The following is a 230686-nucleotide window of genomic DNA, read 5'->3' on the forward strand; positions in this document are numbered from 1 at the left end:
ACTCTATATAAAACCGTCACACCAAAGGTAGACACTTCAAAACAACTTGTTTACAATAAAAGTGTTACTAGTCGACTTTTTTAGGGTTTTAGCGAAAATTTTATGCTATTTTCTTCTGTTTGAATGGGGATTTATTATAAAGAAAGATGGTGCTTTCAGTTTTACAAAAAAATTGTATAAAGTGGTTTTTAGGTTCTGAATTTTAATAAACACGAACTGTTGTAACCTAAAATGTGCCATAAAAATTGGTTATTATTTTTTCCTGTTCACATAAAAAAAGCAAAGCATAGCTTTCGCTATGCTTTGTTGTTATCATCTGCAACGCATAATTTTAATTCATGCTGTTGCAGTTTTTTACCATCATGGATTTGATTTAAATCTAAATCGGGCTAAGCCAGAAAGAAGGTTCTGTGTGACTTATAAAAGCCCTTGTCCCATTATGCCAAGTCTAAGGAAAAGGCATTAGAATATTATAAAGCGCCTTTTTTAGTTACTACTGCACCCGTTTCTAAGGTTGTTTTAGCAATAAAAAGCGTGCTTAAAGAGCTTATAAATTCTAGTGCTTATTTTACTAAAAAAACTTACCAGCCTCAATAATTGAGTTGCCTACGCGCTTATATTTTACCTTTTTACCTTTGGCACAAAACATATACTCGGCTTTAGCTTTTTGTTCTTTAACCCATAACAGGATGACCTCACTGGTTTGGCACTCATAATCACTAGCCACTTTTTCCTTAACATGATCGATTGTAGCACGCCCCTTTTTAAGCTGTGCCTGGATCTTGCTATTAAGTTTTGGTTCTTCAAAGTCTGGGGCTATTTGGCAGCCTTCTTTATTTTTGTTTTCCGCAACAGCTGCCTCAATAGCGTTTTGTTCAGGTGCCGCGGTATCAATGTATTCCCAAGTAAAATCTGCTTTCAATAAAAGACGACGGCCATCATCTGTTTTTACAATATGGTTATCTTGAGCATAACCCATAAATGATATGGAAAGTAAAAGTATAAGTAAGTGATTTTTCATAAGATGTTGTAAATGAATTCAAAAATACAGAAATTAACTCAAAGGAAATCATGCCGTGTAATTTATGAGAATGCCTAAATTTAAAAGTATATTTACGGCATGTTTCCTGAAAAATTACATCGAAAATTAGAAAACCGCAAAGCTGAAAATGCTTTGAGGCAATTGGGTACGGGAAATCAATTGATAGATTTTTCATCAAATGATTATTTAGGGTTCTCTAAAAACGAAGAAATTTTTAAAGCCAGTCACGACTTTTTAAAAGCTCATGATATGTTTCAAAATGGCGCTACAGGTTCTCGCCTGCTTTCAGGAAATCATAAATTATACCCGATTATTGAAGCGCAGTTAGCGGCATTTCATAAAAGTGAATCGGCTTTAGTTTTTAATTCAGGCTACGATGCTAATATTGGCTTTTTTGCTAGCGTACCGCAACGTGGCGATGTGATTTTGTTTGATGAATACATACATGCTTCCATTCGAGATGGTATGACCATGAGCCATGCTAAATCGTACAAGTTTAAGCATAATGACTTAGCCGATTTGGAAAAGCAAATGGCACGTATTTTAGATGCTGTTTCAGACTTAGAACAAGAGCGCAAATCTATTTATGTGGTAACCGAATCTGTTTTTTCAATGGATGGCGATTCTCCAGATTTAAAAACAATAGCAGCAATTTGTAAAAAATACCAGGCTTTTTTAATCGTTGACGAAGCCCATGCTATTGGTGTTTTTGGAAATCATTATGAAGGATTAATTCAAGAACTGCATCTAGAAAACGCTGTTTTTGCTCGTATTATCACCTTTGGGAAAGCTATGGGATGCCACGGTGCTGCCGTTTTAGGCTGTAACGAGCTAAAGCAATATTTAGTGAATTTCTCGCGAAGCTTCATTTATACCACCGCTTTATCGCCACACAGTTTGGCAACTATTCATGCTGCTTATAAAGCATTGCAGGAAACTGAAAGCGGACAACAATTACAAGAAAACATTCAGTTTTTTAAGACTGAAATGATTGAAAATGAGCTTCAGAATATATTTATTGAAAGCGCATCGGCTATTCAGTGTTGTATTATTTCTGGAAATGATAAAGTTAAAAATATCGCAAAGTACATGCAGCATAAGGGGTTTGATGTGAAGCCAATTCTATCGCCTACTGTTTCAAAAGGAGAGGAGCGTCTGCGGTTTTGTTTGCATGCGCATAATTCGGTAGATGAGATTTCCGAAGTTTTAAAATGGCTGAGTCAAGCCTTAAAGGATGAGCGATAAGTTTAAAACCATAGCGCGTTTTCAGTATTCTACCGAAGCCCAAATTATAAAAGGGCGCTTGGAAGCTGAAGGCATTCAGGTTTTTTTATCTGATGCTTTAACTATAGATACCGATCCCTTAGTGAGTAATGCCATTGGTGGCGTTAAGTTAAAAGTGTTATCGGTTCAAGCCTTAGAAGCGCAGCATATTTTAGAGTCTATTAGTAAATATTCAGTTGATGATGAAGGCCGTACCGTTGTTTGTCCGAAATGCAAGAGTCAGAAGGTGGAACTCTTTTCTACAATTAAGGATGCTAAATCATTATTCTGGTTTATTTTTGGGGTTTTATTTAGCGCACTTCCCTTTTATATGAAACATAAATACAGATGTGAGACTTGTGCAGAAGAATTTAATATAAAATGAACACATACTTTATTACAGGCATATCCACCGAAGTTGGTAAAACCGTAGCTTCAGCCATTGTTACGGAAGCTTTGGAAGCCGATTATTGGAAACCCATCCAGGCGGGAGAATTAGATTATGGTGATACCCAAAAGGTGGAGCGTCTTATCTCAAATAAGAAGTCTAAGTTTCATCCCAATGCCTACGGACTCCAAACACCTATGAGTCCGCATGCGGCTGCCGATATTGATGGAATTCACATCGATATAAAGCAAGTAAAAGCTCCAAAAACTAATAACCATTTAGTTATTGAAGGTGCAGGAGGTTTATTGGTGCCACTTAATGATACCCACACGATTTTAGACCTCATTAAACCAAGCTACATAGTTATTGTGGTTTCTAGACATTACTTAGGAAGTATCAATCACACGCTATTAACGGTGAATTTATTGAAAGAAAAGGGTTTTGAGGTGGCTATTATTTTCAGTGGTCATGAACACCTAACTACTGAAACCATCATAAAAAAAATGACTGATGTACCAGTAATAGGGCGTATAGATGAAGAACCGTATTTCGATAAGAATGTGATTAAAGAATACGCCGATAAGTTTAAAGCAAATTTATAAACGGTTTATAAAATTTAAATTAAAAAAAGTATTTCGCTTTCGCGGAAATAGAAATATTTATGAGTTTACAAGAACGTGATAAAAAACACCTTTGGCATCCTTTAACCCAGCATAAAATTCATCCGGAATCTTTAGCAATTTCAAAAGCTAAAAATGCGGTGTTAACCGATGAAAATGGCAATGAATATATTGATGCCATCGCCTCGTGGTACACCTGTATGTACGGTCATTGCAACGATTATATTACCTCGAAAGTTTCAGAGCAAATGAAACGGGTTGACCAGGTTGTTTTTAGTGGTTTCACACATGAGCCTGCCATAAAATTATCAGAAGCTTTAATGGCTATTCTACCAGAGAATCAACAAAAGATTTTCTTTAGTGATAACGGATCTACTAGTGTTGAAATTGGTATAAAAATGGCCTTGCAATACCATTTTAATCGCGGTGAAAAACGCAACACTTTAATTGCTTTTGAAGATGGCTTTCACGGCGATACCTTTGGTGCTATGAGTGTGTCTGGACTTTCTGTTTATAACGGCCCTTTTGAAGAGTTTTTTCTTGATGTGAAGCGTATTCCAGTTCCAAATGGAGAGAATTTAGAATCGGTTTTAGCCCAGTTAGAAACTATAATCAAAGAAAATAAGGTGGCTGGTTTTGTTTACGAACCTTTGGTTCAAGGTGCGGCAGCCATGAAAATGCACGATTCACAAGGGTTAGATGCTATTTTAAAATACTGTAAAAGTCATGGAGTTATCACCGTTGCCGATGAAGTGATGACTGGTTTTGGTAAAACAGGAAAACATTTTGCGTCCCTGCACATGGATACCAAACCAGATGTGATGTGCCTGAGTAAAGCATTAACCGGTGGTTTACTGCCAATGGCCTTAACCACGTGTACGCAAGAAGTTTATGATGCTTTTTATAGCGATGATATTAGTAAAGGTTTGTTTCATGGGCATACCTATTCGGCAAACCCTTTAGCGTGTACTGCTGCTCTTTCTGGTATAGAATTACTACAATCGGAGGCTATTCAAAAGGACATAAAACGAGTTATGGCTTCGCATGAAGTCTTCGGAAGCCGCATTAAAAATCATCCTAAAGTAAAAAACATCAGGCAAATGGGGGTTATTTTTGCCTTCGATTTAGATATCGAAATGACACGTTACGGCAACCTTCGTGACAAGCTTTTTAAGTTTTTTATGGATAACGGAGTGTTTTTACGTCCGCTTGGTAACACCATTTACATTCAAGCGCCTTATGTGATTACGAATACCGAATTGGAAAAAGTATATGCCGTTATTGAAAAAGCGTTAGAAACCGTTTAATTTTTTAAGGAAATTAAACAGGCGGCCGCTTCTATCGCTAAGGCATAAATAGTACTTTTGCGGGCAATAGTATTTTAAAGCTCTCTAGTATAAATAAATAGTATGCAACAACCCATTTCAATTACAGCCATTTCGTCTATCTCTTCCTTAGGAAAAACACCCGATGCTATTTGGCAAAGTTACTTGAACAATACGCATTGTTTTACCCCTAAAAGCGTTTTAGATCAAACTTCGGCTGTGGCTGCCATTCCAGAAGCGGACAAGCAAGCTATTGAATTTTTAAAGGCCTCCGATCAAAAGTATAAATCACTAGATAATTCGGTTTTGTATGCGATTTACGCGTCTCGCGAAGCTGTAAAACAGGCTAACTGGAAGGCTTCCGATAACTTCGGAATTAATTTAGGGTCCTCTAGAGGGGCTACCGAACTGTTTGAAACCTATTACGATTCCTTTTTAAAAACGAATAAAGCAGAAACTTTAAGTTCACCAACCACCACTTTAGGAAATATTGCCTCTTGGGTGGCACACGATTTGCAAACCGAAGGACCAGAAATTAGTCATTCTATTACCTGTTCTACAGCTTTACATGCTATGCTAAATGGTGTAGCTTGGATAAATTCGGGTATGTGCAGTAAATTTTTAGTAGGTGGTAGTGAAGCGCCGTTAACGCCTTTTACTATTGCGCAAATGCAAGCCCTAAAAATATATGCACAACAAGAACCAGCTCAAGTAGATTTTCCTTGCCGTGCTTTCGATTTGGATAAAACCAAAAACACCATGGTGTTGGGTGAAGGGGCTTCGGTAGCCTGTTTGGAAGCCGGTATCCAAGATCATGCCTTGGCGATAATCAGCGGTTATGGCTATGCCACCGAAATTTTAAAACATAACATTTCTATTTCTAGTGATGCCAAGTGTTTTCAGAAATCGATGAAAATGGCTTTGGGTGATTTAAACCCTGACGCTGTTGATGTCATTGTGATGCATGCACCAGGAACCATAAAAGGGGATCTTTCAGAAGTGAAAGCTATTGAAAAAGTGTTCCCTAGCAAGCAACCGGCGCTAACGACCAACAAATGGAAAATCGGTCATACTTTTGGGGCATCTGGTGCCTTAAGTATAGAATTGGCCGTTTTGATGCTTCAAAAACAGGAGTTTATCGCTGTTCCGTTTGCGAAAACACAAAATCCGCCAGAAAAAATACAGCATATTCTTGTAAATGCAGTAGGCTTTGGTGGTAACGCGGTTTCTATTTTAATAAGCAAATCGTAAAACCATTCCCATATTATTAGTATTTTTGACCCAAAATTAAGCGTTGGCTATTATGAGTGAGATGAGACACAATTGGACCAAAGAAGAAATTTTAGAGATTTATAATAAACCTTTTATGGAATTGCTTTATGAAGCAGCAACGGTTCACCGTCTGCATCATGACCCTAATACCGTACAGGTTTCTACTTTATTATCTATAAAAACTGGCGGATGTTCAGAAGATTGTGGCTATTGTCCGCAAGCAGCTAGATACCACACTGATGTTGAAGGCAACGATTTAATGTCTGTACCACAAGTTAAAGCACAGGCATTACGAGCAAAAGAGGGCGGAAGTTCTCGTGTTTGTATGGGTGCTGCTTGGCGTAATGTTAAAGATGGTGAGGAGTTCGATCAGGTTTTAGAAATGGTAAGAACCATTAATAAATTGGACATGGAAGTGTGCTGTACCCTTGGTATGGTGACTGAAAACCAAGCCAAACGTTTAGCTGAAGCTGGTTTATATGCTTACAACCATAATTTAGATTCTTCGGAAGAATATTATAAAGAAGTGATTTCTACACGTGGTTATCAAGACCGTTTGGATACGATTGATAATGTGAGAAAAACCAATGTTACTGTTTGTAGTGGTGGTATTATTGGTATGGGAGAAAACATTGAAGACCGTGCAGGGATGCTTGTAGCACTTTCAACATTAAATCCGCAACCAGAATCGACACCAATTAACGCTTTAGTAGCTGTTGAAGGCACGCCTCTTGAAGATCAAGAACCTGTTTCTATTTGGGATATGGTTCGTATGGTAGCTACTACTAGAATTGTGATGCCAGAAACGCAAGTACGTTTAAGTGCGGGGCGTACACAAATGACGAGAGAAGGGCAGGCCATGTGTTTCTTTGCTGGAGCGAATTCTATTTTTGCTGGTGATAAATTATTAACCACACCAAATCCAGATGTGAACGAAGACATGAAAATGTTTGAACTTTTAGGGATGAAACCTCAAAAACCATTCACTAAAAAAGTGCAACCACAAACGGTTGAAGCACAAGATTCACAAATTGAAGCTTTAGGTGAAAAACCAAGATGGACGCGTCCAGAACATAAAATTGAACGTAATGAAGCGGCGAGAGCTTTGAGAAAACAGGATTAATCGATAAGGTTGATAATAGTTTTGTCAGGCTGAGCTTGTCGAAGCGTGAATGAGATCTTGTTATTTTATACAAAATTTCGACCGTGTTATGATTTCACGATAAGAGACCCTTCAGGTTTTAAAAACCTGAAGGGTCTGCAAAGCTTAAACCGATAATGATAATGTATTTTCTATTTCATCTGAACAAAAAATAATTCAAATTAAGAATGCGACATTATAAAATTAAATTGGTATAAAACCCAAGTTTGACGCCGTTCAAATTTGGGTTTTTTATGCTATGGAAATCGCCCCTTGAGGGGATTATAGGGGTGTTTTTAGCAGACTATACCTTCAATTAGTATTCTCAAACTATCAGGATCTAAATGAATCGCTTTTTGTAGTTCAGTCACTTTGCCATGTTCTATAAAAACATCAGGAATACCTAAAACTTTAATGGTGTTTTTATAATTGTGAAGCGCCATAAATTCTAAAATAGCAGATCCGAAACCTCCATTTATACCGTTGTCTTCAATGGTGATGATTGTTGTGTAACCTTTACAGATGTCATGCAATATTTTTTCATCTAGGGGTTTCACGAAACGCATATCGTAATGTGAAACATTTAGATTTTCAATGGCTTCAGAAACATTATAAGCCATATTTCCAATACTTAATATCGCTATGTTTTCACCTTGCTTGAGTTGTAAAGCTTCACCGATTTCAATTTTTGAAAAAGGCTGTTTCCAGTCTATGATTTTTCCGCGTCCGCGAGGATAACGAATCGCAATAGGATGGTCTAGCCCTAATTGCGCTGTGTACATGATATTACGTAATTCCATTTCGTTTCTCGGTGCAAATATGATGAGGTTGGGGATACATCGTAAATAGCTCAAGTCGTAAACACCATGGTGGGTTGCACCATCTTCGCCCACCAAACCAGCACGGTCTAAACAGAAAATTACCGGTAAATTTTGCAAGGCCACATCATGAATAATTTGATCGTATGCCCGTTGTAAAAATGTGGAGTAAATGTTACAAAAAGGGATTAACCCTTGTGTGGCCATTCCTGCGGCTAAAGTTACGGCGTGCTGCTCGGCAATACCCACATCGAAAGCACGATCGGGAAGGGCTTCCATCATATATTTTAAGGAACTACCTGTGGGCATGGCAGGTGTTATACCTACAATTTTTGGGTTGTTTTGAGCTAACTCAACAATGGTATGTCCAAATACATCTTGATATTTCGGTGCTTGTATTTCGGTTGATTTTACGGCTAAATCACCTGTTTTGGCATCAAATTTACCTGGTGCATGGTATTTTACCTGGTCTTTTTCAGCTTGTCTTAATCCTTTGCCTTTGGTGGTTATGATGTGTAAAAATTTAGGGCCTTCAACGGTTTTTAGTCGTTCCAATTCTGAAATCACCGCATCAATATCATGCCCATCTATAGGGCCTGAATAATCAAAATTTAAGGCTTCAAAGATGTTATCCTGTTTTTGTGTGCCTTTTTTAACGTTGGTTAAGTACATTTTTAAGGCCCCAACACTGGGGTCAATACCAATAGCATTATCATTTAAAATGACCAACAAATTAGCTTTAGAAACTCCTGCATGATTTAAACCTTCAAAAGCCATGCCTCCAGCAATACTGGCATCACCAATAACTGCAATGTGCTGTTTTTTTAAATCACCCTGAAGTCGTGAGGCAATTGCCATGCCTAAAGCTGCCGAAATTGAGGTTGAGGCGTGACCCACTCCAAAGGTGTCATAAGCGCTTTCTGCTCTATTTGGAAATCCGCTAATACCGCCTAATTGGCGATTGGTGTGAAAAACAGCTTTCCTCCCAGTTAATATTTTGTGTCCGTAAGCTTGATGCCCAACATCCCAGATCAATTGGTCTACTAGAGTGTTAAAAACGTAATGTAGGGCAATGGTGAGTTCTACAACGCCTAAACTGGCGCCTAAATGGCCTTCTTTTGTAGCGACAATGTTTATAATAAATTCACGTAACTCTTTGGCAAGTTGAGGTAGGTCTTTTTGGGATAAAAGATGAAGGTCTTTGGGTGTATGTATATTTTCTAATAGACTTTTTTTCACAAAGCAAAAGTACAAGAATGAAATTGTATTTTTGCAAATATGATAGAACCTTTTGATGATACTTATTTTATGAAAAAAGCCCTTCAGGAAGCAGAAACTGCTTATGAAAAGGGTGAAATTCCAGTGGGAGCTGTCATTGTTATTGATAACAAAGTGATTGCTCGTGGACATAATTTAACCGAAATGCTCAACGATGTGACGGCTCATGCCGAAATGCAAGCGATAACAGCAGCAGCTAATTTTTTAGGCGGCAAATATCTTCAAAATTGTACGCTTTATGTGACTTTAGAGCCTTGCCAAATGTGTGCTGGTGCTTTGTATTGGAGTCAGATTTCTAAGATTGTCTATGGGGCACGTGATTTAGAGCGTGGCTGTATTAATTTAAATACCAAATTGCATCCTAAAACCATTATTGAAGGTGGTGTGTTGGCGGAAGAAGCCAGCAACTTGATGAAACGCTTTTTTATTGAGCGTCGTCGGTTAAATTAGTTTTTGGTTGATGGATTTTGTGGGTTTACACATGGGCTAGATTTTTTAGACACAGATTTCACGGATTTCCACAGATTTTTTCGGAATACACCTTTGTGACACCATGCCTTTGCGAGATACTTTTTGCTACTCTGTGAATCTCTGTGAAACCTCTGTGTATCTCAGTGTCATAGCCAGAAAAACCTATTTTTCTCGCTTCTGAGTCTCACGCATTTTATCTAAATTCTCTTTGGTCAGCATATAGTCTTCTACTTTTTTGTCTTTCCAATGGATGTATGAAAATATGGGAAATACTATAAAAAATAAACCTGCTACCCCAAAACCAATGAGTTTTTCGGAGTAGTCGACATCTAAGGCAAAACCTAAAATAATACTAGTAAAAGCAGCTATAGTAAATAAGAGTAAGAGGTATTTCATAGAATTGACTTCGTGATGTGGGTTTAATTTAAGAATCAACTTGTAAGGCAATTAACTGGCGACGGTAAGCTGTTAATAACTTAGATTTTGAGATAAAACCATAGTAAACACCATTTTTCGTAACCGGTAAATTCCAAGCGCTACTGTCTTGAAACTTCTGCATGATGTCTGTCATTCTATCTTGGTCTAATACAATAACTGCGGGTGGTTTTTGCATCACGTGCGTGGCCATCACTTCGTGGTATAATGTACGGTCGAACATAATGGGGCGCAAATCATCTAATAAAATAATACCTTTGAGCCCTTTAGTTTCTTTATCGACTACGGGGAAAATATTTCGTTTTGATTTAATCACCGCTTTGTTTATCATTTGTTCTAAATCCATTTCTGGGTTGATAGGCACAAAATTAGTTTCAATCACTTTATTGATGTCCATAAGCGTTAAAACGGCATGATCTTTATCATGAGTAATCAGTTCACCTTTTCTTCCTAATTCCATGGTGTACACCGAATGCGGTTTGAAGTATTTTGTAATACCAAAGGAAATGGTTGAAGTGAGCATAAGCGGAATAAACAGTTCGTATCCACCGGTAAGTTCAGCAATTAAGAATATTGCGGTTAACGGTGCATGTAAAACACCGGCGAGTAAACCAGCCATACCGACTAAAGTGAAGTTACTTTCGGAAATAGCACGACTAAATAAACCACAATGGTTTACGATTTTCGACATGCAAAAGCCCATGATACTACCCATAAACAGTACAGGTGCAAAAATACCACCCACACCACCGGCACCAAAAGTTAGGGCACTGGCTACAATTTTAAAAACTAAAAGACCTATCAATAATAGTATAACATACCAAATGTTGTCTAAGTCTAGGTTGAATAAATTACCTTGTAAAGCCTTTCCGGGCGTGCCAAGAATGAGGTTATTAATTACATCAAAACCTTCACCGTATAATGGCGGAATTAAAAACACTAGAATCCCAATACCCACACCGCCAACCAGCAGTTTTTTGATTGGTGAGCCAAGCTTATCAAAAAGCTTATGAATGCGGTCGTAAACTTCGGTGAAATAAATAGAAACAAAGGCAGCAATAACACCTAGGAGCATATAGATAGGTGCATCAGAAATATAAAACTTATCTTCAATTCTAAAAGGTAGAATGACATCGTTTCCGAAGAAAAAATAAGAGGTTAGAATGGCTGAAAGCGATGCTAGTAATAGCGGTAACATAGAAGCAATAGTTAGGTCTAAACTAAACACTTCAATGGCAAAAATAATGGCTGCAATAGGCGCTTTAAAAATAGAACTCATGGCACCAGCAGCAGCACAGCCAATAAGCAGCGTTCTTGTGGTTTGATTCATGTGAAACATCCTAGAGATGTTTGAGCCCAGTGCAGCCCCTGTTGCTACGGTAGGGCCCTCTAGTCCAACAGAACCTCCAAAACCAACAGTGATGGGAGCCGTTAAAATAGACCCAAACATTTGGAAGCGTTTCATGATGCCTTTTCGCTTTGAAATAGCGAGTAAGGTGGATGGAATACCATGACTTACCTGATGACGAATCACATACTTCATGATTAAGTATACCAAAGTAAGCCCTAAAATTGGAAATAGAAAATAGAACGCGTGATGATATTGCTCAATCAGTTTGCCTTCTAATAAACTTTGAATATAGTGCGTAAGGTTTTTTAAAACTACTGCACCCATACCTGCCGCAAATCCAATGACTACGCTTAAAATATAAACAAACTGTTTATGGGAGATATGTTTCGCCCTCCAAATAAGGAAACGTTTAAACAGGGTTCTTTTTGGCATGATTAAATCTACAAAAAATCCTGCAAGTTGCAGGATTTTATATAATTATGATTTTAAACTTAGTTTTAAACTTAATTCGGTGAGTTGCTCATCATCAATAGGAGCAGGCGCATCTATCATGACATCACGGCCAGAATTGTTTTTTGGGAAAGCAATGAAATCCCGAATGGTTTCTTGTCCCCCCAAAATAGCCACCAATCGATCCAATCCAAAGGCTAAACCACCATGTGGCGGTGCACCGTATTGAAAAGCATCCATTAGGAAACCAAATTGTTCTTTAGCTTCTTCAGGCGTGAATCCTAAATAATCAAACATTAAGGATTGGGTTTCTTTATCGTGAATTCTTATTGAACCACCTCCAATTTCATTACCATTTAATACTAAATCGTAAGCATTGGCTTTTACCGCACCTGGATCTGTTTTTAGTAATTCTAACTGTCCTGGTTTTGGTGAGGTGAATGGGTGGTGCATGGCGTGGTAACGCTCGGTATCTTCATCCCATTCTAATAGCGGGAAATCCATAACCCATAATGGAGCGAACTCATCTGGTTTACGCAAGCCTAATTGTTCTGCTAATTCCATACGTAAGGCACTTAATTGAGCACGTACTTTGTTTTTATCACCTGAAAGAATACATACTAAGTCACCAGGCTTCGCATTTGTCGCTTCTGCCCATTTTGATAAATCCTCTTGATCGTAGAATTTATCTACTGAAGATTTAAACGAACCATCATCATTACAACGCGAGTAAACCATTCCTAAAGCGCCTACTTGCGGACGCTTAACCCATGATATTAATTTGTCAATTTCTTTTCTTGTGAAACTATTTCCGCCAGGAACAGCAATACCAACAACCAATTCAGCATTGTTGAAAACACCAAAATCTTTATGTTGTGCTACGGCGTTTAATTCGCCAAACTCCATACCAAAACGAATGTCTGGTTTATCGTTTCCGTATAAACGCATGGCATCGTCGTAAAGTATTCTTGGGAATTTTTCAACCTCAACACCATTCACTTCTTTAAGGAGGTGACGTGTTAGCCCTTCAAAAGCATTTAAAATATCTTCTTGGTCGATAAAAGCCATTTCACAGTCAATTTGTGTGAATTCTGGTTGTCTATCTGCACGTAAATCTTCATCTCTAAAACATTTTACAATCTGGAAATATCTATCCATACCACCAACCATAAGCAATTGCTTAAAGGTTTGTGGTGATTGCGGAAGTGCATAAAATTGCCCTTCGTTCATTCTAGATGGTACTACAAAATCACGAGCCCCTTCTGGAGTCGATTTGATTAAGTAAGGGGTTTCAACCTCTATAAACCCAGCGTTAGATAAGTAATTTCTAACCTCTTGAGTTACTTTATGACGGAAGATTAAACTGTTTTTTACAGGATTTCTACGAATGTCTAAGTAACGGTATTTCATTCTAATATCTTCACCACCATCGGTTTTGTCTTCGATAGTAAACGGTGGAAGCTTCGCTTCGTTAAGAATGTTTAATTTTGAAACTAAAAGCTCGATATCTCCAGTTGGAATATTAGCGTTTTTTGAAGCACGTTCAATAACGGTTCCTTTCACTTGAATAACAAACTCACGACCTAGGTTTTGAGCTTGTTCTATAAGTTCTTTAGAGGTTCTTTCTTCATCAAAAACCAATTGCGTAATACCGTAGCGGTCTCTTAAATCGACCCAAACAATAAAACCTTTATCTCTAGATTTTTGAACCCATCCAGCTAAAGTAACTTCTGTATTTATATGTGCGGCTCTTAATTCGCCGCAGTTATGACTTCTGTACATAATGAAAAATTGAGGTGCAAATTTAGTGAAGTTCTATCAATTATAATTTTAAAAACGGGGAATTTTCAGAGTTTCAGAGGTGAGAGGTTTCAAAGGCCCAGGGATTTAGAATTAAGGGTATCTACCGTCACCCTGAACTTGCTTCAGGGCTACATCGTAAAGTTATATTTATCATGTATTATTTAGGATGGGATGCTGAAACAAGTTCAGCATGACGCCATACGTGATCTATCAAATTGGTATTAAAAGATATCTATGAGTCTCAGTATAATGCTCTGCGGAACTCTGTGTAACAATTAACATCATACAAAAAAGAAAGCCTCAGTAATTAAACTGAAGCTCTCCTGCTATTAATCGAGTTAGTCACACAATTAAAAATGATTATGTCAATACTTTTTTAAGCCTCTAATTTTTCGGTAGCTCCAACACGTTCTTTAAATAGCCACATTTTAAAACGTGTGGTTAAGTAGAAAAATACAGGAACCACGATAAGCGTTAAGAAAGTAGCAATGAGTAATCCGTAGATTACGGTCCATGCTAATGGCCCCCAGAATACCACGTTATCACCACCCATATAGATGTTGGCATCAAAATCACTAACCAAAGTAAAGAAGTTAATGTTTAAACCTATAGCTAGTGGGATAAGACCTAAAATGGTTGTAATCGCGGTTAGTAATACCGGACGTAAACGTGCTTTACCTGCACGAACAATACATTCGTATAAATCATTAAGAGGTAAATAGGCGTCATCATCTAAATCTAAGGCGTTTTTTCTTCTATCGATAAGCAATTGGGCGTAATCGAGCAGTACCACCCCGTTATTTACAACAATACCGGCGAGTGAAATAATACCCATCATGGTCATCATAATCACGAAGGCATCACCTGTGATGACCAATCCACCAAATACACCAATAAAACTTAAGAAAATCGCTAACATGATGATTCCTGGTCGTGAAACCGAATTAAATTGGAAAATCAGAATGAAAAAGATAAGACCTAAACCTGTGAAAAAGGCACCCATTAAAAAGGCCATTTGCTTATTTTGCTCTTCAATTTGTCCGGTGTAATCAATTTTAACTTCTGAAGGTAAATCTTCAAAGGTTTTCATTTCTCTTTGAATTTGTCCTACAATGGCAGCCGCATCTGTATAACCTGGAGATAAAGCTGAATACACGGTTACCACACGTCGGGTATCTTTGTGTTTAATAGCGTTATATCCAGAGGTATTGTTTTGTTTGGCTACTGCCGAAACCGGAATTTCTTTAATCTTACCGGTGTTATCTCTAAAGGTAATTTTCTGATTAAAAATAGCACTAGTATTATATCTATTCTCTTCGTTAAAACGCACGTAGATATCAAAATCGTCGCCATCTTCTTTATATACTCCAGCTTTACTACCAAAGATAGAGTTACGTAGTTGGTTTCCAACTTGGCTGGCGCTTACGCCCAATTCACCAGATTTGGCACGGTCAACTTCAACCATCATAACTGGTTTATCTTTGTTAACGTCAATTTTTAATTCATCAATACCAGCGATATTTTTCTCGTTGATGAAGTCACGCATGTTTTCGGCAACATGAATAAGCTGCGCATAGTCGTCACCTTCAATTTCAATGTTGATTGGTGAACCAGCTGGCGGACCGTTTTGGTCTTTTTCAACTGAAATGAGAACCCCAGGGTAGATACCCACTAGGGCTTTTTGTACTTTCTGACGTAGCAATTCACTATCGGCACCTCTACGGTATTTGAATTCACGCATAGAAGCCGTGATTTTTGCTTTATGAGGCATTTCGGCAGCTGAACCCCCATCGGTTTGTGGATTTCCGGCACCTTCACCAACTTGAGAAACGGCACTTTCAACTAGAAAGTTGTAATCACCATCTTTGTATTCTTCGTCGTCTAAAACGTCATAAACACGATCTTCAATTTCTTTGGTAATGGCATTGGTTTTTTCAATATCAGTGCCTTCTGGATATTCGATATAGACAATAATTTGATTGGGTTTATTGTCTGGGAAAAATTCCACTTTCGTTCGTTGAGAAGCTAAAGAAGCACCAAAAGCGACGAATGCGATGATTAATAACACAAAGGTTGTGATGGTAATAAAAGCAGGCCATTTTTTACTTAAAGCACGACGAAGCTCACGTTCGTATAAGTTCTCTAGTACTACTAAAGTTTTGGTTTGGAATCTGTTTGCCATATTTCTTAAAAGCAATCTGTAAACCCAAAGCATGATAGCCGTAAAAATCATAAGTCCGCCTAAACCTCTATAGGCACCGCCAAAGAGTAGAATCAGGAGACCAATAACTGAAACAATACTGGTTATGATAACGATATTCTTTAAAGGCATGTCTTTGTCTTCGGTGGTCATAAATTTTGAAACCAATACCGAATTGAAGAAAATAGCAACAATTAACGAGGATCCCAGTACCGTAGATAAGGTGATAGGAAGCAGCATCATAAATTGCCCCATAACACCTGGCCAAAGCCCAAGTGGAATAAAGGCTGCTACGGTAGTCGCTGTAGAAATAATAATAGGGTAAGCGATTTCACCAATACCGACTTTAGCGGCTTCTTTTCGGGTCATGCCTTCTTCGTCCATTAAACGATATACATTTTCAACAACCACAATACCGTTATCTACAAGCATTCCTAGACCCATGATGAGTCCGAATAAAATCATCGTATTTAGGGTGTAGCCCAATAGGTTTAAGATCATTAAGGACATAAACATCGACATCGGGATCGCGAAACCTACGAAAAGGGCATTTTTAAATCCTAAGAAGAACATCAATACGGTAACCACTAATATGATACCGAAAATGATATTGTTTACCAGGTCATCTACCTGCCCAATAGTTACCGACGATTGATCGTTGGCAATGGTCACTTCTAAATCTGGAGGAAACACATTTTCTTTGGTGTCTGTTACAATGTCTCGAATTTGCTCAGCAGCATCAACCATGTTTTTACCCGCACGTTTTTTAACGTCTAGCATCACCACGCGGTGACCAAACTCACGAGCGTAAGTGGTTCTGTCTTTTTCTTTAAAAGATACTTTAGCAATATCTTTTAAATAGATGGGGTTGCTGTTTTCAGATTTAATAACGAAATTATTAAGTTCTGCAGGGTCTTCAACTTCTCCAAGGATTCTTATAGTACGACGTTGTCCACTTGAAATTAAATTACCAGCCGACATAGTAACATTCCCACCTTGAATGGCGCCAATTACATCATTAAAACTTACTTGGGCAGCCATCATTTGGTAGATGTCTACAGCCACTTCAACTTCTTTTTCTTGAGCACCACGAATATCTACCTGTTTGATTTCTTGAAGGTCTTCAATTTCATCTTGAAGGTATTCGCCAAAATCTTTTAATTTTTCAACAGGATAATCCCCTGAAATATTAATATTAAGAATAGGCATTTCTTCCGACAGGTTTAAGTCGAAAGCATTGGGCTCTACTTTGGCGTCGTTAAAGGTCGGCCAGTCTTCACTAGCGGTTTCAGAATCTATTTCATCTTTTACCTTTTGTTTGGCGGCTTCAACCGTAATATTTTCATCAAATTCTACAATAATCATAGAATAATCTTCTTGAGAGGTCGATGTGATTTCAATCACATTACTTATGGTTTTCAACTTGTCTTCAAGCGGATCGGTGATGAGCTTTTCAATATCCTCGGCAGTATTTCCTGGGTAAAGTGAGCTTACATAGATTTTAGTTTCTTTAACCTCAGGGAAATTTTCACGAGGCATGTCGTAAAAAGCAGAGATTCCCAAATAGAAAATCACGGCCATGATCACGTAAATCGTGGTTTTGTTATTAATAGCCCACGACGACATTCCAAATTCTTTGTCGATGTACTTTTTCTTTTTTGTCATGATTATGGCTTAATATTTAATAACTTTTACCTTTTGTCCGTCTCTTACACTACGGGCACCTTCGTTAATGATTTCAACACTATCATCAATACCGCTTAATACTTCAATAATATCACCTTGGGTTTTACCTGTGGTAATGATAACACGTTCAGCAACAGCTTCAGAGTCGTTGTTTTTATTTTTAACGACGTAAATGTATTGTTCGCCTTTCGCATTTTCAGAAATGATGCTTAAAGGAATTAATACAGCGTTCTCACTAGAATAATCGTTTATTTTAAGTTTTGCGGTTAAGTTTGGTTTAATGTTTTTGTCTTCATTAGGTACCGGAATTTCAACTTTAAAAGTACGGTTCGCAGGATTAATAAAATTACTTGCTTGACGGACCTCTGTGTTTAAAGAAGTGCCTAAAATTGGAAATTCAACAATTACTTTTTTGCCTTTGTAAATATCGGTAATGTAGTTTTCTGGAACTTCGGTTTCAATAAACATATTGTTAAGGTTAACAATACGAATTAACTGAGATTGTCCAGGCATGACTACACTTCCTTGGTCGGTAATGATATCATCAATCACCCCAGAAAATGGTGCTGTAATGTTTGTTTTAGACAATTGTGATTTTAATTGATTTACCGATTGTTCTTGAGCTTCATAGTTTGATTTGGCTTGAAGGAATTGAATTTCACTACCTATTTTTTGATCCCAAAGGCGCTTTTGGCGCTCGTAAGTCGTTTTAGCCAAAGCCAGTTGAATTTTCATTTGAGAAACTTGTTGCTCTAAACCGCCATCATCAATTTTGGCCAAAGTCTGACCTTTAGATACTTTTTGACCTTCTTTAACGTACACTCTTTCAAGAATACCAGAAGATTCAGGGTAGATGACAATGTTTTGCTTGGTTTGAACACTACCCTGTAATTCTAAATAGTGTACAAAATTTTCGGTTTTAGCTTTAACAGTTGTTACTAAAGGTAATTTTTTTGTATCGTCTAATTCTTCAATTTTCTCATCAATTAACTTGATTTGATCACTTAATTGAATTTTTTGGTTTTCTAATTCAGTTCGTTTAGTACGAATGCTTTCTAAGTTTCCTTCGGCTAAAATCTGTTCAACAGATTGTTCTTTACCTCCGCAGGAAATTAAAAGGAAAGAAAAGGCGGCGATTGTGTAAATATATTTCATGTCGTGATGTTTAGTAATTTTGAGTGTTTAAAATGGCGTCTAATTCTGCTTTTTTATTGATAATATCAATCATGGCTTGTAAATATTCTTGTTGAGCCACATAGAGTTGTGATTGCGCTTGACGTAAGTCGAAACTAGAAGCAATACCCTCAAAGAATTTGGTTTCGTTTTTACGTTCTATACGTTGGGCTAAATCTAAGTTTTGTTTTTTATTAGAGTAGTCTTCAATAGCAAACTGATATTCACTTTTAGCTGTTGCAATTTGAAGTTTTAGTTGTTGTTCGGTGTCCACTAAAGTTTCATTCGCTTTTTCTAAATCAATACGGGCTTGTTGTGTGGCTGCCGAACGGCCTAAGGAACTAAAAATAGGAATGTTTAAGCTCACACCAAATAGTGATGAGGCATACCATTTTTGATCACTTTTCAGGAAATCGAAATCTTCACCAAAAGCACTGTAACCACCGTTAACAAAGGCGCTTAGTGTTGGCATGCCTTGACTCATGGCTAATTTGACCATAAGGTCTTTGCTTTCTACTTCATTTTCAGCAATGAGGTAGTCAATGGTGTTCTCTACACTATCATCGGCAGCTAAGGCCTCCAAAGAGGTGTATTGTAAACTCAGCATTTCAAGATTATCTGTAAGCCTGGTAGGGGTGTTTAAGTCAATACCCAAGGTGATGTTCAACATTTGGTATGAGAGCAGGTTTAAACGTTTCACGTTGTTGAGGTCACTAATTAAACTTGATAATGAGATTTTTATCTGTTCTAAACTTTCTTCTTCTTCTAAACCATTATCAAAGGTTTTTTGAATTTCGTGTAAGTTAGATTCTAAAATTTTGCGATTACTTTTTAAGATTTTTAAACTTTCTTCAGTTAAAAGCACATTGCCGTAGGCGTTAATTACCGCTTTTCTAACTTCTAAGTCTGTTTTGATTTTTGCGTTTTCAGAAATCTCTAAATAAACTTTAGAAGCTTGTAAACCTACAAGGTATGAACCATCAAAGATCAATTGACTTAAAGTAGCTGTGGCTCCAATATTTTGTTTTGGACTAAATTCTACTGGTACAAATTCACCAGGCGTGCCGCCAGTAATTTCTGCAGGTAATAAGGACACCTGTTGTTTTAACCAGTTTTGGTAATCTACGGCCGCATTAATTTGTGGTAAACCTGTGGCTGTGGCTTCCCATTTTTCTTTTTCAGCCATTTCAATGTCTCTAGCTGCGTTTTTTACCGCCCTATTGTGTTCTAAAGCGAAGTCTATGGCTTCTTGCAAGCTAAATGCTATTGGAGTTTCTTGGGCAAAGGCCATAAAACTCAGGCATAAACTAAATAGTGTAATCAGTTTGATTTTCATTATCTACTATTAATTATGGTGTTTTTTATTGATGAAATCGACGCCTAGTGGGGTGCATATACCTCTTAAGTGGTATTCTAGGTAATTGTCTAATAATTGTTTTAAGGTAAATTGTGCTGAAGGAAAAATATCGTCGTCTTTAAGGGCTCCCATCGAACTGAAATAGATTCTAGAAATAAAATCTACATCTATATCTTGACGGTATAAGCCCGCGGTAATGCCTCGGTTTAAATTATCACTCACGCATTCTTGCATCACTTCAAATTGCTTTTGTCTAAGCAAGTCATGAATTTGTGGATAGTATTTTTTCAATTGAAATTCAGGCGATTCCTTTTGGTTGCTCATATAGGTTGTAATAAACTCTTTAATTTTAATAAGTTCTTCAACCGGGTTGGCTTTCATTTTAAAAATACAATCAATAGATTCTGATATACAATCAAACTTATAAATGGCCGTAGCTTCTATGAGCTTGGTCTTGGTATCAAAATAGGTATAAATTGTTTTTTTTGAAATACCCATTTCATTGGCAATATCGTCCATGGTTACGCTCTTAAACCCTAGGTTTGAAAACAACTCAGACGAGGTTTCTATAATTTTATCTTTCATAGGTATTAAAATCGCTGCAAATATAGCTACGGAAACTTTAAAAACAAAAAAAGTTTCCAAAGTTTTAATGATTATTTAACACTAAATTTAATGTGATGTTTTTTCATGTGATGAATTGGTTTATTTTTGCTTGATGCTTTCCATAGAAAAATACCAAGAGGAATTTGTACAATTCCTAGAAGAATATACCATTGTTAAAGAACCAAAAGGACTTTACGAGCCTATAGATTATATTTTAAACCTAGGCGGAAAACGCTTGAGGCCTGTACTGACTTTAATGACGGCTCATATTTTTAGTTCGGATTATAAAAAGGCTTTAAATGCGGCCTTAAGTATTGAAGTGTTTCATAACTTTTCTTTGGTTCATGATGATATTATGGATGATGCGCCACTGCGTAGAGGTCAAGAAACGGTTCATGAAAAATGGGATATCAATACGGGTATTCTTTCTGGAGATGCCATGTTAATTATGGCTTACCAGCTTTTTGAAAGTTATGAAGCTGATGTATTTCAAGCTTTAGCTAAGTTGTTTAGTAAAACGGCTTTAGAAGTTTGTGAAGGTCAGCAGTATGATATCGATTTTGAAACTAGAAACGATGTGACCATTGCCGAGTATTTAAAAATGATTGAATACAAAACAGCGGTATTGGTTGGCGCAGCGATGAACATGGGTGCTATTGTTGCTGGTGCTTCAGAAAAGGACCAGCAGGGTATTTATGACTTCGGAAGGTATTTAGGTATTGCATTTCAGCTTCAAGATGATTATTTAGATGCTTTTGGTGATCCTAAAACTTTCGGAAAACAGGTTGGAGGTGATATTATTGAAAATAAAAAGACCTATTTATATCTGAAGGCTTTAGAATTTTCGGAAGCTTCAGAAAAAACAGCATTAGAAACCTTATTTACGTCAACACCCGACGATGCGACGTCTAAAATTGAACGTGCTAAAGGCATATTCCGAGCTTCAGGTTCCGCGGAAGCGACAAAAAGTGCCATATTGGAATATACCAACAAGGCTTTTGAAGTTTTAGAGGGTTTAAATATCACGGAAGACAAAAAAGACTTGCTTAAAGAATTTGGTTCTAATTTAATGAACAGAACGGTATAATGCAGTTGCCTACTAATTTTGATGATTTAATTGCTGAAGCTAATACTTTGGAGCTGTATCAAAAGCTCATACAGCAATTGAATAAGGATTTTCTTCTTGCAAATATCGATTTAGATTTTCATGAAGATATTCTACCGAGCAGTTTAAAACTGATGCTTCACGAAACCGTTTATAAGCTCATACAGGAGAAATTCGCCGAATATTTGAACTTACTTTATATTGTTGATGTTTCTGAAAGCCAAGTCAAAGCGCTTGATGGCGAAGATACCGTTCAGCTTGCAGAAGACGTGGCGTTTTTAATTTTGAAACGTGAATGGCAAAAGGTGTGGTATAAGAATCATTATTGATTGTTTTTTATTGACCATTGACCATTGACCATTGACCGATGACCGATGACGGAAGACTAGTGTGACGTTGAAATTTTCTACTGAAAACGGTCTTCGAGCGGAGTCGAGAAGTTAAGTAGAATAGAATCGGAATAATACAATTATACAGGGATTCACGGATTTACTACCAATACTTAGGGCGTATTTTTTGACTCAGATTACTCTGGTTTTTAAACTATTTAGTTGACGTCTTTACGTCATAATGAGATATTTTTTGCTTTTTAGAAAGGTTCTCGACTCCGCTCGAACACCGGTTTTACTGGTGTTTCGTGACGGTCTTCGAGCGGAGTCGAGAAGTTAAGTAGAATAAAATTGGAATAATACAATTATACAGGGATTCACGGATTTACTACCGAAACTTAGAGCGTATTTTTTGACTCAGATTACTCTGGTTTTTACAGGTTTTTAAACTATTTAGTGGATGTCTTTACGCCATAACGAGATATTTTTTGCTTTTTAGAAAGGTTCTCGACTCCGCTTGAACACCGGTTTTATTGGTGTTTCGTGACGGTCTTCGAGCGGAGTCGAGAAGGTACATAAACTGTTTTTTTGGTTACTTTTAAATCTTAATAAGGATAATTTTATCCGAATTAAAAAATAATACTTACCTTTGTCGAGTAATCAATTAGAATATGTTTTCAAAAGCTTGTGAATATGGTATCAAAGCAGCGATTTTTATCGCTACCCAGTCTTACGAAGGTAAGCGCGTGGGGCCAAAAGCTATTGCAAAAGAAATTGATTCGCCGCAGGCTTTTACAGCCAAAATATTACAGGCTTTAGTAAAAGAAGGAGTGGTTACTTCGGTAAAAGGGGCTTACGGTGGTTTTGAAATTGACCGCGGACTTTTAAGTCAGATTAAATTAGCTGCCGTGGTGAATGCCATAGACGGCGATCATATTTACAAAGGTTGTGGCTTAGGATTACATACTTGTGATGCTAATCAGCCGTGTCCAGTACACAACAAGTTTGAAGTGATTAGAAATGATTTAAAAAATATGTTAGAACAGACAAGCTTAGAAGAGTTGGCGCTTGGTGTAAAATCTGGAGCCGCCTTTTTAAGAGTCTAAAAAAATTTGAATATAAATAGGATAAATTTGTCCGAAATAAGCAATATTATGGAAGTATTAAATAACAATGCTCAAAAAGAAGTTGGGCAATTCGTAGCAGAAGATTTTAGAACAGCCGCTGTATTTAGTAATTACGGTATCGATTTTTGTTGTAGAGGAAACCGTTCGGTAGAAGAGGTGTGCGAGAAAAACAATATTGACACTAATGAGCTATTAGATAAATTAGAAGCCGTGATTAGTGTTAATAATGGCGAAACTATAGATTATAAATCATGGCCTTTAGATTTATTGGCTGATTATATAGAGAAAAAACACCACCGTTATGTCGAGGAAAAAATTCCGGTTTTACGTCAGTTTTTAGCCAAATTATGTCGTGTACACGGTGAAAGACATCCAGAATTGTTAGAAATTAATGATTTATTCACCGCATCAGCAGGGGAATTGGCTGCACATTTAAAGAAAGAAGAGCTTATTCTTTTTCCGTTTGTAAAGAAAATGGTAGGTGCGACTATAAGTCAAGGTGCTGTTGAGGCTCCACATTTTGGAACCGTTGAAAACCCAATTGCCATGATGATGGAAGAGCACGATAATGAAGGCGTGCGTTTTAGAAAAATTGCCGAGTTAACCAATAACTACAATCCGCCAGCAGATGCTTGTAACACCTTTAGAGTGACTTACGCCATGTTAGAGGAGTTTGAACAGGATTTACATAAGCACATTCACCTGGAGAATAATATTTTATTCCCTCAGGCTATAAAATTAGAGAAGCAGTTCCACTAGCCAACTAAGCTATTAATTGCAACCCTGAACCCAGAAGATTGAGAGAGCTTTTGGGTTTTTTTGAAAATGACTGAATATATAATGACTAATCAGTTTTTTGCTTAACAAGCTCAGTTATAGTTGTTGTGAAAGGTTTTGCTGAAGCATTTCCGGACTTGTAATTTATGAGTTTTCTAAAATCCCATTTTCTATTTCCGAATTCTGAAGGGTCAATCTTTTCTATTTGAATGACTAGATAATGTTTATCATACTCAGAGGGTTTCGTAGCTTTAGGATATCCTTTTTTTTCTAAGTTTAATCTAGAATAAACTTGCGGACCTTTGCTTATAATCCGCCATAAATCACTAGATGATTTATCTCCATGAGTATGTAATAATAAGAACTTTGAAGAAACCGTATCTTTGTCTAAAACTAATGAGCCGTTACTAGGCCCCATTCTAAAATTATATTTTCCTTTTTTTGCTATCCAATCGTATTGCATTTCGCTATTATAAAAACCGACTAAAACATGGGTGTCATCAGGAATTAATTTTATCATTTCAGCTTTGTCGAGGTACTCAGGAATTGGCTCTAAAAGCTCGTTAGGCGTATTGTTTTTATAGATTTTATAACTTTTATGTGCAATATTTTCACGCTGCGAAGCCGTGTTTAAAAAGTGTTTTAAAACTTCTTTGATAAAATTTTCTAGGTGTATAGTTTCGTTAGCGTTTTCAGTGGGTTTGATTGGGAATGCACCTAATCCTGGTAATACTTCATGAAAACCACGTATGGGTTTGTTGGTTTCTCCGGGATATAAAACATACGCGCCACTTGTTCGTCTAATAGCATCTTTATAAGCATGCATTTTCAATAAATCTGCGTTTTTATAAATACCTTTTAAATTTTCTTTTTTCTCTTTATTTAATGTGTCTTCGGATTTATCTTCTCCTAAAATTTGATTAATATTTGCTACTTTGTATTTAGCATCAAAATGAATATGCACAATGTGGTCTGTAGCTTCAGCTTCTTTTTCTTCTAGGTTCGTTGGCCAAATGGATAAGGTGTAATCTGGTCTTAACGTTGTTGTCCAGCTTCCTGTTTTTGAAATATCATAAGTACCACCAATAAAGCTTCTATTATAATTAAACCTGATATTTAGATGTCTATTTGCCTTGTAATACGCACCACTCAAAGCTGTTACTTTTCCCTGCTTTAGTTGCAAGCTTAACTTATCATTGGATGGAACAATTAACCGTTCTAGTTCTTTAGGTTCAATTTCAAAAATATTCTTTAAAACATCTAACAGTTTAAAAAACAACCAATATTCGTATAGAGTGGCAATGTCCTTTTTACCACCACTATAAACATCATCTCCACCGTTCCATATTAGCTTAGCAGCCAAATCAAATTTTAACCACACTTTTAAAATTTCACGATAACCTTCTTTTTTTTGAAGCGTAGGGCTATTTAACTTTAAGGTAGTTGGTCTGGATACTTCTTTAAATAAATCATGTTGCAAATGTGTTTCTAATTTTTCTGAAACAATATCTGCCTCTCCTTGAAGCCTCGTACCTGCATTTGGATGATTTCCAATATTCATACAAAATTTCAAAAACGTTTCTAATGCATGTTTTATAAAGCGATTCTCAGAAGTATCTACACTTTCAAATTTTCTGTAAGATTGTATTTTGGTTGCTACCGATTTAATACCTTTTTGATATAAAGGATGCGTGCCTGTGAGTTTTAAACGGTTATCAGAATTTATTAGTGACCTTAATTCTGAATTTTTAAAACGTTTTATTTTTCGTGCATCTGTAAGTTCTGCTTCTTCTGTCCAATTTGTTGTAGGACTTGTAACTATACGCTGTACAGCATCATCAAACTCTTCAGAGTTTATTATAGAGCTAATAAAAGCAAAGCGTTGGTATAAGGTTTTGTTATCTGCGTTAAAGTCGGTTTCAAAAGAATGAGTTACCGGTGAGTTGGCTTGAATGATTAAATCTGTACATTTTGATGTAATATCGTTTAACATGTACTGATAATCTTTCCTATAGCTTGTTTTTTTAGATTGTACCTCTAATTGTAAATCCCATCTTTTGTCAGGTTGTTCCGTACTTAAAATTTGTAATGTTAATGTACCAACAAAAATGTTTGGTGCTATAACTCCAATATATTCTTTTCTTTTTCTGTTTTTTACAATATTGCTTTGGTCACTACAAAATAGGCGATAGTGTTTTGCAATGTTTTCTTTTTTATGTGAGAATTCAAAATCATAAAAACAACCTTCTTTTAATTGATAAACAGGTTCGTGTTCATAAAAATTTGTGGTATCAACTTCTATGTCGCCTTTTTTTTGAGCATCGACACATAAGTATAAACCATCTTTTATATAAGATAAATCTATTTCTATGGATTGTTTTTTTTCCATCTATTAAGCTTCTGCGTAGCTCGCAAAACCATTATCCAAGGCACCTTTATACATTCTTGTTATTTTTTCTAATGATAAAGGATATAAAACGTCTTCATTCCCTTTAAAAACTAAGGTTTCTTTATTATTTAAAAAGTTTTTTGAAACATCTGTTTTTTGTTTAACGCAAAAGGACGCCAACACTTCTAAAATAGGGCATAGCTTACGTCTAGAACCATGTAATTTTGGTAATAACTTTTGCATAATGGCAATGTCTATTTTTGTGTCTTCTGTAATAACGCTATCTAAAACAGTTAATTGGTTGTAAAGTTTGTGTATTTCTGTTGCCGTTCGATAGCCAAACTCAGCTCCCGTTTTCTTTAGTTCTTCAAAAAACAAAATTAATTTTTCGTTTAATTTATTGGTGGCTATAGTCTCAAATTCTTTGTTAGACGAAATTTTAATAAAGTCTTTTCCCATTGAAGCACCACTAAAATTCAGATTTGAAAAATCTATTTCTTTAGGTGTCTTTAAAAAATCTTCAATATCATCTTTGTCGACCCTAAACTCTATAACATTAGCCCTGTCTAATACTTTAGGGCTAAACATATAAGTGGTTTCATCTATATTAACAGTACCAATAATAAATAAGTTTTTTGGCCAATCTAGTTGTGAAGGAACATTGTTTTTATAAGTTTCGGTACTGTGTAACCTAAGTTTGTCTTTAGATTCCATAATACTTAAAAAGTCAGCAAAATAGCGTTCTACATGACTTAAGTTCATTTCATCTAAAATTAGAAAATATGGTTTGTTTATGTTTTCTTCTTTATTAGCTTCAATAAGTAATTGTAAAGCACCATTTTCGGGGAATATATACTCTTCGTTATTCAGTGCATTTACATAACCTAGAAGTGGTTCTCTGTTAGTCCAATCTGCTCCAACAGGAACAATGCAATATTGAGTGTTATCTTCCGAAATCCATTGAGCAAATGCTTGGGCTAGTTTTGTTTTCCCTGAACCAGATAATCCACTTAATAGTACGAATGGTTTTGTTGCTAATGAAGCAATGAATCTAGTTATTAGTTCTGGTTTATAGTTTAAGCCTGAAGATTTACAGCTTTTATGAAATAGTTTTATATTGAGTTTTAGAGGAGTTTTAATAAGGAGCGCTTCTGATGTAGTTGTGCCTAATTGTGAATATTTATTAATTATAGAGTCTAAGTCTTTATTTAGGATTTCTTCATTTGGCATATCATTTACATCATAAGCTTTATATATAAAAGAATCTCCATATCTGTGAGGTTTACCGAAACCGTTTTCTTTAAAATAGGTTGAAATGCTTTTTGCCTCATTTAAGTCCCACTGAACAATAGGTTTATTTGTTTCACTTATGCCATAAGCAAGTATTAGCTTGTCGATTTTTTTGTAATATAAGTAAACAGGGTAAATTCCGTCACTAGTTGTAAATGGCTCTTTTAAAAATGAAATCCATGGTATTTTTGCAGGATAACCTTGACCAAAGCTGACTTTAACTTTCGTGTTTTTATAAGAGTTTAAATAATGTTTTGTTTTTAAATTAGCGGTTTTCGATTGATTAAGAAACTCGTTTATAATTTCAAAAGCGTTAGACATATAAATTGTTATTAGTTCTTTTTTCTGGTGATCTTTTTAATAGTTCAATTAATGCGCCTCCAACCAATTATTACCAGTCCCTAAATCAACATCCAGCGGTACTTCAAGTTTGTAAGCATTTTCCATTTCGGTTTTAACCAAATCTTTAATGGTATCAAGTTCTGGTTTGTAAACGTCAAAAACCAATTCATCATGTACTTGAAGGAGCATTTTGGTTTTAAAATTGCCAGTTTCCAGTTTGTTGTAGATGTTAATCATGGCCATTTTAATAATATCGGCAGCGCTTCCTTGAATCGGGGCGTTAACGGCATTACGTTCTGCGGCACCGCGAACAATGGCATTTCTAGAATTGATGTCTTTTAAATATCGACGTCGCCCCAATAGGGTTTGCACATATCCGTTGTCGCGCGCAAAATCCACCTGTTCGCTCATGTATTTTTTAAGTTTCGGGTAGGTTTCATAATAGGTGTCGATAAGCTCTTTGGCTTCACCACGAGAGAGTTCGGTTTGATTGCTTAGTCCGAAGGCTGAAACCCCGTAAACAATTCCGAAATTCACCGTTTTCGCATTACTACGCTGCTCGCGAGTCACTTCTTCTAAAGGTACATTAAACACTTTCGATGCTGTTGAGGCGTGAATATCTTCACCATTTTTAAAAGCTTCAATCATGGTTTCCTCCTTACTTAAGGCCGCAATAATGCGCAATTCAATCTGGCTGTAATCGGCAGCGAGTAGGGTGTAATCGTCGTTGCGAGGCACAAAAGCCTTGCGCACCTGTCTGCCGCGCTCGGTACGAATTGGGATGTTCTGTAAATTCGGATTGTTACTGCTTAAACGCCCCGTTGCAGCTACGGTTTGCATATAATCAGTGTGCACACGTCCGGTGTCTGGATTCACCTGATTTGGTAAAGCATCAATATAGGTGCTTTTCAGTTTTGATAAACCTCTAAAATCTAAAATATCTTGTACAATGCTGTGGTCGTTTGCCAAAATGCTTAAAATGTCCTCACCCGTTTTATATTGTCCGGTTTTGGTCTTTTTAGGTTTGTCTACCAGTTTCATGTTTTCAAACAATACAATACCTAGTTGTTTTGGTGAGGCAATGTTGAATTCCTCGCCAGCGGTTTCGTAAATACGCTTTTCTAGGCTAGTGATATCGTTGTTAAGCTGTTCTGATAAGGAATTTAAAAAGTTAATATCTAAATTAATACCTTCCAATTCCATAGCCGCTAAAACGCGTAATAGCGGAATTTCAATGTCATCAAATAAGGTTTGGGTATTAGCTTCTCCCAGTTCATTTTCAAAATGCTCTTTAAGTTGTAGGGTGATATCGGCATCTTCAACCGCATATTCGGTTTGTTGCTCTAAAGCCACATCGCGCATCGTTAATTGATTCTTACCTTTTTTGCCAATTAAAGTTTCAATAGGCAGCGGCGTGTAATTCAAATAAGTTTCGGCCAATACATCCATGTTATGACGCATGTCGGCATTTATTAAGTAATGCGCTAACATGGTGTCAAATAATTTGCCTTTTACAGCCATGTTATATTTAGCTAAAACTTTAATGTCGTATTTTAAATTCTGCCCCACTTTTTCAATGTTTTCGTCTTCAAAAAACGGACGCAGTTGTTCGATTAATTCTTGAGCTTCTGCTTGATCTTCCGGAAACGGCAAGTAAAAACCTTTGCCAACTTCCCAGGAAAAAGCGATGCCTACCAACTCGGCAGTCAACGGGTTTAATCCTGTGGTTTCGGTGTCAAAACACACACTTTTTTGTTGCATGAGGTTTTTTATAAACAACTTGGTCGCCATGCCAGAGGCGACACTTTGGTAAAAATGTGGTGTATTTTCTATGTTTTTGCGCTCAAAAGTGTTTGTTGTTTGCGCTTCCGCGGAAGAAGGATCGGCTCCAAATAATGAGAACTGGCCTGCACCAGCTGCTTTGGTCTCTTTAGGTGTTTCTTTTGTTGGCGTAGCTTCGGAAGCTTTTGTACTTTCAGAAGTTGCCGCTGTAGATACCGTAGTCGAAAACGTTTTCACGAAATTGTCTATCAAACGACGGAATTCCAATTCTTGAAAAATCTCAGTCACCTTAGGAATATCTGGTTCCGACATTTCAAAGTCTTCAGCATTAAATTCTACCGGAACATCCAGCATGATGGTGGCTAATTTTTTAGAGAGTATACCCAATTCGCCATTGGCTTCTACTTTCTCCTTCATTTTACCTTTAAGCTGATCGGTATTGGCTAACAAGCCTTCCATGCTACCAAACTGTGCGATGAACTTTTTAGCGGTTTTATCACCAACACCAGGCAGTCCCGGAATGTTATCACTGGCATCACCCATCATCCCTAAATAATCAATAACTTGTAAAGGATCGGTCACTTCAAATTTTTTCAGCACTTCAGGAATGCCCCAAGTTTCGTAACCACCACCAAAAACAGGGCGGTACATGAAAATATTTTCAGAAACCAGTTGGGCAAAATCTTTATCGGGGGTTACCATAAACGTTTGATAGCCTTCTTTTTCGGCTTGTTTTGATAAGGTGCCTATCACATCATCGGCCTCAAAACCTTCTTTTACCATGATAGGAATATGCATGGCTTTCAAAATTTCGTAGATATAGGGTACGGCGGTTTTAATGCCTTCGGGGGTTTCGTCACGATTCGCCTTGTAGGCCTCAAACATCTCTACGCGGTCTTGGCTTCCACCTTTATCAAAACAAACGGCCAGGTAGTTTGGGCGTTCTCTTTTTATTACATCCAACAACGAGTTCATAAAACCCATAATGGCTGAGGTGTCTTCCCCTTTCGAATTGATTCTAGGGTTTTTTATAAAAGCGTAATAACCACGGAAAATTAATGCGTAAGCATCGACTAAAAAAAGACGTTTTTGATCTGACATTTTATTTGTTTTGATAGAAAACCAAAACTACGAAAACTTAGGCTTAAAATGATGGTTTATATTATGGAGCTTTATTGCGGACAAATAATTTTTTGTGCATCTACAATGGTTGAAAAGCTAAACATATGGCGATGTCATTCTGAAGGAGGCACGACTGAAGAATCTCTACTTTATTGTTGAATCGTGTCATTGAATTACTTAGGCTGTGACTAACAATTGATTATTGATTAATGATTCACACGTGGATTTGAATTTTTCATTATTCACTTTTCATTTTTAATTAAAAGACTACAATTCTTAACGATTCGTTAAATAGAAATCTTGCCGTAAGCTATTCCTTATATTCCGACTATCTTTATCAAAAAAAAAGTAGATGTTTCGTTGGATTCTGTTTATAGTGATTTTTCTTGTAGCCGATTTTTATGCTTTTCAAGCCTTTAGAACGGTCACAAAAAATAACATACTTCACATATTATATTGGCTTATTACCCTTAGCGTTTTGGGTAATTTTGTGTATCAGTTTTATGGTTTTAGCCGAAGCGATGGCTTTTCTCATACACATGGTTATGCCGTAGGCGCGCTAATTGCCGTCATGGTCCCTTTTATCTTTTTAGTAGGCATGATGTTTTTGGAAGATGTTTTTAGAGTACCGCAGGCCATTTACCGTTATTTTACCGTTGGTGAAGCTGCTAAAGGTGATTATTTCGCCTCACGACGTCAGTTTATAAGTAAGTTGGCACTTGGAATCGCAGCAATTCCATTTGCATCTATTGTTTATGGTATTATTAAAGGACGTTACAATTATAAGGTATTAAAATATACCATGTATTATGAAGATTTACCAGAAGCTTTTGATGGTTATAAACTCACACAAATTAGTGATATTCACTCGGGGAGTTTTGATGATATCGATAAGGTAGAATATGCAGTCGATTTAATTAACGAGCAGGCCAGTGATGTGATTCTTTTTACTGGTGATATGGTGAATAATAAGGCTGAAGAATTACTGCCATACAAATCGGTTTTTGGAAAACTTAAAGCGAAAGACGGTTTGTACTCCATACTTGGTAACCATGATTATGGCGATTATGTGAATTGGCCTTCTGGGGCTGCCAAAAAACAGAATTTAGAGAATTTAAAAACCATTCAAAAAGAAATTGGCTTCAATATGCTGTTGAATGACACTAAGTTTTTAGAGAAGAATGGCGAACGCATTGCTTTAGTAGGTGTTGAAAACTGGGGCGTTGGTGGTTTTAAACAAGCTGGTGATTTAAAAAAGGCCGCTCGAAATGTTCAGGCTAACGACTTTAAAATACTTATGAGTCATGACCCAACCCACTGGGAAAAACAAGTGGTTCAAGATGATTATCATTATCATTTAACGCTAAGCGGACACACTCATGGGATGCAGTTTGGTATTGAAATTCCGGGTTGGTTTCGTTGGAGCCCTTCCAAGTGGCGTTACAAGCATTGGGCTGGTATCTACGAAAATAAGGGACAGTTTATTAACGTAAATCGCGGATTTGGATACCTGGCTTTTCCGGGTCGTGTGGGTATTTGGCCTGAAATAACGGTTATTGAACTAAAAAAGGGCATCGCACCGGCATAATTGCCTATAAATGTTGCTTTTGAATAGAAATTGCTTATTTTTATAATAATTCATTAACACCATTTGAGCAAAGCGGTTGGTCTTATGAAGACTAAATGGCGGTGTTTTTAGTTAATGTATCTGATTAATAAACTAGAAAGTATGTCAAAATTTGGTGAACTTATAGATGTGAACATTCCTGTGCTTTTAGACTTTTACACAGAGTGGAATAAACAATCGGAGGCCATGCATCTCACTTTAAGAGATGTGGCTGCAGCTTTAGGCGATAAAGCTAAAGTGATTAAAATTGATATTGAAAAAAACAAAGAACTTGCCGATGCCTTGCGTGTAAAAGCTCTGCCTACATTAATCATTTATAAAGATGGTGAAATGAAATGGCGCTACAGTGGTGAGCAAGATGCTAATACCCTTATTGGTATTATCCAAGATTATATTTAAAGGTTTAAGGCTTTGAATGTGTAGCCTTTTTGGCTATAATATTCCAAAACTTTTGGGAGCGCATACTGCATGTTTTTAGCTGCTTTTAGGCTATCGTGAAACACAATAATACTTCCGTTGCTTGCTTTGCTAAGCACCTTATTTAAACAGGTTTCTTCACTTATTGATTTATCCCAATCAAAGGATAAAACATCCCACATGATAATTTTGTATTGATCAGCTAACAATCTTTTGGCTTGACTGTTTTTTATTCTGCCGTGCGGCGGACGAAATAACTTGGTCATTGTGTTGTTTTGAGTTTCAGAATCTATGATGGCTTGCGTTTTTAAAACTTCCGTGATGTAGTCTTCCGTTTTTGTCTGCCAGCCTTTTACGTGATTGAAGGTGTGATTGCCAATTGTATGACCCGCTTCTAAGATATCTTGAAAAATCTCAGGATACTTTTGGATGTTATTTCCAATACAGAAAAAAGTGGCTTGGGCCTGGTGTTTTTTTAATAAGTCTAAAGTCCAATTGGTGATTTCTGGCGTTGGGCCGTCATCAAAAGTAAGGTAGATGGTTTTATCACTAGTTGCGATGTCCCAAATATAATTTGGGAACATCTTCTTGACAATTAGCGGTGTTTTAACAGGTACTATAGACATACCTTTAATTTATAATTATTTGATGCTATCAATCACTTGTAAAGCACCTTCTTGTGTTTCTACAGGAAGCGGTGTGTTATCGATATCTTCTGGTTCTTCTTCACCATAAAAGTGCTTGAATTTTTTCAAGTGGTTGTTGAACACTTCGCCTTCAGATTCAGCAAATTCAACATCGTATTCGATTAACACATCAATAAGTCCTTTATAACGCTGAATATCAGTATAAATATCTTCAAATAAACGTTCTTGATTATCTATCGATAAACCACTGTAATAACTAAGGTTTTCTTGATATTTTACAGCTACATCTTTGAATAGCTGACGCGCTTTTTCTTTATTTTCTACTTCGTAGTACAAGCTAATATAAGGTTCTAATAGCGTGTAATAGCCAAAGTAAGCTACCGGCATGTTTTCCATGGCGATATCGGCAATTTCTTCAGCTTTATCTAGTTTACCTTCATTAATGAGTTGTTCACCTAAGCGGGCTAAATTACCGCGATAGGTAATGGAGTTTTTTCTAGTTTCAACATCGTGGTAAATATCTGGGCTTCCGCTATTACCCCAATCCCAATTTTTAACTAAGTCATACATTAAGTCGCTATCGACACGGCCCATGTCAAAAGGATTTGACCTGTCAATTGGTGTTTTTATTGGTGTTAATTTATAACATACACCATCCAATTGTAGGTAGTCCTTCATCCAAAGGTAGTCGTCATCACCAAAGCTTCCGCCAGTGAAATAAATTGGGCGTTTCCATTGGTTGTTAGCTACAACATCTAGCATGAGGAGTCTATTTTTGTAAAGAGCACCTCCACTAACAGTGATGTCAATGTGTGATACAATTTTATCGGCATCTTTAGCTTTTACCACACCCGATTTTAATACGTTTTCTTTATTAACAGGAATACGTAAATGTGGTGTTGGCATATATGAGGCCTCGGCATCTTGCCTTCTCACTTTAGAAAGATCAACACCTTGGTTTTTTAAAACCTCTTTGTATTTTGTTCTAGAGCTCTTGTCGGCAACAAAATTTAAAAATGTCTTTACAGGTATAGTGTCTCTAATAACAGGTTGAATGATAATGTAGTCATTAGTTCCGTAACGGTATAAGTCGTGGGTAAGCTGTGATGGAATCGGGTCACTCTCATAAGCTTTACGTTTCATTTGGTCAATGTACCAATCGGTTTGAAATAAACTGGTATTTACCACACGTACATCAGTTCGGTAGCCTTCAATTTCTTGGGCGTACCAAAGGGCGAAAGTATCGTTATCGCCAATGGTGAATAAAATGGCGTTTTCGGCACAGGAATCCAAATACATTTTGGCCATGGCATTAGCCGTGTATTTTCCTGAACGGTCATGGTCATCCCAGTTGTTGGCTGCTAAATTTATAGGGGCTATAATAAGGCATAAAGCAGTCACTATAGGTGCCGCCATTTGTTTAGGGATGTAGTTTTTAGCAAATTCATAGATGCTATAAACGCCAAAGCCAATCCAAATCGCAAATACATAGAATGAACCGACTACCGAATAATCGCGTTCTCGAGGTTCAAACGGACGTACATTGGTATACACCTGAATGGCAACTCCTGTAAACAGGAAGAAGACTAACATTACCCAAAATATTTTTTTGTCTTTATTAAATAAAAGGAAGAATCCTAATAGTCCTAATATAAGAGGTAGGAAATAATAGGTGTTTCTCGCTTTATTGTTTTTAACATCACTAGGAAGGTTTTCTTGAGGCAGTCCTAAATGCATTTCATCAATGAAATTGATTCCAGAAAGCCAATTACCATGATTGTCATAGCGGCCTTGAATATCATCTTGTCGTCCTGTGAAGTTCCACATGAAATACCTCCAATACATATAACCAAGTTGGTATTCAAATAAATAACGGATATTGCTCATCAGCGATGGCTTTTCAATATCGATATAATCTTTGAATTGCTTTAAAAAGCTATGATAATCTTCGTAATCTACATTGCCCTGTGCTACATCGTTTCTGAAATTTGCGACAGCACTACGCAACTCATTTTCCATTTGATATTCTGGTTTCAGTTTGAAATTTAAATATCCAGAGAACATCATGTAGTTTGTGGCATGCTCAGTACTCCACATACGTGGTAGGATAGAGGCGTGTTTGGAGTTGTAGTTTTGCCTTGAGTTTTTATAATCGTTTACAATCACGTATTTGCCAGCTTCCTCATCCTTTTCGTAGTTAGGCTTATCGTCTATATATGGATTATTTTCATCTAAATACGCGTACTGGTCTGTAAACTGCGGACCATAAAATAAGTGTGTTTCAGGGTACTGCTCTAAGTTGTAGTAAGCTAGTAATTCTCTAGCACTGTTTGGGTTGTTTTCGTTAACCACCACATTAGCATTGGCACGAATAGGGAGCATGATCCAAGTGGCAAAACCTATAATCACAAAAGTCACACAAAGGATGCCTGTGTTTAAATGCACGTAATTTTTGTTTCTAGTATATCTTAAAGCATAATAAATAAGAGCAACTAAAGAAATTCCAGCAATGATAGATCCTGAGTTAAACGGAAGTCCGACGGTGTTAATAAAGAAAATTTCAAAGGCACTGAAAATTTTAAGAATATTAGGTGCCAGTAATTTGAATACAAATAATAAGATGCCAACCGCCACGGCATTGGCTATAATAAAGTTTTTAACCGTAATGGTTTTATAATTCTTGAAGTAATAGATTAAGCCTATGGCTGGAATGGTTAGTAATCCCATAAAGTGCACTCCAAAAGAGAGTCCTATAATAAAGGCGATTAAAACTAACCAGCGGTTACCACGTGGTTTGTCCATATCTTGTTCCCAGCGTAATCCTAGCCAAAATAAAACTGACATGATTAAGGTGGCCATGGCGTAAACTTCCGTTTCAACGGCATTAAACCAGAAAGAATCGGTAAAGGTAAAGGCTAAACTTCCTACTAAACCACTACCTAAAATAGCTAGGGCTTTATTTTTAGAGGGTGTTTCGTCGTTATAAACCATTTTCTTTAGAAGTAGAGTGATGGTCCAAAACATAAATAGAATCGTGAAAGCACTGGCTACGGCACTCATCATATTCATCATAAAACCTATTTGAGAAGGCTCTAAAGCAAACATGGAGAAAAAAGCACCAAGCATTTGAAATAAAGGGGCTCCAGGTGGGTGGCCGACTTCTAGTTTTGCTGATGTTAATATGTATTCGCCCGCATCCCAGAAACTTACTGTTGGTTCTACTGTTAAACTGTAGGTTATAAGTGCTATTAAAAAAGAAAACCAACCTAAAATGGTATTCCATTTTTTATAGTCAAAATGTGCCATGTATATCGTATATTTTTTGCATTGCGAATTTAAGAATAAATATGGTATGGCAAATGATTTTATGGGAAGCTTAAGTTTTTTGAAAAAAAATTTCAAAAAAATGTTTGCAGAACTCAAACTTTATTCTAAATTTGCACCCTCATTACACGAATGGCCTATGGTGTAACTGGCAACACGTTGGTTTTTGGTACCAAAGAGTCTAGGTTCGAGCCCTAGTAGGCCAACAAAAAAGTCTTCCAATTTTGGAAGACTTTTTTTATTTATAAGGCTTTCTTGTTATAACTTAAAAGTTAGGACTGGTCGTAATGCGTGATTGACTAAATCTTCACTAATACTACCGTTAAAGAAGTTTGAAATACCTTTTCTGCCGTGTGTACTCATTGCGATTAAATCAGCATCAATATTATAGCTAAAATTTATAATGCCTTTTTCAATAGTCTCATCATTATAGATGTTCTTGCTATAATTACTAAAGTTAGCAGCGTTTGTGAATTTTTCAATTTGAGCTTCGGCTTTTTTACTAGTAACAAACCGGTTTGGGGTGTTCACGTAAAGCAGGTGCATTTTTGCATCCCATAATTGCGCAAATTTTGAAGCTTTTTCAAAAGCTTGTAGGTTTTCTTCGGTGAAATCTGAAGCAAAAACCATGTTGTTTATTTCAAAATTAGTGTGTTCTTTTTTGATAGTAAGCACAGGGACTTTAGAATGTCTGACTACTTTTTCGGTATTGCTGCCAACTAGAATTTCTTCCAAGCCACTCGAGCCATTAGAGCCCATGATGATAAGGTCGATATTGTGTTTTTCACATTCATCAGCAATACCTGAGTAAATCTCTTGGAAGTTTACCGCACTGAAAACTTCTAAATCTTTAAGGAAATCTTTCTTTAAGAGGTCGTCAAATCGTTTCTTGGCTAATTTCATAAAGAAAAGCGCTTCTGGTCCTGATGAAAAACTTGTGGCATTTACAGGGTCAACATGATGCATAGGGAGATCTAAAATATGCAGTAAATGTATTTTGCAGCCATGTTTCTTTGCGAGCTGAACAGCTACTTTTAAAGCGTTTTCAGCCTGTGTTGAAAAATCCGTAGGTACTAAAATTTTGTTCATAATCTGAGTGTTTTTTAATTCGACTTTAGATTCAATTTTAAATCAAAGTAAATGGATCGGTTGGTTTTGTGTGAATTTTTTAAGATTCCATAAAAATGTTAGCTCTAAAATATGAAATATTCCTTTAAAAATCAATATAATATTGTATATTTGCACCGTTGAAAAGCGAAATTAAGGATATGAGGGGACGTAAAGTCCCCTCTTTTTATACTAAAAATGTTTAAAAAGAAAGTTACAGAATTATTAGATGCAGCTTTGGTTGAAAGACCAGACTTGTTTCTTATTGATTTTTCAATTAATAGTGATAATCACATTAAAGTGATTATTGATGGTGATGAAGGTGTTTTAGTAGAAGACTGCATTTTTATTAGTCGTGCTATTGAAGCGGACTTAGACCGTGAGGAAGAAGATTTTTCGTTGGAAGTGATGTCGGCCGGTGCAGCGTCACCGTTGACGCATAACCGTCAGTATAAAAAAAATCTCAACAGAAACCTTAAGGTGAAAACCAGTAAAGGAGAAGTGGAAGGTACGCTTACTGAAGCTGCTGAAGATGCGATTACCTTAACATGGAAAGCCAGAGAGCCAAAACCAGTAGGAAAAGGCAAGGTGACTGTGCAAAAGGAAGCGCATATTCCTTATAAAGAAATTGTAGAAGCAAAAGTTATGATTAAATTTTAATTTAAAAGAGTTATGGAAAATATCGCGTTAATTGAATCTTTTTCAGAATTCAAGGACGATAAGCTAATTGACAGAGTTACGTTGATGGCCATTTTAGAGGATGTGTTTAGAAGCGCCTTGAAAAAGAAATTTGGTGATGATGATAATTTTGATATTATTGTAAATCCAGATAAAGGTGATTTAGAAATTTGGAGAAATAGAGTTGTCGTAGCCGATGGTGAGGTTGAAGAGCCTAATCAAGAGATTTCATTAACCGAAGCTCGTAAAATTGAACCTGATTTTGAGGTTGGAGAAGATGTTTCTGAAGAAGTGAAGCTTATCGATTTGGGAAGACGTGCTATTTTAGCATTACGTCAGAACTTAATTTCGAAAATTCATGAACACGATAATACTATAATTTATAAGCAATTTAAAGATTTAGTAGGCGATATCTATACAGCGGAAGTACACCACATTCGTCATAGAGCAGTCATCTTATTAGATGATGAAGGAAACGAAATCGTATTGCCTAAAGACAAACAAATACCTTCAGATTTCTTCAGAAAAGGAGATAATGTAAGAGGGGTTATTGATAGTGTTGAGCTTAAAGGTGCTAAACCTACCATTATTATGTCAAGAAGTTCTCCAGTGTTCTTAGAGAAATTATTCGAACAAGAAATTCCTGAGGTTTTTGATGGTTTAATCACCATTAAAAACGTTGTGAGAATTCCTGGTGAAAAAGCAAAAGTAGCTGTTGATTCTTATGATGATAGAATTGACCCGGTAGGAGCTTGTGTTGGTATGAAAGGTTCTAGAATTCACGGTATTGTTCGTGAACTAGGAAATGAAAATATTGATGTGATCAATTACACTAGTAATTTATCATTATTTATCACTAGAGCATTAAGCCCAGCAAGAGTAACTTCAGTAAAAATTGATGAAGAAACAAAACGTGCTGAGGTTATTTTAAAACCAGAAGAAGTAAGTAAAGCAATTGGTCGTGGCGGTCATAACATCCGTTTGGCTGGTCAATTAACTGGTTTCGAAATTGATGTGTTTAGAGAAGGCGCAGAAGAAGATGTGGAGTTAAGTGAATTTAGTGATGAAATCGAAGGATGGATCATTGATGAATTTAGTAAAGCAGGATTGGATACCGCTAAGAGTATTCTTGAACAAGATCTTAATGATCTTGTAAAAAGAACCGATTTAGAGGAGGAAACGATAAACGATGTGATTCGAATTCTAAGAGAAGAATTTGAGGACTAGTAAAAATTAATGTGCAGATTTGCACGTTTGTTATGCCTTAACAGGTATAATGCATATATTTGAGTATTATTAAAGGCGATTTATGGCTGAAACAATTAGATTAAATAAAGTATTACGCGAGCTTAACATCTCTCTAGACCGTGCTGTAGAATTTTTAGATTCTAAAGGCGTGGAAATAGAGAAGCGTCCAACTACCAAAATTTCTGAGGAAACTTATAAGATTCTTTCAGATGGTTTTGAGACAGATGCAAATAAAAAGGTGAGATCGCAAGAAGTTAGTGAAGCTAAGCTAAAGGAAAAGGAAGATTTACGTATTAAGCGTGAAAAAGAATTGGAAGCGAAGCAGAAAGCTCAAGAAGCCATAGAGAAAGCTAAACAAGAAGAGGTTATAAAAGCTTCAAATGCTCTTTCAGGACCAAAGCAGGTTGGAAAAATCGACTTAGATCCTAAAAAGAAGGTTGAAGAGAAGCCTGTTGCTGAGAAAAAAGAGACTCCTGCTAAACCTGAGCCTGTAGCTGAAAAGAAACCTGAAGCTGAAAAAGCTCCTGAGGTGATTAAAGCGCAAGCACCTAAAATTGGTTTAAAACCAGTTGCTGATAAAAAGGTAGAGGTAGAGTCTAAGAAGGAAGCGCCAGCTAAGCCAGAAGCTCCTAAAAAGGAAACGCCTGCGCCTGCAAAGCCACAAGAAACGAAAGCTGAAAGCGCCTCTAAACCAGAAGCATCTGGTAAAGTAGATGACGAAGGAAATCCTGTTGTTGAGGAACGTGTTAAAACACAATACCAAAAACTTACTGGGCCTAAAATTGCTGGTGATAAAATTGATTTATCGCAGTTTAATAAGCCTAAGAAGAAGGTAGAGAAGAAAACAGATTCTAAGCCTGGTGATGCTAGAAAAAAGCGTCGTCGTATTAGTAAGGCTGGAGCTCCAAATACTGGAGGTCAAAACCGCCCTGGAGGAAGATCTGGAGGAAACGATCGTTTCAAAGGAAAACCAGGAGGTCCAGGACAAGGCAGACGCAACATTGTAAAAGAAGAGCCTTCTGAAGAAGATGTTAAAAAACAAGTTAGAGAAACACTTGAAAAACTTCAAGGGAAATCTAACAAAGGTCGTGGTGCCAAAAATAGAAGAGATAAGAGAGATAAACATAGAGAGCAGTCTGAAATCGATCAACAGATCGAAGCAGCGGAAAGCAAAATCATTAAAGTAACAGAATTTGTTACGGCTAGTGAAATGGCTACTATGATGGATGTGAGTGTGACTCAAATTATCTCAGCATGTATGTCGCTTGGTATGATGGTTACCATGAACCAACGTCTAGATGCAGAAACTTTATCTATTGTTGCTGATGAATTCGGTTATCAAGTTGAATTCGTTACTGCAGATATTGAAGAATCAATTGAAGAAGTAGAAGATAAACCAGAAGATTTAGAAACACGTGCACCTATTGTAACAGTAATGGGACACGTTGATCACGGTAAAACATCGCTTTTAGATTACATCCGTAAGGAGAATGTAATTGCAGGTGAGTCTGGTGGTATTACACAGCATATTGGTGCTTATGGTGTAAAGTTAGAAAACGGACAAAAAATTGCGTTTTTAGATACACCAGGTCACGAGGCCTTTACAGCGATGCGTGCTCGTGGTGCTCAAGTTACCGATATCGCTATTATTGTTGCTGCGGCTGATGATGCGATTATGCCACAAACAAAAGAAGCAATTTCCCATGCGCAAGCTGCAGGAGTGCCTATTGTTTTTGCAATCAATAAAATTGATAAACCAGATGCTAATCCAGAAAAGATTAAAGATGGTTTAGCGCAAATGAACCTTTTAGTTGAAGATTGGGGTGGTAAAATTCAATCTCATGATATTTCGGCTAAAGTAGGAACAGGGGTTAAAGAATTACTAGAAAAAGTATTGCTTGAAGCGGAATTATTAGAGCTTAAAGCGAATCCGAATAAAATAGCACAAGGAACAGTTGTTGAAGCTTACTTAGATAAAGGTCGTGGATATGTGTCAACGATTTTAGTTCAAGCAGGTACGCTTAAAGTTGGTGATTACGTATTAGCGGGTCAACACAGTGGTAAAGTTAAAGCCATGCATGATGAGCGTGGAAATGATGTGATTGCTGCTGGACCTTCAACGCCAGTATCTATTTTAGGTTTAGACGGTGCACCACAAGCGGGTGATAAGTTTAATGTCTTTGAAGATGAGCGTGAAGCCAAACAAATTGCATCTAAACGTGCACAATTACAACGTGAGCAGTCTGTTAGAACACAACGTCATATTACACTTGATGAAATTGGTCGTCGTATCGCCCTTGGTGATTTCCAAGAATTAAATATCATCCTTAAAGGTGATGTGGATGGTTCTGTGGAAGCATTAACTGATTCTTTCCAGAAATTATCTACTGAAGAAATTCAAGTGAATATCTTACATAAAGGTGTAGGTGCCATTACTGAAAGTGATGTATTATTAGCATCGGCTTCTGATGCGATTATCGTTGGATTTAACGTACGTCCTGTTGGAAATGCTAGAATGATTGCTGATAAAGAAGAAATCGACATCAGAACATACTCTATTATCTACGATGCGATCAATGATCTTAAAGATGCTATGGAAGGGATGTTATCTCCAGAGCTTAAAGAAGAGATTCTTGGTACCGCTGAAATTAGAGAAATCTTTAAAGTATCTAAAATCGGATCAATTGCTGGTTGTATGGTTACAAACGGTAAAATCCTTAGAAATGCAGGCATTCGTTTAATACGTGATGGTGTGGTCGTTTACACAGGTGAATTGGCTTCGTTAAAACGATTTAAAGATGATGTTAGAGAAGTGTCTAAAGGATACGATTGTGGTATGCAAGTTAAGAACTACAATGATATTCAAGAAGGTGATGTTATTGAAGCCTTCCATGAAGTAGAAGTTAAGAAAAAGTTGAAGTAATTTATTAATTACTTATCTTAAAATATAAAAGCTGTCTCATAATTGGGGCAGCTTTTTTTATGGTATAACTTAAGATAAGATGAAAGCTGGTTTGAGCTCCACATAGCGCCATAAGATTAGTCAAAAAAAAAGAGGTTTAGAATAGAATTCTAAACCTCTTTTTTGCTTATTATTGGCTGAATTTCTATCGCTTAGGTTTGAAAATAAACGCACTAGAAAATTCTTTCTTGATTCTTTTTAAAGCGCGATCTGCTTCCAATCGTGTTCTAAAATTACCCACCCATATTTTAAAATTAGGTTGCTCAAAATGTATGCTTGGGCTCCAGTCAGAAAACACTGAGCTGAATTCACTTTTAGCTTCATATGCCCCTTTTCGGTTGCCATTATAGATCTGAATTTTGTAACGATCAACGTCTTCGTTGTTCATGTTTTTTTTCAATTCAAGTAAAGATGCAATATTTTTATCTTGATTTATGGTAACCTGTCCTTCTTGTGCGCTACTGTAAAAGGTTGTAAATAAAAGGCATAGCGTAAGGGTTGCGGTAGTTTTCATGCGTGTTGAAATCATATTTCTAAAGTGTTTGTACAAATGTAAATTTATTAAACTTAAAAGTAGCTAAATTTATTATTTAGAATCCCTCTAAATTAACTGTTAACGGTTCTTTAGTATTTTGGTAATCGAGTTTAAATATTACTTTTGCGAGAGATTTTATAGCTATGGTTTTTGTTTATAAAATGACAAAAGTCATACCAAAAGTTAAGAAGTTAATTTAACCAACAATATGAGAAAGGTGATTCACCGTAAATTAAGTAGAAACTTTCTTCGTTTAAGCTTAATTGTATTATTAGCGTTTACAAGCTCGCTTTCAGCTCAAGAAGGCGATGCAGCAAAAGGGAAATCTTTATTTAATGCCAATTGTGCTGCTTGTCATCAATTGGATAAAAAAATGACAGGGCCAGCCTTACGTCATGTTGAAACACGTTTAGCTGATGCTGAAGGTTTAGATCGTGACTGGCTTCATTCTTGGATTCGTAACAGTTCAGGTATGATTAAGTCTGGTGATTCATACGCAAACAAAGTTTACAACGAATATGGTGGTGCAGCAATGACCGCCTTTCCTCAGTTATCTGATGAGGATATAAACAATATCTTAGCGTATACGGCTGAAGAGAAGAAAGCTGCTCCAGTTCCGGCTGCGGGTGTTGGTCCTGCCGCTGCTGCAGGTGCTTCAGATGGTATTTCAAATGAGCTTATTTTAGGCGCTCTTGCAATATTGTTCATGTTGCTTGCAATTGGTCTGTATTTAGTTAATAAAACTTTACGTCGTTTTGCTGATGCTCAAAATATCGAGTTAGATACTGAAACTGGTGGAACACCATTGTGGAAGGCATTTTTACAAAATCAATTTTTAATGATTGTTGTGACGATCTTCTTCTTGCTTACTAGTGCGTATTTCGCTTTTGGTTATATGATGCAGGTAGGTGTTGATCAAGGATACCAGCCAGTTCAGCCAATTCATTTCTCACACAAAATTCACGCGGGTGACAACGGTATTGATTGTAAGTACTGTCACTCTTCTGCTAGAGTGAGTAAAACATCGGGAATTCCATCGTTAAACGTTTGTATGAACTGTCACAAATCAGTTTACGAATACAACGGAGAAACTACTGCTGAGCATTCAAAAGAATTCTACGACGGAGAAATCCAAAAATTATACAAGGCTGCGGGATGGAGTGATGCCGATCAGAAATATACAGGTGAGTCGAGTCCAGTAAAATGGGTGCGTATTCATAACTTACCTGACTTTGCATACTTTAACCACTCACAACACGTCACTGTTGCGGGAGTTGAATGTCAAACATGTCACGGTCCTGTTCAGGAAATGGAAGTTGTTTATCAACATGCTCCTTTAACTATGGGGTGGTGTGTGAACTGTCACAGAGATACTGATGTAGATGTGAAGGATAATGCGTATTACGAGAAAATCCACGCTGAGTTGTCTAAGAAGTACGGTGTAGAGACTTTAACGGCTGCTGAAATGGGTGGTTTAGAATGTGGTAAATGTCACTACTAGGCTAGCGCCTTTTTCTTTCCGGGAAAGCGGAAAACACAAATTAATAATAATAAGAAGTAATTCAATTATATAATATGTCATCAAACAAGAAATACTGGAAAAGTGTTGAAGAGCTAAACGAAAATAGCTCTATTGTTGAGACGCTTAAACAAAACGAGTTTGTAGCAGAAATTCCTACTGATGAGTTTTTAGGAGATAAAGATGCGTTAGAGGCTAGTTCTACAACACGTCGTGATTTCTTAAAATATGTAGGTTTTAGTACGGCAGCTGCTTCTTTAGCGGCTTGTGAGGGTCCTGTTAAAAAAGCGATTCCTTATGTTGTACAACCAACAGAGATTATTCCTGGTGTGGCAAACTACTATGCAACTACAATTGCAGATGGTTTTGATTTTGCTAGTGTTTTAGTGAAAACACGTGAAGGTCGTCCAATAAAAATTGAAAACAATACTATGGCACCTAGTCATGGTAGTGCGAATGCAAGAGTTAATGCATCAGTTTTAGGTTTGTATGACAGTCTAAGAGTACAAAGACCTAAAAAAGATGGTGCTTCTATTTCTTGGAGTAATTTTAATGCAGAAACAACGAAAGCTTTAGATAGCGTAAAAACGTCTGGTAAGTCTATTGTATTATTAACACAAACTTATGCCAGTCCTTCAACTGATAAATTGGTTGCAGAATTTAAAGAAGCTTATGGCAATGTAAATCATGTGGTTTATGATGCGGTTTCTGAATTTGCTGCAGTTCAAGCTTTCCAAAAGAAATACAACAAACGTGGTTTAGCTGATTATGATTTTAGTCAAGCGATGACTATCGTTTCTGTTGGTGCTGATTTCTTAGGGGATTGGCAAGGTGGCGGATTTGATGCGGCTTATGCTAAAAATAGAATTCCTGCTAACGGAAAAATGTCACGTCATATTCAATTTGAATCGAACATGTCACTTTCTGGTGCTAATGCTGATAAACGTGTTCCTGTAACACCAAATCAACAAAAATTAGCTCTTGCAAAATTATATAGTTTAGTAACTGGAAACAATGTTTCTATTAAAGGTTTACCTGAGCACGTTGAAGCTGCGGTTAAAGCTGCTGCTGTTCAACTTAAAAAGGCTGGAAGTAATGGCGTTGTAGTTACAGGTATTCAAGATGTGAATGCTCAAACGACGGTTTTAGAACTTAACGCTTATTTAGCGAGTAAGGCTTTTAAGCCAGAAGTGGTTATTAAAACAAAACAAGGTAATGCTAATGATGTTGCTAAATTGATTGCTGATATGAAGGCAGGTCAAGTTGGTGCAATCATCATGAGTGGTGTGAACCCATTATATACTTTAGCCAATGCAGCTGATTTTGCTGAAGGTTTAAAGAAAACACAATTGACTGTTGCCTTCTCAATGAAGGAAGATGAAACCTCGTCACAAGTACAATACTTAGCAGCAGCACCACATTACTTAGAGTCTTGGGGTGATGTTGAAATTAAGACGGGACAATATAGTTTAACGCAACCTGCGATTCGTCCGTTATTTGATACGAAACAATTCCAAGATGCTCTATTAGCGTGGACAGGAAGTTCGGCGTCTTATAGCGATTATATCAAATCAACTTGGAATGAAAGTATTCTAGGTGGTGCTTCTTATAACAAAGCTTTACACGATGGGTTCTTTGTGAATTCTTCTGTTGTAGAAGAAGTAGCTGAAGAAGCTCCGGTTGATGAAGCAACTGAAACTACACAAACCGCTTTTTCTGGTGCAGCTCAAGCTTTAGTAGCTTCTGCCAAATCAAAAGGACTAGAATTAAGTTTATATACAAAAACCGGAATGGGTGATGGTCAACAAGCTAACAACCCATGGTTACAAGAATTCCCTGATCCTATTTCAAGAGTCTCTTGGGATAACTATTTAACGGTTTCAAAAGCTGATGCTGAAGCATTAGGTTTAAAGAATAGACACGTTGCAGATGGTGGTTTAAACGGTAGTTATGCTAATGTTACTGTAAATGGGGTGACTATAAAAGCACCGGTATTAATTCAACCAGGTCAGGCTCAAGGGTCTGTTGGTTTATCATTTGGATATGGTAGAACAGCTGGTTTAAAAGAAGAAATGCAAACAGGTGTTAATGCTTTTGCATTATATCACAATTTTAATACAACTCAAAATGTAACTGTTGAAGCTGCTTCAAGTGAGCATGAATTTGCTTGTGTTCAGCTTCATAATACATTAATGGGACGTGGAGATATCATTAAAGAAACGACTTTAGAGATATTCAACACGAAAGATAAAGCACATTGGAATGCGGTTCCTGTAGTATCTTTAAATCACGAAGAAACTCCAGTAACGTCTCCAGAGGTTGATTTATGGGATGAATTTGATCGTTCAGTTGGACATCACTTCAACTTATCTATTGACTTAAATGCTTGTACAGGATGTGGAGCTTGTGTGATTGCATGTCATGCTGAAAACAATGTTCCTGTAGTTGGTAAAGAAGAAGTAAGAAAGAGTAGAGATATGCACTGGTTGCGTATTGATAGATACTATTCTTCTGATGAAACCTTTGAAGGCGATAACATTAAAAAGGATGAGTTCTCAGGGTTATTTGGAGATAAAGGTTCTTTAGGTGGTTTCGGTGAAATGGAACACCCTTCTGATAATCCTCAAGTAGCTTTCCAAGCGGTAATGTGTCAACACTGTAACCATGCACCTTGTGAAACGGTTTGTCCTGTGGCAGCAACATCACACAGTCGTCAAGGTCAGAATCACATGGCTTATAACCGTTGTGTAGGTACAAGATACTGTGCAAACAACTGTCCGTATAAAGTACGTCGTTTCAACTGGTTCTTATACAATGAGAATGATGAGTTTGATTATCACATGAATGATGATCTAGGACGTATGGTTTTAAACCCAGATGTTGTAGTGCGTTCTCGTGGGGTAATGGAGAAATGTTCTATGTGTATTCAAATGACACAGAAAACGATTCTTGACGCTAAGCGTGACGGACGAGTTATTAAGGATGGTGAATTCCAAACAGCATGTTCTGCAGCTTGTAGCAGTGGCGCCATGGTATTTGGAGATATCAATGATAAAGAAAGTAAAGTTGCAAAAACTTTAGAAGATAATCGTATGTATCACTTGTTAGAGCACGTAGGAACAAAACCTAACGTACAGTATCAAACAAAAGTGAGAAATACAACGGAAGCATAAATCTAATTAAAGAACAATTATATAATTATGGCGTCTCATTACGAAGCACCTATTAGAAGACCTTTAGTTACAGGCGAAAAATCATACCACGACGTTACTGTGGATGTGGCTAGACCTGTAGAAGGAACAGCAAATAAACAATGGTGGATAGTTTTTGGTATCTCACTTGTAGCGTTCCTTTGGGGAGTTGGATGTATTATTTATACCATTACTACAGGTATTGGTGTCTGGGGTCTTAACAAGACTGTTGGATGGGCCTGGGATATTACCAACTTCGTTTGGTGGGTAGGTATTGGTCACGCAGGAACCCTGATTTCGGCGGTACTCTTATTATTCCGTCAGAAATGGAGAATGGCAATTAACCGTTCGGCAGAAGCCATGACGATTTTCGCAGTTATGCAAGCAGGTTTGTTCCCTTTAATTCACATGGGTCGTCCATGGTTAGGATATTGGGTATTACCAATTCCAAATCAATTCGGATCATTATGGGTTAACTTTAACTCACCATTACTTTGGGATGTATTTGCGATTTCAACTTATTTATCGGTATCATTAGTATTCTGGTGGACAGGATTATTACCTGATTTTGCTATGTTGAGAGATCGCGCCATTAAACCTTTCCAAAAGAAAATTTATGCTTTATTAAGTTTTGGTTGGTCTGGTCGTGCTAAAGATTGGCAACGTTTTGAAGAAGTATCATTAGTGCTTGCTGGTTTAGCAACACCTTTAGTACTTTCTGTACACACGATTGTATCTTTTGATTTCGCCACATCGGTAATACCAGGTTGGCATACAACGATATTCCCACCATACTTCGTAGCTGGTGCGGTATTCTCAGGATTTGCAATGGTAAATACTTTACTTATTATCATGAGAAAAGTATGTAACCTTGAAGATTATATTACAGTACAACATATCGAATTAATGAACATTGTAATTATGATTACAGGTTCTATAGTTGGTGTGGCTTATATTACAGAGTTGTTTGTTGCATGGTACTCTGGAGTAGAGTATGAACAATACGCTTTCTTAAATAGAGCAACAGGTCCTTATGCTTGGGCATACTGGATGATGATGTCTTGTAACGTATTCTCTCCGCAATTTATGTGGTTCAAGAAATTAAGAACGAGTATCATGTTCTCTTTCTTTATATCTATTGTTGTAAACGTAGGGATGTGGTTTGAGCGTTTTGTAATTATTGTAACCTCGTTACATAGAGATTACTTGCCATCATCATGGACGATGTTCTCACCTACATTTGTTGATATTGGAATTTTCATTGGAACGATAGGATTCTTCTTTGTACTTTTCTTATTGTATTCAAGAACGTTCCCAGTAATTGCACAAGCAGAGGTTAAGACCATCTTAAAATCTTCTGGTGACAAGTACAAGAAATTAAGAGAAAGCGGACAAAGTTTATCTGGAACTGGTGCAGATCCAAGAACTTCAGGACCGATTAATCAAGAACCAAAAAACTTAAAGTAGCATATGGAAGCTTCAAAAGTAATTCACGCTATTTATACGGACGATGATGTTTTAATGTCTGCTGTTAAAAAAGTAAAGGCAGAACGTTATCATATAGAAGAGATTTATACACCTTTCCCAGTTCACGGATTAGATCGTGCTATGGGATTGGCACCAACACGTATTGCCATAACAGCATTTATTTATGGTTTAATTGGTTTAGCAGTAGCTACAGTCATGATGAATTACATTATGATTGAAGATTGGCCTCAAGATATTGGAGGTAAACCAAGTTTTAGCTACTTAGAAAATTTACCGGCCTTTGTTCCTATTATGTTTGAGCTTACGGTATTTTTCTCGGCCCACTTAATGGTACTTACTTTTTACTTACGTAGTAAAATATGGCCTTTTAAAGAAGCTGAAAATCCAGATCCTAGAACTACCGACGATCATTTCTTAATGGAAATTGCCGTTGATGGTAACCAAGAAGCCCTTGAAACATTGCTTGCAGGAACGGGAGCAGTAGAAGTTAATTTAGTTGATAAAGCCCATTAATAAGACATATGAAATGAGCAAAAACTAATTTAATTTTAAAATTTTTTAAAATAAAGTGTTTTGCGAATTACATTTGAACAAAAAAACAATATAAGTTTACAAATGAAAAGCTTAATTAAAATATTAGTAGTAGCAGTTGTTTTTGTTGCTGTTTCTTGTAACAAGAGTACAGCGCCAAACTATCAATTCATGCCTAACATGTATGAATCTGTAGGATATGAAACTTATGGTGAAGCAGCGTTTAAAGATGGCTTGGAAGCACAATTACCTGCTGAAGGTTCTGTAGCTCGCGGTCATATCCCTTTTGATATTGAAAATTCAACTGAAGGTTATGCTTTGGCTAAAGAAACTGTAATGAGTCCTTTAGATTCTACACAAGTTGATTTAAACCGAGGTAAGGAATTATACGATATTTACTGTGGAATTTGTCATGGTGGAAAAGGAGACGGACAAGGGAATCTTGTTAAACGTGAAAAGATTTTAGGTATTCCTAGTTATGATGATGCGGGAAGAGCCATTACTGCGGGAAGTATTTATCACACGATTTACTATGGAAAGAATGCTATGGGCTCTTATGCAAACCAATTGCAAGAGGAAGAACGTTGGCAAGTAGTGTCGTATGTGTTACAATTAAAGGCAGATTTAGAAAATTAAGATTGATAAGATTATTATAGATATGTATACATTTTCAAATAAATTAAAGACATTTTCTTTCATTCTAATGATTTTAGGAGCATTAGGTGTTGGATATGGTTTTATGACATCTCATAAATCTTTTGAGGAAGTTGAACACTTACTTGCAGAAGAATCACATCACGGTGGTGGACATGGTGAAGCCGTTGCCCATCATGCAGCTCCAAGTCATGAGGCTCATGGAGAAGCTGCCCATGGTGAAACAGTTCACGCGGAAGATGCACATGCAAAACACGTGACTCACGTACAACATCAAATAGCAAACAGACCTTGGTCTGCTTTATATGTTGCGGCATTTTTCTTTTTTATGATTGCACTTGGCGTTTTAGCCTTTTATGCGATTCAAATTGCATCACAAGCCGGTTGGTCTCCTGTATTGTTTAGAGTTATGGAAGCCATTACTGCTTATATGTTACCTGGTGCTATAATAGTTTTAATTATCGCTGTTGCTTCTGGTACTATTGGACATTACAACATATTTATATGGATGGATCCAGATGTTGTTGCTCATGATGCCTTAATTCAAGGTAAAGCGGGTTGGTTGAACATTGGAGGTTTTGCTATTAGAGGTTTAATTTTTATCGCTGGTTGGGCGATTTATCGTCACTTCGCTCGTAAGTTCTCAATCGCTCAAGATAATGCTGAACCTGGAGATATTAGTTACTTTAAAAAGTCTTTCCGTATTGCAGCTGGATTTTTAGTATTCTTTATTTATACGGAGTCTATGATGTCTTGGGATTGGATTATGAGTGTTGATCCACACTGGTTCTCTACCTTATTTGGATGGTATGTATTCGCTTCTATGTTTGTAAGTGGTATTACGGTTATAGCCTTAATGAGTATCTTCTTAAAATCTAAAGGGTATTTAGCTTTTGTTAATGAAAACCATTTACATGATATCGCTAAATTTATGTTCGGTATTAGTATTTTCTGGACTTACCTATGGTTCTCGCAATTTATGTTAATCTGGTATTCTAATATTCCTGAAGAGGTGACTTACTTCATCACGAGAATTAATGACTATAAATTACCGTTCTTTGGAATGGTTGTATTAAACTTTGTATTCCCATTATTAATGTTAATGAATGCCAACTACAAGCGTATGAACTGGTTTGTAGTGATGACTGGCGTTGTGATTCTTGTTGGTCACTATATTGATATTTTCAATATGATCATGCCTGCTACTGTAGGGGATAGATGGTTTATAGGAATTCCTGAAATTGGATCTGTATTATTGTTTGGTGGATTATTCATATTTGTTGTATTCATGTCTTTATCTAAGGCGTCATTACTTGCAAAAGGATACCCACTTATGAAAGAAAGTGAAGATTTCCATTATTAATTAGATTTAAATAAAGAAGAAAGAAGAATCACATGACTACTTTATTAACAATTATAGTTTTAGTATTTATTTTAATTGCCATTTGGCAGATGGTTAAGATTTTCGATTTGGCTCAGGCTAAAACCGATAATGCTCAAATAGCCACAGATAAAGATAATACCTTAAATGGTTACTTAATGATGGGCTTTTTAGCTTTCATCTACATCATAACCATTATTTGTGTTGTTAAATGGGGTGATCTGCCTCTTTTGTCAAATGCAGCATCAGAGCACGGAGGCACCATCGATAACTTGATGATTATTTCATTGGTTTTAATTTTCTTCGTACAAACCATTACGCAATTTTTATTACACTATTTCGCTTTTAAATATAAAGGAGAAAAAGGTAAACAAGCGTTCTTCTTTGCTGATAACAATAAATTGGAAATGATTTGGACGATCATTCCTGTAATTGTATTAGCTGGTTTAATTATCTACGGATTAAATACATGGATTAACATTACTAGTGTTGATGAAAGTGAAGATCCATTAATTGTTGAATTATATGCTCAACAGTTTAACTGGAAAGCGAGATACGCCGGATCTGATAACACTTTAGGAAAAGCGAATGTTCGTTTAATTGATATCGATCGTGCTAACATCTTAGGTTTAGATGAAGCTGATCCTAATGCTCAAGATGATATCATTACCACCGAATTACACTTACCTGTTGGGAAACCTGTATTATTCAAAATGCGTTCTCAAGATGTATTACACTCGGCTTACATGCCTCACTTTAGAGCACAAATGAACTGTGTTCCTGGTATGATAACGCAGTTTGGTTTTACACCTACTGTGACTACTGCTGAAATGCGTCAGACACCTGAAATGCAAGAGAAAGTGGCTAATATCAATGAAATTAGAGTTGAAAATAGTAAACCATTAGTTGCTAAAGGTGAAGAGGCTTTAGAACGCTATGAGTTTGATTACCTATTGATTTGTAACAAAATTTGTGGGAAGTCACACTACAACATGCAAATGAAAATTATAGTTGAATCTCAAGAAGAATACGACGCTTGGATTGCAGAGCAAAAGGAATTCAAGAATTCTCTAATTAACTAATTAAACAAAAAACACCTAACCGAATATAGATTATGTCAGCACACGCAGATACTCACGCACACGACGACGACCACGGACATCATCATAAAGAAACTTTCGTAACTAAATATATTTTTAGTATGGATCATAAAATGATCGCTAAACAATATTTAGTAACGGGTACCATCATGGGTATTATAGGGATATTAATGTCTATAATGTTCCGTATTCAAATTGCATGGCCAGAAGAGCCTAATGTATTATTTGAAGCTTTATTAGGTAAATGGGCTCCAGACGGCGTTATGGATGCAGATATTTATTTAGCATTAGTAACTATCCATGGTACCATTATGGTATTCTTTGTACTGACTGCTGGATTGAGTGGTACTTTTAGTAACCTGTTAATTCCGTTGCAAATTGGAGCACGTGATATGGCTTCTGGTTTCTTAAACATGGTATCTTACTGGTTATTCTTTTTATCGAGTATAATCATGGTTATCTCATTGTTTGTTGAAGCTGGTCCTGCAGCAGCTGGATGGACAATTTATCCACCGTTAAGTGCATTACCTATGGCACAAGGGGGTTCAGGTATGGGTATGACCCTTTGGTTGGTATCTATGGCTATCTTTATTGCTTCGTCATTATTAGGGTCTCTTAACTACGTGGTTACTGTTTTAAACTTACGTACTAAAGGGATGTCTATGACAAGATTACCGTTAACAATCTGGGCATTTTTTGTAACTGCTATTATTGGTGTCGTTTCTTTCCCAGTACTATTATCGGCAGCTTTACTATTAATTATGGATAGAAGTTTTGGAACATCATTCTTCTTATCAGATATTTTCATCCAAGGTGAAGTTTTACACTATCAAGGTGGATCACCTGTTTTATTCGAACACTTATTTTGGTTCCTAGGTCACCCAGAGGTATATATTGTTATCTTACCTGCAATGGGTCTGGTTTCTGAAATTATGGCATCTAACTCTCGTAAACCTATCTTTGGTTATAGAGCGATGATCGTTTCAATATTAGCCATTGCTTTCCTTTCAACTATTGTTTGGGGACACCACATGTTCATCTCAGGGATGAATCCATTCTTAGGTTCTGTGTTTACATTCACAACCTTATTAATTGCGATTCCATCTGCAGTGAAAGCCTTCAACTGGATTACAACCTTATGGAAGGGTAATCTTCAGATGAACCCAGCCATGTTATTCTCAATTGGTTTTGTATCTACCTTCATTACTGGTGGTTTAACAGGTATTATTCTTGGTGATTCTGCATTAGATATTAATGTTCACGATACTTACTTTGTAGTAGCTCACTTCCACTTAGTAATGGGTATCTCTGCACTTTACGGAATGTTTGCTGGTATTTACCACTGGTTCCCTAAGATGTACGGTCGCATGATGAACAAAAACTTAGGTTATATCCACTTCTGGTTAACAGCTGTTTGTGCTTATGGTGTATTCTTCCCAATGCACTTTATTGGAATGGCGGGTTTACCACGTCGTTATTATACAAATAGTAACTTCCCATTATTTGATGATTTAGCAAATGTGAATGTTATCATTACAGTATTTGCTTTAATTGGAGGTGTTGTACAGATCGTGTATTTATACAACTTCTTCATGAGTATTTTCTTCGGAAAGAAATCAACTCAAAACCCATGGAAAGCAACTACTTTAGAGTGGACTACGCCTGTAGAGCATATCCACGGAAACTGGCCAGGAGAAATTCCTCATGTTTACCGTTGGGCTTACGATTACAGTAAACCAGGTCATGATGTTGATTTTGTAGCTCAAAACGTTCCTTTCAAAGAAGGTGAGGTTGAATTACATCACTAAAATTAATTCCTGCGAAGGCAGGAATCTCATAGAGAGAATATAAACAAAAAGCCTTTCCATTACGGAGAGGCTTTTTGTTTATATTTGAAATTGTATTTTTGCTATAATCAATGACTACTAGCTGTAATTATCAAAGTATAGGGTTTAATTTAAAAGATTCCTGCCTGTGTAGGAAGTACGTATGATGAACGAAAACCTAGATCCCACAAACGATAATTTTTCTCCTGATGAATTTGACGTTGAAAAAAAACTAAGACCGCTATCCTTTGATGATTTTACAGGTCAGGATCAGGTGTTGGAGAATCTACAAATCTTTGTACAGGCGGCAAACTTACGCACTGAAGCTTTAGATCATACTTTATTCCATGGCCCTCCAGGTTTAGGTAAAACCACTTTAGCTAATATTTTAGCTAATGAGCTTGGTGTTGGGATTAAAATCACTTCAGGTCCTGTTTTAGATAAGCCTGGTGATTTGGCGGGACTGTTAACCAATTTAGAAGAGCGTGATGTCTTGTTTATTGACGAAATTCACCGATTGAGCCCTATTGTAGAGGAATACCTGTATTCGGCTATGGAGGATTTTAAAATCGATATCATGATTGAGTCCGGACCTAATGCTAGAACGGTTCAAATCCATTTGAATGCGTTTACATTAGTTGGTGCGACGACCCGTTCAGGGTTGTTAACCTCACCAATGCGTGCGCGTTTTGGTATCCAAAGTCGTTTACAGTACTATAATACGGATTTGCTAACTACCATCATTCAAAGAAGTGCGAATATCTTAGGCGTGCCTATTTCTATGGAGGCCGCTATTGAAATTGCTGGAAGAAGTAGAGGGACACCACGTATCGCCAACGCCTTACTACGTCGCGTTCGTGATTTTGCACAAATAAAGGGAAATGGTAGTATCGATATCAAAATTGCGAAGTATGCCTTAGAAGCCTTAAATGTAGATGCACATGGCTTAGATGATATGGACAATAAAATTCTTGCTACAATTATTGATAAGTTTAAAGGCGGCCCTGTTGGGATTACCACCATCGCTACGGCCGTAAGTGAGAGTCCTGAAACTATTGAAGAAGTTTATGAACCGTTTTTAATTCAACAAGGCTTTATCATGCGTACCCCACGTGGTCGAGAAGTCACCGAAGAAGCTTATAAACACTTAGGGCGTGTTAAAGGACCAACGCAAGGCGGTTTATTTTAACATCTCAAAGTATTTGAACTAAAAGAAAACCAAACAACCTACTTATAAAATGAAATGCCAAAAATTAGTAACCGCAATACTACTAGTAATCACCTTATTTGGTTGTGATAAAATTGAAGAATTAACTCAGTTTACTATTGTTTATGAAGAAGAAGTTATTATTGAATCTTCATCGGTAGTAGATTTACCATTTAATGCCTTTACACCTGAAATTAGTTCAGACTCTGAGTCTAAATTTGAAAACAACAACACCGGTAAAAACCTTATAGAATATATAGAGCTTACGAGAATGACCTTAGAAATTGATGCTCCAGATCAGGGTGATTTTGACTTTCTAAACGCTATTGAAATATATATTTCTGCCGAAAATGAAGAAGAAGTCCTGATCGCTTGGAAAGAAGTTATTGAAGAAGACGGAAGCAAAACTATTGAATTGGATACCGCTAATGATGATTTACAAAATTACCTTAAAAAGGATGAATTTAGCTTAAGACTTGCTACAGTAACTGATCAAATTATTACTTCAGATCATAAAATTAAAGTGCGTTCTGAGTTTTTTGTGGATGCTAAAATATTGGGGCTATAGTGTTTAAATCATTTGTTATTTTTCGTTACCTTAGATAATTACGCTTTGTTGAATTAAGATCTTTATGTTAGATAACAAATCGAAATACACACAACTCATTAAAATTGAAGCCAAACGCCTCGGTTTTTTGTCTTGTGGGATTAGTAAAGCCCAGTTCTTAGAAGAAGAAGCGCCTCGTTTAGAAAAATGGCTGAACAATAACATGAACGGTGAAATGCGTTATATGGAAAACCATTTCGATAAGCGTTTGGACCCTACAAAACTGGTTGAAGGCTCTAAAAGTGTCGTGTCTCTTTTGTTGAATTATTATCCAGAAGAAAAACAAAACGATGATAGTTTTAAGCTTTCCAAATACGCTTATGGCACTGATTACCATTTCGTAATTAAAGATAAGCTCAAATCATTATTACATTTTATTCAAGATGAAATTGGTGACGTTGAAGGCCGTGCTTTTGTTGATTCGGCACCTGTTTTAGATAAAGCTTGGGCTGCCAAATCGGGTTTAGGCTGGATAGGTAAGCATAGTAATCTCTTATCGCAACAAGTGGGCTCTTTCTATTTTATAGCCGAATTAATTATCGATTTGGATTTAGAATACGACGTTAGAGTCACCGATCACTGCGGTACCTGCACCGCCTGCATTGATGCTTGCCCTACCCAGGCGATTACTGAACCTTATGTAGTTGATGGTAGTAAGTGTATTTCCTATTTCACCATTGAGCTCAAAGAGAATATTCCAACAGAATTTAAAGGTCGTTTTGACGACTGGATGTTTGGTTGTGATGTTTGCCAAGATGTTTGTCCGTGGAACCGCTTTTCAAAACCACATAACGAACCCTTGTTTAATCCGCACCCAGAATTACTAGCGATGACTAAAAAGGATTGGGAAGAAATTACCGAAGAGACCTTTAGAAAAGTTTTTAAAAAATCTCCAGTAAAACGTACCAAGTTTTTAGGCTTAAAAAGAAATATCAATTTCCTCAAAGAATGAGAGATTCTTTTTTAGGATTGTTATATTTGTTAATCACAAAACACAATTCTAATGAAGGAAGAAAGTAAACGCAGAGAAGCCCTTATTTATCACGCCAAACCAACTCCTGGTAAGATAAAAGTTGTTCCAACCAAAAAATATGCGACCCAAAGAGATTTGTCGTTAGCTTATTCACCGGGTGTTGCAGAACCTTGTTTAGAAATAGAAAAAGATAAGGAAAACGCATACAAATATACAGCTAAAGGGAACTTGGTTGCGGTGATTTCAAATGGTACCGCCGTTTTAGGTTTAGGAAATATTGGACCAGAAGCTTCCAAACCTGTTATGGAAGGTAAAGGTTTACTGTTTAAAATATTTGCAGATATTGATGTTTTCGATATTGAAGTAGATACTGAAAACGTTGAAGAATTTATCGCTACCGTAAAAAATATAGCCCCAACTTTTGGTGGTATTAATTTAGAAGATATTAAAGCGCCTGGAGCGTTTGAGATTGAAAGACGTCTTAAAGAAGAATTGGATATTCCGGTGATGCATGATGATCAACATGGAACGGCAATTATTTCTGCGGCAGCGTTAATCAATGCTTTAGAAATCGCAGAGAAAAAAATAGAAGAAGTAAAAATTGTAATTTCTGGTGCCGGGGCAGCAGCGATTTCATGTTCACGTTTATATCAAGCCTTTGGTGCTAGGCGTGAAAATATGGTCATGCTGGATAGTAAAGGGGTGATTCGTGATGATCGAGACAGCTTAACTTCTGAAAAAGCAGAATTTGCTACGCACAGAAAAATAGATACGCTCGATGAAGCTATGGTTGATGCCGATGTGTTTATTGGTCTATCAATGGCGAATATTGTGTCTCCAGAGATGTTGTTGAGCATGGCAGATAAACCTATTGTTTTTGCTATGGCCAATCCAGATCCTGAGGTAAAATATGATATTGCTATTGCTACGCGTAAGGATATTATCATGGCTACCGGAAGAAGTGATCATCCTAATCAGGTGAATAACGTACTTGGTTTTCCATTTATATTTAGAGGGGCGTTAGATGTGCGTGCTACAAAAATCAACGAAGCGATGAAAATGGCAGCCGTTGAAGCTTTGGCGCGATTAGCTAAAGAGCCCGTGCCTGAACAAGTAAATATTGCTTATGGTGAAACCCGTTTAACTTTCGGAAAGGATTATATCATTCCAAAGCCTTTTGATCCACGTTTAATTGCTGAAGTGCCACCGGCTGTAGCAAAAGCAGCGATGGAAAGTGGTGTAGCTAAAGAACCAATCATCAATTGGGAAGACTATCAAGATGAATTAAGAGAGCGTTTAGGTTCAGATAATAAATTAGTGAGGTTATTATTAACCCGTGCTAAATTAAACCCTAAACGCGTAGTTTTTGCAGAAGCTGATCAATTGGGGGTTATAAAAGCCGCACAAATTGTTTATGAAGAAGGTGTTGCAATTCCTATTTTGTTAGGAAGAAAAGAAACCATTCAAAACTTAATGGTTGAAATTGACTTTGATGCTGAAGATGTGCTTATCATTGATCCGAAGTCTGAAGAAGAAAACGAACGTAAAGATAAATATGCTAAAGTCTATTGGGAGCAACGTAAGCGTAGAGGGGTAACTTACTACGCAGCACAACGCTTAATGCGTGAGCGAAACTATTTTGCTGCCATGATGGTGAATGAAGGTGATGCCGATGCCTTAATTTCGGGTTATTCTCGTAATTACCCAACCGTGGTGAAACCGATGTTAGAGCTAATTGGTATGGATAAAGGGGTGAATCGTGTAGCGACCACCAATGTGATGATGACTAAACGCGGGCCTTTATTTTTAAGTGACACTTCCATCAATATCGATCCTGATGCTAAAGAGCTTACTAAAATTGCGCAAATGACCTCTAAAGTAGTCAAAATGTTTGGAATGACACCGGTTATTGCAATGACTTCATACTCTAATTTTGGGTCTTCTCCTAGTCCTAAGGCTTCAAAAGTAAGAGACGCCGTAGCTAATTTACATCGTTTTAATCCAGACTTAATTGTGGACGGGGAATTACAAACAGACTTTGCCCTGAACGACGAGATGCTAAAAGAGAAATTTCCATTTTCTAAATTGGTTGGAAAAAAAGTGAATACCTTGATTTTTCCAAATTTAGATTCTGCAAATATCACCTATAAATTACTTAAAGAATTGAATGAAGCCGAATCAATCGGACCTATCATGATGGGCATGCGTAAACCGGTTCATATTCTTCAATTGGGTGCTAGTGTAGATGAAATTGTAAATATGACTGCAATGGCAGTAATTGATGCGCAGCAAAAAGAAAGACGCGATGCTGAAAAGGGTGATTCATAGGCTTCCTATTGAAAATAATTTTATTACATTTGGTCGATAACCAACTGACATAGATGATTACCCATATTCAAGGAAAACTCACAGAGAAAAATCCAACCCACGTTGTTATAGATTGTAACGGCGTGGGCTATTTACTTAATATATCTTTACATACTTATTCTCAAATTCCAGAAGGTGAACTTTTAAAGTTATATACGCACCTTCAAGTTAAGGAAGATTCCCATACGCTTTATGGTTTTTCTAGCCTTGCAGAGCGTGAAATATTCAGACTTTTAATTTCAGTAAGTGGTATAGGTTCTAGTATTGCACGTACTATGCTGTCTTCTCTAACACCTAAACAGGTGAGAGAGGGTATTGCTACAGGTGATGTTGCATTGATCCAATCCATTAAGGGTATTGGTGCAAAAACAGCGCAACGCGTTATCATCGAATTAAAAGATAAAATCATTAAGATTTATGATATTGATGAAGTTTCTGTTTCACAAGGCAATACCAACAAAGATGAAGCGTTATCTGCTTTAGAAGTGCTCGGTTTTGTTAAAAAACAAGCCGAACGTGTCGTTGATAAAATTATGATTGCCCAACCAGATGCTAATGTCGAAACCATCATTAAGCAGGCTTTAAAAAATTTATAATTCATTTTGAAAATAACTAACCTTCAATTTTATAAATCAATTAAACCGTGTCTTTTATTCTTTTTTGTGCTTTGTTTCACAACAGGAGCATGGTCTCAAGAGACGCCACGAGATACAGTACAGCCTGGGTATCATGTAGGTAAGTTAAAAGAACCAACACCATCAAGTGTTGAGCAAAAATATACTTACGATCCCATTTCAAACCGTTACATATACACCGAAACCATAGGCGAGTATAATCTGCGTTTTCCTGTAATTTTATCTCCAGAAGAATATTATGCTTTAGTAGCTCGAGAGAATTTAAGAGCCTATTACAAAGAAAAAATTGATGCCTTCGACGGGAAAAAAGATGGTTCAGAAGAAGGAAGACGTAATTTATTACCTGAGTTTTATATAAATTCAGGTCTTTTTGAATCGATTTTTGGAGGAAATACCATTGAAATTATTCCTCAAGGTTCTGTAGAAATGGATTTAGGGATTTTATATTCAAGACAAGATAACCCGTCATTTTCACCTAGAAATAGAAGTAATTTCACCTTTGATTTCGATCAACGTATCAGTTTAAGTTTGGTGGGTAAAGTTGGAGAACGCCTTCAAATTAATGCCAATTACGATACACAATCTACCTTTGATTTTCAGAATTTAATTAAATTAGAATATACACCTACTGAAGATGATATCATTCAAAAAATAGAAGTAGGTAACGTAAGCATGCCTTTGAGTAGTTCTTTAATCACAGGGGCGCAAAGTTTATTTGGTGTCAAAGCACAGCTTCAGTTTGGAAAAACGACCATTACAGGGGTGTTTTCTGAGCAAAAATCACAATCCAATACCGTAGTTGCGCAAGGTGGTGGTACTCTAGAGGAGTTTGATGTTTTTATTCGCGATTATGATGAAAACCGACACTTTTATTTAGCACAATATTTTAGAGATTCTTATGATGCTGCTTTGGCAAATTACCCGTTTATAAATAATAAGGGTTTGCAAATTACGCGCTTGGAACTTTGGGTAACGAACCGAAGCAACCGAACAGACAATGTAAGAAACGTAGTGGCTTTTCAAGATTTAGGAGAGTCGGAACATATTGGTTTACAAACCCCACCAGCAGGTTTTGTTAATGCATCACCAGGTGCATTTCCAGATAATGAGAATAATGATTTTGATCCAACAAATATTGGTGGTGCTGGCTCGCAACTTACCGATGCGGTTAGAGATATTGCTACAGTACAACAAGGCATATTAGTGCCTAACGTGAGTGAAGGTGCAGATTATGCCAAATTAGAAAATGCTAGAAAATTAACAGAAGGCCAAGAATATACCTTAAACAGTGAGCTAGGTTACATTTCTTTAAATCAACGATTGAGTAACGATGAAGTATTGGCCGTTGCCTTTCAGTATACCATTTCTGGGAAAGTCTATCAGGTAGGTGAATTTGCAAACGATGGTGTTGATGCTACCGAAGTAGATACCGATACCAATGGGAATGTGACAAATGTGGTCAATTCAAGTTTAATCCTTAAAATGTTAAAGAGTAGTGTGACCGATGTTAATCAACCGGTTTGGGATTTGATGATGAAAAACATCTATGACACTGGAGCTTATAATTTAACAGAAGAAGACTTTAAGCTTAATATTTTCTACAATGAAGCTTCCCCCTTAAACTTTATTAGTCCTACAGGTAGCGATTTCGCTAATGATATTAATGGAAACCCAGTAGGGCCAAATACTAACGAAAAAGATTTAATTCAGAACGCACCTTTATTAAGGGTTTTCAATTTAGATAAGCTGAATTTTAACAATGATCCTCAAGCAAGGGGTGATGGCTTTTTTGATTTTGTTCCTGGGGTTACCGTTATTCCAACAAACGGAAAAATTGTGTTTACCAGTGCTGAGCCTTTTGGTGAATATTTATTTAATATTCTAGGGGGTGGAGATTATAGTGATGAACTCACCTATAACGATGATCAAAAAAAATACGTTTATGATGTGCTTTATAAAGATACAAAAACGCGAGCGCTTGAATCTGTAGAGAAAAACAAATTCAAATTAAAAGGACGCTATAAATCTTCTGGAGGCGACGGTATTCCTATCGGTTCCTTTAATGTGCCTAGAGGTTCGGTGCGTGTTACTGCAGGTGGCCGTGTGTTAGTTGAAGGTATTGATTATACTGTGAATTATCAGTTGGGGCGTGTTCAAATTTTAGATGAAGCTCTAAAAGCCTCAAATACGCCTATTGAAGTTTCGACTGAAAACAATGCGGTTTTCGGACAACAAACCAGACGTTTTACTGGATTTAATGTGGAACATAAATTCAATGATAATTTTGTGTTGGGTGGTACCTTTTTAAATCTTAATGAGCGACCAGTAACACAAAAAGCAAATTATGGTACAGAATCTATTAACAACTCCATTTTTGGTTTAAACGGAAATTATGCCACAAAAGTGCCGTTTCTAACACGTTTAGTGAATAAATTACCAAATATTGATACCGATGTGGAGTCTAATGTCTCGCTTAGAGGTGAATTTGCATACTTATCACCTGGAGCGCCAAAAGGCACCGACTTAAACGGAGAGGCCACGTCTTATATTGATGATTTTGAGGGTTCGCAAAATGGCATCGATTTAAAGTCGCAATTGTCATGGTTTTTATCTAGTAGACCTTTAGATTTAAATGTGCCTAGTAACCCGAATGAAGATGACAATGGTATTCAAAATGGTTATCAAAGAGCCCTTTTAAACTGGTACTCTATTGACCCTGTTTTTTATAGTAGCCAACGTCCAGACGGTATTACCGATGACGATATTTCGGGCTTATATACCAGTAGGGTGTTTATAAACGAACTTTTTCCAGATCGTGATTTGGTGCAAGGGCAAAACACGGTGTTATTTACTTTGGATTTAGCTTATTACCCGACTGAGCGTGGACCGTTTAACTTTGATCCTAATACAGCAAATGGTGTCATTAGTAATCCGCAAGACAGTTGGGCTGGGATTACTAGGCAGATAACATCAACAGATTTTGAACAACAAAATGTGGAGTATATCGATTTTTGGGTTCAAGATCCGTTCCAAGAAAATCCTAATAACCCAGGTGGTAAATTAGTTTTTAACTTAGGAAATATTTCAGAAGATATCATTAAAGATGGTAAAAAGCTTTATGAAAACGGATTACCAAAAGATGGCGATGTTACCTTCTTACAGCCTACAACTTGGGGAACAGTTACGCCGCAAAATCAATCGTTAGTCTATGCCTTTGATAGCACAGGAGACGAACGTACGAATCAAGATGTGGGTTATGATGGGTATAATGATGCTGAAGAAGCTAGTGCATTTGGAGCGCAGTTTGGTGATGATCCATCAAATGATAATTACACGTATTTTTTAAATGCCGACGGAGATATTTTTGATCGTTACAAAAAGTATAATGGTGTTGAAGGTAATACACCAGATAGTTTTTCTAATACCGATCGTGGTGCTAATACGCAACCTGATGTTGAAGATATTAATCGTGATAATACCATGAATACGATTGATAGCTATTACGAATATGAATTAGATCTTAACCGCCAAAACTTACCCACAACAGAAGCTGATTTTGAAAATTTACCAGATAGCAATCCGCTAAAACAATTTTTACGTGATTATAAGGAGCGTCCGCGTCAATTACCAAACGGACAAACAACTAATGTAAGGTGGTATCAGTTTAGAGTCCCTGTTGAAGGAGCACATGCCACACCTGTTGGGAATATATCAGATTTAAGGTCGGTACGTTTTTCTAGGATTTATTTAAAGGAGTTTACTGAGCCTACAGTTTTTCGTTTTGGAACCTTAGAATTAGTGCGTAGTGATTGGAGACGATATACTTTGCCATTAGATGAAAATGACCCTGATCCTACAGATCCAAATACTGATTTTTCTGTAGGTGTTATCGGTACTCTAGAGAATGAAGGTCGTTATGAGAGTCCGCCAGGGATCGAACCAGAACAATTGTATAATAACAATACGGTAGTGCGTCAAAATGAACAATCGTTGGTTGTTGAAGTTTGTGGTTTAGAAGTTGAAGACTCTAGAGGGGTATATAAAAATATCGATTTGGATATGCGTCAGTATAAGCGTATGCGTATGTTTATTCATGCTGAAGATCAAGAGACCGCCGTTGGAACCTTAAAAGATACCGATTTAGTAGGGTATATTAGAATGGGAAATGACCTTACTGAAAATTACTATCAAATTGAAATTCCGCTACAAGTTTCTGGATCAGAGCTATGGCCGGATGCCAATGAAATTAATCTTGCCATTGACATGCTCGGACAAATTAAAGCGGAAAGTATATCTAATGGGAATTCCGATTTAACTTTTTATGATGTTATTGGTGATGATGTGGTACTAGCAAATGACCCTTATTCGGGTTATGTCTTAGGGCAGCACCGTGTAGCTATAAAAGGAAATCCTAACTTTGGAGACATAAGAACACTTATGGTAGGAGTTAAAAATGCTAGTGGTAATGATGTGTGTGGTGAAATATGGTTTAATGAGTTGAGATTGTCTGATTTGGATAATGAAGGTGGTTGGGCTGCTATTGTTAGTATGGACTCCAATATTGCAGATTTTGCCAATGTAAGTGCTACAGGTAGAAAAAGCACCTCTGGTTTTGGATCATTAGAACAAGGACCTAGTCAACGTAGTTTGGAAGATGTGCAACAGTATGATGTAGTTACTAATGTGAATGTTGGGCAGTTATTACCTAAAAAGTGGGGGGTTCAGTTGCCTTTTAATTATGGTCAAAGTGAAGCGCTTATCACACCTAAATACGATCAATTCTATAAAGATTTAACATTAGAATCTCGATTAGAGGCCGCTAGTACAGACGCCGAAAAAGAACAAATCAAACAACAATCTGAAGATTATACTAGCCGACAAAGCATCAACTTTATTGGGGTGCGCAAAATAAGAACTACAGACAAGAAACCACGTTTTTATGATGTGGAGAATTTCACACTGAACTACTCGTATAATAAAGTGGAACATCGTGATTTTGAAATAGAAAATTCAGTAAATAAAACACTTCGAATGGGCGCTAATTATGCGCATAATTTTGAGCCTTTAGTTATTGAACCTTTCCAAAAGAACGACTCCTTATTTACAGGGCAGTATTGGAAAATTTTAAAAGATTTTAACTTCAACCTGCTTCCGGCAAGTTTCACGGTAAATACAGATTTAAATCGTCAATACAATAGGCAAAAGTTTAGAGAAGTAGATCTCTCAGCTAGCGATATCGCTATTGAAGAATTGTATAGAAGAAACTACATGTTCGATTTTCAGTATGTGGTTAATTATAATTTAACTAAATCGTTGCAGCTTAACTTTACGGCAACTAATAATAATATTGTACGTAACTATTTTGTTGATGACGGTACTAATAACTTCGAACAAGATAATTCATTAGGCGTATGGGATGGTATTTTAGATTTTGGTGATCCTAATAGGCAAACCAACAATTTAGGAATTACCTACCAATTGCCTTTTAATAAAATACCAACCTTTAGTTTCTTAGATGTAACTTACCAATATACGGGAAGTTTTCAATGGCAAAAGAGTTCCGATTTATATCAAGAAGTGGAGCTTAATGGTTCTGTCTACGATTTAGGTAATACCATTCAAAACTCTAATGTTCATAATATTAACTCATCTATGGATATGAACCGTTTGTATAAGTACATCGGTTTAACTAAAAAACCTGTAAGTACAGCTAGAAGACGTGGTGTGCCAGGGCCAGCCGAGGCACAAGTTCCTGGTCAAACTCAAAACCAAGCAAAACCTAAATCGAGTAAACAAACGGGAACAAAATTATTGAATGCTGGTATTGATTTATTAACCAGTGTGAAACGTATTCAAGTTAATTATTCTGAAAATAATGGTACATTTTTACCTGGTTACTTACAAACACCTGGTTTTATAGGAACGACAAAGCCTTCTTTAGGATTTATTTTTGGGGGTCAAAGCGATGTGAGAGATATGGCAGCAAGAAAGGGCTGGTTAACTGTTTTTCCAGAATTTAATCAGCAGTATACGACTACAGAGACTAAGCAGTTAGATATATCGGCTAGTGTACAACCGGTACGAGATTTAAAAATTGACATCATTGGTTCTCGTGCTTATTATGAAAATTATGCTGAAAACTATAAAATTGAGAACGATGAATATTATTCATTAACACCAAATACCTTTGGTAATTTTAATATTTCAACCTTATTGATTAAAACAGCTTTTCAGGAAAGTAGCGAAAATGTTTCTCAGGCCTTTAGCGATTTTAGGTCAAATCGTTTAACCATAGCCGATAGGTTAGCCGAAGAATTTTACGGAACGAATAACTATGCTAGAGACGCTGAAGGGTATCCTTTAGGGTTTGGTAAAAATAATCAACAGGTTTTACTGCCATCGTTTTTAGCGGCCTACCAAGGTAAAGATGCAGAAAGCATTACCACAGAAACTTTTAGAAGTGTACCAATTCCAAACTGGGATTTAAAGTATACTGGTTTTATGAAGTTTGCGTGGTTTAAGAAAAATTTTAAGCGCTTTTCATTGACACACGGTTATCGATCAACTTATACGATTAACCAATTTTCAACCAATTTAAATCTAAATTTAGATCCAGCTGCTAATGAGCGCCCAATTCCAGGTGTGCCTTACGCAAATCAGCCTCAGGATGCTTTAGATCAATCTGGAAACTATAAAAATGAAACCTTATACAGCAATATCAACTTAGCTGAAATGTTTAGTCCCCTTATGCGTATGGATTTGGAGATGAAGAATTCAGTCAAAATTTTAGCTGAAATTAAAAAGGATAGATTGTTGTCCTTAAGCTTTGACAATAATTTAATGACCGAAGTTCACGGTAACGAATATATTTTAGGTTTAGGTTACCGTATTAAAGACTTACGTATACGCTCTAAATTGGCTGGGCCACAAAAACGAATCATTAGTGATTTAAACATGAAAGCAGATGTTTCGGTAAGGGAGAATAAAACTATTGTGAGGTATTTGGATTTAGATAATAATCAAATTACCTCAGGACAAACCATTTGGGGTGTGAAATATACGGCCGATTATGCGTTTAGTAAAAATCTTACTGGTATCTTTTATTTTGATTATACTTTTTCCGATTATGCTATTTCAACAGCCTTTCCACAAACAACCGTGCGATCAGGGGTTACAATTCGATATAATTTCGGGAATTAACATATATGCTATTTGAATTTAACATTTGAATAAATACATTTGCTGCTTATTATTAACTAAAAATATTTAGAGATGAACATTCCTTCAGAATTAAAGTACACTAAAGATCACGAATGGGTTAAATTAGATGGCGACATTGCAACAATAGGCGTTACAGATTTTGCACAGAGTGAATTAGGAGATATTGTATATGTGGAGGTAGAAACTCTAGATGAAACTTTAGAGGCCGATGAGATTTTTGGAACCGTAGAAGCGGTAAAAACGGTGTCTGATTTATTTTTACCATTATCTGGTGAAATCATTGAGTTTAATGAATCTTTAGAAGATGAGCCTGAAAATGTAAATTCTGATCCTTACGGTGCAGGATGGATGATTAAGGTAAAATGTTCAGAGGTGTCTCAGGCTGAAGGTTTGATGTCGGCTGATGAATATAAAGCCCTTATTGGTGCTTAAAATCATCGCTCCTATTGCTGCAATAGGATATACCGTATTTCTAGCAACAGTATGTCTTATCACCATAAATGATCTTCCTAATGTTGGGGTGTCATTTGCTGATAAGATCTTTCATTTTTTAGCTTACGGATTATTAACCATTTTATGGTATGCCACCTTTTTGCTGAATTTTAACTTAAAGGAAAAACAGGCCATTTTATATGCGCTTATTTTTTCGGTGGTTTTTGGTATACTTATTGAGGTGTTACAAGATACTTTGACGGTTTCTAGAGCTTTAGATATTTTTGATATGGTGGCAAACACAATTGGTGCCCTATTAGCAGCTTTAACTCTAATGATTAAAAATAAAATCTTGCGTTAAAAACTTTTGAAACGCTTGTTATTTTGGTAAATAAATAGTTATTTTAGCAATCTTGATAAACGAAATTAAATTATGGAACTTAAAAAAAATCCTAAAGCAGATGTTGGACGTAACAGTTCACTATATTTATTGGTAGGTCTAGCGTTAATGCTATTTCTTACAAATTACGCAATAAACTATAAAACCTATGATAAGGAAGATATAGATATTGGAATGGTAAATATGGATGAGGAATTAGAAGAAGATATTCCATTAACAGAGCAGATACAAACGCCACCGCCACCTCCGCCACCACCAGCGGCTCCAGAGGTTATTGAAATCGTTGAAGATGAGGTTGAGGTTGAAGAAACAGTAATCGAATCTACAGAAGTTGATCAAGAAACTGAAATTGTAGAGGTTGAAGAAGTAGAGGTTGAAGAAGTAGAAGAAGATATTGATGTACCGTTTTCAGTTATTGAAAATGTACCAGTTTTCCCTGGTTGTGAAAAAGGTAGCAACAATGAAAAGAGAGCTTGTATGTCTAAAAAGATTTCTCAATTTGTAAATAAAAAGTTTAACACTGAGTTAGCTAGTGAGTTAGGTTTAACAGGAAGACAACGTATTAACGTTATTTTCAAAATTGATAAAACGGGTTCTATTACAGGTGTAAGAGCTAGAGCGCCACACCCAGGATTAGAAAAAGAAGCTGCTCGTGTAATTAACTTATTACCTAAAATGAAACCTGGAAAGCAACGTGGTAAGCCGGTAAACGTTCCATATTCTTTACCAATTATTTTCCAAGTTCAAGATTAAGCATGACATCTTAACTAAGTTTACTTAAAGTATACTTAGAATTAAATATAAAATCCCGTTACATTTCTGTAACGGGATTTTTTTTTGGTACGCTTATTGTGATTTTATCATAATATTAACATAAAATCAATACATATTATGAGTAATCAAAAGAAAACTCACGAGCTCAATCGCCAAAATGAGCAAGTCGTGAAAAAATCACAAAAGCATGATGCAAATTTACAAAAAAACACCATGGTTTATTTTCAAGTGGGGTTAATCATGTGTTTAATTGCTGTGTTTGCCTTGTTAGAAATGAATTTTGAAACAACAATTCCTAAGCCTGAAACCGGTTTGCCGCCAATTAAGGATGTCGCTTGGGTAGATGTGCCACTAATTAGAACAGAGGTTCCAGAGCTCATTGAGCCAGTAGCAAGTAAACCTAAGAAAGAACCCGTAACTTTTGAAGTGATTGATGATGATGATCCCGTAAAGCCCGTTACGGAAGAACTCAAAAAAAAGGAAGCTCCTGTTGTTTTAAACCCTGATGCTTTGAAACCATTAGTTGATAAGCCAACTGATGAAGAACCGGTTAATTTTGTGGCTATTCAAGAAGCGCCTATTTATCCGGGTTGTGAAAAAACCAAGGGCAATGAAGCTCGAAAGAAATGTATGTCTGAAAAAATCACCAAGCTCATTCAGAAAAAATTTGACGGTGGTGGTATTGCTTCAAATTACAACTTATCAGGTCTACAGAGAATACATGTGCAATTTACGATTGATAAATCAGGACATGTTACTCATATTCAAACCCGAGCACCACATCCAGAACTTCAAAAGGAAGCTGAACGGGTTATAAAAATCATTCCAGAAATGACCCCAGGTAGGCAACATGATAAAAATGTAGATGTTATTTATAATCTGCCCATTGTTTTTCAAGTACAATAGTAAATTTCAAAAACCGTTATTGTTTTAAGATGACGGTTTTTTTATGTTGTTAGTAGGTATAATGTTTTAACTTTAAATTCGGAATATAAAAAATATAGTATCTTTCGCCACTAAAACAACTTGATACAAATAAACATGAAGCAATTCATTGTACTACTCCTACTTTTAGTTCAACTTAATGGCTTTGCTCAGCAAACGTATTCTAAAGAGCGTCCACCAGTTTTCCCAGAATGTGAAGCGGTTTCTGCTGACGAACTCCAACAGTGTTTTGATCAAGGGGTCTTTAATCGCATTTATGATCATTTTAAGGTTCCAGAACGTGTTTATAATGAAAATTATAAAGGTGAAGTTGTGGTCCTTTTTGAAGTAGATACCCTAGGGGCTTTCCGCGTGATTTATATTGATGCTTATTATGAGGAGTTGAAAGCCGAAACTAAACGTGTGTTTTCAGAGTTTCCAACTGTTAAACCTGCGACCTATAACTCAAGAAATACTTTTAAACAATATTCTTTTCCTATAAAAATACCATTAGTAGATCAGGCAGCAGCATCACAAGATTTATCAAAAGTGAATCAGTTAGCGGCTTTAGAAGAACAAGCTAAGCGCGAATTTGATAGTGTAACTGCACAAACACGCCGTTTTGATAAGCCCAATTATAAGAGTCAGTTAAACATTCCGTTTGTGCATGCTGAATATGCTAAGTTTGATCGAGAGATGAACCTTGTTGGCACCAATAGTCATACAGGAGCAAAACCATTCATCTATTCTGAAGTGTCAAAATATTATGATTTTGATGCTGAAAACCAAAAATTACTTCAAGATAGAAAAACTTGGGTAGGGCGTAAATTATGGAATGAACATTTTGTAGAATTACAAACCGATAATTATTGGTTTACTGTAGATCCTGTTTTTGACCTTCAAGTTGGTAAAGACACTGATGCTGATTTCAATTATACCTATAATAATACTCGGGGCCTTGTGGTTCAAGGTGGTTTTGGTGAAAAATTTAATTTTTATACGTCATTCTTAGAAAGTCAAGGACGCTTTGCTGATTATTTTAATCGTTACGCAGAAAGCTTAAAAGGTTTTGGTCCTGACCCTGCTGTTATTCCTGGTAGAGGAATTGCTAAGCGTTACAAAACAGATGCCTATGATTACCCTGTGGCTGAAGCTTACTTGTCTTATACACCATCAAAATATTTTAATTTTCAATTTGGTCATGGTAAAAACTTCATAGGTGATGGTTACCGTTCTTTAGTACTTAGTGATGTTGCTAGTCCGCACCCCTTTTTCAAAATAAATACAACGTTTTGGAAAATGAAATACACCAATACTTGGATGTGGTTAACCGATATACGTCCTGAAGTCGAGGAAGACAAGGCCTTCAAAAGAAAGTATATTGCAAATCATTTTTTAAGTTGGAACGTTTCAAAGCGTTTAAACTTAGGGTTTTTTGAATCTGTGGTTTGGGATAATGCCAACGACAGAGGTTTTGATGTGAATTACCTAAACCCTGTGATTTTTTATAGAGCTGTGGAGTTTGAAACGGGTCAAGGGGCAGGAAATGCACTTATGGGGATGACTGCTAAGTATAAATGGAATGACAACATCAACATATACGGTCAGTTTATTTTAGATGAATTTTCTCTTGGAGATATAACAGGCGGTGAGAAAAGCTGGAAAAACAAGTACGGTTATCAATTAGGAATTAAATATTACGATGCTTTTAAGGTAGATAACCTATTGCTTCAGTTTGAGTATAATCGTGTGCGTCCGTATACGTATTCTCATAATACTATTGTACTTAACTATGCGCATAGTAATCAGTCGATGGCGCATTTATGGAACTCAAATTTCAGTGAAGCTATTGTAATTGGTCGTTACCACTATGATAGATGGTTTGCTAATGCCAAGCTTATTTTTGGAGTAAGAGGTTTTGACTTTAATGAGGGCGGTGATAACTATAGTTATGGCGGTGATATTTATAGAGATTATAATGATCGTCCATATGATACCGGGGTAGAAGTAGGTCAAGGTATAAAAACCAATATTTTTAATGGAAACTTACAGGCGGGGTATTTATTAAATGTAGCTTCGAATATGAAGATTTTTGCAGACGTCACATTTAGAGATTTCGATCCCAACGCTACAACCTCTACAACTTACCAAAACAACACGGTTTGGTTTACCTTTGGTATGCGCTCCGATTTGTTTAATTGGTATTTCGATTTTTAAGAAAGCTTCAGTTTAAGGGTATAGCTATTTTAACTTTATTCGGCTTGCTAAAATGCTTTTATAGAGTATCTTTGCACTCGCATTATCAGAACCGTCAATAAAATTAACCTTGAGTAGCTCAAAATCAGCCTTAAAACAACCTACAGTGATTTCAGATTTTAAAGAAATCACAAAAATGCGTCTGTCGCTTAGCGTGGTGTTCTCTTCACTGGCCGGATATTTATTGGGTGTAGATGTTATTGATTTAAAAGTACTGACTTTACTTGCTTTTGGCGGCTATTTTATGGTTGGCGCTTCCAATGCCTTTAATCAAATTATTGAAAAGGATTTAGATGCCTTAATGGATCGTACCAAAAACAGACCCATTCCTGCGGGACGTATGTCTGTGAATACGGCTTTCGTTATTGCTTCTATTTTCACGTTATTAGGGATTATCATCTTATACACCATTAACAAGCAAACTGCGATGTTTGGTGCGATTTCAATATTTCTTTATACCTGTGTTTATACGCCTTTAAAAACGAAAACACCTATATCAGTTTTTGTTGGTGCTATTCCAGGAGCTATTCCTTTTATGTTAGGCTGGGTTGCCGCTACTGATAGTTTTGGTATTGAACCAGGAACCTTGTTTGCTTTACAGTTTTTTTGGCAGTTCCCACACTTTTGGGCCATAGGTTGGTTCTTGTTTGAAGACTATAAAAAAGGTGGTTTTTTTATGTTGCCAACAGGGAAACAGGATAAAGGTACTGCAGTACAGGTGATTATGTACACTATTTGGACCATTCTAATTTCTATTGTTCCGGTATTTGGTTTTACAGGACAGTTAAAATTGTCTGTTGTAGCTGCAATCATCGTGTTTTTATTAGGCTTATTCATGCTGCATTATGCGGTGCGATTGTTTAGAGAAATGACAGTAAAGGCCGCAAGACAATTAATGTTGGCTAGTGTGTCTTACATTACATTGATTCAAATTGTTTATGTTTTAGATAAATTTATTAGATAACCATGGATTTAACTCAAGGGACGAAAGAAGAAAAAATAGGCAGAGCAAAAAAGATGATGCTGTGGTTTGGTATCATTTCATTAGTGATGTCTTTTGCAGGTTGGACCAGTGCTTTTGTTGTGAGTAGTAGCCGACCAGATTGGTTAAAGGATTTTCAGTTGCCTAATGCTTTTTTGATAAGTACCGTTGTTATTGTAATAAGTAGTATCACCTTCATTTTAGCTAAAAAAGCACTTAAGTCGGGGTCTTCAAAAGCAACCATGCTGTGGTTGTTAGTTACACTAGTTTTAGGTGTTGTTTTTATTTATAATCAATTTGCGGGCTTTCAGCAAATTATAGATTTGGGCTATAATTTTACTGGACCTACCAGTAATGTGACTATGTCCTATATTTATTTGATTGCTCTAGTGCATATTGTACATGTTCTTGTGGGCTTAATTTGCCTTCTCGTTGTAATTTTTAATCAATTTAAACAGAAGTATAGTGACTCTAATATGCTAGGGTTTGAACTTGCCGCTATTTTTTGGCATTTCATTGATATTCTTTGGGTTTACCTCTTTTTATTCCTCTATTTTGTGAGATAATACCTTTTTTTAAAAATTTTAACAGCTAAACATCAGAAAAACTGATGTTTGTCATAGTTTAAAATTTCAAGAAGTATATTTCGTCAGATGAATAAAATGATTATTTTTGTGCAACTTTTAAATAACAACCATTCTATATGAGTACTACAGTTGTAAACGCTGGGCCAGATAACCAAACTTGGACAGGGGGTAACGAGCCTTTAAAAGCAAGTTATGGAAAAATGATGATGTGGTTTTTCATCGTTTCAGATGCATTAACTTTTTCTGGGTTTTTAGCAGCCTATGGATTTTCTAGATTTAAATTTATTGATTCTTGGCCTATTGCCGATGAAGTTTTTACTCACTTCCCATTTTTACACGGTGTAGATGCACCAATGTACTATGTGGCTTTTATGACATTTGTACTTATTATGTCGTCTGTAACTATGGTATTAGCCGTAGATGCGGGGCACCATTTAAATAAGAGCAAAGTGACTATTTATATGTTCTTAACCATTATTGGTGGTTTAGTCTTTGTAGGATCTCAAGCTTGGGAATGGAATACTTTTATTAAAGGAGAATATGGTGCTGTAAAAACAAAAGGTGGAAATATTCTACAATTTGTAGATACCGAAGGGCATCGTGTTGCCATTGGTGATTTTGCTATTGCAGATGGACATGCTGACCGTATTCAACACGAGCGTAAAGATGGTTTATGGTTCGTTTCTGAAGGGTCACTACCAAGTTTTTCTGTTGAAGAAGTTTTAAGCGGCTTACAAGCTAATGATAATATCTTAGTAAGAACGCAGCTATTAACAGAAGAAGGTGCTAAAACAGTACTATCTAGAGACGAGTCTATCAATCTTATCAAAACTTATGGTGTGAAGGTTGTTGAAGGTGCTAACCTTCAAGAGAATGAATATGGTTCACCATTATTCGCTGATTTCTTTTTCTTCATTACTGGATTTCACGGTTTTCACGTACTTTCAGGGGTGATTTTAAATATCATTGTTTTCTTTAACGTAGTGGTTGGAACTTACGAAAGACGTAGAAGCTACGAAATGGTTGAAAAAGTTGGTTTATACTGGCACTTTGTAGATTTAGTTTGGGTATTCGTATTCACGTTCTTCTACTTAGTTTAATAGGGATCTATTTATTTCCTTGAATAAGGAAATCTAATAATAATTTATTTTTCATTCCTTTTAAGTAAAGGAATCTAAAACACATAAAAATGGCACACGAACATAAATTAGAAATTTTTAGAGGCGCATTAAAATTCAAATCCAATACACAAAAAATTTGGGGAGTTTTAATCTTTTTAGCAATTGTTACCATCATAGAGGTAGTCTTAGGTATTATTAAACCAGAGGTTTTAATGGGGCAAGTTTTAGGTATGAAAGCACTTAACTGGATTTTCATCATCTTAACTATAGTTAAAGCGTATTATATTACATGGGATTTCATGCACATGCGTGATGAAACACCTGGCTTAAGACGTGCTGTAGTGTGGACAGGTATTTTTCTAATTGCTTACCTGACGTTTATCTTATTAGAAGAAGGTGGTTATGTATTTGACGTTTATGATAACGGATACATCAAAAGAGATTTTTAAAGATTATTATTTGTGCCAATAAAGGGTACAGAGTAAGTGTTAAATATAGAAGTGAAGGTGGTTTTTTAACCACCTTTTTCTATTTTTGCGCCGCGGTAAAAGCGCATAAAATTACTATCATTCAATGGATTATAAAAAGGTAAGTAGATACGTCGTTTTAGGAGTGTTATTCTTCCTTCCTGTAACATTCTTGTTGTTTTTATATCCAGCAACACATAACTATCAACCACTTGATATTGTTAATGATTCTGTTGTTGATTTAACTAACATGCATGCAGATAGTGAAGACACGATACGGCTTAAAGATCACATCACGGTGCTTGGCTTCTTAGGTGAAAATCCGATGAAACAAAGTATTGCCGCATCTAACCTAAAGGAGCTGGTCTATGATAAGTTTAAAGGCTTTAAAGGCTTTCAAATCGTGATTGTTATTCCAGAAGGCACAGAGCAAGCCGTAAAAAATTTGAAGACTGAAATTAGCTCTTATGAAGATATACGCTTTTGGCATTTTGTGTTTGGAAAACCAAGTGATATTAAACGTGTGTTCTTTAGTCTAAAAAGTCAAGAAGATTTAAAAACCGATTTATCTACTGATTACGTTTTTATTGTAGATAAAGATCTTAATCAACGTGGAAGGTTAGACGATAGAACCGACGGAGAGCTTGAAAAGCAATCCGAGGTTTACGGCTTAAATGCTTACGATTGCATTGAAGTAGCCGAAATTAAAAATAAAATGAGCGACGATTTACGTATTGTTTTTACTGAATACCGACAAAAACGTAAAGGGGAGTTTAACTCTGATACCCGTCGTGCTAATGATTTAAATACTCAAGATGAAAAATAATTATTCCTACATAGGCATAGGCTTCATTATTCTTGTTTTCGGAATTCTGTTTGTTCCGAAAATTGTAGATCGCATTACTAATGATGATGTGATACGAAATGAAAGTCGAAGTGATTTCGCTTCAGATAAACCTGGTCAGCTTTCAGATTTAGCCTTTATTGAAATTGATGGTGAAGCTAAAAAAGTACCGCCTTTTTCATTTACAAATCAAGATGGTGAAACCATCACAAATGAAGATTATTCTGGGAAAGTTTATGTGATCGAATTCTTTTTCACCACCTGTCCAACCATTTGTCCACGTATGAATGCTAATCTCATTCAAATTCAAAATACTTTTGAAGGTTTTGATGATTTTGGTGTTGCTTCATTTACCATCAATCCTGATTACGACACGCCTGAAGTCCTTAAAGCTTACGCCAAAACTTATGGTGTTACAAACCCCAATTGGCATTTAATGACTGGTGATAAAGACACTATTTATAGATTATCAAATGAAGGCTTTAACTTATACACCGGTGAAGATGAAAACGTTGAAGGTGGTTTTGAACACTCAGGGAATTTTGCGCTAATTGATAAAAATGGCTTTTTCCGTTCTAGAAAAGATGATTTCGGAAATCCAATCATTTATTACCGCGGTATTGTTTCAGAAGCAGAACAAGTAGATGAAGATGGTGTTAAAGAAGAGATAAGTGCTCTAAAAGCTGATATTAAAAAATTACTAAACGAGTAAATCCTGTTAACCGTACCTACATTATGAGCCAAGCCCCTAAATTGCTAAACGAAAAAAAGTATAATAAATTAATAATAGTCTTATCGGTTGTAATTCCTATTGCAGTGGCCATTTTATTTGGTGTAAAAATTCCTAATGTAGAACCACTATCATTTTTGCCTCCTATTTATGCTTCTACAAATGCGCTTACAGCATTAGTTTTAATCTTAGCTTTCATCGCCGTTAAGAAAGGCAATATAAAACTGCATAAACAATTAGTGACTTTTGCATTGGTGTTGTCAGCACTCTTTTTACTGATGTATGTGGCTTACCACATGACCAGTGATTCTACTAAGTATGGTGGAGAAGGTTTAGTGATGTACTTCTATTATTTTATTTTAATTACACATATTGTACTGTCTATTGTCGTGATTCCTTTTGTTCTCATTACATTTGTAAGGGGGCTTACCAATCAAGTAGAACGACATAAAAGGATAGCCAAAATTACCTTTCCATTATGGTTGTATGTGGCGGTTACTGGTGTTGTTGTGTACATCATGATTTCGCCGTATTATGTATAAAAGATAACCTATGAAAACTCGTATTGTTTTAATATTTGTTACGCTTTTTAGCTTTTTTCAATCACAAGCGCAGTGCGCCATGTGTCGCGCTGTTTTAGAGAGTGAAGAAGGGCAAACCACAGCTGAAGGCATTAATGATGGTATTATGTACCTCATGGCTTTTCCTTACATTCTAGTGGCTGGAATGATATATTTTGTATACCGAAAATACAAGACGTTAAAGAACTAACAATTAATTTTTTTATTAGTTATTGTAACATTTCTTTGCGTTTTAAGTCTTATGATAAAGGCTTTAGCTAAAAAACCAACTAAGAAATGTTGAAAATCAATCAAATTCACAAATCCTATAAAATAGGAGATTCCAGTTTGCATGTTCTAAAGGGTATTGATCTTTCTGTTGAAGAAGGTGAAATGGTCGCTATTATGGGGTCTTCTGGGTCTGGAAAATCAACATTGCTTAATATAATTGGTATGCTCGATGAGGCTGATGAAGGCGAGTATATCTTAGACGGCCTAGCTATTAAAGATCTCACCGAAAAAAAAGCTGCCGTTTATAGAAATAAGTTTCTTGGCTTTATTTTTCAATCCTTCAACTTGATAAATTATAAAAACGCCCTTGAAAATGTAGCACTACCTTTATATTATCAAGGTTTAAAGCGTAAGGAGCGTTTAGAAAAGGCGTCCTTTCATCTAGAGAAAGTGGGGCTTTCCGCTTGGGGGCATCATTTACCTAAAGAGCTTTCTGGCGGACAAAAACAACGTGTAGCCATAGCTAGAGCTTTAGCAGCAAACCCGAAATTACTTTTAGCCGATGAGCCTACCGGGGCGTTAGACACTAAAACTTCCCATGAAATTATGGCTTTTATTCAGCATTTAAATGATGAAGGTAAAACCATTTTAATGGTTACCCATGAAGAAGATATTGCAAATATGTGTAAGCGTATCGTACGCCTTCGTGATGGTGTGATTATAGAAGATGCTAAAGTTAATCAAGTAAGAGCCGAGCAGTATGTTTGATATCGATCTTTGGCGCGAAATTTTTCAAAGTATCAATAAAAACCGAACACGAAGTTTAATGTCTGGTTTTACGGTAGCCTTTGCAATATTGCTTTTTGCCATTCTTTTTGGTATTGCCAATGGCCTAAAAAACACCTTTAAAGAAGCCTTTGGTACCGATGCTAATAACTCTATTGTAATTCGTTCTGGAAAAACCACTAAGGCCTATAAAGGAAACCAGGTTGGAAAAAGAATTCAGTTTAAAAATGAAGACCGCGATTTTATTTTAGACAAGTACGGTGATAAGGTACAGTATTTTACTTCTAAAGTAAATAAGAATGTCAACGCTTCCTTTAGAGGGGAGAAAAATAGTTATAGCGTGGTTGGGGTTTATCCCGAATATCAATTTATTGAAAATAACGAAATAAAAGACGGGCGTTATATCAATCAATTAGATATTGAAAACCGCACAAAAGTAGTGGTTATTGGCCGTGTGGTAGAAGAAGAGTTGTTTTATAAAGTAAATCCAATAGGTAAATACATTAACCTTGGAGGAATACCATATAAAATAGTTGGTGTTTTTACCGATGATGAAGGCGATAGTGAAGAGAGTGTTATTTATATGCCAATTAGTACCACCCAATTCATATATGGAAATAACGATTTTGTTGATATGATGCATTTAACCTACGATCCAGAGTTAAATGCCGATCAAGCTCTTACTTTTGGAAATGCCATCACTAGAAGTTTAAAAGAAAAGTTTGATGTGGCACGTAATGACCAACGCGCTATCAGAATTTTTAATATGGCCGAAGGTGCTAAAAAAGTAGATTTAATGACGACCAGTTTGACCGTGATTATTTTGGTTATTGGTTTTGGAACGCTAATAGCGGGTGTTGTTGGTATTAGTAACATCATGATTTTTGTAGTAAAGGAACGTACTAAAGAAATAGGTATACGAAAAGCTTTAGGAGCTACGCCACGTTCTATTATATCCATTATTTTAATTGAATCTATTATTATCACCACCATATCTGGCTACATAGGCCTTTTAATTGGTGTGGGGGTATTAGAACTTATCGGTCCGAGTCTAGAGGTGTATTTTATCAAAAATCCCGGCGTTAGTAATAGCTTGGTTTTTGGAGCAACCTTAACTTTAATAATAGCCGGTGGTATTGCGGGTTATGTGCCAGCAAAAAAAGCCTCAGAGATTAAACCCATTGTAGCCTTACGAAACGATTAATTATGCTTAGATTTTTATTTGATCAAGATACCTGGCAAGAAGTGTTTGATAGCTTAAGTAAAAATAAACTTAGGTCTATCCTGACTATGGTTGGTGTTTGGTGGGGTATTTTGTTGCTTATAGGATTACTGGGCTCAGCTAGAGGTTTAGAAAATTCTTTTAATCGATTATTCGGAAGTTTTGCCACCAATAGTGTTTTTGTTTGGGGCCAAAGTACAGGAATACCTTTTAAGGGCTTTCAAGAGGGCCGACGTGTGAAATTATCACTTAGCGATGCCAAAAAAATTGAAGAAAATGTTGATGGTATTGAGTTTGTATTGCCTAGAAGTCAGCAGTCTACCGTAATCACAAGAAACTTTTTATCAGGTAGTTTTCAAATGGCAGGTGATTATCCGTTATTGGATAATTTACAGAAGAAAAACCTCATTCACGGGCGCTTTATTAACCAAAATGATATTAAAGACAGAAAGAAAATTGCAGTCATTTCAGAAGAAGCCTATAAACAACTCTTTGAAATCGATGAAGATCCTATTGGAAAATATATTGATGTTAATGGTATTGTTTTTAAGGTGGTAGGTATGTTTGAAGTTGGTAATGTGAATATGGGGCCTTCTACCGATGTACATATTCCTTTCACGACCTTTCAGCAAATATACAATCGTGGTGATGAAATAGGTTGGATGATGATTACCGGAAAACCCGAATATAACATTAAACAAATAGAAGAAGATTCTAAACTCCTATTGAAAAATCTAAATCACATTCATCCAGACGATACCAGAGCCTTTGGGAGTTTTAATCTAGGGAAAGAATTTTCAAAGTTGACAGGCTTTTTAACAGGTATGCAGTTTTTAACCTGGTTCGTAGGTATCGCAACCCTAATAGCGGGTGTTTTCGCCATCGGAAACATTCTTTTGATTACTGTAAAAGAACGTACTAAAGAAATCGGACTAAGACGTGCCTTAGGTGCCACGCCTTTTGAAATAAAAAGACAAATAGTCGTAGAGGCTGTTTTTATCACTTTAGTAGCCGGATTATTCGGAATCATTTCTGGGGGGTGGATATTAATTGCCTTAGATCATTTTGTTGGTCAGGGCGAAGATGCTGCAATCGTTAATGCTTCAGTATCTATAGCCGTTGTTTTTGCAGCACTGCTAATCCTCGTTATTTTAGGAACATTAATAGGCCTTATTCCAGCAACTAAGGCCACAAGCATAAAACCCATAGAAGCATTAAGAGAAGAATAAATAAGTAACACCATGAATAAAACTGTAAAAATTATTTTAGCGATAGTAGTCATTGTACTGTTAGCTTTTGTATTAAAGTATTTTAAAGATGCCAACTCAAAAGATATTTCAGAGTACAAGGTGGAAACACCATTTTATACTTCTATAAACACCAAAGCAGTGGCTACAGGAAAGTTAAATCCTGAAGAAGAAATTGAATTAAAACCTCAAATTTCTGGAATTGTTGATGAAATTATGGTGGAAGAAGGTGATAAGGTGAAGAAAGGCGATTTAATAGCTACCATTCGCGTAGTGCCTAATGAGCAAAACTTGGTGAGTGCAAAAAGTAGAATTACTACGGCAAAACTATCTTACGAAAATTCAAAAATTCTTTATGACCGAAATAAAAGCTTATTTGATAAAGGTGTGATTTCAACACAAGATTTTGAAAATAGTGAGTTGTCTTTCATGCAAGCAAAAGAAACTTACCATCAAGCACAAAATGATTACCAGATCATAAAGGAAGGATCTGTTTCTGGTGGAAATTCGGCAAATACCAGTATTGTTGCTCAAATCGCGGGGACTATTTTAGAAATTCCAGTACGTGAGGGGAACCAAGTTATTGAAAGTAATAATTTTAATGACGGAACCACTATTGCGACCATTGCCGATATGAGTAAAATGATTTTTGAAGGCAAAGTTGATGAAGCTGAAGTTGGAAAAATACAGGAGGGTAAAAAGATTAACGTTGTGTTAGGTGCCATTCAAGGGAAGGAATATCCAGCAGTTTTAACCTTTGTTGCGCCTAAGGGAATTGAAGAAAATGGAGCCGTACAGTTTACTATTAAGGCCGATGTGGAAATTGATTTGAATGCAAATATTCGTGCGGGTTATAGTGCAAATGCTGAAATTGATTTAGAAAATAAAGATGAAGTGCTAGCCATTCGTGAAGCTCTATTGCAGTATAATAGGATTACTGAAGAGCCATTTGTTGAAGTTTTGGATGGTGATAATAACTATAAAAAAGTAGATGTAGAATTGGGCTTATCAGACGGTATCAACGTTGAAATCAAAAAAGGCTTAAAAGAAGACGATCAAATTAAAGTTTGGAATAAGGCTTCAGAAGACAATGAAGACGAAGCCAAAGGTAAGAAAGGAGGAAGACACTAATTATGAAAACACTTAAAAATAAATTAATACTTGGTTTTCTTTTGGCGACTTCTGTGACTTTCGCCCAAGAAAAACTGTGGACCCTAGAGGAATGTGTTGATTATGCTCTTGAACACAATATCACGGTAAGACAAGGCGAAAATAGCTTATTGCAAAACGAGCAAGATGTCATTGCAGCTAAGGGCCAGTTTCTACCAAGCTTAAGCGGAAGCTTGGGACATAGTACAACCTTTGGTAATGAAGAAATTTTCTCTGGAGAATTTGTGAATCGAACGTCAAACAGTACCAATGTTGGGGTTGGTTTAAGTCAAACCATTTTTAACGGGTTTAGATTAACCAATTTGTACAGACAATCTAAGTTGAATTTAGAAAGTAATCAATTGGAGTTAGATCGTATTAAGGATGATATTTCATTAAATGTGGTTAACGCCTATTTAAATGTACTTTTTAATAAGGAACGCTTAGAAATCGCCAAAGCACAGCAAAGTTTTAGTGCTAAGCAAGTCGCGCAAGTAAAAGATTTGGTAGATGCCGGTGTGCAACCTAGAGCCAATATTTATGATGCTCAAGCAACTTTGAGCTCAGATGAGCAAGAAGTAACTGTAGCCGAGAATAATTATAACTTAGCCTTATTAAGTTTGTCACAGCTCCTACAGGTGTCGTATAATGGTTTTGAAGTCGCTGTCATGAATGTAAATATGCCATCAAGTGCCTTGCTTTATAATGATGTGCAGCCGGTTTTAGATTATGCCTTAGAAAACAGAAATGAAATAAGAGTAGCTGAAAAAAATATTGAAATTGCACAATTGAATTCAGAGATCTCTAAAAGTGGTTATTATCCAAGTGTAACTGGAGGTTATAACTTTAGTTCTAGCGCCTTCTTTTCTAATTTAACCGATACGGAAGATCCTTTTTTCGATCAGTTAGATACTCAAAAATCAAACGGATTTAGAGTGAGTGTGAACATTCCAATATTTTCTAGATTTGAAAACAAAACCAATCTAGCTAAGTCTAAAATAGCTGAAGAAAACAGTTTGTTAACTTTAGATCAGGCCAAATTAGATTTAGAATCCAATATACAACGTGCCTTTACCGATGCTCAAGGTGCTTTTAAGTCTTACCTCGCTTCACAAAAGGCTTCAGAAGCTCAAGAAATTGCTCTTGAGAATGCTAAAGAGCGTTTTAATGCGGGTATCGTCACCTCTTTTGACTTAGAGCAAGTACGTGTTCGATACGTAAATGCGCAGTCGTCTTTAATAAATGCCAAGTATGATTTTGTTTTTAAGACAAAAGTTTTAGACTTTTACATGGGAAAACCAATAACAGATTAATTTGAGCACTTATATACTTAACATAGAAACCGCAACAACAAACTGTTCGGTGTCGCTTTCAAAAAATGGAGAAACCATTGTTTTAAAAGAGGATAATGATAAAAATTACTCGCATGCCGAGCGCTTACACCTTTATATTGATGCCGTTTTAAAGGAAGGCCAAATTACTTCTAGTGATTTATCGGCAGTCGCAGTGAGCAAAGGTCCTGGTTCATATACAGGCTTGCGAATTGGTGTTTCGGCCGCCAAAGGCTTGTGTTTTGCCTTAAATAAGCCATTAATTGCTGTGCCTACCTTAGAAAGTTTAGCGCATCAAGTTACCGCAGAATCAGGTGTGATTGTGGCTATGTTAGACGCTAGGCGTATGGAAGTATATTCAGCTATTTATGATATCGATTATAATGAAATACGTGAAACCCAAGCGGAAATTTTAGACGAATCATCTTTTGCAAATTATTTGGAAGAAGGCCTGGTTTATTTTGTGGGTAATGGCGTAGCAAAGACTAAAACGCTTATTAGCCATCCTAATGCGAGGTTTATTGATGAAAAGTTGCCTTCAGCTAAAGAGATGGGGGTTATCGCAAAGAACAAGTACAAAAAAAGCGACACCGAAGATGTCGCTTATTTTGAACCTTATTACTTAAAAGATTTTGTGGCTCTAAAGCCAAAACCAAAGTCTTAAGCTTCTTTATGTATTTCAACTTGGTGTGGGTAAGGAATTTCAATTCCAGCCGCATCAAGGGCTTCTTTTGCATTTTCCATAATGTCAAAATATACGGTCCAGTAATCAGCAGAATTACACCATGGTCTTACTGCAAAATTAATCGAGCTATCGGCTAATTCTAAAACTCTTACCGTTGGTTCAGGGTCTTTTAAGATTAAAGGATGATCGGTTAATATCTTGGTTAAAACCTCTTTAGTTTGTTTGATGTCTGCGCCATAATCTACACCAAAAACTAAATCCACACGTCGTGTTCCAGCTACGGTATAGTTAATAATATTTCCGTTAGATAGTGATCCATTAGGAATGATAATTTCCTTATTAGATAAACCTGTAAGCTTAGTTGTGAAAATTGCAATTTCTTTTACACCACCAATTTCACCTTGAGCTTCAATTAAATCACCAACCTTAAAAGGCTTAAAAATCATAATTAAAACACCCCCAGCAAAATTTGATAAAGACCCCTGTAAAGCCATACCAATAGCTAAACCGGCTGCTGCTAGAATTGCCGCAAAAGAAGTGGTTTCTACACCTAGTGTGCCAAGCACAACAATAATTAATATGATTTTAAGTGCCCAACCAGCTAAGTTAGATAAAAAGCCTTGAAGACTTTCTTCGTAATTGCCTTTAGACATTACGGTTTTAATACCTTTTAATAATTTTGAAATCACCCAAGAACCTATAACCCATATTGCTATAGCACCAAGAAGTTTAAGGCCGTATTCTAGTGATAGATCAAGCCATTTTTCAATGTCAATGTTTTCGAAATCCATATTGTTGTTTTTGATTAAGTTTCCTTCAAAAATATTAACAATTATGTAGAATTCATCTATTAAAGGTTGAAAAAATAGTTAAGTTTCATCAAAAAAGGATAAAAAACACAAAAACAAGTATAGCCGGTACAGCTTGTACAAAAAGTATGACCTTATTTTTCGTTGAATAAAACCCGTAGAGCCCAGCTATTAATACACATAAAAGAAAAAATGACGCGAGTCTTAGATTGGCTTCATAAATGGAAAATAATAAGCCTGCTCCTAAGAAGCCATTGTATAAGCCTTGGTTAGCAGCCAAAACCTTAGTTTTTTCCGCAAAGTCTACTGATTCTAGCTTAAAAGCTTTAATGCCCTTTGGTTTTGTCCAAAAGAACATTTCTAGTATTAGAAAATAAAAATGCAGTAAGGCAATTAAAGCGATTGGAATGGCGGTTGTGATTGGCATGTTGTGTTTGATTTAAAAAAAGTGTATAAAAAAAGCGCTCCCGTAAAGGAACGCTTTTTTTTATAGTTTAAAGCATTAACTCACTTCAAACGTGATTTTCACATTTACTCTAAAATCTGAAATTTCACCATCTTTTACGTTAGCACTATGATCTTGAACATAGACTGAACGAATGTTTTTCACCGTTTTAGAGGCGTGTTTTACTGCTTGTTTTGTTGCATCTTCCTAACTCTTGTCAGAATTAGCTAAGACTTCAATTACTTTTAATACTGCCATGATTTTGTTTAATTTTAATCTTAAAGTTAAACAAAATAATTGGTTTATCCGTTAATTGCTTCAACCATAGCTACTTTTCCTGGAAGCATTTCTTTTAACATGTTTTCAATTCCGCTTTTTAAGGTATAGGTTGACGATGGACAACCACTACAAGCCCCTTGAAGTAATACGCTAACATTTTTTGTATCGGCATCATAAGAAATAAATTGAATGTTTCCACCATCGCTAGCTACGGCTGGTTTTACATATTCTTCAAGTATATTTATAATCTCTTTTGAAGTGTCATCTAATTTATCAAAGTGACTATCTAATTGCTTAGTAGATTTCTCTAAGCTTTCAGCGGCATTTGCCGTAACGATTTCCTTTCCGTTTTCAATGTAGTTTTTAATAAACTCACGAACTTCTATAGTGATGTCTTGCCATTCGGCCATGTCGTATTTTGTTATCGACACATAATTTTCATCTAAAAATACACTTTTCACAAACGGAAAATGAAATAATTCGGTGGCTAAAGGTGATAATTTTGCTTCGTCAATAGAGGTGAATTCAAAAAGAGCATTAACTAATTTTTTGTTAGCCACAAACTTCATCACCGAAGGATTTGGTGTGCTTTCAGCGTAAACAGTAACCGGTACCTTTTTTGGAGCTGCAGTGTCTTCAACAACAATACCGCCGTCATTAAGGTAGGCTTCTATTTGTTGAGCAACTTCATCCTGTACGTCATGCCATTCTACAATATTATAACGTTCAACAGCAATAAAATTCCCAGAAATATAGACCTTCTTTACAAAAGGCAAGTAAAATAATTGCTGTGCTAGTGGTGATGAGGCTTTAGCTTCATCGATATTATTAAATTCAAAACTTTGATGCTGTGTAATAAAGTGATTAACTTCAAATTTTACAATGGCATTATTTGTTGTTTCTTGCACGGAAACCTTGAAAGTGTTCATTTTGTTTGTTTTCTGCAAAAATACTAAATCTAAATTTGGAACCTTTATATAATTGATGTGTTTCAAGATTTACAAACATTGTTGTCCGATAAAAATCGGAATTAGCTGAAATCGCTTTATTGCTGCTTTATTTTATTGATATTGCCCTGCTTTTTGAAAATAGAATCTCACTATGGATCAAAAAGGCTTAATTGTCCAGTATTTTTAGTTGTGATTTCTTCCCATTTAGCTTCTGGGTTTTTCAGGTTTTTTAAAAGGTCTATATAGGTCATTAAATGATATCGGATAACGGACATCATATTGGAACAGGCCCAATTTCTTCGGGCTTTTCTTTGAATCACAAGCATAATGAGATGGACTATCAAACTGACTTAGATTTGTATTTCGATAGCATTTTGATTGTCGCCTAGAAAATACTTTAAGGGAAAGTTCTGTTTAATCCGCTTGAACATCGTCTCGATCTGCCACCTGTTTTATTATAGGGTGTCCGCTAAAGTTTTACTTTTATTCATATCTCGAATCTGTGGTAACTTTAAGATATAAAATAAGCGGGAATTCCTATCTTGGAAATCCGCTTTTAAAATCTTTTATCGGACACTACTTAATGTATTCTAAAACTTTATACCTAGACTTATTCCAAATCCTTTAAACAAAACACTAACAGGCGTTTCATTCCCAAAGATTAAAGGCTCTGCATCTTCAAGGTTTAAAGAATTTATATCTCCATAAACATTAAGATTTAAATTAAATTTGTCTGTTTTCAAAACTGGAAAACCTATCCCAAGTCTTGCATTATCGCCATTTTTAAACTTATCCTTATTAAAAGATAAGTTTCCAGCATAACGGACATAAGCAAAAACATTATCATCATCTACAAAATAATATTTCAAATTACCCCCAACACGAAAAATAACGAACCCTCCACCAAATTGGTTTTGTATTCCTGCTAAAGCCCCCACACTTAATTTTTTAAAGACTAAGTAGTTTATAGAATATTGTCCACCTATAGATGGTTTAGAGTCTAAAGAAATAGTGGTACTTAAACCCTCAAATCGATAAAGATAGTCTATGTTATTTGGTACAGTAAAGTCAACCGAAGCACTTGAAAACCATTTTTCCTGCGAATAACTATTTATATAAAGCAAGGAAACTATTGTAATTAAAATTAGCTTTTTCATAATGATGAATTTATTTATTAATCTTTTGCAATTACCCTGCTTCCTCTCCAAGTACTTCCTCGTCTAGCAAGAGCGTAAAAATCTAAATCAAAATAAGTATATTCCCTAAAATGTTGACTTACTGGACCTGCATAGTTGAATTTCCATCCGCTTTTATCGCCCCACACAAAACCTATCTCAAAATTCGGACCACTATTGTAAAGTGTATTTTTAATGTAATTAGAGTTCCTCTTACGGCTAATTTTACCGAAATAAACAACCTCTATTCGATTATAGTCATGTTGATAGATTACAGAAAATTCCTTTTCCTGCGCCCCACTATTTGTAACACTTGAGGATTCTAAAAAATCTATTCCCATTTTATACAAAGACTTTATAGTACTATTATTAACAATATCACCTGTAGTTACCGAAATTCCATTTTTTAAACCATCTATATTATTCAATCGAGGAATATAAATATTTAAAATTTCCTTTTGTTCGAATTTAATAAACGGCAACCCCACATCTTTATAATTTAATTGTGCATCAACATAATGAGACCCATTAATACTATTTTTTATTTTAAAACTACCATCCCACATATAAATAGGGCTTTGATATGAATTAGGAGGGAACAATTGTGGGTGAGAATAAGAAGTTATTTCAGGTTGAGGCATATTATATCGCAATAAAATTCGATTGATGCCTAACACTAATTCATCTGATTCAGAAGCCCACCATATACCTAATGTTTTTGTTTGAGTTTTAGCTTGTACACCAACAGACTCATAAAAGAAATAATCTTGACTCCAAAATTCCGTTTTAATTCTACGTCTACTATCAAAATAATCTACACATACGTATGTTGTTCCTAAGATGTTTTGTGTCCAAGGCTGATAATGTTTACACGCAGTCAAATTATTAATTAAATTATAAAGTTTCTCATCTTCAGAAATTTGTGTTGTAGGAGTTGATGTTGGGATAATTGGCGAAAAACTGTTACTTAACTGACATGCATTAAGTTGAGCAGGGGCAACATATAAAAATGCATCATCTGCAATCATTCTAGTACCACTATTTATAGTTCTTTCATCGCAATACCCTTGATATTCCAATGTAACTGGAGCTGCTTTTGAAAGGGAAGAATTTTATTATCCTTTTTCATTATTTTATCATAGGCTTGAAATAATGAAGCAGAATCCTTTACATGAGAAAAAAATATTCCTTTTCTTTTCGAAAACTTATAAAGCGTGTCATTTACTATAATTTCATCTTTTTGATTTAAAAAAGCCCCCACTAAAGGGTCTGATATAAAATCTTCTTCTTCTACTATACCATTGTTTTTTCCTTTACCTTTCTTGTACAATGATGTAGTTTCTCCCATTTCAACCTTTTGAATAATCTCCTTTCAAAGTTGTTCTTTCAATAATTCATTTTTAGGACTAACAATAGGTTTATGAGAACGAAACCCTTTTTCGTAATAACCCTCTAAATTGTTTCCAATTACTTCAACATTTTCCTGTTTTAATTGTTCCATAGTAGATTCAAAATCTTCTCTAGACGAGAAAACAAACCTCCCATTTTTAACATTTGCATCAATTTTTGATGAAGATGAATTACTGTTTTTATAGTCATATAAATCCACATCTTCCTTTTGACAAGATGCTAAGATAATTACTAAAATTACTAAAATTTGATATTTGAAAATTTTCATATGATTATTCTTTTTACGCTTTTATTTATATTAATTATTAAAATTCTCATTAACAGCTAATGAGAATTTAGCTAGTTTTTTACCTGAATCTAACGCCACTATTTCAGGTGTATTTCCAAGGTTTCCGATTAACTACACTTTGTTTTTTAATGAATTCGTAACGCAATAATTGATAGGTGAATTCTTACGTAAAGATAAGATTTTTACGTTAAACATGCAGCGTAAAAAACATAAAATTGTTTGAGGGTTTTTCTAAAAAGTATGGTTGCAGTTTTAAATTATCTATGATATAATACTTTCTTTTTATTATTTTCCATTGTTGTCCGATAAAAATCGGAATTAGCTGAAATCGCTTTGTTCTGCTTTATTTTATTGATATTGCCATGCTTTTTGAAAATAGAATCTCACTATGGATCAAAAAGGCTTAATTGTCCAGTATTTTTAGTTGTGATTTCTTCCCATTTAGCTTCTGGGTTTTTCAGGATTTTGAAAAGGTCTATATAGGTCATTAAATGATATCGGATAACGGACATCATATTGGAATACGTCCAATTTCTTTGGGCTTTTCTTTGAATCACAAGCATAATGAGCTGGACTATCAAACTGACCTAGACTTGTATTTTGATGGCATTTTGATTGTCGCCTAGAAAATACTTTAAGGGAAAGTTCTGTTTAATCAGCTTGAACATCGTCTCGATCTGCCACCTGTTTTATTATAGGGTGTCCGCTAAAGTTTTTACTTTTATTCATATCTCGAATCTGTGGTAACTTTAAGATATAAAATAAGCGGGAATTCCTATCTTGGAAATCCGCTTTTAAAATCTTTTATCGGACACTACTGATTTACAAACAGGTATCGCATTTTGGTTGGTTTAATATTATTTGTGTGGCATATGCATGTTCTATTGTTTTCCTAGCTATGAATATTAAATCAAGGTTTCAAATTTCATGAAATTGCTTAGTACAAGTTTTTTTTCTAAATGCTAATATTTTTAAATTGCTTGTTATTATTCCGATACGGGTGATTGGAGGTAGGCTTGATGTATACAAAAGTTGTTAAATTACTAACCGAACTAAACCTATATTACTCAAATGCTTATATTTGGAAATTGTGATAACTAACAACCTACCTTTTTACTATGAAATTTAAAACCTTTATGATTACCCTCTTTGTGGTAATAAATTGTCAGGTCTTTTATTCACAGGAAGGCATGCCTATTTATGCAGATTATTTGAGTGATAACTACTATCTCATACATCCTTCTATGGCTGGAGCAGCCAATTGTGCTAAAATAAGGGTTACTGCTAGACAGCAATGGTTTGGGCAAGAAGATGCTCCAAAATTGTTAACTATGAGTGTGAATAGTAAAATTGGAGAAAGCAATTCTGCTATTGGAGGTATTGTATATGCCGATAACAATGGCTATCATTCTCAAAAAGGCGCCTATGCCACCTACGCACATCATCTTATGTTTTCCCGAAGTACTACAGATTTAAACATGCTATCTTTTGGTTTAAGTGCTGGGTTTTTACAGTATCAATTGGATGAAAGAGATTTTTTAAATGATGTACCTGTTCGTGATCCAATAATTGATGGTGTTGTACAAAGTGAGACTAATTTTAATCTAGATTTTGGTTTTTCATATCATTATTTAGATTTTTATGCCCATGCTACGGTTAAAAACTTACTTAATAATTCTGGGGTTAATAACGATCTTCAAATTACAAGTAACTTAAGACGTTTCTTATTTTCTACAGGATATGTTTATAACAAAATGGGGAGCTCCTGGGCTTTTGAACCTTCTGTGTTATACCAATATAAATCTGGAACTAAAGAAAGTATTATTGATTTAAATGCTAAGGCCTATAAAACTATGGAATTCGGACAATTATGGGCTGGGTTATCTTATAGACAAAGCTTAGATGGTGCTGAATACCTTACAGATTCAGGATCTATCAGAAGTCAGAAACTCAATCAAATTACACCTATAGTTGGTGTTAACTACAATAAGTTTATGTTTGCTTATACTTATACCTACCAAACTAATGATGTGGTGTTTACTAATGGTGGTTTTCATCAATTATCTTTAGGGTATAATTTTAATTGTGCGCCTAAACGTTACCAATGTCTTTGTCCCGCTGTAAATTAATGGTTAACTTTAAGGCTTAAAAAATCCTATTCTTATGCCTGTAATAATGCCCGTAAACGGAAAATCTCCACAAATACCAGAAGATTGTTTTATCGCAGAAAACGCCACCATTGTTGGTGATGTAACTATGGGTAATCAAGGTAGTATTTGGTTTAGTGCCGTAATACGTGGTGATGTGAACTATATTAAAATGGGCAACAAGGTAAATGTTCAAGATGGTGCCGTTATTCACGCTACTTACTTGACGGCTCCTACTAATATTGGAAACAATGTTTCTATTGGTCACAATGCCTTGGTTCACGGTTGTACTATACATGATAATGTCCTCATCGGGATGGGAAGTATTGTTATGGATGGCTGCGTGGTTGAAAGCAATAGTATAATTGCCGCAGGAGCTGTAGTGACTAAAAACACAAGAGTAGAGGCTGGTAGTATTTATGCCGGTGTGCCAGCTAAGAAAGTAAAAGATATTAGTAAAGAACTTATTTCTGGTGAAATAAATCGTATTGCCGATAATTATATCAAATACTCCAGTTGGTTTAAGTAGTAAAATCTATACAATTATTTGTTTTTGGCGTTACCACAAGGGTCGCGTCTTCCGCTATATCTTTTTGTGCCTTTCTGTTTAATGAATCCCTGTAAATATCCTGTTACTGTATCTATACTTTATTTAGGTGATATTTAAGGTTTAGCACAAAAAGGATGCCGCTGCAACCGCTAACGCAGATTGAAACTTGATATGATGCGATTTACTAAAAATCGAGATGCGATACCCTTTGAGAGTGACCCAGTAATGCTTTCATAACTTCAGGGTTGGTATTTGTGAAAAATTCCGTTTGACCAAACCGGTGTTGCGTATTAAGTAAATTATTTTCTACTAAAACATGTTTTGTTTGTTTGGCAACGGCTTCACCAGAATCAATTATTTTTATTTGTGCTGGGAGTAATTCTATTAAAATTGGGATGAGGTAAGGGTAGTGCGTACATCCTAGTACTAGATAGTCTATATCAGCCTCCACCATAGGTTTTAAGTAAATGCTTAATAGCGCTTTCATCTCATCGCTGTATAACTTGCCACTTTCTATAAGTTCCACAATGCCATTACCATGCTGTTCAATAATGTTTGTGGTACTGGCAAACAGAAGTGAGGTTTTATGAAATAGCTTACTACTTAAGGTGCCTTTGGTAGCAAGAATACCTATTGTATGGGTTTTGCTATGTAATGCGGCTGGTTTTATGGCAGGCTCTATACCTATAAAGGGTAAGTTATAATTTAATCTGAGGTAATCAATAGCATTGGTTGTCGCCGTATTACAGGCCACAACAATAAGCTTACACCCTTGATTGATTAAATAGTCGGTATTCTTAATGCTAAGGTCTAAAATGGCTGCTTTACCTTTTGGACCATAAGGCGCATTTTTACTATCAGCAAGATAGATCATGTCTTCATTAGGAAGTAATTGCTGTACCTCTTTCCAAATGGAAGTGCCTCCTACACCAGAATCAAAAATGCCAATAGGTTGTTTGTTCATTGTATTTCAAAAATAAAAAAGCTGCCTATAACATAGACAGCTTTAAATATAATTTATTTTTAAACTTTAAGATCTAATTAGATGCCTAATTTTTTCTTTACGTCTGCTAAGATGTCTTTTCCATCAGCAACGATTAAAGTAGCTGCAGGAAGTACATAGTCGTAACCTTGTGCTTTTGCTACTTCCGCAATAGCTTTCATAGCTTTTTCTTGAATAGGCTTAAATAATTCAGCCTCTTTTTTGGCGATGTCTTGTTGAGCATCAGATCTGAATTGTTGGATACGTTGTTGTTTTTCTTGTAACTCTAAACCTCTTTTTTGGTTTTCTTCATCTGTTTTAGTTGCCGCTTCAGCTTCGTATTGCTTTACTGTGTTTTGGTATTCAGTAATTGAAGCTTGAATATCAGTTTGGTATGTTTTACCAAGTGTTTCAATCTCTGATTGTGCAGTTTTAGCTTCTGGCATGGCAGCGATTAATTCTTGAACATTTATATGTGCAATCTTGCTTTGTGCTTGTGTAAAACTAACTGATACAATACATAATGCAGTTGCTAATAATAAATTTTTTAATTGTTTCATTTTTAATAGTATTAAGTGTGTTATAAATTGATTATTTGTTTTGGTTTATACTGTCGTTAGCGCGTTGGCGCTCTTCTAATATTTTTCGTTTTCGTTCTTCTAATTCGCGTTTTCTAGCTTCGCGATCGGCTAATTTTTTTTGCCTGTTTTCTTCTATAAGTTGCTCTCTTGTTTTTGTTTCTGGAGCGGCTTCTTTTTCTTCTTCACTTTTTAAAGTTTCGGTATTCGGAGCTTCTTCTCCTGGAGTCACACCATTTCTAGCATCTATTTTTGCCTGCTGAGCACGTTCTCTTTCTTCTATAATTTTCTGGCGTCTTTCAGCAGCCTCTTGTTTCTTTAATTCTCGTGCTGTTAAAGCTGCTTTCCGTCTTGCTTCAACAATACTATCACGCTCAGATTTTTTAGCTTCTAACGCGGCTTCTCGAGCATCAAGCTCTTCATTGACTTCAGGAATCAATTCTTCTTCCTCTGCCGCTTTACGTTGTGCTCTGTTTTGAGCTTGAGTTCTTTTTGCCGATCTCGTAATACTTCTTAATATTTGCTCACTTAAATTATAGCGCTTTGCTGAAAATAGCATGGTGGCATCCGATGATTTGTCAAATATAAAATCATACTTTTTACCTTCAGCAATGTCTTGAACCGCAGCAAAAATTTGATCTTGAATAGGTTGCATAAGCTGTCTTCTTTGTATGAACAAATCGCCGTTAGGGCCAAATCGTTTTTGCTGATAATCTAAAATTTCACTTTCTTCAAAATCGATATCCTCTTCACGTTCTTTAATAAGTTCTTCAGTTAAAAGGACTTTTTCAGTGGTAAGGTCATTTCGCTTTTGTTCAACTGCTTTTAGTTTTTCATGGATTTCATTTTTCCACTTTTCAGCTTTTTGATCCAATTGATGTGAGGCTTCTTGATACTCAGGGACATTCTCTAAAATGTACTCGGTGTCAATATACCCAATTCTTACACCACGTTGTGCATGTGATGTAAAGCATATGCTTATTGTTAATATCAGTAAAAAAAGAACGTTATTATTAATATGTTTCAATAGGTTTCTATTCTGGTTAACTGGCAACGGGCTCATGTTTTTTTTATTAAGGTTTTCTTTTTTTAATAAGGCTCGTGTCATTTGGTTAATGTTTAGTATGTGGTCTGTTAAGCTCTAAAAAAGACTGTCAATTTATCGGTTTTAGAAAGCAATCTTCAAAATTAACGAAATATAATCTTAAAAATTTTAAATCCCATATAAAACATTGAAAGTGTTATTAGAAAATACCGTGCCAAATATTAAGTACATTAAAATTGCTGACCAATAATAAAGTGAGTTTCCCAACCGTTAGGTGAATTGGTTCCTGGTCTAGCATCGAAACCATAGCCGAAATCAATACCTAATAATCCAAAGGCAGGCATAAATATTCTAAGACCTGCACCAGCCGAACGATAAAGATCGAATGGGTTGTAATCTTTAAAATTATCATAAGACGCACCAGCTTCAGCAAAACCTAAAACAAATATCTTAGCTGATGCTTTTAAGGTAATTGGGTAACGTAATTCTAATGAGAACTTGTTGTAAATGGTACCACCATCAACACCAGATAACGAGTTGTTTGGATAACCACGTAATTGTACGTTTTCTCTTCCGTCTAAACTATAGTTTCCTAAACCATCTCCTCCTACGAAGAAACGCTCAAAAGGAATCACCCCTCTATCATTATTATAAGCACCTAAGAAACCGAATTCAGTACTTGGTTTAAGTACTAAATCTTTCATGATTTGTGTATACCATTCTGCTTTGAACTTTACTTTATAGAATTCAAGCCATTTGTAGCGTTCTTGATCTATTTCTGCAATACGTTCGTTAGCAGCGAGAACTTCATCAGGGTTGCTGTTAGTATCATGACGAATCACATCATTTTCATCACGCTCATTTTTAAGGGCTTCATAATCCACATTATTAAGAAGTGAATATGGCAATGTTACTTTAGCGCTAGCCGAATAACTAGAACCTCCTGTTGGATAGATAGGGTCTACACTAGTGTTGTTTCTGCTAATCCCTATGGTGTAAGCTAAATTGTTTGAATAACCATCTCCAAACTCAAATAAGCCGGTGTTGTAATTGTTTAAATCGTAACGTTGGTAACCAATAGATTGTGATAAGGTGAAGAAATCATCTGGTACACTTAAACGTTTTGCTAAACCAAAGGTTATCCCTGTAATGTTAAAACTTCGACTTTTATCAACTGTGTAATCAGTGAAATCTTGCCCGAATTGCTTGGTATGCGATAAAGATGCCGAAAATTGTACTGGCTTTTTACCACCTAACCAAGGTTCAGAGAACGAGAAACTATAAGTTTGGTAAAACTGACTGGCTTGTAAACGCAGTGCTAATTTTTGACCATCACCCATAGGTATTGGTTTGTATGCGTCTTTTTTAAAGATGTCTTTAATTGAAAAGTTGTTAAATGATAGTCCTAGCGTTCCAATAAAGCCACCACCACCGTAACCACCTTGTAATTCTATCTGGCTAGACCCGGTTTCTTTCACCGAATATTCCATGTCAATAGTTCCTTCAACAGGATTAGGGTTCAGGAAATTTGGAGATAATTCTTGAGCATCAAAAAAGCCTAATTGACCAAGCTCTCTTACGGTACGTACCACATTGGCTTTACTGTAAAGTTCACCCGGACGTGTACGTATTTCTCTGTAGATAACGTGATCGTTTGTTTTTTCGTTTCCTACTACAGAAACACTATTAAAGTAGGCGGGTTTACCTTCTGAAATTCTAATTTCGGTATCAATAACATGGTTTTCAACATTAACCTCAACCGAGTTTACACTGGAGAATAAATAACCGTTATTTTGGTATTGATTGGTAATATCAAAGGCGTCGGGTTTACTATTATCAGCAATACGTTCTTGTAGTAAAATACTATTATAGGTGTCTCCTTTATTGATACGAAGTAATCTTTTTAAGTACTCATCAGAATAAACCGAATTTCCAATAAAATTGATTTCTCCAAATTTATATTGCTCACCTTCAGTAACATTAATAGCAAGTGAAATGGTTTTGTCGTCATTAACAATTAAACTGTCTGATAAAATACGGGCATCTCTGTAACCATTCTTTTTATAGGTGTCAATAACATGACCTAAATCGGCTTGGTAAGCAGAGTCAATAAATTTTGAACGTTTCCAAACACGAAGAAAGTTTTTCTTCTTCGTACTTTTCATACTTGCGCGAAGTTTTTTGTCTTCTAAAACTTCATTGCCAAAAAAAGTGATGTCTTTGATTTTTACTTTTGCACCTTTGTCTATATTTAATACCATATTCACTCTAGAGGTTTTAAGAGAATCTTTAACTTCTACAGTGTTGATGTGTATTTTAGTGTTGTAAAAACCTTCTTTTTTGTACTTTTTTGTCAGGAAATTTTTTGTTGTTGTAATGAGGTTTTCTGTAACTTTAACACCTTTGTTTAGATTGTTTTCTTTAATAATATCTTCTTGTTTACTCCTTTTAATTCCATTGATTTTTAGGTCATTAAGTTGGGGTAGGTCAGATAGTCTAATTTCTAGATTTGCTACATTGCCCTCTATGTTAGTAACATAGATTTCGATGTTATTAAATAATTTAGAGCCCCAAAGTTTTTTAATGGCATTACTAATTTGTTCCCCAGGAATATAGATCTCTTTACCTTTACTAAGGCCAGAGTAGGTGATAATGGTTTGCTCGTTAAAGGTGGTATTACCCGCTACAGTGATTTCTCCTACAGTGTACTTTGTGTTTGGGTTTTGGGCCTCAATATTAAAGCAGCCTATAAAAAGAATTATAGAAGTACAATATTTCAAAAATGTTAATATAGAAGGTCTATTAACTAAGTTGGTCACTAGTTTTCCCAAATCGTCGTTCTCTTTTTTGATATTCAATAATAGCTTCATACAAATGTTGTCTGGTAAAATCTGGCCATAGCACACTTGTAAAATGTAATTCGGCGTACGCAATTTGCCATAATAAGAAGTTACTTATACGTTGTTCTCCACTGGTTCTTATAAGTAAATCTACGTCTGGTAAATTTTGCGTGTAAAGATGCTCATTAATAATTGATTCATCAATATTTTCGGGCGAAATTATATTATTTTTAACTTTAATACTAATTTCTTTAACCGCGTTGATGATTTCATCTCTAGAACCGTAGCTGAGTGCGAGAGTTAAGGTCATTCGCTTGTTTTCCTTAGTACACTCTATAACATCTGTTAATTCTTTATAAACTTGTTTTGGTAAGTCTTGTAGGTTGCCAATAGCACAAAGTTTAATACTGTTGTCTTGAAGTGTTTTTAATTCCTTAACTAAAGAAGATACTAATAACTTCATAAGTGCTTTTACCTCTAACTTAGGTCGCTTCCAGTTCTCGGTAGAAAAAGCGTAGAGGGTTAAGTTTTCAACACCAAGTTCAGCACAAGCTTCAACGGTTGTTCTAACCGATTTTGTGCCATTCTCATGACCAAAAGCACGTAGCATTCCTTGTTGTTTGGCCCAACGCCCATTTCCATCCATGATGATGGCAATGTGTTTTGGCAAAGCATTGGGTAGTATATTGTTTTTTAAATCCATTTTTTATTCTACACAATAACATGGGTTTTGCCCAAAGGTATAGGTGAGTGTGAGTCCCGTAAACATATACCAGTCATTATTGTTTATATTTCCAAATTGATATTGTTCTTTTATGGAATCTGAACTAGGCATGCTTCCGTCAATTTCATCAGTAAAGGTGTAGCGTGCGCCTACCTCAGCACCTACAACGAAGTTGCCAATAATTCTAGCTTTTACACCAATGGTCATTGGGATACCGAAAGCCCAGCTTGATTCGCCTTCAGAGGCTTGTCTACCATTTAAAAAGTAATAGTTGTCATAATGTACAGCGCTAATACCAGTATATAAAAACGGTGTCCAGATTTTTTTACCTGAGTGCAAATCAAAGTCTAAGAATGTAAATTCCATTCCCCCAGAGATTTCTAATAAATTAGAATCAAAGTCATAATCTCTTTGAATACGTCTTGGGTCTTCTGATTTTGAGTCGTAGGCTTTTAAATCAGAATAGATAATTGTTGCTCTCCATGAATATCGGCTACTTCTATTCCAACGGTATAAAAGTCCGAGTGCTGGCGCATTGGGTGCGATGTATTCTGTAGAACCAACATCACCAATTAAATTACTGCCTCCTGCAAAGCCTCCAATTTCATGAATCTGAGCTTGACTAAATTGGATGCTTAAAATACTTATTATCAATAGGGTTAAATGCCTCATAAAAATTCAAAAGTTTGCAAATATAATAAATTAGATTAGTTTGTAGTACATTGTGGGAAAATGTCTTAATGTAAAACAGCATTTCTTTATAATTATTGCTTTTAAAGGAATAGATTAGTTAGGTTAGTTGTTTCTTTTGTCTTCACCCCAAAGTAATTTTTTCCTTAAAGTAATGAGGAAGCTTTCATCGAGAAGGTCAATCATTTTTATCTTAAAATCGGCTTTTTTAATCTTGATTAAGGTGCCGTTATCAAGTGTCGCAATTCTTGAATCTAATGAAACCAAGTGGTTTTCTTCACGACCACTAACTTTTAGATGTACTTCAGTAGAGTCTGGTATAATTAAAGGGCGTGCACTTAAATTATGTGGTGCTATGGGGGTTAAAACAAAACTGTTTGTACTTGGTGTAATTACGGGGCCGCCACAACTTAAGGAGTAGCCTGTTGACCCTGTTGGGGTAGAAAGAATAAGGCCGTCACTCCAATAAGAGGTTAAGTATTCGCCATCTAAATGGGTTTCAACAGTAATCATCGATGTGGTGTTTTTTCTGCTCACAGCCACTTCATTTAAGGCAAAACTTAAAGAAGCGATGTCTTCGTTTTTTGGAGACGTTTCAACCGAAAGCAAACTGCGTTGTGAGATTTTATAATTCCCATCAATGATATTTTGCATGGCGCTTTCAATAACATCTACCTGAATAGTCGCTAAAAAACCTAAACGACCAGTATTAATACCTATAATAGGAATGTCTATATCTTTTACAAAAGTTATGGCTCTTAATATGGTACCGTCGCCACCAATACTTACCAAGAAATCAAAAGAAGTATCTAAAGATTCAAAGGTTTTAAAAGAACTGAAGTCATTAATTCTAGCAGATTCTTTTTTAATAATCTTGAAAAATTCAGTTTCAATATAAGCATCAATGTTTTTTTTCAAGAGATAGCTAAACAATCTTTCTACTGAAACCGATGTGTTTTTATTGTAAAATCGTCCGAAAACGGCAACTTTCATATATTAAATATTTAAGTATTTTTTTAAATAATCTGAACGTTCTTTTAGGCTTTCAATATAGCCATCCTCTTCATGTCCAGAAACGATATTGTAACTGTATCTTCTAAATGTTTGAATGATATCTGTTAATCCGGTTTGCCCAATTTTTAAGGTGATTTGTACTAAATCGGTATTCAGTTTAGATATAAAAGCGCCAAGTATCTTACCGCCGTTTGATTCTACAATCTGACTCACTTCACTAAAAGAATAGTCGTTCGTGCCTTTTTCTACAACCAAAATACCTCCGGCTTCAGTAAAAAACGGCGAATCACCAAATAAACTGATGATATCATTGAGTTCATAATAGCCTAAATATTGATTTTGCTCATTTAATACAGGCATAATATTCGTTGAATTGGTGGCGAAAACCTCTAAAACATCTAACCACAGTGTGGTGTCGCGTACAAAAAAGTTTTCCAAAGAATAAGCGTACTTACTTAGAGGTTTGTCTTTTTCAAAACAGTAGGCGTCCGCTTCAGAAAAGCTGCCTAAAAAAACGTTGTTCTCGTCTTTAACAGGAATGTGTGAAAAGGTAAGCTGATTAAATAGTAATTGCAAATCACGCACGTCATTGCTAATGTTTAGCGGTTTTATATCGTTTATGATGAATTCTAAAAGTTTCATGATCCCTGTTGAATTGGACTGCAAATTAATCAAAAAAAAAGTATGTTAGGCTGTTCTACTTTGTATTTTTGTTTTTTAAAATGTATTTATGACAAAGTTAAGTGTTAATATCAATAAGATCGCAACCTTAAGAAATTCACGTGGTGGTGATGTGCCTAATGTGGTTCAATTTGCTAAAGATGCGCAGCGTTTTGGTGCCGAAGGAATCACGATACACCCAAGACCCGATGAAAGACATATTCGTTATCAAGATGCTCGTGATTTAAAACCGGAAGTGTATACCGAATATAATATTGAAGGGAATCCAGTAGAGTCTTTCCTAAAACTGGTGATGGAAGTTAAACCAACTCAGGTGACATTAGTGCCAGATGCTGAAGATGCGATTACTAGTAACGCGGGTTGGGATACCATTAAGCATAAAGATTTTTTAGTTGATGTAGTTAAGGAGTTTAAAAATAACGGTATTCGAACCTCTATTTTTGTTGATCCTGTGTTAGCACAAATTGAAGGTGCGAAATTAACAGGTGCCGATCGTATTGAATTATACACCGAAGCTTTTGCGCATCAATATGGATTAGGAAACAAAGCGGCGATTCAATCTTATGTAGAAAGTGCACAATTAGCCAGTGAATTGGGTTTAGGTCTAAATGCTGGGCACGATTTGTCATTAGAAAATATTAAGTTTTTTAAAGATGAAATTCCAGGCTTGTTGGAAGTTTCAATCGGTCACGCTTTAATTACTGAAAGTTTGTACTTAGGTGTTGAAAATGTGATTCAAATGTATTTGAACAAGCTAAAGTAAGGTGTGCGTTTCGTCATGCCAAACTTGATTCTGCATCTCATTAGTTTTGACGGGATACAAATAAATTATATAACGAAATTGAAATTGTTTTTCGCTTTCGCGGAAATAAAGACATAAAAAATGATATTACATTCAACTATTTCAGGCGAAGGAAAGCCATTTGTGATTTTACACGGATTTTTAGGCATGAGCGACAACTGGAAAACCTTAGGGATGCAGTTTAGCGAAGCCGGATATGAAGTGCATTTAGTAGATCAGCGTAATCACGGACGCAGTTTTCACGACGATGCTTTTAGTTACGAAGTGCTCGCTGAAGATTTAAAGGCCTATTGCTCACATCATAATTTGGAAGATATTGTGTTGCTTGGGCATTCTATGGGTGGAAAAACGGCTATGTTATTTTCAACCCTTTATCCAGAATTGGTTTCTAAGCTGATAGTTGCTGATATTTCACCAAGATTTTACCCAGTGCATCACGATGCGATATTAAATGGTTTAAACGCTATTGATTTCGATGAAGTTAAAAGCCGTGGTCAAGTGGATAAAATTTTAAGTGAATATGTATCAGATTTAGGTACGCGCCAGTTTTTGCTTAAAAACCTGTATTGGGTTGAAAAAGGACAACTTGGTTTACGTATTAATATTGAGGTGCTTCAAAATGAAGTAGCCGAAGTGGGAGAAGCATTGCCAAGTTATGCTACCTTTAATGGCGACACCTTATTTTTACGAGGCGACCGTTCAGAATATATAGGTGTTGGCGATGAAAGCATTATTAAAACACATTTTCCAGCCGCTCGTATAGAAACCATTTCTAATGCAGGGCACTGGTTGCATGCCGAAAATCCAAAAGATTTTTACGCTGCTGTGATGGCTTTTGTGTAAATTACAGTCATAAAAATTTAAAAATTATGAAATTACTATTAAACTTACTTCTTACAGCGCTTGGCGTATTTGTTTTGGCTAATGTATTATCAGGTGTCCACGTAGATGGTTATATGACGGCACTTATTGTAGCCGTAATTTTAGGGCTGCTTAATATTTTTATCAAACCGATATTAGTGATATTTACGCTCCCTATAACCGTTTTAACTCTGGGTTTATTCTTGTTGGTTATTAATGCTTTTATTATTTTAATTGCAGGTAATCTTATTAGTGGTTTTTCGGTAGATGGTATATGGACAGCCATTCTGTTTAGTATTCTATTGTCTATTCTAGAATCCATCCTGCATTCACTTCTTAAAGACGATTAAATCGGCCTAAAAATCAAGCGATTAAAAACTTTGCATAGGATGTAAAAATGTATTATTTTTGCATCCCAATTTTGGTGGCTCAAAAGGTAGTTTTTGGAGTAGCTGTTAAAATGGATTTCCCAATCAAGTAGGGATTTATATTTTTTAGGTTTGTGAAAAGAAACCTTATTGTTAAATGCCTGATTTAAGGCTTTATATCATTTAAAATGAATATTACAAGAGAAAACGTTGATGCATTAAATGCTGTTGTTAAAGTGGATATCGCTAAGGAAGATTATAGCGATAAAGTAGAGAAAATCTTAACAGATTACCGTAAAACAGCTAACATTCCTGGTTTTAGAAAAGGTCATGTACCAATGGGAATGGTGAAAAAACAATACGGAAAAGCTGTTTTAGTTGATGAGGTAAACAAATTATTACAAGACGCTTTAAATAAATATTTAACTGAAGAGAAGTTAGATGTTCTTGGTCAACCATTACCTAAAGCTCAAGACGGTATTGATTGGGATGCAGATAGTTTTTCATTCGAATTTGAATTAGGTCTTGCGCCAGAATTTGATGTAGAGTTAAAAAGCAAAAAAGCCATCACGCAATATAATATCGTTGCTGATGATAAAATGATTGATGAGCAAATTGAGCGTATTCAAAAGCAATACGGGAAATTAGTACCTCAAGATGCTGTTGAAAAAGACAGTGAAATCACTGGTGCATTTACTAACGAAGAGAAAGAAATAGATAACACCGTAACTTTAACTTTAGATAAGTTTAAAGGAAAATCTACTGCAAAACAATTTGTAGGGGCTAAAGTTGGTGATGTGATTACTTTAAAGACAAAGGGACTTTATGATGATGATCACGAATTAATGCATGCTTTAAAATTAAGTCATGATGATATTCACGGTTTAGATATTGAAGTAAACTTTACGATTACAGAAATTAACGAACGTGAGTTAGCCGATTTAGATCAAGAGTTATTTGATAAACTTTTTGGTGAAGGTGAAGTGAAATCAGTTTCAGAATTAAAAGCTAAAATCAAAGAAGACGCTGAAAAACAATTTGTGCAACAAGCAGATCAAAAATTGTTAAACGACGTTACTGAGTATTTAGTAGAAAACACAAAATTCGATTTACCAGCTGAGTTTTTAACAAAGTGGATGCAAACTGCAGGTGAAAAAGAAATTGATGCTGATCAAGCTAAAGAAGAATACGAGAAATCTGAAAAAGGTTTACGTTACCAATTAATTGAAGGGAAGTTGATTACAGATAATGACGTTCAAGTAACTATGGACGATATTAAGAATCACGCTAAAGAAATGATCAAAGGGCAAATGGCTCAATTTGGTCAAATGAATCCTTCAGATAAAGAGTTAGATGATATCGCTGCTCGTGTTTTAGGAAACCAAGACGAAGCGCGTCGTATTTCAGAACAATTAGTAAGTCAAAAATTATTATCAGTTTATAAAGAAAAAGCAAACCTTAAGGTAAAAGAATTAACCTATGAAAAGTTTGTTAAAGAAGTATATGGTGATAAATAATTAAAAAAATAAATGCTTATCTTTAATCGCTTAAACCGGAAGGTTTAAGCGATTTTGTATTTATACAGAAGCATTTTTTAAAGACTCTCGATGTATAATTCTGTGAGTCAATGTGATATAAAATAATAAGAAGGAAAATTATGGATTACGCAAAAGAATTTGAAAAATTCGCGATAAAAGATCAAGGGATTAGCAGTACATACTATAACAAAATCATGAGTAGTATGTATCCTCAAGGCTTAACTCCTAATATTATTGAGGAACGCCAAATGAATATTGCTGTTTTTGATGTGTTCTCGCGTTTAATGATGGATAGAATTATCTTTTTAGGAACCGGGATTAACGATCAAGTGGCTAATATTGTACAAGCGCAATTGTTGTTTTTAGAAAGTACAGATGCTAATAAAGACATTCAAATATATATTAACTCACCAGGAGGAAGCGTATATGCTGGATTGGGTATTTACGATACCATGCAGTTTATCAAGCCTGATGTGGCGACGATTTGTACAGGTATGGCGGCTTCTATGGGGGCTGTTTTATTATGTGCTGGTGCTGAAGGGAAGCGTAGTGGCTTAACACACTCTCGTGTGATGATTCATCAACCCTTAGGTGGTGCTCAAGGTCAAGCTAGTGATATTGAAATTACGGCTAGAGAGATCTTAACCTTAAAGGAAGAACTTTATAAAATTATTAGTAAGCATTCAGGGCAAGATTACGACAAAGTATACCAAGACAGTGATCGTGATTACTGGATGAAGGCTGATAAAGCCAAAGAATACGGGATGATTGACGAAATTTTGACCCGTAATTAATAAAAATTATTGTAATTTTAAAGAATTGTTATAGAGGGATTTATGATAATTTGTCTCTTAAAAAAGTAGATTAATGGCGAAAGAAGAATTAGAATGCTCATTTTGTGGTAGAAAGAAGCCTGAAACAAATTTGTTGATAGCAGGACTTGATGCGCATATCTGTGATCGATGTATCGAGCAAGCTCATGGTATTGTTTTAGAAGAATCGAAACAAAGTGATAGTAGTGATTTATCTGAAGAATTAAAATTAAGAAAGCCACAACAAATCAAGGCTTTCTTAGATGAATATATTATTGGGCAGGATGTGACTAAAAAAGTCATGTCTGTAGCTGTTTACAATCATTATAAAAGGCTTTTACAGCCGGTTACTAAGGATGATATTGAAATCCAAAAAAGTAACATAATGATGGTAGGTCAAACCGGTACGGGTAAAACCTTAATGGCGAAGACCATTGCAAAAATGTTAAACGTGCCATTGGCTATTGTTGATGCCACGGTATTAACTGAAGCTGGTTATGTTGGTGAAGATGTTGAAAGTATCTTGACCCGCTTATTACAGGCTGCCGATTACAATTTAGAAAAGGCTGAAAAGGGTATCGTATTCATTGATGAAATCGATAAAATTGCAAGAAAAAGTGATAACCCATCTATAACACGTGATGTTTCAGGTGAAGGGGTACAACAAGCGCTTTTAAAACTTTTAGAAGGTACTGTTGTTAATGTGCCACCAAAAGGCGGAAGAAAGCATCCTGATCAAAAGTTTATTGAAGTCAACACTGAAAATATTTTATTTATCGCTGGTGGTGCCTTTGATGGTATTGATCGTGTGATTTCTAAGCGTTTAAATATGCAAGCTGTAGGTTATAGTGCCTCAATGTCTGATGATGTTGTTGATCAAGATCACTTATTGCAGTATATTATTCCAAAGGATTTAAAAGACTTTGGTTTAATTCCAGAGATTATTGGGCGTTTACCTGTTTTAACGTACATGGATCCTCTAGATGCCGAAACATTACGAGCGATTTTAACACAACCAAAAAATGCCATTATTAAACAATACAAGAAATTGTTTACTATGGATGAGATTGAGTTTTTAATCACGGATGGTGCTCTAGACTTTATCGTTGGTAAAGCCATAGAATATAAATTAGGCGCTCGTGGTTTACGTTCACTTTGTGAAGAGATCTTAACCGATGCCATGTTCGAGTTGCCTAGTAGCGATGAAAAAAAGTTAAATGTGACTAAGGCTTACGCCGAAGAGAAATTAACTAAAACAACTTTAAAGAAGCTTAAAGCGGTTTCTTAAGTTGCTTCAAATAGAGTAATACTATATAGTATTAACTAAAAAAACCACACAGTTTTGTGTGGTTTTTTAGTTTTTATAAATGGGTTTTCAATTGCGCCAATATAATTGTTAATCTACAATTAAAAATTCAATTCGTCTGTTGGTGTGGTGCTCTTCTTCAGAGCAATTCGATTTACAGTCAATTAAAGGTTTTGTTTCACCAAAGCCTTCAGATTGTAGGCGCTCTGCCGTGATACCATGTTCCACTAGATATTTCATCGTAGATGCAGCACGTCGTTTAGATAAGGTTAAATTGTAGCTAGCACTACCTCTATTATCGGTGTGTCCCTGAATGTCTAACTTCATATCTGGGTTGTTGTTTAAAATCGTAACCACCTTGTTTAAAGTCAAAAATGATTCTTCTTTAATATTCCATTTGTCGAAATCAAAGTATATGTTTTCTAGTACAATTTTTTGATCTACAATAACCGGTACGGTTGGCTGCAGTTCAATGTCTATTATATATTTAAACTTGTCTTCCGTATGATCAGCAGTAAAAGCTAATGAGTTCGTTATAAAGCCTTCTTTAGTTGTTGTTATGCTGTATTCTTCAAAAGGAGCTACGTTTACAGGGAATTTAAAAGCGCCTAATTCGTTAGTTGTTGTTCTAGAAATTTCTTGACCATCATCATCAAACAGTATTAATTCAGCGTTTGGTAATTTGATTTTAGAATCTACATCGCTAACGGTTCCTCGTAATGATTGTAAGACAGGATGGTTAGTTACAATATATACATCATAGCTTCCTATGCCTCCTGGCTTATTAGAAGAGACATATCCTCTTCTTTTTGTCGCTAAAAAGAAGGCAATATCATCTTGTTTTGTGTTTATTGTGTTTCCTAAGTTTCTCGCTTGTTTTGTACCGCTATTGGAAAGCTTGCTTCTAAACAAGTCGTAACCTCCTATATTGTTATGACCTTTAGATGCAAAAAACAAATATTTATCATCTAAAGAAAGTGCTGGGTATTTTTCGTCTTTAGTGGTGTTCACCATGCTTCCTAAGTTTTTTGGAGTGCCTAAAGTACCGTCAGAATTGATGTCAGAAACATAGATGTCAAATCCGCCTTGGCTGTTTGGGTAATTAGCTGAAAAATAAAGCTTGTTACCTGCATGATTTACAAATGGTGTTTCAACCGATACGTTGTCTTGATTTACACTTAAAAGTGTTTCGTTAATCCAGTTTCCGTTTGAACCTGCTTCTAAATCTGATTTATAAAGTTTAAACTCTAATGAGTTTTCATGTGAACTACGGGTATAGTAAACGGTAGTTTCGCTTTTTGAAAAAGTGATTTGATCTTCACTAAAATGTGTATTCAGGATTCTTGAATACGAGAGCGGTCTTGAGATGAATCCGTCTTCTGGATTGACATCTAAACAGTACAAATCTTTAAAGGACTCACCAGTTTTAGGGTCAATTTTGGATAAACCGCCTACTTTTTTTGAAGAGACCATAATGAATTTTTCCTTAAAGAAGCCCGAGCCAATTTCGGAAAATTCGGTGTTTTCAAAAGTAGGAGCGATTTTAAAATTAAAGCCATTATTTCCAATAGCGTTGGAAGGTGTTTGGGTTTGAGTAGAATTATTCGTTGCGCCATCTTGACTAAAAGTTAAGTTGGCCATAAGAAAAATCAGAAAACAAAGTTTCGTTTTCATATTGAAAGGGGTCAAGTTAATCGTTGGTTTATTGTAAAGATAATGTAGTAAGCCGTGAAAATAATACGGCTTAGATTAAAGGTAAGATAATTCGTTATAAGTTGTTTTTTAGATGTATTTGCTTACATTCTTAGGTATTTATAGTCAGTAATTCATCTATATATTCTCTTGTGTTAGAAAGTCTAGGGATTTTATGCTGTCCACCTAACTTATTATTTTGTTTTAGCCAGTCGTAAAAGAGGTTTTTTCTTGCACAATGTATAGTAGGTTTGTTCAGCGTGATGTTGTTATAACGCTTGGCTTCATAATCGGTATTGAGCGCTTTTAGGGCGTTGTCAAAAAGCGTGTTAAAATTTTCCATGTCCTTAGGTGCCGTTTTAAATTCGATTAGCCATTCATGAGCGCCCTTTTCTTTGCCTTGCATGAAAATTGGGGCTGCTGTGTACTCAACAATTTCTGAGTTTGTTTGTTGGCAAACCGATTTTAAAGCGTTTTCTGCATTTTCAATAATGAGTTCTTCACCAAATACATTGATATGATGTTTGGTACGCCCAGAGACTCTAATACGGTACGGGTTAAAAGATGTAAACCGAACAGTGTCACCTATTTTATAACGCCATAAGCCGGCGTTTGTGGTTATAATAACTGCATAGTTTTGATGCAACTCAACTTCGCTTAGGGGAATGGCTTTTTCTTCTGAAGTGGCATAGATATTCATGGGGATAAACTCATAGAATATACCGTAATCGAGCATGAGTAGGAGGTCATTGGAATCATTCTGATCTTGAATGGCAAAGAAACCTTCCGATGCATTATAAATTTCGTAGTATTTAAAATTGTTTTTAGGCAGGATATTTTTGTATTGATCGGCATAAGGCGTAAAACTAACGCCACCATGAAAATAGACTTCTAAATTCGGCCAGACCTCATGTAAATCTTTTTTTCCAGTAGTTTCTAAAACATTATTTAAAAGCACCAGCATCCAAGAAGGGACTCCAGCTAGGCTGGTCACGTTTTCGTTTCTAGTTTCATCAACAATAGCTTGCATTTTATACTCCCAGTCGCTCATAAGCGAAACCTTGTTGCTAGGTGTACTGCTAAATTCGGCCCAAAAAGGCATGTTGTCAATAAGAATGGCCGATAAATCGCCGTAAGCAGTACCGTTTTCCTTATATAATTGTTTGCTTCCGCCTAAGCGCAAGCTCTTTCCTGTAAATAATTGGGCGTTTTCATTGTTGTTTAAATACATGCACAACAAATCTTTACTGGCCGCATAATGACAATCTTCTAAAGATTCTTCACTCACTGGTATAAATTTACTTCTGGCCCGTGTGGTGCCACTAGATTTAGCAAACCATTTAATTGGTGTTGGCCAAAAAATATTGCCTTCGCCTTGTCTGGAGCGTTCAATAACATTCTGCCAGCCGTCATAATTTTTTATAGGAACGCGTTCGGTAAAAGTTTTGTAGTTTTTTATACTATCGAAATCGTGTTCTTTACCAAATTCGGTGTCTTTTGCAAATTGAATCAAGCTTAATAGCAATTCGTTTTGTACCTCATTGGGGTATTTTAAAAACAATTCAATTTGATGAAATCGCTTTTTTAAAAACCAAGATGCAATGGAATTAACTATGGGTATTGACATAATTTATTTTATCTTTAATTTTTTAAAAATAAGACTTTTTTTTATGACCTACCAAGGTGTTTTGACAAAAATGGAAACGGAATTTTCAAGTCCGATTCAATATTATTTGGTGTTTGAAAATGACTTTTTAAATATGAATCAATTGCTGGATAAAACCCTGATAATTCAATTTGTTAAATACCAATGTTTAAACTGTGGGATGGACAAACCTATTTACAGACAAGGGTTTTGCAAGTCTTGTTTTTTTGAGATACCACAGGCGGCTGATTGGATCATGCATCCGGAATTAAGCACCGCACATTTAGGTCAGGAAGATCGCGATTTAGAATACGAAAAAGCGGTGCAACTGAAGCCGCATATTGTTTACCTGGCGAATTCCAGTAATGTCAAGGTAGGGGTGACTAGAAAAACTCAGGTGCCAACACGATGGATAGACCAGGGGGCACATGAAGCTATTGAAATCGTTGAGGTACCTAATCGTTATTTGGCTGGAATTACCGAGGTGGCTTTAAAAGCGCATGTGGCCGATAAAACCAACTGGCGTAAGATGCTTAAAAATGATATTGACGATGAAAATTTGGTAGAATGGCGTGAGCGTTTATCCGATTATATTCCTGCTGAAGCGAAAGATTATTTTATTCAGAATAACACAGAAACACATTTAGATTTTCCGGTGAATCAATACCCTGAAAAACCTAAGAGTTTAAATATTAAGAAAGATCTTGAGTATACGGGGAAACTCGTAGGCATTAAAGGCCAGTATCTCATTTTTGAAGACGACACCGTTTTTAATGTGCGAGCCAATGAAGGTTTGGTTGTGAATATTGCGATAGACTAATAATTAAAAAACCCATTTATGATAGCATAAATGGGTTTTAATATAAATTTTAGAGTGAAGTCTATATTTCTTCTTGATCTCTTAAACCTTGAATATAAGCTGCTTTTTGAACTTGACGACGTCTTTTTACAGATGGTTTTGTGAAAAACTGTCCGTCTCTTAAGTTTTGCATTACTTTAATATTTCTGTGTTTTCTTTTGTAGCGTTTTAAGGCACGCTCTATGTTTTCGCCGTCTTTTACAATGATTTTTAACATGACTCGTATTTAATAAATTATAATTATAATATTTAGGTTTTACCCTAAATAAGTTCTTAGTACTCTACTTTTTGAGGCGTGACGTAATCTACGTATACCGCGCTCTTTTATTTGTCTTACGCGCTCTCTTGTAATTCCAAAAGCATCGCCAATTTCTTCGAGGCTCTTAGGTTGTTTTACACTAATACCATAATAGTGTCTAATCACTTGAGCTTCTTTGTCTGAAAGGGTTTCTAAAGCACGGTTAACTTCAGCGTTTAATGATTCTTTAATTAAATCTGAATCTGGTGATTGGCCTTCATTAGATTTAACGACATCATATAAACTAAACGTTTCGCCTTCCTTCAACGGCGCATCCATAGATACGTGTCTTCCAGAAACTTTCATAGATTGCTTAACATCACTAATTGAAAGGTCTAATGTTGAAGCAATCTCTTGAGCGCTAGGCGCCCTTTCATGGGTTTGTTCTAAAAATGAATAAGCTTTATTAATTTTATTTATAGAACCAATTTTGTTCAAAGGTAATCTAACTATTCGAGATTGTTGTGCTAAAGCTTGAAGAATTGCTTGACGAATCCACCAAACGGCATAAGAGATGAATTTAAAACCTCTAGTTTCGTCAAAGCGTTTCGCTGCTTTTACTAGGCCAGCGTTGCCTTCGTTGATTAAATCAGGCAAAGTTAAGCCTTGATTTTGATATTGTTTTGAGACTGAAACTACAAAACGCAAATTAGCCGTTGTGAGTGTATCTAGAGCTTTTTGGTCGCCATTTTTAATCCTTTGTGCTAATTCAACCTCTTCTTCAGCGGTGATTAAGGGGATTTTACTAATGTCTTGAAGGTATTTGTCTAAAGATTTGGACTCGCGATTGGTAACTTGTTTTGTGATTTTTAACTGCCTCATGAAGATGTTTTAAGATTATGTCGAACCTTTAATATAGCGTTTTTGTAGCGAAAAACCTAATAAATCCGATTATCGTACTGAAAAACCCTTCAAAATGAATAAAAACGTCTATTTTATTCATTTTGAAGGGTTTTTTATGTGATTTCAAGCTGTTTAAATAGCCTGCAATTTCATTGTAAATAAGCTTACTCCTTTTTCTTTCCGCCTAAGAAACCATCTAGCACATTTTTAATCACCTTTTTAGAGTCGTTTGCTTTGTTTGAAGTGCTATCATCTGTGGCTGTATTTTCTTTTGAACCCACAATGCCGTTTAAGACATCTTGAACATGATTGCTCTGGTCTTGTTTTAAGGAGTCTGATTTTGTTTTGTTTCCTCCAATAACATCGCCAATAAGGTTGTTAATTTCGTCTTTCCCTTGATTGAGTAATTTCTCTTTCTGAATTTCTAAAAGCTGATTGCTCAGGTCTTTTGCGGCACTGGTTAAATCGGTTTTTACACTAGGGCTCGTATAACTTCCTGTGATATTGGCTGTAACAGGAATCGACATGTTATCTACTTTTGGGTCGTCAATTTTTCCGATTAAGCGGTTAATGTCGCTGCCTAAATATTTTGCAGGCACGCTAAACACAGCGCTGTAATCAATGCTTTTATCAAAACCATGGGCGCCAGTCACCGTAATATCAATGTCTTTATACTTTAAATCGAAAGGAGCAACACTCACTTTGCCATTAGTAAATTCTAATTTAGTTTTTAGATCATTGAGGTTGATGTCTTCAAAATTCATAAAGTCTACCGAGTTGTCAAGCTTGCTTATAATTCCGTTTTCGTCATTATTTATGCTTGTCGCTAATAATTCGGCCAAGGCTTCACCGGTAAGACTATTTAACTTAGGAGTAAAATCATTATTTAAATCTCCAGCCATGGCAATATTCGTATTCAGTTTTCCTTTAAATATTTGTGCAATAGGCGCTAAACTTCGAAGTAATTCTAAATCTTTAAATGATTGCGCAATATCAAAATTATTCGCGTCAATGGCCATGTTAAAACTAGTTGTTTCTGATTTTGTCGATACATTACCAGAAAGACCAAGCTTGCCATTAAAGATACTAGAACTTACATTTTGAAGGGTAACTTGTTCATCTTTTATGATTAAAGTACCGGTAACATCTTCTAAATTTAAATTGTCATAAACCACCATGTTGGCTTTGGCGTTTATGGTGCAATCTAAAAACGCCGGAATTTTTATAGCTTCAGTTGGAGTTGTAGTTTTAGTAGATGTTTCGGTGTCTTGTTCAGATTCAGACATAAAATCATTCACCTTAAAAAGGTAGGAATTCAAATCAAAATTACCTTTTAAGGTTTGATCGCTAAATACAAAACCTAATAGATTGTTTATTGTTCCGGTAGCGTTTAAATCGGTTTCACCTGTTTTAGCTTTAAGCGTATTTAGAGATACGGTTCCTGGATTAAAAGTTAAATTTGCTTGTGAAATCTGTATTGGTTTCACAAAATCTTCTGATGTCATTTCAAAACCAGATAAATTTACCGAACCACTACTTTTTATACGTTCGTAAGCATTAGATTCTATGGCTTCCATATCGAAAGCTGTATTAACCTTAGCTTTTAAAATACCACTCAGCTTCTGGTCTAACTCCACAGGGTACACTTGGCTGATTTTGGCTAAGTTTAAAACCCCATCGATATCAGTATCCACGAGCATATTTCCGGTAAGATTTTTTAAGTGTGCTGAAGCTTTAAAAACATCTTGGTCAATTTGAAAATCAAGGGTGTTGATGTCAACATAAGTATCATCTGCATTTCCAGTGGTGTTTTTAATAATGGTGTTAATGCTAATATGCTCCACCGCCTTTGGTAAATCTGGGTATTTAAATGACGCGTCATTAGAAGTGATGCTTACATTAAAAGTAGGAATAGTAGTTTCGGTAAGTTGCCCTTTAACCATGCCTTTTACTATAAAATCACCTGTAGTTTCTACGTTTTCAATACTTTTAGAATAGGTTTCAGGAATAAGCGCTAAGAAATTTTTAAAATCAGATTCCGGATTTTCAAAGGTGATGTCAATATTTTGGCCTTCATCAATTAGCTGAACGAAACCATCAAAATGAATGGGTAGCTGATTAATTTGGGCTTTATTTTCCTTGAAACTGTATTTATTGTTAATTAAATCTACTGCAATTAAGGCATCTAAGCTAATGGGGTTATTGTTTAGATAATTGATGTCTTCAATGTTTACACTAAGATTTAAGGCGGTTTCGGTATCTAATTCTGAAACTTCAGAAGTGAATGTGCCGTGGCCTTCATGATTAAATTCTGAAATATGAGCTGTAGTTTTTGATAGCTCGTCTATATAGGTGAAAGCACTGTTCTTGATTTGATAATCTTTAATACTGAAGGCGAAATTACTAGGGGTTTCTTCCGCGGAAGCGTTATCGTCTTCTGAAGTTTTAGCAATATCATAATTGTTGTTGCCAAACTTATCGGTTTACAGGGTAATCAATGCTTCGTCAACATAAATAGAGTTGATTTCCATGGCTTCATTAGCACTTTTGAAAACCTCTTTAACCGACATGGTAAAGGAAATGGTTTTAGCAACGGCTAAGGTTTCATCTTTAAAAGGGGCGTGGTTTGTAATCACAAAATCACTAACGCTTATGCCTGCTTGAGGGAAGTTTTTTATAAAACTAAGGTTCAGATCGCTAAACTCCACATGTGCGTTTAGATTTTTATTGATTGTTGCTTTTACAAGTTCTTTAATTCGGCCTTCAAAAATAAACGGAATGGCAATAAGAGCGCCAATGATTATGATTAGAATAATGCCTGCAATTTTTAAAAATTTCTTCATAAAGAAAGATTTCATCTAGGGTTAGGTAGCGCAAAGTTAAGCGTTTTAGGAAAGGGAGTTAAGCTAATATAGTTTAAATATTAACTCATATCATATTGAAATACGGTTTAAAGTAAGTCAATTTCTTGGTTCACTTTTAAGCGGAAGCGTTTTCTGAATAGAAATACGCCAAGGTATAGAAATGGCGTATCGCAGGCTGCAATAATGACTTTAAAAAGAAAACCGCTAAGTACGAGTCCTTTAAAGTTTTCCCAAGCAATAATGTCAAATGAGCACAATAAAAATACAATGGTAAAGGTGTCTATAAATTGAGAAAACCAAGTGGAAAAGTTGTTACGCAGCCAGAGGTATTTACCAAAAGTTAGGCGTTTCCAGAAATGATAAATTTGAATATCGATAAACTGAGCAAACAAATACGTTACCATACTGGCAAAAACGGCTACAGAAGTATTGCCAAAAACGGTGTTAAACATGTGGTCATCAACGTAAGACCATGGCGTGGCAGGAACTAAGCTTGAAACATGAATGATTAAAAGTGAAAAAAGTGAAGCAAAAATACCCACCACGACCACATCATTGGCGCGTTTTTTACCGTAGATTTCACTAATTAAATCGGTGATTAAAAAGGTGATGGGGTAAGGTAAAACACCCACTGAAATCTCAAAAAGTTTGGTGCTAAATATTTCGATTTCTAAGGGGTACCAGTAAAAAAACTTCTGAAAGATGAGGTTTGAAACCACCAATGAGGTTATAAACAGGGCACCCAAAAGCAAATAAATACGTTGTGCAGCAAGTTTATCTCTTAAAGTCATAGTGATTGTGGATAAATACGTGTTGTAAATATAAAGGATTAAAAATTGTTTTAGTTATTTTGCCGCTCTTATGCAAAAAACGAGGACATATTATATCGCTTTAGGAAGCAATAAAGGCGAAAAGTTTAAAAATTTGCAACGTGCGGTTCAAGCCATGCATGAGCAAATTGGTCGAGTTTTGTGTATTTCAAAGGTGTATCAATCGCCTGCTTTTGGTTTTGAGAGTGACGATTTTTTAAACTGCTGTTTGGCTTTAAAAAGTGTTTTAGAGCCCCAAGAAGTTTTAGAATTACTGCTGAAAATTGAAATTGATTTAGGGCGTGTAAGAACTCAAAAAAGTGGTTATGAAGCTCGTGTGATTGACTTAGACATTGTTTTAGCTGAAGCTGAAATTATAAATACCCAAAGTTTGCAGTTGCCGCATCCTGAAATGGCCAAGCGAAAGTTTGTGCTCATGCCATTAAATGATATAGCCTCTCAAGAGGAACACCCTGTTTTGAAGAAGAAAATTGCTGAATTGTTGGAAACTTGCCCCGATAATTCTGCTCTGGAAGCTTTGGAGGTTCGCTTAGAGAAGCCAAGTCCTGGTGTTGAACTTTCAAAATACAATTATTTGGCTATTGAAGGGAATATTGGTTCGGGAAAAACCAGTTTGGCTACTAAAATTTCTGAAGATTTTAATGCTAAGCTCATTTTAGAACGTTTTGCTGATAATCCGTTTCTGCCTAAATTCTATGAAGATGCCCAGCGCTATGCATTTACATTAGAGATGTCGTTTTTGGCCGATCGCTACCAGCAGATTTCAGATGACTTGTCGCAATTAGATTTGTTTAAAGATTTTATAGTTAGTGATTACGATGTCTTTAAATCGCTTATTTTTTCAAAAATCACCTTGGCCGAAGATGAGTTTAACTTATACCGCAAGTTATTCTACTTAATGTATAAAGAGCTTCGAAAACCTGATTTATATGTGTATTTGTATCAAAACACGAAGCGTCTTCAAGAAAATATCAAAAAGCGAGGGCGTGACTACGAGCAAAACATTCAAGATGATTATTTAGAGAAAATCAATGCCGGATATTTGGAGTTTTTAAAAACACAAACCGATTTTAATGTTAAAATTATAGATGTATCACAGCGTGATTTTGTTGGAAGTCGTGCCGATTATTTGTGGATTTTAGAGCAAATTGCTTCGTCTTAAATCATAATTGGTATAATTTCGTTTCAATACGTCCTTTGTTATTCTCAGGAAAGTGTTTTGCTAATACTATTTCAGATTTAACTTTCAAAAAGAAAGGCGCTTCTAGCAGATTAACCCCGCTATTTTGTTTCAACCTTATGCCTTGTCCAGAAATGATATTTTTATTCGGAATGAAATCACCTTCTGGGATGTGTTCCGTTAGAATAACGTATTGGTGAACTTTTAGCTTTTCAAGTACTTGTTGTATTTCTTTATTTGATAAATGTTGCAAAACTTGGCGCAAAATAATACAATCTGCTTTTGGCCAGGGGTTCTTGGCAATATCTAAACAGTGAAATTCGAGCTTGTCAGATTTATAAAGGCTTTTGTTTCTGTCAATGAGTTTTTCAACAATATCAATAGCGAAATATTTTTTTGAAAAGGGTAGCAGTTCCTTGCCAATATTAAAATCACCACAGCCTAAATCGCAAATCGTGAGCGCATTATTTTTGGTTTTTAAGAATGCAGAAACAGCCTCTAAATACGGGTTGATAATTTCAGAGTTATGCGAACCGTCACCAGAATAAAAATCAAATTCTTGACCACCCCAAAGATGTTGGTCATAAATTTGGTCCATCACATCTTTAGTAGGCCAGGGCTGTTTTGCTTTTTTAGTCACCTATCAAGATTTAGTGCTGAGCTTACTAAACAAATCCCAAACCACTACGCCACAACTCACAGAGATATTTAAAGAATGCTTGGTGCCATATTGCGGTATTTCAATAACCGTATCACTTGCTGAGACCACAGTTTGGGCAACGCCTTTAACTTCGTTTCCAAAAACTAATGCATATTTGGTGTTTGGTGCCACCTCAAAATCATTGAGCATGGTAGCGTTTTCAGCTTGCTCAATAGCGCAGATTTGTACAGATTCAGCTTTAAGTTTTTCAACTAAATCCATTGTGTTTTCAACGTATTCCCAGGCTACAGTATCGGTGCTTCCTAGGGCTGTTTTGTGAATGTCTTTATGAGGAGGCGTAGCAGTAATGCCACAGAGGTAAATTTTTTCTATTAAAAAAGCATCACTTGTTCTAAAAACCGAACCGATATTATTTAAACTTCTAATATTGTCTAGAACTATAATAATAGGTGTTTTTTCAGCATCTTTAAAGTCGTTTACAGTCAATCGGTCTAATTCGCTGTTTTTTAATTTACGCATGGTTTTCATTTTAATGAAAAGATAATAGGTTACTAGAGTTGTGCCTTTACCTTTGTTGAAATCTATTTTTAATTGTAAATAACTTGGACGTTCATGATTTTAAAAAAAATCAAAATAACGCTACATTAGCAATCTTGCAATTGCCGCAAAAATAAGACTTAAAAACAACATGACCTGAGCCCATTTTTCTCGGGCGAGAAAACAGCATTATGACGAAAAAAGCCCAAAAGGAAACCCCGTTAATGAAACAGTACAATGCGATAAAAGTAAAGTATCCTGATGCTTTATTACTATTTCGTGTGGGTGATTTTTATGAAACTTTTGGTGAAGACGCTGTAAAAACTGCAGGAATTTTAGGGATTATTTTAACCAAACGTGGGGCAGGAAGCGAAAGTGAAACCGAACTGGCAGGTTTTCCGCATCATTCTTTAAACACCTATTTACCTAAATTGGTGAAAGCGGGTGAGCGTGTGGCTATTTGTGACCAGTTGGAAGATCCTAAACAAACCAAAACCATTGTAAAACGTGGGGTTACTGAATTGGTGACACCAGGTGTAGCACTTAATGATGAGGTTTTGGTATCTAAATCGAACAACTTTTTATGTTCGGTTTATTTTGATAAAAAAAACATCGGAATTTCCTTTTTAGATATTTCTACGGGCGAGTTTTTAACCTCTCAAGGAAATGCCGAATACATTGATAAATTATTACAGAATTTTAGTCCGAGTGAAGTTCTAGTTTCCAAACAAAAGCGTAGCCTCTTTAACGACACTTTTGGCAGTGATTTTCATACCTTTTATTTAGAAGACTGGGTGTATCAAAGTGATTATGCTTATGAAACCTTAACCAAGCATTTTGATACCAAAACACTTAAAGGATTTGGTGTAGAAGAACTTTATGAGGGGATTATTGCTTCGGGGTCTATTTTACATTACCTTGGCGAAACCCAGCATCATAAATTACAGCATATCACATCGGTTTCTCGAATTGCAGAAGATGATTACGTGTGGATGGACCGCTTTACTATTCGTAATTTGGAGCTTTACAACTCCACCAATAACAATGCGGTGACCTTATTAAATGTGATTGATAAGACCATTTCGCCTATGGGCGGAAGGCTATTAAAACGCTGGTTGGCCTTGCCCTTAAAGAATCTTGAAAAGATAAAACAACGCCATGAGGTGGTGAGTTTCTTAACTTCGGAAGGCGAGGTGCTTCAGAAGATTCAAAATCATATCAAGCAAATAGGCGATTTAGAACGTTTAATTTCAAAAATAGCTACCGGAAAGGTAAATCCGCGTGAGGTGATTCAGCTTAAAAATTCCTTGGAAGCCATTGTGCCTATAAAAGAATTGGCTTCAACATGTGAGAACGATTCTTTGAAAATTATTGGTGACACCCTTCAAAGTTGTGAGGTGCTTCGTGATAAAATCAAGAAAACCCTTAATGAGGAAGCGCCGGTAAATGTTTTAAAAGGCAATAGTATTGCGGCGGGTTTTTCTGCAGAACTTGATGAACTGCGTGGTTTATCAAAATCAGGGAAGGATTACCTTGATAATATGCTAGAACGTGAAAGCGAGCGTACCGGTATTACCTCACTTAAAATAGCTTCTAATAATGTGTTTGGATACTATATTGAAGTTAGGAATACGCATAAAGATAAAGTTCCTGACGAATGGATTAGAAAACAAACCTTGGTAAACGCCGAGCGTTATATTACTGAAGAACTTAAAGAATACGAAGCGAAAATTTTGGGTGCTGAAGACCGCATCTTAGCCATAGAACAGCAATTGTTTGCTGAGTTAGTGGCTTGGATGAATCAATACATTAAACCGGTTCAGCAAAATGCTTACCTCATAGGGCAATTGGATTGTTTATGCGGATTTTCACAATTGGCCAAAGACAACCATTATATTTACCCAACTATTGATGAGTCTCATGATTTAGATATTAAAGACGGGCGTCACCCGGTTATTGAAAAGCAATTACCACTTGGCGAAGCTTATATTGCTAATAGTGTGTTTTTAGACCGCGAGTCGCAACAAATTATCATGATTACTGGGCCTAACATGTCTGGTAAATCGGCGATATTAAGGCAAACCGCTTTAATTGTATTGTTAGCGCAAATAGGTAGTTTTGTGCCAGCTAAAGAAGCAAAAATAGGCCTGGTGGATAAAATTTTCACGAGAGTTGGCGCTAGTGATAATATTTCTATGGGCGAATCTACTTTTATGGTTGAAATGAATGAAACGGCTTCGATTTTGAATAACATCTCTGACCATAGTTTAGTACTCCTTGATGAAATTGGTCGTGGCACCAGTACTTATGATGGGATTTCTATTGCTTGGGCTATTAGTGAATATTTACATGAACATCCGGCGAAACCTAAAACCCTTTTCGCTACGCATTACCATGAGTTGAATGAAATGTGTGAAACCTTCGGTCGCATAAAAAACTTTAATGTATCGGTTAAGGAATTAAAAGATAATGTGCTTTTCCTAAGAAAACTTGTTGAAGGGGGCAGTGAGCATAGTTTCGGAATCCATGTGGCTAAAATGGCCGGTATGCCGCAACAGGTTTTACACCGTGCTAATAAAATTTTAAAGAAATTAGAGAAGTCGCATTCTAGTGAAGAACTTACCGATAAAGTAAAATCTATTGAAGATGATATGCAGCTCAGTTTTTTCAATTTAGACGACCCCTTATTAGAGAATATTAAGGAAGAAATTTTAGAGACTGATATTGATACACTTACACCGGTGGAAGCTTTGATGAAACTGAATGAAATCAAGCGTATGTTGGTTAAGAAAAAGCAAGCCTAAAAATATTTTAAAAAATTTTTAAAAAAGGCTTTGGTATTTGCATAAAAGTATTAAATTTGCACCCGCAATAGCAATGTTGCACGTTCATTAAAATGACTGCGAAAGTAGCTCAGGGGTAGAGCATCACCTTGCCAAGGTGGGGGTCGCGGGTTCAAATCCCGTCTTTCGCTCTGAAACTTTCTAAAATATACCAATGCTGAAGTGGTGGAATTGGTAGACACGTTGGACTTAAAATCCAATGTCCATTAGGACGTACGGGTTCAAGTCCCGTCTTCAGTACTAAAGCCTTATCTTTTATTAGATGAGGCTTTTTTTATGCTCTGAATTTTCCTTGTGGGTACTGGTTTATAACCCCGCGAAGTTATGATGTTGTACGAAGTTTTTTGTGTCTGATTCTGTGTTTTTCGTACATTTGAGACCGTATTTTCATCCTTGCTATTCGCCAAAATGTAATACAACAACCAACTAACAATCAAAACCAACTAAATTATTTAACCCATGAAAAAGAGTGTCCTACTCCTAGTGGCTTTATGCTTCAATTATTTATGTTTTTCACAAATTATTTTTGAAAAAGGTTATTTTATTGATAATCAAAATCAAAAAACAGAGTGTTACATTAAAAACCAAGATTGGAAAAGCAACCCTTCAAAAATAGATTATAAATTAACTGAAGAAGGTGATCCTATGACCTTAACTGTTTCTGAAGTTACAGAGTTTACCATTTATAATTCTTCAAAATTTGTAAGCACTCAAGTTGAAATAGACCGCACATTAAATGAGGTTAGCTTATTGACTACTAACAAAAACCCGGTGTTTAATGAAGAAACACTTTTTCTCAAGGTGCTTGTAGAAGGAGAAAAAAGTTTGTATGAATACATTCAGGGTAACATAACACGATACTTTTATGGAACATCTGCCCAAGATGCTAAGCAATTGGTTTGGAAAAGCTATAAAGATGATCAAGATATTATTTATGAAAACAATACGTTTAGAAAACAGCTTTGGGATGATTTAAAATGCCCAAACTTTGAAATCGGTTCGTTTCTAAAATTGTCTTATGACAAAAAAGACCTCATACCTTTGTTTGTTGAATATAACAAATGTAATAATCAAGAAGTCGCCTATATTGATAAACATAAAAATCGTGGGTTTTTTAACTTAAACCTTAAGCCAAGATGGATGAGCTCCTCTTTAGAGATTGTTAGTTCTAATCAGGACAAAAATGTGAAGTTTGACAATGAATCTGATTTTGGATTTGGGTTAGAAGTTGAATATATCTTAGGCTTAAATAAAAACAAGTGGGCCTTCTTTATTGAGGGTGTGTATGAACATTTTGATACTGAAAAAACAAGAAATGACACCAATGCATTTTTTGGAGCCGGAGGGCTTACTACAATAGTTTCTTATAAAAATATAAGTATACCGTTTGGAGTTAGGCATTATTTCTTTTTAAATGAGAAATCTAAAATATTTATTGATGCAGCTTATGTCATGAATGCTAACTTTAGCTCTGAAGTTAAATACGAAACATCTAATAATAGTGACTTGAGCCCTATGGAAATTAAATCAGGAAGTAATCTTGCGTTTGGTTTTGGGTATAAATTTGCTGATAAATATAGTGTTGGATTAAACTATCAAACTAGGAGGAATATATTGAGCAGTTATGCTGCTCATTATACTAATCTTAATTTTGTTTCAGTATCATTAGGCTATACCTTGTTTTAAGCTTAGGCTTTTCTCTACTTTTATTAAAAATCTACAAATCAAGATAGGGGTTTAATAAAAAAAATTAAGCTGCTATAGGTAACCACACCTGCAGCAGCTTAATCCTTAAAAACCAAACTAAACTAACTATATGAAAAAATGTAATCTGTTATAATTACATTTCAAATTTACGTTGGGTTTTGAAGTTTTATGGCGACATGCCGTGTCCATGATTAATAAAATGCTCGTGAAAAAAAAATTAATCGAGTTCTACTTTGTAAAAAAATGTTATTTGTGTCCTTTAAAGTAGCCATAATTCAATATGAATTTTTAGGCATGCAACAGATCTTCTACACATAATTGTTATTTCCCTATAGCTAAAACGCTTTCCTTGTCTAGTAAAACAAGCATTTGCAACAAATGTTTTACTTGGTGCTGTATTTGTTTTAAATATGTCTTCTATTTCTAGATAGTTTTATTATCTCAAACCAACACCAAAAAAATGTTATCGGCATTTTGTCTATAAAACGCATTATTATTTTATGAAAAAGATACTTCCATTTCACTTGATTATAGGAATTGTTTTAATACTTGTTTCGTGTCAAACGAAAAAGGAAAACGCAACAAGGTCTACAACCAATACAAACCAAAATATAGAAGCTAAAATCGATAGCATTTTGCCACGCTTAACTTTAGAGGAAAAAGTTGATTTATGCCATGCCCAATCTAAATTTAGTACTAAAGGCGTAGCCCGATTGGGTATACCAGAAATTTGGATGTCTGATGGGCCGCACGGCGTTCGTGCTGAAATTAGCTGGGATTCTTGGGATTATGCAGGGTGGACAAACGATTCTATTACGGCTTTTCCCGCCTTAACCTGTTTGGCGGCCACTTTTAATCCTGATTTGGCTGGTGATTATGGTTTTAATTTGGGTGAGGAAGCTCGATACCGTAAAAAAGATGTCTTATTAGGACCAGGTGTCAATATTTACCGTACACCATTTAACGGAAGGAATTTTGAATACCTAGGCGAGGATCCGTTTTTAGCATCTACTTTGGTGGTGCCTTATATTAAAGGCGTACAAAAAAATGGTGTAGCTGCCTGTGTGAAGCACTTTGCTTTAAATAATCAAGAACATTGGCGCGATGTCGTGAATGTTGAGGTAAGCGATAGAGCCCTTCATGAAATCTATTTGCCTGCATTTAAAGCAGCTGTTCAAAAGGGGAATTCTTGGGCTATTATGGGGGCATACAATAAATTCAGGGGGCAATATACCACGCACCATAAATTATTGACCAACAAAATATTAAAAAGTGAATGGGGGTTTGATGGAGTTGTGATTAGTGATTGGAGTTCGACACATAGCACGCTTGAAGCCGCAAATAATGGTTTAGATATTGAAATGGGAACCGGAACCGACGGTTTGGGCACCACAACAGAAAATCACTACCAACATTACTATTTGGCTAATCCATTTTTAGAGAAATTAAAAAGTGGTGAAATTTCAGAGGCTGTTTTGAATGATAAAGTCCGCCGTGTTTTAAGATTGCGATTTAGAACCAATATGAAGGCTAACCGCCCATTAGGAAGCTTAAATACACCAGAACATCATGAGGTGGCGAGAAAAGTAGCTACCGAAGGTATTGTGTTACTTAAAAATGACGATAATTTCTTTCCTATAGAAGATAAAGCAGGGCTTACTATAGCTGTGATTGGTGAAAATGCTACACGTTCAATGACTGCCGGAGGAGGGTCTTCAGAACTTAAACCACAATTTGAAATATCTCCTTTAGAAGGCATTAAGGCACGTTTCAAAAATGCTAAAGTATTGCATACCATGGGCTACGAAACAGGAGTTTCTGAGTACGATGTGGTGCATCCACCAACATTAAATCAAGATTCGCTTAAGACGGAAGCTATTAAGTTAGCCAAATCGGCCGATGTGGTGTTATTTGTGGGCGGACTTAATAAAAGCCACTTACAGGATAGTGAAGGTGATGACCGACAACAATATGGCTTGCCTTTCGGACAAGAAGCACTGATCAATGACATTAGTAATGTGAATGAAAACCTTGGGTTTATCCTGCTAACCGGAAATGCCGTAGCCATGCCTTGGTTAGACCGAGTGAAAGGCCTAATGGAATCTTGGTATTTGGGCAGTATGGCCGGACATGCCATTGCCGATGTTGTTAGTGGTGATGTTAATCCTTCAGGGAAACTACCTTTTTCTTTTCCGAAGGCACTCGAAGATAATGGGGCACATGCCTTTGGAGAAACATCTTATCCAGGCGTTGATATGACGCAACATTATAAAGAAGATATTTTAGTAGGGTACAGATGGCATGATACCAAAAACATTGCCCCGCTTTATGCCTTTGGTTTCGGATTGTCATACACTGCTTTTGAACTGGAAAATATTGCTTCCGATAAGGAAAACTATACTAAAAATGCTCATATTAAAATAAAATGTGATGTTTCTAATACAGGGAATTTGGCTGGTGCCGAAGTGGTTCAGGTTTATGTTGGTAAAAAAGATTCGAAGGTAGATCGGGCTTTAAAAGAGTTAAAAGGGTTTACTAAAGTGACACTAGATAAAGGCGAACAGAAATCAGTAACGATAGAAGTTCCAGTGGAAGCGCTGGCTTTTTATAATGAAGAGAAATCGGATTGGGAAATAGAAACCGGCGATTATCAAATTTATGTTGGGAACGCTTCAAATAATATTTCAGAAACTTTAAAGATAACCGTTAAGTAATGCTGAAACCGATTGCATTTTGTTTGGTTTGTATTTCTGTTTTGAGCTGTAAATCAGAAAAAGATAAGAGTTTAGATACAAACCTTAAGGCTGAATTGGTCTATGAAATCAATGCCCAATTGGGAGAAGGTGCGCTATGGAATTACAAAACCCAAGAATTGTATTGGGTAGATATTGAAGGCAAGACCTTAAATGTATATGACCCAAAAACGGAGAACAATAAAGTTTTTGAAACCAAATCCCGCATAGGTACTGTAGTACCTGTGTCTAAAGGAGAAGTATTAGTAGCGCTAGAAGACGGGGTGCATGTTTTGAATCTCGATTCAGGAAGCAGCAGTCTGTTTACTAACATGCAAAGCGAATTAGTTGACAGCCGATTAAACGACGGAAAATGTGATCCTTATGGGCGCTTTTGGGTGGGGTCTATGAACCTAAATCAAGAAGCCGGAAAGGCTAATTTGTACTGTGTAGATGGAAGTGGAAGGCTTGAAAAAAAGTTAACTAACAGAACCATTTCTAACGGTATTGTTTGGACTTCAAATAAGAAAACCATGTATTACATTGATACACCAACGGCACAAATTAAGGCTTATGATTATAATGATGACACGGGAGTAATTTCCAATGAAAGAGTTGTTGTTGAAATTCCTGTAGATTTTGGTTTTCCCGATGGGATGACTATCGATGAAGAAGACATGCTTTGGGTAGGGATGTGGAATGGCAATGCTGTGATACGCTTTAATCCAAAAACAGGGAAAGCCATTCAAAAAATAGAGGTGCCTGCTCATAATGTGACATCCTGCGCTTTTGGGGGTGAAAACCTGGATATTCTCTACATAACCACAGCTTCGGTAGATATGACTGATGAAGAAAAACAAAAGTACCCGCTTGCTGGATCCTTGTTTTCTGTGGTGCCTGGGGTAAAAGGGGTGCAAGCTAATTTCTTTAATAAAACAACTAATAACTAATCTCAAAACCTATGCGAAAAATTATCTTTCTACTATCCATACTAAGTGTTTTTTCATATACTGATACCAAAGAAGCTTCTGATATTTACAATGATGAAGACCAATTTGTAAATAACTTACTGGCTAAAATGACCTTAGAAGAAAAAATTGGACAAACCAATTTGCGAGGCACTTTGAGTAGAACTAAAGCTCTACCCGAAGATCTTAAAAGAGCTGTTCGGAATGGAGAAATAGGCGCCTTCCTAAACATTTCTAACTTAGATTATGTTGATGAATTACAACGCATTGCTGTAGAGGAGAGTCCGAATAAAATTCCGTTAATTTTTAGCCGCGATGTGATTCACGGTTTTAAAACCATTTTTCCTATTCCTTTAGGGATTGCCGCTTCTTGGAATACCGAAGTGGCTAAAAAATCGTCTGAAATTGCCGCTTTTGAAGCCTCGGCTATGGGCATACGTTGGACTTTTGCTCCTATGTTGGATATTGCTAGAGATAGCCGTTGGGGGCGCATTGCCGAATCACCAGGGGAAGACCCTTATCTGGCGAGTCTTTTAGGAAAAGCCTATGTAGAAGGTTTTTAGGGGGATGATTTAAGTAATCCTACTAGTATTGCGGCCTGTGCCAAACACTATATTGCTTATGGTGCGGCCATTGGCGGAAGAGATTATAACACTGTAAACCTTAGCGAACCTTTGCTCCGTAATGTGTATTTGCCTCCTTTTGAAGCAGCTGTAGATGCTGGAGCAGCAACGGTTATGTCTTCTTTTAATGAGATTAATGGTATACCAGCTTCGGGGAATAAATTTTTACTAAAAGAGGTGCTTCGTGACGAATTACAGTTTGATGGCTTTGTAGTAAGTGATTGGGATTCTACCGAAGAAATGATTGCCCATGGTTTTGCAAGAGATAAAAAGCATGCCGCTGAACTGTCTGCAAATGCAGGTATGGACATGGAAATGAATAGTACTTGTTATGAAGATCATTTGAAACAACTTATTGAAGAAGGAAAGTTTTCAGAACAGGAATTAAATGAATTTGTTAAAAACATCCTTCGTATTAAATACAGATTGGGTTTATTTGAAAATCCGCATCGTGATAAAACGCATACCGGAAATTATTATGCCGAAGCGCATATGCATGAGGCGAAAAAAGCAGCCATAAAAAGTTCAGTTTTATTAAAAAATAAAGATGTTTTACCACTAGATAAAAACACCAAAGTGGCTTTAATTGGACCCTTAGCCCACGCGCCACATGAGCAGTTAGGTACTTGGACTTTCGATGGCGAAAAAGAACACACCATCACACCTGTAGATGCCTTTAAAGCCGCAAAGGTCAATTTTAATTTTGCGGCAGGTTTTACTCATAGTAGAGACCGTTCAAATAAAGGCTTTCGAGAAGCGATTCAAGCTGCAAAAGCTTCTGATGTGATTTTGTTTTTTGGAGGTGAAGAAGCGATTCTTTCAGGGGAAGCCCATAGTCGAGCCTATATCAACTTGCCTGGAGAGCAAGAAGCGTTAATCGAGGAATTAGCGAAACTCAATAAGCCTATCGTTTTGGTGATTATGGCAGGAAGACCAATTTCGGTTTCAAAAATTATGGATAAAACCGATGCGATTTTAATGGCTTGGCACCCCGGAACTATGGGTGGCGAAGCCCTTTATGATATGATTTATGGAATTGCTGAACCCGAAGGGCGTTTACCGGTTTCTTGGCCTAAAACGGCAGGACAGTTGCCATATTTTTATAATCATAAAAACACAGGAAGACCAGCTTCTGCCGAAGAATTTATGGAAATGGATTCTATTCCAGTTCACGCGTGGCAGAGTTCTTTAGGAAATGATTCACATTATTTAGATGTTGGATTTACACCACAATATCCGTTTGGTTATGGTCTAGGGTATTCAGAGTTTCGTTATGAAGATTTGTCGATTTCCAAAGATACGATTGGATTTAACGAAGAAATTACGATCAAAGCAAAGCTCACCAATGTTGGAAAAAAACCGAGTACCGAACTGGTGCAATTATATATACAAGATGTTATAGGAAGTATTACGAGGCCCGTAAAAGAATTGAAAGGCTTTCAGCATGTGTATTTAAAACCTGGAGCCTCTAAAGAAGTTAGTTTCTCTATAGCTTCCAAAGATTTGGAGTTTGTAAATCATGAGATGGTTAAGGCGGCTGAAGCCGGAAAGTTTAATGTTTGGATTGGCGAAAATGCAGGGTCGGGGCTAAAAACAGATTTCTACTTAAGGGAGTAGTTCTATGGGGTTAATTTAGTATTACAATTTGCGATCTAGAGTTGTCAGATCGTGTTCGAGCGAAGTCGAGAACATTCATACTAGGGTTGAGTTTGTATATAAAAAGAAATGATTAGTTGTTGTTTTTTAATTTGTTGGTAGATTAAGGCGGGTGAGATACCTGCCTTAATTTTTTTTGAATATACGGTATTTGTTATCTTTAGTAGGTCAATTAAAGCGACAAATCAATGGGCAGTTTAAAGCAAGATTATATAGAACAAATAGCTGAAGAACTAGAAGCTGGTTCCGATTGTTATTTCCATAGCAAAACTCATGAAATCGTTTCAATTCCTAGTTTTGATGATATTTGGGATGAAGACGATTTTAGAGATGCCTTCGCAGAAGATTTTGATAAAATTGAAAAAGATGAAAAGCATTTTATAAAGTTAGAAGCTCTTAAAAGATTTGAGTCTTTCAAAATCATGGAGCAATTCGTGGCTCAATTACCAGATGAAAAATTTCAATTAGAATTGGAAGTTGTTTTAGCCAATAAAAAACCTTTTCAGTATTTTAAAAATAAAGTGGAGTCTTCAGAATTTAGACAAAGTTGGTTCGATTTTAAACAGAGAAAATTGGAAGAACATGTAGCAAACCTTTTACACCAATTATGATTTAAAAGGAGCTCACAAAATTATATGTAATATATTGGATTCATATGAAATACAAAATCAAAGGACCTGGCCGCCGGCAGGCGGGTAGCAGCGCCGCGGTTTTATTTTTTTGAAATATAAGTTTAATAGAAACAAATTATTGGGCTCATTTAGGTTATAAATGGTATTAGATGTTAATTTCAAGTAAAAAATAAAGCAGCAAGAAAAATTTTCCAGCTGCCTTATTCCATGAATAAACTAAACCAATTAATTATATTTTTAAACTAGTAACCAGGGTTTTGGTCGCTATCATCTAGTTCTGAATTTTTCTCTATTTCGGTAATCGGAATAGGGAATAAATCATTTTTAGAAGTATAACCGGTACCTGCTAATTCTGTTGCGGCTAAATCCCAACGTACTAAATCCCAAAAACGTTGGCCTTCAAAAGCTAATTCTAAGTATTTTTCATTAACAATGGCATCAAATAAGTCTTCACCTGAAACTGAAGCGGCGATGTCTCCTAAACCAGCTCTGTTTCTTACTTTGTTTAATTCAGTTCTAGCGGCAGCGTCTTGCCCAGTTTTTTGATAAGCCTCAGCTGCTAGTAATAATACTTCCGCGTAGCGAAGTAATCTATAGTTGGTGCTATAATTTAATTCCCTAACACCATCTGGACTGGTATCTTCTGCTTTTGTGGCATACTTGATTCTAATGGCGCCTTCATATTCCCAAATTGTGCCTCCTGTTGCAGCACCAGCATTTACAGCGCCACCAGCAGCAATAAGTTCGGCCTCAGTCATAAGACTTGCTGCTTTTCTGTTTGTGTCTCCAGCGTTTTCATAAGCATCAACTAGTTTTGCGGTTGGCAAATTAAAACCCCAACCGTTAATAAGTTCTGTGCCCGTTAGGTCGAAAATACCATCGCCACGAGGTCCCATCAACTGTATGTGGATATTGCTTTCGTTTCTTCCTCCCCAGTTAAAATTTCCCCAGTCTCTTTCGGAAGTAGATATAAAGCCTAATTCAAATAAAGACTCGATACCAAATTCGTTGTTAATATTCCAAATATCTTCAGGGTTAGGTTCTAAGTCGTGTGATGCATTTGAAATCACACTGCTAAAGAAAGGAATGGATTCGGCGTATTTTTCTTGGAAAACCAAAACTTTCCCCATTAAAGCTTGCGCAGTTCCTTTTGATACTCTAAAATCTTCAGTAGCAGATTTATCTGGAAGTGATGCTATAGCATCGTTTAAATCGGCTTCTATTTGTGTATAAATCTCTTGACGTGTTGATTTTGGAATTCCAAATTCATCTGCAGCCGCAGGAATAGTTAATCGTAATGGTACGTCACCAAACATGGTGGTTAATTCAAAATAGCACCAGGCACGCATAAATTTTGCTTCCGCCAAAGCGGTATCTTTATTAGTTAAATCACTGTCTTTAATGTTTATAATAACAAGGTTAGACAGGGCTATGGTTCGGTAATACAAATCCCAAATACTGGCAATAGAAGCGTTAGAAGATGATACGTCGGTATAATCATCAATATCCTGTAATTGCTGTTGGTCGCCAGAGTTTCCTCCTGCCGCATTGCTATCATCTCCAGGAAGTAACTTAATAAAAAAGGCGCTGCTCCAATCTTTACTGTAATTGTGTTGCATTAAATCGTAAATACCTATAATGGCCGTTTCTACATTTTCTTCTTCTAGGAAAAAGGTGTCTAGGTCTTCGACATTCAATTTCGGATTGGTGGTGAAATCATCGCTACATGAAATAATACCAATACAGATTATTCCTATAAATGTTATAATTGTTTTTTTCATAAAATGTTAATTTTTAGTATTAAAAGTTCAACGATAATCCGAAAAGTGCTTTAGCAGCTGTTGGATAAAAACCTCTATCTACACCTATAGAATCGTAATTAAAATTTCCAATTTCTGGGTCTAATCCACTATAATCGGTAAAAGTGAAATAATCGTCTAATGAGACATAAAGTCTTAGGTGTTTAATTTTCAGCTGACTTAAAAAGGCCTCAGGTAGGGTGTAACCAATTTGAATTTGCTTAATTCGCATGTACGAACCGTCTTCCACGACTAAATCGGTATCATAAGAACCAATAACGTTGGCAGCTCCAGGATAACTAGCGTTATCGCCAGGTTGTTGCCATCTGTTTTCGTAAAAATGTACCGGTTTATTGGAAATTGGTCTAGAAGGTTGGTGGTAAACTGATACGATATCATTACCGGCTGTACCTTGAAATTGTAAGTTGAAATCAAAAGCCTTGTAGCCTAAGTTGATGTTTCCTCCGTAAAGTAAGTCTGGGTGTGGAGAACCAATCATAGTTTTATCCGCATCAGTGATGTTTCCATCATTATTTGTGTCCACTTTAATCACCTCACCAGTTGCCGAATCTATTCCGTCGGTTTCAAATCCGTAGAAATACCATGATGGTAAACCTTCAGTAAATCGTGTAATGCCATCTGCATTTTGAGGAGCACCTGCTCCTACTAGTGAAGCGCCTTCAGGAACAAATAAAATCTCGGTAACTTCATTTTTAAGTGTTGATAAGTTAGCACTTATGCTGTATCTAAATCCGCCACTTGTTGTGTCGTTGAAACCTAATTCAAACTCGAATCCTGAGTTTTCAATGGTACCGGCGTTAATTTCGTTGGATACGAATCCTGCAGACCCGGGGGTGATTAGCCCACCATTTTCTACGATCGCGTCTCTAGTGGTTTTTTTGTAATAGTCGGTAGTGAAAGTTAGCCTGTTGTTAAAAGCTCTTAAATCGATACCAACATCAAATTGTTCTGAGGTTTCCCATACTAAATTTGGATTGGCATATCCTGTGATTTCTGCTCCTTCATAGCCAGAATAGATAATAGGTAGTTCATCATCGAGTTTTGTAATATAAGTTTTGTCTGAATTACCCTTTAAGTTAGATCGGCTACCATTTTGTCCCCAACTTGATCTTATTTTAAGATAATTGAAACCAGACTGAGTGTTCCAGAAATTTTCATTAGAAAGAATCCATCCAGCAGAAAAAGAAGGAAAAACACTTGTTTTGTTGTCTGTTGGAAATTTATCTGATTTATCCGATCTTACTGAAGCTTCAAACAGATATTTATCTGCATAATCGTAAGAGAATCTGCCGAAAATAGACACCATGTTATCTAAATATGGATCTACAATATCTTGCTGCGTGTTAAATCCTGGTAAATTATAATCCCATCCGGTAAAGTCTGCAATGGATACTGAACCGCTATTTTTTATAGGGGTTTCTACATCTTGATCTTCGGCGGAGTATCCTGCCATTAATTTCATGTTATGTGAGCCCAAACTTTTTTCGTAAGTCAGGAAGTTTTCCCATAACCATCTGGTGCTTTCTACTTTTTCATAAGAACCAGTATAGGTGGTATTTGAAGCTTCTGAAGACACATAATAAGGAATCACTTGTGTCGTGGTTTCGGTATCTTCTAAGTCAATACCAAATCTTGACGTTACAGATAATCCTTCAGCTAAATTCAACTTTAAGTATATTGATGCTAGAAGCTGATCACCGTCGTAGTTCGTTTTATCAATTTCATTACCATAAGCTACTGGATTTATAACTTCTCCTGTTGAAAAAGCAGGGTAACCATAAACTTGTCCAGCACTATTGGTTAATAAAGGCACACCATTCGTATTGGCATTATCGATAACCGATTGTGGTACTTGTCCGTTAGGATAAGTTACAGGAGTTAAAGGGTCAATAATGAGCATGTTTTGAATTACCCCTCTGGTATCACTATTTTCCTGAATACCATTTCTATCAGAAAGGGAATAGGTGGCGTTAACTCCAATTTCAACAACCTTACCTAATTTGCTCTTTAAATTTGTACGAAAGGTGGTTCTTTTAAAGTTAGAGTTGGATCTCCCAATCACCCCGTCTTGATCTAAGTGAGAGGCAGAAGCATAGTACATGAATTTTTCACTACCACCAGATATATTAACGTCATAGCGTTGTAGCATAGCAGTAGAAAAAGTTTCATCAATCCAATTGGTGTTATAGCCATTGTCTGAAACGGTTCCAATTCCAGCTTCGTTCATATAGTTTACAAATTGTGATGAATTCATTAAATCCATGCCGGTATTTACAAACTGCACGCCTGTTTGGCTATTGAAACCCACTCTTAAATCGCCAGCGCGGCCACTTTTGGTGTTTATAATAATTACCCCATTAGCACCTTCGGTACCATAAATTGAAGATGAAGCCGCATCTTTTAAAATTTCGATGTTTTCAATATCAGAAGGGGCAATATCTTCAATAGATGAAGTTTTCATACCATCTACAATATAAAGTGGTTCAGAATTTCCACTTGAACCGGCTCCACGAATTCTAATTTTCGAACCAGAACCTGGCGCTCCTGAAGACGAGGATACGGTTACACCTGAGGTTCGACCCTGAATGACATCTTCAACTCTTTGGTCTGAAGAGGTAGCAATACGTTCACTGTCTATACTGGAAATAGCTCCAGTTACCAAGCTCTTTTTCTTAGTTCCGTAACCAACCACAACCACTTCATCTAATACCGCAGTATCTTCAGATAAAGTGACGTTTAATGTAGTTTGTCCTGTGTATTTGATTTCTTGTGATTGATAACCAACAAAAGAAAAGACTAAGGTGTTCCCTGAATTGGTAGTTAGTTCATAATTTCCGTCAAAATCTGTTACAGTTCCAGAAGAAGTCCCTTTGACTATAACATTCACTCCTGGTATAGGAAGTCCTGTTTTGTCGGAAACAGTTCCTGAAACTGATTGCGCATAAATGATACTGCCAAGCAACAAAAAGGCGGGAAGCATCATTTTTTTAAGTAATCTGTTTTTCATAAAGTTTAGTTAGTTTTAAGTTATTACTATTGTTTTTTGTTTTAAAACACATACATAATGATGAAAAGAAGCAATGCTATAATGCATAGTATTAATATAACTTCTCCGATTTTTTTGAATCTATTTGTTTTAAACATATCTCAAATGTTAAAAAATTATTAAATGAAACATGTAACCTTTAGAGCATGTGTTAGAAATTTTGTAGCAATAGTCTTTCAGTTGGGGGCTTTGCGACATTTGAATCAAATGATGCAACAATTTTACTAACAGGGTTTTAATATCATTTTAACCATATAAGTTGTTTCTTTTAATTAGGAAGCTGTTTTAGATTTCACTTCGGTGGGTAGAAAGCCAAAGTGGTTTTTAAAGCATTTGGTAAAATAGGAGTGTGATGAAAAACCAGTCGCATAGCAAACCTTGCTAATGTTGGTTTCGCCCATCTCTAAAATCTGCTTTGCTTTTTGCAGTCTAATATTTCTTAAAAACTCACTAGCAGTTTGGTTAGTAAGTGCTTTTATTTTTCGGTAAAACTGGCTTCGACTCAAATTTAATTGGGTTGCCAACGATTCTACATTTAAGTTCGGGTCTCCAATGTTTTTGTTAATGTGGTTTAACACGTTTTCAATAAACTCTTTATCTAAAGGCGTACTGTTAACATCTTGTGGGACTTCGCTAATCACACTAAAGTATTTGTTGAAAATAAGTTGTCTACTGGTGATGAGCTGTGCCAGTCTTAGCTTGAGTAAACGAATATTAAATGGCTTTACTAAATAAGCATCGGCTCCTGTTTCTATACCTTCAATGCGGTCTTCTATTTTGGCCTTGGCTGTAAGCATTAAAACAGGAATGTGACTGGTGCTGAGGTCTTTCTTTAAGTGCTTGCAAAATTCCATACCGTCCATTTCTGGCATGACCACATCGGTAAGAACCACATCAGGAAAGGTTTCTTTGGCAATTTTAAGCCCTTCAACGCCGTTGTTGGCAATGAGCACCTTGTATTGTTTGCTTAACTCGAGTTTTAAATATGATCTTAGTTCTTGGTTATCTTCAATAACCAATACGCAATGTTGTTTCTGAGTAGTTATTGAGTCAAACTGGTTTTCAGTGTCTTCTTCTTCTAATGTTAAGGTTGGCACATAGGAGAAGTCTTCTTCTTTAAGAAATTCTGATGCGGCATCAAAAACGATTTGATTTTCCTCAAAATGGTTATTGCCTAGGGGGAGCAATATTTTAAAGGTGGTGCCTACACCAACTTGGCTACTGACTTCAATGTTTCCTTTGTGTAATTTTACAAAACTTTGTACAACCTCGAGGCCAATACCAGTTCCTCCAAAATAGGTTTTGCTTTGGTTTTCTACTTGGTAAAAACGTTCAAATATTTTATCGGCTTCTTCGGCTTTCAAACCTGGGCCGGTATCAGAAATAATAATCTCTACTGCTTGTACGCCTTCGTTTTCATTAACCAAAGGTAAATTGTAGAGTTGTTCAGTAGCTAGTAAATCGATGTTTATGGCGCCACCTTCAGGTGTGATTTTAATGGCGTTAGAGAGTAAGTTAAATATGATTTTTTCTAACATTTTTTCGTCCGCCCAAATGGTTACATTCGGGTTGTCAGAATCCACACTTAATAGAATATTTTTGTTGTTGGCTTCTTCCTTAAAATAACTTACTATATTTTTTGTAAAATCTAGAAGGTTTAATTCCCTTGCTTTGACTTGAAGTTTGTTCAGTTCCAGTTTCCTGAAATCCATGAGCTCATTAATAAGTCGGTATAGCCGATCTGCATTTTTGTTAATAATGGCATGTTTGTTTTTTACATGGTGGGGTAAGTCTAATTTAGAATCATGAATGAGATCCTTTAGGGGGTTCATGATTAAGGTAAGTGGTGTGCGAAACTCATGTGAAATATTAGTGAAAAACTGAATTTTTTTCTGATTCAATTCATCTTGTTGTACACGTTGCATGCGTTCATTCCTAATAAGCTCTTTTTCTTTAATTCTGCTTTGAGTAAGGTAGTTGAGGTAGTAGAAACTTAGTAGGAACAGTGAAATGTAAAGCGTAATGGCCCAGTTGGTTTTCCACCAAGGTGGTAGAATTTTTATGCTTAGTTCTAAAGGGGCTTCAGTCCACACACCATCATTGTTTGAGGCTTTCAGCTTAAAGGTGTAATTGCCTTGGTCTAGATTGGTGTATGTAGCACTGCGTTTTTGGCCTACATAATTCCAAGTGTCTTCATAGCCTTCTAAGTAATAGGCGTAGTTGTTTTTTTCAGGTCTGGTGAAGTTTATACCGGTATATTCTATGGTGAAAACCGATTGGTCACTGTTAAGCGTGATGCCGTTGGTTTCAGAAATCGTTTTGATTAAAGGGGCACCTTCTTGGTTTGGGATGACCTTCTCGTTAAATAATTTTAAATCGGTTAAATGTAAAATAGGCACCTTAGCATTGGTTTTTAGGTTATTCGGATGAAAATAATCGAGACCTTTTAGGTTGCCAAAGTAGAGCATGTCTTGGCAGTCTTTTAAAACAGCCCCAGCATTGAAATCGTTAGATAATAAACCATCATTAAAAGTATAATTGGTATATTCTAATGGGTTTAAGGCTATTTTAGTTAAACCTGAATTACCGCTAACCCAGATGTTGTTGTCGGCATCTTCGATAATGGCAGCTACGTTGTCTTCTTCTAAACCATTTGATCGGTTATACCACTCTAATTTTTTGTTGGAAGTGTTGTATTGGTAAAGCCCTGTGCCTCGCGTTCCTATCCAAATATTATTTTTTGAATCTTCGTAGATGCTCAGTATGTAATTGGTGTTAGACGAGCTGTTGAAGGTTTTGTTTATTTTATCTGAAAAAGGGTGAATTTTCTTGATATGCATGCCGTCTTTTTCAATTTTAAAAAGTCCGTCAACAGAACCTAGCCATAAATCATCATTGATGTCTACTAGCACTTTGGAAACATCTGTAGTGTTTAGGCGATGTTTCACAAAGGCTTCCGAATTAAAATGCTTAAATTTTTTGGTTTCTGGATTGAAAGCTTGAAGGCCTTGAAAAGAGGTTCCTATCCAAATAGTGCCTTTGGCATCTTCAGTAATACTTCTAATGGTATTTGATTTTAACCCTACAGCATTTTCACTCGAGTAGTTGATAAAATTTTTACTTCCTTTTTCTAAAAAGAATAAACCGCTGTCCCAGCTTCCTGCCCAAATATTACCTTCAGAATCTTTAAATAAGGACATGATGTGATTTGACAATAAACCAGAATAAATACTTTGGTCTTCAGAGTTTATATGCGTGATTTTACCAGATTTTGTGTTTAATACGTCAATCCCTCCGCCGTCTGTAGCCATCCAAAGATTTTCGTCTTCATCTTTAATCAAGGCCATGATTGATGTGATTTTAAGCGAATTGTCTTTGTTAGGTGAGCTTTTAATGTCCTTAAACTTGTCATATAAGGCATCGCTTATGGCCACGCCACTATTAAAATAGCCCATCCATATGCGGTCGTTATTGTCTACATAGACTTTCCAAATGGAATTGTGCAATAAGCTGTTTTCATCTTCTTTGCTATAAATGTAATTTTTAACAATAGCATCGTTATGATCTAAATGAAAAAGTCCGTCATTTTCGGTGCCAATCATCATGCTGTCGTCAGGCAATTGGGCTAAGGTTATAATTTTTTTTGTGGTTAGGGGGATTTGTTTTACAGCAATGATGCTGTAATTTTGATTTTTGTTCAAGGTGCATTTATAAGCACCTTCATTGGCCTGTGTGCCAATCCATAATTGATTGTTTCGATCTACCAATAGGGTCGAAATATCGGTGTTGAAACTGGTTTTTTCCTTGGTGTAAAACTTGGAGTGTACCAGTTTGTTTTCAGAAACATCAATTTCCTTTAAACCATAATTTGTGGCTACGTACAATTTGTTGTCGCCCACATGTTCAATACTATTGGTGTTGATGCGATGCGATTTGTCATGAAACGTTGAATTGGCTACTTTTTCAACTTTAAAACTGTTGATGTTCAGTTTAAAAATACCATTACCATAGGTGCCTATGTATAGATTGTCTGAGGCATCTTCAGTTATGGTTGTGATTTTATCACTGTTTGGATTGCTAGAATCAAGAACAAAGCGTTGAAATTGGTCTAAGGCAGAATTGTATAAGTCTAATCCGTTTTCGGTACCTACCCAAAGTCTTTGTTTACTATCAATAAAAGTACAGTCCACACGGCTGCTGCTCAAGGAGGTTGAATCATTTAAAATGTGTTTGTAAGAGGTGTAATTGATGCCATCAAATTTGTAGAGTCCTGTGGCATTGGTGGCAATCCAAATTAATCCTTTGTGGTCTTGTACGATATCAGGAATCCCCACTTTCGGAATCCCTTCTTTGATACTTACAAAATCGTATTCCTTTTGGAGGTGTTGCCCCCAAGAATTGATCTGAAAAACCCACAATAAAAGTAGGGTTAAACGTATAGTTTTTGTCATAAGTCAAGTGGTTCGTTGGATTTGTATTTAAAGATAAAGATAAATTTTAAGAAAATTAGCCGTTAAAAATAAAGAAGCACTCATTGTAAATTATGTTGCATATAGGCTGTAAATGTTACATTATTAGTGGTTTGTAGATAGGTAGAGTTGAAGCGAAACTTGAAAACAGTTTTTAGTTTGTTATTGTTATGTTGAAATTTTCAGCTGTTGATAGCCTAGTTATACATGGTTGCTTTTTCAAGATGCAGCGAGGTGGCTTTAAGGTAAAACTTCGTAAATTTGAAATCTAATTCAGATTTATGAAAGTCCTCCATTTAGATACCAATCACGAGTTGTTAATCGACCAATTAAAGGCCTTAGGTTTTGAAAATCATGAAGATTATACATCGTCAAAAGCCGAAATTGAAGCGAAAATTCATGAGTACGATGGTATTATATTAAGAAGCCGTTTCACCATTGATAAAACTTTTTTGGATGCTGCAAACAATTTGAAGTTCATTGGTCGTGTAGGTGCGGGATTGGAGAATATTGATTGCGCTTACGCGGAAAGCAAAGGCGTTTATTTAATTTCGGCACCCGAAGGGAATAGAAATGCCGTTGGCGAGCATGCGCTAGGGATGCTTCTGTCATTATTTAATAAACTGAATAAGGCTGACGCCGAAGTAAGAGGCGGAAAGTGGTTGCGCGAAGCCAATCGTGGTGTTGAATTAGATGGTCGAACCGTGGGACTCATCGGTTACGGAAACATGGGAAAGGCCTTCGCTAAAAAATTACGAGGTTTTGAAGTTGAGGTGCTCTGTTATGATATTAAAGATGGTGTTGGTGATGCCAATGCTTCACAAGTGTCTTTGGCTGAATTTCAGGAAAAAGTAGATGTGATTAGTTTACACACACCACAAACACCACTCACTTTAAACATGATTGATACTAACTTTATTAATCAAGTAAAAAAACCATTTTGGCTAATCAATACCGCTCGCGGAAAGAGTGTGGTGACCCAAGATTTGGTTTCTGCCTTACAATCAGGGAAAATATTAGGCGCCGGATTAGATGTTTTAGAATATGAAAAAGCTTCTTTTGAAACCTTGTTTTCTACGGAATTACCTGAAGCTTTTAAATATTTAATTGAGTCTGAAAATGTCTTGCTCACACCGCATGTTGCGGGTTGGACCGTAGAAAGCAAAGAAAAACTGGCTCAAACCATTGTAGATAAAATTCAAGCGAAATTTTGTTAACTTTAAGGAAAACAAAATAACGTGCAGTACAAAGCAGATTCTCCAGAAGATTACATCAGTCAGTTGCCTGAAGTTCGGGTAGCACCCATTGAAAAACTAAGAGCAACCATTTTAGAACATCTACCTAAAGGCTTTGAAGAAGGCATACAATACGGTATGATTGCCTATTATGTGCCACATACCCTATATCCAGATGGTTACCATTGTAAGCCAGAAGAACCCTTACCGTTTATGAGTTTTGCGTCTCAAAAAAACTCCATAAATCTTTATCATAGTGGTATTTATGCTATTCCAGAATTGTACGATTGGTTTGTTTCTGAATATCCTAAACACAGTAAATTAAAGCTCGATATGGGTAAAAGTTGCATTCGGTTTAAAAAAGTGAGCGCTATCCCTTATGAACTTATAGCGGAATTGACCAGTAAGCTCAGTGTAGCCGAGTGGGTTGCAGTTTATGAAAAAGCCATAAAAAAGAAGTGAGTTTTCACTGCCGTGGAAATATAAAACGAACAAATTATGAAGAAACGTGTTACAGGAATAGGTGGGGTGTTTTTTAAGTCGGTTAACCCCAAAGCTTCTAAAGATTGGTATGAGAAACATCTAGGTTTTAATACCGATGATTATGGGAGTACCTTCTGGTGGAAGGATGAAGCTGGCAATAAGTGCTCTACGCAATGGAGCCCTTTTCCGGAAAACACAAGCTATTTTGAGCCATCAAAAAAGGATTGCATGTTTAATTATCGTGTTGAAAATTTAGAGGAATTGCTTAAAGTTTTAAAAGAAGAAGGCGTAACTATTGTTGGTGAGATGCAAGTTTTCGATTATGGTAAATTTGGTTGGGTTTTAGATAATGAAGGGAATAAAATCGAACTTTGGGAGCCTATAGATAGTGCTTTTTTGTAATTTTGGGGCTTATGTTCAAATCTTAGAAAAAGAAATGCCTACACAAAACAATAAAACCGACTTTGACGAAGCTTTTGAATCAGCGAAAGAAAAGGCTCGTGAAACGGCTTCAGAATTTGCTGAGAACGCAAAAGAAACCTTTGGTTCAAGTGATAACCAGAAATTGCTTGCTGGGGTGTTGGGTTTGCTATTTGGCGCCTTTGGCGTTCATAAATTTATTTTAGGATACACTAAAGAAGGAGGTGTACTTTTAGGGGTTACTCTAGTAGGGATGATGTTGTCTTGTTTTGGAATTGGGGCTTTATTGGTTTGGGTGACTTGGATGATTGGTTTTGTTGAAGGTATTATTTATTTAACCAAATCTGATGCCGAGTTCTATAATACCTATCAGGTAGGTAAGAAGCCTTGGTTTTAAATTTTTTAAATAAATTAATTCAAAAAATAAGCCTGCTTAGAGTTTTTCCTAGCAGCCTAGTCATGTTTATTTAAAAATTACTCAACACCAATTTGATTGATTCCCTCGGTGTTCGTTTTTGGATTAGGTCCCCATTTATTGGTGCCAGGTTCACTGTATTTACAATATAAAACCAATAACCATATACTATAATATTGTATGCCTAAATCTGAAAGATCAATTAGTTCTTCAGTATTTTTTTTGGATCTAAGTGGGGTAATGGTTAATGTTTATGTGAAAGAAATGTTGAGTTTTTGTTTGGCTTGAAATAATGAACAACAAGTCTATGCCTTCTCATCTTCTTTGTTGAGGTCCTTCAATTTATTCTCTAGCTCTGCTTGAAATTCTTCCATAACAGGGCGTACGGTGCTTTCTGGGAGGTCAGCGATTTTAATGTACATGAGGCCGTCAACCGAATTATTGAATAGGGGGTCTACATTAAAGGCAACTAGGCGTGCGTTCTGTTTGATGTACTTTTTTAGAAGTACTGGAAGACGTAAAGCACCAGGCTCTATTTCATCAATAAAACGATCAAATTTGTTTAAATCAGCTTCAGTTTCGTCAAAGACAAAATCTTTATCGGCGTCTTTGAGCTTCACTTTAAATTCCTTTTTCGGACGCACATATTGAGCGATATAAGGGTCGTAATAGTGTGATTTCATAAACTCAATCATCAATGATTTCGAGAAGTTTGAAAACTGGTTACTAATACTTACCCCGCCCATCAGGTAGTTGTGCTCTGGATAGCGTAATGTGGTGTGTACAATGCCTTTCCAAAGTAAAAATAAAGGCATGGGTTTTTGTTGATATTCTTTAATGATGAAAGCGCGCCCCATTTCTATAGACTCGCTCATCATTTTATGTAATTCGGGTTCAAACCTAAAAAGATCTTGAAGGTAAAACCCATTGATACCATAGGCTTTATAAATTTGAGACCCTAAGCCCATGCGGTAGGCGCCAGCCAATACATCTTTGTCATTGTCCCAAAGAAACATGTGGTGGTAATAATTGTCGAAGTGATCTAAATCGATGTCTTCATTGGTGCCTTCTCCAATTTCGCGAAAGGTAATTTCACGAAGTCGTCCTATTTCCCGAAGAATATTAGGGATTTTCTTGGGGTCAGCCAAAAACACTTCATAGTTTTTACTTGCCAGAAGTCGCGAGCCATCTTCTCTAACCGTTTTAACTTCGTCCATCATTAAAAGTTGGTCAACAGGTGTTGCAATTTTTTTTGGTGGCCTAGAAGGTTTTAAATTAGAAGTGAGGTTGCTGGTTAACTTTGAAGCTTCTTCAAAGGAATTAGACAGTAAATAGGTTTTACGTCTTAAAAAGTCGCTAAAATCTTGTAAAACAGGATACTCTTTTTGGTCGTCTACAGAAATAGGCTTTCCTATTCTAACCTTAATAACTCGCTTTTTTTGGGTGAGCAGTTCCGATGGGAGCTTGGCTGTTCTAAAGGTGTCACTAATTTTAGAAAGCTGATAAAATAAACGGCTGTTTTTTGCATGAAAATATATAGGCACTACAGGAACACCTGCTTTTTGCACCAATTTCATAGCGGTTTCTTCCCAAGGGCGATCAACCACCAATTTGCCATCACGATACGTAGACACTTCCCCAGCAGGGAAAATACCTAAGGGATGACCAGAACGTAAGTGCATAATGGCATTTTTAAAGCCAGCAATACTTGATTTAGCATCTTTACGGTCTTCAAAAGGATTTACTGGCATGATATAAGGCTTCATAGGCTCGATACGATGCAGTAAAAAATTGGCTATAATTTTAAAATCATTGCGCTGCTCTAGCATGAGCTTAAGGAGTAAAATACCATCTATACCTCCAAGTGGGTGGTTCGAAATGGTTACATAAGCACCGTCTTTTGGTAGTCGTTTTAAATCGGCTTCAGGAATTTCAAATTTGATTTGAAAATCATCTAGAATCGCGTCTAAAAAGGGTAATTCGCTTAGGTGTTTATGGCGTTTATATATTTTGTTGAGCGTTGATATTTTTAACACTTTCATTAAAACCCAACCTGAAACCGTGCCTAATACGCCATATTTATCAAGTTGAATGGCCTTGGCTACTTCTTTAGCGGAAACGAGTCCTAAATCCTGTGTTTTACTCATGATGTAAAAGTACTAAATGATTTATTTAGTCACTACTTGTGTTGTTTCTTGGGTTAATTGCTTTATTAACACGGTTTTATTGGCTTCTATTTGATGGATAGATTCTGAGTTATAGTGCCTAATTGTATATAGTGATACATTTTCGTGGCAAGTTACTTTAAATTTTGCTTTTAAGTGCTGTAAAAGTTGATCAAGATTGTTGTAAACATTATCAATACATACCGAAAAGCTGATGGCTGAATTCTGAATGACATTCACCTTCATTTTGTAGGTGGCCAACAAATTGAAAATTTCACTAATATTTTCTTCAACGATATATGAAAAGTCTAAAGACGACAATGCGATAAGTGCCTGATCTTTTTTTACGATAAAACATGGGATTTTAGGCTCTAAATCTTTATTCTTCCCTATTTGCGTGCCTGGAGCTTCTGGATTGATAAATGATTTTACAAACAGCGGAATTTCTTTACGTTGTAAGGGTTGTAGCGTTTTTGGGTGGATCACGGATGCCCCATAAAAAGCGAGTTCTATAGCTTCACGATAGGAGATTTTGTTTAGTAATGTGGTGTTTCCAAAATACCTTGGGTCGGCATTCAAAACCCCCGGAACATCCTTCCAAATGGTCACACTATCGGCATTTAAGCAATATGCGAAAATTGCGGCAGTGTAATCACTTCCTTCACGGCCCAGGGTGGTTGTGAAATTATGTGAATCGCTACCTAAAAAACCTTGGGTAATATTAAGAGTGTCCTTGCCAAAGTTTTCTTTGATGCTCTGCTGGGTGAGGTCCCAGTCTACTTTTGCACGACGGAAATAACTGTCAGTTTTGATGTGTTCACGAACATCAATCCAATGGTTTTTTAAGTTGATACTGTTTAAATATTCACTTACTATAGTGGTAGATATAAGTTCACCGTAACCAATCACTTGATCGTAAACATAGCTGTAATCTGGTGATTTGTTTATTTTGAAGAAAGCATGCAATTCATCAAAAAATGCGTTCACTTTTTCAAATATGGTGTTCTCATCATGGTCGAATAATTCTAATAAAATACCATTATGGTATTTTTTCACCTCCTGAATGGCACTTTGTAATTCATTTTTGTTTTCAAAATAGTTTTTAATAACCATTTCTAGAGCATTGGTGGTTTTACCCATAGCAGAAATGACAATCAAGGTGTTTTCATAACCTGTTTTTTGTAAAACCGAAGCTACATTTTTTACACCTTTAGCGTCTTTAATCGAAGCACCTCCAAATTTGTATATACGCATATTATAAGTTGGCTATATAGTTTTTAATTCCAGATTCATCTAGATGTACCACATCCCAATCTCTTAATACTTTGGCTCCTTTTTTCTCATAAAAGGCGATTGCAGGGTCGTTCCAATCAATAACTTCCCAGTTAATACGTTTTACCCCCAATTGATGTCCGTGCTTAATAACAGCATCTAAAAGCGCGGTGCCCAGTCCAGAGCCTCGCATGGCTTTACTCACAATTAAATCTTCTAAATGAATGATTTTACCCTTCCAAGTAGAGTAGCGATTATAAATAAGTGCAATGCCTTCTACTTTGTTGTTTACTTCAGCAACAAAACAATGGAAAGCTGGATGCGCTCCAAATCCATCTTGTTCAAGATTAGTAATGGATACTTCAACAGCATCTGGTTCTTCTTCAAAAACAGCTAGTTCCTTGATTAAGTTTAGCACTTGAGGCATATCTGATTTTTTGGCGTCTCTAATTGTAAAGTTCATAGTTAAAGGAAATGAAAATCAAATATAGTTTAAAAGTTCATTATTTTCGGTGTATAACGCTTCCGAAATCGGTGTAGTTATGGAAAAAATACAGATATTTGTGCAAACCAAAACAAGTATCTATGTCTGGACAACATCAAACCCTAGGAGAGTTCATTATTAAAAACCAATCTGCATTTCAATACTCTTCAGGAGAATTATCTAGTCTACTTAATTCCATTCGATTAGCTGCAAAAGTTGTGAATCACGAAGTAAATAAAGCTGGACTAGTTGATATTATAGGTGCTGCCGGAGATACAAACATACAAGGTGAAGATCAACAGAAGTTAGATGTTTATGCTAACGAGAAGTTTATACAAACCATGACCAAACGAAACATTGTTTGTGGCATTGCCAGTGAAGAGGAAGATGATTTTATCGCTATTAATAGTCAGGATAAAAATAATGGAAATAAATATGTGGTTTTAATTGACCCTTTAGATGGTTCATCAAATATTGACGTCAATGTTTCTGTGGGGACGATTTTCTCGATATATAGAAGGGTAACTCCAGTAGGAACACCGGTGACTATTGATGATTTTCTTCAAAAGGGAAGTGAGCAAGTAGCTGCGGGTTATGTGGTTTACGGAACCTCTACAATGATCGTTTATACTACTGGTGCTGGTGTAAACGGATTTACTTTAAATCCAGCCATTGGTTCTTTTTACTTGTCGCATCCTAAGATGACTTTTCCAGAAGACGGACATATATATTCAGTAAACGAAGGGAATTATATTCATTTTCCGCAAGGGATAAAAAATTACATTAAATATTGTCAGCAAGAAGAAGGAGACCGTCCTTATACTTCACGCTATATCGGATCGTTGGTTTCCGATTTTCACAGAAATATGATTAAAGGTGGTATTTATTTATATCCACAAAGCTCTAAAAACCCAAAGGGGAAATTACGTTTGTTATACGAATGTAATCCTATTGCTTTTTTAGCAGAACAGGCTAACGGAAAATCTAGTGATGGTTTTACGCGTACTTTAGATGTGCAACCTACTGAATTGCATGAGCGTGTGCCTTTTATCTGCGGAAGCAAAAATATGGTTGAAAAAGCCGAAGAGTTTATGAGAAATGCCAAATAAATAAACTTTGTTGTTAAAAATTTCTCTAAAATTTTAAATATCAAGTTTAACCCATCTGGATTTGAATTTGTCATAAAAAGTAATTTATCAAAATTTACTTTAGAATTTCCCTATTTGTTTTCCTCTTAATGATTATTTAGGGTTGGATTTGAGTTTTCTTATGTGAATTGAGGATCTCGAATTGCCTCTTTCATTTTAAAGGTTTTAATTTTTAAAAATAAAATTTTCCTTCATAATGCATTAGTCATATTATGAAATGGTTAATTGTTGTGAGTTTTTTTGTATGCACGCATAGTAATTTAGGTAAGAAATAGTATTTTTGTCCTATCTTTTGCTTATAGATATTTCTTGCTAAGCCTATTTGTTCTATAGATCAAATAAATAACAGAAGTATTAACCAAAGATACTAGATTTCTTATTCAATAAATTGCCAGAAACATTAATAAAAATAGAAACAAACATGAGAACAAATAGGAAAACAAAGGTCGCAGCTTTAATGGGGGTAGCAAGTATTTTTTTACTAGTGGGCTGTGGTAAAAAATCAGAAAAAGGTAATCATGAAACTCAGGTTGAAGTGACCACACCGACTGAGGAATTTACCTCCATGCAAATGCCTGGTGTTGAGCAGATCGAAGTTGATGTTGATCTAGATGCAGCGGTAGAGCGATTATCAAAAGCAGTAACCTACAAAACCATTTCCAATCAAGATAGAGATGATTTTGATACAGAAGCCTTTTTAGGGTATCATAAATTTTTGGAAAGTTCCTATCCTTTGGTTCACAAAACTATAAAAAAGGAAGTATTGGGAGAACCACGACCTTATAGTTTACTTTATACATGGGAAGGGAAAGACCCCACTTTACAACCTGCTTTGTTCTATGCACATATGGATGTAGTGCCGGTACCAGAAGAGTCTAGAGACCAATGGAAGGAAGATCCATTTAAAGGTGTAATAAAAGATGGTTATATCTGGGGAAGAGGTGTTTTAGATGACAAAAACCAAGTTCATGCCATTTTGGAAGCAGCAGAAATGAAATTGAAAGAAGGTTGGCAGCCTTCTCGTACTTTATATTTTGTTTTTGGACAAGATGAAGAGGTAGGTGGATCGGAAGGTGCTAAGTATATAGCCGATGTGCTGGAGAAACGTGGTATTGAACGATTCGCTTATGTTATGGATGAATCAGCACCGATAACACCTGGTATATTTCCAGGAATCAAGGATAATACGGCTTTAATTGGTATTGCCCAAAAAGGTTTTATTAGTTTAGAAATTGCCATGAATGGTGAAGGTGGGCATTCTTCTCAACCACCAGAAGAATCAAATATTGGAATTTTGGCAGAGGCCATCACAAAACTAGAAGATGCACAGTTTCCATACAAAATCCATCCAGCAGTACGTCATCAGTATCGTTATATGGGTCCCGAATTAGAAGAGTCTTTACAGCCGTTGTACGCCGCTGTCGCTTTTGGAAAGGATGATGAAATGACAGATTTAGAACAAAAGTTTATTGACGAAATGGCCACTAACCAAGTGACCAGAGCTATGTTGCATACTACTATAGCCGTGAGTATGTTTAATGCGGGAATAAAGGATAATGTTTTGCCTCCTTCGGCAACTGCTGTGGTGAATTTTAGACCTATGCCAGGAGACACACCAGAAGTTATTATTGAGCATGTTAAAAAAGCTATTGAAGATGATCGCATTACAATTCGTGATATCTCTGCATCTACACCCGCTACCAATATAGCAGACCCTAATAGTGATGCATATAAAGTACTTGAAAAAACAATTCGTCAAATTTGGGGTAACGATTTGATAGTGGCACCATTTTTTGTAATTGGAGGATCAGATTCAAAGCATTTTCAGGCTAGGGATTTTGCACCAGACACCTATACCATTACAGCTATTCAGTTGGAGAATACTGAGGAATTTAAAGGGTTTCATGGGGTTAATGAACGTATTTTAGTGGATGAATATGCTAAATCTATTGGATTCTTTTATCAAATTTTTAATAATCTTGAAACCTTAAAAAAGTAGAATAAAGATTGAGTATGCTTAACTCAAAGCTATTTTTAATCTAAGGCTTCAAAATAGTTGATAGAGTAGAGGGGCTAATTGTGTTGGATGCTTCTTAATGACTTAGTAGAGATACATGTTATTTTCTATATGGTTTATGGTGTTCTATAGTTTTTATGATAACGACCCTTACCCTTGCAAAGTTTATAAGAACAATATTAACTAATACCAATTATTATGAAAAATAAAAAAATATACCATTATATTATTTTAACTGTCTTGCTTCTTTCTGTTTCAATGACTTATGCTCAAGATGCGGGAAGTGTAGGTGAGCTTGCTAAAAAGTTGGCTAATCCTGTTGCTAGTCTTATTAGTGTGCCTATACAAACAAATTCAGATTTTGGAATAGGTGAACTTGAGGGTTCCCGATTTACAGCTAACGTACAACCTGTGCTACCCATAAGACTTTCAGATGATTTAACATTAATTACTAGAGCCGTAATTCCAATTATTTCTCAACAAAATGTTACAGGAATAGGAAATACGGAAACAGGGTTGAGTGATGTCGTGTTAAGTGGGTTTTTTAGTCCAACTCCAAAAGCAGGAGGGCTTATTTGGGGTTTTGGTCCAGCCTTCTTGGTGCCAACTGCTACCGAAGATTTTCTAGGTACTAAGAAATTTGGTGTTGGTCCTACTGCCGTTGCTTTAAAACAAACTAAAGGCGGAATCACCTTGGGTGCTTTAGTAAATCAAATTTGGAGTGTTGCAGGTGATAGCGATAGAGCCGATGTGAATCAGTTTTTTTTCCAACCTTTTATTGTGAAAAACTGGCCATCTGGAGCTGGAGTTTCTGCTGTTTTTGAATTTACTCAAAATTGGGAGGGTAATACAACAAACCTTATGTTTAATCCTAATGTGAGTGGAATAACTTCTGTTGGAAAACAGAAAGTGTCTTTTAGCGTTGGGCCGAAGTTTAACTTAATTGCTCCTTCAGAAACAAGATTTGATTTTGGAATGAGAGCACAAATTTCCTTTCTTTTCCCTAAAGCACCATAACAATAGAGTTTTAAACTGAAATATACGGTTTATTGTATATATTTTAGTGATAAACAGCTAGAGACCTAAAAGTTAATTTAAATATAGTGTAAGCAATATACGTTGGCCTTGTAGCATTCAGCTTTATTTTGCCGGTAGGTCAAACAAGTGAGGCTTGAAGGTGTTGCCGATTTATGTTTTTTATAGTTCTTCTTTGTAGGTAAAAACAAGCCAAAAAAGTAAAACATAATCAATACGCCTGTAATTAATTTATACTCGTATTTTTAAAAATATAAACTTATTAAAATAAAATGAGGAGTTTAAAATATTTAATTTTTGTCATATTATTTCAGTGTCAATTTATAATTAATAGTCAAAATATAGTTGATAAGGATTCTATCCAAAGCCAATTAGTCATACCAGAGAAAGATTTAAATGAACATATTTTAAGAACGGCTAAAGAACGTCTAATAAACGCTGATTTTAAAGGGTCATGGCCTATGTTTGGAACCGATTTGAGAATGAAAATTGGAGGGTATTTAAAGGCGGACTTTATTTATGATTTTGATGGAACTACCGATAAAAGTCAATTTTTAATGTCAACTATTCCTGTAGAAGGAGAGCCTGCTTATGGAAACGAAGGATACCTGTCATTTTTTGCAAAGGAAACAAGAATAAATATAGATGTAAGAAGGTTTTCAGAAAGTAAAGTTCCTTTACAATTATTCTTTGAAGGTGATTTTTTCACAGATGGTAATCAGTTTAGAATACGACATGCTTACATCACGGCTGGAGATTTTATAATTGGTCAAACTTGGACCACCTTGTCATTTCTTGAATCGATGGCATTTATGATTGATTTTGCTGCTGGTGATGCGTTATTTGGAGGGAGAACTACACAGATTAGATACCAAAAACAACTTAACGACAAATTAAAATTAGCAGTTGGACTGGAGTATTTAGGTGCTTTAGGTATAGAAAACCCAAACAACTTAGAAGGACAGGCAAATTTGAAATTACCATTATTGGCCTTAAGACTAGATTATAGGTGGCAATCTGGAGTATTGTTTTTAGGATCCAGTATTGCACAACTGCGTTGGGATGGTGGCGCCAATGGTCCAAAAGACCAAACCATGCAATGGGCTTTTGTTGTTGCTGGTCGACAATATGTTGGAGACAGTAATTATCTCACGTTTAATGTTAATTACGGTAATGCCTATGGCGAAAATATTATAGCTTTTGCAGGAAGTAATGCTAATGCCGTATTGAATGCAGAGGGTATTTTAGACCCAATGCTGGCTAAATCTATAATGATAGGTTTTATGCATAGATGGAGCCCAAAATTAGAATCTAATTTTAATTACGCTTACGGGTGGTTAGATGCGCCAGAAGCTAGGGCTGATTATGCCTTAAAACGTGGTGGTATCGGACATGTCAACCTTGTTTACACGTTTGGTAAAAATTTCTCCATAGGTGCCGAATATATGTGGGGTGCTCAAAGAACATCTAATGATGCTTATGGAAACGCTAGTCGTCTACAAACGATGGCTAAATTTCAGTTTTAGGACTGAGCCATTTTTTGTGCAAAGCATCAAATTCGTTTAACTGTAATTCCATAACCTTGGTAAAACCTTTTAGAATCGCTGTAATAATTACGATAAATATCTGTTGTTTAGCAGGTTAGTTAAGATGCTTTAGGTTGTTAAAAAATTTTATTAGGTAAGTATAGGTCAAATTTCATGGGATATTTTAGAACTAAAAAGGCGATGAAATATATCATCGCCTTTTTCCTTTTAGAATTATAGTATGTGGTTTAGTGCTCTACATAGTAATCGTAAATTACAACTTCACCGTAGTTGTTAGATTTTCCTGTTTCACTTCCTTCTTTTTCAGCATTACTTTGTGTGTAGTTACCAATTTTGAAGTAAGCTTCACCGTAATCTCTGTCCATTAACACCGAGCTACTTCCGTCTTTTACTATGTAAGATGATGCGTTTCCATTAGCATAGGCATTTTTAAGGTTGCCATCTTCACTGTAATAGCAGTAATGTTTACCGTCTTTTACTTCAAAAATAACTTCATGTAATGTGCCTAATGAGTAGTTCGTTTTTATAGTTAAATCACTACGCAATTTACCACCGTTAAAGCTTAAAAATAAATGCTTGTCTTCTAAACGCAGTACCATAGCATCGTCAATACCGTCGTCTTTATTTCCATGAATTTGAGTAGCTACTAGATGGCTTTTTACAATAGGTAAATGCGTAATGGCTTGTTTTACATACACGACATGTGTTCCTGAAGTTGTCCAGTAGATATCAGAACCACCATCTTCTTCACGTTCTCTAAGCTCTGAACGGATATAATCTGAATTAGGTGTTGATCCATTGTTGCTTCTAATTGGCACACGGAAAACCATACCGTTTTTATCATCGTTTACATAGAAGTATTCGTTGTTAGACTCTCCACATAGGGTTTTGTCTTCAACACCATCTGGGTAGGTGATTTTCCATTGGTTACAATTGCTCATTAAATCAGATGGGATACTTGCGTTTCCTGGTTCTACTTCTCCAGAACCAGAGTCATCGTCATCACCATTATCACCAGAACCAGAATCATCACCTGCAGTAGAGAATACTTGAACTTCAGCTAAAGAAAGTGGGTTGGTGCCTTTTAATTTTACACGTACACGAGCACCAGTTACACCACCGGTATTAATGGTTACCGAAGGATTTGGAGTGTCTTCTATAGTGGTTTTATAAGCTAAATCACCATTTTCTTTATATACAAAAACGTCAAAATTACTTAAACGTGATTTACAACAAGAGTCTGTACGGTTAAAGATTTTAATGCTTCCAATTTGGTAGTCTTGACCTAAACGTACTTGCCACCATGGTTGAGCTTCACTTAATGTGTGGGTAACACTGCTGTTAGACCATGCGCCATTTGTGTTGCCATCTACAGCACGGTTTGCATTTCCGCCATGACTTACAGAAGATTGCTCAGCTGTTTTACCGAGCGCTAAGTTCTCAGAACTGCTATCATCTACATCAACAGGTGTAATACGTATCCAGTTGATGTTCCATCCGCTACCTGTAGCTAAAATTTTAAGGGTACTACTTCCTGCAGATAAATCAACAGTCTTTGCAGTTGTTACCCAATTTTGCCAACCGCCTGTCGAGGCTTTGTTAACATTTGATAACTTGCTGCTGTCTTGGTAGAAATCAAATTTAGAGGTGTTTGATTTTGAAGCTACTCTAAATTCGAACTTATAACTTCCTGATGCTGGTACATCAATGTCATATTCTAGGTAATCTCCGGTATCTACCCAGCCTACGTTTAGTCCACCACCTGAATCTCCGGTGCTTTCGGTTTGAGTACCGCTTTGGCTATCATATGCTTCGGCTTGTATGGTTACGGCAGATTTGGAGGATAATGTAGATTTAGAAAATGCAGAGGCTGCTGTTTCATCTGCTGCATTGGTTTCTTGTTGGGTTACTTCTTCGCTTGAACAGGCGAAAATAACAAAGACGAGGGCTAGTGTAGCGAGACTAAAAATTGTTGTCTTGCCAATTCTTGAAAATTTGTTTTTCATCATGAATTAATTTAAAATAGTTTAGTAAAATGTTAATATTTAGCTGGTTAACTAATGTGGTTCACCAGCTTGGTGCGCCAAATTTATACGAAAAAAGAGATTTTCCAAATTTTACCACTATTAAATCATTAAATTGTCAATAAAAATGTTAAAAAATTACAGTTTAACGGATTTTTGAAATTATTTTATTGGACTTTATTGATTTTAAGAGGTTTATGTGATTGTGATATTCGTAACCTTCGTATTAAATTTCAGTTTAAACTTTTTTAATGATGAGGAAAAAATGAGCACAAAAAAAAAGCGAACCTGTAAAGATTCGCTTTTTTATACACTAAATTTAAAATATACTATAAGGCAACTAAATCACCTGTCATGTCTTTAGAAGGTAAATTAGATTTACCCATTAAGAAGATATCAACTTGTCTCGCAGCTTCTCTACCTTCTGAAATCGCCCAAACAATTAATGATTGTCCGCGACGCATATCACCAGCAGTGAAAATGTGAGGTACACTAGTTTGGTACTTACCATATTCTGCTTTGTAATTTGAGCGTGCATCTTTCTCTATACCTAATTTATCAGCTAAAGTGCTTTCAGGTCCTGTAAAACCTAAAGCTAATAGGGCTAAATCACATGGCCAAGTTTTTTCTGTTCCAGCAATTTCAATAAGTTGCGGACGTTCACCTGGTACCATTTTCCACTCTACGTTTACAGTTTTTAGAGCGGTTAGGTTACCATTTTCATCTTTGATGAATTCTTTGGTGTTAATTAACCAGTTTCTCTCAACACCTTCTTGGTGTGATGAAGATGTTTTTAACTGTAATGGCCAGAAAGGCCAAGGTGTTGTTGGCGAACGGTGTCCTGGTGGTTTTGGCATGATTTCAAAATTCACAACCGATTTAGCACCTTGACGGTTTGATGTTCCAACACAGTCAGATCCAGTATCTCCACCACCAATAACAATAACATTTTTATCTGTAGCTAATACTTGGTCTTTAATGTCCTGACCAAAAACAACTTTTGTTTGTTGTGTTAAGAAATCCATAGCTTGAACCACACCATCGGCATCAATACCAGGCGTTGGTAAACTTCTTCTTTCGGTTGCGCCACCACAAAGAACTACAGAATCAAAAGCTTTTAAATCTTTAACATCATAATTTACACCAACGTTTACGTTAGTTTTAAATGTGATGCCTTCAGCCTCTAAAATGGCTACACGACGGTCAATAATGCCTTTCTCCATTTTGAAGTTAGGAATACCATAACGTAATAACCCTCCAATAGCATCATCACGTTCAAAAACAGTTACCGTATGTCCGGCTCTATTTAATTGTTGTGCTGCTGCTAAACCAGCAGGACCAGAACCTACAATAGCAATGGTTTTTCCTGTTCTTGTTTTAGGAAGTTGTGGTTTAATCCAACCTTCTTTAAAAGCACGTTCTACAATGTGTTTTTCAATATCTTCAATAGCAACAGGGTCTTCAATAATACCTAATACACATGATTTTTCGCATGGTGCTGGGCATAGTCTTCCTGTAAATTCAGGGAAGTTATTTGTTGAATGTAATAACCAAGAGGCTTTTTGCCATTCCCCTTGATGCACCATATGGTTGAAATCTGGGATTAAGTTACCTAAAGGACACCCACTGTGGCAAAACGGAATACCGCAATCCATACAACGAGAGCCTTGTTTTTCTTCTTCAGATTCACTTAAAGGAATTGTAAATTCATTATAATTCTTAATACGATCTTTTACTGGTTCGTATGCTTCATCTTGTCTTTCAAATTCTTTAAATCCAGTTATTTTTCCCATGACACTATGCTGTTGTTAATTCTTCTACCATTGGTTCTTCAGTTGCTAAACGTTCTAAGGCACGTTTAAATTCAATAGGCATTACTTTCACAAAGTTACCTAAACTAGTTTCCCAATTTTCCAATAATTCTTTTCCTTTATTACTATCGGTGTAAAGCACGTGCTTTTCGATAGTTTGTTTTAATTCTGTTGCATCGTCTGATGTGATGTCTTCAAATTCGATAGTTTCTGTATTACATAAACCATTTACAAATTTGTTTTCAGGATCATAAACATAAGCAATACCACCACTCATACCAGCAGCGAAGTTTCTTCCTGTTGAACCTAAAACAATCACACGACCACCAGTCATATATTCACAACAGTGATCACCAACACCTTCAACTACTGTCTTCGCTCCAGAGTTACGTACTGCAAAACGTTCACCTGCGATACCATTTATATAGGCTTCACCTTCAACGGCTCCAAATAAACAAACGTTACCAACAATGATGTTGTTTTCAGCAATAAAGTCTGCTGTAGCTGGTTTTTTAATGATAAGTTTAGCTCCAGATAATCCTTTACCTAAGTAATCATTGGTATTTCCTTCAACAGTAAATGTTAAACCGTGTGCTCCAAAGGCTCCAAAACTTTGTCCTGCAGAACCAGTAAATTTGATGTTTAATGTGTCTTCAGGTAAACCTAAGTGACCGTATATTTTTGAAATCTCGTTACTTACAATAGCACCAACCGTACGGTTAATATTGTTGATAGGATACGATAAGTTCGTCTTTTCCTTTCTGTATAATGCTCTATGAGAATCTTTTAGGATGGTAAAATCTAGAACTTTCTCAAGGTTATGATCTTGAATCTCTGTATTTCTTACCGTTAATTCTCTATAAGCGCTTGGTCTGTGTAAAATGCTAGATAAATCTAAACCTTTAGCTTTATAATGCTTGATTGCTCTGTTGGCATTAATTTTATGCGTTTGACCAACCATTTCAGCTAGGGTTCTAAATCCTAATTGAGCCATAATTTGTCTTAACTCTTCAGCAATGTAGAAGAAGAAGTTAATCACGTGCTCTGGAGTCCCTTTAAAGTTTTTACGTAACTCTTTATCTTGAGTTGCGATACCTACAGGACACGTATTTAAATGACACTTACGCATCATGATACATCCTGAAGCTACTAAAGGAGCCGTTGCAAAACCAAATTCTTCAGCACCTAATAAAGCAGCGATGGCTACATCACGACCTGTTTTTAATTGGCCGTCACATTCTACAACGATACGGCTTCTTAAGTTGTTTAGAACTAAAGTTTGTTGTGCTTCCGATAAACCAAGTTCCCAAGGTAATCCAGCATGTTTTAAAGAAGTAAGCGGTGAAGCTCCTGTTCCTCCATCATATCCTGAGATAAGAACAACATCTGCTTTTGCTTTGGCAACACCAGCAGCAATGGTTCCTACACCAACTTCTGATACTAATTTTACGTTAACACGTGCCTCACGGTTAGCATTTTTTAAATCGAAGATTAATTGTGCTAAATCCTCAATAGAATATATATCGTGATGCGGTGGTGGAGAAATTAATCCTACGAAAGGTGTTGAATTTCTAGCTGAAGCAATCCATGGTAATACTTTTTCACCAGGTAATTGTCCGCCCTCACCAGGTTTTGCACCCTGAGCCATTTTAATTTGAATTTCCTTCGCATTAGATAAATAATGAGAAGTTACTCCAAAACGCCCTGAGGCAACTTGTTTGATAGCAGAGTTTCTACTATCACCATTCATATCTTTTTGGAAACGCTTACGATCTTCTCCACCTTCACCAGAATTAGATTTTCCTCCAATACGGTTCATAGCAATGGCTAAGTTTTCGTGCGCTTCACGAGAAATTGATCCGTAAGACATCGCTCCCGTTTTAAAACGTTTTACGATTTCTGTCCATGGTTCTACTTCCTCTAAAGGAATAGGGTCTAAGTTGTCAAACTCAAATAATCCACGGATGGTCATTAAGTTTTCAGACTGTTCGTTTATGGCTTTTGAATAAACGTCATAACTGGCTTGATCACTTAAACGAACCGCTTGTTGTAGTTTTGCAACTGTAGTTGGGTTAAATAAGTGACGCTCACCATTACGTCTCCATCTGTAATCACCACCAATGTTTAATCCTAAACGCTTGTCGATTAAATTATCTGGATACGCTTGTTTGTAACGTTCGTTTATTTCTTTTTCTATTTCGTAAAGTCCAATACCTTCAACTCTTGAAGCGGTGTAAGGGAAGTACTTTTCAACAAATTGAGAATTGAAACCAACGATTTCAAAAATTTGAGAACCTCTGTACGAGTGTAGTGTAGAGATTCCAATTTTGTTCATAATTTTAAGAATGCCTTTTCCAATGGCTTTGTTAAAGTTATCAACGGCTTTTTGCTCGTCCATACCTTCAATAAAACCTTCTTTTACTTGCATTCTAATAATTTCATTCACCATATAAGGGTTAATAGCACTAGCGCCATAACCAAATAAGGTTGCAAAATGATGTGGTTCACGAGGTTCTGCAGATTCGATAATAATATCGAAATTAGAACGCTTACGTAAACGGTTTAATTGGTGATTCACATAAGAACAAGCCAATAAACAAGGTATTGGAGCAAATTCTTGGTTGACACCTCTATCAGAAAGAATAATGATGTTTGTTTTTCTTTCTAATGCTTTTTCTATTTGTTTTACTACATCTTCTAAAGCATCTTCTAATCCGTTAAGACCTTGTGCTTTTGGATATAATATATGAATAGTTTCAGCTTTAAAAGCTTCAATAGAAATGCTTCTAATTTTTTCTAAATCGGCATTTGAAATCACCGGGTTTTGAATACGAAGCTTTCTACATTGTCTTTCAGTAATACTGAAAATATTTCTGTCTTTACCTAAGGCTAAGCTTATATCGGTTACAATTTCTTCACGAATACCATCCAATGGTGGGTTTGTAACCTGTGCGAATAATTGTTTGAAATAATTAGAGATTAATTGAGGCCTGTCAGATAATACAGCTAAAGGCGTGTCAATACCCATAGAACCTAAAGCTTCTTTGCCGCCAATAGCCATTGGTGTGATGACTTCTTGAATATCTTCAAACGTGTAGTTAAATAAACGTTGTCTTGTTTTGATATCAATCGTTTCAATTGGGCAAGTTTCGCTTGTGTAAGGCACATCTTTTAAATGTAATCTTGTTTTGTCTAGCCATTCTTTATATGGTCTTTCTGATACAATTTTACTTTTAATTTCTTCATCACCAATAATGCGGCCTTCATTCATGTCTACCAAGAACATTTTTCCTGGCTCTAATCTACCGTGTTCTTTAACGTCTTCTGGAGCAACTTCAACCACACCAATTTCAGATGACATGATTAGTTTTCCACTTTTTGTTACGGTATATCTTGATGGTCTTAAACCATTTCTATCTAATAAAGCACCTACGTAGTCACCATCTGTAAAAGGTACAGAGGCAGGACCATCCCAAGGTTCCATAATACAAGCGTTATACTCGTAAAATGCCTTGCGTTCTTCAGACATGGTTCTGTGTTTTTCCCATGCTTCAGGAATCATCATCATCATGATTTCTGGTAAAGAACGTCCGGTGTGTGTTAATAATTCCACAACCATATCCATAGAAGCAGAATCTGACTTTCCAGGAAGGATGATTGGGAATAATTTATCAATTTGTGGTCCGAAAACATCAGATTTCATGATTTCTTCACGAACACGCATTCTACTAACGTTTCCACGTAACGTGTTAATTTCTCCATTTTGACACATAAAACGGAATGGCTGTGCCAATTCCCAAGTAGGCATCGTGTTGGTAGAGAAACGTTGGTGTACTAAAGCCAAGCGCGTTACTAAATCTATTTGCTGTAAATCGGTATAATATGGTCCAATATCTTCTGGCATGATAATACCTTTATAGATAATGGTTGTATTTGATAAACTTGGTACGTAGAAATAAGCACTTTCAGAAATTTTAGATTTACTGATGGTGTGCTCTGTTATTTTTCTAGCAGCATAAAGTTTCGCTTTAAAATCTGCTTCAGAAATATCTTCTGTTTTGCCAATAAAAAGTTGCTCGATATTAGGCTCAGATGCTAACGCAATCTCACCTAATTGTGAAGAATCTACAGGAACTTCTCTCCAGCCTAAAACACTTAATCCTTGGGCGTGAACCTCTTTTTCAAAAGTGGTTTTACAAAAAGTATATTGGTTGGCTACTTTTGGTAAGAATACCATGCCAACCGCGTATTCACGTTGTTCAGGAATATTGAAATCACAAACACGAGTAAAATAGTCGTGAGGAATATCTATTAATAAACCAGCCCCATCACCAGTTTTTCCATCGGCACTTACACCACCACGGTGTTCTAGTTTTACTAGAATTTCTAAAGCGTCATGAATGATTTGATTTGTTTTCTCTCCTTTAAGATTACAAATAAAACCCGCGCCACAGTTTTCATGTTCGAATTCTGGCAAATAAAGTCCTTGTTTCTTCAGCATAATCAACAAATATTGGTTTTAAAAACTTGAGTTGAAGGGTAAAGATATGGACTAGTTTTCGATTAGCAATAGGCTGTAATTCATTATTTCGGTTTTAGGAGAGAACCTTATATTATTATAGTGATATATCAATATTACTGGGATTTTTTAATAAATATTCAAACCTAAAATTCATATAAATCTATAGATGCTCAATTTAATGCAAGTAAATGAATTAAATATTAGGGTAATGTTATCCAATCATTGAAAACACTGACAATTATTCAAATCTCTAAGTTGTTAAAAAATCAATAATGTAAATTTTATTGAGAATACCCTTAAAAAAATAGGGGTAAAAATGGAAAATCGATAAAAGTGAATCAAATACCCCTATTTTTTATGGGGTTTAAAAATTTTTAACATAAGTTTGGCTCGTTCTTAAGGGATAAGGATCTAAGAAAATCAACCAAAAACTAACAAAAACTAAATCTTAGGTCTTCAATATTAACAACTTAAAAATGATAACAATTATGAAAAAATTATTTACACTATCAGCATTATTATTAGCCACTGTGGTTTTTGCTCAGGATGAACCAAAAAAATTATCTGTCAGTGGATCTGTTGATGCTTATTATCAAACCTATTTATCTGCTCCAGATAATGAAGGTGCTAATTTCGGAACTGCTTTTGCTAAAAAATCTGGATTCGCCTTAGGTATGGGTAATGTTATTTTTGCTTATGAGGGTGAAAAAGCAGGAGCCGTTCTTGATTTAGTTGTTGGGCCAAGAGGTGCTGAAGCAACATTTAATAGTGATATTGTTGATGGAATTGTAAACCAAGCTTATGTTTACTGGAATGTATCTGACAAAACTACCTTAACTTTTGGTCGTTGGAATACCTTTTTAGGGTATGAAGTAATTGCACCTGCCGCAAACTTTAACTACAGTACGTCTTATTTATTCTCAAGCGGGCCTTTCTCTCATATGGGTTTAAAAGCAGATTTTGCATTATCTGATGACTTTAGTTTAATGTTAGCTGTAACAAATCCTTGGGATACTAATGATACTTCTTTCTCTGGGGAATATGCTCTTGGAGCTCAATTAGGGTTCTATGGTCAGTTTCTTAACCTTTATTACGACAGTGGTAATCACGGAGGTTTAGGATTCGAGATTGATTATACTGGTGGATTTGATTTATCTGATGCCTTTTTCTTAGGAATTAATGCAGCTTATAACGATAACGATGGTGAAGGATTCTACGGAGCTGCGCTATATCCTCAATTTGCAACTTCTGATTCTTTTTCTATAGGTTTAAGAGGTGAGTATTTTGCTTTACATGGTGACGGTGATGATTTACCATCTGTATTCGCTACAACTTTAACAGGTAGTTATACTATCGAGAACTTAATCCTTAAGCCAGAGTTAAGATTAGATGCTTTGTCTAATCAGGATGACGGTATGTTCTACGGAAGCTTTATTGATAATGATGGTGCGCCTGCTAATAGCTTAGCTGCTTTCACTCTAGCTGCAATCTACTCTTTCTAAGAGAAGAACCTATCTAACACCAAACCAAAAAAAATAGGAGGATAGAATAAATAACCAACCAACCCTTTTTATCCTCCTTCTAATTATCTAACCAAAAATATATTATTATGTCAATATTAAATATACCTATAGTTATTCAAGATGTTGCTGCAACCAAAGCAGATGTTGATGCTATTATTGGAGACATGGGGATGTTATGGATGCTTATTTCTGGTATCTTAGTGTTCTTAATGCAAGCGGGATTCACTTTAGTAGAGTCAGGCATGACAAGAGCTAAAAACGTGGTGAACATTGCTATGAAAAACGTTTTAGATATTGCCGTTGGATCGATCGTTTTCTGGTTCATGGGGTATTCTATTATGTACGGATCTACCGGAGGGTGGATTGGATGGAGTGGTTTTATGTATAACCAAGGGCCAGCTGATTTATTCTTTCAAACGGTATTTTGTGCTACAACAGCGACGATCGTTTCTGGAGCTATTGCGGGTAGAACAAAATATACAACCTATATCTTATTCTCATTAATTATGACAGCTGTGATCTATCCAATTTCTGGAGGATGGCAATGGAATGGCGATGGATGGTTAGCTCAAATGGGCTTCATTGATTTCGCTGGGTCTTCAATTGTACACGCTGTTGGTGGATGGGCTGCCTTAGTTGGTGCTGCTTTAGTAGGGCCAAGAATTGGGAAATACATTAATGGTAAAGCTGTGACTATACCAGGACACAACAAATTATTAGCAACTTTAGGTGTTTTCATCTTATGGTTCGGATGGTTTGGTTTCAACGGTGGTTCTCAACTTGCTTGGGGTGGTGCTGATGCAGAAGGTGGATCTATGGTTGTATTAGTAACAAACCTTGCAGCTTCTGCTGGTGCGGTTGGTGCGCTTTTCTTATCATGGATTAAATACAAAAAACCAAATTTAGATATGACTTTAAATGGTGCCTTAGCTGGTTTGGTGAGTATTACTGCAGGTTGTGGAAACATGACTGAAGGTGGGGCTTTAATCGCTGGTTTTATTGGTGGTATTATCGTGGTATTCTCAATGGAATTTATTGAGCAAAAATTAAAGATTGATGATGCTGTAGGTGCAGCTTCTGTACACGGTGTTTGTGGTGCATGGGGTACCTTAGTTATCGGTCTTTGGGGTGTAGATGGTGATACAGCTATTGGTTTATTCAATGGTGGTGGATCTGCACAATTTGTAACACAATTAATAGGAACCTTGGCTTATGCAGTATGGGCTTTATTAACTTCATTTATTTTCTTCTTCATCCTTAAAAAGACATTAGGATTAAGAGTTACTGAAAATGAAGAGGTAGAAGGGTTAGATCTTTCTGAGCATGGTACTTTAGCTTACCCAGGGAAAAGACAAAGAGAAATAGAAGATTAAGTTCTTCATATATAAGTAACATAGATTTTTTATTTAAAAAAAAAGAATGTTCAAAAGGATTAAGTAGTTAATTTTAAGTTTAAAGAAAGAATGCCTGCTAATTTTAGCAGGTGTTCTTTTGTGTTAAGCAATTTTAAATTCACATCTAGTTAGCAAGAAAAATCTGATTGAAGGAATTTATTTTTTACATTTGAAATCTAACCATAAAAACTAAATAATATTATGAAAAAAATTGAAGCAATTATTAGAAAATCTAAATACCGTGTGGTAAAGGAAGCTCTTCATGACGTTGGAGTGAATTTTTTCTCGTATTGGGATGTTACTGGTTTAGGTAACGAAAAGGAGGGACACGTTTATAGAGGTGTTTCTTATAGTACTAGTGATATTCAACGTAGACATTTGGCTATTGTTGTAAATGATGATTTTGAAGAAATCACGATTAACACAATTCTTAAAGCTGCATCAACTGGCGAAGTTGGTGACGGAAAGATATTCGTTTCTGATGTTAACGAATGCTACAGAATACGTACTGGAGAAAAAGGAGGCGAGTCTTTAAAATAAATAGAAATTAACACGAAAAACTAATTATAGATTTATGGAATTATTAACAATTAACAATGTATGGATGATGATCTGTACAGCTCTTGTTTTCTTTATGCATACAGGTTTTGCATTTTTGGAAATTGGATTAACGAGACAGAAAAACACAATCAACATCTTATTTAAGAACATCTTTATCATTACTGTTGGTTTACTTCTTTATTATATTGTAGGATTTAACCTTATGTATCCAGGTTTTGCAGACGATTCTGCTGGTATTTTCGGTTTTGCAGGATTTGGATTTGATATTCCTTTGAATGCTGAAGGAACATTAGATTTGGCATATAATGAAGGGTATACCTACTGGACAGATTTCTTATTCCAAGGGATGTTTGCTGCTACAGCTGCAACTATTGTTTCTGGTGCAGTTGCTGAACGTATGAAAATTGGACCATTTATGATTTTTACAGTGATTTATGTAGGTCTTGTTTACCCAATTGCTGGTTCATGGAAATGGGGTGGTGGATTCTTAGACCAATTAGGGTTTTATGATTTTGCTGGTTCTACTTTAGTACACTCTGTTGGTGGATGGGCTGCCTTAGTAGCGGTTTATTTATTAGGTTCTCGTATCGGGAAGTTTAAAAACGGAAAACCACAAGCGATTCCAGGACATAGTATTCCTTTAGCTACGGCTGGTGTATTAATCCTTTGGTTAGGATGGTTCGGATTTAACGGTGGTTCTGTACTTTCGGCTGATCCAGAATTAACTTCTATAACTTTAGTAACAACTTGTTTAGCTGCTGCAGCTGGTGGTGTTGTTGCTGCTACTGTATCTTTCTTTAAATATAAAAACTTAGATTTAACCATGTTCTTAAATGGTATTTTAGGTGGTTTAGTTGGTATTACAGCTGGCGCAGATGTGATGACACCAGAAAGTGCTATTATAATCGGTGCTATTGCTGGTGTACTTATTGTTTTTGCTGTAAGCTTTGTAGATGCTATTAAATTAGACGATCCAGTAGGAGCTATTGCTGTACACTTAATTTGTGGTATCTGGGGAACTTTAGCGGTTGGAATCTTTTCAACAAACGGAGAGCACACTTTTATGGCACAATTAATCGGTGTGTTATGTTACGCAGGTTTCTGTTTAGTGACATCTTTCTTAATTATTTTTACTTTAAAGAAAACAGTAGGTATTAGAGTTTCTGAAAGAGAAGAATTAGAAGGATTAGATGCACATGAGCACGGAATGGATGCATATCCTGATTTCAGATTGAATGAGCACTAAAATTTAGTTTAGAACTGCTATTATCAATTCATATTCAAAGAAAAAGTGCTTCACATATTGTGAAGCACTTTTTTTATTCTATTAAACGGAGGTGTGCTGAGATTACTTAGAGCTACGTTCAAATTATACGTAGGATCACAGAGTTTTTTGACATGAATTATTGGGTGCTGTTGCTTTTCGTTTTCTCACCTTTGCAGGAAATAGAATTACTCAGAGCTTATACAGAGATAGCATTGAGGTTCATAAAGCTTTATTTAGATACCAATTTCAATAATTTTACATGCTACACCTTTACACCTTTACATCTTCACGTCTTGAGGAGAAAGTGAATGAGTTTCGCGGCTCAGATATAATTTTTGGAAACAAAAAAGCCCTTCAAATTTATTTTTGAAGGGCTTTTATAAGTTATAAAAAGTATGATTTATGCTGAGTTTCTACTCGCGTTAATATTACCAAATAAAGAACGTGTTACGATTTTTTCGTAAATCAATTTATCTGGATCATCTGCGGCAACACCAGCTTTTTCTAGTTCTTGAATCTTTTTAAGGGCATACTGCTGAATGGTTAATAACGGTAATACAATAGATTCTCTAACTTCAATTGAAGCTTTTCCAGTTGGTTCATTTTGCATTAAAGTATCATAGCCAGTAAGCTTCAATAATAATCGTTTAGTGGTTTCGTATTCCGTGTGAATAATGTTCCAGAAATCACCAAACTCTTCGTCTTTAGACATGTACTTCGTTAAATCGAAGAATGATTTTGTTAAAGACATCATACTGTTTTCAAGTAGGGTTTTAAAGAATTTATTGTTCCTGTAAAGTTGTTCTACTTTATGGAATTCTCCACGATCTTCGTATTGTTTTAAAGCAGTTCCTACTCCGTAAAAACCTGGTACGTTTTGTTTTAATTGACTCCATGATCCTACAAATGGAATGGCTCTTAAATCAGAGAATATTAATTTATCTGAAGTTCCACGTTTAGAAGGTCTACTACCAATATTGGTTTTTGCATAGTATTTTAAAGTACTCATGCGTTCCAAATAAGGAATAAACATTTCGTGACTCTTAAAGTCTTTGTAAACCTGGTAGCTAGTTTCAGCTAAATCGGCCATAACTACGCGATCTTCATCTGAAAGGGTGTTTTTGTCACTTCCAATACGGTTGTTTACACCAGAACTAATCAGTTGTTCTAGGTTAAACTGTGACGAATTTAAAGTACCAAAGTTTGAACTAATCGTTTGTCCTTGAATAGTCAATTGTACTTCTTTATCCTCAATAGTTGGACCTAAAGAAGAATAGAAGTTATGAGTTTTTCCACCACCACGTGCAGGAGGTCCACCACGACCATCAAAGAATATGGCAGTAATGCCGTATTTTCTAGACATTTCTGTTAATAGCTCTTTGGCTTTATAAATACCCCAGTTGGCCATTAAGTAACCGCCATCTTTTGTTCCGTCAGAGAAACCTAACATAATAGTTTGTTTGTAACCTCTAGATTTTAAGTGGGCCATATAGGCTGGGTTGGTGTATAGTTGTTCCATAACACCAGGTGCGTTTTCTAAATCTGGAATGGTTTCAAAAAGTGGCGCCAAATCAACGGTTAAGTTGTCTTTAAAAGAAGCCATTTTTAGCATGGCAAACAACTGCATCATATTTAATGCGGTTTGGTTGTTACTAATAATATAGCGGTTAGCACCACGTTCACCATTGCTTTGTTGAATTTTTTTAATCGCCTGAATTGTTTTTAAAGTGTTGTAAGTCATCTCATCCTCAAAAACGTCTAAGTCAGTTAATTCATCTGTAGTTTTTGATAAGATATCAATTTGTTCTTCTTCAGATAAATCGTGATAGTTTTCAGGTAAACAGCTGTTTCCGCTTGCTAATAAGTGATCTACCACATTGGTGAAAACACTATGGTGAATTCTACTGTCTTGTCTAATATCTAAAGTTGCAAAACGGTAACCAAAAAGGTGAATTCTGTTAATCAAGTGGGTGATTTCCTTTTCGTATAATGATTGGTGTTGCTCAACAACAATTTCTCTAATACTTATAAGCTCTTCGGTTAACTCTTGTACAGAGATCGCCTTTTTACTTTTTAGGTTGATACTGTAATCGTAAAGAATGGTTTCTAACTTAATGATGCGATCTTCAACACCTTTAAAGGTTAGTTTTCTTCTTAATTGTTTAAGGTCTTCGTAATATTTCTTAAGAATAGCCTTTTTAAGCTTTTTGGCTACTTTTAAAGTTGTTTCAGGCTTAACAAATGGGTTTCCGTCACGGTCACCACCTGGCCAGAACCCGATGTTTATAATTTCATTATGCTTTTGACCATCGGCATAAATATTAGATTGAATGTAGTTGTATATTTTACCAAAAGAGGTGTAAAATACATTTTCTAAATACCAAATTAAACTTTTAGCTTCATCATAAGGGGTTGGTTTTTTATGCTTGAAAAAAGGTGTTTTTCCAAGTTGACCAAACAAGTTGTTGATGTCTCTTAAATCGTTTTTTTCTATGGCTTTGGTGAGGTCGGTGATAATTCCTAAAACCGATCCTGGATAAAATTGTGTTGGGTGCGCGGTTAAAACAATACGTACTTTAAACTCATCTAAGTAAGCTTTTAGCTCTTCCAGGCTGTTTTCATCTTGTGCCTTGTCTTTTAAGTTACGCAAGGTACCAACACCCTCCATGTTGTTTACTGTTGGAAAGGCAGCGTCTTCAATGGCATCAAATAATACCACTTGTCTTTCGATGTATTGAATAAATCTGAATAATAAATTAATCTGACTTTCTTTGTTTCTACGTCCTTGATATTTTTCAAAAAACGTATCAACTATAGTTGTAGGGTTGTCGCCGTTTTCAAAACCTTTTTTACAGGTTTCATGAAATAGCGGAAGTAGTACTCCAGTTTTCGTTACCGCATCAAAGGGTAATGTCATAAATATACTGTTGAATATTTGGTATTTTGACAAGACACTTTGATTGAATCGTGTTAATTTTGGCTCTATTGACATATAATCGTTCTATTGAAGTTTACGCATAAAAGTAGTAAAGCTTTAGCTAAACACATAGTCTTTATAAAGTTTTATCAATATTTATTGTTTTGCGAACGCTCTTTGTGAATAATGAAATAAAAGCCTTGATAAGGTTTAATTTTTATAATCAAATTTTGAAAGAAAAAACTGTAAAATGAATTAATAATGGGCGTTTTTCATGTTTTTTAGACATAAAGTGTAATGTTTAAGTATGATATTTATCATGTTTTTCGGCGAGATGTCGCGCTATCTTTGCAGATCAAAATATAAATTATGAAAAAGACACACTCGTTTCACATTCCAGTAATGGGTATTGGCTTTACTATTGACACACCGTTGAAAGTAGCCCAATACGGTATGGATTCTGTTATTTCTTTGGTAGACGATATTCTGCTAGAGAAATTGAGAAAAATGTACTCTGAGAAATTTGAAGTTCCTTACAACGAGATTACCGATAAAATTGATGATTTTAGAGCAAAAAGAATCACTTCATACTTGAATTTAGTAAGTGATTTAGCTGAAAAAAAGTTTGAGTCTCTAAAAAGCATAAGTTCAAAAAAGAGCGACGAGATATTAGCATACATCAATATGTTGCCTAATAATTCTACGCTTAAAGCGGAATTTAAAAAACTCACGGAAAAGGAATTTAATCTTGCTGAAGTTAAAAAATGGGCTTCAAAAAACTTAGTCATGGGCGCTATTGACGTGAACATTATGACTAAAGTAGATAAAGACAACTATAAGGATAACGAGCAATTACCTACTGAATATAACGATGCACATGCGGCTTTAAGAGGTTTTGCTAACAGTAAGCTGAAATCTTCAGTAGTGCTTTCTGCAGGAATGAACCCAAGATTGTACAGTTACATGGGACAGTTTGATGATTTCTTTCCAAATGCAAAAGGCGAATTCAACAAACGTATTATTCTTAAAGTAAGTGATTACCGTTCGGCTTTAATTCAAGGGAAGTTTTTAGCTAAAAAAGGCCTTTGGGTTTCAGAATATCGTATTGAATCTGGGTTAAACTGTGGCGGTCATGCCTTTGCTACCGATGGTTATTTATTAGGACCCGTGTTAGCCGAGTTTAAAGAAAATCGTGTGGCTTTACAAGAAGCCATTCAAAGTGTGTTGCTTCAAGAATTAGAAAATCAAGGAAAAACACTTCCGGAAACGGATTTAACTTTTGAGATTACTGCACAAGGTGGTGTTGGTACTGAAGAAGAGCATAACTTTTTAATGGAAGAATATAACCTAGATTCAGTAGGTTGGGGGAGTCCGTTTTTGCTAGTTCCTGAAGCGACTACTGTAGATGAAAAGACCTTACAAAAATTGGTTAAGGCTGAAGAAAAAGACTTGTATTTGAGTGATATTTCTCCTTTAGGGATTCCTTTTAACAATTTAAAAGACAATACAAAAGATTTAGAGAAACAGAAAAATATTGATAAAAACAGACCAGGAAGTGCTTGTCCGAAAAAATTTGTAGCCCTTAATAAGGAGTTCAAAGAAACAGGAATTTGTACGGCGTCTAGAGAATATCAGTTTTTAAAAATAAAAGAATTAGACGAGAAAGGTTTAGCTCCAAATGAATATAAAAAGGAACTGGATAACATTATTGTAAAATCATGTACCTGTGTTGGTTTAGGAACTTCAGCTCTATTGGCTTATGGTTTAGATACTAAAACCGAAGGCGAAGGTGTTTCAATTTGTCCGGGACCAAATATGGCCTATTATTCTAAGGTGATGAGTTTGGCTAATATGACCGATCACATTTACGGAAGAGCCAATATGGTCTCTCGTGTCGATCGTCCAAATTTATTTATCAAAGAGCTTCATATTTATATGGACTATCTTAAAAATAAAATGGAAGATGCTAAGGTGTCTATGAACAAAAAAGAAGAGAAATACTTAAAAACCTTTACAACCAATATGAAAGCTGGTGTGGCTTATTATAAAGGTTTGTTTAATGGGGTTAAAAATAGCTTTGATGATATTAAAGCATCAGTACTTAACGAACTCGAAACTAGCGAAGGGTTATTAAATCGCATTCAATTAGAAATAGACGAATTAGCTTTAGTAAAGGTTTAATAAACGGTTCTAATATAGATTTTAAAGACGCTTTGACTTTGTCAAGGCGTTTTTTATTTATAGCGAATTTATAATTGTATAGCAGGCGTGTCAATATTTGGTATTTCTATTTTGTTAATTTTTAAAGTAAATCTTTTCAAAAACGCTAAAAGATGCTATAAATAGTCAATAGGTCTTTAATTCATTGGTTTTTTTTGATAGAATCTCATTTATTAAAATTAATAATTAGGATATTTGTATCTTTATAGGTGGTTAAGAGCTACCAATTATGAATTTCAAATTATTCCAGTAAGCTTAAAATGGATTTAGTAAAAGAGATACAACGCCTTAAGAAGGAGAAGAATGCTGTGATTTTAGCACATTATTATCAGGTGCCAGAAATACAGGATATAGCAGATTATGTTGGTGACAGTTTAGGGTTGTCGCAGAAAGCTGCAGAAACCGATGCCGATATTATCGTATTTGCCGGTGTACATTTTATGGCTGAAACAGCCAAGATATTAAACCCAGGAAAAACTGTGGTTTTACCAGATTTAGATGCTGGTTGTTCGTTAGCAGACTCTTGTCCGCCAGACGAATTTGAGAAATTCACCAAAGCACATCCTGATCATATTGTGATTACTTATGTGAATTGTTCTGCGGAAATTAAAGCCTTAACAGATATTGTTTGTACATCATCTAACGCTTTAAAAATTGTAAATTCAATTCCAAAAGATCAGCCTATCATTTTTGCTCCAGATAGGAATCTAGGGCAATACATTATAAATGAAACCGGTAGAGAGATGCTACTTTGGGATGGAAGTTGTATTGTTCATGAGGCTTTTTCAATGGAAAAGTTATTGGATTTACACAAGAAATACCCAGATTATAAAATTATAGCGCACCCAGAGTCTGAAACACATATCTTAAATACAGCAACCTATATTGGTTCTACTTCAGGTATGATAGATTATGTAAGACAACATCAAGACGAGAAATTTATCGTGGCGACTGAAGCTGGGATTTTACATAAAATGAAGGAGGAAATGCCAAATACCGAATTGGTTCCGGCACCTGCAAAAGAAGATAATACCTGTGCTTGTAGTGAATGTCATTTCATGAAAATGAACACGTTTCAAAAATTACACGATTGTTTACTTAATGAATCTCCACAGGTTGATGTGGACGAGGCTATACGAGAACGTGCTTTATTACCAATTCAACGCATGCTAGACCTTTCTAAATAATGATGATGACTACAGATTATTTAGTGATTGGTTCAGGGGTTGCTGGCTTAACTTTTGCCGTGAAAATTGCTGAAAAGTTCCCTGAACGCAAGGTGGTTATCGTTACAAAAGCCAGTGAGGACGAGTCTAATACCAAATATGCCCAAGGAGGTGTGGCTATTGTTTTAAATAAGGAATCTGATTCCTTTAAAAAGCATATTCAAGATACTTTAATAGCTGGCGACGGACTTTGTAATAAAGAAGTTGTAGAGATGGTGGTTAACGAAGGTCCAGATCGCTTTAAGGAGTTATTACTTTGGGGTGCTAATTTTGATGCCAACGACGCCGGTAAATTTGACCTAGGAAAAGAAGGCGGGCATTCAGAATACCGTATCGCACACCATAAAGATATTACAGGTTTTGAAATAGAACGGGCTTTGTTAGCTACAGCACATCAACTATCAAATATTTCGATATTACCACATCATTTTGCTATTGATTTAGTGACCAATCACCATATTGAATCTAAAGATTCTAAAGATTTACGTTGTTATGGTGCTTATGTGATGAACCAAAAATCGGGCGAAATTTTCACCATAAAATCAAATAGTACTTTATTAGCTTCAGGTGGTATAGGCCGAGTGTACGGGCATACTACAAATCCGGTTATCGCTACAGGTGATGGTGTTGCTATGGCACATCGCGCGAAGGGCCGTATCAAAGACATGGAGTTTATTCAGTTTCATCCCACAGCATTATATGATGCTAAGGGTGAATCGTCTTTTTTAATTTCAGAAGCTGTTAGAGGTTTTGGAGCTATTTTACGAAATGGTAAAGGCTATCGTTTTATGCCTGATTACGATGAACGTGCCGAATTGGCTTCTCGCGATATTGTATCTCAAAGCATAGATAATGAGCTTAAAAAATCGGGTGACACTCACGTATTTCTTGATTGTACGCACCTGGATATGGAAGGCTTTATGGCGCATTTTCCAAATATTTATGAAAAGTGCTTAGAGCATCATATTGACATAAAAACCGATTGGATTCCAGTGGTTCCGGCTTGCCATTATTTATGTGGTGGCGTAGACGTAGATATGATTGGAAAAACAACCATTGATAATTTATACGCTTGCGGCGAATGTACACGCACAGGATTACATGGCGCCAACCGTTTGGCTTCAAACTCTTTGTTAGAAGCTTTGGTATATGCGCATAATATTTATAAAAACCTGTCGGAAGTAGAAAACACGGTGATCAACGTTGATATTCCAGATTGGGATGATGATGGTACTGTAATTCCTAAAGAACATGTATTGGTGCAGCACAACTTGAAACAAGTGCAAGCCATTATGCGTGATTATGTAGGGATTGTGAGATCTAACAAACGTTTAAAAAGTGCTCTCAAACACTTGGATGTGATTTCGAGTGAAGTTGAAGATTTGTATAAAGAATCAAGAATATCAACCACGCTTTGTGAGCTGAGAAACATGATTAATGTGGCTTATCTTATTATTTGGCAGTCTTTAGAGCGCACCGAAAATAAAGGGGGTTACTACAATTTAGATAATATTAAAAAAGAAACGAGGCCTTAATGCGTCTCGTTTCTTTTTTGTTTGATGTTCTGTTATGTTTATTGCTTCCCGAGCATTAAAAGTTGGTTGCAAACAACTTCAGTAATATAGCGTTTGACCCCAGATTTGTCATCGTAACTTCTAGTGGTTAATTTACCTTCAATAGCAACTTCTTTACCTTTTGCAACATACTTCTCAATAGTTTCAGCATGTTTTCCCCAAGCCACAATACTGTGCCATTGGGTGTCTGTAATTTTTTCACCTTTATTGTTGACGTAAATGTCATTGGTAGCCAAGTTAAATCGTGCTAATCGTTTTCCCGATTCTAAATTGATGATTTCTGGATCGTTTCCTAGGTTTCCAATTAACTGTACTTTGTTTCTTAGTGTGCTCATAATTTTTAAGTTTTTATGTTAAACAAGTTATCTGTCTTGTTGAGCTATGTGTTATTGTAGCCTCAGTAAGACATTACAAAGATGCAATGGCGGTCGTATTTTTGTCGGTAGTTACTTGTTTAAAATCGCTTGTAAATGTTTGTAGTCGTTTGTATACGGGTATTAGGTTGAATATTAGCGTGTTATTTATGCTGTGTGGTTGCTATAATTTTGGTAAAGGTTCTCGACTTGTTTTGAATTCTGGTTTAGGTCATGTTGTGTTTTAACGGTGATTTTGGTATTTGGTATCTCTAATTAGCTGCTGAATGTTATTTATTTTATTTAGACTAAGGTTCGAGCTGATTTTTAATTCTGAAATTCCTAACTTCATTGTGTATATAAGAGGCTAGTTACAATAGTTTCCTAATTTATCCGTCTCATAGTATTAAAAGCATAACGCCCTCACCAAAATGTTTGAAAACATAAAAAAAACTACACGTTTAAAAATCGGTTTAAAACCTGTTTTTAATCTAAGTCTACTATTAGGTCTTCTTGTTTTTTCAAGTTCAAAAACCTTATATGCACAAAAGCGTATTACCGTAAATTATGTAGTTAGTGATGCCTTCAAAATTGACGGTGTATTAGATGAGGTCATGTGGCAAAAAGCCGTTCCTACCAGTGGTTTTACAGAGTACTTTCCAACCGACAGTAAACAGGCAGAATATCAAACCGAAATCATGATGCTCTATAACAAAGGTTTCTTATATATAGGTGTTAAAGGTTATGCGCCTGGAAAAGATTACAGAACTCCTTCATACGAAAGGGATTTTAGCATTAGTGGTGCCGATATTGTTAACCTCATGTTTGATACCTATAGCGATAGGGCTAATGCTTTTTTATTTGGAATTAATCCTTTTGGCGTAGAACGTGAAGGTGTTGTTTATGGTGGTGGTGTTACGGGTGATCTTGATTTAAACTGGAATACCAAGTGGGTTGGAGAATCTCAAATGTATGATGGTTATTTTATTTCGGAATTAAAAATACCCATGTCTGCTTTTAAATTTAAGGAAGGGATTACATCTTGGAAGTTTTCAGCTATGCGCTCCGATACACAATCCAATACTAAAAGTTCGTGGACACGAGTACCGCAGAATCAAAATCAGCTTAACCTCGGATATTTTGGAGATTTAATCTTTGAAAAACCTTTGGTAAAAACAAGAAATCCTATTTCTGTGATTCCTTTTGTAACGCCTTCCTATACCAACGAACATTATAAAGGTGAAAAGTCATTTAATTTCAAAGCGGGATTTGATGCCAAAATTCCTGTAAAAAGTAGTTTGATGCTCGATTTAACGGTGCTTCCCGATTTCTCGAGTGATGATGTGGTCTCTGGGCAAAATAATGTAACCCAATTTGAAATCAAACAAGATGAAACTAGGCTTTTCTTTATAGATAATGGCGATTTATTTAACGGGTTTGGAGAGTCAAATGCGCTAGCTTTCTATTCCCGACGCGTAGGGATTGGAAAAGATTCGCTTGGTGAAGACAAGATTGTACCCATTACTGTAGGGGCAAAATTTACAGGAAAAATAAATAATAATTTAAGAATTGGTGTTTTAGATGTGCAAACTGAAGGGGATGACGAGTATTCCATTGCGGCTAATAATAACCTAGTGGTTGCCGCCGAGCAAAGAGTGTTTAAAAAATCGAATATAGGTGCCTTTTTTATTAACCGACAGGCCACCAACTATGACGAGTCACTAACCGGAACTTCATATAATCGCGTTATTGGTTCTGATTTTAATTTCTTTTCAAAAGACAATAGTGTGGACGGTAAACTGTTTTTTCATAAATCATTCACGCCCGATATCTCTAGTAATGCTATTTCAGCAGGAAATGAATTGAATGTTGAAAAAAGGGCGTATTCATTGGGGCTCACAACCCAGTATGTTGATGCTGGATTTCAATCTGATCTCGGGTTTACTAAAAGAAAGGATATTTTAAGAGTTAACCCTTCTGGAGCTTATAATATGTATCCGAAATCAGAAAAAATAAACACCATTATAGTCGATGCCAGTTATAATGCTTATTGGAGGGCTTCAGGTGATATGCCGCTTTCAGAAAAATATACGGCTTTAGGCGCTGAAATCAACTTTACAAGTGGTGCTTCAATTGGTTTGCAAGGTACCAATGCCTATGAGTATTTATACAGTTCATTTGATCCCCTTGGAGATAAGGGGTCGGGTGATCCTATACCTGTTGGTGGTTATCATATGAATTATTTAGATCTCGATTACAATACAGATAGACGGAAAGCCTTTTGGTTAGAAGGAACGACTAGATATGGCGCTTTTTATACGGGAAATAAGTTCACAACAGACGTTACATTGCAGTATCGCTATCAACCCTTTTTCTATGTGGCCTTACAGCTTCAGTATGATGATATAAGGTTGCCTGAACCGTATTCTTCTGGGCAAATTTGGTATTTAGGACCAACAATAAATGTCACATTTTCTAAAACGTTATTTTTTAATACCGATGTACAGTATAGTTCTCAGTCTAATTATTTTTTACTAGTGTCAAGATTACAATGGCGCTATGCTCCGCTATCTGATATTTTTCTAACCTATACTGATACCGATACCACAGCGCCTTTTGAACTTTTTGAACGTGGCATTTACTTAAAAATCACCTATTGGTTGGATATTAAGCGGAAGAACAAGAAAAAATAGTTTGGTGTTTAACGCTAGCGCTCGTTTTTAACGAGTGCCGTCAAGACTAGGAAAAGCAAGAGATACCTTGATTTCTTATCTGAAGTCTCAAGGAAAATTAAGGTCTGAAGTGCTAATGTATAATAAGTAGGTTTTTTCGTATATTTCGTTTAGAAATTTAAGGAAGGTATCATGCCGATAAAGAAAATGCAGTAGTCATGGAAAAAAAGTGCTTAGAATGTGGTGATAAAATTAGAGGACGTATCGATAAAAAATTCTGTAATGATGGCTGTCGTAATAGTTATAATAATCGGGTAAACAAAGACAGTAAGAACCTCATTCGGAATACCAATAACCGCTTGCGTAAAAACTACAGAATTTTAGAAATGCTAAACCCTAATCAAAAAACCAAAACCTCAAGAGCAAAAATGATTGAGGCAGGTTTTGATTTTAATTACTTCACCAGTATTTATACCACTAAAGCTAAAACCGTATATTATTTTGTTTACGATCAAGGCTATTTACCTTTAGAAAATGATTATTATGCACTAGTAAAGCGTGAGGGGTAAATTAAAATAGGCAACTATGAAATTTGATAGAACAGGAATCATATTATACACTATAGAATATAAAAAATGTAAAGCGTTTTATGAAGAGGTTCTCGAGCTTCCTAAACTATTTGAAAACGAGGTTTTGACTTGTTTTGAATTAGGAGATACTTATTTATTGGTGGAACTTGATTTAGATTATAATGGAGAAGGTTCAGGTGAGAGTCGGATAAAAACATGTTTGCGAATGAACGTATCTAATGTTAGGCATTTTGCAGATAAGTTAATATCAAAAGGTGTTGATGTGAAGTATCAAGAATTTTCTTGGGGAACCATCGCTAAATTTTTCGACCCTGACGGAAATTTATGTGCTTTTAAGGATTCTGAGAAATTTGAGAAGCAAATTGAAGACTTTAAATTGTTGAAATAAATCCACCTTAATCATAAAAAAAGCCTCTAACTTTAAAAATTAGAAGCTTAATTAAAATTGCAGTGCATAAAATTGTTATTTCCAAGTTTGACCTTTTATGGTCATAGCGGCTTTTAAAATATCTTTTTGGCTAATTTGACCTATTAACTTTCCTTTTTTTACTATTGGAAATCTTCTACGTTTGGATTCTAAGAACTTTTTGGCGGCATCAAATATATTCATGTCACCATCAATAGTTTCAACATCGGTAATCATGTGTTTGTCAATAGTTAAGTCTTGTAAAGGCATGTTGTAGTAGCGGCTTTCACTTAATTGCTTAATGCAATCGCCTTCAGAAATGATACCTACAAGTTCATTTTTCCTATTAACCACTGGCCCGCCAGAAATCCTATTTCTAATTAATGATTGAATCACGCTTTCAACAGTTTGATGTGGTTGAAAGGTAATCAGGTTCGTACTCATGTAATCACTAACGGTTAGTGATGGTGTTGTGGTGGTATTTTTGGAGCGCCTTCTGGCTCCTATAAAGCTCTTTATCCCCATAGTAGTTTGAATTTTGGTAATTCTAAATATAGGGTTTAATTTTTAGAATTCCTAAAATTTATGAATATAAGTTGTTGTAAAACATGTGAATAGCAGATTTGGTTGTGGTTTGTAGGTAGTGTTTGTTAAATGCTTATGAAGATCATAGGAGGAGTCGAAGCCTTATGTGCTTAACAAAAATGGTTTCTCGCCAAGATTCTAACCAGCAAAATGGATGACGTAAAAAATCAGTAAAAATTAGTGTCTAAAAAAAACTTTGTGAGTCTCTGTGTAATCTCCGCGGAGCTCTGCGTAATAGCTATTTTAGAATTTTTATCTGTGAAAATCTGTGCAATCTGTGTCTAGAAAATCAACGCAAGAGTAGGCAACCAACAACCAATAACCAGTAACCAGTAACTAAAACACCTCTGTTTTACTGGGGTTTTTGAACATTAATCCCATCAAATTCTATTTTCTTGTTAAGCTGTAGGTTAAAATTAGAAAAGGCTACTAAAAGTTCTTTAGTGCTAAGAGTGAGTTCTTCTTCACTTGTTGAACCTAAGTTGTAAAGACTTTCAAATTTATAAAACTTTGTTTCTAAGGCCAGAATTCTCGCTGAAATTGAAGGTGTTTTTACGGTTTCAGGCGTATGATTTTTTAATGCTTTAAAGGTCTCCTTTAAATCCTTCTCGTTGTCTTTAAAATAAGAGAAATTACCGTCCTCCACTTTTGTTACAATATCTTGTAGTTTGAAATACTCGGTCCAATCTTTAATAATGGTGCGCACCTCACCGTCTAAAGTGAATTCTGTTAAATTTAAGTTTTCTATGTCTTCTTCGGAGACTACTTGACTATTGTCAACCACAGGTTCAGCCAACGTATTATCGTCTTGATCGCTTTTACAAGCTGAAAACCATAATAATATACCAAGTGCCAAAAAGATTTGAGTGCGCATCATTTTAATTTTAATACAATAGGTTACAAAGATATAGGAATAGTTGCTTTAATAAAATTGAACGTTGCTGCCATATTAAGAATATTTTGGGTTTTTGATAGATTATTTCTAGTGAAATCTTATTATTTTTGAAAATTCTTCATAAACAGGATGATTAATGAGCTCTAAAATATTAATAATTGGTGCCTGCGGGCAGATTGGATCAGAACTAACATTTAAGTTGCGAAGCATTTACGGAGACGATAATGTGGTGGCCAGTGATATTAGTTACAGCAATTTAGAAATTGTAAATTCTGGTCTTTTTGAAATTGTAGATGCCAAAGATTATGCGAGCGTAAAAACTTGTGTTGAAAAATTTAGTATTGATACTGTTTATTTAATGGCAGCCATGTTAAGTGCTACGGGAGAAAAATTCCCTATGGAAGCATGGGATTTAAATATGACCTCCTTGTTTAATGTTTTAAACCTGGCTAAAGATAATTTTATTAAAAAGGTGTTTTGGCCTTCTAGCATCGCGGTTTTTGGAACTACAACGCCTAAGGAATACACGCCGCAGTACACCATTATGGAGCCAACCACTGTTTACGGGATGACCAAACAAGTTGGAGAGCGCTGGTGTGAATATTATTTTACTAAATATCAGGTAGATGTGAGAAGTATACGCTACCCAGGAATTATTAGCTGGAAAACTTTGCCGGGAGGCGGAACAACCGATTATGCTGTTGAAATTTATCATGAGGCCATAAAAAACAAATCTTATGAATGCTTTTTAAAACCAGATAGCGAATTGCCCATGATGTTTATGGATGATGCGATAAAAGCGACGGTAGATATCATGCAAGCCGAATCTGAAGATATAAAAATTAGGTCTTCTTATAATTTGTCGGCAACAAGTTTTACTCCTCAAGAGGTTGCCGAATCGATTAAAAAACACATTCCGGAGTTTGAAATTAGTTATAATCCTGATTACCGACAGGAAATAGCCAACAGTTGGCCAAAAAATATAAACGATTCTTATGCCCGCCAGGATTGGAAATGGAGACATCAGTTTTCTTTAGATGATATCACCGATGAGATGTTATTGCAGTTGAATAAAAAATATAATTAATTACATATCTTTGGAACTCCCAAATTGAAAATACTATGCTTGAAAATTTTTGGTTTAATGTTGAATACGGTATCAACCACGTGCTTGATATTAATGCTTACGATCATGTTTTATTTTTAATCGTTTTGGCGGTTCCGTATTTGTTTAAAGACTGGAAGCGCGTGTTGCTTCTGGTAACTATGTTTACTTTAGGACATACCTTATCTTTAATTTTAGCAAGCTATGGTGTGGTTAGTGTGAATGCGGCTATTGTTGAGTTTTTAATCCCGATTACCATTCTTGTTGTGGCTCTTTTTAATGTGTTTACTGCTGGTAAAGGTGCGCAAAAAGAAAAGGTTGGGGTTTTGTTTTTATCCACTTTGTTTTTTGGTTTGATTCACGGACTAGGCTTTGCTAGAGAATTTAGAATGCTTTTAGGAGACTCTGATAATAAGCTATTATTACTCTTAGAATTTGCCTTAGGTATTGAAATTGCTCAAGTCATTATCGTGTTTTTAGTGCTGTTTCTAGGTTATCTTGTTCAAACCATCTTTAGGTTCTCTAAGCGTGACTGGGTTATGGTAATTTCGGCGGTAGTGGTTGGTTTAGTGATTCCTATGATTTTGAATAGCGACTTCTTAGCTTAAAATATTCTTAAATTTTATCGGTCTGACGTTGTAATTAAAATACGAAGCGCCTATCTTCGTTATATCGAACGTATTATGGTTCGTAATCGTGAACCCGCGTTAAGGATTGCAGAGGAAATCCTTTTGCTTTTTCTGCAAAAGATTGTAACGGAAAGCCTGACCCGAATGGTTGTGAAGCTTCTTTTTTTACGCAGCCATGACATGAGGGTAACGCCATAATGATAAATAAAATTAATGCCAGAACATAAACAACTTAAGTACGATAAGGCTTATTTGCGTATTGCCCAAGAGTGGGGGGAATTATCGTATTGTAATCGCCGACAAGTTGGTGCGATTATCGTGAAAGATAGAATGATTATTTCCGACGGATATAATGGAACACCTTCGGGGTTTGAAAATTTTTGCGAAGATGATGAAGGTTACACCAAATGGTATGTATTGCATGCCGAGGCGAATGCCATACTAAAAGTGGCCGCTTCTACCCAGTCTTGTAAGGGAGCGACGCTTTATATTACCATGTCGCCTTGTAAAGAATGCAGCAAGTTAATTCATCAAGCTGGTATTGTAAAAGTGGTTTATCACGAAGCATACAAAGACGATTCTGGGCTTAAATTCTTAGAAAAAGCCGGAATTAAACTTAAAAGAATAGAAGATTTAAAAGCATAAAGCATCATGGCTTTTCAGAAAAAATATTTACCGCTGCTTATGGGTGCTGCAATTGCGGCAGGCATTTATATTGGAGGAAAGTTAAGTTTTACTGATGCGCCAGACCGCTTATTTACTACTAACAGTAAAAAAGACAAGCTCAACCGACTCATTGATTATATTGAATATGATTATGTTGATGATGTGAATACCGATAGCATTGTAGATGTAACGGTTAATGGGATTCTTGAAAACCTCGATCCGCATTCGGTATACATTCCAGAGGAAGATATGGAGCGCGTTGCCGAAGAAATGAAAGGTGATTTTGTTGGTATTGGGGTGAGTTTTTACACGTATAAAGATACAATTGCTGTGATTCGTGCCATTGCAGGTGGGCCAAGTGAAAAAGCGGGTATCATAGGTGGTGATCGTATTATTTTTGCCGATGGCGATACCTTATATGGTAAAAATATTGAGGACGATGCGTTGATTAAAAAGCTTAAAGGTCCTATAAATTCTAAAGTGAATTTAACGGTTTACCGACGTGGCGAACCTGAGTTACTTCATTTTACCGTAAAGCGAGACAATATTCCTATTAATAGTGTAGATGCTACTTATATGCTTACCGATAAATTGGGGTATATAAAGGTGAATCGCTTCGCGGAATCAACCTATAAAGAATTTAGAAAAGGTATTAAAGCATTGAAAACGCAAGGCGCTATTGAAATAGCTCTTGATTTAAGAGGGAATCCGGGAGGTTTTTTAGGTATTGCTGAGCAGATTGCTGATGAATTTTTGGAGGATGATAAGCTGATTTTGTTTACTAAAAACAAACGTGGTGATATTGAAGAAAGTTACGCTACAAGCAAAGGTGACTTTGAAGACGGAAAAGTTTTTGTGATGATTGATGAAAACTCCGCTTCGGCTAGTGAAATTGTTGCTGGTGCTTTGCAAGATAATGATATTGGAACCATTGTAGGTCGAAGATCATACGGTAAAGGTCTCGTGCAACGTGAAATGGATTTGGGTGATGGTAGTGCTGTGCGTTTAACGGTTTCGAGATACTATACGCCAACAGGACGTTCTATTCAACGGCCTTATGATAACGGGAATAAAGATTATTATGACGAATACTTTGAACGCATTAGTAGTGGTGAACTTCTAGATTCTGAAAATATTCATGTAGATGACTCTTTAAAATTTGTCACCCCTGGTGGTAAAATTGTTTACGGCGGCGGAGGTATTATTCCAGACGTTTTTGTGCCTATTGATAGTAGTATGCAAAATGAAACGTTATCATTTTTACTGCGTCGTGGGTTTTTTGGAAACTTTGTTTTTGAAGAATTAGAAAAAGACCGTCACTTGTATGATGGTATTTCAAGACGCGATTTTATTGATAGTTTTGAAGTTGGTGATGATCTGGTTTTTGCTTTTCAAGATTATTTGAATTTGAGATCTGAGGCTAATGTGACTTTTGTGGCTTATCACGATGAGGTGAAACAATATATAAAGGCAACTTTTGCCGATCAGCTTTTTGGAGCTGGTGCTTTTGAAGAGGTTTATAATAAAACCGATATCATGATTGAAGAGGTTATTGGCTTGAGTAAAGGCGATACAGGTTCTCATGTCTTAGATGAGGATTAAGAATAAAACTGCTTTTTTATATCCACTATAGATTTCTTTCTTTTTAATACGCCGATGCAATTAAAAAATCACGTATATAGTAACAATATGTATAAAAAAAAGGCTAATTTTGAGTTGATGATGGGCTAGAGCTTGATTATTAATTTTTTGGTTTGTTGTAACCCAAATTAACTTTAAATTTTAAAACATGGATCGCAAGGATAATTTTACAGAAAGTGACTGGTTGGCATTGTTAGAAGATGCTTTGAATGCAGGTGCTAAAATACAAGTGAATCACCGGTTTCGATACAAGGGCAGAGGTTTAGGGACTTTTCTAACTAATGCAAAAAGCAAGAATAGATATGAGCTCATGCGTAAAATTGAAAATGTAGGCTTCAATTTCCGCTTGCACAGTAATGATCCAGAGCATTATTTAGAAAAATATATCGGACAGCTTGCGGCTGATGAAAATCCGATTAAACAACGCTATATCACAAGATTTAATACTTACGTACAGCCGAAAAAAGATGTCTTAAAGCAGCAAACCATCAATAAACTTAATAAAGTTTGGAAAGCTAGATTTGGTGATGAACGCAAATGGACGAAGCCTGATACTGTAGATGATAAAATTCGTAAATGGAAGGCTTTTCGTTATGAATCAGATAAAAATCCCGATGGGAAATGGTTTGCTTATAAATCTATTATGGGGCCTTTATTTGGTTGGGTGTACACCCGAAAACGCAATAAGGATAAAATGGACCAAGTAGCTCATTATTTTTCTAAGAAGGAGTTGAAAGAGTTGGAAAAAGAAGGTTTTCTACGCAATGAGTAGTTGCTTTTATTAGAACTAGCTTTAAAATTCCAGTTTATCATGTACTTTGGTGTGTTTGCCATCATTCCAGAGCGTTAATATGTCGGTGGCTACTTGAGCGCCACTTCCTGAGGCAATAGCAAACTGACTGCGCCACCCGGCTAATGTCCCTGCAACATAAAGGTTTTCTTCAATAAGGTGGTCAGTGTTTTTTAACCAAATACGATCTTTTTCAATCGCTGATCTAGGGTGTGGGGCAATGTAAGATTCTAAACCCTCAATAGTCATTAAATTTGTGTACCCTACGGCAATTACTGCTATTTTAGTTTCGTAGGTGTTTTTGTTGGTGCTTACTGTGTAACCATGTTCGGTTTTAGTGATTTCTAAAACTTTTTCATGCTCTATTTGGTCAATCTGTGGGTAAAGTTCTTTAAGTTGTTCGGTACCACTTTCTAAAATAGAAGCACCTGTTGTTCCCGGTGCTAAGCCTAAAACATTATTAAATAAAGCGGTTTGTAAATGAGAAGATTTTTGATGCATGATTATGCCAACACTTTTGTTTTTAGCAAAAGCTTTGTTTTTAGCTGAACCTAAAACTAAGGCACAGGACATGCCTGCCGCACCACCGCCAATAATTAAAGCATCATACATTATTTTCGCTCTTTTGTTTTTTCTTCAATACGTTTAGAAGTTCTTAAAATGGCCATCATAACAATAACACAAAGCGAAGCGACAATCGTAATGATAGCAATCATGCTCTGTCCCTCAAAAGGAGCGCTAAAATCCAATTGGGTACAGTTGAAAATAATAAGGGCAACAGCAAGAATGCTTAGTATAGTGGTGAAAATCTTCATCTGTAATAATATTATATCAGTTCAAACAAGGCTTTAATATTGTGCGCAAATAGTTTTACAGCAATGGCTAATAAGATTACACCAAACACTTTTCTGATGATGTTAATCCCGTTTTGGCCAATTAAACGTTCAATTTTAGCCGATGTTTTTAAGACGATAAAGATAATGATAACATTCAATAATACCGCGACAATAATATTTTCGGTAGCAAACTCCGCCCTTAAGGATAGTAATGTGGTTAAACTACCTGGTCCTGCAATTAGCGGAAAGGCAAGCGGAAATACCGCAGTTGTCATAGAATCTTGTTCTTCCTGCTTATAGAGTGTGATGCCTAAAATCATTTCTAAGGCAATGAAAAATAAGATGAAAGCACCTGCAACAGCAAAGGAATTGACATCAATACCAATAAGGTTTAGGATGCTTTTTCCTAAAAATAAAAATAAAATCAAAATAACACCCGCAATAATTGAGGCTTTTTCACTCTGAATTTGTCCTGCTTTTTTTCTTAAATCGATAACGATTGGAATGTTTCCAACAATATCAATTACAGCAAATAAAATCATAAAGGCTGTAAAGATTTCTTTGAAATTGAAATGTAGTTCCATAAGTTTTAAATTGTTAACCTTCTAGTAATGGTTTGTTTAATTATTCTTTATTGTTTTGTGTTTTTACTTAAATTTTAAATTAAAAACCGGTTTTTCGTTTAATTTTGAATTTTCGGCAAAAATATGCCATTATTATCGAATAATCTTAAAAGTTTATAGTAAAGTTTGACTATTTTTGTGCCTTATTTTAATTGGTGTTTTTATGTTTCAGTTGGGGAAAACTATTGTTGCAGATGATGTAATAAAGAAAGATTTCTTGTGTAATCTTTCGGCTTGTAAAGGGGCTTGTTGTATCGCAGGAGATGCTGGCGCGCCACTAGAGGCTGATGAAGCTAAGATTTTAGACGATATCTATCCGAAGGTAAAGCCGTTTTTGCGTCAGGAAGGTATTGATGCTATAGAAGTTCAAGGAACATATACTGAATCTGAAGATGGTGAACTAGAAACCACACTTATTGATGGTGCTGATTGTGCTTATGTAATTTTCGATGAAAAGAAAACAGCACTTTGCGGTATTGAAGAAGCGTATAATCAAGGTGAAATTACTTGGAAAAAACCCGTATCTTGTCACTTGTATCCAGTAAGGGTTCAAGATTATACTGAGTTTTCAGCTTTAAATTATCACCAATGGGAAATTTGTGATGATGCCTGTGCTTTAGGTAAAGAATTACAAGTGCCTATTTATAAATTTGTAAAGGAAGGACTGATTAGGAAATTTGGTGAAGACTGGTATGCCGAATTAGAAAAGGTTGCTGAAGACTTGTAGTAGCTTAAAAATACTTATTAAAAAACTTCAAAAACGCCTCTAAAATAAAGGGTTTGTCTGCTAAAACCTGATTTTTTTTGTAAACTTTTTAAATCTCAAAAAAAGTTACATGTCTTATTTTCAGTTGTTTAATGTTTTTTTTGTGTAAACTTCTCAAATCCCCTGTGTTTTATTGTTTGTTAAAAACTTGTTGAAAAGGTTTCTGAGTTTTTATGAAAACGTATCAATCATTTTACAATCTTTGTTAAGCTCAACAATATAAAAATACAATACTTTTTTAACCTGAGAATAAACAGGTTGAAAATATATTTTGAGTTCACCGAATACATTTTTTAATACATTATAAGTGTTAATTTGGGTTTTTTTATCCATGAGCCTTGATTAGCATGTTAAATGAGATTGTTTTTTATTCGGGATTTTAACAATTGCTATTTTAATTAAATTAATCCAAAACGAGAGCCATAACCATGGAGATTACCCAAATTATTAAACGAGATTATGACACAACCCCCTTTGTGTTAGAAAAAATCACTAATGCCATTGAAAAGGCCATGTTGTCTGTAAGTCATGGAACTAGAGCAGATGCTGAGTCAATTTCTAATCAGGTGTTTCAAAGTCTTTTGGCAAGAAAAGCTGTAGATGATCGCTATGTGCCAACAGTAGAGCAAGTTCAAGATATTGTTGAAGATAAACTCATGAGCAGCGCTTTTCATAACGCAGCAAAGGCTTATATCCTTTATCGTGATGAACAAGCTAGAAAACGTCAAACAAATATTTTTGAAAAGCGTATTAATTTAAAACCTTACGAATATCCAGAATTATACGAGTATGTAAATGCTATAAGACATTCCTACTGGATCCATAGTGAGTTTAATTTTACAAGTGATATTCAGGATTTTAAAACGGGTTTAAACACGGCCGAAAAAACGGCAATTAAAAATACCATGTTGGCCATTTCTCAAATAGAAGTTGCTGTTAAAACCTTCTGGGGTGATATTTACCAAAAAATGCCTAAACCAGAAATAGGGTCGGTAGGGGCTACTTTTTCAGAAAGTGAAGTGCGTCATCATGATGCATACTCGCACTTATTGGAAATTTTGGGATTAAACGCAGAATTTAAATCACTTAAAAAGAAGCCTGTTATTATGCGTCGTGTGCATTATTTAGAAACAGCGCTTAAAAATTCTAAAAGTGAAAATGTTCAAGAGTATGCCGAGTCGGTATTATTGTTCTCCTTATTTATAGAACATGTTTCTTTATTCTCGCAATTTTTAATCATTATGGCCTTCAATAAACATAAAAATATGTTGAAAGGAATTTCTAATGTGGTTGAAGCAACATCGAAAGAAGAACAAATTCATGGCGATTTTGGAATTGATATTATAAATATAATTAAGAAAGAGAATCCAAAATGGTTTGGAGAAGAATACAATGAAAAAATTCAAACGATCTGTAAAGAAGCTTTTCAAGCTGAAAGCGATATTATCGATTGGATTTTTGAAGATGGCGAGTTAGAATTTCTTCCAAAAGCGGTTATTAATGAGTTTATTAAAAACCGATTTAATAATTCCCTAGAAAGTATTGGTATAGGTAAGGTGTTTACTGTTGATGATAAATTGATAGCAGAAACCGAATGGTTTGATGATGAAATTATTGGTACCAAACATGGCGATTTCTTTGTGAAACGCTCTATCAACTACAGTAAAAGAACAAAAAGTATAACCAGCGACGACCTATTTTAATTATGAAAGTACAAACGAACCTCCAAGAAACACAAAGCGAAACAGCAACGAACCACGATCAATTGGTAAGCGCTCGAAAAGAGCAATTAAAAAAAGCAGCACAATTAGAAAGTGAACCAGAATTTAATTGGCTTACTGAAAATAGTCGCAAATTTTTAGAATCTGGGTACTTAACTGATGGTACTTCCCCTGAAGCACGTATTCGTGAAATTGCAAACCGCGCTGAAGAAATTTTGCAAATTGATGGTTATGCCGATAAGTTTTACAAGTATATGGGTGAAGGTTTTTTCTCTTTAGCATCGCCAGTATGGTCTAACTTTGGTAAAAAAAGAGGCTTACCAATTAGTTGTTTTGGTTCTAACATTGCTGATGATATGGGGAATATTTTATACACCCAATCAGAAGTAGGTATGATGTCTAAACTAGGAGGTGGAACTTCAGGTTACTTTGGAAATCTACGTCATAGAGGTGCGCCTGTTAAAAATAATGGAGCGTCTTCGGGAGCAGTACATATCATGCAACTTTTTGAAAAAATGGTTGATGTGGTTAGTCAAGGTTCTGTTCGAAGAGGTCGTTTTTCTCCATATTTACCAGTAGAGCATTCAGATATTAATGAGTTTTTAGAAATTGGCACCGAAGGGAATTCCATTCAAGAGCTTACCCATGGTGTTTCTGTAACTGATAAATGGATGCAAGAAATGATTGATGGCGATGTAGATAAACGTTCAATTTGGGCTAAAGTCATACAACGTCGTGGTGAAATAGGTTATCCGTATATTTTCTTTAAAGACCATGCCAACAACCAAGCGCCTGATGTTTATAAAGAGAATAATCATAAAATTGTTGCTTCTAATTTATGTACTGAAATTATGCTTCCTTCAAATGACCAATGGTCTTTTGTTTGTGTACTTTCTTCAGTAAATCTATTACATTATGATAAGTGGAAAGACACCGATGCCGTTGAGACTATGGTGTATTTCTTAGATGCTGTTATTACTGAGTTTGTTGAGAAACTTGAAGTATATAGAGATTCCTCTGTTTTAGAAGACAGACAAACGTTTATGTTTATGGAGCGTGCTTATAACTTTGCAAAAAGTAACCGAGCACTTGGATTAGGCGTTTTAGGGTGGCACTCTTTACTACAGTCTAAAAGGTTAGGTTTTGATAGTGCTGAAGCTTATGAATTGAATAGTACGATTTTTAAACTTATTAAAGAAAAGTCGTATAAAGCTTCAGAGGAATTGGCAAAATTATATGGAGAGCCAGAAGTTTTAAAGGGTTACGGTAGACGAAATGCAACCTTAAATGCGATTGCTCCAACAACTTCTTCTGCGTTTATTCTAGGTCAGGTTTCACAAGGAATTGAGCCTATTTGGTCTAATATTTATGTGAAAGACATCGCTAAAATTAAAACCACGATTAAAAACCCATATCTTGAAGAACTGTTAGAAGAAAAGGGTAAAAATACGCCTGAAGTATGGCGTAGTATACGTGATTATGATGGTTCGGTGCAGCATTTAGATTTCTTAACCGAGCATGAACGTGATGTGTTTAAAACCTATTCTGAAATCGATCAATTAGCTATTGTTTATCAAGCAGCTAATCGTCAAAATCATATTGATCAAGGCCAGTCGGTAAACATTATTGTGCATCCAGATATGCCTGTAAAAGATATTAACAACATCTATGTGACGGCTTGGAAGCTAGGTTTAAAATCATTGTACTATCAACACAGTATGAATGCAGCTCAAAAATTTAAACAGAAGAAAGAATGTGCTAGCTGCGAAGGATAACCACTTAGTTGTTACACATCACAAAAAAGACGCCTGAAAGTTATTTTAGGCGTCTTTTTTTTGGGGATATATTTTATATTTGTTACGAATATTTTAACACAATATAGGTGTTTAACATCTATATTCTTTTAATTATTAATCCTAAAACCCTAAAAAATGAAACATTTTAAAAGTCGACAACTAACGTTTTTTAAACGGTTAGTTTTTTTATCAAGCCTGTGTTTGTTTGTCTTCGGCTGCTATCCTGAAGGAGGTGAATACGTTGAAGATTTTGATGTCGTATACACCAACTACGAGGCTAATTTTAATTTTGGTACCAATTACACCTACTCTTTACCAATTGCCGTTGTAGATCTTGATGCAAGTTCTGATGATGATAGAGAATTTATTGATCCCGATTATAGTGATGCTATTTTAGATGGGATAGCTAGTCACTTAAATGATTTAGGCTGGACGAAAGTAGATCCAGAAAATGCAGACATTGTTATTTTGGCTGGTGCTTTTGATCAAAATTTTATAGCTTATAACCCTTGGTGGTGGGATTGGTATTACCCATGGTATGGGCCAGATTGGGGGTGGTATTATCCACCATATTACCCTGGTTACGTTAGTGGGTATAGCACGGGTTCTGTGATTATTCAAATGACTGTTCCTGGTGATGTTAATAGTAATAACGAAGTGCCTGTGGTATGGTTGGGGGCTTTAGATGGACTGCTTGAAGGTGGTGAATCTAATATAATTAGCAGAATTACTACCAATATAGACCAAGCTTTTAATCAACCACCGTTTAACAATTAAAAAGAGATACTATGAAAATTAAATTAATGATGCTCGTTGGTTTGTTAATGTGTTCATTATCAACGCTGGCACAACAAAAATATAGTTTGAATTATATTATAGGGTTTCCAACAGGTGAAACCTCCGATTTTACTGAATCTACTAGTTTTAGAGGAGTAGGTTTTGATTTTACACATATGCTGAATAAAAATATTGGCGTTGGAGTAAGCGTAAGTTTACAAACATTCTATGATGAAAAAGGTAAACAAACTACTACTGAAGGAACAGAGACGATTACAGCCTATCGCTATAATTATATAAATAGTTTACCTGTTTATGCTACAGGAACTTACTTTTTTGATGGGTCTAAAACTATTAAACCGTTCGTTTCCTTAGGTGTTGGTGTGATGTATAACAACAAAGAACAGGAATTCGGGTTGTTTGCTGCAGAAAACGATGCATGGCAGTTTAGTGTGCGCCCAGAAGCAGGATTGGAATACAAAATAGATTACGGTCTTGGTATTCGTGCTGCATTTAGATACAATTACGCTGCTGATTCAAGTGATTTAGAAGGACTTTCTCATATGGGTCTTGCACTTGGAGTCGTTTGGAGTAATTAAAAAATGGGTAATTAAATTTAGAAATTACAAGCATTTATTGAATAAGAAAAGGTTCGCATAATTTATGCGAACTTTTTTTTGTGTTTATCTTTTTTCTAGTTTTGTTATTAAACGCTTGTCAAAACCTAATGATTACAGTTAGTCCGATAAGTTTTTTAGAGATTCCTTTGTGTGCAAATATATTTTTTAAGACGTATACTAATTTAATTTTATAATGTCACATTCTTAATTTGAATTATTTTTTGTTCAGATGAAATAGGAAATCCAAGCATAGCCTTAGCTATAGTTTTATTTTATATTGAAATATGGACGAAAAAGAAGCAAATTATATGTGACTTTATATGGTTAAAATGGTATTACCCTTTTATCTTTGAGGACTCGCGTATCACAAGTTCCGCGTCGAGAATTTTTTTATTGAGGCTTTGTTTTATAGTGGGCGACTTCATGTGTTCTAAAAAAGTTTGAGCTGCTAATTTTCCAATTTCTTCACTGTGCTGATTAATACTTGTAATTGAAGGTGTAACCATGGCGGTAAACGGTTCGTTGCCAAAACCAACTAAAGCAATGTCTTCAGGGACTCTTATGTTTTTTTCTTTCAAGACCTGTAAGGCTCCTAAGGCAGCATAGTCACTAGCAACGTAAACAGCATCTGGTCTATGCTTTAGTTTTAAAAGTTGTTCAATTTTGTTTCTTCCATCTTCAATACTCAAACTGCTTTCTAGAAGCAATTCTTCTTCTAATGGTAGGTGATGCTCTCTTAAAGCATCAATATAACCACGTATCCTGTTATTGAAAATTCGGGTGTGCTTATAGCCTCCAATATGCGCAATACGTTTACATCCTTGGTCTACAAGATGTTTAACAATAATGTGGCTACTCTTGTAATCGTCTATACCTATATAGTCTACGTTTAAGTCGTTTTCACCACGATCAAATAAAATTAAAGGAATGCCTTTGGTTTTAATTTTATTGTAATAGTCCAAATTGATGGTTTCATTGGCCATTGAAGCAATAATGCCATCAACTTGTGTGAATAACAAAGTGTCTATATTGTCACATTCCTTTTTATAAGACTCATTAGAATGTGTCATGATAATATTATAGCCTTTTTTATTTAAGACTTCTTCCATGCTTTGAACAACAGAAGAAAAGAAATGGCTATTTGTTCTAGGAGCAATAATACCAACCAAATTGCTTTTGCCTTTTCGAAGCGCACTGGCGAGATGGTTGGGGTGGTAATTTAAGTTTTTAGCAACCTGTCTAACTGCTTTTTTTGTTTTATCACTAATACGCGGGTCGTCATGCAGTGCTTTTGACACGGCAGCAGGCGAAATGTTTAAGACGTTCGCAATATCTTTTATGGTCGATTTTTTTTTGATATTTATTTTTTTTATATCTTTGCTTAAACGTTTAAGCAAAGGTAATTCTTAAATTTTTATAATCAAAACTTGATGAGTTGCTGTTGTAATGTTTTTTTACACCTTGCTTAAACGTTTAAACAAAGTACTTTTTATAAAATTAAATAAGATAAAAATGAGTAAAGTAGTAACGTTTGGAGAAATCATGTTAAGATTAGCTCCTCAAGGATTTTTAAGATTTTCTCAAGCTAACAATTTTGATGTTGTTTATGGTGGTGGTGAATCTAACGTAGCTGTATCATTGGCTAATTATGGTGTTTCTTGTGATTTTGTAACACGTTTACCTAAGAATGATATTGGTGAGTGTGCTATGATGGAGATGCGTAAAAGAGGTGTTGGTGTTGATAAAATTGTTTGGGGTGGTGAACGTTTAGGAATTTATTTCTTAGAAACTGGAGCTGTATCTAGAGGGTCTAAAGTGGTTTACGATAGAGCTTATTCTTCAATGTCTACAATTGAATCAGGAATGATTGATTGGGATGCTGTTTTTGAAGGTGTAGAGTGGTTTCACTGGACTGGTATTACACCAGCGATTTCTCAAAGTTCTGCTGAAGTATGTTTAGAAGCTGTAAAAGCTGCTAGTGCAAAAGGAATTACTATTTCTACAGATTTAAACTACCGTGCTAAATTATGGAACTTCTGTGATGATGCACATAGAGAGTCTATCATGACAGAATTAACATCTTACTGTGATGTTATTTTAGGGAATGAAGAAGATGCAGAGATGCACTTTGGAATTAAGCCTGATGGTGCTGCAGTTCAAACTGCTGGACACAATGTTAAAGCGGAAGCTTTCTTATCTGTTTGTAAGCAAATGATGGAGAAATTCCCTAAAGCTAAAAAAGTAATTACAACATTAAGAGGTTCTATTTCTGCTTCTCATAACACATGGGCTGGAGTATTATATGATGGAACTAAAATGATTGAAACACGTCAATACCAAATTACAGATATCGTTGATAGAGTAGGTGGTGGTGATTCATTCATGGGAGGTTTAATCTACGGATTATTAACTTACCCTGATAACGATCAAAACGCATTAGACTTCGCAGTTGCTGCTTCTTGTTTAAAACACACGATTAAAGGTGATGCTAACTTAGTTACTGTTGATGAAGTTAACAAACTTATGGGCGGTGATGCATCTGGACGTGTAGCTAGATAATACACAATAACTGTTTTTAAATTTTAAAAGTACGAGAAGTAAAAATGGAAAAATCTATTGCGATTATCTGTGGAGGAGGTCCTGCACCTGGAATTAATACAGTTGTAAGTACCATAGCTAAAACTTTTATGAAAGATGGCTATCGGGTTATCGGAGTTCACCACGGTTTTAAAGGCTTACTTGCTGACAATCCAGAGGTAAAGATTTTTGATTTTGCACTTGCCGATCGTATTTTTAGCCGTGGTGGCTCTACCATTACCATGAGTAGATTCAAGCCAAAAGACAGTGATTTTAAAGCAGATTTCTTTAAAAATAATAAAATTAAATTGTTGGTAACTATTGGCGGTGACGATACAGCATCGACCGCCAATAGGTTAACCAAATATCTTCAGAAACAAGAGCTCGATGTGGCTCATGTACATGTTCCAAAAACTATTGATAACGATTTGCCTTTGCCAGACAGAAATCCGACTTTTGGATTTCATACAGCAAAAGATGAAGGTGTTAGAATTGGTAATACTGTTTATGAAGATGCTAGAACCAGTGAAAACTGGTTTGTAATGTCTGCCATGGGACGCTCGGCTGGACATTTAGCTTTTGGAATTGCTTCTGCCTGTCATTTTCAAATGATGATTATTCCAGAAATGTTTAACAAAACTAAAATCACTTTTGAGAAACTCATTAATATCATTGTATCTTCCATTGTAAAATGTAAGATCAAGGGTATTGAATATGGGGTAGCCTTAATAAGTGAAGGGGTTTTTCATTTTATGGATGAAGAAGAAATTATTAATTCCGATATTAATTTTACTTATGATGATCACGGTCATCCTGAATTAGGAAACGTAAGTAAATCACATATTTTTAACTACCTATTACAGGTTAAACTGAAAGAAATCGGTTTAAAAGTTAAAACTAGACCTGTAGAACTTGGTTACGAATTAAGATGTTGTAACCCAATTGCATTCGATTTAACACTGTGTTCCTTACTAGGTATTGGTGTTAAAAAACTATTCGACCAGGGTATTTCTGGTTGTATCGTGAGTGCAAATTCTAATGGTGATATTGCGCCTTTATTTTTAAAGGATTTTGAAGATGAAAGCGGAAAAATTCCACCAAGATTAGTCGATATCGAATCCGATATGGCTCAGCTTTTTATTAATAACCTGTTTTTTATTCAAGAAAAGGATTATGAAAAAGCAAAACAATATTTACGAGATCCAGAAAAATATGATTTCAAGAAAATCTTAAACTGGAATTAAAAATTTAAAAATAATAAAATGGCACAATTTTCAAGATTAGAAGTTGCTCAAGCCATGAAAGATACTGGAATGATTCCTTTATTTTTTCATAGTGATATTGAGCTAAGTAAAAAAGTATTAAAAGCTTGTTACGATGGTGGAGCTCGTTTAATGGAGTTTACTGCTCGTGGTGATTTCGCTCACGAAGTTTTTGGTGAATTAACTAAATATGCTATTGCTGAATTACCAGGAATGATTATGGGTGTTGGTTCTGTAACTGATGGTGCTGCGGCCTCATTATATATGGCTTTAGGTGCTAACTTTATCGTAACTCCAGTATTGAGAGAAGATATCGCTATCGCTTGTAACCGTAAAAAAGTACTTTGGTCTCCTGGATGTGGTTCATTAACTGAAATCGCAAGAGCTGAAGAATTAGGATGTGAAATCGTAAAATTATTCCCTGGAGATTTATACGGACCAAAATTCATTAAAGGAATTAAAGGCCCACAACCTTGGACAAGTATTATGCCAACAGGTGGTGTTTCTCCAACTGAAGAAAATTTAAAAGGATGGTTTGATGCCGGTGCAACTTGCGTTGGAATGGGATCACAATTGATTTCTAAAGATATCATTGCTAATAAAGATTACGCTAAATTGGAGCAAGATGTAAAGGATGCTCTTGCTATCGTAAAAGCAGTGAGAAAATAATAAATCGTTTTTCAAGGCTATATTTAGGCCTTCAAACAATAAAAAAGGTAGTGACTGATGTCACTACCTTTTTGTTTTCTGTACGGTTATTTGGTCCTTTCTCAAAAGACTTCATTTATTCTAATGTTGGGGAATAAGCGGTAGGGTAATCACCCGCTTTCATAAGGTTCCCTGATGCTACAAAATTCGAACCATAGGTTTCATCAATGGCTGATAAAAATGTATTGGCCATCAAGGCATAACCTCTAGCCGTAAGGTGAATACCATCTAAACTTACTAAGCCGCCAAAGACTAAATCGGTGTTTAAAAAGTAGTCGTCAAATTTGATACCAGTAGTAGAGGCTTCTTCAAAAATACTTTTTAGGTCAGCTAGTGCTAAGTTATTTGAATTGGCTAGAGACTCGATACTCGTATTATACGCCATGGCTGCATCATGAATATTATTTTGTTCTTCTGGTGTTAAAACCAAGTGATCTCCCATAGGTGTAGATACGCCTACACCGTTTGGAATTTCAGATGAAGCTGTTAATAAAACTAGATCTTCAGCTGTGGCTTGTCTTATATTTATTAATGCCGGATTTAAAACTGTCAAATCTCTTAAGTTTTTATCTACGATGACTAAAGCATTATCTGGGGCTTCAGAAAATGTTATGGTACGTTGGGCAATTTCTTCATCAGCCATTTCTTGAGTCAGTGGTGTGTTGGCTACAAGATAGGCGTAAGCCTGCACAATACCAGCGTTATAGGCGCCGTAAGCATTCATACTGTTGAGATAAGCTGCAGTTTGAGCATCTAGTGGCACAGGATTGTGTGTTACTGTGGTAAAATGTGAAACGCCTAAGATATCAGGAACATTAGCAATCACACCTTGTGCGCCATTAGCTGTGAGTTTGTCAATTAGAATTTCTAAAGAGCTATTGAATGTTGCAATGTCTGTAATGGGGTCTGTACCATCACCACCTGAGAGGGCGTAACCTAAAACATCAGCAGCACCAATGTCTGATAGGGTGAAAAAAGTAGGGTTCTGAGCAATAGCATCATCAATTACCGTTGCTGTTGGCGCCGAAGCTATTCTAGCATAATAAGGATTAGCTCCAGCGTAACCTGCTGCAATTAAATGAAAACTTTTTGCTCCTGGAATTCCAAAGTTATTGAAGTCACTGCCTATATTAATACCAGCTTCTGTGGTAATAGGAGGTACAGGAACACCTAAGCCTGCTAGGAAATCATTTAAAGGTTCTGGGCCAGGTATTTCACTATTAAAAGTTAAACGGTAACCGCGAACAGGTGTGCCTCCAACAAGAATACCACCGGTATTATCGTCAACTAAAGGTTGTGTAAAGTCACCACCTCCAAGTTTTTCAAACTGAGAAGCGAGCATGCTTGGAAATGAATTTTCTTGTCCTGCAATAAATAATCCGAAATCGGAATAGCCGGCCGTTAATGAGGCACCTAGCGACACATAATTTTCAAAATTTGCAGTACCAGAAGTTAATTCAGGTAGTGTTTCTTCATCAACATGTGGAACTACATCATCAGGAGAATTACAAGATGAGAGTCCAAGTATGGCTAGGAAAAGCCCTATATATTTAGTTTTAATCATGATGGTTGGTTTATAAGTTGTTAATTGTCCAAGAGATATAGTACATAGATCCAATATGTCCTGTTCCGTATGCCGTATAGTATTCATCACCCAAAAGGTTGGTAGCGCCTAATTTGAAAGTCGATTTAATACTTGGAATAGTATAATTAACTTGCGCATCTACCACGTGGTATTCAGGGATTAATCCGTCACCAAAAGTAGATTCCCAGTAGTAGTCATCGCTAAATCTATAGGCAATATTAAATCCGAAGTTTTTAAATAAGTTGGTGTTTCCAAAAGTCGCTTTGAATTTATGCTCAGGAGTGTTGAAGTTGGTCGCAAAGTCAGGATATTTCTCTTGGTCAAAATCGAGCTTAGCAAAAGTATAACTCCCTCCTAAATCAAAATTCCCGAAGATTTTAGTTGAAACTCCAATAGAAGCGCCATAGGAATTTACGGCAGCTTCAGAGTTAGTATAAGCGTTGTAGGTGACATCATCTCCTCTGTCAATTGCATCAATTGATAAAGAATTATCACCAACCTGTCCGTATAAAGGTGCAATGACATATTCTTGAGAAATGAAATTATCGTAGCTGTTATAGTAAGCACTAAAGTCTATAGTGAAACTTTCAAGTTTTCCTCTATAACCAATTTCTACAGAAGTCACCTGTTCTGGTTGAATTAAGTCTGGGTTAGCAACCTCTAGGTCATTGGTGTCTCCAGTAGTTCTATAGGTTAAAACCGAATCTTCCGAATATGAATTGTTATATGCAGCCCCACCCGTTTGTGTAATACTACTTGGTTGACCGGCGTTTTGCCCACTTCCGCTTACTCCGTAATTACCAGAATAACGGTCTAAGTTGTCTGGTGAAGACCCTACTAAAATGGCGCGGCTGGCATCTAATCCTATAAATAAATCTTGGGTTGTTGGGTTTCTAAATCCGGTTTGAACCGAAGCTCTAAAATTATGGTTTCTGTTTAATGTTAATCCTGCTGTTAAACGAGGCGATAAGAAACCATCAAAAAACTGCGATTTATCATAACGAACAGACCCTGTTAGTTTTAATTCTAAGCTTTCACTTAATTCTAAATCTTTTTGAATTTGTGTGTACATCCCATATTCATGGTATTCAATAGGACCATCATAATCGGTGTAAATGGTTCCGAAGGAATTTAAATTGTATTGTCTGAATGAACCTCCAACTTGAATTTCAGCAAATTTGATGAGTTCACTAAAATTATAATTACCATCAGCATGGTAGTATTTTGAAGCATCAGCAAACTTAGATCCAGTCGTTAAGTCGGGGTCGTTTATGCTTTTATTGAAAGCGGCAATGTATTCTGGACTTCCAGGTTCATATCTCCCAGTTTCTGCCTGAGCTCGGGCTGCAGAATGCGCTTGACTATCGTTTGCGCCTGCCAAAGTTGATTGAATATAAGTGCCAGTATATTCAGCAAACCAGTTTAAATCAGGTTTCCAAGCTCTATTGATGTTGATTCCCGTAAATACCATATCATAAGAATCACCAGCTTTATCTGCAACGACATAGGTTCTTAGGAAAAAGTTTCTATTCCGAATTTCTATTTTATGCTGTTCTTGAAAAAAATTATCGATATTATAACGGTTTAAACCTTGGTAAATCGTAGTTCCTGTTCCTACTTTTCCAACATAGGAAATTTCTAGATCATCTTCTAGCGGACGGTAATATAGACCCCAGTCAGCTTTAACACTCTTCGCGTCATAGTTTGTTAAATATTTTTCGTTGTAACCTGTTCTGCTTACATCAACTGAAGGTGCTAAAGTACTTGCGCCTGCAGGTAAATAAGGTTGCCCAGTTGCTGGATTAATAGCCGATTCTAAAAGAATGGCTACTTGCTTTAAATTTTGAGAAACTTCATCACCATAGACGTTTATACCGTTGTAGTTTAGATCCGTTTCTCTTGTTCCGCCTTGCATATTTCTATCCACTTCACTCGTTGCAGCCCAATCTGTACCTTCTAAATAGCCGAAATTGACTTTAGCGGCAAATTTATTAGAAAACTTGTGAGCCGCACGAATACTTACATCGGTATAAGGGTTGGTTCCTGCAGCTTCTTGAGAAGTCATACCTCTTTTTATTGAAGCACTGAGGCCACCGTGATCAAAAGGGTTCTTACTTCGCATAAATAATATACCGTTGAAAGCATTAGCCCCATATAACGCTGAAGAGGCGCCAGGCAATAGCTCAACACTTAATACGTCGGTTTCTGTCATACCTACTAAATTTCCAATAGGAAAGTTTAATGCCGGTGTTGAGTTGTCCATGCCATCAACAAGTTGCATGAATCTGTTATTTGCAAAGGTTGCAAAACCTCTAGTATTAACTGATTTAAATGTTAATGAATTCGTATTGACATCAACACCTTTTAGGTTTTCTAAGCCATCATAAAAGTCAGCAGAAGCTGTGTTTTTAATTTCTTTTAATCCAAGGCGTTCAATCGTAACCGGTGATTCGAATATACGTTCTGGTGTTCGTGATGCTGAAATTACAACTTCATCTAAGGCGGTACCTTCGATTAAAATAAAATGGATGACTTCATTTGCAGACGTAATATCCTTTACAGCGGTTTCAAAACCAACACTACTAGCTTGTAGAGAAAATGGTGGATCTTGGTTATAGGTTAGCGTAAAGTTTCCATCAAAATCTGTTACGGTTCCTACTGAAGTACCTATAACGATGATATTAGCTCCAGGAATCGGTAAACTTGTATCGTCTACTACGGTTCCTGTAATTGTAGTTTGTGCCTGAATTAGGTAGCTGACAAACAAGAAAATGAGAGTGAGATTTTTTTTCATTGGTTAAGTTTAGTTAAAAGGAAAACAATATAAGACAAAAGAATGAAATATTGCATATTGTTAAAAATATAAAAAATTATGCACGCATAGAGTATTTTAGCAAAAAAACACTCAGTTTACTGATGAATAGTCAAAATCAGACATAAAAAAAGTCATGATTTTTGTGAATCATGACTTTTAAAAATAGATTTTATGAGTTTATTCTACCGTTACCGATTTTGCTAGGTTTCTAGGTTGATCGACATTTTTATTCAACATTACAGCAATGTGATAAGATAATAATTGTAACGGAATAGTTGTAAGTAGCGGAGAAAGAGACTCTAAAGTCTCAGGCACTTCAATAACATGGTCGGCAAGTGTTCTTACCTGTGTGTCACCTTCGGTAACAATACCAATAATTTTACCCTTTCTCGATTTTATTTCTTGAATGTTACTAACAACCTTTTCATAATGCCCTTTTTTAGTAGCAATCACTACGATTGGCATATTTTCATCAATTAAAGCAATCGGACCGTGTTTCATTTCGGCAGCAGGGTAGCCTTCAGCATGGATATAAGAAATCTCTTTTAGCTTTAGAGCACCTTCAAGGGCTACTGGGAAATTATAACCACGACCTAGATATAAAAAGTGGTCTACATCTTTATAAATGTTTGATATCGTTTGGATATTTTCATCCGATAATAGCGCTTTTTCTACCTTGCTAGGAATCATTTCCAATTCTAAAAGGTGTGTTCTAAAATCTGAACTACTTATGGTTCCTTTTGCTCTAGCGAGTCTTAGGGCTATTAACGTTAATACGGTGATTTGAGTTGTGAATGCTTTTGTTGAAGCAACTCCAATTTCTGGTCCAGCGTGGGTGTAAGCTCCGGCATCAGATTCTCTAGCTATAGATGAGCCTACAACATTACAAACTCCAAAAACGAAAGCGCCTTTAGACTTAGCTAATTTAATGGCAGCTAAAGTATCTGCTGTTTCCCCAGATTGGGAAATGGCGATAAGGACATCATTTTCATTAATTACTGGATTACGGTATCTGAATTCTGAAGCGTATTCTACTTCAACAGGGATACGAGCTAAATCTTCGAAGATATATTCGGCAACTAAGCCAGCATGCCAAGAGGTTCCGCAAGCTACGATGATAATACGATTGGCATTAAGGAATGTTTTCATGTTGTCTTCAACACCAGCCATTTTTATAATAGCTTCATTTCTCAATAAGCGCCCTCTATAAGTATCGGTAATGGCTTTAGGTTGTTCATGGATTTCCTTCAGCATAAAGTGATCGTAACCGCCTTTTTCTATTTGTTCTAAGTTAATTTGAAGTTCTTGAACATAAGTGTCAACTACAGAATCATCTTTGATTTTACGAATCTTGATGTCTTTATGAAATCTAATAATGGCCATTTCTTCATCCTCAAGATATACTGCATTCTTAGTGTATTCTATAAATGGAGAAGCGTCACTAGCTATAAAGAATTCATCTTCATTGTCACCAATTCCTATGGCTAATGGGCTTCCTAAACGAGCAACAACAATTTCTTCAGGCTTATTTTTGTCGAAAACGGCAATAGCATAAGCACCGATTACTTGATTTAATGCGACTTGTACTGCTTTACCTAGCTTTAAGTTTTCTTGTTTTTTAACTTCTTCTATAAGGTTTATTAAAACTTCAGTGTCCGTATCTGATTTAAAGGTATAGCCTCTAGTGATTAACTCTTGTTTTATAGATTCATAATTTTCAATAATACCATTATGAATAATTACTAAATCACCAGAATTAGAAACATGTGGATGGGAGTTGACATCATTTGGGATACCATGAGTTGCCCATCTGGTATGGCCGATACCAACATTTCCTGATAAAGTAATGTTTTTTTCAGCGATGGCTTCTAAATCAACTACTTTTCCTTTGGTTTTTGATACTTTAAGATTTTCGCCATCAAAAAGAGCTATTCCAGCACTATCATAGCCTCTGTATTCTAGGCGTTTTAAACCTTCTATTACAATGGGGTAAGCCTCTCTAGGACCTATATACCCAACAATTCCACACATATATATCTATTTGATATCGAAGTTTAATAATACTCACAAATATGTGAAATAATAATTAATCGATATTATTTATTATACAAAACCTTCATTTTATACGATGAAATCCACCTGAAAGGTTCTTCACTGAAATTAATTTTTAGCTTCAGATGAAAATATCTTTAATTGCAGTCTTTTTTCATCATCCATAACACTTTGGCTACTTCCGTATAAAATGGTTCCCCTTGGAGCTAAAATAGAGGCTCTAGGTACTGCTAAAACTTCATCACCACTATCTAAAATTTCTGCATTATCAATGTAGTTTACATTGTTAGAAAGTACAAGTCCTATTTTTCTAGGGGTCTCTGCTGCTATAGAATCAGTATATAAGATATTATTTAAATGTTGAGTAAGACGAATTTTGAAAACACCGTCATCATTTCTTTGCCCAAGGTTAATGACTTTTGAATTTAACGGGTCAGTGGTGTTTGTTGTTGGATCTATGGTGTAATCTAAAGTAGGCGCATTGTTTTCTATACTATAGGCATAGATACGATCATACTTGTGGTAATCTTCGTCACCACCATTAGGTAGATTATCTGCCTCAGTGAGTACTAATTGGGCTTCATTGATAAGCTTTTTAAGCTCATACCTGTTGGTTAAGGGATCTTTGATATAATTACCATTATCATCTAGTTGTCTATAACGTTGTTTAAAACAATCAATGGCATCAAGATCTAAAACACCATCACCGTCACAATCTACTTTCCCGCTAAATAATTCAACCACAGCCATAGAGCCTTCGGTACCTTTCAAATAGAGGTTGTCATCACCTAAAGTTTTGTCTCCGTTTTGAAGTGTAATATTGTAATTATTTACAAAGGTGTTTAGAATATTACCTGAGAAGTTCATGATATAGTTATATTGTAGACGACTTCCATCTGCCCCAGAGGTGTAGTATATAGTTATATTAGCATTAGATGCAGCGATATTCAAAAGGATCATGCTACCTTCTGAAGTAATGGATTCTGCTTTAAAATATAAGCCTCTAAAATAATTTTTAAAGTTATTAGCACTAGCTAATACTGGGTCACCTTCCATGTCGATAATGGTAGTCTTCCAATAATCTTCATCTAACTTAACGCGAAAAGCAGGGCTAGAATTTGTTGAAACTTCATTGTCGCCTTCACCAACAGTAGTGATAACGACGTCTTTACTTGGAATAAAGCTAGCTTCACTATAAATAGGGGAATTGAGATTATCAATATGATCGTCAAATTTAATAACCGATGTCCCGTTTAGTGCAGCATTAACCGTATTACTTCCGTTAGAATAATAATTCTGTTTGTTGTTTTCTGCTTGAGATGGGTCAAAATCTCTTAAGAAATAATTATTTCTGTAAATTGTAAGTTTGATAGGCTTTGTGTCATCGCCAAATAAAGAGTCTAATTCGTATTCTGGATTGTTGTCTTCATCATAATCAACTACTGTGCTAAAATAAGGGATGTTTAAAACCACACTGTCAACTACAGGGTTTTCACCAAATTCAGGTGAATTCTCAACAGGTACTAGTTGAGAAACAATACTTGCTGTGGTTAAACCATAAGCAGGATCGTTAAATACACCTAACAGATTACTTGCCGTTGCAGCCGAAGAAGTAGTTCCCAAATTGTTTATTTGTAGGGAGTCTAATTTCTTGTTATAGGCGGTTACAGACCACAGCGAATCTTTGGTGTTGAAATCTGAATTTTCGTCGCCAAGTACGTCACTTTCTATAACGCTATAGTCTTTATCGCAGGCAATAAAAGCACAAACTAAAAGAAGAAAAATAACAGGAAACTTTAGAGATTTGATAGTCTTTTTCATAAAATTTAAGTGACTTTGATGTTTAGCTTAAAACGGTCTCGTTGAAAAATGTTGTATAAGCTTCACCAAATTCATCCTTTGTTTTATATTCTAAAATAGGTTTGTCTGATGCTTTTAAGTAAGCGTCAAGGTCTTCAGGTATTGTTTCAGAACCAATAATTAGGGCGTCAGAATAATCTATAGCCACTTTCATTAAGTTTGTATAAGTTGGTTCTTCAAGCGGTTTTATGGCTTCGTCATCAATATTATCAAACTTAATTTTATTGATCATTTCTTCGTTTAGACTACCGCTAAAACTTTGGTTGTAAACTGAAGTCACGATTTTGCTTTCATTAAATAAAGGCTCATCTTTATAATACTCTTTAAAGTATAGTGGTAATAAAGAGGCTAACCAACCATGCACATGAATAATATCTGGTGCCCAGTTTAATTTCTTTACAGTTTCAATAACACCTTTTGCGAAGAAAATAGCACGTTCATCGTTATCTGGGAAAAGTTTTCCAGCTTCATCCGTTAAAGTTGCTTTTCTTTTGAAATATTCATCATTATCAATGAAGTAAACTTGAATACGTTCTTTAGGAATAGAGGCGACCTTAATAATTAAAGGCATATCTAAATCATTTATGACTAAATTGATTCCAGATAATCTTATAACTTCGTGTAATTGATGTCTTCTTTCGTTTATATTGCCATATCTTGGCATGAATATTCTAATTTGGCCACCTTGTTGATTTACCATTCTTGGCGCTTCAAACGACATTGAAGAAATTTCGGTTTCTGGTAAATAGGGCACTACTTCAGATGATACATACAATATCCTCTTATCTTTCATATGATGGTTTTTGTTGACTTTATAAATCCTTTACATGGCATAATAACGGCCCCTTTCAAAGCTTATCTTGAAACGGTGTAAAGTTGTCTTTATTAGTAAATGAAAATAAAAAACACGCAAAAATACAAAATTTTATGCAAATTGCTTGTAAAATCTTAAGTTTGCACCCGTTAATTTTATATTAAATCGTGGAAGTTTACTCAGAAAAACAACAAATTACGGTCGCTCTAGAGGCGGTGAAAGCAAAGAATCTATCAGTTGGTTTCGTACCTACTATGGGCGCATTGCACCAAGGTCATTTAGAATTGGTTAGAAAGGCTTTGTTAGAAAATGACCAAGTTGTGGTAAGCATTTTTGTAAACCCAACACAGTTTGATAACAAGGAAGATTTAGAGAAGTATCCGAGAACATTAGAAACAGATGTTAATCTCCTTAAGGAAGTTCACCCAAATCGTATCATGGTTTATGCTCCTTCTGTGACAGATGTTTATGAGGATGAGTTAAAATCACAACATTTCGATTTCGATGGTTTAGAACATGAAATGGAAGGGAAGTTTAGATCCGGTCATTTTGACGGTGTAGGAACCATCGTAAAACGTTTGTTTGAAATTGTAAAACCAGACAACGCTTATTTTGGAGAAAAGGATTTTCAGCAGTTAGCCATTATTAAAAAAATGGTTGAAAAACATGACATACCTGTCAATATTGTACCTTGTATTATTTATCGGGAAATGAATGGTTTAGCTATGAGTTCACGTAATGCAAGGCTTAAGCCTGAATATAAAGAAGCCGCACCATTTATTTACAAAACATTAACAGCTGCCAAAGCTAAATTTGGCACAGAAAGTGCAGTTGAAGTTATGGAATGGGTTGAAAAACAGTTTTATACGCATGATTTATTGAAGTTGGAATATTTCATTATTGCCGATGAAGACACCTTGAAAACCGTAACAAAAAAAATAGAATTTAAAAAATATAGAGCGTTTATTGCGGTTTATGCCGATGATATCAGACTTATTGATAATATAGCGCTAAATTAATTACCTTTGCCAGATGCAAATTCACGTAGTAAAATCTAAAATTCATAGAGTTAAATGCACAGGTGCAGAACTCAATTATATAGGCAGTATTACCATTGATGAAGATCTGATGGAAGCCGCCAATATCATACAAGGCGAGAAAGTTCAGATTGTTAATAATGATAACGGTGAACGCCTTGAGACCTATTGTATTCCAGGGCCTCGTAATTCTGGAGAAATCACTTTAAACGGTGCTGCCGCTAGAAAAGTGGCTGTTGGAGATACCTTGATACTAATTACATATGCTATCTTAGATATTGAAGAAGCTAAGGGGTTTAAACCAGCTTTGGTTTTTCCTGACGAAGCAACCAATTTGTTGAAATAAACGCTTGAGCCAGAAAACAAAAAATCTTTTTAAGATCATACTCCCGCTATTGTTGGGAGTTTTTTTAATCTGGTACTCCCTGTCTAAAGTTTCTGTTGATAAATTATTGGTTTATGCTAGAAACGCCGATTATACATGGATTGTTTTCGGGATGTTTTTAGGACTTTTAAGCCACATGTCCAGAGCCTATCGTTGGCGGTTTATGTTAACGCCAATGGGCTATCATATCAAGTATGGGAATAGTTTTATGGCGGTATTTGCTGCTTACTTGATAAATTATACGATACCACGAGCAGGTGAAGTTGCACGAGCTTCATTATTAGCTAATTATGAAGATGTGCCTTTTGAAAAGGGCTTTGGAACAATAGTCGCCGAACGTATAGCAGATATGGTCGTGATGTTAGGGATTATGACAATTACGCTTTTTTTGCAATTTGATTTTATCTACGGGTTTTTAATTGAAAAATTGAATGTCACCAATATCATATTACTCATAGTTGTTGGGGTTGTTTTATTTATAGTAGCTGCTTTTTTTATTAGTAGAAGTCATTCAAAAATAGCATTGAAAATCAAGAGTTTTGTAGGCGGATTAATAGAAGGTGTACTTAGTATTTTTAAAATGAAAAATAAGTGGGCTTATATTTTTCATACCCTTTTTATTTGGGGCATGTATGTGCTCATGTTTTATGTAACCACTTTTGCTATTAAAGAATTAGGTGTGGTTTCTCCTGGCGCTATTTTAGTCGGTTTTATTTCTGCAAGTTTTAGTATTGCTGCTACCAACGGTGGTATCGGGTCTTACCCTTTAGCTGTTTTTGCTGCGTTTTCATTGTTTGGTATTCCTGAAGAACCAAGTATTGCTTATGGTTGGATTATGTGGGCTTCTCAAACCCTTGTTATTATTGTCTGCGGTGGTTTGTCCTTATTATATCTTCCTATTTACAATCGTATAAGCAAAAAGTAAGTTCCTTTTTGAGTAAGCCGTACTTCGTAAAACTTTGCTTTTAAACTCTAGGTTAATTTATTACCTTGGCCAATCGAACCAAAAACCAAATATTTAAGATGAAACACCTACTTTTTATTTTATTGTTTACCATATCAAGCACTTATATAGGGGCGCAAGTTAAATATCAAAACTTTCATTCTGCGAAATTAGGGGAGGATCGCCAATTGAAAATTCAATTACCACGGAATTATGATAAGGAAAACAAAAGCTATCCGTTAATTCTTGTTCTAGATGCAGATTATATGTTTGAGGCTGTTGCCGGAAATGTAGATTATTTCTCTTATTGGGAAGATATGCCACCTGCAGTTGTTGTTGGTGTGAATCAGTTAAATAAACGTTATGATGATTGTATGTACTCTGAGCAAAACTCATTGCCAATAGATACTGGTGCTGCTTTTTTTGAGTTTCTTGGTTTAGAGCTTATTCCACATATAGAAAAAAAATATGGCACAGGTCGTTTTAAAGCAGTTATAGGGCACAGTGAATCGGCTAATTTTATTAATTACTATTTATTAAAGCCCCAACCTTTATTTCAATCTTATGTAGCTATTAGTCCAGATTTAGCACCTAACATGTTAGAGTATCTTCCTGAGGCCATAGGTAAAGTGCAGTCTAAAACATTCTATTACTTGGCTAATACCGATAATGATACAGAGTCTATAAAAGGAATGACTGATGCATTGGATACTGATATTTCAGCCGTTGAAAATGATATGCTCGTTTATAATTTTAATAATTTTAAAGATCCTTCGCATTATTCAGTGCCTACTAGTGCGATTCCTGTGGCTTTAGAAAAAATGTTTAAAATATATCAGCCTATTTCTAAAAAGGAATATCAAGAAGTTATTTTAGAATTAGAAACTTCTCCTGTGTTGTATCTTCAAGAGAAGTACCAAGAAATTAGTGAGGTCTTAGGTGTTGAAAAGCCTATTTTGATTAATGATTTTAAAGCGATTGCTGCCGCTATTGAGAAAAAGGAAGCTTACGAATATTATGAAGAATTAGGTAAAATGGCTAGAAAATTTTATCCTGAAACTTTACTAGGAGGTTATTATATTGGAAGGTTTTATGAAGAAACTGGTGAAACTAAACGCGCTATGCGAACGTACCAGTCGGCTTACACTTTAGATGAAATTGCCGGTATTACAAAAGACGAAGTTATAGATAGAGCCGATTTAATAAAAGCCGATTTCGGTTATAATTAATGTCTACACTTTTTTAAAAAATAACTCAATTCATGGCGAAGGTAAAAACGACTTTTTTTTGTCAGAACTGCGGCACGCAGTTCGCGAAATGGCAGGGGCAATGTACAGCATGTAAAGATTGGAATACAATTGTAGAGGAGCTAGTACAGAAGCCAGAAAAAAGTGATTGGAAAACACCTACGTCTCCAAAGAAACGATCTGCAGTTCCCTTATTAATTAATCAAATAGACACTTCTAAAGAACCTCGATTAAATACTTTTGATGGTGAGTTAAATCGGGTTCTGGGAGGCGGTATCGTACCTGGGTCTTTAACCTTGTTAGGCGGAGAGCCTGGAATTGGTAAAAGTACTTTGTTACTTCAGGTGTCGTTAGGGTTGCCTTATAAAACGCTTTATGTTTCAGGTGAAGAGAGTCAGAAGCAGATTAAGATGCGCGCCGAAAGAGTTAATCCGAATAACAGTAATTGCTATATTCTAACCGAAACCAAGACTCAAAATATATTCAAGCAAATAGAAACTTTAGAGCCAGATATTGTCATTATTGATTCCATACAGACCTTGCATAGTGACTATATTGAATCTTCTTCAGGAAGTATCTCTCAAATCAAGGAGTGTACCACTGAGCTTATCAAATTTGCCAAAGAAACGGCAACACCTGTTTTACTGATTGGTCATATTACCAAAGACGGACATATTGCAGGGCCTAAAATTTTAGAGCATATGGTTGATACGGTTTTGCAGTTTGAAGGAGACCGTAACCATGTATTCCGAATTTTACGCGCACACAAAAACCGTTTTGGTTCTACTAATGAATTAGGGATTTATGAAATGCAAGGTTCAGGACTTCGTGAAGTTTCTAATCCTTCAGAAATTTTAATATCTAAAAAGGATGAGGAATTGTCTGGGAACGCCATTGCAGCTACTTTAGAGGGTATGCGTCCTTTGATGATAGAAGTTCAAGCTTTAGTGAGTACCGCAGTTTATGGTACGCCTCAGCGCTCTGCCACTGGTTTTAATGCCAAACGTTTAAATATGTTGTTGGCGGTTTTAGAAAAGCGTGCTGGTTTTCGCTTGGGTGCAAAAGATGTTTTTCTAAATATAACAGGAGGGATTACTGTTGATGATCCGGCGATTGATTTGGCGGTAGTGGCTTCTATTTTATCTTCAAATGAAGATGTTTCTATTCCAAAAGATTATTGTTTTGCTGCCGAAGTTGGTCTTTCAGGAGAAATTCGTCCGGTACAACGTGTGGAACAACGTATTTTGGAAGCTGAAAAACTAGGGTTTGCTACTATTTTTGTGTCTAAATACAATAAGATTTCATTACAAAATACAGCGATTAAAATACAGCTTATTTCCAAAATGGAAGATCTGGTAGATTTTTTGGTGTAAAAAACCAGAAGTGAAAAGTCTATTTCTCTTTGTTGTATTTTTTATGCTCGATTTGCTTTTTTTCTAAAATGGCATAAAACTTTCGAGGTGAAATTTTAAGGTCTTTTGTGATATCACTTACCTTTTTCTTTCCCTTTTTGTAGAGTTTTAAATTTTTAGTGACTTCTTTATTGAAGAAATGAATTTCTAGTTTCTCAATAATTTGCAATGCTGTTAAATTAGAGTCATTGGCATAGGTTTCAATTTCAGATTTAATGTTTGATAAATGGCTCATAAGTCTCTTTTTTAGTATTTTAAATCAATATTTTTGTGGGTGCGTTTATTTCATGCCTTTTTTCTTCACGCCAAAGCGGTATTGTAGCCCGGTCATGATAAATCTTTGGGCATCAGATAAACTATATTCCCCTCGAAACATCCAGTGTTTGTTAATTTGTAAATTAAAACCCATTTGAAACGTTACCGTTTGTATGAGCTCTTTTTTAATGCGATAATCTACTTCAGTAGTAAACAACCCGCTTTCATTTACCTTATCTTTAATAGTGTGTAGTGCTTGATTTTGTGCTTGCAATTTTATTTTCTCTGCAGTACCTGTTTCTGGTGCTTTGATGATGGCTTCATTACTGGCTACTTTGTCGTCAACTCTCTGATTAAAGGTGTCATTTAAATCGGGGAATACTTCATCCAAACCAATGTTGCCTTCACTTCCCTTAGCACCTATAAAGTTTCGGTACATGACACCTGCGTATGGTGCCAAAAAGAAGTCTTTGCGCTTTTTGGATAGGCCAAAACGATAGCCGCCACGAGCAGATAAGGTAGCGTAACCTACCTGGTCTTTTAATAAATCGGTGTCTGTACGTGAATAGTTGAAATCTGTACTTAAAAAGTAACCATTCCAACCAAATATTAAGGTGGTACCCAAGCCATATGTATTTGCATTAAATTCTACATTGGAAGAAAATTGAGGTAACTGTAAAATGACTTCTCCGGTAGCGTCTTTCCATGTAGGTTGAAGGGTTACTTGCGTGCCTCCCCTTACCGCTGAAAATAATCCGTAAACATTCATAAAGGGTAAAATCCAGGCATCTGCCCTTAAATTTATACCATTTGATGTGGCGCTAACCTGAGTGAAATTTAAGGTTTCTACATTTAGTACATCCGAGAAATCTTTGCCTCCAATTCTAAGATCAAATTCTGTGATTTCTAGATCCATATACACATTTACATAATTGGCATTTATACCAAAAGGCAATTGAAGCTGATCAGCAAACCCCTTGTCGGCTGCTTTTTGTCCCCAAATGGGTAAGACATAAGGGTAAGTAATGGAGTCTTTTAATTTTTCCTGAGCTTTTAAGTTAAAAGAGACCACTAGCAAAGCAGCTAAACATAAGGTGATTTGTTTCATGTATTAGTAATTAATTTTTGTGTTTAATTTTATTTTCTAAAGTTTTTGCTGCTTTTTCGCAAGACGTTACATGTTCTGTAGCCCTTAAAGTTGATTGCCGTAAACTAATTGTTGTTCTCATGCTTCTAGTTTTTCAATTCAATATTAACTTCTATAATATGTCCTTGAAACTTAGCTGGAGCGACATAATTTTTGGTTACAGGCGAACCTGAGTCTTCTCCTATACCAAAGGTGTCGATTCCGTATCGACCTGCTACTGTCTCTTCAACACGCAATTCACATGTTTTTTCATTATTGATGTATAAGGTAAATAAACCGCCTTTTCCAGCTCCTCCACCGTCATATTTAAAATCAAGCTTTACCGAAACTAATCCATCAGGAAGTTTTTTAGTTGACTTTAAAGTAGAAACCTCTTCAAAATAATTGTAAAGAAAAGTGGGGTACCCATCTTTAACGTATAATACATAGCCACCACTTAGTCCACCTAGAGCACTTATTACTCCTTCTTTGTGTTGTGCATCGGTTTCTAACATGGCTTCCATTGACCATGATTTGTTTTTGGTGTTTGGAGCAGCTGTTTCGGGCAATCTTGTTGCTCCTTCATAAAAAGTGAAACTAGTTCGGTCACCTAGTGGTGATGGCTTTGGAACTGTAAGACGCGCAGCACCACGATCATCTAATGGATACACCTCATTCTTTTCGGCTTCTTCATCAAACAATTTTTTTAGTTCTTCCAATTTTTCAGGGTATTGGTCTGCAATATTTACAGCTTCTGAAAAGTCTTCTTCAATATTGTACAATTCCCACACTTCGTTTTCATAACCTGGTGCTACATCTTGTCGCCATGGTAATGTATGTTGGTGGGCAGCTACCCAGCCTTCATGATAGATGGCGCGGTTACTCAACACTTCAAAATATTGAGTAGTTCTGATTTCTGGTGCATTTGCATCAGTAAATGTGCTCATGAAAGATTTTCCTGCAATCGGCTTTTGCTTTACGCCATCCACATATTCAGGGAATTCCATTCCCGAAGCCTCTAAAATTGTAGGTACCACATCAATTATATGTAAAAACTGTGAGCGCATACCTCCTTTATCTTTTATCACTTTTGGCCAAGTAACTACCATCGGGTTGCGGCTTCCACCAAAGTGAGAAGCTACCTGTTTTACCCAAGGGAAAGGAGTGTTTCCAGCAAACGCCCATCCAATAGGGAAGTGAGGCTCTGTAGTGGGACCACCAATTTCATCTTTTTTCTTTAAGTTTTCAGCAATTGTGCTTGGTATTCCATTTAAAGCCTTAATCTCATTGATGGTTCCATCCAAACCACCTTCTGAGCTTGCACCATTATCACCAACAATATACATAACAATCGTATTTTCGGCATCTGGCAATGCACTTATTGCAGTTAGTAATCGGCCAATTTCATAATCAGTAAAGGCAAAGAATCCTGCGAAATTCTCGTACAATAGGGTGTAAAACTCTTTTTGCTCATCGTTAAGTGTTTCCCATTCAGGCACATTTTCGTTACGTGCTGAAAGTTTTGCGTCTGCAGGTATTATGCCCATTTCTTTTTGACGAGCATAGGTGATTTCACGCTCCTTGTCCCAACCATGGTCAAATTTACCTTTAAATTTGTCTCTCCATTCTTTGGTAACATGGTGCGGGGCATGCATGGCACCAGGTGCGAAATACATAAATACCGGTTTTTCTGGCGACATGGATTTTTGCAATTGCATCCAGCTAATTGCTCTGTCTGTCATATCCGTCATAAAGTGATAACCTTCTTCTGGTGTTTTATCTGCTTCGACAGGAACCGTGTTTTCAAATATTACAGGATAATATTGATTCGTTTCTCCTGCTTGAAACCCATAAAAATAATCGAACCCCATAGCCGTAGGCCAACGGTCAAACGGACCTGCAGCACTGGTTTCCCAATCGGGTGTGTTGTGATTTTTACCAAAAAAGGCTGTGTTAACACCGTTGCCCTTCATTACTCTTCCTACCGTTGCTGTGCTTCTCGGAATCATGGTGTTGTAACTCGGAAATCCTGTTGCCCACTCAGGTAAAAAGCCGTTGGCGGCTTGGTGGTGGTTTCTACCTGTAAGAAGAGCAGCACGTGTGGGGCTACAAACAGCCGTTGTATGGAAACGGTTGTAGCTTAACCCTTCGCTGGCTAAAGAATCTAAATTTGGCGTAGGTATGGAGCCTCCAAAAGTACTAGTCATTCCAAAGCCAACATCATCCAGCAAAATTACAATAACGTTTGGGGCATCCTCTGGCGGACTTGGCATTTTAGGCCAAGCAGATTCAGATTCTGCATACGTTTTACCTATTTTTCCAGTAAATGCTGGGTCATCATACGGGAGCTTACTACCTTCTTTTTCATGATTTGTAATTTTAGTTTGCTCTTGTCCGATTTGCTTACAAGCACCAAGAATTAGCACTGTTGCTAAGATGGGTAACACTTTTTTGTAAATCATATTATTAAAGTTTTTAATTATTTTTTCAGATACTTAATCTCAGTTTTCCCAATTTTACCATTAAAAGCAAATGGTGCTTGATCAAAATATTCTAAAGCAACTGGTGAGTCTAAATCCATACCAATATCGAAAGTGGCATTAGATGTAAAGTGCAAAGACATCGCTCTTGGTACACGTTTTTTTCCAACTTCTTTTCCGTTAACTCGAAGCGTCACATCCATAGCACCTCCAATTTTATCAACCAATTGTGATACCACTTCAACAGTAATATCGCCTTCAGGTAATTTTGAATTCGACCTGATTTTAGTACGTTCTATTTCGAACAAATTGAACTCGTAATTTAAATACCCATCTTGAACAAAACAAGTGACACCACCACCGAAACCAGCCAAGGCGTATAATACGCCATTCGCGTCTTTTGGAACTTGTACTTCCATTTTAACAATATTGCTGTTCTTTCCTAATTTAGGCGCCGCCGATTCTGGCATATATGTAATGGGTTTAGCAAAAGTCCACTCGGTTGCAGTGGGTGCTGGAGCATCCTCTGGATGAAATAAGGCGGTACTCCATAATCCTCCACCGATAGGCATGTTTTTATATTTAGCTGATTCTACCAAAAACAAAGACTTCATTTCTTCTAATTTATCAGGGTTTTTCTTCGCCAGATCATTGCTTTGCGTCCAGTCTTCCTCTAAATTATAAAGTTCCCACTCGTCTGTAAGCGGACTCCATTCTTTTATATCCTTAGGAATACCACCTACCCAAGGTTCTCTAGGACCTCTAGCATTTGCAAACCAGCCGTCGTGATAAATAGCTCGACTTGCCATAATATCGAAAAATTGTGTTTTACGCATTCCTTCCGCATTAGCGTCTTTAACCGCATAGGTCATACTTACACCATGAATTGGGTCTTGTGCAAACCCATTAACAACTTGTGGTGCTTCAATATTAAGCACATCATAAATGGTAGGTGTCACATCTATCACATGATGAAATTGCGATCTGGCTGTTTTATCAGCTTTCATGGCTTTAGGCCAACTTACAGCTAAAGGCTGTCTTGTTCCTCCAAAATATGCGCCTTGTAATTTTGTGCCTTTATACGGTGTACTTCCTGCCCAAGCCCAAGCGGCGTGATACATATTGTCTGTTTTATTGGTTCCCAATACATCTAAACCACCTAATTCTTCTAAAGCATCTAAATGCTGAGAAATTTTTGTTGGAATCGCATTTTGTGCCAATTGCTCACTAATGGTGCCATATAAACCTTCTGAAGACGAACCGTTATCACCCCAGATGTAAAATACGAGCGTATTATCTAGTTCCCCCATGTCTTCAATATGATCGATAACGCGACCAGCATGATAATCTGCATGTTCTGTAAAACCAGCAAATACTTCCATTAAACGTCTTTGGAAGGGTTTTTCAGATTCTGGAATAGATTTCCAAGAAGCCATACTTTCTGGTCTTGGCGTTAATTGCGCATTTTGAGGTATGATGCCTTGAGATTTCATACGCTTAAACGTACGTTCTCTGTAGGCTTCCCAACCATCATCAAATTTCCCTTTGTATTTATCAGACCATTCTTTAGGCACTTGATGAGGTCCATGAGACGCACCTGGTGCCCAATACATAAACCACGGTTTCTCTGGTTGATATGCTTTTTGGTCGTTTAACCAGTTTATAGCATCGTCTGCAATATCTTCGGTTAAATGGTACCCCTCCGGACGATGCGCTCCAACAATATAGTCGGTATTTCGAACCAAGGTTGGTTCGTATTGAGACGCTTCTCCTGCTAAAAAGCCATAGAAATATTCAAAACCATAACCTGTTGGCCAATAGTCAAAAGGCCCTTTATTTGTTATTTGCTCTTCTGGGGTGTTATGCCATTTTCCGAACGCTGCTGTATTGTATCCGTAGTTTTTTAAAACTTCGGCAACGGTAGCGCTACTTTTAGGAATCACACCACTAAAGCCATCAAAATCGTTTGCTATAGCAGCAATCTGTCCATTACCAACAAAGGTGTGATTACGACCTGTTAGTAAAGCGGCACGTGTTGGAGAACACATGGCAGTACTATGAAATCTGTTAAAAGACACTCCAGAATTTGCAATCTTACTTAAGGTTGGTGTGTTAATTTCTCCACCATAGGTACTTGGTGTTCCTGCGCCAACATCGTCCATTAAAATGATAAGAATGTTTGGTGAATCATCAGCAAGACGTTTCGGTTCTACACGTTTTTTGTATGTGGAACTTTCGATAGTAATACCAGCCTGAGAAGCAGAGGGTGTTGGAGGAAAAGGTAAAACCTGCTGTGCAGATATAACCCCACCCAAAACCATTAATGCTAAGAAAAAAATGTGTTTTAGTTTCATAATTAATATCTAGTTTTTTGTTGTATTCGTATTTAATTGAAAAGGATAAACTACTTTCCAGTCGTTTTTCATATCAATATTCACCCAATTCTTTTTTTGAGACGTTTCTGTTAACGCTTTTAGACTTGTGTCGGTTTGATCAGATGCATAAACGTACTCCCTTTCTTTATCTTTGTGTGTTACCAAAACATTCATAAAAGGTTTTTCGCTAGCTTCAGCATACTGCATCATATTGTAATCGCCATCAGAATTACCAGCTACAAATACAGGATGCTTTCCGTCTTACTTTCGCAGGGCATTAAGACTAAAAACATTACGGTTATTGTGGCTGTTATTTTCTTCATAAAAACAAATAGTTAAATATGCTGATACTTTTAGTTTTAATTTAAGTTGACATGAACCTTTTCTATAACGCCATCAAATTCAAACGGTACTTTTTCATGATATTTTAAAGATACTGGTGAGCCCATATCAGCTCCAACATCAAGAGTTTCTGTAGCACTAAATGCAACTGGAACCGATTGTTTTACGTTACAAACTCCAACTTCTTTTCCATCAACAGAAATGGTAACGGTAGCAGGTGCTCCTGGTTTTTCTAACTGCGTTACAATTTCTATGCTGTGTTTTCCCGCTGAAAGTTTAGGTGTACTTACACTGTAGTTTTCTATTAGAAACATATTATACTCGTAAGTAATTTTATTGTTTTCCATAAAACATGTTAGTCCGCCACCGGATCCACCCAAGGCGTATAAAACACCATTCGTGTTCTCCTTTAAATCTAAATCTATAACAACTGTGTTATTTGTCTTTCCTAAACCTGGAGCTGAAAACTCAGGCATTCTACGTGTGTTTTGGGAAAAAGTCCAACTTTTATAAGGTGATTTTATAATGTCTTCTGGGTGTAGGCGCAGCCAATTCCCTCCACCAATTGGAAAATCTTTATTGTCTTTGGCTTCTTCTAAAAACACCTTTTTAAGTGCTTCCAGTTTTTCTGGATGTTCCTTGGCTAAGTCATGTGCTTGAGAAAAATCTTCATTTAGGTTATAAAGCTCCCAAACATCTTCTTTAGGATTCCACGTTTTTAATCCAGGTCCTCCGCCTGGAACCCATGGTGTAAACGGACCAAAAGTACAAGCATACCAACCATCTTTGTAAATAGCTCGACTGCCATTATTATCGAAAAACTGAACTTTTTCAGCAGGTTTCACATGTGCATCTCCAAAGGTATACACCATACTAATACCATCCATAGGTATTTGTTCGAAACCATTAACCACTTCTGGAGGAGTAATGTCTAAAATGTCGTAAAGCGTAGGTGCAATATCATTAACATGATGAAATTGCGAACGCGTCGTTTTGTCTGGTGTAATGCCTTTAGGCCAACTAATTACCATAGGGTTTCTGGTGCCGCCAAAATGAGAAGCCACTAATTTGGTATAACGAAATGGTGTGTTTCCAGCCCATGCCCAGCTAGCATGATACATGTTTTCGGTAATTTTTCCGCCTAGAGCTTCTAAACCGCCTATTTTATCTAAAGCACTTATTTGTTGTTCAATGGTATTAGGAATTAAATTTTGAGCTAATAATTCACTGATACTTCCGTTTTGTCCTTCGGCGCTACTGCCGTTATCTCCCCAGATGTATATAAAAATGGTGTTATCCTTTTCACCCATATCTTCAATAGCATCGTAAACGCGGCCAACTTGAACATCGGCATGTTCTACAAAACCTGCAAACACTTCCATCAAACGACGTTGAAACGGCTTTTCATCTTCTGGAATAGCATCCCAACCTGTCTGGCTTTCTGCTCTGGCGGTTAATTCAGTGTTTTCTGGAATCCAACCCATGTCCTTTTGTCTTTTAAATACGCGTTCACGATAGGCATCCCAACCATCATCAAATTTACCCTTGTATTTATCTGCCCATTCTTTAAAAATATGATGCGGGCCATGCCCAGCTCCTGGAGCGAAATAAAGCAAAAATGGTTTGTCGTCTGCAAACGCTTTTTGATCTTGCATCCAAGAAATAGCATGATCGGCTAGGTCTGTACTTAAATGGTAAGTGTCCGGATTTGGAGGCGCAACCGGTGTGAAATCATTAATTAAAGCGGGTTCCCATTGACTGGTTTCACCACCTAGAAATCCGTAAAAATGTTGAAATCCATAATTTACAGGCCAATACTCAAAAGGTCCTGCTGCTGATGTTTGATTGGCCGGGGTATTGTGCCATTTTCCTAAAGCTGCGGTATTGTAACCATAGTTTTTTAAGACTTCAGCAAAAGTAGCAGCTTCTTTCGGGATAATTCCGGTGTAGCCATCCCAATCAACTGCGCGTTCTGCAATAGTTCCGCTTCCAACTCTGGTGTGGTTTCTACCTGTAAGCAATGCTGCTCGTGTAGGTGAACAGATCGATGTGGTGTGAAACTCATTATAAGCGATGCCTTCATTGTAAATTTTTGATAAGGTTGGTGTATTCACTTCGCCTCCAAAGGTAGAAGGCAAGCCAAAACCAACATCATCCATAAGAACAATCACAATATTTGGTGCATCTTTTGGTAAATGATCTGTAGCCTTTCTGCGCACCATTTTACTTTCGTAAATGGTTTGTCCATACGTGCTGGTAGAAGGTGGTTCTGGAAAAGGTAAAATACTCCCGATTTCTTCAGAAGTAGATGTTGTTGTTTGTGGTGTTTCTTTTTTATTAGTACAAGATATCAAGCATAAAATAGCTGTCCCAAATAATATTCCTAAATGTTTTTTGTTTAAAGTGTTTTGCATAATAGAATTAGTTTTTAGAAAAATTCAATCTTAAAAACCTTTTTTAAAGCGGTTAATTTCTGTAAATAGTAGCTAATGCCAGTGTTGAATTTTACTTTTTCACCCTTCCTTTAGTAGCTTTAACGGACTTGATAGAAAATGCGTAGTAGAATAGTCAAAACAAGATGTTTACAACTATGTTTAAAAGTGAGGGTTTTCATAATTATAAGTTGTTTTATAGTTTGAAACACAAAAAAAATACAGTTTAACTTATGGATAATCTATTAGTTAGGTTTTTAATTGTGCTCTATTCAAATTTAATATAATATTTCTTGAAATAAAGGGTTTGGACTGTTTTTTAATAAATTTAGCTCTAAGGAGTAGTTAAAAAGTGATTTTAATACAGTGTGATAGTCCTTAAATATAGACTTGTGGTCTTTCCGCATTTTTCCTTCAAAAGTCAATCCATTTTCAGTAGAAATCATTAAATTCGCGGACTTATTAGAATTTGAAGTCAATGAACGCTAAATTTCCTGAATATAAAGGTCTTAACTTACCAAACGTAGCAACAGAAATTCTACAGTATTGGAAAGAAAACAACATTTTTGAGAAAAGTGTAACTACCAGAGAAGGTAAAGAACCGTATGTGTTTTTTGAAGGGCCACCTTCAGCAAACGGACTTCCGGGAGTACACCACGTTTTAGCGCGTGCTATTAAAGATATTTTTCCACGTTACAAAACCATGAAAGGTTACCAAGTGAAGCGTAAAGCAGGTTGGGATACACACGGTTTACCTATTGAATTGGGTGTGGAAAAAGAATTAGGTATTACAAAAGAAGATATTGGTAAAAGTATTTCTGTTGAAGATTATAACGCCGCGTGTAGAAAAGCCGTAATGCGTTATACCGATGTTTGGAATGACCTTACCGAAAAAATGGGTTATTGGGTAGATATGGACGATCCATACATTACTTATGAGCCTAAATACATGGAGTCTGTTTGGTGGCTTTTAAAAGAAATATACACTAAAAATTTAATGTATAAAGGCTACACCATTCAGCCGTATTCTCCAAAGGCAGGAACTGGTTTAAGTTCTCACGAAGTTAACCAGCCAGGTGCTTACCAAGATGTAACAGATACGACTATTGTGGCTCAGTTTAAAGCTGTAACCGAAACGCTTCCTAAGAGTTTCGATGCCCTCCTTGAGGAGGGATTAAGGGAGGTGTATTTCTTAGCGTGGACAACCACACCTTGGACTTTACCAAGTAACACTGCATTAACTGTTGGACCAAAAATTGACTATGTTTTAGTAAAAACATTCAATCAATATACATTCGAACCAATAAACGTTGTTTTAGCAAAACCATTAGTTGGAAAACAATTTGCAGGAAAAAACAATGTATTAGTTGAAACTGTTGAAGATTTAGAAACTTACAATTCGGGCGATAAAAAGATTCCATATTTAATTGTAAAAGAGTTTAAGGGCATCGATTTAGTTGGTATTAAATACGAACAACTTTTACCTTACGCTTTACCAAATGATAATCCAGAAAACGCTTTTAGAGTGATTGCTGGTGATTTTGTAACAACTGAAGATGGTACAGGTATCGTACACACCGCGCCAACTTTTGGAGCAGACGATGCCTTGGTGGCTAAACAAGCCACGCCAGAAGTACCTCCAATGTTAGTAAAAGATGAGAACGGAAACTTGGTGCCTTTAGTAGATTTACAAGGGAAATTTAGACCAGAAATGGCTGAATTAGCCGGGAAATACGTAAAAAACGAATATTACGACGAAGGTGAAGCGCCAGAACGTTCTGTAGATGTTGAAATCGCTATTAAATTAAAAGAAGAAAATAAAGCCTTTAAGGTTGAAAAATATAAGCATAATTACCCACACTGTTGGAGAACCGATAAACCTATTCTTTACTACCCGTTAGACTCTTGGTTTATAAAAGTAACCGATATCAAAGGGCGCATGCATGAATTAAATGCAGGCATTAACTGGAAGCCAAAATCAACAGGAACTGGACGTTTCGGGAATTGGCTTGCAAACGCCAACGATTGGAATTTATCACGTTCACGTTATTGGGGTATTCCGTTACCAATTTGGAGAAGCGAAGATGGTAAAGAAGAACTTTGTATAGGTTCTGTGGAAGAGTTAAAAGCCGAAATGGCAAAAGCGGTTTCAGCAGGTGTTTTAGCTAAAGATATTTTTGAAGATTTCGAAGTAGGAAACAATTCCGAAGAAAATTACGCGAAATTAGATTTACATAAAAATATTGTTGATGACATCGTATTGGTTTCAGCGACAGGACAGAAAATGTTCCGCGAAAGCGATTTAATTGATGTGTGGTTCGATTCTGGTTCTATGCCTTACGCACAATGGCATTATCCTTTTGAAAATAAAGAATTAATTGACGATAATAAATCATTTCCAGCAGATTTTATTGCTGAAGGTGTCGATCAAACGCGTGGATGGTTCTATACACTTCATGCGATTGCTACTATGGTTTTCGATTCTGTGGCTTATAAAAACGTGGTGTCTAACGGATTGGTGTTAGACAAAAACGGACAAAAAATGTCGAAACGTTTAGGTAATGCTGTCGATCCTTTTGATACTTTAGGTGAATATGGTGCCGATGCGACGCGGTGGTATATGATTGCAAACGCTAACCCTTGGGATAATTTAAAGTTTGATCTTGAAGGTGTTGAAGAGGTGAAACGTAAGTTCTTCGGAACCCTTTATAATACCTATTCTTTCTTCAGTTTATATACGAATTTAGATGGGTTTAGTTATGCTGAAGCAGATATTGCTTTAGAAGATAGACCTGAATTAGACCGTTGGATTCTTTCAGAGTTACATACGTTAATTCAAAAAGTTGATGCTTTTTATGCCGATTACGAGCCTACAAGAGCAGCGCGTGCTATTTCAGATTTCACACAAGATTACGTGAGTAACTGGTATGTGCGTTTAAGTAGAAGACGTTTCTGGAAAGGCGATTACGAGCAGGATAAAATTTCGGCTTATCAAACGTTGTACACCTGTATGGAAACCATTGCGAAGTTGGCAGCGCCAATTGCACCATTTTTCATGGATAAACTGTATTTAGATTTAAATTCGGTTTCTGGAAAAGAGCAGTTTGAAAGTGTGCATTTAGCAAATTTCCCAGTTTATAACGAAGCTTTTGTTGATAAGAGTTTAGAACGTAAAATGGAAAATGCGCAGGTTATTTCTTCATTGGTACTTTCATTAAGAGCTAAGGAAAAGATAAAAGTGCGTCAGCCGCTTCAAAAAATCATGATTCCTGTAGATTCTGAACAGCAAAAAGAAGAGATTTCGGCGGTATCAGAATTGATTAAGCACGAAGTGAATATTAAAGAAATAGAACTTCTTGATGATGCTTCAGATATTTTAGTAAAACAGATCAAACCAAACTTTAAAGTTCTTGGTCCGCGCTTTGGAAAAGATATGAAAGCCATTGCAGGAAAAGTAATTAACTTTACGCCAGAAGATATTAATAAAATTGAACAAAATGGTTCGTTAGAAGTTGATATTAATGGAAAAAATATTACATTAGAACGCTCGGATGTTGAAATTACCTCACAAGATATCGAGGGGTGGTTGGTTGCAAATGAAGGCGCTTTAACAGTGGCTTTAGACGTAACAATTTCAGAAGAATTACGTAAAGAGGGGATTGCTAGGGAGTTAATTAACCGCATTCAAAATTTACGAAAAGATTCTGGCTTTGAAGTGACAGATAAAATTGCTGTAAAACTTCAAAAAGATGAGCAAATTGTAAACGCTGTAGAGGCAAATGTGGCTTATATTAAGTCGGAAACTTTAACCAATGAACTAGAAATAGTTGAAAACTTAGACGATGGTATCGATATTACTTTTGATGATGTCAATACCAAATTGTTTATAGAAAAACACTAACATTATGGCAGATAACGTAAGATATTCGGATGCAGACTTAGCAGAATTTAAAGCATTAATTTCAGACAAAATTGAAAAGGCAAAATACGATTTAGATCTGATTAAGAGTGCCTATATGAACAATTCAACTAACGGAACTGAAGATACATCACCTACTTTTAAGGCTTTTGATGAGGGGAGTGCTGTTATGAGTAAAGAATCAAATTCTCAATTGGCTATTCGCCAAGAGAAGTTTATTCGCGATTTAAAAAATGCACTTATTCGTATTGAGAATAAAACCTACGGTATTTGTCGTGTTACAGGTAAATTAATTAACAAAAAACGATTGGAGCTTGTGCCTCATGCGACTTTAAGCATTGAAGCGAAAAACATGCAAAAATAATTTTTATATAGTAATATAGTTTAACGTCTCAATGGTATTGAGGCGTTTTTCATTTTTTATGCTTTGTTAGCTATTAATCAACCATGTCTTTAAAAAAATCCATATTTATTATTATCATCATCTTATTGGTTGATCAAATCAGTAAGGTGTATGTGAAAACACATTTCGCGCTATACGAGAGTGTTGACGTGTTTTCATGGTTTAAAATCTATTTTATAGAAAATGATGGCATGGCTTGGGGGACTAAAATTAGCGATTTCACCTCTTTAATTTCAGATCGTACGGCTAAAGTGGCTTTGACCTTATTTCGTGTTTTTGCAATATTTGGGATTGGGTATTGGTTGTATGATAGCACAAAAAAACAGAGCTCTAAAATTTTAATTCTAGCCATTGCTTGCATCTTTGCCGGCGCCTTAGGCAACATTATAGACTCGGTGTTTTATGGTGTGCTGTTTGAGGATAGTTATAATCAAGTGGCGGCTTTTTTACCAGAATCAGGTGGATATGAAGAAGTTTTGCATGGGCGTGTGGTTGATATGTTATACTTTCCTTTGATTTCTACAGACTTGCCTCAATGGGTGCCAATTTATGGAGGAAAACGCTTCAACTTCTTTGAACCTGTTTTTAATATTGCCGATGTAGCCATAAGTACCGGTTTTGTTATGCTCATTGTTTTTAATAAACAGGCCTTTTCTAGTAAAACAGCGTAAATTTAATGGCTTTAGAGTTTTCTTGTGATAAGGTATTTCCTATATTTGGGAACCTAAAACCTTATGAATGAAGCCTAACCACCTGCTACTAACCCTAATCTTAGTTTTTTATTTTCAGAATAGTTTTGCTCAAAATAGATTTGATGTTGTTTTTCCGAGAAATGACAAGGATAGAACTGAAAATTGTAAATCCTGTTTAGAGGCCTTCCGAAGCAAGCCTAAAGAAGTGAAATATGCCGTTAAGTTAGACGGAAACAACCTTTATTTTGAAGTCAACGATAAAGATTGGTTTAATCAAGTGTTTGAAGGGGATACCGATGGCATTGCTGTAGATATCGTGACTAAAGATATTTATGATTGTAGTCTAGATACTGTTGTTAATGAGCAAATTAGAGGTAGGCTCACAAAACCTTTGTATGGAGCAAGGTTACGAAATGGATTGAGGAAAAATGGGGAGAACAGCTACCGTGTGCATGTAGGGCGTGTTAATGATACCGAAATAAAAAAGCCAGTAGAATTTAATATTTTATTTTTAGGAAATAAGAACTTATGCCGCTACAATCTTATTTACGACTTGGAGTCTTATCCTTGGGGCTTGTTGGATATGGGTATGTATTTAGATACCTTAACCTATAGTACCAGACGTATTCAGTCAAAAGCCAAAGAAGGTTTTATTCTGAAAAACAAAACGCTGAAATTTAAAATTCCTTTTGAAAAAGATAAAGCAGAGTATTCTCAAGAAGATATGAAGCCGCTTTATGATTCGCTGCGATTAACCGATTATAATATTAAAACCATCAATATTAAAGCCTATGCATCTGTTGAAGGAAGTTTGGAGCGAAATATAGAATTACAGCAGCAACGTGCCAATAGTATTGTAGCGGCTTTGCAAACCTTTCAGCAGCCTGCTATTGAAACTCAGGTGTCTTCTTCAGAAAACTGGGTGGAATTTTTAAATGATATTAAAGGTACCAAGTACGAAAGTTTATCTAAACTGAGTAAAGACCAAGTGAAAGGGAAGTTAGCTGGTGGTCTTAGTGCAGAAATGGAGCCTATTTTAGAGCGCCATAGAAAGGCAGTTATAGAGATGGAGCTTGAACGGAAAGATAAATATAAAGTCATGCCGGAAGATGTATTACTCGAGAAATTTCATGCGGCTTTAAGTGCTGAAGATTTAGAAACAGCTATAGCTATTCAAAATTCCATTTTTTCTAAAATTAGGTCAGGTAGTCTTTCTTTTATGGCTTTGAGGAAAATGGAGATACCAAGACAGGCTGAATTTGCCACACTTATCAATAAGAACTTGGTGTTTTTATATACCATAGATGAGCGTCAGGGTTTAAATGTATATAAAAAATTACTTGAACTTGAAAAGTTGGTACCTGACAATGCTGAAGTGAAATATAATATTGTAGCCCTTAAAATTAAAATATGGCGTTATAAATGGCAGGAGGTTGATGAGGTCAAGCTGAAACAACAAATAAACGCTTTAAAAAATTATGGCATTGATGATCTGCTAATTACTCGTATGATGGTGAATTATCATATTACTAAAGCTGAAAACTACATGCGCAATCGCGATTATGACAATAAAGATAAATCGGTGGCCTTTATAAATGATCATTATAAAGAATTTACTTTTTCTGACTATGATTATTTGAGCTTAGCACAGTTTTTTACTTATTATGCTAATTTAGATTATGCCGTAGCTTTATTAACTGAAAAGGCTAAAACCATTGATGTCGATGAAGATTTATTATACTATTATTTAAATTTAACGCTAGTAAATAAAGAACTAACTCAAGATCCGGATTATAGAACGGTTTTATTGAATGCTTTTAATATGAATCAAACCCGTTTCTGTAAATTGTTTAACGCAGTCGCTGATGGCGGTGTGACTTTTCAGTTGTTAGATGATGCTTATTTAAGAACGACTTATTGTGAAAGTTGTACTGATTAAAATTGGTACACTTTATTTGGTGTAACACAATAGTCTAGTTTAACATCGGTTTCAAAGGTTTCGATAGTCTCGGCTTCGGCTTCAAAAAAGGACAATCCGATTTTGATAGTTTCGGGCCTGCATTGGGCTAGAAAGCGATCGTAAAAGCCTTTGCCGTAGCCTACTCGGTTACCCTGTAAGTCAAACGCTAAAAGCGGAATAAAAACCACATCAGTTTTACTGTTTTCAATAGGAATACCATCAACAGGTTCGGGAATATTGTAGCTGTTCTTTTTAATAACAGTATTGTCGGTTAGTAAAAAGCTGTGCATTTCTCCAGTTTTGAAATCACTTTTTGAAATGAGTATGTTTTTGTCCTTACCCGATAAAATATTCAGAATATAATCGGTGTTTATTTCCTTTAGTTCAGCTATCGTTAAAAAAATGTGGTAGAAGCTGTGCTTCCAAATAGGAAGTTTTAAAAGTTGATTAGAAATAGCTAAGCTTAAGTCTTCAGCTTGATCTTCAGTCAAATTACGGCGAAGCGCTTTGTATGTTTTTCTTAGTACTGATTTGTCCATACTTAAATCAATACCCGTTTAATTTTTTTTGAAATATGAAATAAAGCATCGCCTTGGTAAACAATAGGCGCTTCATTAACATTTATAATGTATCCTGAATTGGGGGCTTTTACTGAGTAATCAAACTTGCCGTAAGGGTCGGTTATATGTCCCAGAATGTCACCTTTTAAAACATAGGCACCAATACGGATGGTTTCTTTAAACATGCCCGAGTATTTAGCACGCAACCATTTGCTATCATCTATAAACACGCAATCCTGCCTTGGTTTGGTAGATTTAACTGTGCTGCTGAGCATGCCTAAATGTTTTAGAATGCGTTTACAGCCATTTACACCAGAATTGGTCACGGCATCATCAATATGAAACGACTTACCGCCTTCAAAAAGTAGAATAGGTTTTCCTAATTTCGAACAGGTGGCTCTAAAAGATTTTGATAAGTTTTTAGAATATAAAACAAAGGGTGCCCCAAATACTTTGGCTAGTGCAATAAGTTCTTCGTTAGATTTTTCAAAACGAAGTTGGGGTGCATTAAAGCGTCCTGAACCCCCAGTGTGAAAATCAATGATGAAATCAACATTCGGGATCACATCATTGATTAGTTTATAGGCGACTCTTCCTGCAAGAGAACCTGTTGGGCTTCCTGGGAACACGCGGTTTAAATCACGGCCGTCAGGGAACTCTCTTTTTAAATTGATAAACCCAAAAATATTAATAACCGGCATACAAATCACCGTGCCTGCTTTGGGTTTATTAATACCTTTTGCAATGAGTTGTCTCACAATTTCTACACCATTAACTTCATCACCGTGAATGCCTGCAGTAAAGAGAACGGTAGGGCCTGGTTTTTTGGCACGTTCAATAATGATGGGCACGTTTACCGGTGTTGAAGAGTGTAAATTGGCGACGTTAAAATTAACCTCTTTGCCTTCTCCGGGTTTTATGGTCACCCCAAGAATATGTAAATCGCCGTTATTTATGGTTGTCATTATCGTTTGTTTTTTTCAATAAAAGTGATAATGGATTTTGCAATGTTTCTACCTGTAGCCTTTTCAATACCTTCTAATCCTGGTGTTGAGTTGACCTCTAATAATAAAGGTCCTCTAGACGACTGTAACATATCTACGCCGCAAACAGGAAGTTTTAAAGCGGCAGCTGCACTCATGGCTAGTTTAAGCTCATCGTGACTCAGTTTTATGATATTTGCCGATCCGCCACGGTGTAAGTTAGAACGGAATTCACCTTCTTTACCTTGACGTTTCATCGCGCCAACCACTTGGCCGTCTACAACTAATGCACGTAAATCGGCACCGCCTGCTTCTTTGATAAATTCTTGAACAATCACACGGGCTTGAAGGCCATTAAAAGCTTCAAGAACCGACTCGGCTGCACTTTTTGTTTCAGCCAAAACCACACCTAAACCTTGGGTGCCTTCTAATAATTTAATGATGACTGGGGTGCCTCCAACGTGTTCAATAACTTCTTCAACATCTCTAGAATAGTTGGTGAAAACGGTTTTAGGCATACCAATTCCTGCTTTGCTTAAGCGCTGTAAGCTGCGCAGCTTGTCACGAGAACGTTGTATAGCATCAGAAGTGACAATGGTGAAAACACCCATCATTTCAAATTGTCTCACCACGGCACAACCGTAGAAAGTTACCGAAGATCCAATTCTAGGGATGATAGCATCAACGTAATCTAGGTAGCGATCTTTATAGTAGATGGTAGGTTTTTCCTTCTCAATAATGATATCACATTTAAGAGGATCGATGATTTCCATTTTGTGTCCCCTTTTTGTGCCTTCTTCAATGAGGCGGTCAGTGGAGTATAACTGTGAGTTTCTTGATAGAACGACTATATTCATGTTATTTTTTTAAGAAAGAAACGTTTAGTAGATCGACATCTACAATAAATTTTTGTTTTAAGAACTGTCTGCCAATAAGTACAGGGAACTTCATATCGTGTCGTGTGCTTAAAGTTAAGTTAATCTTATAGATTTTGCCAAAAAATATGACATCAGATTTTATTTTATAACGGTTTTCTTTAAAACCATTGCTGCTTTTAACATCGGTGAGCCAAAACGTGTCGAAAACTATCTCTGTTTTACCAAAGTTTTTGTGGGTGCTGCTGTTAAAAATACATCTTAAACTACCGTTTTCTTCAATGATTTTAGAACAATGGATGGTAGATGTGTAAGCTCCGGTATCCATTTTTACATCAATATTGAAGAGTCCTAAATTAGGAAAGTCAACAATGTCTGTACGTCCAATGGTTTTTTTGCTCATTTTAATTTTTTTTAAAAGTGGCGCAATGTAGTTAAATAGTTTACTCAAAGATAAATAACCTCTTTTTATTTCTACGATTTATAAGGAGGCCATTTTTCGGTAAAAAATTAAAAAGAATTACCTTTACAATAATGGATATCCCAAATATAGACATACAATTAAAAACGCTTCCAAATCAGCCTGGGGTTTATCAATACTACGATAAAGAGGGCAAAATTATTTATGTTGGGAAAGCGAAAAATTTAAAGAAAAGAGTCAGTTCTTATTTTAATAAAACCCATGATAGTGGTAAAACCCGGGTGTTGGTGAGCAAGATTGTAGATATCAAGCATATTGTGGTTGACACCGAAACGGATGCACTTTTATTAGAAAACAATTTAATTAAAAAATACCAACCACGTTATAACGTATTGCTTAAGGACGATAAATCGTATCCGTGGATTTGTATTAAAAATGAACGTTTCCCGCGCGTGTTTTCTACACGGCGTGTTATTAAAGATGGTAGTGAGTATTTTGGGCCTTATACCAGTGGAAAAACAGTTTACACTTTATTAGATTTAATAAAAGGACTTTATAGTTTACGAACTTGTAATTACAATTTATCTGAAGAGAAGGTAGATGCTGGAAAATATAAAGTGTGCTTAGAATACCATTTAGGAAATTGTAAAGGCCCTTGTGAAGGTTTGGAAACTGAATTGGAGTACAACGAAAACATTAAGGCGATTCGTGAACTTTTGAAAGGGAATTTTAAAGATTCATTACAGCAATTTAAGCATCAAATGAAGCAATTTGCTGAAAACTTACAGTTTGAAGAAGCACAAAAAATTAAAGAAAAGGTTGAGGTTTTACAGAATTATCAATCAAAATCTACCATTGTTAATCCGAGAATTAGCAATGTAGATGTGTTCTCTATTATGAGTGATGAAAGCTATGGCTACATCAATTTTTTGCAAATTTCCTACGGGTCTATTATTCGTTCGCATACCTTAGAAATAAAAAAGAAACTAGAAGAAAGCGATCAAGAGCTTTTAGAACTTGCTATTACAGAAATACGACAACGATTCAATTCTAATTCCAAAGAAATTTACGTACCTTTTAGTGTGAATTTGGGTGAAGCTATTAAAGTGACGGTGCCTAAATTGGGCGATAAAAAACACATTTTAGATTTGTCTTTACGAAACGCGAAGTATTATCGTATGGAGCGTTTTAAGCAGATAAAAATTGTTGACCCCGACAGGCATGCCAATCGTATTATGGCGCAAATGAAAATAGATTTAAGGTTATCGGAAGAACCACGACATATAGAGTGTTTTGATAACTCGAATATTCAAGGAACAAACCCAGTGGCTGCTTGTGTGGTTTTTAAAGACGGAAAACCTAGTAAGAAAGATTACCGTCATTTTAATATTAAAACCGTTGTAGGGCCTGATGATTTTGCTTCGATGGAAGAAGTCGTATACAGACGTTACAAGCGTTTGGTTCAAGAAGAACAACCGCTACCACAACTTATAATTATTGACGGGGGAAAAGGACAGTTGTCTTCAGCGTTAAAAAGTTTAGACGATTTGGGACTACGAAATGAAATTGCTATTATAGGAATCGCAAAACGCTTGGAAGAGTTGTTTTATCCAGATGACCCGATTCCGTTATATTTGGATAAAAAAAGTGAAACCTTAAAAGTGATTCAGTTTTTAAGAAATGAGGCCCATCGTTTTGGTATTGAGCATCACCGTAACCGGCGTAGTAAAGGCGCGTTGAATACCGAATTAGAATCCATTGAAGGCATTGGTGAAAAAACCATTGTGGAACTTTTAAAACATTTTAAGTCGGTTAGACGTATATCAAATGCCGAGCGCAAAGATCTGGAAGCTGTGGTTGGTGTGTCGAAAGCGTCAAAAATATATAATCATTACCATCAAAAATAGTATGAATATCATAACCTAAATTAAGAATTGATTCAAAAATTACTCATAGCTCTTGTTTTTGTTTCCGCTTTATTTTCCGCGGAAGCGCAAACTAATGCACAAGATGTAAAACCTAAAGTTGGTTTGGTGCTTAGTGGTGGTGGGGCTAAAGGTTTAGCGCATATTGGGGTGCTAAAAGTGATTGATAGTTTAGGGGTTGAAGTGGATTATGTGGCAGGTACCAGTATGGGGGCTATTGTTGGAGGATTATATGCTTCGGGCTACTCTGGGAAACAACTAGATTCTTTGTTTAAGATTATAAATTTTGACGACCTTTTAAGTGATGAGCTACCAAGAACCTCAAAAACTTTTACCGAGCGTGATAATGCAGAGAAGTATGCGGTAAAACTGCCTTTTAATAAGTTTTCGGTAAAATTACCATCGGCGCTTTCTAAAGGTCATAATACTTATAACTTGTTTTCAGATTTATTGCTTCACGTGGGTGATGTTGATGATTTTAGTAAGCTTCCTGTTCCGTTTTTTTGCATGGCTACCAATATTGAAAATGGCCGTCAGGTGATTCTCGATAAAGGTAATTTAGTACAATCTATTATGGCTAGTGGGGCTCTACCGTCGTTATATCAGCCTGTTATTATTAATGAAGCGGTTCTTGTAGATGGTGGTGTGGTCAATAATTATCCGGTAGATGAACTTCGTGATTTAGGTGTGGATGTAGTGATTGGTGTTGATGTACAAGATGGTCTAGCAAATCGGGAGCAATTAACTTCAGCCCCTGATGTTTTGTTTCAAATCAATAATTTTCGAACTATTGAGGATATGCGCCTAAAAGTTCGGAAAACAGATATTTATATCAAGCCCGATATTATGGAGTTTAGTGTGATTTCTTTTGATGAAGGGCAGCAGATTATTGACGCAGGATATGAATCGGCTTTAACAAAAGTGAAGGTACTTAAAAAATTACCAAAGCATGAACCCGATGGGGTTAAAAAACCATTGAAACTTGAACCGATGGATAGTGTTACTATTAATAAAATCAGGATAATAGGCAGTGAAAATTACACGAGAGCGTATATTTTGGGTAAGTTGAAATTAAAGGAGAAAGAAAAAATTAGTTATAAGGATTTTAATGATGGGGTTAATAACTTAGTGGCAACTGATAATTTTGATGCTTTCGAATATCAGTTGAAAAAATCTAAAGATACCCTAGGTTATGATTTGATTACTCGTGTCAATGAATCTCCGGTGAATACTTATTTAAAATTTGGAGTGCATTATGACGACTTGTATAAAACCGGGGTGTTACTCAACTTGACTAAAAAGCGCATGCTTTTTAAGAATGACGAGATGTCATTTGATTTAATATTGGGTGATAACGTGCGTTATGATTTTGAGTATTTAATCGATAAAGGGTTT

At 35.9% G+C, this 230686-nt stretch carries 181 protein-coding genes, 3 tRNA genes and 3 pseudogenes (1 of these 187 cut by a window edge); 111 read left to right on the forward strand and 76 right to left on the reverse strand.

What is annotated here, in order from left to right; all coding sequences use genetic code 11:
• Nucleotides 1–571 precede the first annotated feature (571 nt).
• Nucleotides 572–1021 (reverse strand): DUF3157 family protein, encoded by a 450-nt coding sequence (locus tag F6U93_RS02230; protein ID WP_150936407.1) that lies wholly within the window; start codon nt 1019–1021, stop codon nt 572–574.
• Between the two features lie 99 nt (nt 1022–1120).
• Here F6U93_RS02230 and F6U93_RS02235 point away from each other — a divergent pair, with 99 nt between their 5' ends.
• From F6U93_RS02235 to bioB, 6 genes are all read left to right on the forward strand, one after another.
• Complete coding sequence (locus F6U93_RS02235) at nt 1121–2287, forward strand: aminotransferase class I/II-fold pyridoxal phosphate-dependent enzyme (protein WP_150936409.1); 1167 nt, start codon at nt 1121–1123, stop codon at nt 2285–2287.
• Nucleotides 2277–2690: a putative signal transducing protein gene (locus F6U93_RS02240; RefSeq protein WP_150936411.1), complete on the forward strand. Its 414-nt coding sequence runs from the start codon at nt 2277–2279 to the stop codon at nt 2688–2690. The genes F6U93_RS02235 and F6U93_RS02240 overlap by 11 nt, the downstream gene beginning before the upstream one ends.
• Nucleotides 2687–3295, forward strand: coding sequence for a dethiobiotin synthase (bioD, locus tag F6U93_RS02245; RefSeq protein ID WP_150936412.1), 609 nt, complete (start codon nt 2687–2689; stop codon nt 3293–3295). The genes F6U93_RS02240 and bioD overlap by 4 nt, the downstream gene beginning before the upstream one ends.
• A gap of 59 nt (nt 3296–3354) precedes the next feature.
• On the forward strand, nt 3355–4620 hold the full coding sequence (gene bioA, locus F6U93_RS02250; RefSeq protein WP_150936413.1) for an adenosylmethionine--8-amino-7-oxononanoate transaminase: 1266 nt from the start codon (nt 3355–3357) through the stop codon (nt 4618–4620).
• A gap of 102 nt (nt 4621–4722) precedes the next feature.
• Nucleotides 4723–5889 (forward strand): beta-ketoacyl synthase N-terminal-like domain-containing protein, encoded by a 1167-nt coding sequence (locus F6U93_RS02255; protein ID WP_150936415.1) that lies wholly within the window; start codon nt 4723–4725, stop codon nt 5887–5889.
• 52 nt (nt 5890–5941) lie between these two features.
• Nucleotides 5942–7033: a biotin synthase BioB gene (gene bioB / locus F6U93_RS02260; protein WP_150936417.1), complete on the forward strand. Its 1092-nt coding sequence runs from the start codon at nt 5942–5944 to the stop codon at nt 7031–7033.
• A gap of 314 nt (nt 7034–7347) precedes the next feature.
• On the opposite strand, the gene dxs is transcribed toward bioB, so the two are convergent.
• Nucleotides 7348–9108, reverse strand: a complete 1761-nt coding sequence (dxs, locus tag F6U93_RS02265) for a 1-deoxy-D-xylulose-5-phosphate synthase (protein ID WP_150936418.1) — start codon at nt 9106–9108, stop codon at nt 7348–7350.
• Nucleotides 9109–9147: 39 nt separating this feature from the next.
• On the opposite strand from dxs, the gene F6U93_RS02270 reads away from it, so the two are divergent.
• Nucleotides 9148–9597 (forward strand): nucleoside deaminase, encoded by a 450-nt coding sequence (locus F6U93_RS02270; RefSeq protein WP_150936421.1) that lies wholly within the window; start codon nt 9148–9150, stop codon nt 9595–9597.
• A gap of 183 nt (nt 9598–9780) precedes the next feature.
• Here F6U93_RS02270 and F6U93_RS02275 read toward each other — a convergent pair whose 3' ends face one another.
• From F6U93_RS02275 to F6U93_RS02305, 7 genes are all read right to left on the reverse strand, one after another.
• The gene (locus F6U93_RS02275) at nt 9781–10053 is read right to left on the reverse strand and encodes a hypothetical protein (protein WP_225312509.1); all 273 of its coding nucleotides are present in this window, start codon (nt 10051–10053) and stop codon (nt 9781–9783) included.
• The gene (locus F6U93_RS02280; protein WP_150936425.1) at nt 10043–11836 is read right to left on the reverse strand and encodes a chloride channel protein; all 1794 of its coding nucleotides are present in this window, start codon (nt 11834–11836) and stop codon (nt 10043–10045) included. Before F6U93_RS02280 ends, F6U93_RS02275 begins: the two co-directional genes overlap by 11 nt.
• A gap of 45 nt (nt 11837–11881) precedes the next feature.
• Entirely contained in the window at nt 11882–13636 is a 1755-nt protein-coding gene (gene aspS / locus F6U93_RS02285) for an aspartate--tRNA ligase (protein WP_150936427.1), read from the reverse strand.
• 397 nt (nt 13637–14033) lie between these two features.
• Nucleotides 14034–17522 (reverse strand): efflux RND transporter permease subunit, encoded by a 3489-nt coding sequence (locus F6U93_RS02290; RefSeq protein ID WP_150936428.1) that lies wholly within the window; start codon nt 17520–17522, stop codon nt 14034–14036.
• 9 nt (nt 17523–17531) lie between these two features.
• Nucleotides 17532–18698 carry an efflux RND transporter periplasmic adaptor subunit gene (locus F6U93_RS02295; protein WP_150936430.1) on the reverse strand — a complete coding sequence of 389 codons (1167 nt, stop codon included), beginning with the start codon at nt 18696–18698 and terminating at the stop codon, nt 17532–17534.
• A gap of 10 nt (nt 18699–18708) precedes the next feature.
• The gene (locus F6U93_RS02300) at nt 18709–20052 is read right to left on the reverse strand and encodes a TolC family protein (protein WP_150936432.1); all 1344 of its coding nucleotides are present in this window, start codon (nt 20050–20052) and stop codon (nt 18709–18711) included.
• Between the two features lie 9 nt (nt 20053–20061).
• The gene (locus tag F6U93_RS02305; protein ID WP_150936798.1) at nt 20062–20658 is read right to left on the reverse strand and encodes a TetR/AcrR family transcriptional regulator; all 597 of its coding nucleotides are present in this window, start codon (nt 20656–20658) and stop codon (nt 20062–20064) included.
• Between the two features lie 133 nt (nt 20659–20791).
• Here F6U93_RS02305 and F6U93_RS02310 point away from each other — a divergent pair, with 133 nt between their 5' ends.
• The 4 genes from F6U93_RS02310 (at nt 20792) to ric (ending at nt 23999) form a co-directional block, all read left to right on the forward strand.
• Entirely contained in the window at nt 20792–21766 is a 975-nt protein-coding gene (locus F6U93_RS02310; RefSeq protein ID WP_150936434.1) for a polyprenyl synthetase family protein, read from the forward strand.
• The gene (locus tag F6U93_RS02315) at nt 21766–22113 is read left to right on the forward strand and encodes a hypothetical protein (RefSeq protein ID WP_150936436.1); all 348 of its coding nucleotides are present in this window, start codon (nt 21766–21768) and stop codon (nt 22111–22113) included. Before F6U93_RS02310 ends, F6U93_RS02315 begins: the two co-directional genes overlap by 1 nt.
• A 671-nt stretch (nt 22114–22784) precedes the next feature.
• A complete protein-coding gene (locus F6U93_RS02320) occupies nt 22785–23219 on the forward strand; it encodes an RrF2 family transcriptional regulator (protein ID WP_150936439.1) in 435 nt (144 codons plus the stop codon).
• 48 nt (nt 23220–23267) lie between these two features.
• Nucleotides 23268–23999, forward strand: a complete 732-nt coding sequence (gene ric, locus F6U93_RS02325; RefSeq protein WP_150936442.1) for an iron-sulfur cluster repair di-iron protein — start codon at nt 23268–23270, stop codon at nt 23997–23999.
• An 85-nt stretch (nt 24000–24084) separates the two neighbouring features.
• Here ric and F6U93_RS02330 read toward each other — a convergent pair whose 3' ends face one another.
• Genes F6U93_RS02330 through polA form a run of 3 tightly spaced genes read right to left on the reverse strand, consistent with a single transcriptional unit; the run spans nt 24085 to nt 30921 of the window.
• Nucleotides 24085–26406, reverse strand: coding sequence for a DUF2357 domain-containing protein (locus F6U93_RS02330; RefSeq protein ID WP_150936444.1), 2322 nt, complete (start codon nt 26404–26406; stop codon nt 24085–24087).
• A gap of 3 nt (nt 26407–26409) precedes the next feature.
• On the reverse strand, nt 26410–28017 hold the full coding sequence (locus tag F6U93_RS02335; RefSeq protein ID WP_150936446.1) for an MrcB family domain-containing protein: 1608 nt from the start codon (nt 28015–28017) through the stop codon (nt 26410–26412).
• 48 nt (nt 28018–28065) lie between these two features.
• Nucleotides 28066–30921, reverse strand: a complete 2856-nt coding sequence (gene polA, locus F6U93_RS02340) for a DNA polymerase I (RefSeq protein WP_150936448.1) — start codon at nt 30919–30921, stop codon at nt 28066–28068.
• Nucleotides 30922–31294: 373 nt separating this feature from the next.
• Between polA and F6U93_RS02345 the strand changes: the two genes are divergently transcribed.
• Both F6U93_RS02345 and F6U93_RS02350 read left to right on the forward strand, forming a co-directional pair.
• Nucleotides 31295–32530 carry a metallophosphoesterase gene (locus F6U93_RS02345; protein ID WP_150936449.1) on the forward strand — a complete coding sequence of 412 codons (1236 nt, stop codon included), beginning with the start codon at nt 31295–31297 and terminating at the stop codon, nt 32528–32530.
• A 141-nt stretch (nt 32531–32671) separates the two neighbouring features.
• Nucleotides 32672–32968, forward strand: coding sequence for a thioredoxin family protein (locus tag F6U93_RS02350; protein ID WP_150936452.1), 297 nt, complete (start codon nt 32672–32674; stop codon nt 32966–32968).
• On the opposite strand, the gene F6U93_RS02355 is transcribed toward F6U93_RS02350, so the two are convergent.
• Together F6U93_RS02355 and F6U93_RS02360 are read right to left on the reverse strand one after the other, a co-directional pair.
• Entirely contained in the window at nt 32965–33612 is a 648-nt protein-coding gene (locus F6U93_RS02355; protein ID WP_150936454.1) for a polysaccharide deacetylase family protein, read from the reverse strand. The genes F6U93_RS02350 and F6U93_RS02355 overlap by 4 nt on opposite strands.
• Before the next feature lie 15 nt (nt 33613–33627).
• Nucleotides 33628–36939, reverse strand: a complete 3312-nt coding sequence (locus F6U93_RS02360; RefSeq protein ID WP_150936456.1) for a glycosyltransferase family 117 protein — start codon at nt 36937–36939, stop codon at nt 33628–33630.
• A 151-nt stretch (nt 36940–37090) separates the two neighbouring features.
• Between F6U93_RS02360 and F6U93_RS02365 the strand changes: the two genes are divergently transcribed.
• Nucleotides 37091–37163: transfer RNA gene (locus F6U93_RS02365), tRNA-Gln, on the forward strand.
• A 52-nt stretch (nt 37164–37215) separates the two neighbouring features.
• Here F6U93_RS02365 and F6U93_RS02370 read toward each other — a convergent pair.
• Complete coding sequence (locus tag F6U93_RS02370; protein WP_150936458.1) at nt 37216–38046, reverse strand: universal stress protein; 831 nt, start codon at nt 38044–38046, stop codon at nt 37216–37218.
• A 216-nt stretch (nt 38047–38262) separates the two neighbouring features.
• On the opposite strand from F6U93_RS02370, the gene rimP reads away from it, so the two are divergent.
• From rimP to infB, 3 genes are all read left to right on the forward strand, one after another.
• Complete coding sequence (gene rimP, locus F6U93_RS02375) at nt 38263–38724, forward strand: ribosome assembly cofactor RimP (protein WP_150936460.1); 462 nt, start codon at nt 38263–38265, stop codon at nt 38722–38724.
• A gap of 12 nt (nt 38725–38736) precedes the next feature.
• Nucleotides 38737–39969, forward strand: a complete 1233-nt coding sequence (gene nusA / locus F6U93_RS02380) for a transcription termination factor NusA (protein ID WP_150936462.1) — start codon at nt 38737–38739, stop codon at nt 39967–39969.
• A gap of 82 nt (nt 39970–40051) precedes the next feature.
• Entirely contained in the window at nt 40052–42913 is a 2862-nt protein-coding gene (gene infB, locus F6U93_RS02385) for a translation initiation factor IF-2 (RefSeq protein WP_150936465.1), read from the forward strand.
• A gap of 184 nt (nt 42914–43097) precedes the next feature.
• Here infB and F6U93_RS02390 read toward each other — a convergent pair whose 3' ends face one another.
• On the reverse strand, nt 43098–43466 hold the full coding sequence (locus tag F6U93_RS02390; protein ID WP_225312510.1) for an SPOR domain-containing protein: 369 nt from the start codon (nt 43464–43466) through the stop codon (nt 43098–43100).
• A gap of 229 nt (nt 43467–43695) precedes the next feature.
• On the opposite strand from F6U93_RS02390, the gene F6U93_RS02395 reads away from it, so the two are divergent.
• From F6U93_RS02395 to tsaB, 33 genes are all read left to right on the forward strand, one after another.
• Nucleotides 43696–44988, forward strand: coding sequence for a c-type cytochrome (locus F6U93_RS02395; RefSeq protein ID WP_150936469.1), 1293 nt, complete (start codon nt 43696–43698; stop codon nt 44986–44988).
• Between the two features lie 74 nt (nt 44989–45062).
• Nucleotides 45063–48179 (forward strand): TAT-variant-translocated molybdopterin oxidoreductase, encoded by a 3117-nt coding sequence (locus tag F6U93_RS02400; protein WP_150936471.1) that lies wholly within the window; start codon nt 45063–45065, stop codon nt 48177–48179.
• 27 nt (nt 48180–48206) lie between these two features.
• Nucleotides 48207–49664, forward strand: a complete 1458-nt coding sequence (gene nrfD / locus F6U93_RS02405) for an NrfD/PsrC family molybdoenzyme membrane anchor subunit (protein ID WP_150936473.1) — start codon at nt 48207–48209, stop codon at nt 49662–49664.
• A gap of 3 nt (nt 49665–49667) precedes the next feature.
• Nucleotides 49668–50198, forward strand: coding sequence for a DUF3341 domain-containing protein (locus tag F6U93_RS02410; RefSeq protein ID WP_150936475.1), 531 nt, complete (start codon nt 49668–49670; stop codon nt 50196–50198).
• A 102-nt stretch (nt 50199–50300) separates the two neighbouring features.
• Nucleotides 50301–50852: a c-type cytochrome gene (locus F6U93_RS02415; protein ID WP_191963440.1), complete on the forward strand. Its 552-nt coding sequence runs from the start codon at nt 50301–50303 to the stop codon at nt 50850–50852.
• A gap of 22 nt (nt 50853–50874) precedes the next feature.
• Nucleotides 50875–52233: a quinol:cytochrome C oxidoreductase gene (locus F6U93_RS02420; protein WP_150936477.1), complete on the forward strand. Its 1359-nt coding sequence runs from the start codon at nt 50875–50877 to the stop codon at nt 52231–52233.
• Between the two features lie 32 nt (nt 52234–52265).
• Complete coding sequence (locus F6U93_RS02425; RefSeq protein ID WP_150936479.1) at nt 52266–53333, forward strand: cytochrome c oxidase subunit II; 1068 nt, start codon at nt 52266–52268, stop codon at nt 53331–53333.
• A 32-nt stretch (nt 53334–53365) separates the two neighbouring features.
• Nucleotides 53366–55159 (forward strand): cytochrome c oxidase subunit I, encoded by a 1794-nt coding sequence (locus F6U93_RS02430; RefSeq protein WP_150936481.1) that lies wholly within the window; start codon nt 53366–53368, stop codon nt 55157–55159.
• Between the two features lie 184 nt (nt 55160–55343).
• Nucleotides 55344–56366 carry a Holliday junction branch migration DNA helicase RuvB gene (gene ruvB / locus F6U93_RS02435; RefSeq protein WP_150936801.1) on the forward strand — a complete coding sequence of 341 codons (1023 nt, stop codon included), beginning with the start codon at nt 55344–55346 and terminating at the stop codon, nt 56364–56366.
• Nucleotides 56367–56415: 49 nt separating this feature from the next.
• Complete coding sequence (locus F6U93_RS02440) at nt 56416–56952, forward strand: hypothetical protein (RefSeq protein WP_150936483.1); 537 nt, start codon at nt 56416–56418, stop codon at nt 56950–56952.
• 64 nt (nt 56953–57016) lie between these two features.
• On the forward strand, nt 57017–57943 hold the full coding sequence (gene queG, locus F6U93_RS02445; protein ID WP_150936485.1) for a tRNA epoxyqueuosine(34) reductase QueG: 927 nt from the start codon (nt 57017–57019) through the stop codon (nt 57941–57943).
• A gap of 51 nt (nt 57944–57994) precedes the next feature.
• A complete protein-coding gene (locus F6U93_RS02450) occupies nt 57995–60292 on the forward strand; it encodes an NADP-dependent malic enzyme (RefSeq protein WP_150936487.1) in 2298 nt (765 codons plus the stop codon).
• 53 nt (nt 60293–60345) lie between these two features.
• Entirely contained in the window at nt 60346–60927 is a 582-nt protein-coding gene (gene ruvA / locus F6U93_RS02455) for a Holliday junction branch migration protein RuvA (protein ID WP_150936489.1), read from the forward strand.
• Nucleotides 60928–60933: 6 nt separating this feature from the next.
• Complete coding sequence (gene sov / locus F6U93_RS02460) at nt 60934–68166, forward strand: T9SS outer membrane translocon Sov/SprA (RefSeq protein ID WP_150936491.1); 7233 nt, start codon at nt 60934–60936, stop codon at nt 68164–68166.
• 72 nt (nt 68167–68238) lie between these two features.
• The gene (gene gcvH, locus F6U93_RS02465; protein ID WP_150936493.1) at nt 68239–68619 is read left to right on the forward strand and encodes a glycine cleavage system protein GcvH; all 381 of its coding nucleotides are present in this window, start codon (nt 68239–68241) and stop codon (nt 68617–68619) included.
• Nucleotides 68591–68980 (forward strand): VanZ family protein, encoded by a 390-nt coding sequence (locus F6U93_RS02470; protein ID WP_150936495.1) that lies wholly within the window; start codon nt 68591–68593, stop codon nt 68978–68980. Before gcvH ends, F6U93_RS02470 begins: the two co-directional genes overlap by 29 nt.
• Nucleotides 68981–69052: 72 nt before the next feature.
• The gene (locus F6U93_RS02475; protein ID WP_150936497.1) at nt 69053–69772 is read left to right on the forward strand and encodes an energy transducer TonB; all 720 of its coding nucleotides are present in this window, start codon (nt 69053–69055) and stop codon (nt 69770–69772) included.
• Between the two features lie 138 nt (nt 69773–69910).
• Nucleotides 69911–70699 carry an energy transducer TonB gene (locus F6U93_RS02480; protein ID WP_150936499.1) on the forward strand — a complete coding sequence of 263 codons (789 nt, stop codon included), beginning with the start codon at nt 69911–69913 and terminating at the stop codon, nt 70697–70699.
• 135 nt (nt 70700–70834) lie between these two features.
• Nucleotides 70835–72934 (forward strand): gliding motility protein RemB, encoded by a 2100-nt coding sequence (locus F6U93_RS02485; protein WP_150936500.1) that lies wholly within the window; start codon nt 70835–70837, stop codon nt 72932–72934.
• Between the two features lie 109 nt (nt 72935–73043).
• Nucleotides 73044–73937: a heme o synthase gene (cyoE, locus tag F6U93_RS02490; protein WP_150936502.1), complete on the forward strand. Its 894-nt coding sequence runs from the start codon at nt 73044–73046 to the stop codon at nt 73935–73937.
• 2 nt (nt 73938–73939) lie between these two features.
• A complete protein-coding gene (locus F6U93_RS02495) occupies nt 73940–74521 on the forward strand; it encodes a cytochrome c oxidase subunit 3 (RefSeq protein WP_150936504.1) in 582 nt (193 codons plus the stop codon).
• A 137-nt stretch (nt 74522–74658) separates the two neighbouring features.
• Nucleotides 74659–75642, forward strand: coding sequence for a cytochrome c oxidase subunit 3 (locus F6U93_RS02500; protein WP_150936506.1), 984 nt, complete (start codon nt 74659–74661; stop codon nt 75640–75642).
• A gap of 89 nt (nt 75643–75731) precedes the next feature.
• Nucleotides 75732–76112: a cytochrome C oxidase subunit IV family protein gene (locus F6U93_RS02505; protein ID WP_150936508.1), complete on the forward strand. Its 381-nt coding sequence runs from the start codon at nt 75732–75734 to the stop codon at nt 76110–76112.
• Nucleotides 76113–76236: 124 nt separating this feature from the next.
• Nucleotides 76237–76956, forward strand: a complete 720-nt coding sequence (locus F6U93_RS02510; RefSeq protein WP_150936511.1) for a hypothetical protein — start codon at nt 76237–76239, stop codon at nt 76954–76956.
• The gene (locus F6U93_RS02515) at nt 76946–77686 is read left to right on the forward strand and encodes an SCO family protein (protein WP_150936512.1); all 741 of its coding nucleotides are present in this window, start codon (nt 76946–76948) and stop codon (nt 77684–77686) included. The genes F6U93_RS02510 and F6U93_RS02515 overlap by 11 nt, the downstream gene beginning before the upstream one ends.
• Before the next feature lie 23 nt (nt 77687–77709).
• Nucleotides 77710–78246 (forward strand): DUF420 domain-containing protein, encoded by a 537-nt coding sequence (locus F6U93_RS02520; protein WP_150936514.1) that lies wholly within the window; start codon nt 77710–77712, stop codon nt 78244–78246.
• Nucleotides 78247–78256: 10 nt separating this feature from the next.
• Nucleotides 78257–78475, forward strand: a complete 219-nt coding sequence (locus tag F6U93_RS02525) for a hypothetical protein (RefSeq protein ID WP_150936516.1) — start codon at nt 78257–78259, stop codon at nt 78473–78475.
• Between the two features lie 86 nt (nt 78476–78561).
• Nucleotides 78562–79263: an ABC transporter ATP-binding protein gene (locus F6U93_RS02530; RefSeq protein WP_150936518.1), complete on the forward strand. Its 702-nt coding sequence runs from the start codon at nt 78562–78564 to the stop codon at nt 79261–79263.
• Entirely contained in the window at nt 79256–80485 is a 1230-nt protein-coding gene (locus tag F6U93_RS02535) for an ABC transporter permease (protein WP_150936520.1), read from the forward strand. Before F6U93_RS02530 ends, F6U93_RS02535 begins: the two co-directional genes overlap by 8 nt.
• A 2-nt stretch (nt 80486–80487) precedes the next feature.
• Nucleotides 80488–81732, forward strand: coding sequence for an ABC transporter permease (locus F6U93_RS02540; RefSeq protein WP_150936522.1), 1245 nt, complete (start codon nt 80488–80490; stop codon nt 81730–81732).
• Nucleotides 81733–81744: 12 nt separating this feature from the next.
• Complete coding sequence (locus F6U93_RS02545) at nt 81745–82881, forward strand: efflux RND transporter periplasmic adaptor subunit (RefSeq protein WP_150936523.1); 1137 nt, start codon at nt 81745–81747, stop codon at nt 82879–82881.
• Between the two features lie 2 nt (nt 82882–82883).
• Complete coding sequence (locus tag F6U93_RS02550) at nt 82884–84212, forward strand: TolC family protein (protein WP_150936525.1); 1329 nt, start codon at nt 82884–82886, stop codon at nt 84210–84212.
• A 1-nt stretch (nt 84213) separates the two neighbouring features.
• Complete coding sequence (gene tsaB / locus F6U93_RS02555) at nt 84214–84894, forward strand: tRNA (adenosine(37)-N6)-threonylcarbamoyltransferase complex dimerization subunit type 1 TsaB (protein ID WP_225312513.1); 681 nt, start codon at nt 84214–84216, stop codon at nt 84892–84894.
• Here tsaB and F6U93_RS02560 read toward each other — a convergent pair.
• From F6U93_RS02560 to F6U93_RS14575, 10 genes and pseudogenes are all read right to left on the reverse strand, one after another.
• Complete coding sequence (locus F6U93_RS02560) at nt 84891–85706, reverse strand: mechanosensitive ion channel family protein (protein WP_150936527.1); 816 nt, start codon at nt 85704–85706, stop codon at nt 84891–84893. The two genes, tsaB and F6U93_RS02560, sit on opposite strands and share 4 nt — an antisense overlap.
• A gap of 88 nt (nt 85707–85794) precedes the next feature.
• On the reverse strand, nt 85795–86151 hold the full coding sequence (locus tag F6U93_RS02565) for a DUF1304 domain-containing protein (RefSeq protein WP_150936529.1): 357 nt from the start codon (nt 86149–86151) through the stop codon (nt 85795–85797).
• A 75-nt stretch (nt 86152–86226) separates the two neighbouring features.
• Nucleotides 86227–86427 (reverse strand): annotated as a pseudogene (locus tag F6U93_RS02570) (dodecin family protein).
• Between the two features lie 44 nt (nt 86428–86471).
• Nucleotides 86472–87377 carry a NifU family protein gene (locus F6U93_RS02575; RefSeq protein ID WP_150936531.1) on the reverse strand — a complete coding sequence of 302 codons (906 nt, stop codon included), beginning with the start codon at nt 87375–87377 and terminating at the stop codon, nt 86472–86474.
• A gap of 611 nt (nt 87378–87988) precedes the next feature.
• Nucleotides 87989–88555 carry a hypothetical protein gene (locus tag F6U93_RS02580; protein WP_150936533.1) on the reverse strand — a complete coding sequence of 189 codons (567 nt, stop codon included), beginning with the start codon at nt 88553–88555 and terminating at the stop codon, nt 87989–87991.
• A gap of 17 nt (nt 88556–88572) precedes the next feature.
• Nucleotides 88573–89601, reverse strand: coding sequence for a hypothetical protein (locus F6U93_RS02585; protein ID WP_150936534.1), 1029 nt, complete (start codon nt 89599–89601; stop codon nt 88573–88575).
• A 14-nt stretch (nt 89602–89615) separates the two neighbouring features.
• Nucleotides 89616–89921 (reverse strand): hypothetical protein, encoded by a 306-nt coding sequence (locus tag F6U93_RS02590; RefSeq protein ID WP_150936536.1) that lies wholly within the window; start codon nt 89919–89921, stop codon nt 89616–89618.
• Between the two features lie 24 nt (nt 89922–89945).
• The gene (locus F6U93_RS02595) at nt 89946–90251 is read right to left on the reverse strand and encodes a hypothetical protein (RefSeq protein ID WP_150936538.1); all 306 of its coding nucleotides are present in this window, start codon (nt 90249–90251) and stop codon (nt 89946–89948) included.
• A 33-nt stretch (nt 90252–90284) separates the two neighbouring features.
• Nucleotides 90285–90380 (reverse strand): annotated as a pseudogene (locus tag F6U93_RS14775) (single-stranded DNA-binding protein); the annotation flags it as partial.
• Between the two features lie 278 nt (nt 90381–90658).
• A complete protein-coding gene (locus F6U93_RS14575; protein ID WP_191963442.1) occupies nt 90659–90835 on the reverse strand; it encodes a hypothetical protein in 177 nt (58 codons plus the stop codon).
• 555 nt (nt 90836–91390) lie between these two features.
• On the opposite strand from F6U93_RS14575, the gene F6U93_RS02605 reads away from it, so the two are divergent.
• The gene (locus F6U93_RS02605; RefSeq protein ID WP_150936540.1) at nt 91391–92401 is read left to right on the forward strand and encodes a PorP/SprF family type IX secretion system membrane protein; all 1011 of its coding nucleotides are present in this window, start codon (nt 91391–91393) and stop codon (nt 92399–92401) included.
• A 34-nt stretch (nt 92402–92435) separates the two neighbouring features.
• Nucleotides 92436–92948: a gamma carbonic anhydrase family protein gene (locus F6U93_RS02610; protein ID WP_150936543.1), complete on the forward strand. Its 513-nt coding sequence runs from the start codon at nt 92436–92438 to the stop codon at nt 92946–92948.
• Nucleotides 92949–93153: 205 nt separating this feature from the next.
• Here the strand turns inward: F6U93_RS02610 and murI are convergent, their stop codons facing one another.
• The 8 genes from murI to F6U93_RS02650 all read right to left on the reverse strand — a co-directional run bounded on the left by murI (nt 93154) and on the right by F6U93_RS02650 (nt 101484).
• On the reverse strand, nt 93154–93933 hold the full coding sequence (murI, locus tag F6U93_RS02615) for a glutamate racemase (protein WP_150936545.1): 780 nt from the start codon (nt 93931–93933) through the stop codon (nt 93154–93156).
• Between the two features lie 77 nt (nt 93934–94010).
• A complete protein-coding gene (locus tag F6U93_RS02620; RefSeq protein ID WP_150936547.1) occupies nt 94011–94511 on the reverse strand; it encodes an OmpH family outer membrane protein in 501 nt (166 codons plus the stop codon).
• 31 nt (nt 94512–94542) lie between these two features.
• Nucleotides 94543–95637: an OmpH family outer membrane protein gene (locus F6U93_RS02625; protein WP_225312515.1), complete on the reverse strand. Its 1095-nt coding sequence runs from the start codon at nt 95635–95637 to the stop codon at nt 94543–94545.
• Nucleotides 95638–95804: 167 nt separating this feature from the next.
• The gene (locus tag F6U93_RS02630) at nt 95805–98444 is read right to left on the reverse strand and encodes a BamA/OMP85 family outer membrane protein (protein ID WP_150936549.1); all 2640 of its coding nucleotides are present in this window, start codon (nt 98442–98444) and stop codon (nt 95805–95807) included.
• Nucleotides 98377–99117 (reverse strand): isoprenyl transferase, encoded by a 741-nt coding sequence (locus tag F6U93_RS02635; RefSeq protein ID WP_150936551.1) that lies wholly within the window; start codon nt 99115–99117, stop codon nt 98377–98379. The genes F6U93_RS02630 and F6U93_RS02635 overlap by 68 nt, the downstream gene beginning before the upstream one ends.
• A 3-nt stretch (nt 99118–99120) precedes the next feature.
• Nucleotides 99121–99810 (reverse strand): type IX secretion system protein PorG, encoded by a 690-nt coding sequence (porG, locus tag F6U93_RS02640; RefSeq protein WP_150936553.1) that lies wholly within the window; start codon nt 99808–99810, stop codon nt 99121–99123.
• A 123-nt stretch (nt 99811–99933) separates the two neighbouring features.
• Complete coding sequence (locus tag F6U93_RS02645) at nt 99934–100821, reverse strand: NAD kinase (protein WP_150936555.1); 888 nt, start codon at nt 100819–100821, stop codon at nt 99934–99936.
• A 3-nt stretch (nt 100822–100824) separates the two neighbouring features.
• Entirely contained in the window at nt 100825–101484 is a 660-nt protein-coding gene (locus tag F6U93_RS02650) for a CBS domain-containing protein (protein WP_150936558.1), read from the reverse strand.
• A gap of 88 nt (nt 101485–101572) precedes the next feature.
• On the opposite strand from F6U93_RS02650, the gene F6U93_RS02655 reads away from it, so the two are divergent.
• From F6U93_RS02655 to clpX, 6 genes are all read left to right on the forward strand, one after another.
• On the forward strand, nt 101573–102286 hold the full coding sequence (locus tag F6U93_RS02655; RefSeq protein WP_150936560.1) for a pyridoxine 5'-phosphate synthase: 714 nt from the start codon (nt 101573–101575) through the stop codon (nt 102284–102286).
• 120 nt (nt 102287–102406) lie between these two features.
• Nucleotides 102407–103168: an alpha/beta fold hydrolase gene (locus tag F6U93_RS02660; RefSeq protein WP_150936562.1), complete on the forward strand. Its 762-nt coding sequence runs from the start codon at nt 102407–102409 to the stop codon at nt 103166–103168.
• 26 nt (nt 103169–103194) lie between these two features.
• Nucleotides 103195–103536 carry a phage holin family protein gene (locus tag F6U93_RS02665; protein WP_150936564.1) on the forward strand — a complete coding sequence of 114 codons (342 nt, stop codon included), beginning with the start codon at nt 103195–103197 and terminating at the stop codon, nt 103534–103536.
• Between the two features lie 206 nt (nt 103537–103742).
• Nucleotides 103743–105071, forward strand: coding sequence for a trigger factor (gene tig / locus F6U93_RS02670; RefSeq protein WP_150936566.1), 1329 nt, complete (start codon nt 103743–103745; stop codon nt 105069–105071).
• Nucleotides 105072–105211: 140 nt separating this feature from the next.
• A complete protein-coding gene (gene clpP, locus F6U93_RS02675) occupies nt 105212–105886 on the forward strand; it encodes an ATP-dependent Clp endopeptidase proteolytic subunit ClpP (protein ID WP_150936568.1) in 675 nt (224 codons plus the stop codon).
• Nucleotides 105887–105959: 73 nt separating this feature from the next.
• Entirely contained in the window at nt 105960–107192 is a 1233-nt protein-coding gene (gene clpX, locus F6U93_RS02680; protein WP_150936570.1) for an ATP-dependent Clp protease ATP-binding subunit ClpX, read from the forward strand.
• A 108-nt stretch (nt 107193–107300) separates the two neighbouring features.
• Here clpX and F6U93_RS02685 read toward each other — a convergent pair whose 3' ends face one another.
• Entirely contained in the window at nt 107301–108884 is a 1584-nt protein-coding gene (locus F6U93_RS02685) for an OmpA family protein (RefSeq protein WP_150936572.1), read from the reverse strand.
• Nucleotides 108885–109014: 130 nt separating this feature from the next.
• Nucleotides 109015–110529, reverse strand: coding sequence for a GH3 auxin-responsive promoter family protein (locus F6U93_RS02690; RefSeq protein ID WP_150936574.1), 1515 nt, complete (start codon nt 110527–110529; stop codon nt 109015–109017).
• 43 nt (nt 110530–110572) lie between these two features.
• On the opposite strand from F6U93_RS02690, the gene F6U93_RS02695 reads away from it, so the two are divergent.
• A complete protein-coding gene (locus F6U93_RS02695) occupies nt 110573–111367 on the forward strand; it encodes a DUF2797 domain-containing protein (RefSeq protein ID WP_150936576.1) in 795 nt (264 codons plus the stop codon).
• Nucleotides 111368–111428: 61 nt separating this feature from the next.
• Here F6U93_RS02695 and rpsU read toward each other — a convergent pair whose 3' ends face one another.
• The 5 genes from rpsU to F6U93_RS02715 all read right to left on the reverse strand — a co-directional run bounded on the left by rpsU (nt 111429) and on the right by F6U93_RS02715 (nt 116202).
• A complete protein-coding gene (gene rpsU / locus F6U93_RS02700) occupies nt 111429–111623 on the reverse strand; it encodes a 30S ribosomal protein S21 (protein WP_150936578.1) in 195 nt (64 codons plus the stop codon).
• A 39-nt stretch (nt 111624–111662) separates the two neighbouring features.
• The gene (locus tag F6U93_RS02705) at nt 111663–112526 is read right to left on the reverse strand and encodes a sigma-70 family RNA polymerase sigma factor (protein WP_150936580.1); all 864 of its coding nucleotides are present in this window, start codon (nt 112524–112526) and stop codon (nt 111663–111665) included.
• A 185-nt stretch (nt 112527–112711) separates the two neighbouring features.
• Entirely contained in the window at nt 112712–114490 is a 1779-nt protein-coding gene (locus tag F6U93_RS02710; protein ID WP_225312517.1) for an AsmA family protein, read from the reverse strand.
• Between the two features lie 540 nt (nt 114491–115030).
• Nucleotides 115031–115390: an AsmA family protein gene (locus F6U93_RS14780; RefSeq protein WP_225312519.1), complete on the reverse strand. Its 360-nt coding sequence runs from the start codon at nt 115388–115390 to the stop codon at nt 115031–115033.
• A gap of 107 nt (nt 115391–115497) precedes the next feature.
• Nucleotides 115498–116202: a queuosine precursor transporter gene (locus tag F6U93_RS02715; RefSeq protein WP_150936582.1), complete on the reverse strand. Its 705-nt coding sequence runs from the start codon at nt 116200–116202 to the stop codon at nt 115498–115500.
• A 70-nt stretch (nt 116203–116272) separates the two neighbouring features.
• Between F6U93_RS02715 and folK the strand changes: the two genes are divergently transcribed.
• Nucleotides 116273–117403 (forward strand): 2-amino-4-hydroxy-6-hydroxymethyldihydropteridine diphosphokinase, encoded by a 1131-nt coding sequence (folK, locus tag F6U93_RS02720; protein WP_150936584.1) that lies wholly within the window; start codon nt 116273–116275, stop codon nt 117401–117403.
• A gap of 1 nt (nt 117404) precedes the next feature.
• On the opposite strand, the gene F6U93_RS02725 is transcribed toward folK, so the two are convergent.
• Nucleotides 117405–118061, reverse strand: coding sequence for a class I SAM-dependent methyltransferase (locus F6U93_RS02725; RefSeq protein ID WP_225312521.1), 657 nt, complete (start codon nt 118059–118061; stop codon nt 117405–117407).
• Between the two features lie 3 nt (nt 118062–118064).
• Nucleotides 118065–118601, reverse strand: coding sequence for an RNA methyltransferase (locus F6U93_RS02730; RefSeq protein WP_150936586.1), 537 nt, complete (start codon nt 118599–118601; stop codon nt 118065–118067).
• 209 nt (nt 118602–118810) lie between these two features.
• Between F6U93_RS02730 and mutS the strand changes: the two genes are divergently transcribed.
• The 9 genes and pseudogenes from mutS (at nt 118811) to F6U93_RS02770 (ending at nt 129759) form a co-directional block, all read left to right on the forward strand.
• Complete coding sequence (mutS, locus tag F6U93_RS02735) at nt 118811–121423, forward strand: DNA mismatch repair protein MutS (protein ID WP_150936588.1); 2613 nt, start codon at nt 118811–118813, stop codon at nt 121421–121423.
• A 98-nt stretch (nt 121424–121521) separates the two neighbouring features.
• Nucleotides 121522–121593: transfer RNA gene (locus F6U93_RS02740), tRNA-Gly, on the forward strand.
• A gap of 25 nt (nt 121594–121618) precedes the next feature.
• Nucleotides 121619–121702, forward strand: a tRNA-Leu gene (locus F6U93_RS02745).
• Between the two features lie 219 nt (nt 121703–121921).
• Nucleotides 121922–123148 carry a porin family protein gene (locus tag F6U93_RS02750; RefSeq protein ID WP_150936590.1) on the forward strand — a complete coding sequence of 409 codons (1227 nt, stop codon included), beginning with the start codon at nt 121922–121924 and terminating at the stop codon, nt 123146–123148.
• A gap of 521 nt (nt 123149–123669) precedes the next feature.
• Nucleotides 123670–125883 (forward strand): beta-glucosidase, encoded by a 2214-nt coding sequence (locus F6U93_RS02755; protein ID WP_150936592.1) that lies wholly within the window; start codon nt 123670–123672, stop codon nt 125881–125883.
• Nucleotides 125883–126851: an SMP-30/gluconolactonase/LRE family protein gene (locus F6U93_RS02760; protein WP_150936595.1), complete on the forward strand. Its 969-nt coding sequence runs from the start codon at nt 125883–125885 to the stop codon at nt 126849–126851. Before F6U93_RS02755 ends, F6U93_RS02760 begins: the two co-directional genes overlap by 1 nt.
• A 128-nt stretch (nt 126852–126979) precedes the next feature.
• Nucleotides 126980–127894, forward strand: a pseudogene (locus F6U93_RS14785) (glycoside hydrolase family 3 protein); the annotation flags it as partial.
• A 90-nt stretch (nt 127895–127984) separates the two neighbouring features.
• Nucleotides 127985–129109 carry a glycoside hydrolase family 3 C-terminal domain-containing protein gene (locus F6U93_RS14790; RefSeq protein ID WP_225312531.1) on the forward strand — a complete coding sequence of 375 codons (1125 nt, stop codon included), beginning with the start codon at nt 127985–127987 and terminating at the stop codon, nt 129107–129109.
• A gap of 227 nt (nt 129110–129336) precedes the next feature.
• Nucleotides 129337–129759, forward strand: a complete 423-nt coding sequence (locus F6U93_RS02770) for a UPF0158 family protein (protein WP_150936596.1) — start codon at nt 129337–129339, stop codon at nt 129757–129759.
• A gap of 263 nt (nt 129760–130022) precedes the next feature.
• Here the strand turns inward: F6U93_RS02770 and F6U93_RS02775 are convergent, their stop codons facing one another.
• The 3 genes from F6U93_RS02775 to F6U93_RS02785 form a co-directional block, all read right to left on the reverse strand.
• The gene (locus F6U93_RS02775) at nt 130023–131561 is read right to left on the reverse strand and encodes a RagB/SusD family nutrient uptake outer membrane protein (protein ID WP_150936598.1); all 1539 of its coding nucleotides are present in this window, start codon (nt 131559–131561) and stop codon (nt 130023–130025) included.
• Nucleotides 131562–131580: 19 nt separating this feature from the next.
• Nucleotides 131581–134607, reverse strand: coding sequence for a SusC/RagA family TonB-linked outer membrane protein (locus tag F6U93_RS02780; protein ID WP_150936600.1), 3027 nt, complete (start codon nt 134605–134607; stop codon nt 131581–131583).
• A gap of 311 nt (nt 134608–134918) precedes the next feature.
• On the reverse strand, nt 134919–139097 hold the full coding sequence (locus tag F6U93_RS02785; protein WP_150936603.1) for a hybrid sensor histidine kinase/response regulator transcription factor: 4179 nt from the start codon (nt 139095–139097) through the stop codon (nt 134919–134921).
• Nucleotides 139098–139396: 299 nt separating this feature from the next.
• Between F6U93_RS02785 and F6U93_RS02790 the strand changes: the two genes are divergently transcribed.
• Genes F6U93_RS02790 through F6U93_RS02805 form a run of 4 tightly spaced genes read left to right on the forward strand, consistent with a single transcriptional unit; the run spans nt 139397 to nt 141650 of the window.
• The gene (locus F6U93_RS02790; RefSeq protein ID WP_150936604.1) at nt 139397–140332 is read left to right on the forward strand and encodes a 2-hydroxyacid dehydrogenase; all 936 of its coding nucleotides are present in this window, start codon (nt 139397–139399) and stop codon (nt 140330–140332) included.
• Nucleotides 140333–140353: 21 nt separating this feature from the next.
• Complete coding sequence (locus F6U93_RS02795) at nt 140354–140812, forward strand: DUF1801 domain-containing protein (RefSeq protein ID WP_150936606.1); 459 nt, start codon at nt 140354–140356, stop codon at nt 140810–140812.
• Between the two features lie 36 nt (nt 140813–140848).
• The gene (locus F6U93_RS02800) at nt 140849–141235 is read left to right on the forward strand and encodes a VOC family protein (protein WP_150936608.1); all 387 of its coding nucleotides are present in this window, start codon (nt 140849–140851) and stop codon (nt 141233–141235) included.
• Between the two features lie 34 nt (nt 141236–141269).
• The gene (locus F6U93_RS02805; protein ID WP_150936610.1) at nt 141270–141650 is read left to right on the forward strand and encodes a TM2 domain-containing protein; all 381 of its coding nucleotides are present in this window, start codon (nt 141270–141272) and stop codon (nt 141648–141650) included.
• Nucleotides 141651–141973: 323 nt separating this feature from the next.
• Here the strand turns inward: F6U93_RS02805 and F6U93_RS02810 are convergent, their stop codons facing one another.
• Genes F6U93_RS02810 through F6U93_RS02820 form a run of 3 tightly spaced genes read right to left on the reverse strand, consistent with a single transcriptional unit; the run spans nt 141974 to nt 145568 of the window.
• Nucleotides 141974–143815: a GNAT family N-acyltransferase gene (locus F6U93_RS02810; protein ID WP_150936612.1), complete on the reverse strand. Its 1842-nt coding sequence runs from the start codon at nt 143813–143815 to the stop codon at nt 141974–141976.
• A gap of 21 nt (nt 143816–143836) precedes the next feature.
• Nucleotides 143837–145087: an aspartate kinase gene (locus F6U93_RS02815; RefSeq protein WP_150936614.1), complete on the reverse strand. Its 1251-nt coding sequence runs from the start codon at nt 145085–145087 to the stop codon at nt 143837–143839.
• A gap of 1 nt (nt 145088) precedes the next feature.
• Nucleotides 145089–145568, reverse strand: coding sequence for a GNAT family N-acetyltransferase (locus F6U93_RS02820; protein ID WP_150936616.1), 480 nt, complete (start codon nt 145566–145568; stop codon nt 145089–145091).
• A 122-nt stretch (nt 145569–145690) separates the two neighbouring features.
• Between F6U93_RS02820 and fbp the strand changes: the two genes are divergently transcribed.
• The 4 genes from fbp (at nt 145691) to F6U93_RS02840 (ending at nt 151315) form a co-directional block, all read left to right on the forward strand.
• Complete coding sequence (fbp, locus tag F6U93_RS02825) at nt 145691–146698, forward strand: class 1 fructose-bisphosphatase (RefSeq protein WP_150936618.1); 1008 nt, start codon at nt 145691–145693, stop codon at nt 146696–146698.
• A 460-nt stretch (nt 146699–147158) separates the two neighbouring features.
• The gene (locus tag F6U93_RS02830) at nt 147159–148736 is read left to right on the forward strand and encodes a M20 family peptidase (RefSeq protein WP_225312523.1); all 1578 of its coding nucleotides are present in this window, start codon (nt 147159–147161) and stop codon (nt 148734–148736) included.
• A 216-nt stretch (nt 148737–148952) separates the two neighbouring features.
• Nucleotides 148953–149771: a hypothetical protein gene (locus F6U93_RS02835; protein WP_150936620.1), complete on the forward strand. Its 819-nt coding sequence runs from the start codon at nt 148953–148955 to the stop codon at nt 149769–149771.
• Nucleotides 149772–150061: 290 nt separating this feature from the next.
• Nucleotides 150062–151315, forward strand: a complete 1254-nt coding sequence (locus tag F6U93_RS02840) for a DcaP family trimeric outer membrane transporter (protein ID WP_150936622.1) — start codon at nt 150062–150064, stop codon at nt 151313–151315.
• Nucleotides 151316–151563: 248 nt separating this feature from the next.
• On the opposite strand, the gene F6U93_RS02845 is transcribed toward F6U93_RS02840, so the two are convergent.
• The 3 genes from F6U93_RS02845 to gltB all read right to left on the reverse strand — a co-directional run bounded on the left by F6U93_RS02845 (nt 151564) and on the right by gltB (nt 159672).
• The gene (locus F6U93_RS02845) at nt 151564–153345 is read right to left on the reverse strand and encodes a carbohydrate-binding protein (protein ID WP_150936624.1); all 1782 of its coding nucleotides are present in this window, start codon (nt 153343–153345) and stop codon (nt 151564–151566) included.
• A gap of 344 nt (nt 153346–153689) precedes the next feature.
• Entirely contained in the window at nt 153690–155153 is a 1464-nt protein-coding gene (locus tag F6U93_RS02850) for a glutamate synthase subunit beta (protein ID WP_150936626.1), read from the reverse strand.
• A 4-nt stretch (nt 155154–155157) separates the two neighbouring features.
• The gene (gltB, locus tag F6U93_RS02855) at nt 155158–159672 is read right to left on the reverse strand and encodes a glutamate synthase large subunit (protein ID WP_225312525.1); all 4515 of its coding nucleotides are present in this window, start codon (nt 159670–159672) and stop codon (nt 155158–155160) included.
• A gap of 509 nt (nt 159673–160181) precedes the next feature.
• On the opposite strand from gltB, the gene F6U93_RS02860 reads away from it, so the two are divergent.
• From F6U93_RS02860 to F6U93_RS02875, 4 genes are all read left to right on the forward strand, one after another.
• On the forward strand, nt 160182–161195 hold the full coding sequence (locus F6U93_RS02860) for an outer membrane beta-barrel protein (RefSeq protein ID WP_150936628.1): 1014 nt from the start codon (nt 160182–160184) through the stop codon (nt 161193–161195).
• A gap of 107 nt (nt 161196–161302) precedes the next feature.
• The gene (locus tag F6U93_RS02865; RefSeq protein ID WP_150936629.1) at nt 161303–162589 is read left to right on the forward strand and encodes an ammonium transporter; all 1287 of its coding nucleotides are present in this window, start codon (nt 161303–161305) and stop codon (nt 162587–162589) included.
• 222 nt (nt 162590–162811) lie between these two features.
• Nucleotides 162812–163150 carry a P-II family nitrogen regulator gene (locus F6U93_RS02870; protein ID WP_150936631.1) on the forward strand — a complete coding sequence of 113 codons (339 nt, stop codon included), beginning with the start codon at nt 162812–162814 and terminating at the stop codon, nt 163148–163150.
• Between the two features lie 34 nt (nt 163151–163184).
• Nucleotides 163185–164417 (forward strand): ammonium transporter, encoded by a 1233-nt coding sequence (locus F6U93_RS02875; RefSeq protein WP_150936633.1) that lies wholly within the window; start codon nt 163185–163187, stop codon nt 164415–164417.
• 421 nt (nt 164418–164838) lie between these two features.
• Here F6U93_RS02875 and F6U93_RS02880 read toward each other — a convergent pair whose 3' ends face one another.
• Complete coding sequence (locus F6U93_RS02880) at nt 164839–167430, reverse strand: phosphoenolpyruvate carboxylase (RefSeq protein WP_150936635.1); 2592 nt, start codon at nt 167428–167430, stop codon at nt 164839–164841.
• A gap of 294 nt (nt 167431–167724) precedes the next feature.
• On the opposite strand from F6U93_RS02880, the gene F6U93_RS02885 reads away from it, so the two are divergent.
• The 3 genes from F6U93_RS02885 (at nt 167725) to nadB (ending at nt 172336) form a co-directional block, all read left to right on the forward strand.
• On the forward strand, nt 167725–169536 hold the full coding sequence (locus F6U93_RS02885) for a hypothetical protein (RefSeq protein WP_150936637.1): 1812 nt from the start codon (nt 167725–167727) through the stop codon (nt 169534–169536).
• Nucleotides 169537–169835: 299 nt separating this feature from the next.
• Nucleotides 169836–170762 carry a quinolinate synthase NadA gene (nadA, locus tag F6U93_RS02890; protein ID WP_150936639.1) on the forward strand — a complete coding sequence of 309 codons (927 nt, stop codon included), beginning with the start codon at nt 169836–169838 and terminating at the stop codon, nt 170760–170762.
• A gap of 2 nt (nt 170763–170764) precedes the next feature.
• The gene (gene nadB, locus F6U93_RS02895) at nt 170765–172336 is read left to right on the forward strand and encodes an L-aspartate oxidase (protein WP_191963444.1); all 1572 of its coding nucleotides are present in this window, start codon (nt 170765–170767) and stop codon (nt 172334–172336) included.
• A gap of 38 nt (nt 172337–172374) precedes the next feature.
• Here nadB and F6U93_RS02900 read toward each other — a convergent pair whose 3' ends face one another.
• Nucleotides 172375–172710 carry a single-stranded DNA-binding protein gene (locus tag F6U93_RS02900; protein WP_150936641.1) on the reverse strand — a complete coding sequence of 112 codons (336 nt, stop codon included), beginning with the start codon at nt 172708–172710 and terminating at the stop codon, nt 172375–172377.
• 449 nt (nt 172711–173159) lie between these two features.
• Here F6U93_RS02900 and F6U93_RS02905 point away from each other — a divergent pair, with 449 nt between their 5' ends.
• The 3 genes from F6U93_RS02905 to F6U93_RS02915 all read left to right on the forward strand — a co-directional run bounded on the left by F6U93_RS02905 (nt 173160) and on the right by F6U93_RS02915 (nt 176378).
• Nucleotides 173160–175421: a DUF5916 domain-containing protein gene (locus F6U93_RS02905; RefSeq protein WP_150936643.1), complete on the forward strand. Its 2262-nt coding sequence runs from the start codon at nt 173160–173162 to the stop codon at nt 175419–175421.
• Nucleotides 175422–175618: 197 nt separating this feature from the next.
• Nucleotides 175619–175969 (forward strand): hypothetical protein, encoded by a 351-nt coding sequence (locus F6U93_RS02910; RefSeq protein ID WP_150936646.1) that lies wholly within the window; start codon nt 175619–175621, stop codon nt 175967–175969.
• 16 nt (nt 175970–175985) lie between these two features.
• Complete coding sequence (locus F6U93_RS02915; protein ID WP_150936648.1) at nt 175986–176378, forward strand: VOC family protein; 393 nt, start codon at nt 175986–175988, stop codon at nt 176376–176378.
• Nucleotides 176379–176453: 75 nt separating this feature from the next.
• Here F6U93_RS02915 and F6U93_RS02920 read toward each other — a convergent pair whose 3' ends face one another.
• Complete coding sequence (locus F6U93_RS02920; RefSeq protein ID WP_150936650.1) at nt 176454–176921, reverse strand: CBS domain-containing protein; 468 nt, start codon at nt 176919–176921, stop codon at nt 176454–176456.
• A gap of 412 nt (nt 176922–177333) precedes the next feature.
• Nucleotides 177334–177858, reverse strand: a complete 525-nt coding sequence (locus F6U93_RS02925) for a hypothetical protein (protein ID WP_150936652.1) — start codon at nt 177856–177858, stop codon at nt 177334–177336.
• A 154-nt stretch (nt 177859–178012) separates the two neighbouring features.
• Here F6U93_RS02925 and F6U93_RS02930 point away from each other — a divergent pair, with 154 nt between their 5' ends.
• Both F6U93_RS02930 and F6U93_RS02935 read left to right on the forward strand, forming a co-directional pair.
• Nucleotides 178013–178963 carry an NAD-dependent epimerase/dehydratase family protein gene (locus F6U93_RS02930; RefSeq protein ID WP_150936654.1) on the forward strand — a complete coding sequence of 317 codons (951 nt, stop codon included), beginning with the start codon at nt 178013–178015 and terminating at the stop codon, nt 178961–178963.
• A gap of 35 nt (nt 178964–178998) precedes the next feature.
• Nucleotides 178999–179589 carry a HupE/UreJ family protein gene (locus tag F6U93_RS02935; RefSeq protein WP_150936656.1) on the forward strand — a complete coding sequence of 197 codons (591 nt, stop codon included), beginning with the start codon at nt 178999–179001 and terminating at the stop codon, nt 179587–179589.
• Between the two features lie 73 nt (nt 179590–179662).
• Here the strand turns inward: F6U93_RS02935 and F6U93_RS14580 are convergent, their stop codons facing one another.
• Nucleotides 179663–179806: a hypothetical protein gene (locus tag F6U93_RS14580; protein ID WP_191963443.1), complete on the reverse strand. Its 144-nt coding sequence runs from the start codon at nt 179804–179806 to the stop codon at nt 179663–179665.
• A gap of 17 nt (nt 179807–179823) precedes the next feature.
• Between F6U93_RS14580 and F6U93_RS02940 the strand changes: the two genes are divergently transcribed.
• From F6U93_RS02940 to F6U93_RS02950, 3 genes are all read left to right on the forward strand, one after another.
• Nucleotides 179824–180255: a deoxycytidylate deaminase gene (locus F6U93_RS02940; RefSeq protein ID WP_150936658.1), complete on the forward strand. Its 432-nt coding sequence runs from the start codon at nt 179824–179826 to the stop codon at nt 180253–180255.
• Nucleotides 180256–180261: 6 nt separating this feature from the next.
• Nucleotides 180262–181878, forward strand: coding sequence for a S41 family peptidase (locus F6U93_RS02945; protein ID WP_150936660.1), 1617 nt, complete (start codon nt 180262–180264; stop codon nt 181876–181878).
• A gap of 187 nt (nt 181879–182065) precedes the next feature.
• Entirely contained in the window at nt 182066–182689 is a 624-nt protein-coding gene (locus tag F6U93_RS02950; protein WP_150936662.1) for a hypothetical protein, read from the forward strand.
• Nucleotides 182690–182710: 21 nt separating this feature from the next.
• On the opposite strand, the gene F6U93_RS02955 is transcribed toward F6U93_RS02950, so the two are convergent.
• Genes F6U93_RS02955 through F6U93_RS02965 form a run of 3 tightly spaced genes read right to left on the reverse strand, consistent with a single transcriptional unit; the run spans nt 182711 to nt 184127 of the window.
• A complete protein-coding gene (locus F6U93_RS02955) occupies nt 182711–183319 on the reverse strand; it encodes an FAD-dependent oxidoreductase (RefSeq protein ID WP_150936664.1) in 609 nt (202 codons plus the stop codon).
• Nucleotides 183319–183522, reverse strand: coding sequence for a hypothetical protein (locus tag F6U93_RS02960; RefSeq protein ID WP_150936666.1), 204 nt, complete (start codon nt 183520–183522; stop codon nt 183319–183321). The genes F6U93_RS02955 and F6U93_RS02960 overlap by 1 nt, the downstream gene beginning before the upstream one ends.
• Before the next feature lie 11 nt (nt 183523–183533).
• Nucleotides 183534–184127: a MarC family protein gene (locus F6U93_RS02965; protein ID WP_150936668.1), complete on the reverse strand. Its 594-nt coding sequence runs from the start codon at nt 184125–184127 to the stop codon at nt 183534–183536.
• A 202-nt stretch (nt 184128–184329) separates the two neighbouring features.
• Between F6U93_RS02965 and F6U93_RS02970 the strand changes: the two genes are divergently transcribed.
• From F6U93_RS02970 to F6U93_RS02990, 5 genes are all read left to right on the forward strand, one after another.
• Complete coding sequence (locus F6U93_RS02970) at nt 184330–184893, forward strand: DUF3109 family protein (protein ID WP_150936815.1); 564 nt, start codon at nt 184330–184332, stop codon at nt 184891–184893.
• Between the two features lie 467 nt (nt 184894–185360).
• Entirely contained in the window at nt 185361–186635 is a 1275-nt protein-coding gene (locus F6U93_RS02975; RefSeq protein ID WP_150936670.1) for a ribonucleotide-diphosphate reductase subunit beta, read from the forward strand.
• A 2-nt stretch (nt 186636–186637) separates the two neighbouring features.
• Nucleotides 186638–188428 carry a ribonucleoside-diphosphate reductase subunit alpha gene (locus F6U93_RS02980; protein WP_150936672.1) on the forward strand — a complete coding sequence of 597 codons (1791 nt, stop codon included), beginning with the start codon at nt 186638–186640 and terminating at the stop codon, nt 188426–188428.
• 156 nt (nt 188429–188584) lie between these two features.
• Nucleotides 188585–189226, forward strand: a complete 642-nt coding sequence (locus F6U93_RS02985) for a DUF4136 domain-containing protein (RefSeq protein ID WP_150936674.1) — start codon at nt 188585–188587, stop codon at nt 189224–189226.
• Between the two features lie 11 nt (nt 189227–189237).
• On the forward strand, nt 189238–189825 hold the full coding sequence (locus F6U93_RS02990; protein WP_150936676.1) for an outer membrane beta-barrel protein: 588 nt from the start codon (nt 189238–189240) through the stop codon (nt 189823–189825).
• Between the two features lie 356 nt (nt 189826–190181).
• On the opposite strand, the gene F6U93_RS02995 is transcribed toward F6U93_RS02990, so the two are convergent.
• Complete coding sequence (locus tag F6U93_RS02995; protein ID WP_225312527.1) at nt 190182–191243, reverse strand: LacI family DNA-binding transcriptional regulator; 1062 nt, start codon at nt 191241–191243, stop codon at nt 190182–190184.
• A gap of 115 nt (nt 191244–191358) precedes the next feature.
• On the opposite strand from F6U93_RS02995, the gene F6U93_RS03000 reads away from it, so the two are divergent.
• The 3 genes from F6U93_RS03000 to F6U93_RS03010 are packed head-to-tail and all read left to right on the forward strand — an operon-like array spanning nt 191359 to nt 194354.
• Complete coding sequence (locus F6U93_RS03000; protein ID WP_150936677.1) at nt 191359–192405, forward strand: sugar kinase; 1047 nt, start codon at nt 191359–191361, stop codon at nt 192403–192405.
• A gap of 44 nt (nt 192406–192449) precedes the next feature.
• Nucleotides 192450–193667 (forward strand): 6-phosphofructokinase, encoded by a 1218-nt coding sequence (locus F6U93_RS03005; RefSeq protein WP_150936679.1) that lies wholly within the window; start codon nt 192450–192452, stop codon nt 193665–193667.
• A gap of 18 nt (nt 193668–193685) precedes the next feature.
• Nucleotides 193686–194354 carry a bifunctional 4-hydroxy-2-oxoglutarate aldolase/2-dehydro-3-deoxy-phosphogluconate aldolase gene (locus F6U93_RS03010; RefSeq protein WP_150936682.1) on the forward strand — a complete coding sequence of 223 codons (669 nt, stop codon included), beginning with the start codon at nt 193686–193688 and terminating at the stop codon, nt 194352–194354.
• A 115-nt stretch (nt 194355–194469) separates the two neighbouring features.
• Here F6U93_RS03010 and F6U93_RS03015 read toward each other — a convergent pair whose 3' ends face one another.
• From F6U93_RS03015 to F6U93_RS03035, 5 genes are all read right to left on the reverse strand, one after another.
• On the reverse strand, nt 194470–195957 hold the full coding sequence (locus F6U93_RS03015) for an SGNH/GDSL hydrolase family protein (RefSeq protein WP_150936684.1): 1488 nt from the start codon (nt 195955–195957) through the stop codon (nt 194470–194472).
• A 10-nt stretch (nt 195958–195967) separates the two neighbouring features.
• Nucleotides 195968–198772, reverse strand: coding sequence for a TonB-dependent receptor (locus tag F6U93_RS03020; protein WP_150936686.1), 2805 nt, complete (start codon nt 198770–198772; stop codon nt 195968–195970).
• A gap of 198 nt (nt 198773–198970) precedes the next feature.
• Nucleotides 198971–200824, reverse strand: a complete 1854-nt coding sequence (gene glmS, locus F6U93_RS03025; RefSeq protein WP_150936688.1) for a glutamine--fructose-6-phosphate transaminase (isomerizing) — start codon at nt 200822–200824, stop codon at nt 198971–198973.
• 129 nt (nt 200825–200953) lie between these two features.
• Nucleotides 200954–202666: a DUF4270 domain-containing protein gene (locus F6U93_RS03030; RefSeq protein WP_150936690.1), complete on the reverse strand. Its 1713-nt coding sequence runs from the start codon at nt 202664–202666 to the stop codon at nt 200954–200956.
• 22 nt (nt 202667–202688) lie between these two features.
• Entirely contained in the window at nt 202689–203498 is an 810-nt protein-coding gene (locus tag F6U93_RS03035) for a glycogen/starch synthase (RefSeq protein WP_150936692.1), read from the reverse strand.
• A gap of 188 nt (nt 203499–203686) precedes the next feature.
• Between F6U93_RS03035 and panC the strand changes: the two genes are divergently transcribed.
• The 5 genes from panC (at nt 203687) to radA (ending at nt 208504) form a co-directional block, all read left to right on the forward strand.
• Nucleotides 203687–204538 (forward strand): pantoate--beta-alanine ligase, encoded by an 852-nt coding sequence (gene panC, locus F6U93_RS03040; RefSeq protein WP_150936694.1) that lies wholly within the window; start codon nt 203687–203689, stop codon nt 204536–204538.
• A gap of 13 nt (nt 204539–204551) precedes the next feature.
• Nucleotides 204552–204902, forward strand: coding sequence for an aspartate 1-decarboxylase (gene panD / locus F6U93_RS03045; RefSeq protein WP_150936696.1), 351 nt, complete (start codon nt 204552–204554; stop codon nt 204900–204902).
• A gap of 52 nt (nt 204903–204954) precedes the next feature.
• Nucleotides 204955–205866, forward strand: coding sequence for a lysylphosphatidylglycerol synthase transmembrane domain-containing protein (locus F6U93_RS03050; RefSeq protein WP_394349741.1), 912 nt, complete (start codon nt 204955–204957; stop codon nt 205864–205866).
• Between the two features lie 98 nt (nt 205867–205964).
• A complete protein-coding gene (locus F6U93_RS03055) occupies nt 205965–207113 on the forward strand; it encodes an alpha/beta hydrolase (RefSeq protein ID WP_150936700.1) in 1149 nt (382 codons plus the stop codon).
• 32 nt (nt 207114–207145) lie between these two features.
• A complete protein-coding gene (gene radA, locus F6U93_RS03060; RefSeq protein WP_150936702.1) occupies nt 207146–208504 on the forward strand; it encodes a DNA repair protein RadA in 1359 nt (452 codons plus the stop codon).
• A gap of 19 nt (nt 208505–208523) precedes the next feature.
• On the opposite strand, the gene F6U93_RS03065 is transcribed toward radA, so the two are convergent.
• The 6 genes from F6U93_RS03065 to F6U93_RS03090 all read right to left on the reverse strand — a co-directional run bounded on the left by F6U93_RS03065 (nt 208524) and on the right by F6U93_RS03090 (nt 217535).
• Entirely contained in the window at nt 208524–208778 is a 255-nt protein-coding gene (locus F6U93_RS03065; RefSeq protein ID WP_150936703.1) for a hypothetical protein, read from the reverse strand.
• Between the two features lie 45 nt (nt 208779–208823).
• Nucleotides 208824–209906 carry an autotransporter outer membrane beta-barrel domain-containing protein gene (locus tag F6U93_RS03070; RefSeq protein WP_150936705.1) on the reverse strand — a complete coding sequence of 361 codons (1083 nt, stop codon included), beginning with the start codon at nt 209904–209906 and terminating at the stop codon, nt 208824–208826.
• A 125-nt stretch (nt 209907–210031) separates the two neighbouring features.
• Nucleotides 210032–212386, reverse strand: a complete 2355-nt coding sequence (locus tag F6U93_RS03075; RefSeq protein WP_150936707.1) for an arylsulfatase — start codon at nt 212384–212386, stop codon at nt 210032–210034.
• 17 nt (nt 212387–212403) lie between these two features.
• On the reverse strand, nt 212404–214758 hold the full coding sequence (locus F6U93_RS03080; RefSeq protein ID WP_150936709.1) for an arylsulfatase: 2355 nt from the start codon (nt 214756–214758) through the stop codon (nt 212404–212406).
• Nucleotides 214759–214767: 9 nt separating this feature from the next.
• Nucleotides 214768–214989 carry a hypothetical protein gene (locus F6U93_RS03085; RefSeq protein WP_150936711.1) on the reverse strand — a complete coding sequence of 74 codons (222 nt, stop codon included), beginning with the start codon at nt 214987–214989 and terminating at the stop codon, nt 214768–214770.
• Between the two features lie 149 nt (nt 214990–215138).
• Entirely contained in the window at nt 215139–217535 is a 2397-nt protein-coding gene (locus tag F6U93_RS03090) for an arylsulfatase (RefSeq protein WP_150936712.1), read from the reverse strand.
• A gap of 496 nt (nt 217536–218031) precedes the next feature.
• Here F6U93_RS03090 and ileS point away from each other — a divergent pair, with 496 nt between their 5' ends.
• From ileS to F6U93_RS03110, 4 genes are all read left to right on the forward strand, one after another.
• Nucleotides 218032–221454: an isoleucine--tRNA ligase gene (gene ileS, locus F6U93_RS03095; RefSeq protein WP_150936715.1), complete on the forward strand. Its 3423-nt coding sequence runs from the start codon at nt 218032–218034 to the stop codon at nt 221452–221454.
• Between the two features lie 4 nt (nt 221455–221458).
• Nucleotides 221459–221836: a TraR/DksA family transcriptional regulator gene (locus F6U93_RS03100; protein ID WP_150936717.1), complete on the forward strand. Its 378-nt coding sequence runs from the start codon at nt 221459–221461 to the stop codon at nt 221834–221836.
• An 83-nt stretch (nt 221837–221919) separates the two neighbouring features.
• The gene (locus F6U93_RS03105; RefSeq protein ID WP_150936718.1) at nt 221920–222546 is read left to right on the forward strand and encodes a lipoprotein signal peptidase; all 627 of its coding nucleotides are present in this window, start codon (nt 221920–221922) and stop codon (nt 222544–222546) included.
• Nucleotides 222547–222613: 67 nt separating this feature from the next.
• Entirely contained in the window at nt 222614–224506 is a 1893-nt protein-coding gene (locus F6U93_RS03110) for an OmpA family protein (RefSeq protein WP_150936720.1), read from the forward strand.
• On the opposite strand, the gene F6U93_RS03115 is transcribed toward F6U93_RS03110, so the two are convergent.
• The 4 genes from F6U93_RS03115 to F6U93_RS03130 are packed head-to-tail and all read right to left on the reverse strand — an operon-like array spanning nt 224503 to nt 227348.
• On the reverse strand, nt 224503–225066 hold the full coding sequence (locus F6U93_RS03115; RefSeq protein WP_150936722.1) for a 5-formyltetrahydrofolate cyclo-ligase: 564 nt from the start codon (nt 225064–225066) through the stop codon (nt 224503–224505). The genes F6U93_RS03110 and F6U93_RS03115 overlap by 4 nt on opposite strands.
• A 2-nt stretch (nt 225067–225068) precedes the next feature.
• On the reverse strand, nt 225069–226052 hold the full coding sequence (locus F6U93_RS03120; RefSeq protein ID WP_150936725.1) for a succinylglutamate desuccinylase/aspartoacylase family protein: 984 nt from the start codon (nt 226050–226052) through the stop codon (nt 225069–225071).
• Nucleotides 226052–226927, reverse strand: a complete 876-nt coding sequence (gene rimK, locus F6U93_RS03125) for a 30S ribosomal protein S6--L-glutamate ligase (RefSeq protein WP_150936727.1) — start codon at nt 226925–226927, stop codon at nt 226052–226054. The genes F6U93_RS03120 and rimK overlap by 1 nt, the downstream gene beginning before the upstream one ends.
• Nucleotide 226928: 1 nt before the next feature.
• Nucleotides 226929–227348, reverse strand: coding sequence for an ATP-dependent zinc protease family protein (locus F6U93_RS03130; RefSeq protein ID WP_150936729.1), 420 nt, complete (start codon nt 227346–227348; stop codon nt 226929–226931).
• A gap of 131 nt (nt 227349–227479) precedes the next feature.
• Here F6U93_RS03130 and uvrC point away from each other — a divergent pair, with 131 nt between their 5' ends.
• Nucleotides 227480–229273: an excinuclease ABC subunit UvrC gene (gene uvrC, locus F6U93_RS03135; RefSeq protein ID WP_150936731.1), complete on the forward strand. Its 1794-nt coding sequence runs from the start codon at nt 227480–227482 to the stop codon at nt 229271–229273.
• A gap of 27 nt (nt 229274–229300) precedes the next feature.
• Nucleotides 229301–230686 carry the 5' portion of a patatin-like phospholipase family protein gene (locus F6U93_RS03140; protein ID WP_317132817.1) on the forward strand. It continues 855 nt past the right edge of the window, so only the first 1386 of its 2241 coding nucleotides appear in the window; the start codon lies at nt 229301–229303; its stop codon lies off the right edge, out of view.

It is taken from the genome of Pseudotamlana haliotis, assembly GCF_008806375.1.
GTDB lineage: Bacteria > Bacteroidota > Bacteroidia > Flavobacteriales > Flavobacteriaceae > Pseudotamlana > Pseudotamlana haliotis.

What these genes read in the sequence shown, in the direction of transcription:
- F6U93_RS02230 (WP_150936407.1), bottom strand. Translation starts at nt 1,021, where the DNA reads ATGAAAAATCACTTACTTATACTTTTACTTTCCATATCATTTATGGGT.
- F6U93_RS02235 (WP_150936409.1), top strand. Translation starts at nt 1,121, where the DNA reads ATGTTTCCTGAAAAATTACATCGAAAATTAGAAAACCGCAAAGCTGAA.
- F6U93_RS02240 (WP_150936411.1), top strand. Translation starts at nt 2,277, where the DNA reads ATGAGCGATAAGTTTAAAACCATAGCGCGTTTTCAGTATTCTACCGAA.
- bioD (WP_150936412.1), top strand. Translation starts at nt 2,687, where the DNA reads ATGAACACATACTTTATTACAGGCATATCCACCGAAGTTGGTAAAACC.
- bioA (WP_150936413.1), top strand. Translation starts at nt 3,355, where the DNA reads ATGAGTTTACAAGAACGTGATAAAAAACACCTTTGGCATCCTTTAACC.
- F6U93_RS02255 (WP_150936415.1), top strand. Translation starts at nt 4,723, where the DNA reads ATGCAACAACCCATTTCAATTACAGCCATTTCGTCTATCTCTTCCTTA.
- bioB (WP_150936417.1), top strand. Translation starts at nt 5,942, where the DNA reads ATGAGTGAGATGAGACACAATTGGACCAAAGAAGAAATTTTAGAGATT.
- F6U93_RS02270 (WP_150936421.1), top strand. Translation starts at nt 9,148, where the DNA reads ATGATAGAACCTTTTGATGATACTTATTTTATGAAAAAAGCCCTTCAG.
- F6U93_RS02280 (WP_150936425.1), bottom strand. Translation starts at nt 11,836, where the DNA reads ATGCCAAAAAGAACCCTGTTTAAACGTTTCCTTATTTGGAGGGCGAAA.
- aspS (WP_150936427.1), bottom strand. Translation starts at nt 13,636, where the DNA reads ATGTACAGAAGTCATAACTGCGGCGAATTAAGAGCCGCACATATAAAT.
- F6U93_RS02290 (WP_150936428.1), bottom strand. Translation starts at nt 17,522, where the DNA reads ATGACAAAAAAGAAAAAGTACATCGACAAAGAATTTGGAATGTCGTCG.
- F6U93_RS02295 (WP_150936430.1), bottom strand. Translation starts at nt 18,698, where the DNA reads ATGAAATATATTTACACAATCGCCGCCTTTTCTTTCCTTTTAATTTCC.
- F6U93_RS02300 (WP_150936432.1), bottom strand. Translation starts at nt 20,052, where the DNA reads ATGAAAATCAAACTGATTACACTATTTAGTTTATGCCTGAGTTTTATG.
- F6U93_RS02305 (WP_150936798.1), bottom strand. Translation starts at nt 20,658, where the DNA reads ATGAAAGATAAAATTATAGAAACCTCGTCTGAGTTGTTTTCAAACCTA.
- F6U93_RS02310 (WP_150936434.1), top strand. Translation starts at nt 20,792, where the DNA reads ATGCTTTCCATAGAAAAATACCAAGAGGAATTTGTACAATTCCTAGAA.
- F6U93_RS02315 (WP_150936436.1), top strand. Translation starts at nt 21,766, where the DNA reads ATGCAGTTGCCTACTAATTTTGATGATTTAATTGCTGAAGCTAATACT.
- F6U93_RS02320 (WP_150936439.1), top strand. Translation starts at nt 22,785, where the DNA reads ATGTTTTCAAAAGCTTGTGAATATGGTATCAAAGCAGCGATTTTTATC.
- ric (WP_150936442.1), top strand. Translation starts at nt 23,268, where the DNA reads ATGGAAGTATTAAATAACAATGCTCAAAAAGAAGTTGGGCAATTCGTA.
- F6U93_RS02330 (WP_150936444.1), bottom strand. Translation starts at nt 26,406, where the DNA reads ATGGAAAAAAAACAATCCATAGAAATAGATTTATCTTATATAAAAGAT.
- F6U93_RS02335 (WP_150936446.1), bottom strand. Translation starts at nt 28,017, where the DNA reads ATGTCTAACGCTTTTGAAATTATAAACGAGTTTCTTAATCAATCGAAA.
- polA (WP_150936448.1), bottom strand. Translation starts at nt 30,921, where the DNA reads ATGTCAGATCAAAAACGTCTTTTTTTAGTCGATGCTTACGCATTAATT.
- F6U93_RS02345 (WP_150936449.1), top strand. Translation starts at nt 31,295, where the DNA reads ATGTTTCGTTGGATTCTGTTTATAGTGATTTTTCTTGTAGCCGATTTT.
- F6U93_RS02350 (WP_150936452.1), top strand. Translation starts at nt 32,672, where the DNA reads ATGTCAAAATTTGGTGAACTTATAGATGTGAACATTCCTGTGCTTTTA.
- F6U93_RS02355 (WP_150936454.1), bottom strand. Translation starts at nt 33,612, where the DNA reads ATGTCTATAGTACCTGTTAAAACACCGCTAATTGTCAAGAAGATGTTC.
- F6U93_RS02360 (WP_150936456.1), bottom strand. Translation starts at nt 36,939, where the DNA reads ATGGCACATTTTGACTATAAAAAATGGAATACCATTTTAGGTTGGTTT.
- F6U93_RS02370 (WP_150936458.1), bottom strand. Translation starts at nt 38,046, where the DNA reads ATGAACAAAATTTTAGTACCTACGGATTTTTCAACACAGGCTGAAAAC.
- rimP (WP_150936460.1), top strand. Translation starts at nt 38,263, where the DNA reads ATGTTTAAAAAGAAAGTTACAGAATTATTAGATGCAGCTTTGGTTGAA.
- nusA (WP_150936462.1), top strand. Translation starts at nt 38,737, where the DNA reads ATGGAAAATATCGCGTTAATTGAATCTTTTTCAGAATTCAAGGACGAT.
- infB (WP_150936465.1), top strand. Translation starts at nt 40,052, where the DNA reads ATGGCTGAAACAATTAGATTAAATAAAGTATTACGCGAGCTTAACATC.
- F6U93_RS02390 (WP_225312510.1), bottom strand. Translation starts at nt 43,466, where the DNA reads ATGAAAACTACCGCAACCCTTACGCTATGCCTTTTATTTACAACCTTT.
- F6U93_RS02395 (WP_150936469.1), top strand. Translation starts at nt 43,696, where the DNA reads ATGAGAAAGGTGATTCACCGTAAATTAAGTAGAAACTTTCTTCGTTTA.
- F6U93_RS02400 (WP_150936471.1), top strand. Translation starts at nt 45,063, where the DNA reads ATGTCATCAAACAAGAAATACTGGAAAAGTGTTGAAGAGCTAAACGAA.
- nrfD (WP_150936473.1), top strand. Translation starts at nt 48,207, where the DNA reads ATGGCGTCTCATTACGAAGCACCTATTAGAAGACCTTTAGTTACAGGC.
- F6U93_RS02410 (WP_150936475.1), top strand. Translation starts at nt 49,668, where the DNA reads ATGGAAGCTTCAAAAGTAATTCACGCTATTTATACGGACGATGATGTT.
- F6U93_RS02415 (WP_191963440.1), top strand. Translation starts at nt 50,301, where the DNA reads ATGAAAAGCTTAATTAAAATATTAGTAGTAGCAGTTGTTTTTGTTGCT.
- F6U93_RS02420 (WP_150936477.1), top strand. Translation starts at nt 50,875, where the DNA reads ATGTATACATTTTCAAATAAATTAAAGACATTTTCTTTCATTCTAATG.
- F6U93_RS02425 (WP_150936479.1), top strand. Translation starts at nt 52,266, where the DNA reads ATGACTACTTTATTAACAATTATAGTTTTAGTATTTATTTTAATTGCC.
- F6U93_RS02430 (WP_150936481.1), top strand. Translation starts at nt 53,366, where the DNA reads ATGTCAGCACACGCAGATACTCACGCACACGACGACGACCACGGACAT.
- ruvB (WP_150936801.1), top strand. Translation starts at nt 55,344, where the DNA reads ATGAACGAAAACCTAGATCCCACAAACGATAATTTTTCTCCTGATGAA.
- F6U93_RS02440 (WP_150936483.1), top strand. Translation starts at nt 56,416, where the DNA reads ATGAAATGCCAAAAATTAGTAACCGCAATACTACTAGTAATCACCTTA.
- queG (WP_150936485.1), top strand. Translation starts at nt 57,017, where the DNA reads ATGTTAGATAACAAATCGAAATACACACAACTCATTAAAATTGAAGCC.
- F6U93_RS02450 (WP_150936487.1), top strand. Translation starts at nt 57,995, where the DNA reads ATGAAGGAAGAAAGTAAACGCAGAGAAGCCCTTATTTATCACGCCAAA.
- ruvA (WP_150936489.1), top strand. Translation starts at nt 60,346, where the DNA reads ATGATTACCCATATTCAAGGAAAACTCACAGAGAAAAATCCAACCCAC.
- gcvH (WP_150936493.1), top strand. Translation starts at nt 68,239, where the DNA reads ATGAACATTCCTTCAGAATTAAAGTACACTAAAGATCACGAATGGGTT.
- F6U93_RS02470 (WP_150936495.1), top strand. Translation starts at nt 68,591, where the DNA reads ATGAATATAAAGCCCTTATTGGTGCTTAAAATCATCGCTCCTATTGCT.
- F6U93_RS02475 (WP_150936497.1), top strand. Translation starts at nt 69,053, where the DNA reads ATGGAACTTAAAAAAAATCCTAAAGCAGATGTTGGACGTAACAGTTCA.
- F6U93_RS02480 (WP_150936499.1), top strand. Translation starts at nt 69,911, where the DNA reads ATGAGTAATCAAAAGAAAACTCACGAGCTCAATCGCCAAAATGAGCAA.
- F6U93_RS02485 (WP_150936500.1), top strand. Translation starts at nt 70,835, where the DNA reads ATGAAGCAATTCATTGTACTACTCCTACTTTTAGTTCAACTTAATGGC.
- F6U93_RS02495 (WP_150936504.1), top strand. Translation starts at nt 73,940, where the DNA reads ATGGATTTAACTCAAGGGACGAAAGAAGAAAAAATAGGCAGAGCAAAA.
- F6U93_RS02500 (WP_150936506.1), top strand. Translation starts at nt 74,659, where the DNA reads ATGAGTACTACAGTTGTAAACGCTGGGCCAGATAACCAAACTTGGACA.
- F6U93_RS02505 (WP_150936508.1), top strand. Translation starts at nt 75,732, where the DNA reads ATGGCACACGAACATAAATTAGAAATTTTTAGAGGCGCATTAAAATTC.
- F6U93_RS02510 (WP_150936511.1), top strand. Translation starts at nt 76,237, where the DNA reads ATGGATTATAAAAAGGTAAGTAGATACGTCGTTTTAGGAGTGTTATTC.
- F6U93_RS02515 (WP_150936512.1), top strand. Translation starts at nt 76,946, where the DNA reads ATGAAAAATAATTATTCCTACATAGGCATAGGCTTCATTATTCTTGTT.
- F6U93_RS02520 (WP_150936514.1), top strand. Translation starts at nt 77,710, where the DNA reads ATGAGCCAAGCCCCTAAATTGCTAAACGAAAAAAAGTATAATAAATTA.
- F6U93_RS02525 (WP_150936516.1), top strand. Translation starts at nt 78,257, where the DNA reads ATGAAAACTCGTATTGTTTTAATATTTGTTACGCTTTTTAGCTTTTTT.
- F6U93_RS02530 (WP_150936518.1), top strand. Translation starts at nt 78,562, where the DNA reads ATGTTGAAAATCAATCAAATTCACAAATCCTATAAAATAGGAGATTCC.
- F6U93_RS02535 (WP_150936520.1), top strand. Translation starts at nt 79,256, where the DNA reads ATGTTTGATATCGATCTTTGGCGCGAAATTTTTCAAAGTATCAATAAA.
- F6U93_RS02540 (WP_150936522.1), top strand. Translation starts at nt 80,488, where the DNA reads ATGCTTAGATTTTTATTTGATCAAGATACCTGGCAAGAAGTGTTTGAT.
- F6U93_RS02545 (WP_150936523.1), top strand. Translation starts at nt 81,745, where the DNA reads ATGAATAAAACTGTAAAAATTATTTTAGCGATAGTAGTCATTGTACTG.
- F6U93_RS02550 (WP_150936525.1), top strand. Translation starts at nt 82,884, where the DNA reads ATGAAAACACTTAAAAATAAATTAATACTTGGTTTTCTTTTGGCGACT.
- F6U93_RS02560 (WP_150936527.1), bottom strand. Translation starts at nt 85,706, where the DNA reads ATGGATTTCGAAAACATTGACATTGAAAAATGGCTTGATCTATCACTA.
- F6U93_RS02565 (WP_150936529.1), bottom strand. Translation starts at nt 86,151, where the DNA reads ATGCCAATCACAACCGCCATTCCAATCGCTTTAATTGCCTTACTGCAT.
- F6U93_RS02575 (WP_150936531.1), bottom strand. Translation starts at nt 87,377, where the DNA reads ATGAACACTTTCAAGGTTTCCGTGCAAGAAACAACAAATAATGCCATT.
- F6U93_RS02580 (WP_150936533.1), bottom strand. Translation starts at nt 88,555, where the DNA reads ATGAAAAAGCTAATTTTAATTACAATAGTTTCCTTGCTTTATATAAAT.
- F6U93_RS02585 (WP_150936534.1), bottom strand. Translation starts at nt 89,601, where the DNA reads ATGATTGCAGATGATGCATTTTTATATGTTGCCCCTGCTCAACTTAAT.
- F6U93_RS02590 (WP_150936536.1), bottom strand. Translation starts at nt 89,921, where the DNA reads ATGGGAGAAACTACATCATTGTACAAGAAAGGTAAAGGAAAAAACAAT.
- F6U93_RS02595 (WP_150936538.1), bottom strand. Translation starts at nt 90,251, where the DNA reads ATGAAAATTTTCAAATATCAAATTTTAGTAATTTTAGTAATTATCTTA.
- F6U93_RS14575 (WP_191963442.1), bottom strand. Translation starts at nt 90,835, where the DNA reads ATGCTTGTGATTCAAAGAAAAGCCCAAAGAAATTGGACGTATTCCAAT.
- F6U93_RS02605 (WP_150936540.1), top strand. Translation starts at nt 91,391, where the DNA reads ATGAAATTTAAAACCTTTATGATTACCCTCTTTGTGGTAATAAATTGT.
- F6U93_RS02610 (WP_150936543.1), top strand. Translation starts at nt 92,436, where the DNA reads ATGCCTGTAATAATGCCCGTAAACGGAAAATCTCCACAAATACCAGAA.
- murI (WP_150936545.1), bottom strand. Translation starts at nt 93,933, where the DNA reads ATGAACAAACAACCTATTGGCATTTTTGATTCTGGTGTAGGAGGCACT.
- F6U93_RS02620 (WP_150936547.1), bottom strand. Translation starts at nt 94,511, where the DNA reads ATGAAACAATTAAAAAATTTATTATTAGCAACTGCATTATGTATTGTA.
- F6U93_RS02625 (WP_225312515.1), bottom strand. Translation starts at nt 95,637, where the DNA reads ATGACACGAGCCTTATTAAAAAAAGAAAACCTTAATAAAAAAAACATG.
- F6U93_RS02630 (WP_150936549.1), bottom strand. Translation starts at nt 98,444, where the DNA reads ATGAAGCTATTATTGAATATCAAAAAAGAGAACGACGATTTGGGAAAA.
- F6U93_RS02635 (WP_150936551.1), bottom strand. Translation starts at nt 99,117, where the DNA reads ATGGATTTAAAAAACAATATACTACCCAATGCTTTGCCAAAACACATT.
- porG (WP_150936553.1), bottom strand. Translation starts at nt 99,810, where the DNA reads ATGAGGCATTTAACCCTATTGATAATAAGTATTTTAAGCATCCAATTT.
- F6U93_RS02645 (WP_150936555.1), bottom strand. Translation starts at nt 100,821, where the DNA reads ATGAAAGTTGCCGTTTTCGGACGATTTTACAATAAAAACACATCGGTT.
- F6U93_RS02650 (WP_150936558.1), bottom strand. Translation starts at nt 101,484, where the DNA reads ATGAAACTTTTAGAATTCATCATAAACGATATAAAACCGCTAAACATT.
- F6U93_RS02655 (WP_150936560.1), top strand. Translation starts at nt 101,573, where the DNA reads ATGACAAAGTTAAGTGTTAATATCAATAAGATCGCAACCTTAAGAAAT.
- F6U93_RS02660 (WP_150936562.1), top strand. Translation starts at nt 102,407, where the DNA reads ATGATATTACATTCAACTATTTCAGGCGAAGGAAAGCCATTTGTGATT.
- F6U93_RS02665 (WP_150936564.1), top strand. Translation starts at nt 103,195, where the DNA reads ATGAAATTACTATTAAACTTACTTCTTACAGCGCTTGGCGTATTTGTT.
- tig (WP_150936566.1), top strand. Translation starts at nt 103,743, where the DNA reads ATGAATATTACAAGAGAAAACGTTGATGCATTAAATGCTGTTGTTAAA.
- clpP (WP_150936568.1), top strand. Translation starts at nt 105,212, where the DNA reads ATGGATTACGCAAAAGAATTTGAAAAATTCGCGATAAAAGATCAAGGG.
- clpX (WP_150936570.1), top strand. Translation starts at nt 105,960, where the DNA reads ATGGCGAAAGAAGAATTAGAATGCTCATTTTGTGGTAGAAAGAAGCCT.
- F6U93_RS02685 (WP_150936572.1), bottom strand. Translation starts at nt 108,884, where the DNA reads ATGAAAACGAAACTTTGTTTTCTGATTTTTCTTATGGCCAACTTAACT.
- F6U93_RS02690 (WP_150936574.1), bottom strand. Translation starts at nt 110,529, where the DNA reads ATGTCAATACCCATAGTTAATTCCATTGCATCTTGGTTTTTAAAAAAG.
- F6U93_RS02695 (WP_150936576.1), top strand. Translation starts at nt 110,573, where the DNA reads ATGACCTACCAAGGTGTTTTGACAAAAATGGAAACGGAATTTTCAAGT.
- rpsU (WP_150936578.1), bottom strand. Translation starts at nt 111,623, where the DNA reads ATGTTAAAAATCATTGTAAAAGACGGCGAAAACATAGAGCGTGCCTTA.
- F6U93_RS02705 (WP_150936580.1), bottom strand. Translation starts at nt 112,526, where the DNA reads ATGAGGCAGTTAAAAATCACAAAACAAGTTACCAATCGCGAGTCCAAA.
- F6U93_RS02710 (WP_225312517.1), bottom strand. Translation starts at nt 114,490, where the DNA reads ATGGTTAAAGGGCAACTTACCGAAACTACTATTCCTACTTTTAATGTA.
- F6U93_RS14780 (WP_225312519.1), bottom strand. Translation starts at nt 115,390, where the DNA reads ATGAAGAAATTTTTAAAAATTGCAGGCATTATTCTAATCATAATCATT.
- F6U93_RS02715 (WP_150936582.1), bottom strand. Translation starts at nt 116,202, where the DNA reads ATGACTTTAAGAGATAAACTTGCTGCACAACGTATTTATTTGCTTTTG.
- folK (WP_150936584.1), top strand. Translation starts at nt 116,273, where the DNA reads ATGCAAAAAACGAGGACATATTATATCGCTTTAGGAAGCAATAAAGGC.
- F6U93_RS02730 (WP_150936586.1), bottom strand. Translation starts at nt 118,601, where the DNA reads ATGCGTAAATTAAAAAACAGCGAATTAGACCGATTGACTGTAAACGAC.
- mutS (WP_150936588.1), top strand. Translation starts at nt 118,811, where the DNA reads ATGACGAAAAAAGCCCAAAAGGAAACCCCGTTAATGAAACAGTACAAT.
- F6U93_RS02750 (WP_150936590.1), top strand. Translation starts at nt 121,922, where the DNA reads ATGAAAAAGAGTGTCCTACTCCTAGTGGCTTTATGCTTCAATTATTTA.
- F6U93_RS02755 (WP_150936592.1), top strand. Translation starts at nt 123,670, where the DNA reads ATGAAAAAGATACTTCCATTTCACTTGATTATAGGAATTGTTTTAATA.
- F6U93_RS02760 (WP_150936595.1), top strand. Translation starts at nt 125,883, where the DNA reads ATGCTGAAACCGATTGCATTTTGTTTGGTTTGTATTTCTGTTTTGAGC.
- F6U93_RS14790 (WP_225312531.1), top strand. Translation starts at nt 127,985, where the DNA reads ATGCATGAGGCGAAAAAAGCAGCCATAAAAAGTTCAGTTTTATTAAAA.
- F6U93_RS02770 (WP_150936596.1), top strand. Translation starts at nt 129,337, where the DNA reads ATGGGCAGTTTAAAGCAAGATTATATAGAACAAATAGCTGAAGAACTA.
- F6U93_RS02775 (WP_150936598.1), bottom strand. Translation starts at nt 131,561, where the DNA reads ATGAAAAAAACAATTATAACATTTATAGGAATAATCTGTATTGGTATT.
- F6U93_RS02780 (WP_150936600.1), bottom strand. Translation starts at nt 134,607, where the DNA reads ATGAAAAACAGATTACTTAAAAAAATGATGCTTCCCGCCTTTTTGTTG.
- F6U93_RS02785 (WP_150936603.1), bottom strand. Translation starts at nt 139,097, where the DNA reads ATGACAAAAACTATACGTTTAACCCTACTTTTATTGTGGGTTTTTCAG.
- F6U93_RS02790 (WP_150936604.1), top strand. Translation starts at nt 139,397, where the DNA reads ATGAAAGTCCTCCATTTAGATACCAATCACGAGTTGTTAATCGACCAA.
- F6U93_RS02800 (WP_150936608.1), top strand. Translation starts at nt 140,849, where the DNA reads ATGAAGAAACGTGTTACAGGAATAGGTGGGGTGTTTTTTAAGTCGGTT.
- F6U93_RS02805 (WP_150936610.1), top strand. Translation starts at nt 141,270, where the DNA reads ATGCCTACACAAAACAATAAAACCGACTTTGACGAAGCTTTTGAATCA.
- F6U93_RS02810 (WP_150936612.1), bottom strand. Translation starts at nt 143,815, where the DNA reads ATGAGTAAAACACAGGATTTAGGACTCGTTTCCGCTAAAGAAGTAGCC.
- F6U93_RS02815 (WP_150936614.1), bottom strand. Translation starts at nt 145,087, where the DNA reads ATGCGTATATACAAATTTGGAGGTGCTTCGATTAAAGACGCTAAAGGT.
- F6U93_RS02820 (WP_150936616.1), bottom strand. Translation starts at nt 145,568, where the DNA reads ATGAACTTTACAATTAGAGACGCCAAAAAATCAGATATGCCTCAAGTG.
- fbp (WP_150936618.1), top strand. Translation starts at nt 145,691, where the DNA reads ATGTCTGGACAACATCAAACCCTAGGAGAGTTCATTATTAAAAACCAA.
- F6U93_RS02830 (WP_225312523.1), top strand. Translation starts at nt 147,159, where the DNA reads ATGAGAACAAATAGGAAAACAAAGGTCGCAGCTTTAATGGGGGTAGCA.
- F6U93_RS02835 (WP_150936620.1), top strand. Translation starts at nt 148,953, where the DNA reads ATGAAAAATAAAAAAATATACCATTATATTATTTTAACTGTCTTGCTT.
- F6U93_RS02840 (WP_150936622.1), top strand. Translation starts at nt 150,062, where the DNA reads ATGAGGAGTTTAAAATATTTAATTTTTGTCATATTATTTCAGTGTCAA.
- F6U93_RS02845 (WP_150936624.1), bottom strand. Translation starts at nt 153,345, where the DNA reads ATGATGAAAAACAAATTTTCAAGAATTGGCAAGACAACAATTTTTAGT.
- F6U93_RS02850 (WP_150936626.1), bottom strand. Translation starts at nt 155,153, where the DNA reads ATGGGAAAAATAACTGGATTTAAAGAATTTGAAAGACAAGATGAAGCA.
- gltB (WP_225312525.1), bottom strand. Translation starts at nt 159,672, where the DNA reads ATGCTGAAGAAACAAGGACTTTATTTGCCAGAATTCGAACATGAAAAC.
- F6U93_RS02860 (WP_150936628.1), top strand. Translation starts at nt 160,182, where the DNA reads ATGAAAAAATTATTTACACTATCAGCATTATTATTAGCCACTGTGGTT.
- F6U93_RS02865 (WP_150936629.1), top strand. Translation starts at nt 161,303, where the DNA reads ATGTCAATATTAAATATACCTATAGTTATTCAAGATGTTGCTGCAACC.
- F6U93_RS02870 (WP_150936631.1), top strand. Translation starts at nt 162,812, where the DNA reads ATGAAAAAAATTGAAGCAATTATTAGAAAATCTAAATACCGTGTGGTA.
- F6U93_RS02875 (WP_150936633.1), top strand. Translation starts at nt 163,185, where the DNA reads ATGGAATTATTAACAATTAACAATGTATGGATGATGATCTGTACAGCT.
- F6U93_RS02880 (WP_150936635.1), bottom strand. Translation starts at nt 167,430, where the DNA reads ATGTCAATAGAGCCAAAATTAACACGATTCAATCAAAGTGTCTTGTCA.
- F6U93_RS02885 (WP_150936637.1), top strand. Translation starts at nt 167,725, where the DNA reads ATGAAAAAGACACACTCGTTTCACATTCCAGTAATGGGTATTGGCTTT.
- nadA (WP_150936639.1), top strand. Translation starts at nt 169,836, where the DNA reads ATGGATTTAGTAAAAGAGATACAACGCCTTAAGAAGGAGAAGAATGCT.
- nadB (WP_191963444.1), top strand. Translation starts at nt 170,765, where the DNA reads ATGATGACTACAGATTATTTAGTGATTGGTTCAGGGGTTGCTGGCTTA.
- F6U93_RS02900 (WP_150936641.1), bottom strand. Translation starts at nt 172,710, where the DNA reads ATGAGCACACTAAGAAACAAAGTACAGTTAATTGGAAACCTAGGAAAC.
- F6U93_RS02905 (WP_150936643.1), top strand. Translation starts at nt 173,160, where the DNA reads ATGTTTGAAAACATAAAAAAAACTACACGTTTAAAAATCGGTTTAAAA.
- F6U93_RS02910 (WP_150936646.1), top strand. Translation starts at nt 175,619, where the DNA reads ATGGAAAAAAAGTGCTTAGAATGTGGTGATAAAATTAGAGGACGTATC.
- F6U93_RS02915 (WP_150936648.1), top strand. Translation starts at nt 175,986, where the DNA reads ATGAAATTTGATAGAACAGGAATCATATTATACACTATAGAATATAAA.
- F6U93_RS02920 (WP_150936650.1), bottom strand. Translation starts at nt 176,921, where the DNA reads ATGGGGATAAAGAGCTTTATAGGAGCCAGAAGGCGCTCCAAAAATACC.
- F6U93_RS02925 (WP_150936652.1), bottom strand. Translation starts at nt 177,858, where the DNA reads ATGATGCGCACTCAAATCTTTTTGGCACTTGGTATATTATTATGGTTT.
- F6U93_RS02930 (WP_150936654.1), top strand. Translation starts at nt 178,013, where the DNA reads ATGAGCTCTAAAATATTAATAATTGGTGCCTGCGGGCAGATTGGATCA.
- F6U93_RS02935 (WP_150936656.1), top strand. Translation starts at nt 178,999, where the DNA reads ATGCTTGAAAATTTTTGGTTTAATGTTGAATACGGTATCAACCACGTG.
- F6U93_RS14580 (WP_191963443.1), bottom strand. Translation starts at nt 179,806, where the DNA reads ATGGCGTTACCCTCATGTCATGGCTGCGTAAAAAAAGAAGCTTCACAA.
- F6U93_RS02940 (WP_150936658.1), top strand. Translation starts at nt 179,824, where the DNA reads ATGCCAGAACATAAACAACTTAAGTACGATAAGGCTTATTTGCGTATT.
- F6U93_RS02945 (WP_150936660.1), top strand. Translation starts at nt 180,262, where the DNA reads ATGGCTTTTCAGAAAAAATATTTACCGCTGCTTATGGGTGCTGCAATT.
- F6U93_RS02950 (WP_150936662.1), top strand. Translation starts at nt 182,066, where the DNA reads ATGGATCGCAAGGATAATTTTACAGAAAGTGACTGGTTGGCATTGTTA.
- F6U93_RS02955 (WP_150936664.1), bottom strand. Translation starts at nt 183,319, where the DNA reads ATGTATGATGCTTTAATTATTGGCGGTGGTGCGGCAGGCATGTCCTGT.
- F6U93_RS02960 (WP_150936666.1), bottom strand. Translation starts at nt 183,522, where the DNA reads ATGAAGATTTTCACCACTATACTAAGCATTCTTGCTGTTGCCCTTATT.
- F6U93_RS02965 (WP_150936668.1), bottom strand. Translation starts at nt 184,127, where the DNA reads ATGGAACTACATTTCAATTTCAAAGAAATCTTTACAGCCTTTATGATT.
- F6U93_RS02970 (WP_150936815.1), top strand. Translation starts at nt 184,330, where the DNA reads ATGTTTCAGTTGGGGAAAACTATTGTTGCAGATGATGTAATAAAGAAA.
- F6U93_RS02975 (WP_150936670.1), top strand. Translation starts at nt 185,361, where the DNA reads ATGGAGATTACCCAAATTATTAAACGAGATTATGACACAACCCCCTTT.
- F6U93_RS02980 (WP_150936672.1), top strand. Translation starts at nt 186,638, where the DNA reads ATGAAAGTACAAACGAACCTCCAAGAAACACAAAGCGAAACAGCAACG.
- F6U93_RS02985 (WP_150936674.1), top strand. Translation starts at nt 188,585, where the DNA reads ATGAAACATTTTAAAAGTCGACAACTAACGTTTTTTAAACGGTTAGTT.
- F6U93_RS02990 (WP_150936676.1), top strand. Translation starts at nt 189,238, where the DNA reads ATGAAAATTAAATTAATGATGCTCGTTGGTTTGTTAATGTGTTCATTA.
- F6U93_RS03000 (WP_150936677.1), top strand. Translation starts at nt 191,359, where the DNA reads ATGAGTAAAGTAGTAACGTTTGGAGAAATCATGTTAAGATTAGCTCCT.
- F6U93_RS03005 (WP_150936679.1), top strand. Translation starts at nt 192,450, where the DNA reads ATGGAAAAATCTATTGCGATTATCTGTGGAGGAGGTCCTGCACCTGGA.
- F6U93_RS03010 (WP_150936682.1), top strand. Translation starts at nt 193,686, where the DNA reads ATGGCACAATTTTCAAGATTAGAAGTTGCTCAAGCCATGAAAGATACT.
- F6U93_RS03015 (WP_150936684.1), bottom strand. Translation starts at nt 195,957, where the DNA reads ATGATTAAAACTAAATATATAGGGCTTTTCCTAGCCATACTTGGACTC.
- F6U93_RS03020 (WP_150936686.1), bottom strand. Translation starts at nt 198,772, where the DNA reads ATGAAAAAAAATCTCACTCTCATTTTCTTGTTTGTCAGCTACCTAATT.
- glmS (WP_150936688.1), bottom strand. Translation starts at nt 200,824, where the DNA reads ATGTGTGGAATTGTTGGGTATATAGGTCCTAGAGAGGCTTACCCCATT.
- F6U93_RS03030 (WP_150936690.1), bottom strand. Translation starts at nt 202,666, where the DNA reads ATGAAAAAGACTATCAAATCTCTAAAGTTTCCTGTTATTTTTCTTCTT.
- F6U93_RS03035 (WP_150936692.1), bottom strand. Translation starts at nt 203,498, where the DNA reads ATGAAAGATAAGAGGATATTGTATGTATCATCTGAAGTAGTGCCCTAT.
- panD (WP_150936696.1), top strand. Translation starts at nt 204,552, where the DNA reads ATGCAAATTCACGTAGTAAAATCTAAAATTCATAGAGTTAAATGCACA.
- F6U93_RS03055 (WP_150936700.1), top strand. Translation starts at nt 205,965, where the DNA reads ATGAAACACCTACTTTTTATTTTATTGTTTACCATATCAAGCACTTAT.
- radA (WP_150936702.1), top strand. Translation starts at nt 207,146, where the DNA reads ATGGCGAAGGTAAAAACGACTTTTTTTTGTCAGAACTGCGGCACGCAG.
- F6U93_RS03065 (WP_150936703.1), bottom strand. Translation starts at nt 208,778, where the DNA reads ATGAGCCATTTATCAAACATTAAATCTGAAATTGAAACCTATGCCAAT.
- F6U93_RS03070 (WP_150936705.1), bottom strand. Translation starts at nt 209,906, where the DNA reads ATGAAACAAATCACCTTATGTTTAGCTGCTTTGCTAGTGGTCTCTTTT.
- F6U93_RS03075 (WP_150936707.1), bottom strand. Translation starts at nt 212,386, where the DNA reads ATGATTTACAAAAAAGTGTTACCCATCTTAGCAACAGTGCTAATTCTT.
- F6U93_RS03080 (WP_150936709.1), bottom strand. Translation starts at nt 214,758, where the DNA reads ATGAAACTAAAACACATTTTTTTCTTAGCATTAATGGTTTTGGGTGGG.
- F6U93_RS03085 (WP_150936711.1), bottom strand. Translation starts at nt 214,989, where the DNA reads ATGATGCAGTATGCTGAAGCTAGCGAAAAACCTTTTATGAATGTTTTG.
- F6U93_RS03090 (WP_150936712.1), bottom strand. Translation starts at nt 217,535, where the DNA reads ATGCAAAACACTTTAAACAAAAAACATTTAGGAATATTATTTGGGACA.
- ileS (WP_150936715.1), top strand. Translation starts at nt 218,032, where the DNA reads ATGAACGCTAAATTTCCTGAATATAAAGGTCTTAACTTACCAAACGTA.
- F6U93_RS03100 (WP_150936717.1), top strand. Translation starts at nt 221,459, where the DNA reads ATGGCAGATAACGTAAGATATTCGGATGCAGACTTAGCAGAATTTAAA.
- F6U93_RS03105 (WP_150936718.1), top strand. Translation starts at nt 221,920, where the DNA reads ATGTCTTTAAAAAAATCCATATTTATTATTATCATCATCTTATTGGTT.
- F6U93_RS03110 (WP_150936720.1), top strand. Translation starts at nt 222,614, where the DNA reads ATGAAGCCTAACCACCTGCTACTAACCCTAATCTTAGTTTTTTATTTT.
- F6U93_RS03115 (WP_150936722.1), bottom strand. Translation starts at nt 225,066, where the DNA reads ATGGACAAATCAGTACTAAGAAAAACATACAAAGCGCTTCGCCGTAAT.
- F6U93_RS03120 (WP_150936725.1), bottom strand. Translation starts at nt 226,052, where the DNA reads ATGACAACCATAAATAACGGCGATTTACATATTCTTGGGGTGACCATA.
- rimK (WP_150936727.1), bottom strand. Translation starts at nt 226,927, where the DNA reads ATGAATATAGTCGTTCTATCAAGAAACTCACAGTTATACTCCACTGAC.
- F6U93_RS03130 (WP_150936729.1), bottom strand. Translation starts at nt 227,348, where the DNA reads ATGAGCAAAAAAACCATTGGACGTACAGACATTGTTGACTTTCCTAAT.
- uvrC (WP_150936731.1), top strand. Translation starts at nt 227,480, where the DNA reads ATGGATATCCCAAATATAGACATACAATTAAAAACGCTTCCAAATCAG.